The following is a 187,628-nucleotide window of genomic DNA, read 5'->3' as shown; positions in this document are numbered from 1 at the left end:
GACCAGAGGGTCGGGGGTTCGAATCCCTCTTCACCGACCACTTACAATGGTGGCTATAGCTCAGTTGGTAGAGTCCCGGATTGTGATTCCGGTTGTCGCGAGTTCAAGCCTCGTTAGCCACCCCATTATTCAGGTTATCTTTTATTAGAGACCTTGGCCTTGTAAGCCTAAACATTGTCGGTGAATAGCGCAGTTTGATAGCGCATCTCTGATGTTAGGAATAGCGGACCAGAGGGTTGACCCTTCTAGTAGCGTTCCTAGAAAAGAATTAGTCGGTGAATAGCGCAGTTTGGTAGCGCATCTGGTTTGGGACCAGAGGGTCGGGGGTTCGAATCCCTCTTCACCGACCACTATTAAGAAAACCGTATCGAAAGATGCGGTTTTTTTTCGTCTGTAGAAAATAGATAGTAGCTTGGATAACCCGAGGGTCGGGGGTTCACGGATATTAGAACCTTGGCTCTTCACCGACCACAATTAAGAAACCTGAATCGAAAGATTCGGGTTTTTTTTCGCCTGTAGAAAGTGGTGAATAGTGCAGTTTAGTCGGGCATCTCTGATGTTAGGTGTGGCGGACCAGAGGGTCGGGGGTTCACTGATATTAGAACCTTGGCTCTTTACCGACCACTATTAAGAAACCTGAATCGAAAGATTCGGGTTTTTTTTCGTCTGTAGAAAGTGGTGAATAGCGTAGTTTGATAGCGCATCTCTGATGTTAGGTGTGGTGGACCTGAGGGTCGGGGGTTCACCGAAATTAGAACCTTGGCTCTTCACCGACCACTATTAAGAAATCTGAATCGAAAGATTCAGGTTTTTTTTCGTCTGTAGAAAGTGGTGAATAGCGTAGTTTGATAGCGCATCTCTGATGTTAGGTGTGGCGGACCTGAGGGTCGGGGGTTCACTGATCACTATTAATACTAATTATAATAAGTTTATGAGCTAATTTTAAGTCCTCTTTCGCCATTACTGGCAGTAAGATTATGGAGCGCAGCGATAGGGCGTCTTTAATGCTCAAGTGCGTGATGAATAGATCACGGATAGCTCGTGCCTCCCTTCCGAGATGACGGATGATAACCCCTTCATCTCGTTATGTTAATTACTCACCTTGCTATCGTTGAATACCCACGAGGACGATAAGGAATCGAAGGCTTTCAAATACGGTCAGTTAATCAATTCTATTAAAATATTGCTCTTCACCGACCACTATTAAGAAAACCCCACTTTAGTTGCAATTAGCTTCTGTACTGGAGGTGATTTTCTCAACCTTAAATCCTTGTTGTTTCATTAGATTAGGCAGTCCTTGATCGCCAATTAAATGAAAGGCACCAACCACAATCATAAATTTTCCTGATTGATAGGGGGCGGTGTGTGTGAGTGTTTCAGCCCAATGCTTATTACGATTAAAAATTAAAGCATCATCAGTGGTTGGATCAAATTGGCTTTCTTGAAAAAGTTGTTCAAGTTTTTCACTGTCTCCGTGTTGCCACACTTTCACTAAGCAACGTAATGATGACTGGGTTTGGTCCCATTCATTAATAGTGTCAATTAGCATTGGTGCGCCATTTTCTGGCAGGTTTTCTAACATCTTAAATTGTTGGCTAACACTTTCTAATTCAAGGATAGGAAGATGCTGCTGTTGTGCGCGCTGTAATAATACATAGTCGATACCATAATCTGCTTTAAGGTCGAGCTTATCAGCTAGCGCCAGCTGTAGCGTTACGGCCGTTAACCACGGTGGTTGTTGCAATAATGCTTCAAATGGAATGTTCAATACGGTAGTGATTTTTTTTAATTTTTTGAGTACTGGTTCAGGTAATGCTTGGTGCGTAAAGGGCGGGGATAGTGTGGGCGTAGCTGTTGATTGTTGCAGTATATTAGCTTCTACAATTAAGGCATCAGCTTGTTGCCACTGTTCGAGAAATATATCAGGTAGGGGGAACATTGCTTCTTTACCCGCATGAATAGAACCTAAAACATAAAATTCACGCTGTTGGTCATAAATTTTCCAAACAATAGGATCGGCAAGTATCGGTTGGGCAATAAAAGGCAGCACCAATAATGCTTTGGATAAGAGAGATTTGAACATGCGTCACCATAAATTAAATAATATTGATTAATTTATATCAAAGATTGATAGAAAACGAGATCAAAAAAGGCTACCGAAGTAGCCTTAATATGATTATCCAGTTACTGGACTCGTATTATTTTGAATTACGAGAACGTGGATTAAGCCAGAACCACCAGACAATAAATCCAATTGCTGCAACGCCTAATAATAAACACATATTATTTCTCCTGATCTTGTCGGCTTGGCTTAAATAAACGTAACCGGTTAGCATTACTTACTACAGTAATGGATGATAACGCCATCGCTGCACCTGCAATAACAGGGCTAAGCAGTGTTCCTGTAAGAGGGAATAACACGCCAGCAGCAATTGGAATGCCTAAAGTATTGTAAACAAAGGCACCAAATAAGTTTTCTTTGATATTTCGTAGTGTTGCTTTTGATAACTCTAATGCATCAGCAACACCGTGTAGTGAATGGCGCATTAAGGTAAATTGTGCACTTTCAATCGCAACATCAGTACCACTACCCATTGCAATACCAACTTCAGCCAGTGCTAGAGCAGGCGCATCATTAATACCATCCCCCACCATAACTACGCGTCGGCCTTGTTGTTGTAATAAGGTGATTTGTGCCGCTTTACCATCTGGTAATACTTCAGCAACGACGTCAGTGATCCCGAGTTTATCTGCAATAACTTGGGCAGTTTTAACACTGTCACCTGTTAGCATAACCACTTTAAGACCCATCTTTTGCATCCGTTTAACGGCCGATAATGAATCTTTACGTAATGGATCACTGATACCAATGATTCCCGCTAAAATACCATTTTGTGCCAGATAAACAGGTGTCGCACCTTGGTTAGCAATGAAATTGAAATCTGCTTCAGCATGGTTAATCGTAATATTATTCTGAACCATGAATTTAGCATTACCTAACAGAAGTTGGTGTTGATCTACTGTCCCTGAAACACCGAGTCCTGAATATGTCATAAAGTCACTATGAGGGTAGATCTCTAATTGCTGTTGTTGTGCTGATTTAACAATTGCATTGGCAAGTGGATGCTCAGATCCTTGCTCTAAGCTTGCCGCTAATTGAATCAGTTGTTCACGAGTTAATGCATTATAAATTTTATAATCAACAACTTGTGGTTTACCTTCAGTTAAAGTACCTGTTTTATCTAATACCACGGTATCAATACTTGCGGCTTGTTGCATTGCTTCGGCATCTTTAATGAGAATACCTAGCTCTGCGGCCCGTCCAACACCAACGGTTACTGACATTGGTGTTGCTAAGCCTAATGCACATGGGCAGGCAATAATAAGTACTGTTGTTGCGGCAACAAGCATATAAACAGAAGCCGGTTGCGGACCAAAATAATACCAAGCCACAGCGGTTATTATGGCAATAATCATGACACTTGGTACGAAAATACTTGAGATAGTATCTGCTAAACGTGCCAGTGCAGGTTTACTACTTTGTGCTTGACGGACTAATTGAATAATACGCGCCAACATGGTGTCACTACCAATATGTTCCGCTTTAAACAGTAAACTGCCTTGCTGATTAATGGTACCTGCACGAACGTAATCGCCTGCTTTTTTGTGTACCGCTAAAGGTTCACCTGTCAGCATTGATTCATCTAAGTAACTGTTACCGTCAATAACACAACCATCTACTGCAACTTTAGCTCCTGGTTTTAAGCGTAAAACCATGCCACTTATAACAGCACTTAGTGGACGTTCTGTTTCTTGGCCATTTTCAACCACAATCGCAGTTTGAGGTTGAAGATCAATTAAGCGTTCTAATGCTTTTGATGTACGGCTACGAGCCCGCGCTTCTAATGCATGACCAATGGTAATTAAACCGATGATCATTGCTGATGCTTCAAAATACACATGACGAGCAGCTAATGGGAATAAATGAGGTGCAATAACAACGGTCATTGAAAATAACCATGCAGCCCCTGTACCTAATGAAACTAGGGTATCCATCGTGGCGCGGTGGTGTAAGAAAGCTTTCCAGCTATTGATATAGAAGTCTTTACCTGCTGTAACTAACAACGCCAAAGTGATCAGACCGATAATACCCCAACTGATTTGGCTGGTTGTTGAATCAATGACCATACTTCCGCCAAAGATCCCCCATGCCATCAATGGAACACCTAATGCTAGAGAAGCGGTTGCATTACGGATATGGGTTTTAAATGTTTGTTGGTTTTGCTGTTGTTGGCGAATACGACGGGTTTGATCATCTTCACTTTCTTCTGCACCGTAACCGGCACTCTCAATAGCCTCTATAACGGCTTGTGATGATGCTTGTCCGTAAATTAAAGCCGTACGCTCAGCAAGGTTAACATTAACACTATCAACACCCTCTACGGCCTTTATGGCTTTTTCTACTGATGCAACACAACTGGCGCAAGTTAATCCAGATAGAAGTAATTGGGTTACATTGGCTTGAGATGCGATAATAGGCTCAGGCTCAGGCTCAGGCTCAGGCTCAGGCTCAGGGGCGATAACTGTATCAGCCTCAGTTGTTGGTTGAATATCAGTGCTTAATACTGCTTGATAGCCTGTTGCAACCACGATAGCGATAATATCGTCGGCAGTTAATGATGTTATTACACTGAGTGCATTTTTATCTAGTGTAATAATTTCAATATTGTCTTGAGTTAATGCGGTGGTCAATTTAGCCACACATTTACCACAAGAAAGGCCACTTAATGTAAAATCATAATGTTGCGCTGCTGAAGTTGTTGTGACTTGATAACCTAATTCAACAATGATGTTTGTTAGTGCTTGCTCACTGATTGAGCCAGAAACATCAGCATGTTGTTTGCTAATGTTAAAATGTGCAATGTCATGACGTTCACTTAGAGCCTGTTCTATTTTAGCAACACAACGGCCGCAAGATAATCCTGCAAGGGGTAATTGATAATGGAATCCAACTTGGTAGCCTAATGCTGTAATTGCGTCAAACAAATCAGGTAAAGAACTGTCGGTAGAGACTGTTAGTTGTTCAGTATCAATATCAATGAGTTGGATATTAGGTAGTAGGCTGATGGCATCACGAATTTTATTAACGCAATGCATACAGCTTACATTGGCAAGAGGAAGAGTAATGGTATTCATGTGCTCGCCTTTGATGCTTAGATTAAATAGTGTGTTTAGCATAATCCTTCCAGTAACTATAATGTCAAGGGTTGTTTAACTAAAGAGAGAGAATTAGTAATGATGAGTATTAGTGATGTTGCTAAACAAACAGGATTAACGGCTAAAACGATTCGTTTTTATGAAAGTAAAGGGGTAATCAGTGCCGCGCCACGAGGGACTAATGGTTATCGTTATTACAATGCTAGCCATATAGCTGAATTGTTATTGATTAAACGTTCTCGAATGATTGGGTTTTCTTTAGATGAGTGCCAACAACTACTTGCATTATCGACTAATCCAGATCGTCATAGTCGAGATGTTAAGCAGAAAGCACAGCAAAAGTTAATAGAAATAGATCATAAAATTGAAGAGTTAAAACAAATTAAACTGACATTAGCGGCGTTAACGGATCAGTGTCCTGGGGATAAAAGCGCACGCTGTCCAATTTTAGATAGTTTAACTAAAAACGGCTAAATAATGATTATTTAGCCGTTAGTGTGTTAGTGATCACTATCGGTTAGAGATAAGGTTCCATCATAAGGAATAACATGCAATTCCTTTTTAGGTGATGATTTGTAGCTAACCATGGTTTTATTGTCTAATCGCTTGAGATTGAATTGACGCCAAAACCGCTCATTGGTCCAATTGAGGCTTTCAATCGCTGCATCGGTGATCTTTTTCGTGTGATCTTCAGTATCGACAACTAATACTGCTGCATTGCCAAAGGCATAGAAATAAAGACCTTTTAATACCGTATAGCCATTATCTTGTTTTGGGTTTGGGTAATCAATTAAAGTGTATTGCCCAAATTTACAGCTACCAAACTGTTCGTGGTTGGGATTTATGTATTTATAGTTAAAGTCACACCCCATACCGTTAATAACAGGATATAGCATCAAAATTAACAACGCTATGACGAGATATTTAAATTTTTTCATACATTTTTCCAGTGGTATCAATGTAAACCGTATTTTTACCACTCAAGTTTTGTGGCAGCTTTTGTAAGTTGAGCAATTCAATATTACCACAAATCTTTTGATTATTGACGGTAACGCAAGGTGGAGATTGCCAGCTGCTAGCCCAAAGCATAACCCAAGCAAACATAACCGTTAAACAGATGCTATAACCAATTTTGGCCATGGTTGGAAATGATTGGTTTGTTGATGATACTTTGGTGTGATTAGTATCGGTGCCAATCGCATTATTATCGGTATGATTATCGATTGGTTGCAATTGTTCAGTTTGGTGTTGTTCATTATCGACGATAATTTCTGGTTGAAACTGTTGTTGAATAAAAGTGTTATTGGCAATGGTAAAGCCTGCACCTTTAATCGTAATGATAATTTCATTTTTACTTTTAAATGCTTTACGTAAATTAGCTATAGCTACATTCAAAGAGTTTGGTACAACGACTTTATCTGGCCAGCCAATTTCCAATAATTTTTCTCGACTGATAATTTCGCCACTGTTATCAATTAAAAATTGGAGGATCTTTGTTTCGCTAGCACTAAGTTTAGTGGTGGCCTCTTGGTTGGTATAAGCGCTTTTTTGCGGTTCAAAAACATCCTTACCGTATTTATATATGATCATGGCTTTAACTACCTATCTTAGTATCTGTTTTGCGCAGTATACGTCTCTATGACGACGGCTTTTTTTATTGTTATTACTTTTAATATCGAAGTGTCTGGTTTTTTATAGCGACATAAAAGCATCATTTTTGGCAGTAAATAAAAGTGCAACAGGGGAGTTACTTCTTCTATTTCGACCATGGAAAAGTCCATTACATATCTCGAATCTTTATTTTCAAAGCAAATGCTAACAAAAAAAAATATTTATGGAAGAGATGATAAAGGATAATTCGAACCTTAAATAGTGCTATATGATTATTTATCACATTATCTATAGTATAAAATGGTATCTTTTTCATATTTTTTTTTAGGTAATGTCTTAAGGAGATTTTAAATTTAACTTGTTGTTTGCTTTGTTTAAATTTCAAAATAATTATTAATTTTATCTTTTTTTATATGAATTAAATCGTTTAAAAAAAACGTTTTTTTCATTTATCTAAATTATTTCTGAAAGATTTATTTTTCAGAAGTCATTTTTTTGACACGTGTGAAAAAACAACAATTAATTGTGAACATCATTTTTTATTATTTGCCTTAATGCGAACTCAGTCACAGAATAGAGGGGTTCCTAAAAAATACTGCCCTGCGATACACGCTTAAAAAAATAGATAGTACGCACTTATATGGGCAGACAATTAGAAAGTTTTTAAAGCATTTAACCAATGGAGTTAAACATGAAATTGAAATCTCTATCTCTAGCTGTAGTAGCAGCTTTATCTCTAGGCGTTGCTACATCTGCAATGGCTGCTGATGCACCTGCAACGGCTACAAATAACTCTGCATTAACTCAATCTGCAGCAACTGGTCACTGGTACGCTGGTCAAGGTCACGGCTTCTGGGTTGGTGGTGCATTAGGTATGGGTTATGTTGGTAGCGCAGATTCTGGCGCATTCAACGGTCAAACTAGCGCTCCAAGTGCTAAACTAGATGCTGGTTACGACTTTAACCAATATGTTGGCGTATACGCTAGCTACGACTTCATGCATGACCTAGGTAACTCTGACCTAAACCTTGCAACTGTAGGTATTAAAGGTAATCTACCTCTTACACAGAAACTATCTGCATTCGCTAAAGTAGGTGGTACTTACATCTATGCTAATGACAAAGATGCTAACCAAGTATTCCACATGCATTCTGATAGCTTCTCAGCAACTGGTGGTTTAGGTCTGTCTTACCAGATCACTCACGCACTATCTACTCAAATCGGTGCTGATTACTACCAAAACCTACGTACTTCAAAAGGTCACGCTGATCTAACTCAAGCGTACTGGGGTATGACATACAAGTTTGGTCAACCTGCTACACCAGCAGTTGTTACAAACACTGTAGAAGTTGTTAAAGAAGTTGCTGTTGAAGCACAAATCCCAACTCGTTCTTCTTACGTTCTTCCATACCAAAATGGTCAAACTAAGTTAAACGACTACGGCCGTTACAACCTAGGCGAAGTTGTTGCAACTATGCAAGCTAACCCAGAAGTTAACGCTCAAATTATCGGTCGTACTGATAAAGTTGGTAGCCAAGCAATCAACGAAAAAATCTCTGCAGCACGTGCAGAGAACGTTGCTAGCTTCCTTGAAGCAAACGGCGTTAGCGCATCTCGCTTAACTGTTTCTCACGTAGCTAACAGCAACCCAATCCAAACTAACTCAGCTGACAGCACTAACTATGTTCAGCGTTCAGTACAAATCATCCTTAAGTAATTAAGACGATAGTACAGACTGTATAGTTTGAATATGAATGCCGATGAGAGATCATCGGCATTGTTTTATGTGATTATTATCTCAATAGCTTGTTTCTGAATGAATAAAGCAGTCTATTGAGATTAAGATTGAGTTATAGAGCGATGATGAAAAAAAGTAAATATTGTTTATTACTATTATTAGCGATTTCATTAACAGGATGTTTTTCTAATCAGCAATTAAATAAGTCAACCCGACTTATTGGTGATTGGACACTTAAAGGTGGGGTATATATTCCTGGTGTGACTAAGCATAAACCTAAATTAACGATTAATGCTGATATGAAAGTATCTGGTTTTACCGGGTGTAATCAATTTAAAGGTCGTTTAATTGCCGCTGATGGTAGTTTTACGCTGCCTGTTGTTAGCCGTAGAATTTGCTTACCTGAGCTTGTTACTCAAGAAGAAAATATGCTGAATGTATTACGCAGTGCAACCAGTATTGAGGTTATTAACAATACATTGGTTATTGACTCAGGTAATAAATTTTTAGTGTTTGAGAAAACAAATGCACGTTAATGCTTAGATTAAATATGCTAAATAAAAAAGGCCCGTGAGCATAACGCTGACGGGCCTTTTTATTGGTCTATAAATTAATAAAGTAATGAATACAGTTGACGACGGTAAGTCCCAGCAATAGGATTTCCTTGCCCTAGTGCTGCTAAAATATCCATCATGGTTTTTTTCGCATTACCGTCAGCAAAGTTAAGATCACTGCGTAGGATATTTAATAAGAGTGCCAATGCTTCTTCATTACGGTTGACTTGGCTGTATTGAACTGCAAGTTCGAACGTAATATTTGCATCGGTTGGATTTGCCGTTAATTTTTGTTCTAGCTGCTGAATTTCAGGAGAGTTACTCGCTTGTTTATGTAATTCAAGCTTAGCAATTAATCCTTTATATTGCGCATCTTGATCTTGCATTGGAATCGTGTCGAGAATTAACTCTGCTTCATCAAATAATCCCGCAGCCACTAAGCATTCAGCAATCGCAAGTTCAATAATACTATTTTTAGGGAATTTGTGTGCTAGCTGGCGTAGTAATGCCAATGCTTGGTTGTAATCTTGGCTTTCTACTAACGCTAACGCATGTTGCAGTTGTAGTTCTTCTGGCGTTGGTAGATGACGAGTTAACATCTCACGTAAGCTTTGTTCTGTTTGTGGACCCGCAGAGCCGTCAACAGGCTGACCATTTTTAAATAAGGCCACAGTAGGCAAACCACGTACGCCAAATTGTGAAGCAACCGTCTGTTGAGTTTCACAGTTCACTGTTGCAAGGGTAAATTGACCTTGATACTCACGCGCAATTTTTTCAAGAGTGGCATTCACTTCAAGCGTTTCTGGCATTGAAGGTGCCCAGAAACTGATAGCTACAGGCGTTTGCATCGATTGATCGATGATTTGCTGGAGATTCTGTTCGTTTAATTCAAGAGCGACATTTTGATACATGTGCTGATATCCATTGGCTATTTGAAGGGCTATATCAAATATATGGGGATGAATCGAGTTGAATCAAGAAAATAGCAGTAAATGATATTAATTATTAAACGTAACCATTACTGCGATTGTGATACAGAGACAGATAAGATTAATTTGGCGCAACGACATACTACACCTCAGAGAAGACGATTTTTAATGGCATGAGTCTTTTGACTTAAGGCTACTGTAACTTTTTATTGTGACACTAATATGACGTTATTATGGTTTTTATGAGAGTGGTTTGATAATGTGGATTTAAAGGCTATTTGTTTAACTTTAAGTGCGGAAATTAGCGGACATATCGACATTTAATTTTTAGATGTTGTTTTTATCACCATGTTTTTCAAATGTGATAGATAAATTTAGCCATAATAAACGTTGTCATTATGGCCTATATTTAATTAATTACTCTTTATTAGCAGTTTATCTAACCATTTTGTCGGTAATATACGACGAAGAAAGCCAAAAATATATGTCGGTTGAGTAACATAGTAACGTGCTTTTGGACGCTTACTGTTAATTATAGCCAATACTTGCTTAAAGACGGCATCGGGTCCTAAAGTGAACTTATTATTTGGGGTTGTAGTGCCTAATCTATGTAATGTTTGTTGATAAGCATCATGATGACGAGAGTGATTAATATCAATGTGTTGTTCAAATTGAGATTTAGCATTTTGGCGAAAATGACTTTCAATGGGACCGGGTTCAATTAATGCAATTTTTATAGGAGTGTTCGCTAATTCTAATCGAAGCGTATCAGTATAACCTTCAATGGCAAATTTACTGGCGTTATAGGCGCCGCGGTATTTCATCGCAACTAAACCTAATACTGAACTGTTCTGAATAATTTTGCCGTGGCCTTGTTGTAGCATCAGCGGGATCACTGCACGAGTTAGTTGATGCCAGCCAAAGAAGTTAGTTTCAAACTGAGCGCGCAATGCCTCTGTAGATAAATCTTCTAATGCTCCTGGTTGGCCATAAGCCGCATTGTTAAATAACACATCTAGTTGACCATTAGCTAAAACTAATGCTTGTTTTAATCCGCGATCAATCGATTCAGAACAACGAAGATCCAGTTGAATACAATGAATACCTTGGCTATTTAATCGTTCAACATCGCGTTGTTGGCGACAACTGGCGATGACGTTATAGCCTAATTTATTGAGTTCGGCGGCGCAGTAATAGCCAATACCAGAACTACAGCCAGTAATTAAGATAGAAGTCGTCATTATAAGCTTTCCTTGTTGAGATAGGGTTTAAGGTGTTGTGCCATAAACTGAGCAATAAGCGGTTGTGCTTCAGCGGTTGGATGAATTCCATCTTTCATTATTAGTTGCGGTTGAACAATGATATCAATAAGAAAAAAAGGCAATAGCGGTATGTTAAGCGATTGGCTTAACTCTGGGTAAATATTACGAAACAGTTCGTTATAGCGTTTGCCGTAGTTTGGTGGGATTTCGATTTGCATCAATAACGGTTGGGATCCCATTTCTTTAATTAAAGTGATCATCTGACTGAGATTATTGCGTAGTATTTTAGGAGCAAAGCCGCGTAAGCCATCGTTTGCACCTAATTCGATTAATACTATGTCAGGCTGATATTGCTTAAGCAGTTGTGGCAGACGCGCTAACCCATTACCACTGGTATCGCCTGAGATACTGGCATTGATAATTGTCGTTGGTTGGGATTGTTGGGCTAATATTTCAGGTAGTAGTATCGGCCAGCTTTTATTAGCAGGCATTTGATAACCCGCACTTAAGCTATCACCTAAGACTAATAGCGTTTGACTAAATGCTGTCGATGAAAATAACAGCATTAATAATGAAAGGATTCGTATCATGTCAATCTCCGTAATAAAAGCACACGCTGTTTCTAAACAGGTTACGACAACCTTGTCGCCGATGACCATTTTGCAGGATGTTTCGCTTGAGGTCGAGCAAGGTGAGTCAATTGCGTTAGTCGGTGTATCAGGTGCAGGAAAATCGACCCTAATGACGTTACTGGCAGGGTTAGATGTGCCAACAACCGGTGAGATCGAATTATTAGGTCATAATCTAACGCGCTTAGATGATGAACAACGGGCGCAGTTGCGCAGTGAATCGATTGGGTTTGTGTTTCAAAATTTCTTATTATTACCGACCTTAAATGCGTTAGAAAACGTTACTCTGCCATGTTTGATTCAAAATAAAGCGATCGATATTGAACGTGCGAAACAACTGTTAGCCGTTGTTGGTTTACAAGGACGAGAGACCCATTTACCAAGCCAATTATCAGGTGGCGAGCAACAACGGGTAGCATTAGCACGTGCGTTTATGATCAACCCTAAAATTCTATTTGCTGATGAGCCAACAGGAAATTTAGATCAACAAACGGCGGCAATGGTGATTGAGTTATTGTTTGAGCTTAATCGAGACAACGGCACTACCCTGATATTAGTGACTCATGATGATGCCTTAGCTGCACGGTGCGATCGAGTGCTGCGATTAGATAATGGCATATTAAATCAAGCACAGGATAGGGCTGATAATAAGCCATTAAACAAGGATGATCGCGATGTTTAATACTGCTGTTGCCACTAATAATCGATCATTTATTGTGCGTTGGGCATGGCGTGAAATTCGCCAAGGTCAATTATGGTTAGTCACTTTAGCGTTGAGTTTAATTATCGCGTGTGTGTTTGCGTTATCAGCATTAGTGAGCCGAGTAGAAGCGATCATTGTTGATCAAGGACGATCCGCATTAACGGCTGATAGCGTGCTTGTTTCTTCACAGCCGATTGATCTTTCGCAGCTTAAAACATTATCAACCGATGCGGTAAAAGTCGCTCAGCAAATCCGTTTTGGCACTATGGCATTTAGTGATAACGGCATGCAGTTGGTGAGTGTTAAAGCTGTCGACTCAGTCTTTCCATTACGGGGTGAACTTAACTTACAAAGTGCAGATGCCGCGTTATTAGAACACCATGTAAAACCGCAGCAATTATGGTTAGCTGAGCGTTTATTTTCGCTGTTAAACGTGAAAGTTGGTGATGTACTCATGCTGGGTGATGCTGAGTTAACCGTTAGTGGTCGTATTACTCAGGATCCAGAGTTATCGTTTAATCCGTTTAGCCAAATGCCGACGGTATTTATTAATCAGCAAGATATTGAAGCGGTGGGTGGGGTTCAGCCGGGAAGTCGCATCAGCTATCGTTATTATTTCTTAGGTTCAAATAAGTCATTGGCTGATATTCGTCAGCAATTAATCTTAACCCCAAGTCAACGGTGGCTAACTGAAAATGATGCCGGACGCAGTGGTGATTTTATTGAACGTGCGCGGCAATATTTATCGCTAACATTAGTGCTGGTGGTATTAATGGCTGCTGCTACGTTAGTGCTAACTTGCCAACACTATGCGACAACGCGTAAGACGGCGGTGGCGATGATGAAAAGTCTTGGTGCGACCAAAGGTTTTTTATGGCGCTGGCTATTAACTCAGATCGGACTCGTGTTTGTGGTTGCGATTGTTATTGGTTTAACGCTCGGATTAGGGCTTGAGTGGTTGCTGCGTTATCCCCTGCAAAACTTATTACCCGATCAGCTACCGGCGATGGGAATTGCGCCTTTTGTGATCAGTTTATTGTTGGCATTGTTAATTGCACTACCAGCGTTAGGGATCCCGTTGTCACGGTTAGTTCAAACTTCCGCGATCAATTCAGTACAAGTATCGACAATAGCACCCACTTCTAGTCGTTTGGCATGGCTATTGTTATTGCTTCCTGTGTTAGCGGCTATCGTGTGGATTGGCACTAATTTTTTAGTGTGGTTAACCCTGTTAGGTATCGTGGGGTTGTTGTTGGTTTTTGCGGGTATTGGTGTAGTCGCTATCGCGTTATTACAACGAGTGAAATTAGGCGCAGCTTATAGTTTAGCGTTAAGCCGTGTGAATCGCAGTAAAACCAAAACTGCGACTCAATTGGTGGCGTTAACTTGTTCATTAATGTTATTGGCCGTAATCGGGTTATTACGCAATGAATTACTCGCTGATTGGCAAAATACCCTACCTGCGAATGCGCCGAATGTGTTTGCACTCAATATCGCCCCTGAGCAACAGCAAAGCTATTTAGCTGATTTAGATAAAGCTAATCTAACCCGTTCGCAAGGCTATCCAGTAACGCGAGGGCGGTTAGTTGCAATTAACGATCAACGTTTTTACGCTACATCCAATGAAACAGCGACTGATCAAGCTGAAAATAATATTGAGATAAGTAATGAGCTAAATCGAAAGGCAGATGATGAAAGTGTTGATCCTGCTTTAAGGCGTGAACTTAATTTTACGTGGGCGAAAATACTGCCAAGCCATAATGTGGTCACCAAAGGGCAATGGGGTAAAGCGGAAGGTGTTTCGGTTGAATCTGGAATTGCTAAACGGTTGAATATTCGCTTGGGTGATAAGTTGGCATTTACCGTTGGCGGGTTGGAATTTAACGCCACCGTTAACAGCATTCGACATGTTGAATGGCGCAATATGAAGCCCAATTTTTACTTTATTTTTACGCCGGATGTGTTGCAATCATTTCCCTCAACGGGATTAGTCAGCTTTCGAGTTGGTGAGCAACAAAATGGATTATTAAATACCTTAGCCAGCCAATATCCCACTGTGGGTGTGCTTGATTTACGAATGATGGCAACCCGTATTCAAGGCTTATTGGCGCAAGTAAGTTGGTCGTTGACTGTGTTAGCTGGGTTAGGTGTTGTCAGCGGCTTACTGTTGATCATGACGTTGTTGCGGTTGAGTATTTCAGAGCGCCAAACCGAAATTCAGTTATACCGCACCTTAGGTGCAAGCCGAAAACGCATTGCTGCTACGTTATGGTTTGAGTATGGAATCATTGCATTGTTGGCTGGTGTAATTGCTGCGGTAGGCGCAGAATTTATTGTAGGTTTGCTGGTGGTTAAAGGGTTTGAATTGCCGTTTAGTTTACATCCATTAATGTGGTTAGGCTTACCTGTACTGGCTATTGGGTTAGTGTATTTGGTGTCACGGACGCAGATCAACAAGTTGTTGTTGCCGTTGCGGTGATGAATCGTGTTTGGTTAGTTTAATTATTATTAGAGATCAAAAAATAAGTTAAAGCTATAAAGTTGAGTGTTGTTAAGAATGATAACAATATATTAATGTGGCTTTAGCTTATTTTTAAATATTTTATATTTTATGGAATAGGCGGTAGAGCAATTATTTGAGATGAAGTTAGTTATCGTTGTTTTTCTTATTTTAAAATTTATTCTCATAACGATTTAATGGATGTTTGGGCGACATTAGATTGATAAGCTATTTATAGCAAGATAGATTGATTTAAATAGGTAGATATAGATAGGTATATTTGAAATATATCTACTTTAAATCTAATATTCTATTTAAATAAGGTTACTAATGGAGACCTTTATTGTATATGAACACTGCCGCGTATCGATTTTTAAATATGATTAATTTCCATTTAAATAACCGAAGTTTATTTACGTTGTTACATTTTCAAGTATCATTTATATATCATATTTAATTTTGTTGGTTGAGTGCTTGAAAAATAGAAATTTAACATTGGATATATTAAAAATATCACTGGCTTTTATGGTTGTTGCTATACATGGAGGATTCCTTTCTAAATTTAGTCAATTAGGTGATTTTTTGACAACTAATGGGCTATTCAGAATAGCAGTACCGATATTTTTTATTATTAATGGATATTATTTCATCTCTGTGAATAATATAGATAAATTAAAGAAATGGTTTTATCGTGTTTTTTTACTATATCTGTTTTGGATGGTGTTCTACTCTTATGAATGGTTTGATATTCAACCGTTTAGCTTGGCATCTGTAATTAAAAACATAATTCAATTTATTATTGGATATCTCCATTTATGGTATTTATCAGGGATGATTGGAGCTGGAATATTAACCTTTATATTTAGAAATAAAGTTAAGTTAGGGCTAATATTGAGTGTTACCTTATTTATACTTGGTGTGTCAATTCAATATTTAGGTAACTATCATGTTTTTTCAATACCAATCTTAGATAAATTGGCAAATTATGCATTTATACATCGTAATTTTCTATTTATAGGATTCCCTTTTTTCTATATTGGTTTTGTGATAAGAAAAAATGGTTTATTTGCTGGTTTAAGTTTACCAATACTAATTTATGCATCTATTTTGGGCGGAGGATTACTATTAGGTGAGAGCTGGTATAATTACAGTAATCCTCAAAATGATGGAGGGTTTGATAACTATTTATCTTTAGCATTAATATGCCCTGCTATATTCTTACTGGTTGTCAATCCTAAGTTAACAATAGAAAGTAATTATAGTAATTTAACATTAATATCAACGTCAATATATTTGATTCACCCATTTTGGTTTATTGTTTTACGTAAATTTGGAGTGTTTGATAATATAATTGTTACATTGTTGTGTTTTACGTTGTCATTATTATCATCTTATTTGTTAATAAAATTATATAATATGAAGGTGAGAAATAAAAAAATATTTAAATTTATTTTATGATTATCTCCATGCTGCACTATATTCATTTCTTCCGTTAGTGCTCATAAGTAGATTTGATGTTAAATGATTTCCTATAGAGACTGATACCGATCGAGTAAAACCTAAATGTTTAGGTTGGACGATCCTCACTGTGTAAGAATCCGAGAATATTTATATTCTCGGATTCTTTTATTGATGCCTCGCAAGCTTTCAATATTATTAATGACTGGAAACCAAATTAAATTGAAATACTGTCTAATTTATAACGCTTAGCGCTAATTAATGAAGTTTATACGCTGACTGAAAGCGAAAGTTTACTTTAGAGTACGCAGCTACCACCATACAATGGTTTAATCCTTTTATTTATTGCTAGTACACATAAATAGATTTGATGTTAAGTGAACCGCATTAGCCAATAGCTCTGTTTACTCCCCCTCAATCCCCCAACGTCTGGTTTAACGCCTGCTCAATACAAGGGAAGGTAAAGTTAAACCCTGCTGCCTGTAACTTGTTCGGTAATGCGCGTTGACCGTCTAATAATAGTTGTGACGATTCCCCAAGGGCACATTTTAATACCCACGCAGGGGTAAATAATAAATGTGGTCGATGCAATGTACTGGCAAGGGCGGCACTGAAAGCGCGATTAGTAATGGGGTTGGGGGCGGTCATATTATACGGACCTTGAGTATCACTATTATTAAGTAAAAATAAAATCCCTCGCACCATATCTTGCAGTTGGATCCACGGGAAATATTGCTGACCATTACCAATCGGACCCCCTAAACCAAATTGGTAAGGGAGTAACATTTTTGCAAGTGCGCCACCTTGTTTAGCCAGCACGATCCCTGTTCTTAACAGGCATACACGCGTTTGCTCTGATTGTGCTTCCAGCGCGATTTGTTCCCAGCGATAACAAACGTGTTGTGAGAAATCAGCATCATTAGGTTTAATGGTAAAGGTTTCATCAATAGTAGAATCTTGTTGATCGCCATAGATGCCTACTGCTGAGCCACTGATAAATATATGCGGCGGGGTGTCACTGGCTTTAATTTTATCAACCAGTTGTTGGGTAATATTCCAACGGCTGTCTTCAATGATATGTTTTTGTTGCTCGCTCCAACGTTTATCCATAATCGGCTCGCCAGCAAGGTTAATTACCGCATCGAATTGATCAAGATTAGGCAAGGATTCCAATGAATCAAGCGCATTAATATGATGACCGAGTAGTTGATAAGCGCGGGCGGGATCACGGCTAATCACGGTGATTTCATCATGATTGAGATGAGGGAGTAGTGCCTTGCCAATGAGTCCGGTTGCGCCTGTCACTAAGATCTTCATATTGATTATTCCCTCGTGGTTATTGATGTACCAGCTTAAATTAACTGATAGTGAAAGCAAGTCGGTGCTGAGATGAATATTATTAATCAGTGCTATGTTCACAGTATAAGTGATGTTGATAGATATCATCGTGACCTGATGGTGATAATAGTATTTTTCCTGATGCTCACGTAGACTAAACCCATATATTGACGATTTTTTGGCTGAACTTAATCATGAAATTATTTTTCGCATCAGATATTCACGGTAGTTTTGTTGCGGCTCAAAAAGCCATTGCTGCTTTTGAACAAAGTGGGGCAAAGTATCTTATTTTATTAGGTGACATTCTTAATCACGGTCCCCGCAATGCGCTACCTGAAGGATACGATCCTATCAAGGTGGCTGAATTATTAAATCAGTATGCGGATCGAATTACGGCTGTACGCGGTAATTGTGATAGTGACGTTGATCAAATGCTGTTGGATTTTCCGATGATGGCAGATTATAACTTGGTGATGTTAGCCGATGGTCGACGGTTATTTTTAACCCATGGTCATATTTATAATGCCGATAAGCATCCGCAACTAATGACTGGCGATGTGATTGTTTCGGGTCATACTCATATTCCAGTTGCTGAGCATAAAGGGGATTATTACGCCTTTAATCCCGGTTCCGTTGCTATTCCACGTAACGGCTTACCTGCAAGCTATGGCTTATTGGATGGCAATGCTTTAGCGGTGATCAGTTTTGACGGTGAAGTGTTAGCGCAGACGGTGCTTAGTTAAAATATCAATAATCAAATAACTAACAAAGCGCATCATTGATCATTGGATGATGTGCTTGCTTTATCGTTATTGCTTAACATTGTGGTTATGTTGCTAGGATAGCGATTCGGTTTTATAGCATGAATAAAAAACGCCTCTATACACTTTATCAATAAAAATTGAAGGCATGTATAGGGGCGTTTTGTCAGTCGCTTACATAAGTATTAAAACTTACTTAGCGTTAGCTTGTTCAGCCTGAATCGCAGTTAGTGCAACTGTGTAAACGATATCGTCTACTAGTGCGCCACGAGAAAGGTCGTTAACTGGCTTACGCATGCCCTGAAGCATTGGACCGATAGAGACTAGATCGGCAGAACGTTGTACTGCTTTGTATGTTGTATTACCTGTGTTTAGATCAGGGAATATAAATACAGTTGCCTTACCTGCTACTGGAGAGTTTGGCGCTTTAGAAGCCGCTACGTTTTCCATGATTGCAGCATCGTACTGTAGAGGACCGTCAATGATTAGATCAGGACGTTTCTCTTGAGCAAGTTTAGTTGCTTCACGTACTTTATCTACGTCTGCGCCTTTACCAGAAGTACCAGTAGAGTAAGAGATCATAGCGACGCGTGGTTCGATACCAAATGCTTTTGCAGAATCTGCAGATTGGATAGCGATTTCAGCAAGTTGCTCAGCTGTTGGATCTGGATTGATCGCACAGTCACCGTAAACCAATACTTGGTCAGGTAGTAGCATGAAGAATACAGATGATACGATAGACGCATTAGGTGCAGTCTTGATGATTTGGAATGGAGGAACGATAGTATTTGCTGTAGTGTGAACTGCACCAGATACTAGACCGTCAACTTCGCCATTCTCAAGCATCATTGTGCCTAGGAATACAGAATCTTGTAGCTTCTCACGTGCAACAACATCCGTCATGCCTTTCGCGCCACGTAGCTCAACTAAACGAGCAACGTAGTTTTCACGAACTTCATCAGAGTTGATGATAGTAACGCCAGCACCAAGAACCACGCCTTGTTGTTCAGCAACGCGACGGATTTCTTCAGGGTTACCTAGAAGCACACATTCAGCGATACCGCGCTCAGCACAGATAGCCGCAGCTTTAACTGTACGTGGCTCATCACCTTCAGGAAGAACGATGCGTTTAGCTGCTTTACGAGCAAGCTCAGTTAACTGGTAACGGAATGCTGGTGGGCTTAGACGACGCTCACGGTTTGAACCTTCAGTTAGAGATTCAATCCAGTTACCATCGATGTGGCTTGCCATGTACTCGTTAACAAACTCAACACGCTCTTTATCTTCTGCAGGAACTTCTAGAGTGAAGCTCTGTAGATTTAAAGATGTCTGCCAAGTGTTGCCTTGTGCTGTCATCACAGGAAGACCTGTTTCAAATGCACGCTCACAAAGATCCATTACAGGTTTTGGTAGGTCGTAACCACCAGTCAGTAATAATGCACCTAGCTCAACGCCGTTCATTGCTGCAAGACACGCTGCAACGATAACATCAGGACGGTCAGCAGAAGTCACTAGTAGTGAACCTGGACGGAAGTGCTCAACCATATTAGGGATAGAGCGTGCACAGAAAGTGATGCTCTTAATACGACGAGTTTCGATGTCACCAGCATTGATAATTTCAGCATTTAGGTGCTGAGCAATATCTGTTGCACGAGTAGCGATTAGCTCTGCGCTCCAAGGTGCACAACCAAGTACACGGATAGGGCTAGAGTTGAATACTTGCATGATTTCAACGTTTGAAGGAACAGTCCCTTCAACATCATCAAAGATCTCAGAAAGATCTGGACGAGTACGGCCTTCAGCATCAACAGGTGCGTTAAGTTTATTAACGATAACACCAGAGATTTGCTTGTTCTTAATGCCGCCGAAGTTAGAACATGCTACTTCGATACGTTCTTTAAGCTGCGATGGATTGTCAGTGCCAGGAGAAACAACAAATACGATTTCTGCATCTAGTGTTTTTGCAATTTCAAAGTTAATTTGATTTGCAAAAGGGTGCTTACGAGTAGCAACCAGACCTTCGATTAGTGTTACGTCAGCATTTGTTTCTGCTTTAAAGCGAGCAACGATGTCTTCTAGAAGAACGTCAGTTTGATCGTTACGAATAAGTTCTTCAGCGCTTGCCATTGAGAATGACTCAGCGATTTGCATATCGCTGTTAGCACGAATAATTGTCGTTGTTAGATCAGGCTGGTCGCCACCTTGACGCGGTTGCGCGATAGGCTTGAAGAATGAAACACGAACGCCTTTGCGTTCCATTGCACGAAGCACACCAAGACTAACGCTTGTTAGACCAACACCAGCGCCAACTGGGATAAGCATAATAGTACGAGACACTATAGATTCCTCTGACTATTGAATCGGTACAGCACTGTTCAATAACAATTCGACTTTATTGTTTTAAGTAGAATAATCATAGAGCAGCACCACAGTAAATATGACAAAAATGCCATGAAAAAACGGCTGACTAAAAGGCCAGCCGTTTCAATAATCGTAAGATTAGATCTCAGCTAGAAGCGCTGTATCTTCTGCGATTACTAATTCTTCGTTAGTAGAAACAACCATTGCAGGAATGCGGCTGTTTGCAGTAGTGATAACACCTTCACCACCGAAACGAGCTTTAAGGTTAGCTTCGCTGTCTACTTCGATACCGAAGATAGCTAGACGCTTAAGTACTTCTTCACGGATTGGTGCAGAGTTCTCACCGATGCCGCCTGTGAATACGATTGCGTCTAGACGACCGTCCATTGTTGCTGCGTAGCTAGCTACGTACTTAGCAAGACGGTGACAGAATACGTTCATTGCACGTGTTGCTTCTTCTTTAATGCCGTAGTTTTCTTCAACGAAACGACAGTCAGAAGTCACACCAGTAAGACCTAGTAGGCCAGACTCTTTAGTGAACATAGTGTTGATTTCAGCAACGCTCATACCTAGACGATCGTGTAGGTGGAACATAACTGCTGGGTCAAGGTCACCACAACGAGTACCCATTACTAGACCTTCAAGAGGCGTTAGACCCATAGAGATATCTACAGATTTACCACCTTTGATTGCACATACAGATGCGCCGTTACCTAGGTGACAGTTGATGATGTTTAGTTCATCAAGCGGTTTGTCAAGAAGGATCGCTGTTTCACGAGCGATGAAACGGTGAGAAGTACCGTGTGCGCCGTAACGACGGATACCGTTCTCTTTGTATAGGTTGTAAGGGATAGCGTATAAGAATGCTTCTTCAGGCATAGTCTGGTGGAAAGCAGTATCAAATACAGCAACGTTCTTCAGGCCAGCGAAGTTGTGTTTAGCAGCTTCAATACCAACAACGTGTGCAGGGTTGTGTAGTGGTGCGAAATCAGACGCATCTACGATACCTTTAAGAACAACATCGTCGATTAGCGCTGATGCAGAGAACTGCTCGCCGCCGTGTACGATACGGTGACCGATAGCGCCTAGAGATTCTTTAAGTTCTGGCTTAGAAGCAAGAATAGTGTCAACCATGAATGCTAGAGCTTCTTCGTGAGCAGCGCCGTCACCTAGTTGTGCTTCGTGCTTGCCATCAAGTTTCCACTTGATACGAGCTTCAGGAAGGCCTAGACATTCTGCTAGACCTGAAAGATGTTCTTCACCTGATACTGGATCAATGATTGCGAACTTAAGAGATGAACTACCGCAGTTTAGAACTAAAACCAGCTTAGACATGAGAGTGACTACCTATAATCTGTCTGAAAGTTGATATTCATTTTTGAATAAAAAAGTACCCCTAGAATAGACGAAGATTTATTGTTCGTCTTACTAGAGGTGAAAATCACGCTCTTTCCTGAGAAATAGAATTGAGTTACCTCTAATTCTGGGTCATCCTTGACAGAGCCTAGCTTGCAGTTAATGTCATTAACGGCAACAATTACATCTAGGCTGGTCTAGAATAACCGATTGTTACGCAATATAACAAAAAGATTTTTAGAATATTTTAATTTGAATCAAGTTTGTTGTGTATTTTTTTTAAATGTTATAATTTTTTTTGATGAGTGGTGCATTATGGCTCAACATACAATGTGGAAACACTTTCAGAATGGTCAGCATTACATGACAACATGGCCAATGCGTAAAGAGCTAGCGGCCGTTTTTCCTGAACATCGGTATATTAAAGCCACCCAATTTGCGACAAAAGTGATGCCTGCGGTTGCTGCAATCAGTATTCTTACTCAAATGGCGTTTCACAATTATGATGCAATGCCTCAAGCGATTGCGATTGCGCTATTAGCGATATCAATGCCATTACAAGGATTATGGTGGCTGGGTAAACGCAGTCAAACAACGTTGCCGCCATCACTTGCGAAATGGTATAGCGAAATTTATCAGAAGATTGTCAGTGAAGGGCATGCGATGCAGCCGAAAAAATCTCAACCGCGTTATCAAGAATTAGCGGATGTATTAAATCGTGCATTTAAACAGTTAGATCGCCATGCATTAGATCGTTGGTTTTAAGCGGTTGAATATATTTTTACTGTAATAAAAAAGAGTCGTATTAACGACTCTTTTTTGTTTGGTTCTATAGCACATTAAATAATGGCTAATGAGCAATTATTCTTCGTCGAAATCAAATTCTGGACGTGGTGCACGTGTTGCAGGCTTTGCCAGAATTTCTAAGTATAGTGACGGTAGTTCAAGCTTTTCAGCTTCATCAATGCACTTGTTGATTTCTTTTACGTGAATAACTTTTGCTTCTTGCTCGGTATGACCAAACTTGCAATCAAAATCCCAAAAATCAGTACCAGCAGGTAATGCTTTGTTACGTTCACGACGGATGTATTTCTTTACGTCGTGTTTAATTGTTTCTACAACACGAGCAGCCGCTTTTTTGGGATGAGTTAAAGCAAATGTTTTTTTCATTGTTTTCCTAATTAATTTGGCTCAAAGAAAAGAGCTCTGTGTTTATTTTACTGTAAATTGTCGTGGGTAGCGATGGGGTAAGGCTGAAATTCGTGCGATAAAAAAATATTCAGTGATCGAGATCTTTTTTGCAACTAATTTTAATCACAGTGGTCTTATCTATATAGGAACACTTAAATGGTGTTATGCAGTAGCCATCATGTCATGCTATAACCGTATTATAGTACGAATATCATTCGATAATGAATGATTATTCAGGCAACAAACAGGTTACTAAGGTATAATTGCCTCGTAACCTGAGATATAGCTGTTATCTCTCTTAGAACCCCAACTGCTTGGCCGCCGATGGGGTTCTTCTCTATCTGGCGTTTGTTATTGTGTTAATTGATTTATATTAATAGCATTTTAAATCAGAATTTCTTTTCCCCATGGCAGTCATTGCCGCCATCATTTTATCTTTTTGTACATACCGCTGCGGCAAAGGCTGCATTTTTACGGTGAAGTCCGGTGCGTTCGCATGCAATGTGACTTGATTTGAAATTGGGGTCACCATCATTATTTTAAGTTTTGGGTTTCGCGCTTGAATACGTGATGCTGTGCCTACTCCTTCTGCGGTATGAAACCGTCCAGCAACATGAATGATTTGTTGTTGAGGGTGCTGTTTTAAATAATCAACCATGCTTTCTGCCATGGTGTCATCCCACGCTGTTTGTGCGGCAAATTGACGTTTAGTTTGTGCTTCATCGCCATGGTGCATCGACGCAATAAAGGTTTGCTGATAAGCATCCGTGGTTAACGTCAATGAACGCGCCACCCATAAGCGTTCATTTTTTGGCAACTTATTAAGATATTCTGCACCCTGACGACCGATACAACGGACAATGGATTTTGGTGCATTTGCAGCAATTACATCGAGGTGATTCTGTTTGGCAAATTCGACTAATGGACGGTAATCACTGTCGTAATTTGGCCATGCATTGGCATCTTTGACTAATGTTTTTTCACCAATTTTTCCTGTTAAATAATCATTAACTATTGCTTGGTTATCGCGTGTAAATTGTTCCATTGATAAGGTGATGTTTGGATTTTGTTGGTACAGCGCAGCCAATAATTGGGCTTGTAAAAGATGAGCTGCGGGGTGGCTATGCCATTCACCAATGAGAATAATATCGGCGTGTTTTAAAGCGTGAGCTAATTGAGTAACAGACAATGGCTCACCTTGAGGACTCGCAATCGCATAATCATATAGGGTTGTTGCCGTACTGGTGGTGGTTGTAGTGTTAGTCGTTATTGCGGTGCTGGTGGTTGGCAATGGAAGGCTAGTTTGTGAAGGGGATGTACAGCCAACCAGTAAGCTGGTTAGACCTAAATAGATCAGTCGATTCATCGTAGTTATACCGAGAAGAAAATAGACGGTAAATAATAAACAGACAGAGATTGATTATCAATGGTTAATAATAATCAATCTCATTTGTATTATTGCAAGTAATTAGCAGCGACGATAAACACGAATAGCAAAATCAGCTTCACAACCAAAATTTTGAGCTTGTGCTAGTTGTTGCCATACTTGTTCTGATGTTTTCCATGCAAAAGGGGTCATTTGCATTAATGCTGTTGCTTCTTCACCGCTTAATGTCATGTCATAGTGCAGTTGTTGATCTACAACTAACTCAAACCCTTCAATATTTTCTACCGGCACATCATGTAAATTAACACCGTCATAAATTAATTCTTTTAGCTGGTATAAATGACGCGGTGCAGGTGTTACGGCAACGAGAATACCGCCAGATTTAATCGCGCGATGTAATTCTTCACCTTTACAAGGGGCATAAATACGAACAACGCCATCAAAAAAGTGATCCGCAAACGGTAAGCGGTGGCTAGAGGCAACACAGAAATCACAATCATGATAACGCTTGGCGGCATATTTAACTGCAACTTTAGAAATATCTAAACCATGTACGGTGATGTCTGGAAATTGTTGACGGAGTTGTACGAACTCTGAGGTGTAATATCCTTCACCACAACCAATATCAAGTAGCTCAGTGGCATCTTGCGGTAAGTGTTGACGTAACTGTGCCATAACAGCATCGCGCAATGGCTGATAATGATCGGTGTTAAGAAATAAGCGGCGTGCTTGCATCATTTCTTTATTGTCACCTGGGTTTTTCGAACTTTTATGATGTACAGGCATTAAGTTTACATAGCCTTCTTTTGCCTGATCAAATTGATGATTATTGCTACAACGGTATGAGATTGATGATGTGTTGTTAGCATCGACATTAAGAGGCAGGTGACATAAAGGGCATTGATAAGACATGTAATAGACCAAAGCTGAAAAACAGCTGCATAGTGTAATCGGAATTTATAGCTTGAACTACTCCCACGTGCTTTATATTTATTTTATATAGAATAAGCATTATTTATTATTCATATTTCCCTCGTATACCTTTAAATCATCTATTTGACCAGCAGATGCGTCACAAAAAAAGTTGTTTAAAAAACGATCTATTTCACAGTTGTTAATTAATATTTTTTATCGTGAAGTAAAAAAATACTATTCAGTAATTGTTCAGGGTTATTGATTATTGTAGTCATAAAAGTGAATAAATAATCGAGAAAAACAGCGCTAGATTGTTTTCTCTAGAGATTATTTTCGTACCACAGACATGGTTTTAATTAGCGATATTGATTTTTTTATTACAGCAATGTAGTCGTATTGTTTGTGTTACTTCAGTTAAGGCGGACATACGAAATAATAATAGGACGTTATAAAATGAAAAAAACAAGATTAGCAGTAGTATTACCCGCATTATTGGTTGCTGGTGTCACGCAGGCTGCCACTGTTTATCAAGCAGATGATGGTTCTCATGTTGATGTTTATGGCCGTTTAGGATTTAACTTAACCGATCGTGATAATAATCCTGATCAATCTGGTGTCGATGGTAATTTTGATGGTCGTTTTGGTTTAGGTGGATCCCAGACTGTTAACGATACGGTATCTGTTATCGGTTGGGCTGAATACCAAGTAAATGCTGCTGAATATGCTAATAACCTCAATCCGGATAGCAAAGATCTGACCGCACGTTATGTTTGGGCCGGAATTGATGCATCACAATACGGTAAGGTCACTGGAGGACGGGTTGCTTCTGGTCTGATTATGCTAACGGATATTGCGGATGTATTCTCAGCCTCTGACGTTACGATTGCTCGACAAGTTTCCGTTGTTGATTCAACGGCAACACAAGTTTTCCGTCAAGATGGCACTCTTCAATATCAAAACACGTTTGGTAATCTTGATGTTTCTACCGCCTATATTTTTGGTAACAGCACCTCTAATTTAAAAACGGGCTACAACGCTGCCGCACGTTATACCTTTGATTTTGGTGATGCAGGTAAATTAGCACCCGTAATTGCGTACCAATATGATAAATCCGATAACATGAATACTAATAATGCGAAAGACTATACTTTCTGGGGTGCAGGTACGCGTTATTACTATAATAACTTGATGCTAGGTGCGATGTATTCTGAAGGTCAATTAGCCTTTAATAATGGTCGTGGCGACAGCACAGATAAAGTGTATGAATTAACGGCGGTTTACGATTTAACTGCTGATTGGGTATTGCGTGCAGGCTATCGTTCACTTGAAAACAAAGGTGGCGATGAAACGGAATATAAAGATACCACCTTTGAAGCACAGTATAAGTTAACCAGCCGTTCATCAATATTCAGTAGTTATGTGTTCCGTGATGGTAAGAAAGGCGATGGCTCTATCGCTGGTACCGATTGGAATGGCTGGAATAATCCTGAAGAAGATTACTTCAACGTTGGTTTACGTTACGAGTTCTAATCTTATTGCGTAAATAAATAAGTATCAATTAAGCCAGCAGAGAAAATGCTGGCTTAGTTATTTTGAGGGATACAAATGAATATTAAAACATCTGTAATTATTGCTGGCGTTATATTTACGTCAATGAGTGCACCATCATGGGCAGAGACAAATTTACAAACACCAAGTAATGTTGAAATTTTAGCAACCAAAGCTGTTTATTTAAAAAACACCCAGCATCAGGTGACGTTACCCGCAGGGCAACAGCAATTATTGGTGCGATTTGATAGTCCAGAGAATCCCCATTCTACGGGGCAAACGATGGGGTTTGTGCATTCTGCTCCTGTTTTATTACATTTTAATCTTGATGATCAAGCGACAGTAACCGTGAAAATACCGCGATTAGATACGCCGCAAGAGATTAATCGTTTCGCAAAGCAACCTTATTTCAAATTATATAATGATGATGGCTCTCAATTAGCGGTAGAGCAAAAGGTCATTTCAATGACAGGATCACCATTATTGACTGATTATAATCAATTATTGAATGAGTCAGTGGGAGCAACGGTTGTGCCTGTAACGATGGTGAAAAATACGCAGGAGCCGCATGCAGTAAACCCTGCCGTTACTCAGATTGATACTACACATTTAACGGCTCAACAAACCGATCAACTCTTGCAGCAACTGTATCAACAAGCGAATAAAGCACAGCGTAAAAATTTCATACGTTGGGCATTAGAATTATAATTAAAAAAATCCCCCAGAATGGTTAAAATTCTGGGGGATCGTTTGTAAGTTACAACGGTTGGTTTGAACGTACTTTATATTCAGCTTTATCCAGACCGTGTTTTTTCATTCTCAAATACAGCTTTTTACGGGGTATTTGTAAGTATGATGATACTTCATTGATACGGCCTGAAAATAGGTATAACGCATCTTCAATGACTTGTTTTTCATAGCCATCAACCAGATCATCAAGTGGGCTACTCATTTGATCTAACGGTTTTGAACGTTCTTGTCCTGCAAGTTTTACAATTCCAATTGCGTACAATTCAGCCACGTTTTTAAGTTCTAATACATTTCCCGGCCATTCATAACGATTTAAAATCGCCAGGTAGGCTTTATCAATCGCGGGAATTGCTTTATTTAATTTCTTACAACTTTGCTTGATATAGTGCTTAAATATCAATGTGATATCACTACTACGCTGACGCAATGTTGGTAAATTAAATCGCACCTGACTTAAAAAATAGAATAATTCCGGTAAAAATTGCTCAGTTTCGACAGATTCAGTCGGATCGCCATCAAATAAAGCGATAACGCGGACTTCTTTTTTTCCTTGGCGTTCTTGTTCAAGTAAAAAACGACATAGCCATTGTTGCGTTTCAATGGGCATATGATGTGGATTACATAAACATAAACAGCCACTACGCGCTGAAATCATACTGCGTTGTAAATCAGGCGTACGAGTAATATTCGCGGCATTAACTTCAACTAAAGGGCCATTACTTAATTGGCTATTTTGGTGCAGCAGTTTGGCTACCGTATGGCGACCTGTACCACTTTCACCTTCAATTAATACATCTTTGGTTGTCAGTGCGATGGTCTTTAATTGTTCACGAATTTTAATAATGAGAGGGCTTTCTCCCAATAATACTTCCGCTGTTGTTGTGTGTAAGGTATTGCGCTGTTCAATAATTTGGCGACGTTGAGGTAAATATTTTTCAAGCAACGTAATTAATTTTTTTGGCTGTAAAGGTTTTTGTAAAAAATCCACCGCCCCTTTTTTCAATGCGCCAACAGCCATTGGAATATCACCATGTCCGGTAATAATAATGACGGGTAGTTCATGATCATACTGTTGAATTTGGGCTAATAATTCCATGCCATCTAAGCCGGGCATGTACATGTCAGACACGATAACCCCTGGCCAATTACGTTTTAACATTCCTAAAACTAAGGTTGAATCTGTTACTGTTTGTGCTTTAAAACCAGCTATTTCAAGTAGTTCTTGATAGGCTTCGACAACATCATGATCGTCATCCACAATCAGTACTTCAATATCATCACTTATCATATTTATTTAACTCCAATACGACCATTGCTCCACCTGTTAAGCTAGAAGCAAGGAAGATTTCACCTTTTAGTCGCGTTATAATTGAACCACAAATACTTAACCCAAGGCCTAATCCAACATCTTTGGTGGTGGTAAAGGGAATGAATAATTTGTTTATGATAGTGGCGTCAAAACCATCACCACTATCATAAACAGCCAATCGAATTTTATTTGAAGGGCTATTTAGTAGAATAATTTTTATCTCTCGTTGTTCGCAGTGGGCTACTGCATCACAACTGTTTACTAATAAATTAACTAAAATTTGTTCAAACTGAACTTGATCCGCAAGCGCATAAAGAGGGTGATTAATTGTATTCACCATCGTTGTCTTTTGTACTTTGGCACGACTTTCTACCAATATTAACGCTTGTTTGATTGAATCTTGAACATCAACTTTGCTTAATGGTTTGGTTGCAGATTGTTTTTTAGCAAAGTTTCTAAAGTTTATAATTAATTTACTCATTCGAGTAACAAGATCGTCTATTTTTGTCAGATTTGCGGGTAGATTTTCGTATTTTTTATGATCAAGTGCAAGTTTTGCACTGAATATCCGAGTTGAAATGGCTGATAGTGGTTGATTTAGCTCATGTGCAAGTGATGTCATCGTTTGACCAACAACCGCCATTTTTGCCGCTTGGATTAATTCATCTTGTGTTTCAATCAAATCACCTTCAATGCGTTTACGGTCTTCTATTTCATTGCGTAGTTGTTGGTTTCGAATCGTTAATGATTGCGTTTTTTCGGCAACGGTACTTTCTAACCAACGGGTGGTATTTTCTTGCTCGGTGATATCGGTCATTGTAATAATAACTTTGTCATCATTACCTTGAGTAAAAGTGCGAAAATCTAACCGTAAATATAAACTTTGATCATTTTTAGTAATGAGTTTTATTGTCATATTATAAGCGCCATTGATCATCAATGGCCCATTAGCAGTAAATAAATGTTGTAGTTTGGTTAGGCTCGAAATATTAAACAGATCCCACACTTGGTGTTTTTGGGTGACATTACAAAAATTTAATTGTTTTAATGCTTGTGGGTTTACCGATTCAACCGCCCCGTTGAGATCACAAGTAATAATACTTGCTTGAGTATTATTAATTAAATTGAGGGCATTTGAGTTTTGAATTTCTTGCATCTGTTGACAAAAATAGCGCAGGTTATCACCTAAGATGCCAATCTCATCAACACCTGTAGTTTGAATATTGGCATTGAGATCGCCACTGGCAATAGCTTGTAAATCTTGACCAAGCAGGTTTAAGCGTTTTACTACACCACGACCCACTAAATAAATCGATAAAATAACACTAAGAATAATCGTAATAAATACCACGCCAAATAAAACCAAATTACTGATCCAAATAGAATGTCTTGTTTTACCATTTAATTTTTCAAGTGCATTATCAGCATGGCCGACTAATGTTTGAATTATATTTTCTTGTTGAGTTAATTGATTTCGAATATTACGCTGAGATTGAGAGATCTTAATGTCATTTATATTATCTAAGGTTAATAATTTTTGCAGATGACCATTAGGTGTGACTAATTGGGTAAATTCGTGCTGTAATTGGCGATAAGTAATTGTTGATGGATAATCATTTAGCTGCTTACTGATTTTATTGAGTTGTAATATTTTTTGACCAATGGCATCAAATGCAGTATCGATATCGTTATGCTGACGATGAAGAATACAGTCTTCAATAAGTTGATGTAGTTCATTTACATTGACTGTAATGGTTTGAATAACAGAAAATTCAGCCATAACACTTTTGATATTAGAATCATGTTTTAATGGCAATTGTTGAGGGCTATCTAATAATCGCATCATTTGCCATTCAATTTCTAGACGTAATGGCTGTAATTCATCGATTAAATCTTGGTGTAGCCAAGTAATGGTATTTTCTATTTGTTTTAATGCCAGTTGTTGTGTATTTCGTTGCTGTAATAATGCGATATAACTATCAATATTAGCGACCAGTAATTGCTGGCCTGATTTTATTTTTGGGTAATAATATAGACTTGAAATATTATCTATTGATTGTCTAATTGCCGTTAAAATAGAGATAATATTTTTTTTAATTGCTTTATGCTTTAACGGATTAGTGTTCATGTCTAATGCAGTTAATGCTGCTTGTAATTCTGCTGTACTGCGCTCTAAACGATAGCTTGCACGTAAGGTTGGCATATTATCATTGGCAATAGTGCCTATTTGTTGACTAAGCTTTTGCCATGTTAATGCTGCAATAACACTGACACTAATAGTTAAAAAAGCCATTAATATAATGGCAGAGGTCAGGCGATTACCTATCGTATTATTTTTCACACAGCGAATCATTGTTATTATTTATTCCATTTATAATGGTATATGGTTAATCAATATGACCTTATTAGGTAACTAATTAATCGCGTAGATATCAATGATTATACGTCAGTGGCGGAAATGATCACTAATGGTTTTTATAACAAAACGAATGCTGTTCTGAGTGCTAGATTGTGGTGTTATTGTCACAAGATGCTAGGTTTTAATTTGTTTTGCTATTTTTACTGTCTGAATATATACAATAAAACCGAGTGTATTGACTCGGTTTTATTGCAGATGACGATCTAATTTATGCTGTAATAATTTGTTGAATTTCACTGCATGATAGATGGTAATGGCGTGGGCATCCGCGCCAAATAGTTAGCATGCGTAGATACTTATCAAGCATCGGTACATGGCTATTAAATTGATGTTCAGTTTTAGGGAACTGTGGATATAGGCCTTCATCATGAGTAAGAAAACGGACGTAATTAACTAACTTAGCTTCAGTGATAACATCAAAACCTAGGAATTGTAGTCGGCGTTGATCGATATCTTTAGCACCATCACAACGGCAATCTTCTAAATTAAACGATTCTTGTAGGGCATGGTACATTTCCATGATTTCAAGAACTTGTTTACATTCATCTTCTGATACTTCGCCAAAATCTTTGTTAAGTTCACGCATCTGTAAACAATAACCACGTTCAATGATCATCTGTAGACGTTGATATTTGTCAGCATTTTCAGGTGCTAGTTTTGACATGATGTAATATTGATTGGATAGAATTAGACGTTGAGCGTTAGTCATTTCCATAGTAATAAGCCTCAAATTTTTTATAGATTGCACTCGCTCCGCTGTGATTTTATCGCGGTAGTGAGCACAAGGAATATTTGTTATAAGCGTGAGATTAGCAGGTTGACTGTAAAATAAAATGATCTGGCACCACGAATAGGATTATTTTTTGTTAATGAATGTTATCCATTTGATATGTTGATAAAAATCTTATCTATTTGATTTTAATTAAAAACCACTATTTTTGTAGGTTTATAGGATTATTGAATATCAAGCACAATATGAATGGAGAAGGGAAACCGTGGGAAAGAATATTGGTATCGACAACTGTCATTATTGTCGATACCAGTAGGTTAAGATTAATCGCTTAGCTTAGACCTATAATGTTGCCATTTTCATCAAGATCAAGATTCATAAATGCAGGTTTTTCAGGTAAACCTGGCATGGTCATTACGTTGCCACATAAAGCATAGATAAACCCTGCACCCGCACATAATTTTAATTCTCTCACTGGTACGGTGAAGTTTGTTGGCGCACCTTTAATGTGTGGATCTGTGGTAATTGACAAGGGTGTTTTTGCCATACAGATAGCTAAATTATTAAACCCTTGTGCTTTTAATTGGGCTAATTGTTGTGTTGCTAAAGGTGACAGTTCAATATTTTTTGCACCATAACCAATCTCAGCCACTGCCATTAATTTTTCTTCAATGGTTTGATCTAAAGTATAAAGTGGTTTGAAATTTGCGGGTGTCTTACAAGCATTAACAACAGCATGGGCAAGTTCAATTGCGCCATCGCCTCCTTTTGAGAATGCATCACTAAGTGCAACATCAACATGAATATCAAATGTAGTATCTAGAATCAGTTGTTTTAATTGCTCAAGTTCTTGTTTGGTATCTTGTGGAAAACGGTTAATGGCAACCACAACGGGCACGCCGTATTTGGCCGCGTTATTAATGTGCCAACGTAGATTTTCAAAACCCGCGCTTAAGGCTGCGCTATCTGGTTCGAAGATAGAATCGGGTAATGGTTGTCCAGGTTGAAAATCATAAAGTCCTGAATTTGCTTTAAGGCCACGTAACGTTGCAACAACAACCGCACAGTCAGGACCTCGTTGTGCTTGTTGAGCTTTAATATTACAGGCTTTTTCAAACCCCATATCAGAACCAAATCCGCCTTCAGTTACGGTAAAGTCACTTAATTTTAAGGCGATTTTATCGGCAATAATCGAAGAATTACCGTGAGCAATATTAGCAAATGGACCTGCATGAATAAGGGTCGGAACACCTTCTAAAGTTTGCATTAATGTTGGTTCAATTGCTTCACACATGGTGACGGCCATGGCACCCGCAACGTTAAGATCTTCTGTGGTAACAGGGTCACCATCAAGATTATAAGCGACAACTATTTTACCAATTCGTTGACGCATATCGGCTAAGTCGGTAGCAAGGGCTAAAATTGCCATTAATTCAGAAGCGGCCGATATATCAAAACCATCGTGGCGTTCAAGACCATTAATGGTTTTTCCGGATTCATTTTGACCTACGGTGATCATACGTAACGCACGATCATTGTGGTCCATCACTCGTTTCCAACTAATATTATTTATATCAATACGCAGTGCGGGTAAGTCCGTATGGGCGGCAAAAGCGTCATAGCCTAAGCGTGATTCATGGTATAGACGAGCATCTAGTGCTGCTGCTGCAAGGTTGTGAGCGGCAGTGACGGCATGAATATCACCCGTTAAGTGGAGATTAAGTTTTTCCATTGGTGCTACTTGGCTATAACCGCCGCCAGCTGCGCCGCCTTTTATACCAAATACGGGTCCCATTGAAGGTTGGCGAATACACGCAAATACGGAGCGTTTAATTTTTGCCAGACCTTGGGCTAAACCAATAGTGGTTACTGTTTTACCTTCACCTAGTGGGGTCGGGGTAATTGCCGTTACCAGTATTAGTTTACCTTCTGGTTTATTTATTAATCGCTTTAAAATAGCGGGTTTTACTTTGGCTTTTAAGCTGCCTTGAGGCGTAAGATCTTGTGCTTCAATGCCGGCATCTAAGGCGATGCGATCAATGGGGGTGAGTCGCGTTTCACGGCAAATTTCGATGTCGCTTTTCATGAGAGCTTATTTCCTCATAGGCAGAAAGAGTAATGCTAGTGCTGATATTGAACGCTTTTTTAACTGCAAATCTGTACTTTTGTATCAACGCAAACGTTTGCTTTTGGTTTATACCATAATTTTATCATGGATAAATATCATTTTATGGTTTTTTTATAGTGATTATTGCTATTTGGTGGAAGATAAAGAGGAGATGTTTTTTGTTTTCAACGATAATGAAATGTATTATTTCATTATTAGTTATTGGTTGTTTTTTGCTCTGCATTTAAAGTATGTGCCATATAAAAATGACCCTGATCAAGTAGGGTGTAAATTTAGCAAAGGAAGTTATGATGCAAGAACCTGTAACGAAGTGGAAGTATACAGTACCAATCTCATTGTTAATTATGGTGTTGTTAATCTCTTTTCTTGTCACAATTTTACCGTTGTCACGATAAATACTATTTTATCTTTTCAGTTTAAATAGAAAAGAGCGACTTATCTAACTCCTTAGAGATAAAGATAAGCCGCTCTTTTTTGTATTTGTCACTATAGTAATGACTTAATACATAACCTTCTTACCGTAGCTTGCAAGAATATTTTTAATTTTTTCCATGGTCTCTTTTTTCGGTGGCTTAACCCCAGTTAATGGGTATTCAAAGCCTAGTGCTTCCCACTTGTGCTCACCAAGCTGGTGGTAGGGCAGCAGCTCGATTTTTTCAATATTATCCATGTCTTTGATGAACTCACCAAGCTGGTGTGCAGATTGCTCGTCATCAGTGTAACCCGGTACAATTACGTAACGGATCCATGTCTTTTGGCCGCGCTGGTGTAGGTAACGTGCAAAATCAAGGATACGTTTATTTGAAACGCCCGCTAAGTTTTGGTGAACGTTATCATCCATTTGTTTAAGATCCAGCATCACAAGATCTGTCGCATCTAATACTTCATCAACCACATCGGTATGTTTACGGATGTAGCCATTAGTATCAAGACAAGTGTGAATACCATCAGCTTGTGCTGCGCGGAAGAAATCACGGACAAATTCGGGTTGCAGCATGGCTTCGCCACCAGATGCGGTAACACCACCGCCAGAAGCATTCATAAAGTGACGGTATGATCTGGCTTCATGCATTAATTCTTCAATAGTAGCTTCACGACCGTCATGGGTATCCCATGTATCACGATTGTGACAATATTTACAGCGCATTAAGCAGCCTTGCAGGAAGACAATAAACCGAATTCCCGGGCCATCGACGGTTCCGCAAGATTCGAAAGAGTGAATACGACCTGTTACTGACATTGTTTTATTTCTCCGCATACTGCGTTTTATTTGTGTGTTATTTTATTACAAAATGAGGTCTGAATATAGCTAAAACTCAGGATCCTTTGTTAACATTAGGGTATGAAAGTCAGTGATATTCATAACGGTTGTCTTTTCGCTGCGATGTCTTCTAATGATGAATTATTCAATAATTGTTGGTTCCGTTGTTGCCATTGAGCGTGCCAAATTGGAATTTGACTGAAAGGCAACGGTGGGGAAATAAAATAACCTTGTGCTAATTCACAGTCCATTTTTTGTAGTTTTAACCATAATGTAATGTCTTCTACACCCTCAGCAATCGAGGTTAAATTAAGCCGATGGGCTAATAATAAGCAAGTTTCGATAATAACTTTTGCGGTGTAGTTTGTTGGCATTGCTTGAACAAAACTAATATCTAATTTTAATGATTTAAATGGCAATATATCGAGTTGTTTAAGTGATGAATAACCCGTACCAAAATCATCAATAGAGAGGCTAAAACCATGCATGCCTAATCGTGCTGCGGCTTCTAATGCTTTGCCTGCCGATTCAAATAAATCAGATTCAGTTAATTCAAAATAGACCCAATGGTGAAGGTGAGGGTATTGATAGTGCAATGCTAATACATTATTAATAAAACTTCGTTCAACTAATGTTTTTGCTGAGATATTAACGGCAACTCTTCGACCTTCAAAAATAGCTTGATGATCAATGATATGATTTATGATTAATAATGCGAGATGGCTATCTTTACCTATTTGGGTTAAATGTTGAATAAAACAACTTGCAGGTACAATGCCATAAGCTGGGTGAATAAAACGTATTAGTGCTTCGCTAGCCACCCATTCGCCTGTTTTTAAATTGACGATTGGCTGGTAATAAGGCGTTAAATAGTTAGCATTAAAAGCATCAATAATATCTTGTTCTGTTAATACTTGCGGCAATGGCATGGTGGTATCACATAACTGTAAGTGATTTGTCGCAACTGTTAATAATTGTTGTAATTGTTCAATATGAGTAGGCTTAGATAAAATCCCTAATAAATTAAGACCATAGTTTTGGCACATCTTATTAACGCTAATAAGTACCTCTGCATTTAATGCACTGGTAATAATAATAGCACCTGTAAATTGTTGTTCAGCAAGATGACCAAGAAAACTTATGCCATCCATTTGTGGCATATTGAGATCACAAAACAATAATTGTGGTTGATAACGTGTTACGGCTGCTAATGCATCAATACCATTGGCAGCACAATATATCTGATCTTGATTTGGATCGATAAGATGAGCTAATTGGGTTGCAAGAACTTGACGTTGAAAGTCATGATCTTCAATCAATAATATGTCCATATTTCGATCCTATTTACGGTTAATTTGATGTGATAATTGTTCGATTAATTGTTCAATCTGCTGGTAATGTTGTTGTATACCCGTTATGTCTCTTTGAACATGTTGTGTTTGTAATTCAAGCTTCTGAGTTACTTGTGCTAGTTGATGAAAAGCCATCATCCGTGCAGCTCCTTTCATACGATGACTCACCATAAAGATATTATCATTGTTTTGTTGTGTTATTGCTGTTTTAAGTTGTGATAAATCATCAATACAAGAATCTAAATATTGTTGTAGTAGCATTTGACACAGATCGTTATTACCAAATATTGGTATTAACTCATTAATATCTATCATATTAATAGATGAAGTTGGTGTTGGTGTTAAGGTGGTTTGTTCCATTGTTACTTGTGACAATTTTTTGACGCTATGGTTCATACTTAATGGTTTTACCCATTGAGATAATACATTTTTTAGTTGTTGTTGCTTTAATGGCTTAATTAAATAGTCATTAAATCCCATTGTTTTAAAACGGTCAGTATTTGTTAATGCATTCGCTGTAATCGCAATAATAGGCAGTGCAATTGTGGCTGCTTTCTGTTCTTGTTCTCGAATGGTTTTTGTTAACTCATAACCATCCATTTCAGGCATATGGCAATCAGTTAATAAAATATTGTAGTGAGTCTTTGCTAACGCAATTAAAGCTTGTTTTCCATTATCAACAATATCAACCGCATAATTAAGTTGTTCTAATTGTTGTTTGAGTATCTGCTGGTTTATTGGATGATCTTCTGCCACCAACACATAACGATTATCCGCGATAGCTTGCTCACGAGTTAATGCTATTGGCAAAGTATGGTTATATTGATTGTCATTGTTGTAAGGCTGAAAAGGTTCAGTTAATGCGCGATAAAGTTGTTGAGATAAGAGTGGGCTAAGTGAAATATTACGCGCATTAATGTTAGATGTTAGCATGACATCTGTTGAGGTGATGGTGATCCAATTAACGGATGGTAAGTTAATGGCGATCCAATTAAGATCAATATTATGCTGTTCTGCCCATGATTGAGGTACAAAAATAGTATCAATACATTGGGTGGATATCGCAACTGCCAGTTGTTCTTTGGTGGTGACATTTAACCGAGAGATAGAGCAGTGCCAAGCCGTTAAGTAATTAGTCAAAATAGGATCATTGACGATTGAGAGTAAACCACAGTGTTTGTTTAATGATTTAATCTCAGCTGGCAGGCCAATATCAAACGTGAGTGCAATGGTAAAACGAGTGCCTTTATTTGGCTGACTTGAAACGGTAATGGTGCCATTCATTAATTGAATAAGCTGGTGACAAATTGACAGCCCTAATCCGGTACCATCATAACGACGATCGGTGTTTTGCTCTATTTGTTCAAACGGTTGAAATAGTTTATGGCGATCTTTAGGGGCAATACCAATGCCTGTATCAGTGATTGTAAAGTTAATCGTTTGCTGGTTATTTTGTTGCGACAATAAATTAATATCAAGGTGAATAGTTCCCTGAGATGTAAATTTAATCGCGTTATTAAGTAAGTTATTTAGTACTTGTTTAAGACGCAAACTATCAAAGTGTAAACTTTTAGCGACATTAGGATCGAGCCATAATTTAAAATCTAGCTCTTTTTGTGCGGCATGAATAGCATGTGGTTGCACTAAAATAGTGGCTATTTTATATAATGATTTTTCTTGAGGGTAGATTTCTAATTTGTTTGATTCAAGTTTAGAAAAATCTAAGACATCATTAACAATATTTAATAAATTATTACCTGAGAGAGTGAGATTTTTATGTATTTGATAGAGTTCTGGTTGTTGTGCATAAGGCTGCATTAAATCTAATAAACAGATAATGCCGCTAATTGGGGTACGGATTTCATGACTCATCATAGCTAAGAAGCGTGACTTAGCGATTGTAGCGGCGTGGGATTTTTGTTGAGCGATAGTGAGTGCTAATTGTTGCTGCTTTAATTGAGTGATATCAATCAAAATACTATTCCACTGCCAACCGACGGCTGCTGGCGTAATTTGGCAGCGTAGTTCTATCCAACACGACGTGGCTAATTCATCGGTTTTTATTTGTAATTCAGTACGCCAATAACCTTGTTTTACGGCATTACGCATTTTTTCTATAAGGCTTTTATAGTCATCACGTTGTGACATTCGATCTTGCACTAAACGAGGAAAAAAATAAAATTTACTGGCTGAAATGCCCGTAAAATCAATGATTTTTTCACTCATGAATAAAATATCGATATCCATTGGATCATCACTTTTTTGGTGATGTTGAATTAAAACGCCATCAAAATTATTGGTTAAATAAGTTAATTTATCTTCAGCAGCTTTACGGTGTTTAATTTCTTTGCTTAAACGACGATTCCATATTGTTATTGCTGCAATAATACAACTTATGGCTAAACTAAACGTGATAACTAATATAATTAACCGATGATAATCACCATCCTCTTTAAGAGTAATTGTGTACCATTTTTTTTTAATATTAGCTAACGTATCAGGAGGTAATGAATCCATTACTTTATTAACAATATTTCTTAATAAGACATTATTTTTTGTAACGGCAAATGCAACTTTTTGGTCATGATTATCTATACGGCTCGAAACAATTTTTAATTGACCTAAAAAATTATTTTGTAATAAAACTTGGGCGACAGAGAGTGGAATAATGGCATAATTAACATCATCATTAACCACCGCATTAAGAATATCAATATTAGTTTTAAACTGATGGATCTTAACTGTTGGATAATGTTCTTTTACGTGTTGAACGGCAATTTCTGAGTTAATAACCCCAATTATATTCGTTGAATTAATAGATGTTAGTTTCTTATGATTAATACGGTCAACCATTACCCATTTATCATTACTATAAGGTGCGGTAAAGGTGAGTTCTTTATAGCGATCTGTTGTTGTTGCTATCGCGGCAATAATATCTATATCATTATTCGCTAATTTTTTCTTACCATCTTGATAATTATTAATTGGAACTATCGTTGTAGTGATATGAAGTTTTTCTTTTATTATTGTTAATATATCTTCTAGCTGGTGCAGAATAATATCATTATTGATTAATATTGGTGAGACTGGAAATTGGTACCCAATACGAATATTTTTATGTTGTTGTAAGTAGTTATTTTCAGGTTCAGTTAAATGAAGCTGATGTGGATCACTTAACATTTTTTTTTGGGGCACTGTTAACCATTTGTCGTAAATATTAGCTAATACTATTTCTGGTAGCTGATTGTAAGCTTTATTGATCTTATTTAGGAGTCGAGCATGATTTTTAGTGGCGGTGATGTACAAGCGCTCAAAAGAGAGTTCTGTTAATGGTGAAAAATATAATGATTTTTTTAAATCACCAAAAGTATACAAATTATGCAGCATAAGGCTGTTACCAATATAAACATCGGCTAACCCTGTTTCGACGGCATTAAGTGCAATAGTATTTGATGGCAGTGAGACTATTTGATTTTTGATATGTAAATTGACGATTTTGTGTTTGATCGCAAAACCATTTTCAACACTAATAGTGGCGTTATTCAGATCAGCTATTTTGGTATGTTGTGGTGAACGGCTAAGCATAGCGAATGACGTACTTAAAATAGGATCACTAAAGAGCATATATTTCTGGCGATCAAATGTTGCGGCAATACCTATTAATAGATCGATATCGTTGCGTTTAAATGCAGATATCATGTCATCAAAACTGGGGTAATAGATGTTTTTTATCTGGTAACCCGCTTGAGCGGCAATGGCGTCCATAAGTGCGGGTAATAATCCCACGATTTGATCATTATTTTTAAATGCTAATGGTGCCCAATTAAGTGAAGTATAACCAACGGTTAAGATTGGCATTGTTTTATGTGTTGATTCGTTGGCAAAAGTGACAGGTATGGAAAGCGTAAATATTAGTGTTAGCAGTAATATAAAAATTTTCATCGAAAAATACCTAGAATAACAAATCAATAAATTAATATAGAGGCCGTTGAAGACAGCGATACTGTGTTTTTAACTTTAAATACCAGTCAGGTTTAAATTCTTGTGATTCAAATGTCCATCGAGCTTCTTTAATCCATTGTTGATGTTGTGGGTCATTGTCTATATAGCCACGTGAAGATAGCTCAACTAAACACCGAGCTAAAACATCATCAAAACGATACTGAGGCCATAATAATAATATGGACTGGCCAGCCTCAATATAATACTTTTTTTTCACTAATCTAAGTGCATACCGATAGTTATCATCTGTTTGGTGGCTAGATGTCGGTTGCATGGTCGCTAACCACATATTTTTTATAATAGAATGTGGCTCATTTTTATGTTGGTCGAGGTGTTGTTGTAAACGCTGATAACAGTTTATTTGATGACGCGTCATGGCTAAGCGTTTACTGATGCAAAGGGCAATCGCATCAAATTCAAAATTGTATTGTCCCTGAGTGGTTTGTTGCGCGTTTTCCATTGCTGCAATATAGCTTTTATAAGCATTAAGATTGTTGCCATTATCTAAATATTGCCATGCTTGTAGTAAGTAAATAAATGGTCGTTCATTTTTGGTGATAGTTTTTTGTTGGCTAATCGTGCGCCATAAGCGCTCTATAGGCATATTTTTTTTATCACTGTGTTGCAGCTGTAACCAAACAATAAACGCATGATGGCAAGGTTTATCCCAGACAGAATAACGCAGGTATGAGATTGCTTCACGGAGATGTTGTTGCATTGCAGTGTGATTATGGAAATGACATTCAATCCATAATAGACCAAATAATCGATGTAAATTATTTTTGCTAACATTATGAGCTTGCAGCCAAAAATCATAACCTTGGGTGATTTCTTGTTGTAATAACGCTGAGCATGCGCTGTATTCAAGCAGCATTAGATGATCAGGGTATAAACCTCTTAATTGGGTTAATAATGGATTAAGGGCTTGAAAATTTTGTTGTTGTAACCATAGCTGCGCCAGTAATAATTGTGCAGGCAAATGTTGATAATGATGTTGAGTCAGGCTTAACAGTACTTCAATGTCAGGATAAAGGTGAGGTTGTTTTTGATTAAATAAACGTTTTGCAATCGCTGTGATTGTTGTGCAATAAGTACTAACGGAAGCGTTTGATTGCGCACAAATAGTTTCAACACCATCGATACCTGAATGTCGATAGTATTCAAAAGCTCGATCATTGATAGCACGTTGTTCAAACGTATATTCCAAGCGTTGTTTGAGGGTATTTAAGCGTAAAGGTTTAACCAAATAATCATCAGGTTGGTATTCAGAAAATCCCATCAGAACAGCTGGCGAGTCATCAGCAGTTAGAATAAAAATCAGTGGCGAATGCTGAAGTAACTTATTGTGATATAAACGCTCAAGTAATTGTAACCCTGTACTACCAAAGCCAAGATTGAAATCAAGGAATAGAATATCAAAGGTTTGTTGCTGACAATATTTTATTGCTTCAGAAGCATTCGATGCACAATAAATATTAGCACTTTGGAATTGTCCATTAACTAAAATAAGTTTAGTTGTTTGCTGAATAATACTACTGTCATCGACAATCAATACCGATTGAGATCTTCGCATCAGAAAGTTATATCCTAAACGGGGAAGTAAATTAACGCTTTGAATGAGGGTTTTGGCGAAGAATATCGATAAAATGAGATGGATACAATCAAAGAAATGTAACGAAGCGTGTGTTTAGATTTAAATTTTGGGTATAAAAAAACCGGCTATATAAGCCGGTTTTTATTAGGAAGCGAACTTCCTACACAAGAGACTCTATATTATAGAGACGCTGTGAAAGTACGAGCGATAACGTCAGCCTGCTGTTCAGCAGTTAGAGAGTTAAAACGCACAGCATAACCCGATACACGGATAGTTAACTGTGGGTAGTTCTCTGGGTGCTTAACTGCGTCTTCTAGAGTTTCACGGTTAAGAACGTTAACGTTTAGGTGTTGACCACCTTCGATGCCAGACTCATGGTGGAAGTAACCATCCATAAGACCTGCTAGGTTATTTTCTTGAGTATCAAGATCTTTACCTAGTGCGTTTGGAACGATAGAGAATGTGTATGAAATACCATCTTTAGCGTGTGCAAACGGTAGTTTACCTACAGAAGTAAGTGAAGCTACAGCGCCTTTTTCGTCACGACCGTGCATTGGGTTAGCACCTGGTGCGAAAGGAGCACCTGCACGACGACCGTCTGGAGTGTTACCAGTTTTCTTACCGTACACAACGTTAGATGTGATAGTTAAGATAGACTGAGTAGGGATCGCATCACGGTACATCTTGTGTGAACGGATCTTGTTCATGAAACGCTCAACAAGGTCACAAGCGATGTCATCTACACGAGAATCGTTGTTACCAAATTTAGGGTAATCACCTTCAATGCTGAAGTCTACGGCTACGCCATCTTCATCACGGATTGGTGTTACTTTAGCGTATTTGATTGCAGATAGTGAGTCAGCTGCAACAGATAGACCAGCGATACCACAAGCCATTGTACGCTTGATGTCACGATCATGTAGAGCCATAAGCGATGCTTCGTAGCTGTACTTGTCGTGGCTCCAGTGAATAGCGTTTAGAGCAGAAACGTAAGTTGTTGCTAACCAATCCATGAAGTGGTCTAGACGTGCTAGAACATTTTCGTAATGGAAATCAGCATCAGCGATAGGCGCTTCTTTAGGACCCACTTGGATCTTAAGTTTTTCATCAACGCCGCCGTTGATTGCGTAAAGCATAGTTTTTGCAAGGTTAGCACGAGCACCGAAGAACTGCATTTGCTTACCAACAACCATTGGCGATACACAACAAGCGATAGCATAATCGTCAGATTTCATATCTGGACGCATTAGGTCATCGTTTTCGTACTGGATAGAAGAAGTATCAATAGATACTTTCGCACAGAACTTCTTGAAGCCTACAGGTAGTTGCTCAGACCAAAGAACAGTGATGTTTGGCTCTGGAGAAGGACCCATTGTGTATAGGCTGTTTAGGAAACGGAAGTTTGAACGTGTAACTAGTGTACGACCGTCAAGACCCATACCACCCATTGATTCTGTTGCCCAGATTGGGTCACCAGAGAACAATTCATCGTATTCAGGAGTACGTAGGAAACGAACCATACGTAGCTTCATTACGAAGTGGTCGATCATTTCTTGAGCTTGTGCTTCAGTGATCTTGCCATCAGCGATATCACGCTCGATGAAGATGTCTAGGAAAGTCGAAGTACGACCTAGAGACATTGCAGCACCGTTTTGTGATTTAACAGCAGCTAGGTAGCCGAAGTAAGTCCACTGGATAGCTTCTTGTGCAGACGTTGCAGGAAGAGAGATATCACGACCGTATTTAGCAGCCATAGTCTTGATTTGACCAAGAGCACGGTGCTGTTCACAGATCTCTTCACGACGTTGCATAGTCATTTGAAGATCTTCGCCATTCTCAAACATTTCTTCTAGAGATTTGAATTGAGCTAGCTTGTCAGCCATTAGTTTGTCGATACCGTAAAGTGCGATACGACGGTAGTCACCAATGATACGACCACGGCCGTAAGCATCAGGAAGACCAGTTAGAACACCAGACTTACGACATTTAATGATAGACGGAGTGTAGATATCGAAAACACCTTGGTTGTGTGTTTTACGAAGTTCTGAGTAAACTTTCTTGATAGTAGGATCAAGTTCACGACCGTATACTTTGCATGAGTTTTCGATCATGCGGATACCACCGTTAGGGATCAAACCACGCTTAAGAGGCGCGTCAGTTTGAAGACCTACGATAGTTTCAAGTTCTTGGTCGATGTAACCCGCATCATGTGCAGTGATAGTAGAAACAACGTCAGTATCGAAATCAACAGGTGCGTGAGTCGCGTTTTCCTGTTTGATGCCTACCATTACAGCTTCCCAAAGTTTAGCTGTAGCTGGAGTTGCTTCTGTTTCTAGGAAAGAGCCGTCACCCTCAAAAGGAGTGTAGTTCTTTTGGATAAAGTCACGAACGTTTACTTCGTTCTGCCAATCACCAGCTGTGAAGCCTTCCCATGCAGCAAATTGCTCTGCCATTGTATACCTACCTATTACTATTCAGTAGAAAAAAATAAGTGTTACCGTGTTAAAACTTAATGATGGCTACTGCCGTTAAGTTCTGGACGACGGTGAATAACCCAATATGTTAGTCCAACTAATACGCCACCACCAATGATATTACCAATGGTTACTGGGATTAGATTGTTTATAACGAAATTATGTACAGTTAAATCTGCAAATTGAGCAGGATCTACGCCTGTCATGGCCCAAAATTCAGGACCAGAGAATGCATGAATTACGATACCCATAGGGATCATAAACATATTTGCAATACAGTGCTCAAAACCACATGCAACAAACATTGCAACTGGCAGCAACATTACCATAACTTTATCAGTAGCACTACGGCATGAAAAAGTCATCCATGTTGCAAGACAAACCATTAGGTTACATAGCATACCTAAAACAACAGCTTGTCCAAAATCATGATGAAGTTTATGTTGTGCGATTTTCATTGCATTAATACCCCATTGGCCACTAGCGCCAAGGTGTTGTTTTGCAATCCAAATACATGCAACAAAGAAAATTGCGCCAACAAAGTTACCGAGGTAAACAATGCCCCAGTTTTTCATTAACTGACCAGTAGTAATGCGACCGCTTGCACGAGCAACAGTGGTTAATACAGAAGAAGTGAATAGCTCACCGCCACATATAACTACTAGGATTAAACCTAACGTAAAGGCTAGACCGCCGGCAAATTTAGACATACCCCAAGGCATATCACCTGCGCCAGTCGTTACTGTTGTATAAAATACAAAAGCAATTGAAATAAACACACCGGCAGTTATCGCTAAAAAGAATGACTGTAACGGATGTTTTGTTGCTTTATAAACGCCGACTTCTTCGGCTTTATGTGCCATTGCTGGTGGCATCAGTGAGTCAAAAGGATTAGTTTCCATTTTCACAGGGGTGCTCTTTAATGGTTTAAGTTTGGCTGCGAGAATAATAGCAAAGGTTGTGAATCATAAACTTGATCTGGATCATTGCGGTGAAAATTTATAACAAAATTAGACATATTGTTACAGTGTAAAATAATGTAATCAATTGAATTTAAAGAGTATAATTTTTTTGAGAAAACTAAAAAAAATTTTAATGTAATTTTATTTCATAATTGTTTGGTTATGATTACAAAATTTAGCGCCCTTATTAATCAATGAGTTATGATTTTTGGAACTTTTTTTTAACGTATTTATGCCGCTAAAAAAATATTGATTCAACTTTTTTTATATTCACCCTATCGATGAATAGTATTCAACAATATAGATTAATTCTATGCTGTAACGGTATGGTGTAATTATATTGATGAATATATATGCAAAATCAACAAAAGCCGATATTAATAATTATCGGCTTTTAGATGTAATTATTAGCTTGAGTAATTATGGTTATTGGTACTCAATTAAAAAATTAATCGGTGAAAGTTGACCAAATTGGGGCGTGATCTGAGGGCTTTTCAATGCCACGGAGTTCGTAATCAATACCGGACTCTATACAGCGGTTAGCTAATGTTGGCGTCGCTAAAATCACATCGATACGTAAGCCTCTATTATCAACAAAGCCTTTTGAACGGTAATCAAACCATGAGAATTGATCGTCGACCGTTGGATGAAGTTGACGGAATGTATCAATAAAACCCCAATCTAATAAGGTTTTCAACCATTGACGCTCAATCAGTTGAAATGAACATTTGCCTGTTTTTAACCAACGTTTAGCGTTGAGTGGACCAATACCGATATCTAGATCGATCGGGCTGATATTAATGTCACCCATTACGATAAGCTCTTCATCATTGGAGTGTGCACTATCAAGGTAATTCATTAAATCAGCGTAGAATTTTTCTTTTGCAGGAAATTTGGTTTCATGCTTAACGTTATCGCCTTGAGGAAAATAACCGTTCATTACCGTTATGTTGTTGCCATTTTCTTGTTTAAAGGTTGCCATGATCATGCGGCGCTGGGCTTCGTCATCATCACTGGGAAAGCCTTTTTGTACGCTAATAGGCTCTTGCTTACATAGCATAGCGACACCGTAATGGGCTTTCTGACCATGAAAGTAGACTTTGTATCCCATTGCTTCTACATCCGCTAACGGAAAAGCATCGTCATGAACTTTAATTTCTTGTAAACCGATAACGTCAGGCTGATGCTTATCAATAATAGCTTGAAGTTGATGTAAACGAGCTCGTAGCCCATTGATGTTAAAAGAAATAACTTTCATATTTAGTATCCATAACTGCGAATGATTATGGTTACTGATATTAGCACATTGCGCTATCACTTCGATATATGATCATTTCAATCAGGAGTGATCATATTTATAGTGTAAGTTTATTTGGGTATAAACGAGTATGCAGGTCTATGCTAAAAGCAATTATCTCATTTATAACAAGTTGTTGTTTTTAAATACCCAGAGCAAATATTATTAAATCGATGACGATCGCGGTTGGATTCGTTAGATAGTGTAGGTCTGGATCATAATGGGAACGGTTTTTTATTTAACTTAGCGTTATTGTGACGCCATAATCATGGAGTAGAGTATGTTTGATTTTATAAAGCGTTTGTTTGGTGCTGAACCGAAAGTTGAACCTGAGCATCAAGATAATAAAGATCAAGAAGATAGGAATGATAAATATAAACAAGGATCACCCAGTGACGATGGTGAAAGTTAACGATAAACCCAATGTTGTAATAACCGAATTGCAGCCATACAGTCATTTTTCTTATTATCGTGAGATGTTCACTGTCACTGAGTAATGTAGAAGACGGGTGATTATCAATAATCAGTATCTTGATCTGTTGCCAATCTATGTTGGTATGAGGAGGTGCTTCTGTCATAACGATCTATGCATAAATCAGCTTGATTTGTTGATCGTTTATACGGGGGTATTTTTGATATGAAAAAGCCAGCTGCTAAGCAACTGGCTGAATGATGGTGGTGGGAGAAGGATTCGAACCTTCGAAGGCAGTGCCGGCAGATTTACAATCTGCTCCCTTTGGCCACTCGGGAATCCCACCACGGGATGTTGCTATAGTTATTCGTTACTTTAGTGATTAAAGGCCACTTTAACCACGGAAAAACCGTCATAAAACAATTTTTCAAAATGATGGTGGTGGGAGAAGGATTCGAACCTTCGAAGGCAGTGCCGGCAGATTTACAATCTGCTCCCTTTGGCCACTCGGGAATCCCACCACGGGATATTGCTATAATTATTCGTTACTCTGGTGATTAAAGGCCACTTTAATCACTGAAAAACCGTCATAAAACAATTTTTCAAAATGATGGTGGTGGGAGAAGGATTCGAACCTTCGAAGGCAGTGCCGGCAGATTTACAATCTGCTCCCTTTGGCCACTCGGGAATCCCACCACGGGATGTTGCTATAGTTATTTGTTGCTAGTGTAATTAAAGCTCACTTTAATTACTGAAAAACCGTTATAAAACAATTTTTCAAAATGATGGTGGTGGGAGAAGGATTCGAACCTTCGAAGGCAGTGCCGGCAGATTTACAATCTGCTCCCTTTGGCCACTCGGGAATCCCACCACGGGATGTTGCTATAGTTATTTGTTGCTAGTGTAATTAAAGCTCACTTTAATTACTGAAAAACCGTTATAAAACAATTTTTCAAAATGATGGTGGTGGGAGAAGGATTCGAACCTTCGAAGGCAGTGCCGGCAGATTTACAATCTGCTCCCTTTGGCCACTCGGGAATCCCACCACGGGATGTTGCTATAGTTATTTGTTACTCTGGTGATTAAAGGCCACTTTAACCACTGAAAAACCGTCATAAAACAATTTTTCAAAATGATGGTGGTGGGAGAAGGATTCGAACCTTCGAAGGCAGTGCCGGCAGATTTACAATCTGCTCCCTTTGGCCACTCGGGAATCCCACCACGGGATGTTGCTATAGTTATTTGTTACTCTGGTGATTAAAGGCCACTTTAACCACTGAAAAACCGTCATAAAACAATTTTTCAAAATGATGGTGGTGGGAGAAGGATTCGAACCTTCGAAGGCAGTGCCGGCAGATTTACAATCTGCTCCCTTTGGCCACTCGGGAATCCCACCACGGGATGTTGCTATAGTTATTCGTTACTCTGGTGATTAAAGGCCACTTTAATCACCGAAAAACTGTTATAAAACAATTCTTCAAAATTAATGGTGGTGGGGGAAGGATTCGAACCTTCGAAGGCAGTGCCGGCAGATTTACAATCTGCTCCCTTTGGCCACTCGGGAACCCCACCACAAGTGCGGGGCGGATAATAACAAACATTTCAGCGCTGTAAACCTTTTTTATCAATATCATCGAGCGCTTGCTTGATTTTTCATCAGTAAGTCGATTTTTGCTTAACTTTACATTTCTTGACGTTATTCATCCTTTAGTTCAGATATTATTCGACTAGGATTTTTATGATGGTTTTAATAAATGAAAAAAATGGTCGTAGCAGTATTAGTCACTGCCGCATTATCGGGTAGCTATTTTTACTTTCAAGGAACGTCACACGCTGCGCAAAATAAATCACCGCCCGCGTTATCGTCACGTGTTGTATCTGTGACAACGGGAGAGGTTAGTTCTTTAGCTGTTGCTCAATCACTTTCATTAGTGGGTAAGTTGAATGCGGAACATGCCGTTAATATTGCAGCAGAAGTTTCGGCTAAAATAAAAACGATTGCAGTTCCTGTTAATAGTACGGTCAAGAAAGGCCAACTATTAATTCAACTTGATGATGATAAAGCGGTGGCTGCTTATGATGAAGCATTAGCCTATCGTAATGATGAAAAACGAAAACTGACTGAATTTCAGCGTTTATTATCTCGTGGCGCTATTACTAAAACTGAAATTGATGCTCAAGCTGCCAATACCAGTATTGCCAATGCTCGTTTAAAAGCGGCTTTAGCGAATCTTAACGATCATGCTATTCGAGCGCCGTTTAATGGCACCGTTGGTCTCTATGATTTTAGTCCGGGTCATATGGTCGCTGCTGGCGGTGCATTATTTAATTTTGATGACCTTTCTTCTATGCGTCTGGATATTGAAGTACCAGAGCAATATATCTCATCTTTAACGGTTGGAATTAACGTTACCGCAAAAAGCCAAGCATGGGGCGATCGCGCCTTTATTGGTAAAATTCAAGCCATTGATTCACGTGTTCAACCTGATTCATTAAATATTAAAGTTCGGGTTGTATTTAAAAATAGTGATCATGCTTTGAAACCAGGAATGTTACTTGCAACAGAACTTGATTTTATTCCGCAACAACAAGCGATTATCCCCGTACAAGCTTTAGAATATTCAGGTACTAAACGTTATGTTTATCTTGTTGATCCACAACAAAAAGTGCACCGAACCTTGGTTGAGTTAGGTGAGCGTATTGATAATAACGTAGTGATCAGCAAAGGGTTAAAAACCGGCGATCGTATTGTTGTACAAGGGTTAGTTAACATGCGCGATGGCATCACCATTAAAGACATTACCCCAGCTGTTGGAGTGGCGAGCTAATGTGGTTATCTGATATTTCAGTAAAACGGCCAGTGGTAGCGATCGTATTAAGTTTGTTGTTGTGTGTGTTTGGTATCGTTTCATTCTCTAAGTTAGCAGTCCGTGAGATGCCGGATGTTGAAAGTCCTGTTGTGACTATTATGACAACCTATGACGGTACTTCAGCAACGGTAATGGAAAGCCAAGTGACTACCCCGATAGAAGATGAATTATCAGGGATCAGTGGTATTGATAACATTACTTCCGTTACTCGTAATGGTATGTCGCGGATCACGGTTGAATTTGATATGGATTGGGATCTCACTGAAGGTGTCAGTGATATTCGTGATGCGGTTGCTCGTGCCCAACGTCGCCTTCCTGATGATGCCAATGATCCGATAGTATCGAAAGATAACGGTTCAGGTGAGCCTGCGATCTACATTAATTTATCGTCATCTGAAATGGATCGTACCCAATTAACGGATTACGCTCAGCGAGTCTTAGAAGATCGTTTCAGTCTTTTAAATGGTGTTAGCTCAGTCAGTCTTAGTGGCGGTTTGTACAAGGTAATGTATGTAAAGTTACAACCGACACTAATGGCCGGCCGAGGTGTTACCACCAAAGATATCGTTAATGCATTAAATGATGAAAACGTTGAATTACCCGGTGGCGAAGTTCGTAATGATCAAACGGTGATGTCCGTTCGTACCGCGCGGCTTTACCAAACCGTCGATGATTTTAAATATTTAGTGGTTCGTACCTCTGAGGCTGGCACACCTATTTATTTAAAAGATGTCGCAGACGTTACGATTGGCGCAGAAAATGAAAATTCAACTTTTAAAAGTAATGGTGCCGTTAATTTAAGTTTAGGCATTGTGACTATGTCCGATGCTAATCCGCTTGATGTGGCTAAAGAAGTGCGTGCTGAAGTGGCTAAAATGCAGCAATTTTTGCCTAAAGGCGCTTCATTGACGCTTGATTATGATGCCACGGTGTTTATTGAACGTTCAATTAGTGAAGTTTACAGTACGTTATTAGTAACCGGCGCTTTGGTTATTTTGGTGCTGTATATTTTTATTGGCCAAGTGCGGGCAACGCTAATTCCTGCGGTTACGGTGCCAGTGTCTTTAATCTCAGCTTTTATCACTGCTTATTTCTTTGGTTTTTCAATTAACTTATTAACCTTGATGGCGTTAATTTTAGCGATTGGATTGGTGGTTGATGATGCGATTGTGGTGGTTGAAAACGTTTTCCACCATTTACAACGTGGAGAATCACCATTACTAGCCGCTTATAAAGGCACTCGTGAAGTTGGATTTGCGGTAGTGGCAACGACAGCGGTGTTAGTGATGGTGTTCTTACCGATATCGTTTATGGAAGGCATGGTAGGGCGTTTATTTACTGAGTTCTCCGTATTATTGGCGATGTCAGTGATCTTCTCATCATTAATTGCTTTAACGTTAACCCCTGTTATGTGCAGTAAATTACTGCAAGTGAATGTGAAGCCAAATCGTTTTAATCTGTGGATTGATCGTCAATTTGATAAATTAGAGCATGGTTACCGTCGTATGGTAACGGTGGCCGTTAAGAAACGGTTTGTTGCACCGTTGGTGGTGTTAGCGTGTATTGTAGCCAGCGCAGGATTAATGAAAGTGATCCCCGCGCAACTTGCACCACAGGAAGATCGTGGGGTGTTATTTGCGTTTGTTAAAGGCGCAGAAGGTACCAGTTATAACCGTATGATCGGCAACATGGATCAAGTTGAAGCACGTTTATTACCGCTATTAGGCAAAGGGATATTAAAATCAGTTAGTATTCAATCGCCGGCCTTTGGTGGTCGAGCGGGAGATCAAACTGGCTTTGTGATCATGCAATTAGAAGATTGGAATGATCGTACCGTTGGGGCACAACAAGCATTGGGAATCATAAGTAAGACGCTAGCGGGTATTCCCGATGTGCGAGTGATGCCGATGATGCCTGGTTTTCGAGGTGGATCGTCAGAACCGGTCCAATTTGTATTAGGCGGCGCGGATTACCAAGAGCTGTTTAAATGGGCGACTAAGCTGCAACATATTGCTGAAGATAGCCCATTAATGGAAGGGGCTGATTTAGATTACGCTGAAACAACCCCTGAGCTGTTAGTGAATGTAAATCGTGAGCGTGCGGCTGAACTAGGTATTCCCGTCACTGAAATCGCGGAAACATTAGAAGTGATGCTTGGCGGTCGCAGTGAAACAACCTTTGTTGATCGCGGTGAGGAATACGATGTTTATCTTCGTGGTGATGAAAATAGCTTTAATAGTTCAACCGATCTTAGTCAGATTTATCTACGGGCGAAAAATGGCAAGCTAGTTACACTTGATACCGTGGCGTCTATTGATGAAGTGGCATCAGCACAAAAATTAAGTCATCACCAAAAACAGAAATCGATCACCTTAAAAGCGAATCTTTCAAATGGTTATACGCTAGGTGATGCGCTTGATTTCTTAGATCAACAAGCAATAGATACTTTACCGTCTGATATCTCCATTAGCTATGCTGGTGAATCACAAGATTTCCGAGATAACCAAAGTAGTATCGCAGTGGTATTTGGACTGGCGCTATTGGTGGCTTATTTAGTACTTGCAGCGCAGTTTGAAAGCTTTATTAACCCGCTGGTGGTTATGCTAACCGTACCGATGGGGATCTTTGGTGGTCTTGCTGGATTATGGATAATGGGACAAGGGCTCAATATTTATAGCCAGATTGGGATGATCATGTTGATTGGTATGGTGACGAAAAACGGTATTTTAATCGTTGAATTTGCTAACCAACTGCGTGATAAAGGGATTGAGTTTGAACAAGCGATTGTTGATGCGTCAGTACGTCGATTACGACCTATTTTAATGACCGCGTTTACAACCTTGTTTGGTTCTTTACCGTTGATTCTATCAACTGGCGCAGGTGCTGAAAGTCGTATCGCGGTGGGTACGGTGGTGTTCTTTGGAATGGCATTTGCCACTTTGGTAACATTATTAGTGATCCCAGCGATGTACCGCTTGTTATCAGCTAAAACCAAATCACCAGGTTATATCGAAGCGCAATTAGAGAAAGAATTGCAGCATGATTATATCGGTCGTATTAATCATGGTGATTTACCGAAATAAGCGTATTTAGGGACGAAGGACGAGGGCAAAGTGTCGAGGATGCTGAATATATTTCTATTTGGTGCCAGAACACCAATGCCCTTTGTCCTTTACTTAAGAGCTTTACATCAAAACTACCTCTTTAATCGACAATCAGTTAAACTCCCCTCATAACAACTATCGAGCAAGTAAACTACAGTTAAGTGGTTTATTGCCCTGATCGACCTAAAGCCCTTTATAGAAGAAAAACATGTCACAAAATTCTACTGAACAGCAGAGCCCGAAAGGGGTTCGACTTAATAAATTTATCAGTGATACTGGCTATTGCTCACGCCGTGAGGCGGACAAGCTGATTGATCAGGGACGTGTAACCCTTAATGGCACTATGCCTGAAATGGGTATGCGAGTAATGGATAAAGACGAAGTATTGGTTGATGATAAGCCATTACGTAGCAAAGAACGTCCAATTTATATCGCGCTTAATAAGCCAACGGGTATCACCTGTACGACTGAGCGCCATATTGAAGGCAACGTGATTGATTTCATTAATCACCGTAAGCGTATTTTTCCGATTGGTCGTTTAGATAAGCCGTCTGATGGTCTTATTTTCTTAACCAATGACGGTGATATCGTTAATAAAATTCTTCGTGCCGGTAACTCGCATGAAAAAGAATATGTAGTGCGTGTTGACCAAGCGATTACCCCTGAATTTCTTGAAAAAATGTCATCAGGTGTTGAGATTTTAGATACTGTTACGCTGCCGTGTAAAGTGACTAAAGAAACGAACTTCTCATTCCGTATCGTTTTAACACAAGGCTTAAACCGTCAAATTCGTCGTATGTGTGAAGCGTTAGGTTATGAAGTATATAAACTTCGTCGCGTACGTATCATGAATATTACAATTGATGGCTTACCAAATGGCAAATGGCGTTATTTAACCGATGCTGAAATCGCTGAAATTCAACAGTTGATTTCACAATCAAGCGGTACTGAAGAAGCGTCAATGACCGATGCTGAAGGCCGTACGATCGCAAAAGCAACTGACGCGAAGTTGTATGATCACCGTGCACAAGAAGCGCGTAATGAACGTCATGCCGCTGAAAAACAGTTTAAAACTTACAGCGGTACGGGTGATTTTAATCGTCGTCCCGATGGTGCGAACCGTAGTAGCCGTAATCAGAATGAAGAGCGTAATAGCCACAGTGGATACCGTGCTGATGCGCCTCGTCGTAATAATGATGATCGTCCTGCGCGTACGTCAACACCAAGTGCTGATAGCAAACCAAGTTTTGGTGGCAAGAGCAACGGTATTAAAAAGTGGAAATCAAAGCGCGAAGAGTAACAGCGCGTTGTTAAGAAACTAGATAGCCAGTTTCAAGAATAAATGAAAAGCGATAGGCGAGAGCCTGTCGTTTTTTTTGTTGGTGTAATTCCGTCATCGCCTACAGTGAATGCCAACCTTCCTCCGTCATTCCCTAAAGTGAGGTTACGAACGAGATAGGGAATCTACCATCCGCGCGTTGTAGAATAATTATATCCATCAGACTTATTTTTGCTGGCGTCTTTGAGGCTCAAGCACGCGATGAATAGATCACGGATAGCTTCGAGCCTCAACTTCCGGAATGACGGATAATAGGCTGAGTGAATGCCAAACCCAACCACCGTCATTCCCTACAGTGAGGTTACGAACGAGATAGAGAATCTACCATCCGCGCGTTGTAGAATAATTATATCCATCAGACTTTTTTTGCTGGCGTCTTTGAGGCTCAAGCACGCGATGAATAGATCACGGATAGCTTCGAGCCTCAACTTCCGGAATGACGGATAATAGGCTGAGTGAATGCCAACCTTCCCCCGTCATTCTCTACAGTGAGGTTACGAACGAGATAGGGAATCTACCATCCGCGCGTTGTAGAATAATTATATCCATCAGACTTTTTTTGCTGGCGTCTTTGAGGCTCAAGCACGCGATGAATAGATCACGGATAGCTTCGAGCCTCAACTTCCGAGATGACGGATAATAGGCTGAGTGAATGCCAAACCCAACCCCAACCCCGTCATTCCCTACAGTGAGGTTACGAACGAGATAGGGAATCTACAATCCGCGCGTTGTAGAATAATTATATCCATCAGACTTACTTTTGTTGGCGTCTTTGAGGCTCAAGCACGCGGTGAATAGATCACGGATAGCTTCGAGCCTCAACTTCCGAGATGACGGATAATAGGCTGAGTGAACGGCAAACCCAATTACCGTCATTCCCTACAGTGAGGTTACGAACGAGATAGGGAATCTACCATCCACGCGTTGTAGAATAATTATATCCATCAGACTTACTTTTGCTGGCGTCTTTGAGGCTCAAGCACGCGATGAATAGATCACGGATAGCTTCGAGCCTCAACTTCCGGAATGACGGATAATAGGCTGAGTGAATGCCAACCTTCCCCCGTCATTCTCTACAGTGAGGTTACGAACGAGATAGGGAATCTACAATCAGCGCGTCGTAGAATAATTATATCCATCAGACTTACTTTTGCTGGCGTCTTTGAGGCTCAAGCACGCGGTGAATAGATCACGGATAGCTTCGAGCCTCAACTTCCGAGATGACGGATAATAGGCTGAGTGAATGCCAAACCCAACCACCGTCATTCCCTACAGTGAGGTTACGAACGAGATAGGGAATCTATCATCCGCGCGTCGTAGAATAATTATATCCATCAGACTTACTTTTGCTGGCGTCTTTGAGGCTCAAGCACGCGATGAATAGATCACGGATAGCTTCGAGCCTCAACTTCCGGAATGACGGATAATAGGCTGAGTGAATGCCAAACCCAACCACCGTCATTCCCTACAGTGAGGTTACGAACGAGATAGGGAATCTACAATCAGCGCGTCGTAGAATAATTATATCCATCAGACTTACTTTTGCTGGCGTCTTTGAGGCTCAAGCACGCGATGAATAGATCACGGATAGCTTCGAACCTCAACTTCCGAGATGACGGATAATAACTAGTGTTATTCCTTGCAGTGAACGTACGGATTAACTCCCGTCATTTTCTGTAATAAAATATGATATTCTGCATCACTGGCTGCTTATTTATGCGCCTTGGTATTTAATCGTTATAAGTTTAGGGATGAAAATGAAAATTGTCGCGGTAACAGCCTGCCCAACGGGTATAGCACACACATATATGGCGGCGGATGTACTTAATAAAACTGCGCATCAAATGGGAATTAAAATCCAAGTCGAAACCCAAGGTGCGATGGGGATTGAGCACTTTTTAACGGCTAAAAATATTGCTTGTGCAGATATTGTATTAATAGCCTCAGATATTGAAGTTGAACAACGGGCTCGTTTCACTGGTAGTCGTATTCACTGTGTCACCATCGAAGAAGTCTTAGTTGATGCCACTGCTGTGATTGAGCGTTGTCAGCAATTGTGCCAATGATAGATGACGTTAATAAGTAAGCCGTAATATTAAGGGAATAACGGATGTTAGAGCGACGGATCACCTTCTATTGTGGAGCAGCAGGTCTGCCTTCTTACCAACTTAACCAACTCAAAAAATTGACCACCTATTTTCAATCTAAAGTTGAGTTATTCAATGTACGTCAATTAACGCGCGCGCCAGTATCACAGCCATTAAAAATGCTGTCATTAGCGAATAAACCGTATGCGTTATGCCAATTAATCATCAATGGTAATGACGCCGAATTAGCAAATTTAGTGCTAACGGATTTTATTGCTCAATATGCGCTGTCATTGACACAATTCTCACCATCAGTGCCATTTAAGATAAGTTTGCCGTTAACCAGTATTGGTTGGGCTGATTGTCATGCGAGTGGCAGTAATAAAACAGAAACAATTACGCAATTAAGCCACATGCTGGTGGCACAACAAGCCGTTACCGCTGAGCAACAACCCGCATTACTGCAAGCACTATTAGCTCGAGAAACCATTTCAGCAACGGTGATGGGGCCGGGTATTGCATTGCCGCACGTGATGCATGAAATGATCGTTAAGCCTGCAATGGCGATAGTGTGTCAGCATCCGTCAATTGATTGGGGATCATCTCGCGGTAATATTAGTCGTGCGATTGCGATGATATTGCCTAAGCCACCTCAGAAAGTGGTGCTGATGGCGTTTGCGCAGTTTTCAAAATGTTTATTAAACGAGGATTATTGTACTGCGCTAACATTAGCTCAACAGCCTCAAGAATTGAAAGCATTGGTTATTGAAGCATTAAGATAACGGAAGTTAAGTGACGACTCTGTATTCTGATGGTGTACACCCCGTTTTATTTTTAAATACGCGACAAAAATAATTTACATCGACAAAACCGCAGCGGCTAGCAATTTCAGTTAATCGAAATGGGTATTGGCGTAACATAAATTTGGCACGTTCAATCCGTACCCAGCAAATATAGTCAGCGAGCCGCATATGGCCTTGTTGACGAAATAAACGCGAAAGGTGATTGGGGGTAATGTTAAACCGATTAGCAATGGTATCGCGGCTGATGGCACGGTGAAAATTTTCTTGAATATAAATACAGATCCCTTGATACAGATCTTCGGTGCGATTTTTTGATTGATGCAACGGTACATGCAGCATGTTACGCGTGTAGCTGAGCAAGGCTTGCAATAAATGTTCATCCATCGGTTGTTGCTGAGGCTCGGTAGCTAACATATTCAAGGCCGTTAAGATCGGATCAACCGCATGCCCCGTCCATGCTTGAATTGAGTGTTTTTGAACATCATAAAACTTGGGGCTATCTTTGGTTTTACTGACTAAACTAAAACCCAATTGTCGCTTTCCAAACAGTAAACTCAACACTGAACATTCGGTATTCCAGCTTGGTTTATTCCAACTGTTGGGTGGAATATAGATCGCATCCCCCCCCATTAAACTAATTTGACAGATGCCATTATCACCATCATCAAGTTGATTAATATATTCGCCTTTTAGCACCAATTCGAGCCGTGGAAAATTGACTTGATAACTAAATTGCGGTGGTTGAGTTTTACCGCCAGCAAACCAAATGCGATTAAAACTTTCCCGTTCAGTTAACACCGAATCAATTAAATTTAAGAAAACATTGTCCATGAAATTCACTTTATGTTTGGAATGGTGGTGGCAGGATGATGAGTTTGTGCTGAATAAACCGATTAAGTTTTGTTATAGTGCTGTTAGTTAGCGCATGGCGTCAATAATAATGGTTGATGCGATGCCATAAATATCGTGAACAATAATAACAATAGGACCTGACAATGACTGACTCTACCCGCACTGTCTTTTTCAAGATGGATAACGTGATCCAAGATTATGCTTGGGGCAGTGTAACATCAATTGAACAACTGTTTGCTATTCCAAATCTAGACCAAAAACCACAAGCTGAAATATGGATGGGCGCCCATGCAAATGGTTGTTCTGTGATCACGGTTAATGGTGAAGCAGTACGTTTAGCTGATTTTATTGCCACAGATCCTGATGCAATTATCGGTGCAGAAACCCAAGCTAAATTTGCTGAGTTGCCATATTTATTTAAAGTGTTAGCGGCTGAGAAAGCATTATCGGTTCAAGTTCACCCAAGTAAGCATCAAGCTGAAATAGGCTATGCGAAAGAAGAAAAAACCGGTATTGCACGTAATGCGGCTAACCGTAACTACAAAGATCCTAACCATAAACCTGAGTTAGTGTTTGCATTAACCCCTTATCAAGCAATGAATGGTTTTCGTGAGCTAGCTGAGATTGTTGAATTATTTACCACCATCAATCTCGATGTGATCAGCGATCTTGTTAATACGTTCGTAGCCAATCAAACTGAAACCGGTTTACGTGATTTTTTTGAAGCAATGTTATCGCTTGAGGGTGAGCGTAAAGAGGTTGCTGTTAATGGGCTTTTAGCGTTCTGTCATGAACATAAAGAGCAGCCATTATTTGCGTTATTGATTGATTTATCTGAGCAATACCCAGGCGATATCGGTTTGTTTGTTCCTTTAATGTTGAACGTATTAACATTACAACCAGGCGAAGCGATGTTCCTAAGTGCATGTACGCCACATGCTTACATTAAAGGAACTGGCCTTGAAATTATGGCTAACTCCGACAATGTACTACGTGCAGGTTTGACGCCTAAATTTATGGATGTACCCGAGTTAGTCGCTAATACTGAATTTAAGAGCATGGCGGCGAATGAACTATTACTGGCGCCAACAATGGTTGCTGGTGGTTTAGATTATCAGATCCCTGTGCCTGATTTTAAATTCAGCGTGTATAAGCAAGTTAATGATATTGCATTACAAAATACCAGTGCTGAAATTTTATTTGCGATTGATGCACCGCTAACAGTGACGCATCAAAATGGTGAAACATTGACGCTTGAAAAAGGCCAGTCAGTGTTTATTCCTGCTTATGCAAAAGCATATTCAGCCCATTGTGATGGTATGTTTGCTCGCGCGTATAACTAAAGGGTTATAGGGAAGAGCAGGGACGAGGTTGTGAGTCTCTAGTTCTCAGGATAATGGATTAAGCGATGGGTGAAAGCCTGTCGCTTTTTTTGTGGTAATTATTTCGTCATTCCCTACAGTGAATGCTAAATCAACCCCCGTCATTCCCTACAGTGAGGTTACGAACGAGATAGGGAATCTACTATCCGCGCGTTGTAGAGTCATAGTGGTTGTATTATAGAGTTTCACTGGTTTCTTTAAGGCTCAAGTACGTGGTGAGTAGGTCGCGGATAGTATCATGCCTCAACTTTCGAGATGTGAATAATAGGCTCATCATTCCCTACAGTAAATGCCCGCGAGGGCGATAGGGAATTTACTATCCGCGCGTCGTAGAGTCATTGTGGTTGAAATAGATGACGAATAATAAACTGCTTTTCCTAACCCCCTCCTTTCTGTGATCTATCGCACTAAAAATTCCACCTAACTGCATATTTAAAGCCTTATTTTGATAGTTGATAAAATTATTTGATAATCGTTTTTTGGTATTTTCATATATAGTTAATTGTATAACTTATTGAAGTTAAATGTATAAATTCACGGTTCAACTTGTTTTATATACAATGGAAAATATGAGTTATAGCTCACACTGAGAGTTTAATGTTACAAATTTCCAGTTAAAGCCTGTTTTGTACTCTACTTTATCCCCATTAAAAAACCGACAATATTGCCATGCTGATGACGAATACAATGTCATCGAGCCCATAATAAAATTATCGGGGATAGAATATGATTACCACCCTCATCAATGAGCAGTTGATTAACCTCAACCTTAAAGCAACCACCAAAGATGAAGTGTTTGCTGAAATGGCAGATATTTTAGTTCAACAAGGTCGCGTTGCGGATAAAACCCAATTTTTAGTCGATGTTAAAGCACGTGAAGAGTTAGGTAACACTGGTTTTGAAGAGGGCGTTGCATTACCTCATGCTAAAAGTGCCGCTGTTATTAAACCAGCGGTGGCGATTGGTGTTAGCCGTACAGGTATTGAATACGGCGCAGAAGACGGCTTACCATCAAAACTATTTTTCATGATTGCTTCTCCTGATGGCGGTGATAATCACCATATTGAAGTGTTGGCTGAGTTGTCATCAAAACTGATTGAAGATGGTTTTATTGACGCATTCCTCGCTGCGAAAACACCGGCTGATGCATTGGCATTATTACTTGCCGAAAAACAAGTGGTGGCAACATTACCCCAAGATAAAGGCTTATTGATTGGGGTTACGGGCTGTCCTGCTGGCGTTGCCCATACTTACCTTGCAGCGGAAGCATTAGAAAAAGCGGCCGCTGAATTAGGCTATGAAATTAAAGTTGAAACGAACGGTTCTATCGGTGTTAAAAACTCACCAACCGCAGAAGAAATTGCCCGCGCAGAAGCGATCATTGTCAGTTGTGATAAGCAAGTCGATATGGATCGTTTTGCGGGTAAAAAATTAATTAAGACTGGCGTAAAAGCGCCGATAAAAGATGGCAAAGGCGTTATTCAACAAGCATTAGTCGCAAAACCATTTGATGCTAATGGCGATGGTTTAGATGGTGGTGAAAGCAAAGTTTCTAAAGCGCGTTCAGATCTATACTGTTTCTTGATGAATGGTGTATCACACATGATCCCGTTTGTTGTTACCGGTGGTTTGTTAATTGCGTTGGCATTAGCGATTGGTGGACAGCCAACAGATGCGGGAATGCAGATCCCTGTAGGTAGCATGTGGCAAAAAGTCCTTGATGTCGGTGTAGTCGCCTTTACATTAATGATTCCAGTACTTGCAGGTTACATAGCGTATGCGATTGGTGATCGTCCAGCATTAGCACCGGGTTTCATTGGTGGTTGGATTGCGAATAACGGCTCATTTTATGGCGCAGATGCAGGTACAGGTTTTATCGGTGCCATTATTGCAGGTCTATTAGTGGGTTACTTTGTACGTTGGGTTGCAACACGTAAATACCATAAATTATTACAACCATTAGTGCCGATTCTTATTGCACCAATTACAGGTACATTATTTATTGCAAGTGCGTTTATCTTTGTTATTGGTGCGCCAATTGCAGGTCTAATGCATACCATGAACACTGTGCTAACTGAAATGAGCACAGGTAACGTTGTCTTGCTCGGTATTGTGCTCGGTGGTATGGCGGGCTTTGATATGGGTGGTCCATTTAACAAAGTGGCGTTCTTGTTCTCTGTCGGCATGATAGCCAATGGTCAAACTCAATTTATGGGTGCGATGGCATGTGCAATTCCTGTAGCACCGCTGGGTATGGGGTTAGCGACAGTGATTGGTCGTAAGCTTAACATCTTTGAGCAATCAGAAATTGAAGCAGGTAAAGCGGCGGGTGCAATGGGCTTAGTGGGTATCTCTGAAGGTGCAATTCCATTTGCAGCGCAAGATCCAATCTCAGTTATTCCAGCAAACGTATTAGGCAGCATGGTTGCCGCAGTAATGGCGTTCTCGTTTGGTATCACTAACAGCGTTGCTCACGGTGGTCCAGTGGTTGCATTATTAGGTGCGATGAACAAACCACTGCTTGCTTTAGTCTGTATGGCAACAGGTATGGTAGTTACAGCATTTGTTGCGGTATCACTGAAGAAATTCCGTAAAGCAAAAGCGGATAAAGTATTAGCGGTAGCGTAAGAGATAAGTGTTTTAGGTACGAGTCTTGAGGTTAAGACGATAAGTACGAATAAAAGCGATGGGTGAAAGCCTGTCGCTTTTTTGTGGTGTTAATTCCAGCCTGTCATTTCGTACAATGAATGGCAGAACCCACCCACCGTCATTCCCTACAGTGAATGCCCGAGAGGGCGATAGGGAATCTACTACCAGCGCGTCGTAGAATGAATGTATTCCTTGCTTTTCAAATCACATCTTTGCAGTATGTATTCATTACCATAATTAAAAATGCATGTAAGCATAGATATCTCACAGGGGAAGTCATGGCTGGAAATACCATAGGACAATTGTTTCGCGTTACCACCTTTGGCGAAAGTCATGGGGTAGCATTGGGCTGTATTATTGACGGTTGCCCACCAGGATTAGCACTCACAGAAGCTGACATGCAACACGATCTTGATCGTCGTCGCCCTGGCACCTCAAAATATACTACTCAACGTCGCGAAGCGGATGAAGTTAAGATTTTATCCGGTGTATTTGAAGGTCAAACTACGGGTACATCGATTGGTTTACTGATTGAAAATACCGATCAACGCTCAAAAGATTATTCTAATATTCAGAATTTATTCCGTCCCGGTCACGCAGATTATACTTACCAGCAGAAATATGGTGTACGTGATTACCGTGGTGGTGGTCGATCATCTGCACGTGAAACCGCTATGCGTGTTGCTGCGGGTGCTGTTGCTAAAAAATACCTTAAACAAGCGCATGGAATAGAAGTATGTGCTTACTTATCACAAATGGGTGATGTAAAAATAGATAAGGTTGATTGGCAACAAATTGAACAAAATGCCTTTTTCTGCCCTGATGTCGATAAAGTCGACGCCTTTGATGAGCTGATCCGTAACCTTAAAAAAGACGGTGATTCGATTGGCGCTAAGATTACCGTGGTTGCTCGTAATGTACCGGTAGGTTTAGGTGAACCGGTATTTGATCGTTTAGATGCTGATATTGCCCATTCATTAATGAGTATCAATGCCGTTAAAGGGGTTGAAATTGGTGATGGTTTTGATGTGGTTGAACAACGGGGCAGTGAGCACCGTGATGCCATGACATTACAAGGATTTAAAACCAATCATGCGGGCGGTATTTTGGGGGGGATTTCATCAGGGCAAGATGTTATTGCGCATATTGCACTAAAACCGACCTCAAGTATCAGTATTCCGGGTGAAACCATCACTAAGCAAGGTGAATCAGCTGAAGTGATCACCAAAGGTCGTCATGATCCCTGTGTTGGTATTCGGGCGGTTCCGATTGCTGAAGCGATGTTAGCAATTACGCTGATGGATCACTTATTGCGTAATCGTGGTCAAAATGCAGATGTAGTCACAACAACGCCAAAGATTTAGAGCTTGGTTTCGCTGTAAATTAATATTGAAATGACGGAATAATTTTATTCCGTCATTTCTTATAGTGAATGCGAACCATCCATCGTCATTCCCTTTGCTAGTTTATTTCTGTTGTAGCAAAAGTAAATATCTCTCAGATAGCCTCATACTTTAACTTGTTGTGGCTTAATTAACTTGTATACCTAAAGAGGTAGATTTTACACTTCTGCTTCTTCGAACTTAAATACGGGTAAGCTCCAGCTAAAGAACACGGCAGCCATACGTAAACTAAAGCCAACAATCAATGTTACTAGTGTCGTAATATCAGCAGGTACGTTAAAGTGCAACATCGTGACATACATAATACCAGCAAGGAAAGACACTGACGCATAGAGTTCTTTGTGTAATACCATTGGCTTGCGACGAGTGATCATATCGCGAAGTAACCCACCAAAAACTCCCGTTACAACCGCAGCTACAACACAAATAATTGGCGATAATCCCATAGTGATAGCGACTTGACAGCCAATAATACTAAAGACAATCAAACCAATAGAATCAAGAATGATAAAAATCTTGTGGAAACGAACGACCCATTTGCCTAATACCGTTGTTAATAAGCCAGCAAGACAAGTAATGACTAAATATTGCGGATGTGCTACCCAACCAAGAGGGTAATGACCGAGTAAAATATCACGAACCGTTCCACCACCAATAGCAGTTGCACTTGCTACTAACATTACCCCGAACCAATCCATATGACGTTTACCAGCCGCTAATGCGCCTGTCATTGCTTCTGCTGTAATACCGATAATGTATAAAATAGAAAGTAGCATAAGAACTGTGATGCCCGTTGTTAATCATGATGATAGCAGTATTGTAATAGTGACGGTTCTCAACTTCTAATGAAAATAATTAATTTAAGGATGAATTGAGCTCATGTAAAACTTATATTTATAGTAATGATATAAATAATATCTATGACGTATAAATGACAAGGAGAATTCGCGCTCAGTTATGAAAACCTATATACTTTGTTCGTTAAATAATGACGACATACAAATTATAATTAAATGAAAAAACATATAAATCATGACTATAACGATCTTATTCGTTTGTTTAACTCAGTATTTTTAGAACGTTTAAATACTGAGCTATTATTAGGTGGCGATGAGCCTATCTATCTTCCTGCCTCTGAGGAACGTATTCACCATCAAATTATCTTTGCACGTGGTTATTATGCCTCTGCAATGCATGAATTAGGGCATTGGTGTATTGCGGGTGAAGCAAGACGGTTATTAGAAGACTATGGTTATTGGTATCAACCCGACGGACGTAGTGCTGAAGTACAAGCGGCATTTGAAGTGGTTGAGATTAAACCACAAGCAATAGAGTGGATTTTATCTGCTAGCTGTGGGTTCAAATATCAAGTAAGTTGCGATAATTTAAGTGGTAACTGTGAGCCTGATAGAGTGGGCTTTACCTCAAAAGTACGAGAGCAAGTTATCAATTATTTAACGAATGGTATTCCAGAGCGAGCCAAAATGTTATCTGATGCGTTTCGTGAATTTTATGATATTGCACCGCTAACGGCGGCTGATTTTCCTAAACCAATTCCATTAACTGATTATGCTTAACTGCAAGGATAGAACATGATCCACGATTATGAACAAAAACTATTGCAACTTATTGATGACAATATTGATAGTGCAACGGATGATGAATTGTTTGCTGGTGGCTATTTACGCGGCCATATCTCACTTGCCGCTGCTGATTGTGAGCAACAAGACATTTCTGACATTACTCAAATGCAACTAAAAGTAAAACAAAGCTTGTTGAATGCAAAAAGTGAACTTAGCCCAAGCGATTGGCAATTAGTTCAGCAATATAGCGATAAATTAATGGCATAATTGCATGCTGTAGCATGGCGTTATGGATGAATTTTAAAATTAGAATGAATGCTTTGTGGGTTTATGGCATATCCCAAGGGCGGTAGCGTGTTTTTTGAGGATGGGTATGAGTAACTCTCAAATAAACATTAAACAGTCAGAGTCTTTAAATAGAGATGAATTATCTGATTGTTTAATATTATTATGGTCAAATAAGAAAATAATATTCTTATCTGCCTGTTTCTTTATTATTTGTGCTTTTATATATATATCACAAAAAAAAATAATATGGAATGTAAATGGATTAATATCTGTTGAAATTTCAAATGATATGAATATTGATTATCTAAATTCTCATATAGATGGTTTTGAAACTTTTTCTGACGATACTTTACTTGATGTATATAAAAAAGAGTTTTCATCTTTAGATAATAAGGTGAGTTTTTTAAAACAATATGATTATGATGATTCATTTATAAATAATTTATCTATAAATAATATTAATAAAATAAATTATGAAATTTCTTTTATTAATCATGATAAAAATAACATTTACAAAATATTAACCAGTTATAATGAGTATATCTCTAATATCTCATTGAAAAAATCAAGATTGATTATTTTAAATAAAGTTAGTGATTATAATGACAAATTAAAATATGACTATAATAAGCTTTTAATTAAAACTAAAAATAATATTAACATTGAAAAAGAAAGAATAAAATATGCTATAAAAATAGCACAAGCAGCAAAAATAATAATCCCAGAACCATATGTTAGTAATAATAATGATATATTTAATATTAATCTGGGTGTTTTAGGGTTGAAAGAAAAGCTAAATATATATTCTTCTGATAAAATATTACCAATAATTGAACCAAAATTAATAACTCTTCAAAATGAAAATGAAAAAATATCAGAAATATTAATTAGTGAAAAAAATAATATTATTGATAATCCATATATTATAAAAACATCAAAAGTACAGCCATTACAAAGTACCAGTAAGTCATTTATAATGATGGTTTCATTAGTACTTGGGATTATTTTTGGTTCATTTTTAATTGTCATTGTTGACTTTATAAAAAATTTCAAAAAATAAAGTATATTAATAATAAAGGTGATTGAGTGAAAATTTTAGTAACAGGTGGTGCTGGTTTTATTGGTTCTGCAGTTGTGCGTTATATAATTAAAAATACTGAAGATAGTGTTATTAATGTTGATAAATTGACCTATGCTGGAAATTTAGAATCACTAATTGATATAGAGAATAATGAACGTTATGTTTTTGAACAAGTTGATATTTGTGACCGTGCTGAATTAGACCGTGTTTTTACCGAATATCAACCTGATGCAGTTATGCATTTAGCCGCTGAAAGTCACGTCGATCGTTCAATTGATGGTCCTGCGGCATTTATTGAAACTAATATTGTTGGTACTTATACTATTTTAGAAGCAACACGTGCTTATTGGAATCAATTAGAAGAAACACGTAAGGCTGCTTTCCGTTTCCATCATATTTCTACTGATGAAGTTTATGGAGATTTAGAAGGTACGGATGATTTATTTACTGAAACAACTTCTTATGAACCATCAAGTCCGTATTCTGCATCTAAAGCTTCAAGTGATCATTTAGTTCGCGCTTGGCTTCGTACTTATGGTTTACCAACGGTTGTTACTAATTGCTCAAATAACTACGGGCCTTATCATTTTCCAGAAAAACTTATTCCGCTAATAATTTTAAATGCTTTAGATGGTAAGAGTTTGCCGGTTTATGGCAATGGCATGCAAATACGTGATTGGTTATATGTAGAAGATCATGCATCAGCACTTTATACGGTGGTGACTAAAGGTGAAGTTGGTGAAACCTACAATATTGGCGGCCATAATGAAAAAGCCAATATTGATGTGGTTAAAACTATTTGTTCATTACTTGAAGAATTAGTTCCAAATAAACCTCAAGGTGTGACTCAATACCAAGACTTAATTACATATGTTACTGATCGTCCGGGACATGATGTACGTTATGCAATTGATGCTTCAAAGATTGCACGTGAATTAGGTTGGAAGCCAGCAGAAACGTTTGAATCAGGTATTCGTAAAACTGTTAATTGGTATTTAAATAATCAAAAATGGTGGAGCCGAGTATTAGATGGTTCATACAGTTTTGAACGTTTAGGTACTACAACTAATAATAAAAAAGAGAAATAAAATGAAAGGAATTATTTTAGCTGGCGGTTCGGGTACTCGTCTTTATCCAATTACGCGTGGTGTATCTAAGCAGTTGCTACCAATTTACGACAAACCAATGATTTTTTATCCGATATCAACATTAATGTTGGCGGGTATTAAAGATATTCTGATTATTACGACACCTGAAGATAATGATAGTTTTCGTCGTTTACTTGGTGATGGTAGCGATTTTGGTATTAATCTTGAGTACGCGATACAGCCTTCTCCTGACGGTTTAGCACAGGCATTTATTATTGGTGAAGAGTTTATTGGTAATGACAGTGTGTGTTTGGTCTTGGGCGATAATATTTTTTATGGTCAATCATTTGGACAACAACTTAACCATGCTAAGGAGCTGACTTCTCAAGGGATCGCGACAGTATTTGGTTACCAAGTCAAAGACCCTGAGCGATTTGGTGTGGTTGAATTTGACAATAAAATGAAAGCTATTTCTATTGAGGAAAAACCGCAACAACCTAAGTCAAATTATGCGGTAACAGGATTATATTTCTATGATAATCGTGTCGTTGAAATGGCTAAACAAGTTAAACCGTCACATCGTGGTGAGTTAGAAATCACAACGTTGAATGAAATGTATCTGCATGATGGTTCACTAAATGTAGAGCTACTAGGGCGAGGATTTGCTTGGTTAGATACAGGGACACATGAAAGTCTTCATGAAGCATCTTCATTTGTTGAAACTATTCAAAACATTCAAGGTTTAAAGGTAGCTTGCCTTGAAGAGATTGCTTGGCGTAATTGTTGGTTAACCTCTAATCAAGTAAAAGAGTTAGCTAAACCAATGATGAAAAATGAGTATGGTCAGTATTTAACGCGTTTAATTAAAGATTGATAGAGATTGAAAAATGAAAGTATTAATCACGGGCTGTAATGGGCAAGTTGGAAGTTGTTTAGTCAACTTATTACAGAATAAGGCAAGCGTTGAGATCTGTGCAGTTGATCGTGCTGAACTTGATATTACTCAACAAGATGCTGTTAGTCATTATGTATCTTCGTTTCAGCCTGATGTCATTATTAATGCCGCAGCACATACTGCAGTCGATAAAGCTGAACAACAAATTGAACTATCGTATGCAATTAATCGCGATGGTCCTAAATATTTAGCACAAGCAGCTAATGAAATCGGCGCGCTTATGCTTCATATCTCAACTGACTATGTATTTGACGGTACAAAAGAAACGACTTATGTCGAGACTGATTTAGTTAATCCTCAAAGTATTTATGGTATTACAAAGCTTGCAGGTGAAGAGGCTGTTGCTGAAGTTTGCCCTCGACATATTATTTTACGAACTGCGTGGGTCTTTAGTGAGTATGGAAATAATTTTGTCAAAACAATGCTTGGCCTTGCGAAGCAGCGAGATACTTTAGGTATTGTTGCTGATCAATTTGGTGGTCCTACTTATGCAGGTGATATTGCTGCTGCTTTAATTAAGATGGCACAAGTAATTACAGATTCAAATAAATTATTTGATACTACTAATTACGGAATTTATCATTTTTCAGGTTTGCCACATGTAAGTTGGTGTGAGTTCGCACAAGAAATTTTTAATAAAGCCGTTGACCAAGGATTATTAGTTAAATCACCTGATGTTAAAGGGATTAAAACAGAAGAGTATCCAACGCCAGCTAAACGTCCTGCAAACTCAACATTAAATACTAACAAAATAACAACAGTGTTTAATATTCCAGCAAGTAACTGGCAATTAGCATTAAATCATTTAGCTGATTACGTTTAAGACTAAATTAGAGAAGAATAATGAAAGTTATCGATACTAGTATCCCTGATGTGAAAATTATTGAACCAACTATTTTTGGAGATGATCGCGGTTTCTTTATGGAAACTTGGAGCCAAAAGAAGTTTGAAGACTTAGTCACGGGTAATCCGACGAAATTTGTACAAGATAATCACTCCAAATCAACAAAAGGAATTCTACGAGGGTTACATTACCAAACAGAGAATACTCAAGGTAAATTAGTCCGTGTAGTTTCTGGCGAAGTTTTCGATGTCGCGGTTGATATTCGTAAAGATTCAGCGACATTTGGTCAATGGGTTGGGGTTTATCTTTCTGCTGAAAACAAGCGACAATTTTGGATTCCTGAAGGTTTTGCCCATGGTTTTTATGTAACGAGTGATGAGGCAGAGTTTGTTTATAAGTGTACAGATTATTATAATCCAGGCGCTGAACATTCTATCTTATGGAATGATTTAACCTTAAATATTAATTGGCCATTAATTGATCAACCTTTATTATCTGAAAAGGATAAGTCTGCATTATCCTTTATTGAAAATATTTTATTATAAATGGATTCATAATGAGCTTAATTAACTTAATTGATTTCAATATTCTTGGTGATGAACGTGGCAGTTTAGTTTCGTTAGAGCAATATCAGAATATTCCTTTTGATATTAAACGTATTTATTATATTTTTGGAACAAAAGATGGTGTTGCTCGTGGTTTTCATGCCCATAAAGAACTAAAGCAAATCGCAATATGTATCCAAGGTGAATGTCGTTTCATTATGGATAATGGTAAGCAAAAAGAAGAAATTATTTTAAATAAGCCAAATAAAGGATTATTTATTGATGTAATGCAATGGCATGAAATGTATGACTTTAGTCATGATTGTGTATTAATTGTACTTGCAAGCGATCATTATGATGAACAAGATTATATTCGAAATTATGATGATTTCTTAGCTATAGGGTTAAATAAATAATGATTCATTCTTTGAGTGACGTTCAATCTATAAATATTGGTCAAGGCACACGAATTTGGCAATATTCTGTTGTATTTAAAGATGCTGTTATTGGTGATAATTGTAATATCTGTGCGCATACATTGATAGAAAATGATGTTATTGTTGGAAATAATGTAACTATAAAATCAGGTGTTTATCTTTGGGATGGTATCCGTATTGAGGATAATGTTTTTATTGGACCTTGTGCTGCATTTACCAATGATAAAACACCTAGATCAAAAAAATACCCTGAAAAATTTCTTATAACGACAGTTAAGAAAAATGCTTCGGTTGGTGCCAATTCAACAATATTACCAGGTGTTACTTTAGGTGAATTTTGTATGGTTGGTGCTGGAAGTGTAGTAACTAAAGATGTACCACCATTCGCTGTTGTATATGGAAACCCCGCAAAAATTATTAGATATAATAGAGAATTAGAAGCATGATTAATTTTTTAAATTTGAAAGCTATTAATAACCAATATGAGCAAGAATTAAAAGATGCTTGTTCTAGAGTGATTGATTCTGGTTGGTATATTATGGGGCAAGAGCTTGAATTATTTGAAAGTGAATTTTCAAATTATTGTGGGACAAAACACGCCATTGGTGTAGCTAATGGACTTGATGCTTTAATTTTAGTTATCAGAGCTTGGAAAGAATTAGGAAGATTAAAGGATGGTGATGAAGTTATTGTCCCTGCTAATACTTATATTGCTTCTATTCTTGCTATTACCGAAAATAAATTAGTTCCTGTGTTTGTTGAACCAAATCCAGAGACATATAACTTATGTTTGAAAAATGTTAGGTCGTCAATAACTAATAAAACTAAAGCGATTTTACCAGTACATTTGTATGGATTAATTTCTCCTATGCCAGAATTGATGGCCATAGCAAAAGAATTTAATTTACTTGTATTAGAGGATTGTGCCCAAGCACATGGTGCTAGTATTGACGGTAAAAAAGCCGGCAATTGGGGAGATGCCGCTGGGTTTAGCTTTTATCCAGGGAAAAATCTTGGTGCTTTAGGTGATGCTGGTGCGGTAACAACTAATGATGATGAACTAGCTAAAACTGTTAGAGCTATTCGTAATTATGGCTCTCATAAAAAATATGAAAATTTATATGCAGGTATTAATTCTCGTTTAGATGAAATTCAAGCTGCGATGCTTAGAGTTAAATTAGGATATTTAGATCAAGAAACTGAACGTCGTCAAGAAATTGCTAATCGTTATCGTAATGAAATTACTAATTCTTTAATTCAGTTACCACAATGGAAAAAAGATGAGCATCATGTTTTTCATCTTTTCGTGATTCAAACTAAATCAAGAGATAAGCTACAGCATTATTTAATGGAGAATAATATCCAAACTGTTATTCACTATCCTATTCCGCCTCATAAACAACCAGCATATGCGCAATGGAATTCATTGTCATTACCATTAACGGAAGAAATTCATCAACAAGTATTAAGTTTACCTATCGATCCAACAATGACTAATTCTGACATATCAAATGTTATTAATGCCATTAATGAGTATGGCAAGTAGTGAAACGGTTATTATCAGTTACAGCATTAAGTGGTTTGTTAACATTATTAAGGATGCTAACCGGCTTTATTATTTCAAAAGTGATAGCTATTTATACTGGCCCAACAGGCTTAGCAATGTTGGGTCAGTTTCAAAATGCAATTGGAATTGTGAATGGACTCGTTAATGCTCCAGGTAGTGCCGGTGTTGTTCGATATACTGCTGAAAATATAAATAATGGCTATGATAAATGTTCACCTTGGTGGAAGGCCTCTTTGCAATGGGTTCTTGGAATATTATTAATTATAGTTCCAATTGTTTGTGTCTTTTCGTCAAGTATATCAATTTGGTTGTTTGATAATAATGAATATTATTGGTTGATTATTGTTACTGCAATTCTTTTACCTTTGACCGCGATAAATACTTTAATTACCTCTATTATTAATGGGCAACAAAAATATAAGCGTTATATTTTGTTGGGTGCCATATCAACAGTTGTTTCTACTATTGTAATGATTTTTTTGATCTATTTATCAAATATTAAAGGAGCACTAACTGCAGCTGCAATAAATTCAAGTGTTTCTGGTTTAATAATGATAATTGCTTCATTAAAACAACCTTGGTTTAAATTGAAATATTGGTGGGGAACAACTGAATTAGAGCATAAGAAAAAAATTGGTGAGTATATGTTAATGGCTGTAACAACAGCATTAACGATGCCGTTATCATTAATTATTATTCGAAATATATTGGTAGAAAATGTTGGGTGGGATTTGGCTGGACAATGGCAGGCTGTCTGGAAAATATCGGATGTATACTTGTCAGTTATTACAATTTCACTTAGTACCTATTATTTACCAAAATTAGCATCAATAAAATCTGATAGTTTAATATTAAAAGAAGTTAATAAAACAGTAATTGTTATAATGCCAATTATTACAGTAATGGCTTTGATAGTTTATTTTACTAGAGATTTAAGTATATCTATTTTATTTACAAGTGATTTCCATCAAGCAAGAGATTTATTTAAATATCAACTCGCTGGCGATGTTGTTAAAATGTTGTCATGGATGTATGCATATATATTAATATCAAAAGGCGTTACTTTTTATTTTGTTATTACTGAAGTTATATCTTCGCTTGTCTTTATTTGTTTAAGTTATTTCTTGATCGGTATTTATGGTGTTGAGGGTGTTACAATTGCTTATTTTATTAATTATCTAGTATATTTAATAATGATTCTTTTTGTATTACATCTGAATTTCAAAGGAAAAGATGGTTTTAAATGAAAATAATAATACCTGTCGTTGGTTTTAGCCGTTCTGGTGGTGAACGAGTTTTATCAAAAATAGCATCAGAACTAGTTGATTTGGGGTGTGATGTTTCATTTGTTGTCTTAGATAATAAAGGGGATCCTTACTACCCAACGAAAGCAAAAATAAAAAAAGTAAGAGCAAAGAATAAAGGATTAAAATTATTTAAAGTTTTATCTAATATATATAATCTTATTATGGCATGTCGTAAAGAAAATGCAGATGTCATTATTTCAGGGCTTAACGTAACTGCTTATTTGGCTTTATTTATTAATGCTAAAATTAAAAAAGTATATTATATTCAAGCTTATGAGGTTTTATTTTATAAATCGATAGTCATGAAAACTATTGTGTACATGACATATAAGTTACCATTGCAGAAAATAGTTAATAGTTCGAATTTATTACCATCTAATATTAATAAATATATCGGAATTATTCCTGCTGGTGTTGACACTACATTATTTCATCTGGAAATTAAAACAAACAAAAATATAAAGAAAATAGGTATTATTGGAAGGAAAGAGAAGCATAAAGGTACTATTGATATTATCAAAATAATAACAAAAATACCAAAAGACAAAGAGTTTATTCTTAATATTGCTGTTTATTTAGATGATGAATGTAAATGTATTTTACGAGAGAATAATATTTCGTATGAATACTTTCCCATTGAAAGTGATGATGATTTAGCGTGTTTTTATAGAAAAAATGATTTGTTAATTGCATGTGGTTTAATTGAAGATGGTGCATTTCATTATCCATGCGCTGAAGGTATGGCTTCTGGTTGTATCGTTATTTCTAATTATTCTCCATTATGTGAATTAGAGTCAAATTTTAAAATTGACACATTTAATGAAAAGGAATTGTTAGATAAAATTGAATATTACTATTCATTAAATGACGATGAAATAAAAAAAGAAATAAATTCTAATGTAGAGAAAATTAGTGAGTTTTCTTGGGATATTATTGGAAATGATTTTTATAAATTAATTAATAAATAGGTTGATGTATTTTGAATAGTGTTCTGCCAATTATAGTTTTGTTTAATCCAGAAAAAGAGTTATTAAAAAGATTACTTATTAGTTTAAAAGATCAAGTAAAAGATATATGCATCGTTGATAACTCTCCTATATCTGTCAAAAATAGCATAGATGATATTTTAAATATTATTCCGAATAAGGTTGAATATTTTGAATTGAATGAAAATAAAGGAATAGCAACTGCACAGAATATCGGAATCAAATATGCTAAAGATAATAACTATGATCATGTGTTATTATTAGATCAAGATAGTAGTCTTCCTGATAATATGGTTAAAGGGTTACTAACGGCTGAAAATGAATTATTAAAAAAGAATATAAAAGTTGCTACTGTTGGTCCTGCATTTATTGATGAGAAAACAAATGAATCTGTAAATGCAATTCGAGCAAAATTATTTTATGTAAAGCGTATACCTGTTGATATTAATTCAATTGAACCTGTTGGCAGTGATTATATTATCGCTTCTGGATCTCTCATTCGTATGTCTATATTAAAAGAAATTGGATGTATGAATGATGACTTGTTTATTGATTGGGTTGATATTGAATGGGGGGAACGTGCAAATCATCTTTATGGGTATAAATCTTTTATTATACCAACAGTCATAATGCGACATAGTATAGGTGATGAAACATCTAAAGCATTAGGTCGGAGTATCAATTTACATTCTGATTTCAGAAATTATTTTATTGTTAGAAATGCAGTATATTTAATGCGTTCAAAGAGTATGTCATTTAACTCTAAGCTACTTTATTTAATAAAAGTACCACAATATGTTATTTATTATTCTTTAATGTCAAAAAGAAAAATATATTCTCTTGGGCTTTTAACGAAAGCTATATTTGATGGTGTTATCTCTAATATGGGGAAAGGCCATTTTAAATGAGTTATTATATTCTGTTATTTTTAGGGCTTTTAATATATGCTTATATTTATGATGGATTAATGGCTAATGGACACTCATCATATGTAAGATTTTGTGATTTATATACATTGTTATTAGTAGTCTTCCTTATATTTTTTGCGGGGTTGAGAGTTCCTGGTATAGATCATGATTATAACTCATATATAAATTGGTTGAATGTAGATAAAGAAAATTTTATAGCTCATGTTTTACAAGGAAAAGATATAGGTTTTTTATCTCTATATAAGGTCATAAGTTTATTTTCAAATAATTTTGCTTTGTTTTTTTCATTGATTGCAACTATAAGCATAATTGCTAAATTTATATTTTGTAGATTAGCTTTTGATAAATATTATGTGGGAATATTAGTATTACTTGTTTTTTCTAGATTATATTTAACTCAAGAATTTACTCAAGTTCGTGTTGCAATGGCTATGGGAATTGCTTCATGTGCTGTATTACTTTGGTATGATAAAAAGAAAATATTGAGTGTTATTTTATTTATATTTAGTTTAACATTTCATTTGTCTGTTATTATTATACCTGTATTTTATATTATTTATAATTACATTTCTTTTTTGAATAAAAGATATGTGTTATTTTTTATACCACTCATTGCTTTTGTTTTATCACCTCTATGTGTAGAGTTAATGCATTTAATTGGATCTAGTAGAGTTGAAGTTTATATTAATGGTTCTTATCATACGACAAAGATATCAATTTTTTCTGTTTATTATTTAGTTCGTTTGTTTTTGTTCTATTTTATAATGGCATTTGTATTTAATAAAACAAATGAAAAAGAAAAGATATTTATCTATTTTCTAGCTTGTAGTCTATTTTTACAAATTATTTTTTCTTGGAATGATGTTTTTTCTCTTCGATTTACTGAGGTTTTAGCTCTATTTGATCTTTCTGCTTTGATTTTGCCATTAAAATATCTATCTAGGAAATATAAATCTGGATATTTTATGCTTATTGTATTAATTTCATTTGTGTTTTTTTATTCCTCATTAAAAATTGTGTCGCCATATAATAATTATATGTTGATGATGTTTTAATAATAGTTAGAGATCTTATGTGTAATAAAATTTGTGTATTATTAGCTGCTTATAATGGAGCGGAATATATAAGAGAACAACTAGATAGTATATTATCTCAAAATAGTGTTGAAATTGATATTTATATTAGTTTGGATTTATCAACTGATTCATCTATTGATATTATTAATAGTTACATTAATGATAATAGCAATATATATCTTTTAGAGTATGGATGTCGTTATGGAAGTGCGGGGCAGAATTTTTTTAGACTGTTAATGGATGTTGATTTTTCTAAATATGATTATATTTCTTTTTCTGATCAAGATGATATTTGGTTATCAAATAAATTAAGTCATGCGATTGAAGTTATTAAATCAAATAATGTAGATGCCGTTTCTAGTAATGTTTTGGCTTTTTGGAAAGATGGACGTGAAAAATTAATAAAAAAAGATAATCCACAAGTTGAATATGATTATGTTTTTGAATCATCAGGACCTGGATGTTCTTTTGTTTTAAGTAAAGACTTATCAGTAGCGATACAGAGATCCCTTATTGATAATAAAAGTATAGTAAATAGATTATGGTTACATGATTGGTATTGTTATTCATTTTCTAGAAGTAATAAATATAAATGGTGTATTGATAGTGAAGCTTTGATGCTTTATCGACAGCATGAAAATAATGAGGTTGGAGCGAATAATGGTTTTTTATCTATATTTAATAGATTAAAGACTGTTCTTTCTGGAGATGCATTTAAAAAAGTATTAATACAAGCTGATTTTATTGAGTTAACGAATAAACCAATAATTTTATTAAAGGAAAATACATTTTTCAGCTTGATTAAACTAGCTATGATGGCAAATAAATGTAGACGTTCAAAGATTGATAAAATTGCATTTTTTATTATGATATCAATTTTAGCTGTAAAAAGGTTATTTAATGAAAAATAAAATATTATTAACTGGAGCTACTGGTTTTATTGGTAAAAATTATTATAAATTATATCCTGATAATATAGTTTGTACAGTAAGGAATGAGAAAGAAAATAACTTCAGAGATATTTTTAAAATTGAATCATTAACATCAAAAAATAATTGGAAAGATATTTTGGTTGATGTTAAGTCAGTTATTCATTTGGCTGGACTAGCCCATTCTAAATCGTATTCGGATGATGATTATAATGAAGTAAATTATTTGGCTACAATTAATTTAGCTAAACAAGCAGCAGAGTGCGGAGTGGAAAAATTTATTTTTATAAGTACTATTGGTGTTAATGGTATTGAATCTAATAAAAATGCATTTAGTTCTTTTGATACTCCTAGCCCCCATAACTCTTATGCTAAATCTAAATATCAAGCTGAAATATTGTTAAATAAAATAGCTAAAGAAACTGGTATGAAACTTGTTATTATTCGTCCTACTTTAGTCTATGGTCAAGATGCTCCAGGTAACTATAAAAGTCTTTTAAATTTAGTTAAAAAAACACCATTATTACCATTTGGAGCTATTCATAATGAAAGAAGCTTTATATCTATAAGTAATATATGTAGTTTGATTAATTTTTGTTTAAATAGTGATGAAGCTGATGGGGAAATTATTTTAGCTTCTGATGGTTATACTGTATCTATATTAGAGTTTACTAATTTTATTGCGAGTACTGTAAATCGTAAAATATATCAAATCCCAATCCCGAGGTCGATTTTTATTTTTTTAGGTAAGTTGTTTAAGAAAGAGCAAATGATTGGACAATTGATTAATGATCTAAAGGTTGACGATGATGAAACTAGAAATAAAATATCTTGGCGACCAAATAGTACGAATATAGTGAGAAAGTAAGAATGAGTGTATTTTTTAAAATTAGAATATTAGATATAATGTTTTCCTTTTTTGGTCTAATATTACTATGGCCAATTCTTTTGATTATTATCGTTATTGGTATGTTTGATACGGGTTCGCCTATATTTATTCAGACGCGTGTTGGTCGGGATAAAAAGCCATTTCAATTAATTAAATTTAGAACTATGGCAGTAGATACTCAATCAGTTGCAAGTCATTTAGCAAGTAATGCATCAATTACTCGTCTAGGACATTTTCTTCGTAAGACTAAGATTGATGAGCTTCCTCAATTAATTAATGTTCTAAAAGGAGATATGAGTTTAGTTGGTCCTCGTCCTAATTTATTTAATCAGCAAGAATTGATCATTGAACGTGATAAGCTTGGTATTTATGATGTATTACCGGGAATAACTGGGTTATCACAAGTTAAAAATATTGATATGTCGACACCAAAGCTATTAGCTGAAATGGATAGAAAAATGATCGATACACTAACAATTAAAGATTATTTTAAATATATAATTATGACGGCCACAGGTAGTGGCGCTGGGGATGCTGTTAAATAATTATTAACAATCATATTAGTATGACTTTTAAATTGACCATGAGATGAGTATTGCTCATTCTTGAGGATATATGGCTATTATTGATGCTTTTTTCTCGATTCCTAGACCTTATAAGCGAGTTATAAGCGTCTGTATTGATCTTTTATTTATACAAGTTGCTTTTTGGGGGGCTTTTTGGACTCGATTAGGTGATTTTGATCAAACTCGCAGTGTTGAATATTGGTATTTAGTATCATTTATATCGGTGATCACTATTGCGTGTTTTATTCGGATTGGTTTTTATCGAGCTATTTTACGTTATTTAAGTGTGCATGCAATATTTACGTTGGCAATTGGCTCTTTAGTGTCAACAGTTGTATTTGTATTAGCAACCTACTTTTTTAGTATTTGGGTGCCACGAACTGTCGCAATTATTTATTTAGCATATCTTTTTGTATTAACTGGAGGTGCACGATTATCTATTCGTGTGTTTTTCTCTCAGTTAGAAATGAAGCGTAAACCTAATGTCATTGTGTATGGTGCAGGTGTTGCTGGACGACAGTTGGTTAATTTATTACGTCAAGGTGATGAGTTAAATCCAGTTGTTTATATAGACGATAATAAAAAATTATACCGTAATGTATTACATGGTTTAACAGTATATAAACGTGAACAACTATCTCGACTAATAACAAAGTTTGGTGTTAAACAAGTTCTATTAGCAATGCCAAGTGCAACTCGTAGTCAACGTAAGGCTATTATTTGTGCATTAGTTGATTTGCCTGTTGAAGTGCTATCTATTCCTAATCTTGATGCAATCGTACATGACAATGTATCGTTAGATCAGTTACATGATGTGCCCATTGAAGATCTGTTAGGACGAGAGTCAGTGCAAGCTAGTAATCAATTAATGGAAGCGAACATTCAACATAAGACGGTAATGGTTACAGGGGCTGGCGGCTCGATTGGTTCTGAGTTGTGTCGACAAATTATACGATATCAACCACAAACATTATTGCTGTTTGAATTATCTGAATTTGCGTTATATAGCATTGAAAAAGAGTTATCGGAATATATAACTAAACGTGGTTTAGAAATTGATTTAATTCCATTACTTGGCTCTGTACAGCGAATTAACCGCTTAGAAGCAATTATGACAACCTTTAGTGTTGATACTGTCTATCATGCAGCAGCATATAAACATGTACCTATGGTTGAATACAATGTTGTAGAAGGCGTACGTAATAATGTCTTTGGTACTTTTTATACGGCTCAAGCAGCAATTAACGCAAATGTTTCTTCATTTGTATTAATCTCCACTGATAAAGCGGTTCGTCCAACGAATATTATGGGCACAACGAAACGTATGGCAGAGCTGGGTTTACAGGCATTGGCAGAGCAAGAAGCACTAAAACCAAATGGTACCCGCTTTTGTATGGTACGTTTTGGTAATGTGCTGGGATCTTCAGGTTCAGTCATTCCATTGTTTAAGCGCCAAATTAAAGAGGGCGGGCCAATAACTATTACTCACCCTGATATTATTCGTTATTTTATGACGATACCAGAAGCGGCCCAGTTAGTGATTCAAGCGGGTGCTATGGGTAAGGGGGGAGATGTGTTTGTACTTGATATGGGTAAACCTGTGAAAATAGTTAATTTAGCGGAGAATTTGGTTAAATTATCAGGCCTTGAAGTGAAGTCAGAACAGAATCCCTACGGTGATATTGAATTTAAATATACCGGATTACGCCCAGGTGAAAAATTATATGAAGAATTATTGATTGGTGATAACGTTAATGAAACAGAACATGAGCGTATTATGACGGCGAATGAACGCTTCTTATCATTAATTGACTATCAACAATTTCTTGATCGACTAGATAGTGCTTGTCATGATTTTGAACATGAGTTGATTCGGGAAATATTAATGGAAGCACCAACAGACTTTAAACCAAGTGATGGTATTAGTGATGTTGTTTGGAAGAGAAAGCAATTAGCTCATTAATTAGTTAATATTATTATTTTAAAAAGCCTAGCTCGTATATGAGTTAGGCTTTTTTTTTGCTTATATTTCTTACCATGTCAACACCTGAACCCTTTTATTCCCTTATTAGTTGAAACTGGATTTTTCCTGTTCTTCGTTATTCTTTATTAACGTATTACTTTTCTTTTTCCCATAAAAAAATCCGCCATAACCGTGAAGTTATGGCGGATTATTCGTTAATACCTATGCACGTATTTAATACGCAGTACTAACCTTAATTAGCAGTAGAAATTACTCAGCAACAACTTGAGTAACAGTTTCTACATTTAGCTCAGGAACGATGATGTCAACACGACGGTTTTCAGCACGGCCTTCAGCTGTGTTGTTAGGAGCGATTGGATCTAGCTCACCACGACCTTCGCTAAGAACGCGATCTGCACCAACATTTAGGTGAGTACGTAGTGCGCTAGCAACAGCTTCTGCACGCTGTTGAGATAGTTTCTGGTTGTATGCTTCAGGACCAGAACTATCAGTGTGACCAACAACAGTAATTGTTGCATCAGGGTATTGGTTTAGACGCTCTTCGAAAGGTGCTAACTTGCTTGCATCACCAGTAGTAATTTTAGTGCTGTCGAATGCAAAAGGAACCGTTAGTTTTAGTTCGTCAATTGTCGCTACAGATACTTGATCAACGTAAACAACTTCAGGAGCAACAACAGGTGCTGGAGCGCCCCAATGGTATGCTAAAGAAACGCCTGCGAATTGAATGTCAGCACCGCCTACATCTTTGTAGTATTGGTATTCAATGCTTGTAGATACGTTGTTGTTGATGTAGTACTCAGCACCAACACCAGCAGTAGCAGCCCAACCGTTATCGTCAGCTGTTGCGCCGTTCTTAGCGTTCCAATCGTAGTAGAAAGTACCTAGCTTACCAAATACATCGATTTTGTCGTTGATAGCGTAAGAGAACTTACCTACAAGATCAGCACCTTGTGCAGTAAATTTACCTTGACCATTAGTAACGCTAGCGCTACCTAGGTTAGTGTAACCAATTTCACCAGCGAACCAAGGTGTGATTTTGTAACCAGCGAAAACACCACCTGCAAGGTTTTTGTCATCAAGTTTGATGTTGTTAGTGCTGTCTGTAATGTCGTAGAAGCTATTACCTAAACGCGCACCAGCATAAAATGGGTTATCTGTTGCAGCATTTACCGCGCCAGATACAAGAAGAGCAAGAGGTAGTACTAGAAAAGTCTTTTTCATAATATTTGCCGTATTTTCCTAATTGTAATAAATCCGACTTAAGCCGGTAATTTTCGCACTATTATATGAGAGTGCTTGTATATACCCTACAATAACAAATGCCATTAGGATATATTTTTCATATATAATAATGCATTTTTTTTGAATGATATAGTAATTAAACGCCGTTTCATTTTAAATGTGGTTTTTAGTGTAACAAGCTGTTAATAAAGAATATTAATATACCCTTACGGTATTTATAACGCATTAACTTGCTTTTGTGTCAATTATCTAAAATGATTATTTATAAAAATGAGTCGAATAGTGACGAAAATCGATAACTCAAAAGATGAGTCATCGACATATTCGCACTATTTATTTGTTCGTTGTGAGGCATTTATTTGTTAAATGCTTTGCGTCCGCTCCATGGTTGACGTCCATCGGTTAAGTCATATAAATGATATTGACGACCTAACATTTGACCCCCATCGCGGTTCATCGGTAACCAAGAAATATTAGCGCGGCTAGTACTTGGTTTAACGGTTAAAATATCGAATGGAATCGAGATGTAAAAACCTTTATTAAAGCTGCCTTCGCCATACTCTTCTGCCGACATACTGGTTTTAGTTACAAAAGCACCTGCAATAATGCCGCTATCAAATTGTTTCGAGAAATCGATAGTTACGCCCGTATCTTCAGCTAAATAACGTCCAGCACTGACTTTTAATAGGGTATTGGGTAACCATTGCCATTGAGGTTGGTAATATGCGGTTAAATTACCCGTAGCTGCTCCTGTTTGAACTTCATATGAACGACCTAAATGATCATCATATTGAGTTTGATCTTTGAAGAAACCAAATGCTGAATGTGGATCACGTTGTTTCACATAATTGACATCCAGTCCTAAAGCCCAATTACTGCCAACAGGGCGGTATAGCACCTCGCCACCAACACCACCAAACATCACTTCTAAATAACCCGCATACGCTTGTGCATACCAATCATTAGAGACTTGATCCAACCACGTTAGCTGCAAGTTATTCATGCGTAATGTGTTATCAGTAATGTACTGACGCACAAGGGTACGGACGCGCTTATTATGAGTACCATCTGGCGGTACATCATATTTGAATTTATCGTAGGTATCGTAAAGGTTTAAATAAACGGAGCCACCAACAGTGAAGTGGTTATTAAACCAATAATCAGCACCCGCCGTAACACCAACATTAAACATGTAGAAGCCTTCAGAACCCCCTAATGATTGCTGTAGGGTTGGTGCAATACCGACATTCCAGTTTTGGTTAAGATCAACCATTTGCTGGCCTTTAACATCTTTTGGCGCTGTTGTTATGCGTTTATCTGCAATATTACTGCCGATATAATCATTATTAGCGACTTGAAGCAGTTGTTGGCGATTAAGTACGGTTTCAGTGATCGGTTGGTTAACCGCAGTTTCTACAATGTGGAATTGTTCAACTGCTGGCGCTTGGTTATTAAGTAAGATCCCTGCTCGTAATTGAGCTTGATCGCGATCGCGATATTTAACTTGTTCTGCAACTATTGTAATACTGCTATCGCCATTCTGATAAATGGTGGGGTTTTTATAGCCAGCAATTTTTTCTACATCTTGAGCCAGTTGTTGCCATTGCTCTGGGGTAAGCGTCTTTGCTGTTGGCGCAGTGGTTACAGATGGCATCGGTTCATCTAACCAGCTGGCTTTTAATTGGTTAAAGTTAGTATTAACACTTAAACCAAAGCTAACTGTAGTGCCACGTTCATAGCTGATATTCGCTGTTGCCCAATCGGCTAATTGATAAACAACACCAAAGTTAAACGGGGTTTTGGGTGTCATGTCATGACCACGATTTGCACGGAAATCATCGCTATAATCGTTACCGTCATACTCAAGTTTTAGCTGCAATGGTTGCCATGGTGTTTGGTATTCGACACCGCCATAAAGGGCCGCGTTGCCTTTAAACCAACGGCCAGTATCAAAACTACCGCCATTATCTTTAAAGCCATTATCACGGTCACAAAATTTATCACTTACTTTACATAAGGGATTGGTAATGTTACCGCGCTGACCTATATAGCCCCAGCCTAAGCCGAGAGTAAAATCTAACGGCCCCACACGTTTGTTGGCAGCAATAAATTCGCCATCAAATAAGCCAGTACCACCAAGGTCGCGAATGCCAACAGCGACTTCAGGTAACCAATAAGATTCTTGCCATAAGCGCACTTTGGCATCGATACCTTTATCAGTATATAAAGTGTCACCACTAAAACTTTGATCACCGCTGTAATAAAGATCAGGTACTTGGGTATAACGAATCGTAGCTTCTAGCCAAGGTAATAGCTGTAGTGATGTCCAATAATGGCGGTAATCACTGCTGATAGTGGTACCAAAAGTAAATTCCCCGTCTGGATGCATACGGGCGGTGGGCATTTGCATTAAACCCACGCCACCAAAATCACTATTAGAATAGTGCATTTCTGGATAACTAAATTCATCTGCTTGTGCAGAATAGAACGGCAGTAAAGCAATTGCCAATGCTGATAAAGCAAATAAAGGACGTTGATAGAAATTGTGGTGAGTAGAAGCCGATGTGACAGAGTTCATTACAACGTCCTGTTGATTAGCATTGAAGAAATAGCTTGGTTTAAGCCACTGTAATCATGAAATAGTGCGTCATAGCCAAGGTAAATGATTGCCCCTGGTGCAATATCATTATGGTTATTATTCCAGTAGGCAATAGGGTGTTGTTGTATTACACCATCAGGCTGAATAACTGTTACTTTGCTATTGGCGGCAATGGTAAGGGGGGTTACTTGCGCTAAATATTCTTTCGCTGCCATGCGAGGTTGCCACTTCATTGTTTGGGGCTTTTCAATGGCGCCAATAATGACCACGGAAGTAGGGCGATTAGCTAATTGCAGTTGATAATTACCGTTCAATAATGGGTTATCGGTTTTATTTAAGCGTACTTTATCGATATCAATGCTAACGGGCAGCCGCTGATGATGAATATGTTGTTGTATCCATTGCGCAGTGTTAGCAAAACTACCGCTAATAACGGCATCATCACGGTGTTGCTGACTTAATTGTGTCAGTTGGGTGATCAATGCTTGTTTGGTTTTAGGTTCAGTTGTAATGCTTAAGCTGCTACCAAGCCAGTAAGGTGGTTCAGTTAAGGTGCGTTGTTTAAGACTATCGCTAACAACTTGTGCTAAGCGCACGGGTTCTGCATAGCGTAATGTGACTGCTGCTGCCGACGATCCATTAGCATTTAAGGTGATCATACTTTGGGCCATGCTTGGCATTGTCATTAATAAACACAAGCTAGCTAAGGCGTAACGACGGTAGCGAGTGGCTGTGGTGATAAGAGAAAACATAAATACACTACCGTTAGTTAAATGGTTTTAGAATTGTCATTTCAACGCTCGGTAAAGAGGGCGCTATATATTGCAGGCTCTTTACAACTTTTCCGGTGTGTTGCTCTACCCAAAAAGTATTGCTGTAATGATTATTTAATTGCTTAACCGACACATTTTCATTAAAGCGCAATACAGGAACGGATTTACCATTAATGGTTAATACTTCTGAGTGATCAAACACAAACACTGAATCTAGCTGATAACCAGCGTGATAACCCGGTTGCCAATCAATGTTGCGTTGCCATGTTTTTGGTGTTGTCGCAAGGTGTAACCCTAATGCTAATGGATCAGGGCTATTACTGTGAGTCGCTAATAAATTACCGCCGATTAAATTAACGGTTTTTATAATTCGTCCACTTTGCGTAACCAGCATACCGTTATCATTAGCCAGCCATTTTAATTGCGGGGTGATGGTGGCTGGGTGATGGCGAGTAAAGGTTTCACCAATGGCAGATTCTGCCAATGCTAATACCATAAATAATTGAGATTGGTTGTTTATACGAACATAAGTACTAGCATAAGGAAGTTTGGCAATATCATAAGCCGATTTATGAATATCAGCCGTGCCTTGTACGGCAAGACGTACCGTATCGTTAAGATTGGTGATCTTTTGGCTACAGCCTGAAAGCACTAAAGCGGTCGCAGATAATAGCAACAGCCTTGAAATTGAAGGGTAAGTCATATTTTTAAACATGGTGTTACTTCCGATATGCCATCCTAATCGAGCTATAGATTGCAATAATCGAATAGCTTACAAAAAAGAATAACCGTGGCAAGCACGGTTATTCTTCTATTCATCTACATTTTTATCAGGTTCAACGTTATCAATTACTTTGCTGAACTAACAGTCGTAGACGTTGTTGTTGAGTTAGTGTTGTCTGAATCTGATGCTGCAACAGCAATTGCTGCAACTGCTGCTGCGCCACCAACAACGACTGCTGTTGTTGTGCCTGCTGCTGTTGTTGACGCTGTTGTTACGCCTGCTGCATCACCCGTTGGTGCTGTATCAGCAAATGCAGTTGAAGACATAGCCATTGCTGCTAGAAGAACTAATGCATTCTTTTTCATGATGTAAATCCTTATTGATAAAAATAATATAATAGAGCGTCAATAAAATGACGTTTCTTTAAGGCGTTATTATTGTGCTTAGTGAGTAATTATACGGAACAATAGCATGAAACCGTGTGACATTTTTTTGCTGTGTGTGCACTTGTGTGTATAAAGTGTGACATTGGTCTAGATTATCATATTTAAAGTAATATTCTGACTGTGAATGCATTGAAAAGTGTATTATTTTATGTTTGCCTTTATTTTACAAATAGTTACATGTTAGTTGTGAGTGTGATTTAGATATAAAATGGACTTATTTTTATATTTCCTTTTATATCTAAATTAAGTAGAATCGCAGCGCTACATAAGTCGTGCAAATGCCATGTATAATATTTATTTAGATCATTTTTGAGTAAGTATGCTGCGAGTTAAAATGGGTTATTAACGTATAGTCGATATATATCTGTTTTATTATCAACACCAAAAATTATCGTTTTTAAAGCAAATGAGGAGCTGTAACCTTAGGGCGGTAGCATACCTTTTTGTTTTTAAATTACCTTTCATCAATGCTGAAATGAACTTACTCTAATGAAATTATCAAAGAAATTACTTGTCACTGCAGTTACTTCTGTAATGTTAGCTGGTTGTAGTATGCCAGGATCACATCTAAGTCTTGATGGTAAACACGTTACTGAAGTTAACCCGCAGCAACCGACACTTGATCAACAAGTCAATGTATTTCCATTAACCGTTAATAACATCAGCCAATTTAAAGTGGCGAAAGTTGCTGCCCAAGTTAACGTACAACTTGAACAAGAGTTAGCGGATTATGAATACCATATTGGTGCGGGGGATATTTTAAATATTACGATTTGGGATCATCCTGAATTAACCATCCCTGCGGGTTCTTACCGTAGTGCAGAAGAAGCCGGTAACTGGGTTCATGCTGATGGTACTATTTTTTATCCTTATATCGGCAAAGTGCAAGTTGCAGGTAAAACTGTTTCGCAAGTGCGTAGTAATATCGCCCAACGTTTAGCTGAATATGTTGAAAAGCCGCAAGTTGATGTCAACGTGGCAGCATTTCGAGCACAAAAAGCCTATGTTACGGGCGAAGTAAAGAATCCAGCCCAACAGCCGATTAGTAATGTGCCATTAACGTTATTGGATGCAATTAACAAATCAGGTGGTTTAGCGACTGATGCTGATTGGCGTAATGTAACGTTAACCCGTAATGGTAAAGATCAAACTTTATCGTTATATGCCTTAATGCAACGTGGTGATTTAACGCAAAACCGTTTATTACGTAATGGCGACATTGTTCATGTGCCACGTAATGATGCACAAAAAGTATTTGTGTTAGGTGAAGTTAAAGAGCCTAAATTACTTAAAATTGATCGCGCAGGCATGAGCTTAACCGAAGCCTTAAGTGGTGTCGGCGGCATTAATGAATTACAAGCAGATGCAACTGGGGTATTTGTTATTCGTACTAACCCTGCAGATTTAAACAAAACACCGCATGTGCCTGCTATTAACCTTTACCAATTAAACATTAAAGATGCGACCGCATTAGTGATTGGTACTGAGTTTGAATTACAGCCTTATGATGTAGTGTATGTAACCGCTGCACCGATAGCGCGTTGGAACCGTGTGATTCAACAGTTAGTGCCAACCATCACCAGCTTTAATAATTTATCTGAAGGTATGAACTACTACATGAATTTGAAGTAGTTAATAAGAGGCGAGTTTAAGAGGGTGCGAGTAACGAGCAAAAGTTGATATAAGTATTAAAACTATATTGCTTTAACACTCGAAACTCGCACTTTTGATACTCATCATCTCAAATCCTATTTACTCGAAACCTATTTATTATGTTCAATAAAATTCTTGTTGTTTGCGTGGGTAATATCTGTCGCTCACCTTCTGGTGAGCGTATTCTGCAAGCAAAATTACCCAATAAACACATCGCTTCGGCGGGTGTTGGCACTGCCAAAAGTGGTTTAGCGGGTAAACCTGCCGATAAAATGGCGGCTGAAGTGGCGCTTACTCATGGTTATTCACTTGACGGTCACCAAGCACAACAACTGACCCGTGAATTATGCCGTGACTATGATCTAGTTTTGGTAATGGAAAAAGGCCATATCGACGCTGTTACCAGTATTGCCCCAGAAGTTCGTGGAAAAACGATGTTATTTGGACAATGGATTGGCCAGCAAGATATTCCCGATCCATATCGTCAGAGTAAAGAAGCGTTTGATCATGCTTATGATTTAATTGATCAAGCTGCAACAGCGTGGGCGAAGAAATTGTAACTTTCTAACTCCGTCATTCCCTACAGTGAATGCCCGCGAGGGCTATAGGGAATGTACTCACCACGCGTTGTAAACCATATTTAACTTTTAGGATGATGCTTTGTCTCTTCCTCATCCCTTAAAAAATTTAACATCGGAATTTTTATTTAATGAGCATAACTCAAAACACCCAACCTAATGCTTCACCAGGAACTGATGACGTTGATATTGGTAAATTGTTTGGTATTTTAATAGATAATCGTTGGCTAATTATTATTACCACCTTTATCTTCGTTATTGTTGGTATCAGTTATGCGTTGTTAGCGACACCCATTTATAAAGCTGATGCACTTATTCAAATAGAAGCAAAAAGTTCTGGCATGCCAGCCCTTGGTGGTGACATGGCAGAGATGTTTGGTGGCGGCGAATCAAGTGCAACTACAGAAACTGAAATCATCAAATCACGGATGGTATTAGGGGAAACGGTTGATAAATTAAACCTTACTACTGTGGTTAGCCCTGAATATTTCCCAGTTGTCGGTAAAGGTTGGGCGCGCTTAATGGGCGAACAACACTTTATTCATGTTTCTCGTTTTACGGCTGCTAATGGTCGTGAACAAAGTGATTATCAAATTGTCGTCACGAATGCTGACCAAGGCCAATATCAACTTAATGATAGTGATGGTCGTAAAGTATTAATTGGCAATGTGGGCGAGTTAGCACAAGCGAATGGCTACCAACTGTTTATTACCGATTTACAAGCGGTGAATGGTGCTGAGTTTGCATTAGCAAAAATTAGTCGTTTAGATGCAATTCAAGAATTACAGAAAAATTTAGCCGTTACAGAGCAAGGTAAACAAACGGGTATTTTGCAATTATCAATGACCGGTGAAAACCGCACAGATATTAAAGCAATTGTTGATGACATCAGTAAAAACTACTTTCTACAAAATGTAGAGCGTAACTCAGCAGAAGCTGAAAATAGCTTAGCGTTTTTAAAGCAACATTTACCTGAAATTAAAACCCAGCTAACGGCAGCGGAAGATACCTTAAACCGTTACCGTCAACAGAATGAATCGGTCGATTTAAGTTTAGAAGCAAAATCAGCCCTTGAAACTATGGTGGCGCTTGAATCTCAATTAAATCAATTAACCTTTAAAGAAACTGATATCTCACAACGTTTTACTAAAGAACACCCTGCGTATATTTCATTAATGGATAAACGCAAAACATTATTAAAAGAGCAAAAACGGTTAAATAAACGTATTGAAACGCTACCTAAAACTCAACGTGCTGTTTTACGCTTAACCCGTGATGTGGAAGTGAACCAACAGATTTATGTACAACTACTCAATAAAGTGCAAGAGCTTAATATTGTTAAAGCCAGCACGGTTGGTAACGTCCGAATATTAGATACGGCTCAAGTTTACAGCCAAGCAGTTAAGCCAAAGAAAGCATTGATTGTAGTGTTGGCAACGTTATTAGGTGGCATGTTAAGTGTCGCGATTGCATTTTTACGCGCAGCACTGCATCGTGGTGTTGAAAGCCCAGACGAAATTGAAGCATTAGGCTTACCTGTTTATGCCTCAATTCCATTATCAGATTGGCAAGCAGACTTAGAAAAGAAATTCAAATCAAAACAACAGTTAACTATTAACCAAACATTATTAGCGGTTGCAAACCCTGCTGACTTATCAATTGAAGCATTGCGTAGCTTACGTACTAGCCTACACTTTGCGATGATGGAAGCGCGTAATAATATTGTGATGATTTCAGGTCCGAGTCCTAGTATTGGTAAGTCATTTATTACCGCGAACATGGCAGCGGTAATGGCGAAAGGCGGTCAGCGTGTATTGGTGATTGATGCCGATATGCGTAAAGGTCGCATGGAACGCCAAATGTGTGTTGATAGCAAACCGGGTTTAGCAGATTACTTAAGCGGTCAACAAACTATTGAGCAAGTGATTAAATCACCCGGTGTTGAACATCTTGATTTTATCGCCCGTGGCGCTGTGCCACCTAACCCCTCTGAGTTATTAATGCACCCGCGTTTAAAAACGTTATTAGATTGGGCGTCTGAAAATTACGACTTAGTGTTAGTGGATACACCACCAATTCTAGCGGTAACCGACCCAGCAATTGTGGGTGCCCATGCGGGAACAACTATGATTGTAGCGCGCTTTGGCTTAAACCCAGTTAAAGAAATTGAAGTGACTAAAAACCGTTTTGAACAAAATGGCATTGAAGTCAAAGGCTGTATTCTTAATGCTGTGGTTCGCAAAGCAAGCTCCACTTATGGCGGTAACTACGGTTATTACAACTACAGTTACGCGAGTGATAATAAGTAACTCCCCGTCATTCCCTACAGCGAATGCCTGCGAGGGCGATAGGGAATCTACTATCAGCGTGTTGTTGAGTTTATATCATCCTTTATTGATAGGTGTTTGAAGTGCAAATATCTAATGTAAAAGTAGTAACTCTAATGTTTATGGTATCTACTGTACTTATTATTCTGAAAAAATATCTAAGTATTATATCCGCTAATGATATGATTCAAATTGTTTTCTTTGCTAATTTTCTCGTATTATTATTTGGCGTAGTTATAAGCAAATATAAAATATCAATGTTATTGTTAGCTCTATTATTTGGTATAACATATATTTTTTCAAGAAATGCAGAGTTTTTAATTATAGTGTTATATCTTTTATTATCAAAAACAATAAAAGTTGAAAAGTATTGTTTTTATTATTTTTTAATAAATATAATCTTTTTTTCTATTGTTCTCATTTGTAATAAGTTTGGGTTTATACATTCTTCTGATATTTACTATAGATTAGTTGATGGGATGAAGGAAAATAGAAATGATTATGGGTTCGGTAACCCTAATTCAGTTTTTGTTTTTATGATTCCTATTTTTACATATTACATTTATCGAAGATTCGATTGTTGGAATATTTTAGATACTATTTTTTATATTTCATTAAATACATTAGTTTATAGTTTAACACTATCGAGAACAGGACTGTTAGTAAATATCATTGCTTTGATTTTTATATATTTGATAAAAACAAAATTACGATATTCAGTTAAATTAGGTATAAGGTGTTTAATCTTTTTTACTATTATAGCATCTGTTTTAATAGCCTATTATGGGCATGATGATGTTGTTTTGAATTATCTTTTAAGTAATAGACCAATGTACTTTTGGGAGTATTTATCTGAAAACTTCAGCTATACCTCTATATTAGGACAACCTGTTGAAAATGATTTTAATAGTTTACCTTTAGACAATAGCTATATACCATTATTGATCTATAAAGGTATTATACCTGTAACTTTTGTTGTTCTATTTTATTTTTACGGATTAAAAAAAGTAACTAAGGATAGCATATATATAATATCATTATATATATTGATTTATTCTATTTTTGAGAATGTATTGTTAAATATTGAGTTTAATTTGTCATTATTCTTGATTTATAGTGAGATTGTAAAATCAAAAAAATAATATAATTATATTAAATTACAGGTTTGTGTTAATGGAATTTTACGAGTTTATTAAAAGTGATTACAATCGTTACTCTGGAGGAAAAAAATTAACCATTCGAGGGTTGATTTTCTACTATTTATTTAATCGTTCTTTTAAATTTTTAGTCTGGTTTAGACTGGCAAAGAGTAAGTCAATTTTTAGGAGATTGGCAAAATTACAATATATAAGATTCTCTAGGAAATATATAATCCATATACCGTTATCTGTTGAGATAGGTTATGGTTTCTATATAGGACATGGTACAAGTGTTATTATAAATAAAAATGTTAAGATAGGAAATAACGTTAATGTTTCGCAGTTTACATCTATAGGTTCTAATGATGATAAAGGTGCAATTATTGACGATAATGTTTATATTGGACCTGGTGTAATGATTGTTGATGATGTATTTATTGGGCATGATTCGATTATTGGAGCGGGTTCTGTAGTAACTAAAGATGTCGAGCCAAATAGCATATATGCAGGCGTACCAGCTAAAAAAATAAATATAAATCCAACACCAAATAAATATATAAAAGATAAATGGAATATTAATGAGTAATTCATTTATAAAGATAAGAAAAGCTATTGGTGTATTGTTATTCGGTGGTCTATTTGTTTCAGTTTTCAATTTTTTAACATCATCATATATAACAAAATATTATGGAGTGAATTTTTTTGGTAACTATGTATTTATAGTATCATTTTTTGTATTTATTTCTGCTATATTCAATGCTCAAACGTGGCAGCCCTTAGTTAAAGATTTGAAAAATGAAACCAAAAGTGAGAAATCAACCTTTATAACCTATTATATATTAGAGGCTTTATTTTCTTTATTTGGTGTCGCTGTAGCTTTAACAATACAATCGTATTTTTTTGAGATATTTAATTTTAAAGATAATGATATACCTTTATATCTTTATATTGTTATTGTAGTTATGCAAAACAATACATTTTATGGGTATTTTCGATATAAAGATAAGCATCATTTAATTAACTTTTTTCAAATAATTCAAGTTTTAGCATTATTGATACTTACTATTTTTATTTTTATTTTTTATAAAAATAACCTTGACTATTTATTGATAGCGTTTGTTTTTTCATACTTATTATCCTATATTCTTTGTCTTATATATATAATACCTCGGCTAGTTGGTTGTGTTAGTTTGGACAATAAATTTTTCTATCAAGCTATAAAAAATTGTTTTCCATTCTATATCACAACATTAACAGATAGCCCAATAAGAGATTTTACTATTTTTATAATAAATAAAGTTAGTGGAGTTGAACTTGTTGGGTTTTATCGTTTATTAACTCAATTCGGTGGTGTTTTTAGTAAGCTTTCATTACCTATATATCAAGCAAGTTTCAGTGAATTTGTTGATTTAATAAATAAAAATATACTAGATGAGTTGTTTTCAATAATAAAAAAAATAATGTGTTATTCTATTGTTGTCTTATTATTGTTAAGTATGTTTCTTTATTTTAGTTATGAACTTTGGGTTGGTTATTTCTTTTCTAGGTCATATGTTGAATATAAAGAATATTTTTTATTATATTTAATAATACAAATTATTATTGGTACTTTTATGGTTATAAATAGTACTTTTTTAGCAAAGGCTAATGGTCGAGATATGTTTGTTATGACATTAATTATTAATGTCATTTTTATAATCGCTATTTATATTTTATCTTTAAAATTTGCTTTTGTTGGTGTTTTGATATCAATATTAATTCAGGTTTTATTAAATGCGATCCTAAAAACATTATATATTAAAAGTAAATTACTATGAAAATTCTTATGATACGTACCTCTTTACATGGTGGAGGGGCTGAAAGGGTTGTTAGTGAAATATCTAATTATATTTGTAAAAATGGTAAATCTGTCGATATATATATATATGATAATGTTATTGATTACGAGATTGATCCTGATGTAAATATCGTATTATCATCCATGCCTGAATTTTTACGAAAATTATATACATATAGTCTTAAATTTCTTGGTAACTTCGCATATTTTATTTTTTCACCATGTTTTATATATTATTTAAATAAAGATCTTAATTTAAAGAAATATGATAAAATTTTTATACATAGTCTTTCATCTATATTACAGTTCATGTATTTAAATTGTAATCAGACTTATAATGTATTTCATTCTTATAAGTCTGATTTATTATTAAAGGGAAGAGGAAAATTATCAAATTTAAAAAATAGGTTAGTTATCAATCTTTCATCCAGATGGAAGAAAAATGTGGCAGTATCATACGGTATAGCGGCAGACTTGAAAGATAATTTCAAAATTAAAGAGTGTAACGTTATATATAATCCTTTTGATACAGGAAATATAATTTTAAAGTCAAATTCAAATGAGTTAGATTTGACGACTTATGGGAAATATATCATTAGTGTTGGTCGTTTGGATAAAATAAAAAACCAGAAAGAATTGATTTCAGCATTTAGTAAGGTTGATCAAAAATATGATTCATTGCTACTTCTTGGTAGTGGAGATCTTAAAGAAGAATTACAGTTATTTGCTAAAAGTTTAAATATCGAAGATAAAGTTCATTTTATAGGATTTGTAGATAACCCATATGAATATATACGAAAGGGTAATTTATTAGTGTTATCTTCTATTCTTGAGGGTTTTGGTAATGTTATTGTTGAATCATTAATTATAGGTACTCCTGTTATTTCATCTAATTGCAATTGTGGACCAAGAGAGATTCTTACTGGCAAATTATCATCATACTTATATGAAACAAATAATGAATTAGATTTAGTTAAAAAGTTGAGGAAATTTGATTATGAAACTTACCCATTCGACAATTTTAATATTAATAAATTTCATATAGAAAAAACAGTTAATAGTTATTTGGAACTAAAATGAAGAAAGTATATTTTTTTATATATAGCCCGTTTAGAATTAAATTATACGAATCTATAGCAACTAAATATAAAGAAAAAGGAAATGATATTTATTTTGTTGTACAGGATTTGTATTCATACTTTTTGATTAAACGTAGCTGGAATAATGTTATATTATTTAGGATGAAACTTGATTCTAAATATACACATAGCGAAATAAATATTTCACAGTCTATAGATATACTTTCTGAACATGTTTCTTTTGATGTTGCAAATAAATTATCATTATCTTTTCAGAAATTACTTAATCAATTGAAATTAAATGAAAATTGCTTGGTGTTCGCAGGAAATGGATACCATATTCAGGATTGTATTCTAAAGTATTATCAAGAGGTAAGTGGATTTAAAATTATTTTTTCTGAATTATCAAATATTGATGGGAAAACTTTTTTTGATCATAAAGGATCTAATGCTAGTTCTTATCTATATTCTTTTGCTGAAAAATATAATAATACTGAAGTGTTATCAGCAGAAAAAATAAATAAATTAAATGTTTGGAAAAAAGAATATACTAAAAATAAAACATGTAATCATAATGTTCGCCAGGCAAAAAATAAAAATATTAGAGATAAGATAATATGGCGTTCTTTTAATCTTTTAGATTATATTCTTAATATACCTTCTTTCTCTGTTTTAAAGTATAAGAGTAATTTTCCTAACAGAAAATCTACAGCAATAAAAGATTACGGATCTTATCTAGGAAATAAGGGATATTACTTTTTACCATTGCAAGTTACAGATGATTCGCAAATAAAAATTAATAGTGATTATAATAATAAAGATGCTATCAAATATTATTTAGAACAATCTAAGAATAATGGTTTTGATTTGGTTATCAAAATACATCCAGCAGAAAAAGATCAGCAGTTTATCAAATATATTGAAGAGTTAGTTGAAAATAAAATGGTTTTTATTTCATCTGAAAATACATTTAAATTAATGACGAATGCGAATAAGGTGTGTGTGATAAATTCTACTGCTGGTTTGGAAGCTATACTGCTTGATAAAGATGTGGAATTTTTAGGACGATCTTTTTATAGTTATTTAAAAAATGATTCATTATTATATTATTATATTTTTGAGTATTTGATTAATATAGATTTCTTTAGTGGCTTATATTCTGATGATGTTTTTTTAGAGCAGATAGGTGAACGATTTGGAGATAAATAAAAAAGCACTATTAATATCAGGTGTTAGTTGGGATGCTACATGGCAACGTCATCAAGAAACAGCCAAAATTCTTTCAGAGTCAGGTTATAACGTTGATTTTTTAGAATCGTGTAAAACATCAAAATTAACTTTCAGTAATATATTTAGAGTACTTAAAGATAAATATAATAAATACTTAGATAAAACATCAAGTTTTAATGAAAAGTTAACTGGCGTAAGGGTAATAAAGTCTAAACAAGTTCCTCCTTTTGTTTTTTCTAAAATAATAAATAAATTATTAATGCATAAATATCATAAAGATATATATAATAATAAATATGACATTATTATTATATACGTTCCAGTTGATATTGCCTTATTTTTAAAGAAAGATAATTATAAATATTATGTATTTGATGCAATAAGAGCTTTTTCAGTTTGGGGAGGGTATTCTCAAGCGTTATATCATAATGAAAAAGCAATTTATGATAAAAGTGATCGTTTATTATGTGATTCATTTTTTATAAAAGATGTATATTTAAAAGATTATACAGTTGAGCATTTAATAACCCCAATATCTACAATATCAGTAGATAAGTTTAAAAACGTAAAAAAAATAAGAACTATTACTTATTTCGGCAGTGTTTCAAATCACGTTGATATAGAACTTCTTAATAAGTTGTCAAATAAATATAAAGTGTTGATTTGGGGGAGCGTTGATAAAAATATAAATATTTCTAGTAATATACAATATATGGGGTATGAAAAAGATCAGAATAAATTAATTAATAGTATTATAGAACATTCTGATGCAATAATAATTCCGTATATAGGTAATATGGATGGTGTATTTCCAGCTAAACTTATCATTAGTTTATATTCTAGATTACCTGTGTTTTCATCTACTTTTTATGATTCTCTTAAAATGAATGACTCAATATATGTTTATATTGATCATAGTGAATTATATTGTATGCTTGAAAACTTTAATGATGAAAAATTTAAATTGAAGATTAAATCATCATCTTTATTTCTTGACCATATTTCATATGATGAATATAAGTATAAATTATTAAAAGGTATTAATTAATGTTTTTAATTGCAGGTCCATGTGTAATAGAGTCTGAAGGTTTAGTATTAGATACTTTTGGTCGACTTCAGGAAATTACAAATAAATTAGGAATTGAATATATTGCCAAATCCTCTTTTACAAAGGCAAATCGTTCGTCTGCAAGTGCATTTACGGGCCCTGGTATAAATGAAGGTCTGAAAATTTTACAAAAAGCCAAAGATCAATTAGGTGTTCGTATTATAACTGATGTTCATGATGACACTCCATTAGATGAAGTTGCATCTGTAGTTGATGTTTTACAAACTCCCGCTTTCCTTGTTCGACAAACTGGGTTTATTCAGCGTGTTGCTTCTATGGGATTACCTGTAAATATTAAGAAAGGTCAATGGATGCACCCTTCTGACATGGCACCAGTTGTTGAGAAATGTCGAGCTGTTGGTAATAATGATATTTGGCTTTGTGATCGTGGTACAAGTTTTGGTTTTGGCACTTTGATTAATTACATGCCAGGTTTAACCATCATGAAGGAAACGGGTTGTAAGGTTGTAATGGATGCAACCCATAGTGTGCAGATGCCAGGTGCATTAAATGGCTCAACAGGCGGAAATCGTATTCATGTTCCTGCCATTGCACGTGCTGCAGTCGCTGTTGGTATTGATGGTTTATTTATGGAAACGCATCCTAATCCTGATCAAGCTTTATGTGATGGTCCAAATATGTTGCCACTGCATCATATGGAAGAATTACTAGAAACATTACTTGAGATCGATGAAGTGGTTCATCGTCGTGCTTTTATTGAATCTAAATTGGCCTAATAATGTCACTCTATCAAAATATCAAAGTAATTATACCTGCACGATTTAACTCATCTCGCTTACAAGGAAAACCATTATTACTCATTAATGGCTTTCCTATCTTTTGGCATGTCTTTCAACGTTGTATCGAGGCTGGTTTTTCTTCTGAAAATATAATACTAGCGACTGATCATAAAAAAATATTTGAATTAGCAGAAGAATTAGATATTCCCGTCATGATGACATCAGATAAACATGAAAGTGGAACAGATCGCATTAATGAAGTTGTCACTAAGCTAAATTTAAATGACGATAGTTTGGTGATTAATGTTCAAGGTGATGAGCCATTAATTCCACCTCAATTAATTAAACAACTTGCTCTGTTTGCACTTGAAAATAAAAAATTTGCGCTTACTACGGCTGTCACACCTATATTTGAACATAAAGATTTTATCAATCCAAATGTAGTTAAAGCCATTCTTGGTGATGAGGGGAGAGCTATTTACTTTACGCGTTCACCATCACCTTTGAATAGAGATGATTCTGATAGTCTAGATCTTGCGTATCGTCATATAGGGATTTATACGTATAGGGTATCTGATTTAAAATTATTTTGTTCATACTCCGAGTCGTCGTTAGAGAAGTATGAAAAGCTTGAACAGTTGCGCGCGTTATCAAATGGAATGGCAATTGGTGCTTGTGTATATAATAAAGAGTTACCTCATGGAATTGATACACAAGCAGATTATGATGCTTTAAAACTAATCATGGAAATATAACAATGAATGTTATTGAGATTGCAAAGCAAGTTATTCAAACTGAAATTCAAGGATTAGATTATATGTCTAGTCGTATTGGAGCAGAATTTGAGCGAGCTATTGATGTAATTCTTTCAACTCATGGCCGTACAATAATTTGTGGTATGGGTAAGTCGGGAATTATTGGTAAAAAAATAGCAGCATCATTTGCGAGTACCGGAACACCAAGTTTTTTTATGCATCCAGGTGAAGCATTCCATGGTGATCTTGGTATGGTAAAACCTGAAGATGTATTTATAGCTATATCAAATTCAGGTGAAACTGATGAGGTATTAAAGTTATTACCTTTTTTGCGTGATAATGGGAATTACATTATAGCAATTACAGGAAAGAGTGATTCTACTTTAGCTAAATATGCACATTGTAATCTTGATATTGCAGTGCCGAAAGAGGCATGTCCTTTACAGTTAGCCCCAACGACATCGACAACTGCAACTTTAGTTTTAGGTGATGCTTTGACTGTCGCCTTAATGGATAAACGTGATTTTCAACCTGAAAGTTTTGCGCGTTTTCATCCTGGAGGGAATCTTGGTCGTCGTTTATTAAGCAAAGTTCGAGATGAGATGATTACTGTATCATTACCTATTGTTGATATTAATGACAGTCTAGTGAATGTTATAAATACAATTTCAAGTGGTAAGTTAGGTTTATCTCTAGTAAGTGAAAATAATGTAATTAATGGTGTAATTACAGATGGGGACTTACGTAGGGCTATTGAGACCAATATGCGAAACTCATTCGATTTACAAGCAAAAGATATCGCTTCTTTTTCTCCAATAACAATAGATGAATCAGTATCATTAGTAACTTCTGATGAGTTAATGGATCGTTTATCTGTTACATCATTATTAGTAACAAAAAATAATAATGTGATCGGTATAATAAAGAAGTAATTTATGTATAGTATATTAATGTCACTGTATAAAAACGAAAAAGAAAATTATTTTGAACAATGTATGTCTTCAATATACAAGCAATCTATACAATCTAAAAATATAGTTATTGTTCATGATGGACCGTTAACACAAGAGCTTTATAGCGTACTCGATAAATGGAAATTATTGTTACCTATAACTGAAGTTATTTTACAAGAAAATGTAGGTTTGGGTGAAGCGCTTAATGCTGGATTAGCACATTGTAAATATGATTTAGTTGCTCGTGTTGATACTGATGACATTAATATTACAACAAGGTTTGAACAACAATATCAATATATGATTGAACATGATGATGTTGCTTTATGTGGTAGTCATATTGATGAATTTGACACAGATCCTTTGGTAATAACAAGTCAGCGTAAAGTACCTTTAGATAAAGATTTAAGTAACTCAATTTTTAAGCGTAATCCTATTAATCATATGACAGTAATGTTTCGTAAAAGCGCAGTGTTAGATGCCGGAGGCTACCAACATTTACGCTTTATGGAAGATTATTTCTTATGGGTAAGAATGTTTATTAAAGGATATAAGTTAGTTAATCTTGATACTGTACTTGTCAAAGCAAGAACAGGTAATGGTATGTTAGAGCGACGTAAGGGTATTGATTATTATCGTTCAGAGCTGACTTTTATGAATAAAGTTTTAAAAATGGATGTGAAAAATAAACCTAAAATTATGGCAACTTTCTTAATCCGATCGCATATTAGATTATTACCACAATCAGCATTAAAAAAAATATATCAATTAGTAAGACACTAAAAATCAGGGACAAATCATGTCTGATATAACCTCTTCTACTCAAAATTCTGAAATTATCACAGTAACTTCAGAAACTCAGACTGCCGTAACAACAACTGCTGTTATTTATGTTTATTGTCCTAACGATCAAATAAGCACAATTACAGCGGTGCTAAGCAAAAATAATATCAATTATGCGTTAAATGATTATAGTTTGGTCGATTTTAAAAATAAGGTTATTTGCCATTATCGTTCTGCTGAATTTAATGAACAAGAAAATGCCTTTTTAATTAAAGCGACTGAATCTGGTGCGTGGATTGAACCATTAGTGTCTTATTTAGATCGTCGTTTAGGCTTTACTGAAACTGAATTGCTTCATCCTCATTACTTTTTACATCAAAAATCTTTTTCAATATTGTCTAACAAAAAAAATCGAGTAGTTAAGCGCGTACTTGATATTTTTTGCGTCATATTATTGGCCAAAATTGCGATTCCATTAGGGTTAATTACTGCAGTATTAATTAAACTTGAATCACCAGGACCAGTATTTTTCCGCCAAAAACGGGTAGGGCAATATAATCAAGAGTTTGAAGTGATTAAGTTTCGATCTATGCGTAATGATGCTGAAAAAAATGGTGCTCAATGGGCATCTAAAAATGATGCACGAGTGACCCGTGTCGGTAAGTTTATTCGTAAAACCCGTATTGATGAGCTGCCACAATTGATTAATATTTTAAAAGGTGAGATGTCACTAGTTGGTCCTCGCCCAGAACGAGAAGTGTTTATTAAGGATTTAGAAACTCAAATTCCTTATTATCGTTTCCGTCATGCGATTAAGCCGGGTGTAACTGGGCTTGCTCAAGTTAAATATGCTTATGGAGCATCAGTTGAAGATGCTATCTGGAAGCACAAGTATGATATTCATTATATTAAACACCAAAGCTTGCGTATGGATTTAAAAATTATTCTACGTACCGTAAAAACTGTGTTGTTTGGTATGGGGCAATAAGATTTAGTTTTTTTAGGGATGAGGAAAAGCAGGGTTGAAGATGACGAGCTTCGAAATATTAAATTTTGAGCCTTGAAATAATAAACCCTGTATATAATTTGTCCCTTGTCCCTTGTCCCTTGTCCCTTGTCCCTTGTCCCTTGTCCCTTGTCCCTTGTCCTCTGCTTCTTTCTTTCAAAACCTCTTTTTTGACCCAAATTAAATTCAATATTCTTTATGTGGCTGTTCACCTTCATAAAAACTATCTTTATACGCATAATCATCTGGCGCATAAATACTTGTGTGCATACAATTGCCTAAGTTGTTTATTTTGATGTAATGTCAATTTTTTCTGTATAAGAAACAGTATAAAGACGTTAACCCTAACTGGATTATGTAATGAATATGACCACGGTCACCCCTCAGGATGAGGCAATCAAGCCTGTTTTATCTGATCAAACAATAGCGAAAACATCGGCATTGGTTTATGTCTATTGTCCGCTTGATCAAGTTGACACTATTTCAACGGTATTAGATCGTAATAATATTAATTTTGTTTTAAATGATTATTCGATCACTGATTTTAAGCGTAAATTAATTTGTCATTATCGTTCGGCTGAATTTGATAATGATGAAAATGTTTTTTTAGTGGCGGCTACAGAATCTGGCGCGTGGGTTGAACCGATTGTATCTTACCTTGATCGTCGTTTAGGTTTTATTGAAACGGAATTATTACACCCTCATTATTTTTTACACCAGAAATCATTTTCATTATTGTCTAGTGGGCCTCGCCGTGCAATAAAACGCGGACTCGATTTGTTTTGTGTTGCATTGTTAGCCTTTATTGCCATTCCTGTTGGGTTGATTACAGCGATTTTTATTAAATTAGAATCCCCAGGACCGGTGTTTTTTAAGCAACGTCGTACTGGGCAATATAATAAAGAATTTGAAGTAATTAAGTTTCGTTCAATGCGTAATGATGCTGAAAAGAATGGGGCACAATGGGCATCTAAAAATGATGCACGTGTTACACGAGTAGGAAAATTTATTCGTAAAACCCGTATTGATGAATTACCACAGTTAATCAATATTGTAAAAGATGAGATGTCGTTAATTGGCCCTCGTCCTGAACGTGAAGTTTTTATTGAAGAACTTGAAAAAACAATTCCATATTATCGTTTTCGACATGCCGTTAAACCCGGTGTCACAGGGTTAGCACAAGTGAAGTATGCTTATGGTGCTTCAGTTGAAGATGCCGTGTGGAAACATAAGTACGATATTTATTATATTAAACATCAAAGTTTGATGTTAGATATAAAAGTGCTGTTACTAACAGTGAAGACTGTTCTATTTGGAATGGGACAGTAATAAACTAAATAACAGTAATTAAACAACGAGTTGTGATCTGGCTGAAAAGTTAGGTGGCAGCTCGTTTTTTTTTGCTTTGAATTTGAAGGGGGAGGAAATAATAGATAGCGATTTTCTATTAGTTGTGCGGGTATTCCCTCAATGGTCATGAATTGATTCATGATTTTGGGGGTAAGCGTATTATTTGTATTGGTAGTATTGGCGCTACTCAAAAAGATGTTCATATGCGCGATATTATTTTAGCGCAAGCGGCGGGTACTGATTCTCCAACCAATGCTAAACGTAGTAGTGGTTATCAAATGGCAACCTCAGCCCGTTTGGGTCTGTTGCATAATGGTTATCTTATTTAATTTATGGCTACGGTTTTGTGTGTGCCGCGCATTTATAATGCTTTTATTTCTATGAATAATACTGCATTGATTCAGTTTGAGCTATTGAGAAAAATAGAACAGAAAAAGGGAGGACGTTCGAGTAAAGAAGAGCAGGGGCGAAGATGACGTGTTTTTAGTGGTCAGATTTCGACTATTGGCCTGGCCTTTGATCCTCAAAACCTCCCTTCTTTAATTTCTTCCTTTAAATATTAAACCTCCCATTTTTGACTCATTAGATAAGCAATAAAATGCTTAGTATAAAAATTAATTATGGCTATTGGTGTGTAGTGCCGTCATATTTTTGACAGTTATGTTTTTTATCACAAATATTCCTTAAATGTATTATTTAGGTGGATCATGAGTAATGTTGTGCATATACTTGCAAACAGAACAGGTCGTTGTTCAGAATATTTATATATTTAAGGGTGAAGTAATATGCAACTGTTGAAGCAATTTATGACGTGGTTAAGCAAACTTGATGAGTATGATAAGCAAGCAAAGCAAATGCGTCGTGAAGATCGTTTAGGTGAGTATGACTATAGTTCTGAGCTTGTAAAAGCAAAAAAATAGTTATTATATTAGCCTGTTTTTTTATATGTGATCATACAAAAAAACGACAGTTACAGCTTAATATATAATATTGAAGAAACCACAATACATTTCTTAATTGAATGATTGTGGTTTTTTTATGCCTATTATTTAATGCTATTTAAATAGTGACATATCATATTTATATGTAGTTTTATTTGGTATTTTCTGTGGTGATGATTCTTGTTTTTTGAGTGCATTTTATTACTTTTATTTAATTTGGCTCTTGTTGTTGTTTTATTTGTTCAAGTCTTTGTTTTACTCTTTATTTTTCTAGTATTTGTTTTTGCTTTATTATTTATTATGTTTAATTTATCTTAAACATTCTGGCTTTATTTGTTTTGGTTATTTATTCCTTTAGCTATTAATTGCTCTGTAATATGGTGCCTGTAGTTTCTGTTATTAAGTTAATCTCAAAGTTATCATTTAAAAGAATGTCTTTGTTTGAATTGATAACGAATTTTACTTTAAATTACAGGTAAATATTTAATTATGGAATATTCATATATATATGTTTTTGTTCTGTCATTTGTAAGCTTATTCATTATGCGTAAGGTTGCTAAGAAGGTAGGTTTAGTTGATAAACCGAATGTACGAAAACATCATCAAGGCGTTATACCTTTAGTGGGGGGGATCTCGGTCTTCATTGCTTTTGCTATTGCCACGTTATTATTTTTACCTGTTAATTTAACCCTTTTGCTTTATCTCGGCTGTGGTTTAATTTTATTAGTTGTTGGGGTTATTGATGATTACTTCGATATTAGTTTTAAAATACGACTGATAGTACAAGCCGGGATCGCGCTAGCCATTATTAGTATTGGCGGCCATTCATTAGATAATTTAGGTTATTTAATGGGCAGTGAAACGCTACAGTTGTCTCCTTTTATTGGCGGTATTGTAACGGTGATGGCGTTTATCGGTGCGATTAATGCTTTCAATATGGTCGATGGTATTGATGGGCTATTGGGGGGATTAGCATCCGTTACATTCTCTGCAATGGGGTATGTATTTTATCTCAATGGTAATACTGAATTAGCTCTTTTCTGTGGTTTATTAGTCGCCGCGATGGTGCCGTATATTATGCTTAACCTTGGCCTACCTTTTGGGCGTCGATTTAAAGTCTTTATGGGTGATGCTGGCAGTGTTTTTATTGGTTTTACCGTTGTATGGCTATTAGTTCGTGGTACTCAAGAAGTCGATATTGTTGCATTTAAACCGGTAACGGCATTGTGGCTTATTGCGATTCCATTAATGGACATGGCTACGATTATGATCCGTCGAATACGTAAAGGACAATCACCGTTTAAGCCTGATCGTGAACATTTACATCATATTTGTCAGCGTATGGGATTATCATCGCGATTAACACTGTTTGTGATTTGTTTACTGGCTATCAACTGTGCGGCGATTGGTATTTGGAGTGAAATGGTCGGTATTAATGAATCAACCATGTTTATTGCCTTTTTAGTGATGTTTGGCTGTTATTTTTTGGTGATCAATTATATTTGGCGCATTACTGCTGTTGTTAAACGTTTATTTGGTATACCAACCATACACGAAGCATAAGTTGCTCCCTGAAGAGTAAAGTAACAAGTATCAAGAAAAAACAGAGACAATTTTGATTCTGTTTTTTTATTGATACTTTGTGGGGTTAACTCAATCTTTGTTATAGATACGCGCTTTGTTGCCCCTTGATAATTTACCCCTTGCGACCTCCCTTACCCACGCTAAAATTCCTTGAACATGATAATCAATGATCTTTTGACGTCCCTTTGGTGACATTAAAATTAAACAACATTCAACTTCATTATCCATAAAGAAATTTTCAGTTAATACTGCTGCCATGCGGGTTTTTCTTAACATATAAAAGCCGCGCTCTTTATCACTGTCGCCATCACTGTAATCACTTCGTAACGGTTTATTCGGGAAGACTTGTGTAAAAGCGTGAGCAATATGATCGGCAATGGTGTCGCTAGTGGTTTGGCCGCGACTGGTATAAACCTCAAACCCTTTGCCACCGCCAGCATTGGCATGGACTGAAATTAATAAACATTGGTGATTAGGGTATTGGGAGGCTAAATGGTTGGCACGATTAACGCGGGTGCGAAGGCTGATATCTTCCAATTCTGGCACAATAATTTTATTTTCAATGTCGTGTAAGGTCAGCGCTTGGCTTATGCCTTGGGTGATGGCGCGATTAAATTCCCCTTCAAATAATTGTTTACCGTTCGACCATAATGGTGAGCGTTTGCCTGCGGTTTGGTAAACACCATTAATAATGCCGCCATGACCGGGATCTAATAAGATGAAAGGTTTCATAATGTCACCTTTGGTATTCCATATTTCGCGATAACATGACTCCATAAATAGCCATAAGACTTATGTGAATTGCCCGGATAATCATTGGTGATATAACAATCTTGAGGTTTTATTTGATGACGATTAGCAAGGTAATCATCACTTAAATCATGATCGATGCATACGATGTCGGTTTTATCACTGACATTGATCCATTGTTCGGTGACACAATCTGGTGTTGCTAATTTTTTAACGCTCGGTTGTTGGGTTATTTGGGGTAAAAAGCCTTTGACACTGGTAAGCCCAAGCGGCGATCCAAACGTAAACCAAGTACTGATTTGTGGGGGTGTGGTTTGACGACTCAGTTGGTGCAATACGTTGTAAGCGATCACGGTTCCCATCGAGTGGCTAAGTAATATGATTGGTCGATGTTGATATTGATTGAGAAGCTTTATTAATGGCTGCTCGACAGCGTGTTGGTAGTTTTTATCATGAAAGTAATGATGAATATCAGGTAACAGTGACTTTAAAAATGGTTTTGAAATAAAAGAAAATACACTGAATTTATCTTCCATCCATTCTGCAATTTTAGCGCTCCACAGTGAGGTGTTAGTGGTTGTTAATTGCAGCTGATTATCATGGTTACTATGCTGTGTTGGTAACGGTTTAATGGTGTAAATATGCGGAATCGCGGTGGTTGTGGAGGCTGATAGTACTAACGGCTGTTGATAAAAGTGATCAGCATAATAGGCCATTTTAAAATCAATCTGAGGATGTAACTGTGATTGATTATAACGTTGTAAGCCATGTTGAAGGGCTCGCTGCCAATGTGCACTTAAGGTTGTGGTCGGCAGTTTATTCCCTCTGCCATGAATGGCAATAATGATCGGATACATAATCGGTAAGCCCTCTTAATTTTCTATTAGAGAGCTATTAAATTTTATATGAGTTTGGTTGTATATTTTTAGGTGCTATTTTGTGATCCACTAAGAACTCTTAAATGATTATTACATTACATTAACATTGTAACGGCGAATGCTTCCTAGTTCTATCTGTTAACATTTCTAACAACATCAGTGTGCTGTCATTATAGAACTCTATTTATTATCGGCAGGAGAATAGAGCAGTGAAGATTGTTCATCATGGTGCGAAAACGGGAGTAACGGGATCATGTCATGAGCTTATTGTGGGGGATAATAGTCTATTAGTTGATTGTGGTTTATTCCAAGGAAAAGAAGCGCGTGAGACGCTAGATATTGAATTTGATATTAAGAATATTGCGGCGTTATTGCTGACTCATAGCCATATTGATCATATTGGGCGCTTGCCGTGGTTACTTGCGGCTGGATTTTCAGGTCCTATTTATGCGACTGAAGCAACCGCTGCATTAGTACCGTTAATGTTGGAAGATGGATTGAAAATTCAGTTAGGGCTGAGTAATAAACAATGTGAAGCAGCATTAGCATTAATTCATCAGCGTATTCGTCCTGTGCCTTATGATTGTTGGGCGCAAATAGTGTTACCGACAGGCGAGCTGGTTAAAATCCGTTTTCGTCCGGCAGGGCATATTCTTGGTTCTGCTTATATTGAAATTAAATTACCAACCAATGAAATTGTTGTTTTTAGTGGTGATCTTGGGCCTAAAAATACACCCTTGTTAACTGATCCTATTGCGCCGACAGTGGCACATACGTTAATTATTGAAAGCACGTATGGTGATAAACCTCACCACCAGCTTGAACATCGACAACGAGTATTAAAACAAATTATTGAGCGTTCATTACAAGATGGCGGGGCGATTATTATTCCTGCCTTTAGTGTTGGTCGTACCCAAGAATTATTATTTGATCTCGAAAATATTATTGCAGAAGTGGATGTTGATCCTAATGAAGATCAAACCATTAAACGGGTTTGGCAACGTTTACCTGTAATACTGGATTCACCCTTGGCACAAAAGGTGACTGAAGAGTATCGTTATTTTCATGAGTTATGGGCGAAAGAAGCGAAACAGCGGCGCTATATGGGACGTCATCCATTAGCTTTTGAGCAATGCATTACTATTGATAGCCATGCTGATCATATCAAATTGGTTAATCGACTCCAGCACTCAGGTGAGCCTGCGATTATTGTTGCCGCGAGTGGCATGTGCTCTGGTGGGCGAGTGGTGAATTACTTAAAAGCCTTATTAACGGATAAACGTACTGATGTGATTTTTGCAGGTTATCAAGCCCAAGGCACTACTGGACGTGCATTAGTTGATGGTGAAAAGGTCGTGAGAATTGACGATAAAGTGATTGATGTAGCGGCACAAATTCACCAATTGTCAGGCTATTCGGCCCATGCTGCGCAAGAGGATTTAGTGAGTTTTGTGGCTGATATTGAGCAAGGTCCACAAGTGATTAAAGTCGTGCATGGCGATTTGGAAGCGCAGACGGCATTAGCTAACGCGTTACGAAAGGTTAAACCTGAAGCGACGGTGATTATAGCCGCGAGTGAGTAGAGAGCCTGCGGTTTATATTTTAACTTCAGAGTTGAAAACAGTACTTTATATAGGGGTAACTAGCCAATTAGTTGCCCGTATTTGGCTGCATAAAAATGATGTAGTGGTTGGTTTTTCGCAAAAGTATCAAGTACACCACTTAGTGCATTATGAAGTATTTGACACCATGCACGCTGCGATTGCGCGAGAAAAGCAACTAAAGAAGTGGCGTCGTTCATGGAAGGAGCAATTAATTACGGAGAATAATCCACAGTGGTTAGATTTGTACGATAGCTTATTGTGATAACCAAGCCTGTTATTTTTTACTGTGAATGTACGAACCCAACCCCCGTCATTCCCTACAGTGAGGTTACGAACGAGATAGGGAATCTACCATCCGCGTATTGTAGAGTTTATGTTCTTCGTGGGATTTTAGCGTGTATTCACTGGTGTCTATATGGCTCAATAACGCGGTAAATAGATCGCGGATAGCTTCGTCCCTCAGCTTCCGAGATGACGAATAATAGGCAGCGGTATTTGAAATAATGAATGCCAAGCCTCACCCCGTCATTCCCTACAGTGAGGTTACGAACGAGATAGGGAATCTGCCATCCGCGCGTTGTAGAGTTTATGTTCTTCGTGGGATTTTAGCGTGTATTCACTGGTGTCTTTCATGCTCAATCACGTGGTGAATAGATCGCGGATAGCTTCGTCCCTCAGCTTCCGAGATGACGAATAATAGGCTACGGTATTTGAAATAATGAATGCCAAGCCTCACCCCGTCATTCCCTACAGTGAGGTTACGAACGAGATAGGGAATCTACCATCCGCGCGTCGTAGCGTTTATGTTCTTCGTGGGATTTTAGCGTGTATTCACTGGCGTCTGTATAGCTCAATCACGCGGTGAATAGATCGCGGATAGCTTCGTCCCTCAGCTTCCGAGATGACGAATAATGGGCTATGGTATTTGAAATAATGAATGCCAAGCCTCACCCCGTCATTCCCTACAGTGAGGTTACGAACGAGATAGGGAATCTACCATCCGCGCGTCGTAGAGTAACTGTATTCACTGGTTTTTATATGGCTCAATAACGCGGTAAATAGATCGCGGATAGCTTCGTCCCTCAGCTTCCGAGATGACGAATAATAGGCTACGGTATTTGAAATAATGAATGCCAATCCTCACCCCGTCATTCCCTACAGTGAAGTACGAACGAGATAGGGAATCTGCCATCCGCGCGTTGTAGAGTAACTGTATTCACTGGTTTCTTTAATGCCAATCCTCACCCCGTCATTCCCTACAGTGAGGTTACGAACGAGATAGGGAATCTACCATCCGCGCGTCGTAGCGTTTATGTTCTTCGTGGGATTTTAGCGTGTATTCACTGGCGTCTATATGGCTCAATCACGCGGTAAATAGATCGCGGATAGCTTCGTCCCTCAGCTTCCGAGATGTAAATAATAGGCTACGGTATTTGAAATAATGAATGCCAAACCTTACCCCGTCATTCCCTACAGTGAGGTTACGAACGAGATAGGGAATCTACCATCCGCGTGTTGTAGAGTAACTGTATTCACTGGCGTCTATATGGCTCAATAACGCGGTAAATAGATCGCGGATAGCTTCGTCCCTCAGCTTCCGATATGTAAATAATAGGCTACGGTATTTGAAATAATGAATGCCAATCCTCACCCCGTCATTCCCTACAGTGAGGTTACGAACGAGATAGGGAATCTGCCATCCGCGCGTTGTAGAGTTTATGTTCTTCGTGGGATTTTAGCGTGTATTCACTGGCGTCTATATGGCTCAATAACGCGGCAAATAGATCGCGGATAGCTTCGTCCCTCAGCTTCCGAGATGACGAATAATAGGCTACGGTATTTGAAATAATGAATGCCAATCCTCACCCCGTCATTCCCTACAGTGAGGTTACGAACGAGATAGGGAATCTACCATCCGCGCGTCGTAGAGTTTATGTTCTTCGTGGGATTTTAGCGTGTATTCACTGGCGTCTGTATGGCTCAATCACGTGGTAAATAGATCGCGGATAGCTTCGTCCCTCAGCTTCCGATATGTAAATAATAGGCTATGGTATTTGAAATAATGAATGCTAGACCTCACCCCGTCATTCCCTACAGTGAGGTTACGAACGAGATAGGGGATCTGCCATCCGCGTGTTGTAGAGTTTATGTTCTTCGTGGGATTTTAGCGTGTATTCACTGGTGTCTGTATGGCTCAATCACGCGGTAAATAGATCGCGGATAGCTTCGCCCCTCAGCTTCCGAGATGACGAATAATAACCCGTGATTGCTTTCGCCTTTTTTATGATCTTACTTCTTTCCCACGCACTAATTTCCGTACCCACATTCGTCCTGGGTGGAGATCATCAAGCACTGAGTGTGGTAGTGGTAATGGATCACCACAGATCTGTGATGCTAATAACTCGCCTAATAATGGCGCTGAACTTAACCCGCGCGAGCCTAATCCGACAATCGCAAATAAATTTTTATAAACGGGTATATTCTGAGCGTAAAGCTGGTTATCTCTTAAATCACGATATTGCTTAATCAAATCATTATAACGACACACATTACCAACAAACGGTAAATGATCACGACTGGCACAACGGACGCCAATGCGCGCGCGTGATGGTTGATCTAATGCATCAACATCAATTTTACTCGCCCATGGTGCTGTCGCGGGAACGCTATCTAATAACCGTTGTTTGTTTTGCTGCTGATCGTCTTTATTGTAATCAAGATCGCAATTATCACGAGTATAGCTAGCACCAATACAATGGATGGCAGTATTGGTATTGGCTGGAGTTAAATAGCCGTCATAACAAAGTACGGTTTTAAGTTTGGATAATGGCGTATTGGTTGGTACGTGGCTAACTTGACCGCGTACTGATGAGGTTGGAATCGGGGCTGTTTGCGGATATTGACCTAAGCGATGACCATTCGCCACCACAACCGTAGTGTGATTAACCGTTGTGCCATTAGCTAACGTTAACTGCCATTGGTGGTGATTATTCTCGGTTTCAATTTGCTCAAGTGCCGTAATATCACTATTAAGGTGTAATGTCAGTTTGCCTGTCTTCAGCGCAGATTCAATTAATGCTTGAGTTAATTGTTGCGGACATAACCAACCACCAAGCGGGTAATTAACACTGCGACAATTTGTTTCAACACCTGTGATGGCTCGTGTTTGTTCTACATTCAAACCTTGTACTAACGATGTTGGAAATCCACCAGCCAACATACAATCCAATTTTTGAGTTTGACGCGCTGATATTTTATTATTAGTGGTGAGTGCGTGTTGTTTTTCAGCCTCGGTGAGGTTTTTGCCGTCTTCATCCCATGCTAATTGAGTGACGCCACACCAATCATGATCAAACTGACAATGTTGGGCTGCTTGTTCCACAAATTGACGTGCATAAATAAAGCCTGGTGCGAAAAAGCGTGAGAGTGAATCATGCTTACCATTAAGGAGGGGATAGACCGCCCCTTGACGATTGCCTGATGCGCCTTGAGCTAATTTGCTATCTGCACAATATAAATTGACGGATTGACCACGACGAATCAATGCGATAGCGGTAGTGGCGGAGGCGATACCACCACCAATAATCGCAATATTGTTTAGCTCAGATTGAGGTGCTTGTTGTGAGCTACGTGCAAACCAAGGCTTAAAATTCGCTTGCTGGTGGTTTTTTATAATAGTCCCCACCGTCATATGCCGTTTAATACCGAACCCTTTGGCTTTTTTGATATCAAAGCCTGCGTCACTTAAACCGCGACGAACAAAACCCGCAGCAGTAAAGGTGGAAAGCGTACACCCAGATCGTGCCATGTTCGCCATATTGTTAAAGAGGGTTTGGCTCCACATTTCGGGGTTTTTCTTTGGTGCAAAACCATCTAAGAACCAAGCATCAATAATACCGTCATTGCCAACCCAAACTTGAGGCATACAATCTTTAATGTCGCCAAACCATAAATCAAGGGTGATCATGCCGTCTTCAAGCACAATCCGGTGACAATCTGCAATGGCTGGTGGATAATGTTGATCAAGTTTTTGAGTAAACTCAGCCAGTTCTGGCCATACTTGGTGTGCTTTGAGTAGATCTTGCTGAGTGAGCGGCGCTTTTTCAAAGCTAATAAAGTGTAATTCTTTGGTGGTTGCGTCTGGGTATTGTTCACGAAAGGCTTTAAATGTTTGCCATAACGCGAAAAAATTAAGCCCAGTACCAAATCCTGTTTCTGCAACGACAAATCGACGTCGATCAAAATCATGCCAGCGTTCAGGTAGCCCATTTTGTTTGATGAACACATAACGTGTTTCTTCCAGTCCATTGTCATTTGAGAAATAGATATCATTAAAGTCAGTCGATAATGGACTACCCGTTTCGTTCCAATCAAGGATGGCATTGTTAATTCGAAGTGTAGACTTGGCAGGGATTGGGCGAGACAAAATGAACCTCTTGTTTAGTTGCTGAGCATTTTGCCATCACTTTATGCATGAAAATGCATCAATTATGGGTTCTAAATGCGATTGAAGGGCAATTTTGATTAGATTGTACCTGAAATACAGGAAAGCTGACCACTTTTCAGGAGCAAAGCCGTTATAGTTCTCATACTAAATAATCATTAACTTTTTTGTTTTTTTTTAGATGATGGTTAAATTAGGTGCTATCGGCCCAAACATCTTTAATATCGCGTGTTTTCGTTCGCTATAGCTAACGAAGCGGGAATGTGAGCGCAGATTTTAAAGCCGTTTGGGACGTATTCTAGTCATTAATATAGAACACGCGTTGTTTTGTAAAATGAGTAGGTATTTCCATTAATATCAGTAGGAATTCATCATGAAACGAGCCGTAATTACAGGCATGGGTATTGTATCTAGTATCGGTAACAACGTTGCTGAAGTATTAGAGTCCCTAAAAACAGGCAAATCAGGTATTAATTACTCTGAGCAATTCGCTGAAATGAAATTGCGTTCAAATGTTTGGGGTGATCTAAAAATCATTCCTTCAGAACACATTGATCGTAAAAAAATGCGTTTCATGGGTGATGCTGCTGCGTTTGCTTTCCTTTCTATGGAGCAAGCGGTTGCTGACTCTGGCCTAGCTGAAGATCAAGTATCTAATGAGCGTACAGGTTTAGTTGCAGGTTCTGGTGGTGCATCATCATATAACCAATACCATGCAGTAGACATTCTACGTGAGAAAGGCGTTAAGCGCGTAGGTCCTTACATGGTACCGCGTACTATGTCTTCAACAGTTTCTGCTTGTTTAGCAACACCTTTTAAAATTCGCGGTGTTAACTACACCATGAGTTCTGCTTGTGCGACATCTGCACACTGTATCGGTCACGCAGTTGAACTTATTCAACTTGGCAAGCAAGATGTTGTGTTTGCTGGTGGCGGTGAAGAGCTTGATTGGTCACTAACCATGATGTTTGATGCAATGGGTGCGTTGTCTACTAAGTTCAACGATGATCCATCAAAAGCATCACGTACTTACGATGCAGACCGTGACGGTTTTGTTATCTCTGGTGGCGGCGGCATGGTTGTTGTTGAAGAACTTGAGCACGCATTGGCACGTGGCGCAAAAATTTACGGTGAAATCGTAGGTTATGGCGCAACATCTGACGGCTACGACATGGTAGCACCATCAGGTGAAGGCGCTGTACGTTGTATGAAGATGGCAATGAAAGATCTTGATGGTCCTGTTGACTACATCAACACTCACGGTACATCAACACCTGTTGGCGATCTAAAAGAACTTGGTGCTATCCAAGAGCTATTTAGTGGTCATAGCCCTGCAATCTCTGCAACAAAAGCAATGACAGGTCACGCACTAGGTGCGGCTGGTGTTCACGAAGCTATCTACTCAACGCTAATGCTTGAGCATGGTTTTGTTGCACCAAGTATCAACATTGATAACCTAGATGAAGCAGCTAAAGGCCTTGATATCGTGACTGAGAAGCGCGATGTTGAACTTAAGACTGTTATGTCTAACAGCTTTGGTTTCGGTGGCACAAACGCAACGCTAGTTATTAAGAAATACGAAGCGTAAGAATTAGTTTTCGAGGAGCAAAGTTTCGAGTCACGAGATTTTGTTTGTTGAGAATAACAGCGTTAATAAGAAGCGATAGGTGAAAGCCTGTCGCTTTTTTTGTGCCTAAACCAACTCCCGTCATTCCCTACAGTGAATGCCCACGAGGGCGATAGGGAATCTATTGTCCGCGCGTTGTAGAGTTGGTGTTTTCTGTGGATTATTAGTGTGTTTTCACTGCCGTCTTTGAGGCTCAAGCATGCGGTGAGTAGATCACGGATAGCTTCGTTCCTCAACTTCCGAGATGACGGATATTGGGCCCGCCCTAACGATCGCGATTCTCGCCCCTCGTCCCTGCTTTTCCCTCGCCCCTCTCTCCTATATAATAATTTCCGCGCGATCCTTTCTCTTTTATTCTCTCTACAGGACGTATATGAAAATTCTTATCGATGAAAACATGCCGTATGCTCAGCAATTATTTAGCCAGTTAGGTGACGTTATTGCTAAACCTGGACGTACATTAACCGCTGATGATTTAGTGGGCATTGATGCTTTAATGATCCGTTCTGTAACCAAAGTGAATGCTGATCTGATTGCTAAAGCCGATAAACTTAAATTTGTAGGTACGGCAACTGCGGGTCAAGATCATGTCGATCAGGATTTATTAGCCGCAAAGGGTATTACGTTTACCGCAGCACCCGGCTGTAACAAAGTCGGTGTGGCAGAATATGTATTAAGTAGCTTGATGGTATTAGGCCAGCAACAGGATTTTTCTATATTTGATCGCACTATCGGCATTATCGGTGCGGGTAACGTAGGAACGTATTTAGCCAAATGTTTGGATGCGCTTGGTATTCGTTATTTATTAAACGATCCGCTCAAGCAAGCACAAGGTGATAAGCGTCAGTTTGATTCACTTGAGCGTTTATTGGCAGAGTGTGATGTGATCACCACTCATACTCCGATAACACGTGATGGCGATTATCCAACTCATCATTTAGTGGATGCTAACTTTCTAGCGGCAATGCAGCCCAATGCAATTTTAATCAATGCTGCTCGTGGGCCAGTGGTTGATAATCAGGCGCTAAAACACGCATTACAAGCGTCAGTTGATGGCCGTGGTAAAACATTAACTGCTGTATTAGATGTATTTGAACAAGAGCCGGTAGTCGATTTGCAATTATTACTGTTATTAGCGTTTGCGACTCCCCATGTAGCAGGATACGGGCTTGAAGGTAAAGCGCGTGGCACTACAATGGTGTTTAACCGTTTTTGTCAGTTTTTAGGTAATGAGCATCATGCGTTAGCGAGTGATTTATTACCGATTGCGCCTGTACCACAGGTACAATTAAGCCGACAATGGGACGAAGCAACGTTATTTAGCTTGATTCAATTAGTTTATGATGTTCGTAAAGACGACGGTATTTTTCGTCGTGAAATGTTAGCGGCTGGTGACGATAACAGCAAAATGGCCACTGCTTTTGATCTAATGCGTAAAAATTACTGGGATCGACGTGAATATAGTGCGATTACAGTAGCGGCAAAGGTCGAGTTTGCGGTAGAGTCGCTGGCTAAATTAGGTTTTACAGTAGTAGAGGTCACTCAATGAGTCAGGAATATGATATCGCAATACTCGGCGCAACAGGCGCAGTAGGCGAAGCTATGGTCGAAGTGCTAGAAGCACGTAATTTTCCTGTTCGCAATCTTTACTTGCTGGCAAGTGATCGTAGCGCAGGTAAAGCGTTACGTTTTAAAGGTAAATCAAAGCGCGTTCGTGATGTAGAAGATTTCGACTGGAGCCAAGTGCAAATTGCTTTGTTCTCAGCAGGTGCGGAAGCATCACGCCATTGGGCGCCGATTGCCGCAGAGCAAGGCGTAGTTGTTATCGATAATACCTCTGAATTCCGTTACGAATATGATGTACCGTTAGTGATTCCAGAAGTGAACCCTGAAGCGATTGCGGATTATCGTAACCGTAACATTATTGCTAACCCTAACTGTTCAACAATTCAAATGTTAGTTGCGCTGAAGCCAATTCAAGATGCTTACGGTATTGATCGTATTAACGTTGCGACTTACCAGTCTGTTTCTGGATCAGGTCGTAAAGGTATTGATGAACTAGCAGGGCAAACAGCAAAACTGCTTAATGGTTTGCCAATTGAAACCAAAGCTTACGATAAGCAAATTGCATTTAACTGTATTCCACAGATTGATGAGTTTATGGATAACGGCTACACCAAAGAAGAAATGAAAATGGTGTGGGAAACGCAAAAGATTTTGGGTGATTCAAGTATTCGTGTGAACCCAACTTGTGTGCGTGTGTCATCATTCTTTGGTCATGGCGAAGCGGTACATGTTGAAACACATCAACCGATTGTATTAGAAGATGTGATTAACTTACTTGAAAATACTGACGGTATTGAAGTATTCCCTAATAATGAATACCCAACTCAAGTAACAGATGCCGTCGGCAAAGATCATGTAATGATTGGCCGTATTCGTGAAGATATTAGTCACCCATGTGGACTTAACATGTGGATTGTGGCTGATAACGTCCGTAAAGGCGCGGCAACGAATAGTATTCAGATTGCAGAAAAATTGATTGCAGACTATTTGTAATTAACAGTATTAAAAGCAAGAGTTAGATCGCGTTATTACTGTGTATCAACATTGATAACACGAATAAACTTGCTAACAAAATAACAAAGCGATGGGTGCAAGCCTGTCGCTTTTTTATTTCGTTAGCTGCTCGCTTTTCTTTTGCTGATAACTTGACATAATATGGCGCTTATTATGATTAAATATAGCGATTCAAGCTTTATTGATAGTGGTCGTTATTATTAGGTCGTTATCATCAGAAACTATTCTTTCGAATTTGTTGCCCTGCGACGATTTCGAGCAATTTTATCTCTGCCAAAGAGGAATGTAGGCAGTGTCTAACATCCCAAAAATACTTAAACGAATGGTACTACCGGTAGCTTTTATTACTATTTCGTCTTACCTTCCGGTAGTGAATGCAAATACGATACGTATCGTCGGTCCCGAAAATGAAGATAGCTCGTACGCAACGCTTAATCGAGAAGCTACCACGAGCCAATTAAACATACCGACAAAACAGTTTTCAACATCGTCGTCAATGGCGCGTAATTATGGCCCAACGTATGAGAATGAAACGTTATGGGGCATTGCATCACGCCATTTACCCAATAAAAACGTCTCTATTTTTAAAGTTATTGGTGCTATTTATAATCTTAACCGCGATGCTTTTGAAAATAATAATATTCACTCATTGCTACCGGGTAGTTATCTAAAGCTGCCGACAATGGATCAAATTCAGCAACAACGTATTAGTTCTGTTAGTCGTAAATTAGCGGCGGATCAATTACGTGCGCCTTATGCGACGGAATTAGAAAAAAGACGTGTAGCTGAAGAGCAATTAGCCAAGCAGCAAGCTACTGCGGCTAAAACCCCACGAGTGATTAAGTTATCGCCTAAGCCATCGTTAACCCCAGCGAAGACAGAACCTAAAACAACGCCTGAAACCGATGTTGATCCAGAAGTTGCATCGACAGCCGCCGTCGCTGTAAAAGAGGCGGTTTTGACAGATGTTGTAATGGGTGAAGCTGATGAAGTTAATAACTCGGCTATTCCTGCGAAACCTGAGTCACCACAGGTTGATGTTGCAGACGTTAAAATGAATGCGCTAGTCGAAAGTAACCATGCATTACGGTTACGATTATCGGCTATGCAGCAAGATATGGCAGCGTTGAAAGATCAAGTAACAGAAAGCGACAGTATTCGTCAGCAAATGGTGTCATTTCTAGAACAGCAAAAACAAGTTGCTGTTGTCGAACCTACACCTGAAACATGGCTTGCACGATTAACCAGTAATCCGTGGGCATTGGCTGCGGCAGGTATTATTCCTGGTGGCTTGATTGCTGCATTGTTAGCGTTATTGTTTTTCCGTCGTAAGAAAGACGAATCTGAGCAGCCATCGTTACCTGCACCGATCAGTGATAATGCTGTTGCACCACCGATTGACTTAACAGGTTCTGATCATGATGACGATCTTGATGACTTATTTGCTGATGATGATTTGTTTGCGGATATAGAATCGAATCAAGCCGTTAATAAAGACGACACTGTAACAACGATCCCTGCTGATGGTTCTGATAGTGTTATAACGCTAGAGGATGAACATCTTCAACAGCAAGCGCTTATTGCTGACACTGATGTTGATGATAGTGTCTTTGATAATAGCCTCAGCACTATTTCTGTCTCAAACGATAATGCTATCGGTCTTGAAGACATGGAACGTGCATTAGATGAATTTGATGCAAAACCAGAGCCGAGTGCAGATGAAGCGTTAGCTGCGTTATGGGAAAAATCCCTGAGCGAAGAAGATACGACAAATTTTGATTTATCTGAATACGATCAAGCGACGGTTTTTACAACATTAGCCACCGAAGATGAGAGTGATGCAGAGACTCAATTATCTGATCAAGCATTATTAGATGAGATTCTGCAACAAGCGCAAGCATCAACTCAAGAGACGCCTCAGTCAGAGGTAACGACGGATGCTGAACTAGCGGGCACAACCGTTGTTTCTCAAGATGAATTGGATGCGTTATTTACCCAGTTTAATAATGACTTACCTGACATTACTTCAATTCAAACCAATACTGACGATAATGAATCATTATTTGCGGAAGGTAGCACCGCGCTGTTAGATGATTTAGTCGCTGATGATGAAGATAAATCGCTTGAGAGTGATATTGACGTCGCAGAAAACAGTACGGATTTATTAGATGAATTATTGGCTGATGAAAATGACAAGCAAGCCGTAACAGCTGACATTAAACTTGACGAAAATAGCACTGATTTATTGGATGAACTGTTAGCGGCAGATCCTGCTCTTTCAACCTTTAGTCTTGATGATTTGCCTGAGTTTGATGAACAAGCCGCGTTTGATCACTATGATGATGAAATGGCAGACTTGCCCGCAGCTGATGCGGTGCATAACACACCATTAAGCCTTGATGATTTACCTGAATTTGATGAAAACTCAGCCTTTGATGATCCGCAAGCATCGCCATTAGAACAGATGGATGAGCGCACCGAGATTGATGAGCAAATTGCCATCGATAATGTAACGCGTCAATTACAGCAAGCGGCTCAAGCGGCAGAACAACGTCAACAAGCATCGATAGAGACTAACAGTGCTAATGCCGAGACTGATTATTCTCCATTTGATACTGCGCGCCATCTTGAATATGCGTTTGATAATATTGATGTTAGTACGCTACCTGAGTTTGACGAAAATGAGGCTTTATTTGCATCATTTGAAGAACAGCATGAGTTAGAGCAATATGCACTTGAGCGAGGCTTTAAATCACAAGCAGGCGCAGATGATGCTGCTGAGGTTGATCAATCACCTGAAGCTAAACAAGATCGGGTTGATTCTGCGGGCTTAGACATGGATGCGTTGTTGTTTGATGACGCAGATATCAGTGATATTACACCGCCGCGTGGACTTAATAATGATGAACGTGATCAGTTATTAGCGACAACGGTTGATAGCGCTATTGCTGATAACGAAGATGTCTTAGCTGAAGATGAAGCTGCTGTTTGGCAAAGCATGGTTGCAGAGCCTGAACTTGAGCGTGAAGATTGGTCAAAACAACCGAATATTGCCTCCGCTGATATTAAAGCGGCGACGTCAACATTACCGAACTATATCAGTATTGATGAGTTGCTAGCAGATGATCCGAATTATCACCAAGAAGATCCCGATGAAAAACCGTTAAACCTTGATGTAGGCTTAAAGGATTTCCCCGATATGTTCGCCAATATCCGTCAATTTGATGTTGATAGTGCGGGTGAATATGCGGGTCAGTTAGATCTTGCTAAAGCGTATCTAGAGATGAACGATATTGGTGGTGCGGTTGATTTACTCCAAGATATCGTTTTAAAAGGTGAGGGTGATACAAAAGCGCAAGCGAATGCCTTACTGGATAAATTTAAAGCGAAGAAGTAGGCGTTTTTAGAGACAAGGAAGTGTAAGAACGCGATTCCTAGTTTCGAAATAAAAAGCGATGGGTGAAAGCCTGTCGTTTTTTTTGTACCTGAATCCATGTCATTTCTTACAATCTTACAATGAATGCCAGGCCTAACCCCGTCATTCCCTACAGTGAGGTTACGAACGAGATAGGGAATCTACTACTCGCGCGTTGTAGAATCAGTATTTTCTGTGGCGTTTTAGCGTGTTTTCATTGGCGTCTTTGAGGCTCAATCTCGCGGTGAGTAGATCCCAGATAGTTTCGTATCTCAACTTCCGGGATGTGAATATTAGGTTAAGTGAATGCCAAGCCCAACCCCGTCATTCCCTACAGTGAGGTTACGAACGAGATAGGGAATCTACTACCCGCGCGTTGTAGAATCAGTATTTTCTGTGGTGTTTTAATGTGTTTTTATTGGCGTCTTTAAGGCTCAATCACGCAGTGAGTAGATGACGGATAATGGGTTGAGAACTCGCCATTGCTTTCCCTTTGTTGCGCCATCCCCTATACTTCACCCTCTGTTTTGAACAGGCGCTTAAATAACATCGCCTGTGTGTTTATGTTGAATTAAGTCGAAGTGAGATTATGCGAATAGCGTTAGGTATAGAATACGATGGTGCTAAATATTGTGGTTGGCAGCGTCAAGTAGATGTGGATAGTGTTCAAGAACGTTTAGAAAAAGCGTTGTCACACATTGCTAATCAGCCGATTGCTGTTTTTTGTGCAGGGCGTACCGATACAGGTGTTCATGGTACTGGACAAGTAGTTCACTTCGATGTTGATATTGAACGTAAAATGGCTGCATGGACCATGGGCGTTAATGCGTATCTTCCAAAAGATATAGCGGTACGTTGGGCACATGAAGTGACTGAAGATTTCCATGCGCGTTTTTCTGCTACTGCGCGCCGCTACCGTTATGTGATTTATAATCATTCAGTACGTCCGGCTATTTTTCAGCACGGTGTTAGCCATTACCACGGTCATCTTGACGAAGAAAAAATGCATGAAGCTGCGCAATATTTAATTGGAGAGCATGATTACACGTCATTTCGTGCTAGCCAATGTCAATCGCGCAGTCCGTGGCGTCGACTTGAACATTTAACCGTGACTCGTCAAGGTGATTACGTTGTTATCGACATTAAAGCCAATGCGTTTGTGCATCATATGGTACGTAATATCGCGGGTAGCTTGATCAAGGTTGGTAAAGGTGAAAAACAACCGGATTGGATTAAATGGGTACTGGAGCAAAAAGATCGTCGCATTGCCGGTCCAACAGCAAAATCAGCCGGTTTATATTTAGTCGATGTTGATTATCCAGCTGAGTATAATTTACCGCGTTCAGCACTTGGTCCATTATTTTTGTAAGTTACCTCGTTAATAGAAGTAGAATATCGGTGTATAATTCACCATGTTATGACTGTTTTTAACGATTATTGATGTTTTTATTCCAAAATGTCATAGTGACTTATAAAGGTAATACCAGTTTTTTATCTACAGATTAATAAGATTATGTTTTAATCGTAGATAATATTTAATGAATTTGTCTCTTCGGTCGTTATTGGCGGAAGAATAAAAAAGAAAGGTCATTCATGAGCTGGCTTGAAAAGATTCTAACGAAAAGTAACATCGTATCTTCGCGTAAGGTATCAATCCCTGAAGGTGTCTGGACGAAATGTACGTCTTGTGATCAGGTACTATATCACGCAGATCTCGAGCGCAATCTTGAAGTTTGCCCTAAATGTGACCACCACATGCGTATGAAAGCACGTCGTCGTCTTGAAACATTTCTTGATACTGATACGCAAGTTGAAATTGCCGCTGAATTAGAGCCACAGGATAAACTTAAATTCCGTGACTCTAAGAAGTACAAAGACCGTTTATCAGCCGCTCAAAAAGCGACGGGTGAAAAAGATGCATTAATTGCAATGAACGGCGAGTTGCTTGGTTTACCTGTTGTTGCCTGTGCCTTTGAATTCTCTTTTATGGGCGGCTCAATGGGATCAGTGGTTGGCGCTAAATTTGTGCGCGCAGTTGATTCTGCTATTGAAAAGAACTGTCCATTGGTTTGTTTCTCAGCCAGTGGCGGTGCACGTATGCAAGAAGCATTAATGTCTCTTATGCAAATGGCGAAAACCAGTGCTGCGTTAGAGCGTTTATCTGCTAAAGGTTTACCGTTCTTCTCTGTATTAACTGACCCAACAATGGGCGGTGTATCAGCCTCTCTTGCGATGCTCGGTGATATTAATATTGGTGAGCCAAAAGCATTGATTGGTTTTGCTGGCCAACGTGTTATTGAGCAAACTGTACGTGAAAAGCTACCTGAAGGCTTCCAACGTAGTGAGTTTTTGCTTGAGCATGGTGCGATCGATATGATTGTTGACCGCCGTGAAATGCGCCAACGCATTGCTGGTTTAATGGCTAAGATGATGAATCAAGAATCACCATTAGTGGTTTCTATTGATGGTAAACCTGAAGAGCCACAACCAGCGACAGAAAAAGAAGACTAACAACTATTATCTTTAATCGAGTGTGGGTTACCATCGGTAATTACAACGATTGATGTCAATAAATGCCACCCTAATTGATTTTCATTAGTGTGGCATTTTTGTTTTCTAGGTCGAATCAGCAATTTATTACGTTTGAGGATTAAGTTATTTGTCTTTCAGTGGTAAATTAATGATTCAGTTCGTTACTACAAGTGAATGATTTTAATGTCAGGATTGACTCCTCCTCAAGCGACAGCCGCGCTTTCAACATGGCTACAATATCTTGAACAACTTCATACTAGCGCGATAGATTTAGGACTTGATCGGGTTCGATTGGTTGCGCAAAATGCGGATCTTATCAAGCCGGCACCGTGTGTTATCACCGTTGCGGGAACCAATGGTAAAGGCTCAACGTGTGCCATGCTGGAAGCTATTTTATTAGCCGCAGGTTATAAAGTGGGGGTATATAGCTCGCCTCATTTAGTGCGTTATAACGAACGTGTACGTATTAATAACCAAGAACTTGATGATAGTGAACACAGCCACGCTTTTGCGAGTGTAGAAGCAGCGCGTGGTGCAACCAGTTTAAGTTTATTTGAATTTGGTACATTAGCGGCACTGACATTATTTAAACAACATCAAGTTGATGTGGTGGTATTAGAAGTCGGCTTAGGCGGGCGTTTAGATGCCACTAATATTGTTGATCATGATGTGTGTGTGATCACCAGTTTAGCGATTGATCACGTTGATTGGCTTGGCGATAACATTGATGTTATTGGTTATGAAAAAGCGGGTATCTTCCGTGGTGGTAAGCCTGCAATTTGTGGTCAGCCACATCCGCCAGCAACAGTGCCAGCGCATGCCGATGATATTGGTGCAGAGCTTTATCAAGTGGGCTATCAGTTTGATTATCAGGTCGAAGGCAATTGTTGGCATTGGCAAGCGGGTGCGTTTGAATTGACAGATTTACCTTTACCACAATTACCGCTACCGAATGCGGCAACGGCGTTGATGGCTTTATCTGTGGCTGAGCTTGATATTAGTGATCAAAATATCGTTGATGGTTTGCGTAATGCGCGTTTACCCGGTCGTATGCAACGTGTAAGCGAAGCGCCGTTAATTATTATGGATGTGGCACATAATCCACATTCTGCACAATATTTTGCGACTCAGCTTGCTTGCATAAAAGCGCAAGAAGGTAAAAATAAAGTCCATGCTGTGGTCGCAATGTTGCACGATAAAGATATTGCAGCCACTGTCGCGGCTATGCGTGATAGTGTTGATTATTGGTATCCGGCATCATTGAAAGGACCTCGTGCCGCTGTCGCGGATGAGATTTTGTTGCATTTACCGACAGGTTGCCGTGGTTTTGAGTGCCCAGAATTAGCATTTGACCAAGCATTAACACAGGCAAGCACTGACGATGTGGTAATCGTGTTTGGCTCGTTTTACACTGTCGGTCAAATAACCACTCATTTAAAGTTGTAGAACGTGAAGAGAGCACATTGTAATTGTGCAGTGTTCTCGTTTTAGATATCAACAGGAGTCATTGTGGCGAGTCAATTTCAAAATCGACTAATTGGAACCATTATTCTAGTCGCGGTAGGCGTAATTTTTCTACCCGATTTTTTCGATGGCAAGAAAGAACATTATAAAGAAGAATTTGCGAGTATCCCATTACAGCCAAAAATGGGGGGAGAAAGTGAAGCAAAAACGATTCCTGAACCTGAAAATGCGGATGTTGTGTTACCTCAAGAACCGGTAACAGCAACCGCAGATAAACCGGTTTCAACGGGTGATGAAACCTATACCATTGAAGCTGATAATAATGTAACGGCTGAGCCACAAATAAAGCCACAACATAATATCAAGCATGAGGTTAAACCCATTGTCAAACCGGTCGTAAAACCAACGCCAGTCGTGAAAAAACCGACACCTGTTGTTAAGAAACCAACGCCAGTAACCCATTCGGCATGGGTAATTAAAATGGGCACGTTTGGTAATTTTGATAACGCCAATGCGCTGGTAGCAAAACTGCGTTTGAATGGTTATCAAGCACAAATGATCCCTCGTAATGCGAAACCAGGCCAATATGTAAAGGTTGTTGTTGGTCCTGATGTATCAAAAGCTAAGTTAACAGGTCAAATTGCAGAATTGAAAAAAATTACTGGCTTAAATGGTAAATTGAACCGATTTGATGCAATAAATCCTTAGGTAAACGTTTGCGTAAGCGTTTTTTCTGTTAGAATACCCATCAACACAACGAGCAATAACAAAAATGATCTGGATTGATTATGTAATACTGGGCGTGATCTGCTTCTCTGCAATGGTAAGTTTGGTCCGTGGTTTTGTTAAAGAAGCACTGTCATTAGTTATTTGGTTTACTGCGTTTTTTGTCGCAAGTAATTTTTATACTGAATTGGCGGTTTATTTTACTAACTTCAATGACAAGATGTTGCGTAATGGTAGTGCGATTGCCGTGCTGTTTATTGCGACACTGATTGTTGGCGCAGTGGTGAACTATGTTATCGGTCAATTAGTACAAAAAACCGGTTTATCTGGTACTGATCGTGTTCTAGGGGTTGTTTTTGGTGCGGTTCGTGGTGTGCTTATTGTCGCTGCGGTATTGTTCTTTACTGACACCTTTACCGGGTTATCTAGCTCAGAGTGGTGGAAGAAATCTGAGTTAATACCTCAATTTGGTGCAGTAATAGAATGGTTCTTCGAATATATCAAAGAAAGCTCTAGTTTTTTACATAGCATTAAATAGTGCAAGATTAACCGCGGTTGCTGACGTTATTGTTTAAAACGGTAACGTCAGCAGCTGTTATTTTATGCAGAACGAGGATTAAGGGAATGTGTGGTATTGTTGGAATCGTGGGATCAACCTCGGTAAACCAGTCTATCTATGATGCACTTACAGTGTTGCAGCATCGCGGCCAAGATGCAGCTGGTATTTGTACCTTAGAAAGCAATCGTTTCCGTCTGCGTAAAGCGAATGGTTTAGTTCGTGATGTCTTTGAAGCTAAACATATGCAGCGCTTGCAAGGTAATGTGGGTATTGGGCATGTGCGTTATCCAACGGCAGGAAGCTCTAGTGTTTCAGAAGCACAACCGTTTTATGTCAACTCTCCTTATGGTATTTCTTTAGCGCATAATGGTAATTTAACCAATGCTGCGGATATTCGAGAAACTTTATTTGAGAAAACAAAGCGTCATGTTAATACGACTTCAGATTCGGAAATTCTACTGAATGTGCTTGCTAATCAATTAGCGCATAGCCAAAGTTATCCCATTAGTGCTAGTGATGTATTTAAAGCGGTTAGTGACGTACATAACATCGTTAAGGGTGCGTATGCTGTTGTTGCTTTAGTTATCGGCCATGGTTTAATTGCGTTTCGTGATCCTAATGGTATTCGTCCATTATGTTTAGGTCGACGCGAAGACAAGGGGATAACGGAATACATGGTTGCGTCAGAATCCGTGGCATTAGATGCGGTTGGTTTTGATTTTATGCGAGATGTGTCACCCGGTGAGGCGATTTATATTACCTTTGATGGTGAGCTTCACACGCAACAATGTGCGCTTAATCCACAGCTTAATCCGTGTGTGTTTGAATTTGTGTATTTTGCCCGTCCAGATTCATTTATTGATAAAGTGTCAGTGTATGGGGCGCGTTTAGCGATGGGCACCAAATTAGGTGAGAAAATTAAGCGTGAGTGGGCTGACATTGATATTGATGTCGTGATCCCTATTCCTGAAACCTCATGTGATAGCGCGCTGGAAATTGCACGTACGTTGGATAAACCTTATCGACAGGGGTTTGTGAAAAACCGTTATGTTGGCCGTACGTTTATCATGCCGGGTCAACAAATGCGTCGTCAATCTGTGCGCCGTAAGTTAAATGCAATTCGTTCTGAATTTAAAGGTAAGAATGTATTGCTGGTGGATGACTCTATCGTGCGTGGCACTACCTCAGAACAGATCATCGAAATGGCACGTGATGCTGGGGCTAATAAAGTCTATTTAGCGTCAGCGGCTCCTGAGGTTCGCTTTCCGAATGTGTACGGTATTGATATGCCAAGTGCTAATGAGTTAATTGCTCATGGGCGTGAAGTGGATGAAATCGGTAAGTTAATTGGTGCTGATGGTCTTATTTTTCAAGATTTAAGTGATTTAGTGGCCGCGGTCGCTGAAGGTAATCCTGATATTACTTTGTTTGAAACGTCGGTATTTAATGGTAATTATGTGACGGGTGATGTCGATCAACACTATCTTGATTATCTCGATGCGTTACGTAATGAAGATTCAAAATTACAGACTGAATTACAACAAGATTTAGCTAACCTTGAGTTGTATAACGAAGGTATGTAAATATCCTGACTAACAGACTATAAAAGCGATGGGTTAATACTCATCGCTTTTTTGTTTGGGTGTATTTTGATTGATGGGTTGATGAAGTCAGGTGAGATATTGTGGTTAAAAATGAGGGGTATTGAGATGTTATTGGAAAAATGAAAATGCCGCTCCTAATTATTTGGCGGCATTTTTCTCTGTTTTTTACACTGATTCTAATTAATGTTTTTCAAGGTCAAAGTAATGACTAGCAAAATCAATAAATAGACGCAGTTTTTCTGGTTGGTAATCACGGTGGTTATAAATCAAATATACGTCACGTGGGTTAGCCGACCAGTTTTTAAGCACTTGTACCACATCACCCGCTGCAATGTATTTCTCTAACATTACATTTGGCATTAATGTAATACCAAGCCCCGCACTACATGCTTTACGAATGACATTGAGTTCGCTTGCTTCAAAGCGTGCGCGTTCGTTAATCGTAACAGTCTCGCCATTTTGGTTGGTTAAACGCCAGCGTAACAGCGGATTACCTTTTAATAGCGTATGTTCATGTAGATCCTGAGCATGCTTAGGTTCTGGGTTTTTCTTCAGATAATCAGGGCTTGCGACCAGAATATCTTTTACTTCATTAATACGGCGTGCAATAAGCGTTGAATCGCGTTGAGGACCAACACGGAACATAACATCCCAATCGGTTGGATCAAGTTGATCGGGTTCATTGCTCATAAACAGCTGAATACTAATTGCTGGATGTTCTTGCATAAATGCAGTTAGCAACGGTTGTAACATCACCTTAGTGATATTGGTCGGTGCTGCAATACGCAATTTACCAGCCGCGCCTTTACATTCTTCACTGATGTGTTCAGTCGTATCAAGTAGCTGTTGTAATAACGGTGCACAGTCTTGGTAGAACTTCTGACCAGCTTCTGTTAGTGACAGTTTACGAGCATGACGATTTAAAAGGCGAATGTTAAGACCTTCTTCAAGCGCTTGAATGCGGCGGGTTAGTGTCGCAACCGGTACCTGTGTTTTGCGTGATGCAGCTGTATAACTACCATTTTCCACTACCATGCGGAATAGGTTTAAGTCGTCAAGTTTCATATAAAAGTCATTTGTGAAAACTGATAATGGGTAATTGTATAACAAAACGGGTCAAAATCACCCCCTTTTGTTATGTATTTCCAATAAAAATATGTTAGGCCTTATGTTTATTGGTCTGTAGAGGTTTTTTTTTATAAATTTTGTCAAAGTTTGAATGTGTCTGCATTTATAGATCAAATATTTTACAGGTGAACTATTTTAATTATAAATATAAAGGGTTATTAGTGATTAATTCTTGTTTGCGTTTAGTGGCAACACATCCTTAAAATATAGTCACGTTATAAAATTTGGTGATCGTAGTTGGTGTTGTTAATTTTAGCTTATACACTCATAAACGTGATCATTAAACAAGGAGAGACTTTTGCTTAAAGGGAAAAATGTACTTATCGTAGAAGATGATCCTGTGTTTCGAACTATGTTAGTTGGCTTTTTAAAGAGCCAAGGTTGCTTTGTTCGAGAAGCGGAAGATGGCCTGATTGGACTAAGATCTTTAAAAGATGAGATTCCAGATTTATTATTATGCGATTTATCGATGCCGGTAATGACGGGAATGGAATTTGTTGAAGAAGTGGCATTGCAGTATCCAATGACGCCTGTAATTGTGATTTCAGGTACGGGTAATATGACGGATGTTGCTCAAGCATTACGGTTGGGCGTTAAAGATTTTTTAATTAAACCAATTGATAATATTATGACGCTGAAATCATCGATTGTGTCGGTATTAAAAATGCAAGATAGCGCGAGACAAAATCAACAAGACTTTTCTCAACGTTGGCTTATGGATGGTGATGATGCAGGTTTAGTTGAAGAAGAATTACAATGGCATATTTCTGAACTAAAAACGAATCCTCAAGCCGCTCGTGAATTATTAATGGGGTTAATGCCTGATCTTCAATCTCGTTGTGGGCGTTGGAAATTGAGCTATCGAGCTTTACAGGCTGCCGACATATCTCCTGTTATCTTTGATTATATCTGGTTAATTGACGGCCAATTGGCTTTCTACATGGTAGATACTAGTTCTGGCGGTGAAAACAGCACGGCGACGGCATTATTGATCAGAGCTTGTTTTAATGATTTTTTACGTCAGCAAGGTAACTATTTAAGCAGTGTGCAGCACTTAGTAGCGCAAATTGAATTAGGACTACAATATTCAGGGTATGCCACGCCAGTAAAAGGCTTATTTGGGGTGTTTAATTTAGCCGAGAAACAATTACATCTTATTGATGCAGGTCTTGGTGGAAAGCTACAGGTTGGTGAGCAATGTGCGATGATAGCAGCAGGGCAATGGCTTGGTGATCAAGCTTGTAATAACCCTTTAGTGATTTTACCGATGTCTGATGCGGGTGGACGATTATCTCTTAGCAATATTAATCATGCTAATTTTAGTGTTAATTTTGAAACGGTAGTATGAATGTGTTTCGTGAAAATATAAAACAAGATCTAAAACAAAATCTAAAAAAAGAGGATGCTTATGCATCCTCTTTTTTGTTTATGTTAAATCAGCATTAAGCATTAAGCATTAAGCATTAAGCATTTGCAGGTTGTGGTTTAACATCACTATCATTGTTATCTGCTTCGCCTTCAGCACCATGCATCCACGAGATCAATTTGTTCGAGAATAATAGTAACAATACGCCAGCAATAACCGCAGTAATCGCAATACCAGAGAAGATCGCTAATGGACCCGCTTTACCGATACTTGCACCAACAACACCCGCGATATAGTTCGCGATAGCATTAGCACCAAACCATGCACCCATCATTAATGATGCAAGACGTAGCGGTGCCAATTTGGTGATCATTGATAAGCCAATAGGTGATAAACATAGTTCACCAATTGTATGGAAGAAATAAGCGCCGACTAGCCACATCATTGATGTTTTAACGGTCATGTCGCCATTTTGCTCTAAAGCTGCGCCGATCATACACGCAAAACCTAGTGCAAGAGAGAACATTGCTAACGCAAATTTAACTGGTGAGTTAGGCTCGCTTTTTCCCATTTTAACCCATAGTGCAGCAAGTAGTGGAGCACATAGAATAATAAAGAATGGGTTCAGTGATTGGAACCATGCTGCTGGTACTTCAAAGTTACCAATCATACGGTTAGTGTATTCTTGCGAGTAAATATTCATTAGGCCGCCAGCTTGTTCAAAGCCAGCCCAGAATACGATAACAAAAGTAGACATCACTAAAATTACTTTTAAGCGATCACGCTCAATTTTAGTTAATGGTTCTTTCTTGCCGCTAGCATTATTTGCTGCGTCACGTACGGCAGCTGGTACTTTACCAATATCGCCTAAATAACGTTGAGCAAAGAACAATTGAATTAATAGGCTCATTAACATACCTACGCCTGCGCATAGAAAGCCAGCTTTCCAACCATATACTGCTGATGCTGTACCTGCGATAACACCTGCTAGTAATGAGCCAATGTTAATTCCCATGTAGAAAATAGTGAAAGCACCGTCGCGACGGTTATCACCAGCAGAGTATAAATCACCGACCATGGTTGAGATATTTGGTTTAAATAAACCATTACCAATAATCAGGAACGTTAAGCCAACGTAAAAGACAGTAACAGCATTGGGATCAATCATGCTATGAGGCAATGCTAGTGTAAATTGGCCAATTGCCATTAATGTGCCGCCTATAATTATAGAGCGACGTTGACCTAAAATGTTGTCGGCAATCCAACCACCTATAAGAGGGGTAAAGTAAACTAAGCCAGTGTAGATACCGTATAAGTTAAGCGCTTCTTCTGTGGTCCACCCAAGACCGCCATTAATGGTTTTATCTGTTAGATATAAAACCAGAATTGCTCGCATAGCGTAATAAGAAAAGCGTTCCCATAGCTCTGTTCCAAATAAAAGGAACAAGCCTTTTGGGTGGCCCAGAAGGGTACCACTACTATTATGACTCATAGGATTCTCTATTTTATTTTAATTAGTGTGTTTGCTCATTCATATAGGTTTATAAAGCACAATATATTTAACTGCAAGTTTTTACATTTAGCAAACAATAATAAAACATTATAACAAATTGATAAATAAGTAATTGTGTGTTTAGTGTCCAATTATGAAAAATTAAATTTCATTACCGAAAGCTGTATCTTACACTATTTTACAACCCTAACTTAGGTTTTTATGTTGTTTTTTGTGTTTATCTTAGGTGCTTATATCATCAGTTGAGAATATTCATAGATGTTACAATTTCAGTGATAGATATTAGCTAATAGTTCTGTGTAAACATATAACCATAGAATATAAAGGCGGTTAATAACCAACAAGGTAGGGCTCAGGCGAGAGATGTAAATCAGGATTGATTTTGTATATACTAATAAAAGTTAAGATTTTATTGAGGTTGATAATGAAAGATTGGTATCTACTTTATTGTAAGCGCAGTGAACAAGAGCGCGCAGTGATCAATCTTGATCGTCAAGGGGCTGAATGTTATTACCCTCAGGTTGTGGTAGAAAAAATTGTTCGTGGTAAACGTTGTGAATGCTATGAACCATTATTTCCTAGCTATATTTTTGTGACATTTGATCCTGAACTATTAAGTTTTACAACCGTGCGTTCAACGCGTGGGGTTGCTGACTTTATTCGTCAAGGGGCGATGCCACAAATTGTCAGTGAAGAACTTGTTTATAATTTGATGTTAAATGAAGATAATGACTCATATAAAGAGATGTTTGAATCATTGCCTCAGCAAGGTGATAAATTAATTTTAGAACAAGGTAAATTTAAAGGCCTTGATGCAATTTATCAGGAAGCGGATGGTGAAAAACGATCATTTATGCTGATTAATTTGCTCGGTAAACAAGTAAAAGTCAGTATTGAAAATACAGATTTAATTAAAAACAAAGATTAGTACAAATAAAAAAGCGAGTATGTTGCTACTCGCTTTTTGTATCTTTCATGATTATAGCTTCGCTAATCAGTTTATTTATGCTGAATGGTATTGTTCACAGGCAAGTAAGGTATTTTCAATTAACGTAGCTACTGTCATTGGTCCTACACCGCCAGGTACTGGGGTAATGTGCTTCGCACGTTGACAAGCAACATCAAATTCAACATCACCACATAACTTGCCATTTTCAAGGCGATTAATACCCACATCAATGACAGTTGCACCTTCTTTAATCCAGTTACCCGGAATAAAATTGGGTTTACCCACTGCCACGACTAAAATATCAGCTTGGCGAATATGACCTTCGAGATCTTGCGTAAAGCGATGACACGTTGTTGTGGTTGCTCCTGCTAGCAATAACTCTAGTGTCATTGGGCGTCCGACAATATTTGATGCGCCAACAATAACCGCATGCTTTCCACGAACCTCAATATTATAACGTTCAAGCAGTGTGATAATGCCTTTTGGGGTACATGAACGTAATTTAGGAATACGTTGGCTCAGGCGACCGACATTATAAGGATGGAATCCATCAACATCTTTTTCTGGATCAATGCGTTCAAGAATTCGAGTACAGTCCATACCCGCAGGTAAGGGCAATTGAACTAAAATGCCATCCATTGCTGGGTCTTGATTGAGTTCATCAATTAAATCGAGTAATTGTTGTTCAGATGCCGTGCTCGGTAAATCAAATGATTTTGAAATAAAGCCGACTTCCTCACATGCTTTGCGTTTGCTACCAACGTAGATCTGCGAGGCTGGATCTTGACCGACGAGAACAACCGCTAATCCGGGTGCGCGTAATCCGGCATCGGTGCGTGCTTTTACTCTTGCTGCAACTTCTTGTCGTACAGTTTGGGATATGATTTTCCCATCAATAATTTGAGCGCTCATGGTGATCCTTTGTTATGTTGGTTGAACGTATCAACGTCAATATTGTGGCAGATTATAAATGGAATAGCTATCGAGCAAACGATTGCTATTTTGTTTTGTGCTGAAATAGTGTGAGGACTTAAGTGTTAGTAAGATAATGAATGATGAAAAGATCGCTGGAATAATGAAACGAAACCGTCGTGGTGAGCGGTTGTTTCTTTGGAAAATATCATCAAAGATGGGGTTTTTGTTGTATCTTTAACCAGTCAGTTGCTTGAAACATAAAAAATAGAGTAAAGAGATTGACCTTACTTTATAGCTACGTATAATTCGCTGCGTAACATCAAGTTACATTAATGATGCGCCCTTAGCTCAGTTGGATAGAGCACGTACCTTCTAAGTATGTGGTCGCAGGTTCGAATCCTGCAGGGCGCACCACTAACTCCTCGTTATTTTTCATCTACCTCCTTTTGTTATTTTCCTGTTTTTATTCTTTTATCATCTATGCTTTTTCTTTATTCCTTTAATCTCTATTGTTGAAATTTTTTCTAATTAGCTCGTTTTTCCAACATTTAAACCAAAAAAAGCGGTTTTAGGACGATTTTTTTCATTTTTCCCCTTGAAATGATATTTATAGCCCCTATCTTGTAAAACAGTTAAAGAGATCGCTCGCGTTTAAGGTATCTACCTCGACGTCACGCTTACGTGTCGTTATAATAGCGCGCTCTGATAAGTAGGTGACCTACTATCAGAATCTTGAAGAAAGAATTTAGGCGTTATGGTTTTCGAGCTGTAACATGAAAGGATGCCACCGTCAGTAAATGGCTGTTCGGCAACATCACTCAGAAAAGCTGAGTAAGTTTTGAGGTTAAATATAATGCAAGTTACCGTTGAAACCACTGAAGGTCTAGAACGCCACCTAACTATTACAGTGCCTGCTGCAAACATTGAAAATGCAGTTGCTGCTGAATTACGTAAAATTGCTAAAACTCGTCGTTTCGACGGTTTCCGCCCAGGTAAAGCACCAATGAAGATGGTTGCTAAAATGTTTGGCGCTTCTGTACGTCAAGACATCCTAGGTGAAGTAATGCACCGTCACTTTATCGAAGCTATCGTTAAAGAAAAGATCAATCCAGCGGGTGCGCCAACTTTCACTCCAGTAGAAATTGCTGAAGGTAAAGATTTAGTATTTAAAGCTTCTTTTGAAGTTTTCCCAGAGATCGAACTTGTTGGTCTAGATAAAGTTGTTGTTGAGAAGCCAGTTGTTACAGTAACTGACGCTGACGTTGACGGCATGCTAGATACACTACGTAAGCAACAAGCTACTTGGACTGATGTTGAAGCAGCAGCTGAAGCAGATAGCCGTGTAACTATTGATTTCGTTGGTACTATCGATGGCGAAGTATTCGACGGCGGTAAAGCTGAAGGTTTCGCACTTGCTATGGGCCAAGGTCGTATGATCCCTGGTTTCGAAGAAGGTGTTGTTGGTCATAAAGCAGGCGAAGAGTTTACTATCGAAGTAACTTTCCCTGAAGAATACCATGCAGAAAACCTAAAAGGTAAGTCAGCAGCGTTTGCTATCACTCTTCATAAAGTTGAAGCACAACAGCTACCTGAACTAACTGAAGAGTTCGTTGCTAAGTTCGGCGTTGAAGACGGTTCTGTTGAAGGTCTTAAGACTGAAGTTCGTAAGAACATGGAACGTGAGCTTAAGCAAGCTGTTAAAGGTCGTATTAAAGATCAAGTTCTTAACGGTCTTGTTGAGCAAAACGACATCACAGTTCCTACTGCGCTTATCGATCAAGAAATTGAAGCACTACGTAAGCAAGCAGCACAACGTTTTGGCGGCGATGCTAAGAACATGCCTGAACTACCACGTGAATTGTTCGAAGAGCAAGCTAAGCGTCGTGTAGTTGTTGGCCTATTAGTTGGTGAAGTAATTAAAGCTGAAGAACTAGCAGCAGACGAAGAGCGTGTTAGCGCAATCATCGCTGAAATGGCTTCTGCATACGAAGATCCAACTGAAGTAGTTAAATACTACGCAAGCAACGAGCAGCTAATGAACAATATGCGCAACGTTGCTTTAGAAGAGCAAGCAATTGATGCACTTCTAGCTAAAGCTCAGGTTTCAGATAAAGAAGTTAGCTTCAACGATCTAATGAATCCTGCTGCTTAATTTACTGAAATTGCTGTAGAGATTTGACATTCTCTCAAGTCTTCTGCTAACAATGGTCCGTGTGAATATTTTCATTCGGGCCATTTATTTTAGGGAAATAAGATTATGAGCTACCAAGCACAAAACGGCATGTCACCGATTATGGATGCGCTGGTACCGATGGTGGTCGAGCAGACTTCTCGTGGTGAGCGTTCTTACGATATTTATTCCCGTCTCCTAAAAGAGCGTGTGATTTTCTTAACCGGTCAGGTTGAAGATCATATGGCTAACTTAGTTGTAGCCCAGCTGCTATTTTTGGAGTCTGAGAACCCAGACAAAGACATTTTCCTTTACATTAACTCTCCAGGCGGTTCTGTAACTGCGGGTATGTCAATTTATGACACCATGCAGTTTATTAAACCAAATGTAAGTACAGTATGTATGGGTCAAGCATGTTCAATGGGTGCATTCCTATTGGCAGGCGGTGCTCAAGGTAAGCGTTATTGCCTACCTAATTCTCGCGTGATGATCCACCAACCATTAGGTGGTTTCCAAGGCCAAGCATCGGATATTCAAATCCATGCTCAAGAAATTCTAACGATTAAACAACGTTTAAATGGATTATTGGCTGAGCATACGGGTCAACCGTTAGAGATTATTGAGCGTGATACCGATCGTGATAACTTTATGTCTGCTGATCAGGCAGTAGAGTACGGTCTAGTTGATTCTGTATTGAGTAAGCGTGATTAAACCGTTTTATTTTGCAATTCGCGATGCGGGTTTAGTAAAGCAAAATAAGTCGACTTGTTATACACTCAAGACAAGACAATGATGGGATACCCCAATAAAGAGGTTAGCGAATGACAGATAAGCGCAAAGAGGGAAGTAGCAGCAAGCTACTTTACTGCTCTTTCTGTGGCAAAAGTCAGCATGAAGTTCGCAAGCTAATTGCCGGTCCTTCTGTTTATATTTGTGATGAGTGCGTTGATTTATGCAACGACATTATTCGCGAAGAAATCAAAGAAGTGATGACGAAAAGCGATAGCGACGAGCTGCCGACACCACAACAAATTCGTAACAACTTAGATGATTATGTCATCGGCCAATCACACGCTAAAAAAGTGCTGGCTGTTGCTGTATACAATCACTATAAGCGTCTACGTAATGGCGATAAAAATAGTGATGGCGTTGAATTAGGTAAGAGTAACATCCTACTTATTGGTCCAACTGGTAGTGGTAAAACATTATTAGCTGAGACACTAGCGCGTATGCTTGATGTTCCGTTTACAATGGCTGACGCAACAACATTAACTGAAGCGGGTTATGTTGGTGAAGACGTTGAAAACATCATTCAGAAGTTGCTACAAAAATGTGATTATGACGTAGCCAAAGCCGAACGCGGTATTGTCTATATCGATGAGATCGATAAGATCTCACGTAAGTCAGATAATCCATCAATTACACGTGATGTATCAGGTGAAGGCGTTCAGCAAGCATTGCTGAAGCTGATCGAAGGTACTGTTGCTTCTGTTCCACCACAAGGTGGTCGTAAGCATCCTCAACAAGAGTTCTTACAAGTTGATACTTCTAAGATCTTATTTATCTGTGGTGGTGCATTTGCAGGCCTAGATAAAGTGGTTGAGCAACGTGTAGCAACAGGTACAGGCATCGGTTTCGGTGCTGATGTTCGTTCAAAAGATCAAACAGACACACTCAGTGATTTGTTTAAGAAAGTTGAACCACAAGATTTGGTGAAATACGGTTTAATTCCAGAATTCATCGGTCGTCTACCTGTTACCGCAACACTTGGTGAACTTGACCAAGATGCGTTAGTTCAAATTTTACGTGAGCCTAAAAATGCCCTTACTAAACAGTATGCAGCATTGTTAGCGCTTGAAAACGTTGAATTAGAATTCCGCGATGATGCGTTGATTGCTATTGCTAAAAAAGCGATGGAGCGTAAAACAGGAGCTCGTGGCCTGCGTTCTATTGTTGAAGCAGTATTACTTGATACCATGTATGAGCTTCCGTCTTTAGAAGGTATCAGTAAAGTTGTGATTGATGAGTCTGTAATTAACGGTGAGTCAGAACCATTACTGATTTTCGAAAATACAGAACCACAAGAAGCGGCTAGTGCTGAGTAAGTGCTCAACATCTGCACATAAAAGCTAAAAAAGGGAGGCTTTTGCCTCCTTTTTTATTTTCTGACATTTCATACATTGAAACTTGATGCTTTACCCCCATATACTCAATATAAGCTAACTCTAATCGTATTAAGTAACTATGCTGTATCCAGCCAAGTTATTTAATACGATTAGTCTGGACAGGAAGAGAGAAGAATATGAACCTGGAGCGTTCTGAGCGCCTTGAGATCCCGGTTCTACCTCTACGTGATGTAGTGGTATACCCTCATATGGTTATTCCATTGTTTGTGGGCCGGGAAAAATCAATTCGTTGCCTAGAGTCGGCAATGGAAAACAATAAACAGATTCTGTTGGTCGCTCAAAAAGAAGCAGCCACAGACGAACCGTCGATCACTGATCTTTATGATGTTGGTACAGTTGCAACGATTCTTCAATTATTGAAACTACCTGATGGTACGGTAAAAGTGTTGGTTGAAGGCCAACAGCGTGCCAAGGTTGAAGATTTAACGGATGATGAGTTTTTTACTGCAAATGCTGAATTTTTGGTTACGCCAGAAATGGATGAGCGTGAGCAAGAAGTTCTCGTTCGAACGGCAATAAGTCAGTTTGAAGGGTTCATCAAACTTAATAAAAAAATTCCACCTGAAGTCTTAACATCGTTGAATGGTATTGATGATGCTGCGCGTTTGGCTGACACCATCGCAGCGCATATGCCATTGAAATTAGCGGATAAGCAAAAAGTACTTGAAATTGTTGATATCACAGAACGATTAGAGTTCTTGATGGCAATGATGGAATCTGAAATCGATCTGCTGCAAGTTGAAAAACGTATCCGTGGACGCGTTAAAAAGCAGATGGAAAAGAGTCAGCGTGAGTACTATCTTAACGAACAAATGAAAGCTATCCAGAAAGAACTGGGTGAGCTTGATGACGCGCCAGATGAATTTGAAGCGTTAAAGTTAAAGATTGATGCATCTAAGATGCCCGCTGAAGCACGTGAAAAAACCGAGCAAGAACTACAAAAACTGAAGATGATGTCGCCGATGTCAGCGGAAGCAACTGTTGTTCGTGGCTACATCGATTGGATGCTAAGTGTGCCTTGGCATAAGCGTTCTAAAGTGAAGAAGAGTCTTGCTAAAGCAGAAGAAATTCTTAACGCTGATCACTATGGTTTAGATCGTGTTAAAGAACGTATTCTTGAGTATTTAGCCGTTCAAAGCCGTGTCAATAAACTGAAAGGTCCGATCCTTTGTCTTGTTGGACCTCCTGGTGTGGGTAAAACCTCGCTAGGTCAATCTATTGCTGCTGCAACGGGACGTAAGTACGTGCGGATGGCATTAGGTGGTGTACGTGATGAAGCGGAAATTCGTGGACATCGTCGTACTTACATTGGTTCAATGCCGGGTAAGTTAATTCAGAAAATGGCAAAAGTGGAAGTGAAAAACCCACTGTTCCTATTGGATGAAATTGACAAGATGTCTTCTGATATGCGTGGCGATCCCGCTTCAGCATTACTAGAAGTATTAGATCCTGAGCAGAATAGTTCGTTTAACGATCATTACTTAGAAGTTGACTACGACTTATCTGATGTCATGTTTGTTGCAACGTCGAATTCAATGAATATTCCTGGGCCATTGCTTGATCGTATGGAAGTGATTCGTCTTTCTGGTTATACCGAAGACGAGAAACTGAATATTGCAAAAAATCACTTAGTTGATAAGCAAATCCAACGTAATGGATTAAAGCCGAGTGAGTTAACGATTGAAGACTCAGCATTGATGGGTATCATTCGTTACTATACTCGTGAAGCGGGTGTACGTAGTCTTGAGCGTGAAATTTCTAAATTATGCCGTAAAGCGGTGAAAGAAATTTTATTGAACAAAGACATTAAACACGTTTCTATTAGCCAAGATAACCTTAAAGATTATTTAGGTGTGCAGCGTTGCGATTATGGTAAAGCTGACGAAAGTAACCGTGTTGGTCAAGTAACGGGTCTAGCATGGACAGAAGTTGGTGGCGATTTATTAACGATCGAAACCGAGTCTATGCCGGGTAAAGGTAAACTAACCTACACCGGTTCTTTGGGCGATGTGATGCAAGAATCTATTCAGGCAGCAATGACAGTGGTACGTAGTCGCGCTGAACGTTTAGGTATTGCGAGCGATTTTTATGAAAAACGCGATATTCATGTTCACGTACCTGAAGGTGCAACACCAAAAGATGGTCCAAGTGCGGGTATCGCTATGTGCACCGCTTTGGTCTCAAGCTTAACGGGTAACCCTGTACGTGCTGATGTTGCAATGACGGGTGAAATCACGTTACGTGGTGAAGTCTTACCGATTGGTGGCTTGAAAGAGAAACTATTAGCGGCACACCGTGGTGGCATTAAGACTGTACTTATTCCAAAAGAAAACGAACGTGATCTAGAAGAAATTCCTGAGAATGTTATTGCTGATTTGGATGTGCGTCCAGTACGTTGGATTGATGAAGTGCTCATGTTGGCATTACAGAATAATCCGACCGGCATTGAGCTTGTTAATGTACAAAATAGTGACCTAGAGCTAAATTAGTTAAAGAAAAAACGCTTTCAAGATTAAAAAACTTGTCAGCGTTTTTTTGTGTGGCTATAAGGTACATCTAATCGCGTTATGCGAACTAATTTTAAGCCTTGATAGTTATTTTAAATTCGCTATCAAAGCCATAATGTTTTTATTTGATTACTGTTTTGCGAGTATCTATATAAATATCGCGTTGTAATCAAGGTTCATTCAGAGGATCTAATTGTGAACAAAACTCAACTAGTTGATAAAATCGCAGAAAGTGCTGATATTTCTAAAGCATCTGCTGGCCGTGCTCTTGATGCATTCATTGAAACGGTAACCGAAACACTAACAAGCGGTGATCAAGTTGCATTAGTTGGTTTTGGTACTTTTTCTGTTCGTGAGCGTGCAGCACGTACTGGCCGTAATCCACAAACAGGTGCAGAAATCCAAATTGCAGCGGCAAAAGTACCTGGTTTTAAACCAGGTAAAGCGCTTAAAGATTCTGTAAACTAAAATAATAATGGTCGTTGTGCCATTATTTTGTCATGTTTTCATGGCTTAAAAATTGTGACCGGAAAGGGTATACTCGTTCGGTACAATCAAAGCGCATCGGTTGATGCGTTTTTTTTACCTATAAATAGCCTCATAACAACAGACTACAACTGATATTTCGTGAGATATTCATTATAGTGTTGTTTAATTGAGTTTATGTAACAATTCTCTGTGCTGAGTGTGGCTTATCTGTCACAGGTTATCTATATTGATAAAGCTAAGTTAATTAAAACAAGGTTATTGATATAGCAGTGTCTATTCAGTTGTTGTTATATAACATGTAGTAAATAGTATGGTGCGGTCATCATGGTGATGTCAGTAGCATTGTGCATTAATTTGATAGTAGTTCGAACCGAGCCAGATCGAACAGTAGGAGAGACGGCAGATTATGATGGAGCGATTGCGCGAAGGCGCTAACAGCATCTGGGTTAAGATTATTCTAAGCCTAATTATTTTATCTTTTGTATTTGCTGGCGTCGGCAGTTATCTGGCGAGTGGAAATGAGCAAGTTGCTGCAAAGATTAACGGTAAAGATATTAGCCAACGTCAGTTTGAGCAAGTTTACCAAAATGAACGTAACCGTATGCAGCAGCGTATGGGCGATTACTTTTCAACTTTGATGAGCGATCCTGCTTATGTGAAGCAATTCCGTCAAAGTGTATTAGATCGTATGGTGAATGATGAACTTATTCAACAACGTGCAAATAAACTTGGTCTTAGTGTTAGTAATGAACAAGTAAAACAAGAAATTCTTGCAATGCCCGCTTTTGCCGTTAATGGTGTCTTCAATAACGAGCAATACAACATGGCATTACGTCGTGCAGGCTTTACACCTGATCAGTTTGCAGAAACGATTCGTAAAGACATGCTACGTCAGCAATTCCTTTCAGCATTACAAGGCAGTGACTTTGTGTTAACTGACGAAGCTGATGAGTTGCGTAAGCTTGAATCACAACAACGTGTTGTTCGTACATTAACGCTGAACCTTGCTGACTTTACTCAAAAAGTAAAAGTAACAGATAAAGAAGCACAAGATTTTTACGATCAAAACCCTAACTTGTTCACTCGACCTGCACAAATTAAAGTGTCTTATGTTGAGCTATCAGATAAAGGCTTGACCAAAGATATTAAAGTATCAGAGCAAGCTGCTGAAACGTACTATAAAGATAATCAAACTAAGTTTAGTTCTGCTGAAGAGCGTGAAGTTAGTCATATCTTAATTAAAGGCGATACGACAGCTGCCAAAGCGAAAGCTGAAGCGCTACTTGCCAAGTTACAGAGCGGCGCTAATTTTGCTGAAGTTGCCAAACAATCATCTGATGATACATTCAGTGCTAAAGATGGTGGTAAATTAGAATGGTTTACTAAAGGCATGATGGATCCTGCGTTTGAACAAGAAGCTTTTGCTCTTGCAAAACCGGGTGACATGTCTGGCCTTGTGAAATCATCATTTGGTTACCACATCATTTTACTTGATGGCATTAAAGCTGGAAAAGTAAAACCATTTGCTGATGTTAAAGCAAAAATTATTGCTGAACTACAACAACAACAAGCTGCCGATGAGTTCTATAAGCTGAAAAGTAAGCTTGCTGAAGTTGCTTTTGAATCACCAGATTCATTGGATGCAACCGCTGAAGCTGTTGATGCGAAAATTATTCATACGGGCTATATAACACCGGCTGATGAAAAAGGTGTATTGGCAAACAAGCAAGTTCAAGAAACACTACAAAGTCCAGAAGTTCATGATGATGGTATGAACTCAGATGTGATTGAGTTAGGTCCTGAACATGTGATTGTTGTTCGTGTTGATGATGCTCGTGCAGAAGCTGTATTACCATTTAAAGATGTTGCGGCAAAAGTGAATGCAATGGTTGCGAGCCAAAAAGGTGAACAACAAGCACAAGCTAAAGCTGATGAAATCATGGCAGACTTACGTAAAGGTAAGAATGATATTGTTGCTAAAGACGGCTTAAGCTTCTCTGGCGAACAAACAATTAATCGTTCAGGTCCAAATGTGAACATTTCAAATGTCGCATTTAGTTTACCTAAACCAGCAACGGGTAAAGCAACTTACGGTATCGCTCGTGATAACAACGGTAACGTTGAAATTATCGCACTTGATAAAGTTGTTACCATGAAGTTGGCTGGCGAAAAAGTAGATGGTCAGTTTGCAGAGCAAATTGGGCAAATGTTTGCTCAAGAAGATCTTGCTGCCACGCTAAAAACATTGCGTGAATCAGCAGAGATTAGCTATCCAATGCAAGACGAATCGAAAGATTAATTGAAACTGTAATGTAAATAGACGGGTCGTCTTGTGTGTCCCGTCTTTTTTTTACTTAAAGATTGGTGATTTTTATTACAATAGTAATTTTATTGCATATTATTCGTATTCACCTTAACGAGAAACGGAATGAATATGACAATAAAATATCAGTTGTTTAAAGCCATCGTTGTAGCAGGAACATTAGCATTAGCACCGATAACCTATGCCAATCCAGATCAGCACAAAGGTATTGATATTATTGTTAATATTAATGATGCCAATGCAGAACAGCTTGATAAATTATTGGTAGGAATTGGGCCGGATAAAGCAGAAAATATTATTCAATATCGTATGAAATATGGCAAGTTTGCATCTGTTGATGATCTTGTGAAGGTAAAAGGTATTGGTACTTCAACAGTAGATAAAAACCGTAACCGAATTAAGCTGTAATTATTAATAATTCGAGTTTTATCTATCACGACAGGCATGGCGCCTGTCGTTTTTTGTATTATTGTTATTCTCTAGATTTTATTTTTTGGTGCTGTGATTAAGGCAATAATTACACCAGATATAGCGCCAATTAAATGAGCTTGGGTTGCAACTTGTACCCCAATCAGTTCCGCTGAACTTGCCGAGCCGCCAAAGCATTGCTCCCAACTTATCTTTGCAATAAGTCCTAACAATAATAACCAACCGCCTTTGGTTTTGGTTTGAATGTCACGAATGGCTCCCCAAGCAAACAAACCATGTAATACGCCTGAAAAGCCAGCGTACCAGCTAATTTGCGTGGCAAACAGTCCAATACCAATAATGGTACTAAGGCTTAAAATTAATACGCTGTAGCGGATTGGATCAAAGTGAGCACGAAAAATAAAGCTAATAATAACAAATGCACTTGCATTCATAGCAAGGTGGATCCAGTTGGTATGGGTAATATTTCCTGTTAGGATCCGCCATACTTCACCATTGAGTATCGCTTGGCGATCCCACACTAGCAGTGGTTGAAGTTGTGGGATTTGAGCAATAATCCCTATAATTAATGCGATAATAATGTAATTGCGAATAGACAAGGCAACCTCAATGAGTCGGTATTGTGAATACTGTGGTAAGGCAAAAAAAGCCTGTATTTGCCACTGGATCGAAAACATCACAGCAACAACGGAAATTTGGATCTTACAGCACCCATCAGAAATTAAACGTGCAATAGGTACGGCAAGAATATTATCACTTTCCTTACCAAATAGCCGACTTTGGGTAGGAGAAGATTTTTCTAATAATGATGAACTCAACAGCTTATTGGCTGATCCTGAACGTGATGTGTATGTTGTTTATCCTGGTGAAGGTTCAATACCTATTTCAACCGTTGCAACAACAGCGAATAAGCAGCGTCTACAAACGGTTATTTTATTAGATGGTACGTGGAAAAAAGCCTATAAGATGTGGTTGCTTGCAACAAATTTACATCACCTTCCCTTGGTTAATTTAGACAATGCTGATAGCGGTAATTACCGTATTCGTAAATCATCTAAAGAGCAGGGTGTATCAACGGTAGAGGCCGGGTATTTAGCCTTGTCTGCATTTGAAGCTGATGGTGATAAATTTGCGCCGTTGTTAGCAACCTTTAATCACATGATAGATTTTCAGATCAAGCATATGCCGCACGGGGTATTTGAGAAGAATTATTTGTGAGAAGAAGGGACGAGTTACGAGGAAGAGCAGGAACGAGTTACGAGGAAGAGCAGGAACGAGTTTGCGAGTATTAGAGCTCAATATAATCGTCATTCCCTACAGTGAGGTTACGAACGAGATAGGGAATCTACTACCCGCGTGTTGTAGAGTCTCCCACTAAACTCCATGCCCCTCACTGCCTATTTCCATCATGATTGAGGGTTGAAATAGGGTATTGTAAAGCCGCTGCGAAAAGCCATCGGTCATGCTTGAAATATAATCGGCAATGATCCGCATATCATTATCACCTTTATCTACTGCTCGTTGCCAATGTTGACGAGTAGCCTCTGGTAATAACCGTTCAGGATCTGACGCAAAGGCATCAAACAATTCCATGATTAATTGCTGGCCTTTATATTCTAGTAACTGAATCTCAGGTTTTTTAACCACATAATCACTGACAAATTGTTTTAGTACATTAAGCGATTTTTCCATTGCGGGCGACAGAAATGCATTCCACTTTAATAGTGGCTCTTCAAAACTGTGTAAGCCATCTTGCAGTGTTGGTGCGATTTCAATTGAGGTCAATAAAGCATTAACTAGCGCGCCAATAGCATCTTTACGCTGGTGATGGCTAGCAAACATATGTTCGCTTATTTCACCAATACGTTGTTCTAACCACGGATCACCACATTCGGCAATTTTTGATGCGACAGCTTCTTGCCATTGTTCGCGGTTAACAATACCCATCACAATGGCATCTTCAAGATCATGGACCCCATAAGCAATATCGTCGGCTAACTCCATGATTGAACAATCAAGTGATTTAAAGCGGGTTTTATTATGCTGATGCGGTAATGGCGCGTGATTACGCATTTGCTTAAACAGTTGTCTATCATGTTCAGACAATGGCGCTAACACCCAATCAAAGACGGTTTTGTCATCATCATAAATGCCTTTCGCAGGATGCCACAGTTTGGCTTTTAAATGACGAAAGTTCATCACATCACTAGGTCGTTCTGTCGCGGTGGTTTGACTTAATAATGCCGGGTATTTAAGTAACCCTAATAACGTACGTCGCGAGAGATTCATACCGTAATGTTCGGTATAAGGTTCTAGTAAGGTGACAATACGAAAGGTTTGTGCATTACCTTCAAAACCCCCGTGATTGCGCATCATGTAATTTAATGCGACTTCACCACCATGACCAAACGGGGGATGACCAATATCATGCGCCAGACAAAGACTTTCCATTAAGCTGGTTGAGGCTAATAACGAATGAAATTGTGGTTGTTTTAATTTTAGTTGAGCCACAATGCCGGTGCCGATTTGTGAAGCTTCAAGGGAATGGGTTAAGCGGGTACGATAGAAATCGTGATTGCCAGCGCCATGCACTTGGGTTTTGGCTTGCAGACGACGAAATGCGGCTGAGTGTAAGATGCGTGCGCGATCACGTTGATAGGCCGAGCGATGATCATCACGGCGCATTTTTTGTTCGTCGCTATGACGTTGTTGCCAGCAAGGATCAATAATAAAAGCGGTCATTAGCTGATCTCATCTAGCGTTAAATTAAAACTATCAGCAAAGGTGGTAAGAAAATAGTCCATTTCTGGCGTTCTACGTGCCGTTAAGGTTTCCTCAAGGCGTTTCTTTGCTTTAGTAAATTCATGATTACCCGCACTTAATTCTTCTAAACATTTGAGATAAGCACATAGGGTATCAGCTTGTTTGACGATGGCTGCATTTTCAGGATCGAGCTTATGGCTATCAAGTAGCGGTGCATAATCCTCATGAAATTCTTTCGGTAACATTGACAGTAGTTTTTGCTCTGCGGCCAGTTCGATTTTTTTATATTCTTCGGCAATGGTGGGATTGAAGTATTTTATTGGGGTTGGCATGTCGCCCGTGATCACTTCGCTGACATCATGAAACATGCCTAATAACGCGATACGTTCAGGGTTAACATTGCCGCCAAACTTACGGTTTTTAATCAGTGCCAGTGCGTGAGCAACAAAAGCAACTTGGAGACTGTGTTCTGAAATATTTTCAGTTTCAACACTGCGCATTAATGGCCAGCGTTGAATTAAACGCATGCGTGCTAGATGCGCAAAAAAATGGCTCTTTTCCATGGGATATTTCCCTTATAGCTAAAATACTGATGGCTTGAGTATACCAATACTGTTGGCTTGGTGGGGGAATTAGTTGTGAATGGTTTAACTGTGCAAATAAAGAAAAGCCTCGATAGAAATCGAGGCTAATGAGCGGTGTTATTTAACGGTATTATTATCGTGGTTGTTATTGACGATAACTATGCAGGAAGCGCTCTAAACGCACCATTGCAAGTTCAAGATCATCAACTCGAGGTAAGGTAACAATACGGAAGTGATCCGGTTGTTTCCAGTTAAAGCCCGTTCCGTGAACCACTAAGACTTTTTCTTGCAGTAAGAAATCCATAGCAAAGCGTTGGTCATCAATAATATTGAATTTCTTTTGATCTAATTTTGGAAATAAGTACAGTGCGCCTTTAGGCTTTACACATGAAACCCCAGGGATTTGAGTCAACAGATCATAGACTTTATCGCGTTGTTCTAATAAGCGTCCGCCGGGTAAAATCAATTCATTGATACTCTGATAACCGCCCAATGCTGTTTGAATCGCATGTTGCATCGGTACGTTGGCACATAAACGCATAGAAGACAGCATTTCTAGGCCTTCAATATAGCCTTTCGCTTTATGTTTTGCGCCAGAAAGTACCATCCAACCCGCACGGAAACCACACACGCGGTATGATTTAGATAAGCCATTGAACGTAATACAGAATACATCAGGGGCTAATGGGGCAATTGAAGTATGCTTTGCGCCGTCATACAAAATTTTATCGTAGATTTCATCGGCAAAAATGATCAGATTGTGCTGACGTGCAATTTCAACGATTTCTAATAAAAATTCACGGCTATAAACAGCGCCAGTTGGGTTATTAGGGTTGATCAGTACGATACCACGTGTATGAGGCCCGATTTTTTTCTTGATATCGTCAAGATCTGGGTACCAATCAGATTGCTCATCACAGGTATAATGCACGGCGGTACCACCAGAAAGTGACACGGCAGCAGTCCATAATGGATAATCAGGAGACGGTACTAAAATTTCATCTTTATGATTGAGCAATGCTTGCATCGCCATCACAATTAATTCTGATACACCATTACCGATAAAAACATCTTCAACGTCAATGTCTAATAAACCACATTTTTGATAATGTTGAACAACGGCTTTACGTGCAGGGTAAATACCTTTTGAGTCACAGTAACCTTGCGATGTTGGCAAGTTACGGATCACATCAACCAGAATTTCATCAGGGGCATCAAACCCAAATGGCGCTGGATTGCCAATATTAAGTTTAAGTATCTTTTGGCCTTCTTCTTCCATGCGTTTAGCATGCTTAAGAACGGGACCACGTATATCATAACAAACATTATTGAGCTTGGATGACATCCCGAAATTTTGCATATAATACTTTCCTGATGATGATTTTTGGTATCCTCACAAATTACACTATAAAACCAGTTTAAAGGAACACCTTTTAGCATAAAATTTTGTAAAATAGTTTTTTGTGTTATTTCAAGCCCATACTGGCTGTGTTATCGACTAGAGTTGTTATTTAGGTTCAGCTATTTATGCTGAAATATAGCCAAAAGGAATGACGTTACTTCATTAGTCAGATGCTATCGAGTGAGGTAGAATACCCAGATTATTATTCTTTGCTGATAATTAATGCTTGTCTCGTTAGATAACCATTAAAAATATGATTATATTCAGCAAAGAACCAAGTATGTCCATGATTGGCATATTTTTATCTTTCAGCCAGGGATGAGCCGTATTGGTGATATTTAGCTGAGCGAGGTTATCTTGACTGCGTTACAACAAGCCGTTGCTTTATTGATTACTAAAATTAAACAAGCATCAATAACAACACAACGATTACTAGTGAAACTAGAACTGCCTGCCAATACTGATTTAATTGATTGGATGGCTGCTCAAACGTTATTTCCTAAATTCTATTGGCAATCTCGAGATTGTCGTGAGGAAGTGGTTGCTTTGGGGCAGGTTAAAACGTTTACCGATCCCTTAATTGCTGAACAAGTCATTACTGATGATCAGCGGGTATGGGGTGGACGTTCTTTTGATGGTCATACCGATCGTAATCGTCGTTGCCTTTCCTCTTTTTTCTTTTTGCCATTGCTTGAGATTATTCGTTTAGATGGTGAGTGGCATCTTGCCGCCAATATGAGTGACGATAAGCCACGCATGTTAGCAATGCTACAAAAAATCGAAATGCATCCTGAAGCGGTGACTGATATTGATAGTCGTATTCTAAGTCGTAGTTATAGCCCTGATTTTGATCGTTGGTCAACCATGATTGATCAAGCTTTAACAGGGATTGCGAATAATGAATTTGAAAAAGTGGTGTTGGCTCGACGGACAACATTGCAACTTGATCATCCGGTGTTACCTGCACAATTACTCAAAGCCAGTCGTGGCAGTAATAGTAATAGTTTCCATTTTTTGATGGCGCTAGATGCTGGGCATTGTTTTGTCGGCTCAACACCAGAACGATTATTTCAACGCCATGATCGCGCTTTACAAACGGAAGCACTGGCAGGCACGATTGGCCGAGGGGCGGATAGTCAAGAAGATCAACAATTGGCTCAGTGGTTGTTAGCGGATACTAAAAATCGCTATGAAAATCGTTTAGTGGTTGATGATATTGTTGGACGTTTGGTTCCACAGTGTGAGTCGATGAATGTCTCTCCTGTGCCTGAATTAGTGCAGTTACGTAAAGTGCAGCATTTAAAACGTAGCATTGATGGTCAACTTAATGATGCGGTATTGAGCGCCGATTTACTTGACAGCTTACAGCCAACCGCTGCCATTGCGGGCTTACCTCGGGATGCTGCATTACATTTTATTGCGGAACATGAACCCTTTGCTCGTGGTTGGTATAGTGGTGCTGTGGGCTATATTGGTCAACAACACAGTGAATTTTGTGTGGCGATACGGAGCGCAATGATCAGTGGCGATGATTTACATTTGTTTGCGGGTGCTGGCATTGTTCCCGGTTCAGTAGCTGACAGTGAATGGAAAGAGCTTGATCGTAAAACATCAACCTTGTGTAGTTTGTTTGAACAACCGTGTTCTGATGACGGTAAGATTATGGATAAGATGGGATATAAAAGCGCATGATACAGCCACCATTAGCAACGAGCCAATCATACCGAGCTGCATTAAATGGTTGCTGGGCAAGCTTAATGCTTGAAGAGTTAATCAGACTGGGTGTGCAACATGTCTGTATTGCGCCGGGATCTCGTTCGACACCATTGACGTTAGCGGCGGCGAAATTAACTCAGCTGACGATTCATACCCATTTTGATGAAAGAGGTTTGGGTTTTTTAGCTTTAGGTTTAGCTAAAGCATCTCAATCTCCGGTTGCCGTTATTGTGACATCGGGTACTGCGGTCGCGAATTTATTACCCGCAGTGGCTGAAACAGGGCTTACTGGTGAAAAACTGGTACTGTTAACCTCTGATCGCCCCGCTGAATTAATTCAATGTGGTGCTAATCAAGCGATTCGTCAACATGGGATCTTTTCTGATCATGTGAGCCATTTTTTAGATGTACCTAGTCCGAGTTTGGATATTGACCCTAATTGGTTGTTGTGTGCTGTTGATGATGTGATGCAGCAACAACAATTACAGGGTGGTTCGGTACATTTTAACTGCCATTATCCTGAACCACTGTATGGCGATGATGTTGATTTTAGTGAGTATCTTGCGCCTGTTGCTCAATGGCAGCAGGACGCTACACCCTATTGCCAACACCACGCAGTGCTATCTTCTGCGACAGCAACAATTGATTCGACTCAATGGCAAACATTGTGTGCTCAAAAAGGGGTGATTGTTGCGGGTCGATTGGCAGCGAGTGAGCTTAAAACGGTGCAACAATTGGCCTCTACGTTAGGCTGGCCATTGCTGGTGGATCCACAAGCGGGTGGCAGCAGTGATTTTGCAGGTTTTGATGGGTGGTTACAAAACGCTGCCTGCCAACATCAGCTTCAACAAGCACAAGTATTACTGCAATTTGGTGGTCGTATTGTTTCAAAACGGCTATTACAGCTGATTGGTCATCATGCGTGGCAGTCTTTTTTATTGATTGATCCATTAGCGGGTCGATTGGATCCCAATCATCGTCGTAGCCAACGTATTCAAGCCAATATTGAAGCGTGGGCGCAAGCAGCAATAGCCTTAAGAACAGAATCAGCATCTTCACACTGGGCACAGCCGTTGGTTGAAGCATCACAGCGTTATTTTGATATTGTGACCGCACACAGTACCCATTTTTCAGAGTTGGGATTAGCGGCAAATGTGATGGATTGGATTGAACCTCAGACCGAATTGTTTTTAGGTAATAGCATGATTGTTCGATTATTGGATATGTGCGCTAAATTACCTTTAACTGCGACATTTGCTAATCGTGGTGCATCGGGCATTGATGGTTTAATTGCGACTACCGCAGGTGTACAGCGAGCACGTAAAGCACCCTTAGTGTGTTTGATCGGCGATACTTCACTACTTTATGATCTCAATTCATTGGCATTATTACATCAACAGCAATACCCGATTGTTATTATTGTGACCAATAATGATGGTGGTGGTATTTTTGATATGTTGCCTGTGCCTGATCAGCAAAAAGATGATTTTTATCGTATGCCACATGGGTTTGAGTTTAGCCATGCGGCGGCGATGTTTGGCTTACAGTATTGCGCACCAACATCATTGGCCGCGGCTGAAACGGCGATCCGTGAAGGGCAATTACAAGCAGGCACAACTTTAGTTGAAATTAAAACCCCAGCGGGTGAAGCCGGATCAATGTTAAAGACTCTCTTTGCTGAGGTTGAGCATGCTACTTTATTCTGAAACCTTTGGAACTAAAGCCGATATTAATCAACCGACATTGGTGTTTTTACATGGATTATTGGGTAATGGTCGTGATTGGCGTTATGTCATTAGTCAGCTGTCGACAACCCACCAGTGTATTAGTATCGATTTGCCTGGCCATGGATTAAGTGCGTTTATTGATGCTGAAATGACAACCGAAGCACGAGATGGTGGCTTTGAGGCGATTCATCAAGCGTTAATGGCGACCTTAAAACAACGTGGCGTTAATGATTATGTGCTGATTGGTTATTCGATGGGCGCACGTTTAGCGATGTATCATGCGTGTGCATTGGCGGCAAATTCATCTGTATCCTCGAATGGACCCCGATTAATTAACGTGTTGCTTGAAGGTGGGCATTTTGGATTACCTGATGCTGAACGAGAACCGCGTTATCAGCACGATCAACGTTGGGCGGCACGATTTGCACAACAGCCATTGGTCGATGTATTACAAGATTGGTATCAACAACCTGTTTTTGCATCACTGACGGTAGATCAACGACAGGATTTAGTGGCTAAACGGAGTGATAATTTAGGCTCTGGAATTGCAAAAATGATGCTCGCAACGTCACTGGCTAAACAGCCACAATTATTACCTCAATTACAACAGCTTTCACTACCCATACATTATCTGTGCGGTGAGCATGATACTAAGTTTCGAAACTTAGCGTTGGCTTGTGGCTTAGCGGTAACGGTTATTGATAATTCGGGTCATAATATCCATATTGAACAACCTATTGCTTTTACGACAGCATTATTAGCCTTTCTTGATTAATCATAACGTTATAAAGTAATAAGAGACTCTGTTTTCTGGCTAGAGTATTCGTTAAATTCAGCTTTAGCACCATATAAGGAAATGTAATGCGCAGCGCTAAGTTATTTCAATACCAACTTCCAATGGATTCTGGGGTTATTTTACGAGACCAACGTTTGATTACACGTGAAGGTTGGGTGGTTGAGTTATGCCAAAATCAACAATTAGCTTATGGTGAAATTGCGCCATTACCTGAATTTAGTGTTGAAACTGCCACAGAAGCGGGCGAGCAAGCACAACAGCTACTCTCACAATGGGTTGCAGGTGAAGCACTTGATCTTGAGTCAGCTTTTCCATCGGTTGCTTTTGGCATTAGTTGTGCGATGGCTGAGTTAGCCGCAGAACTTCCGGTTATGGGTAATTATTTAGTGGCACCATTATGTTGTGGTGATCCTGATGATTTAGTGGAACGGTTTAATCAGACGCCAGGCGATAAAGTGGCTAAGATTAAAGTGGGTATGTATGAAGCCGTGCGTGATGGCATTGTGGCGAATATGCTACTTGAAGCGATTCCGGATATGCAATTACGACTTGATGCTAATCGTCAATGGACACCGCTAAAAGCACAACAATTTGCTAAGTATGTTAAGCCTGAACATCGCAGTGGGATTGCCTTTTTAGAAGAGCCTTGCCGTTTACCGAGTGACAGTTTAGCGTTTGCACAACAAACTGGAATTAATATTGCTTGGGATGAGACCGTACGTGATGCTGGGTTTGAAGTGAAAGCAGAACCGGGTGTTGCTGCCATTATTATTAAACCGACGCTAATTGGCTCTCTTGCGCGCTGTATTTCATTGATTGAGCAAGCACATGCCGTTGGATTGACCGCCGTGATTAGCTCTAGCATTGAATCAAGTTTAGGCTTAAACCAGTTGGCACGTTTAGCGCAATGGCAAACGCCTAATGTGATCCCTGGGTTAGACACTATGCAATTATTCCAAGCTCAATTGATACAGGCATGGCCTGATTGTGAATTGCCAGTGATTTCTTTATCTGAATTAGACATGGTATGGCACAAATAAAAGCAGAATTTCAAAAGTGGCCTTGGCAATATTGGGCCGAACAACGACCAACTGAGATTGCGATTGCATTAGGTGATGCAAACGCAGGGGCTGTTACGTGGAATTGGATTGAAGTTACCGCCAATATTGAAACTTATGCACAACGACTTGTGGCTCAAGGGGTCAAGCGTGATCAATTGGTTGCGGTGGTTGCGCCAAACAGTATCGACGTGTTGTGGCTGTTATTAGCCATTATTCGTGTTGGTGCCCGTTATGTTGGCCTCAATCCTAAGCTGCCTTCTAAGGCGTTAATTGAACAGTTAACGGCATTGGAAAATAATCACATCTGGTGTCCAGAGTTAGATCCGGCAGAACAATTGCCGGGGCATACGCTTTCTTTAAATCCGGCTGTAACATCTGAACGTATTATTCCTGTGATGTGGCAAGAGCACCGTCCGGTTTCACTGACGTTAACATCAGGATCGACAGGTTTACCTAAGGCGGTTGTTCATCATCCACAATCACATTTAGCCAGTGCGAGTGGGTTATTAAAGCAAATGACCTTTACCGCTGACGATAGTTGGTTATTGTCGCTGCCGTTATTTCATATTTCAGGGTTAGCGATTGTTTGGCGGTGGTTATACCGTGGTGCATGTATCGTTTTGGTGGAACCCGCATTACAACAACAAGCCTTACAATGGGTGAGCCATGCTTCATTGGTGCCAACGCAATTGCAACGCTTCCTTGATTCTGAATACGCACATCAGCACCAGTTACAACAAGTGTTATTAGGTGGTGCAACGATTCCGGTTAGTTTAACTACAGCCGCAGAACAAGCGGGTATTGAATGTTGGAGTGGTTATGGGATGACAGAGATGGCATCAACCATAACCGCTAAACGTGCTAATAGCAGTGCCGGTGTGGGGACAGTTTTACCTAATCGTGAGCTTATCTTACGTGATGGTGAAATTTGGGTGCGTGGCAAAGTCTTATGCTTAGGGTATTACCGCAATAATACGATTTTTTCGTTATTGGGTTATGATGATGACGATGATTGGTTTGCGACCAAAGATTTAGGCGAATGGCATGATGATGAATTATTTATTCGTGGTCGTGCTGATAATATGTTTATTTCCGGTGGCGAAAACGTGCAACCCGAAGATATTGAACAGGTACTATTACAACACGCTGCGGTTAACCAAGTTATTGTATTGCCAATAGATGATCATGATTTTGGCGCTAGACCAGTGGCGATAGTAACCACCGCACAACCGCTAGATAGTTATTTAGTTGATCAGTTAGTGACTTATATGTCACAAAATGTCGTGCCACATAAACGGCCGGTTCGCTATCTTTCATTACCTGACCGTTTTACCCAAAATGTAAAGGTTTCCCGTTCAGATTTGGCACAGTGGTTAGCATCACAAGTCTAAAAGTAACCGCATATTGACTAAAAGGCGAAGCATAATAGCTTCGCCTTTTTACTATGGGGGTTAATTTTGGGGGCGATCAGTCACGACTTATTTACGTTATGATTAACGTTTATCACCCCGTAATGCCATCACTTGTTGGCGTAATAATTGGCTATTGGTGGTATCTGAATGCACGCAATCACCGACAACAATAGTCACTTTTGACCAAAACCGTTTCGGCCATTTAAGTAAAGCATGCCCCCCTTCTCGGCTAAAATAGCTGCCCCACAAACCTTGTAAAGCAACGGGGATCACTTCAACACTTGAGCGCTTAATGATCAAATCAATGCCTCGCATAAAGGGCGCTATTTCGCCATCTTGTGTCAGATGCCCTTCCGGAAATACACACACAATATCGCCATTTTTTAGATCGGTAGCCACTTGAGCAAATGCAGTACGGACTGATTTACGATCATTAGCATCGACAGGAATGGCTTTGCAAGCTCGACAAAAAGTATTAATGATCGGCAGGTTGTAAATCTTTTTATCCATTAGAAAGCGAATTGGGCGAGGGCAAGCGCCCGCTAATAGCAGGGCATCCATATAGCTAACATGGTTACAAACTAACAATGTGCCTCCCTGCTGAGGAAGGTTATTAAGATTGTGATGCTGGACACGGTACATGGTGTGAGTGACAACCCATACCACGAAGCGCCAGAAAAAATCGGGGGCTTGAAAATAGATATATACCAAAACGAGCCCATTGAGTCCTGACAATAATAAGAAGAATTGAGGAATAGACAGCTGTAATAGAGATAAACAAACAATGGCAACAATGGCACTAATAACCATAAAGACCGCATTCCAAATATTATTAGCCGCAATAATTTGAGCGCGTTGATCTTCTTGGGCGCGTTGTTGCATTAAGGTATATAACGGCACGATAAAAATACCGCCAGCGACACCGAGCAATAATAGCGAGATAAAAACAGGCCATAGTGAGGGTTGTGCCACAAACGTTAAGATAGAGTCACTAACCGGAATAATACTCGGGGTCATGGCGTATAAACCAAATCCAAACAGACTGATACCAAAACAGCCGATAGGGACGATACCGGGGTCGATGCGATGGTGTGATAAGCGATCACATAACATTGAACCAATAGCGATACCGATAGAGAACAAGGTTAATAAGAAAGACACCGAGGAAGCTTGGCCACCTAAGTTGGATTTAGCAAAATTCGGAAACTGGGTTAAGTAACACGCACCAAGGAACCAAAACCAACTAATACCGATAATACACTGAAATATGATTTTATCTTGCTGGGCTATTTTCATGGTGTGGCGTGTTTGCTGCCATGGACGCCAATGAAATTTGATGTGAGGTTGACTGGGTGGTGCTGGTGGAATAGCGAGCGAAGTCACATAGCCTAAAATAGCAAAAATAATAACGCTAATGGCCGCGATATAACGACCATTGTCACTGTTCGCTATTACGCCCGCAATAATAGTGCCGAGTAAAATAGCTAAAAATGTGCCTGTTTCAACCAGTGCATTGCCTGAAACTAATTCATTTTTTTTAAGATGTTGGGGTAATAACGCATATTTAGCTGGCCCAAAAAATGCGGACTGAGTGCCCATCAAAAACAGTAAAAATAATAGCGATAGATAACTTTGGTAAATAAAAGCGATAGCGGCAAAACACATAATAATGACTTCCGCCAATTTGACGATGCGCATTATTTTAGCTTTATCATAAATATCCGCAAGAATGCCAGCAGAGGCTGAAAATAAGAAAAAAGGCAGAATAAATAATCCAGCGGCTAAATTAATTAATAAATCAGCATTAAGCGGAAGTGTGTGTACTGAAGCATAAGCAATAAAAATGAGTAGAATATTTTTATAAACATTATCGTTAAATGCCCCTAAAGCCTGTGTCAGGAAATAAGGTAAAAACCGTCGTTTGGTTAATAGGGTTGACTGAGGCTTGGGGGGCATTCTACTGTTCTCGTTAAATTATTTGTGCCATGAATTAAGGTAGGTATCTAATAAATTATTGATCAATGCTTTACCATCAACAGGGGTTGAGGTGAATAATTTATCATCAACGGTTAATAACGTAATACCATGGACGCCTGCCCAAATAACACGGCTAGCTTCAAGGACTTGTTTCTCGCTCATGTCACTATTAATTTGACCAATCAGAGCTTCTAGCATACCTGTCATATTATCAATACGATCGGTTTGCCATTCAGGAAGATCTTCGCCATTCATTGTATGTTGGAAAATTAACTGCCAGCGGTAAGGGTGTGCAGTCGCAAAATCAAGATAACAGAAAGCAAGGTTACGTAATGCTTGTTGTGAAGTGGTTGAATCACGAACACAAAGTTCAGCTTGTTGGAATAATTCATCAAGAGTTTGAGCAACGGCATGAAGGAGTAATAAATTATAGTTACCAAATACATTAACTAAAGTACTGGGAACATAGCCAATCATCGCCGCGACTTTGCGTAAGCTTAGTTCATGGTGCGGATGCTCATTGAGAAAGTTTTTCACTTGCTCAAGAGTCATATTTACCAATTCTTCGCGAGTGTGGTCATTTCTTCTTGCCATGGAATTATACTCTTTAAATGTGTTTGCAATTGTCGTAATTAGCCTAGTGATAGACTGCCTTTTTAATTATTTTAATAATTGTCGTCCTTGAGACATTATGAGAAATATCAGTTTTCCATAATGTCAGTATTGAGGCATTAAAGTGGTTTCAAGTGCTAGAAACATTAAATGCCACAATACTAATCACCAATGGTGAATTTTATGCAGTTTGTTTCTTGGTGTTTTCGAGTGATACTTGATCGTTTAGCGTCCAGAAATCGACTAAAATACCGATTAAAAAGAAGCCAAAAGTACATAGATAAAGGATACCTGTTAGCCATTTTCCCATATACATACGATGAACGCCAAATACGCCAAGGAAGGTTAACAATAGCCATGCAATATTATAATCAATCTCACCGCTAGCGAAGCGTAAATCAGATTCACGGTTCATCGATGGGATTAAAAATAAATCGATTAACCAGCCGATGCCTAATAAACCTAATGTTAAAAACCAAATTGTACCCGTTACTGGTTTGCCATAATAAAAACGGTGAGCACCAGTAAAACCAAAAATCCACAATAGATAACCCACAAATTTACTATGTGTATTGTTCTCTTGCATAGATATCTCCATTGAGAAAAATCATAATAATTAAAGAAAGTAACGTCGTTAAACAGATATTGTTAACTTTCATTGATGCTATAAAAAACAGTATATAATAATAAACGTTTACTGCGGATAATATATGGAATGATATTGGAATTTTCACCTTTTAGGTTATATTAGTTCAATTTATTGCGCATAAGTATGCACATTAAATCACTTTATGTTTAATTATATAAAGAATACCATAATATAATGCCTATATTGCTAGCGTTAGATGTCTGATTATTATGTGTTTAATGTGCTATTTTAAATAATGGTCATCAATGTTAAACGTTAGTAACAATTTTAATAGGTGATTAAATTGACATTTGGTAGCGAATAGCTACGATGCTTAGAGTTAATGACGAAGGTATATCGATTATTATGAAACGTTTTTTTACCGTATTTGCTCTTATTGTGGCGGTGTCGTTTACAGCATCACATGCAGAAGCAAAAAGATTCGGTGGTGGTAAGTCATTTGGTAAAAGCTTTAAAACCGCTCCGGTTCGTAAGCAGCAACCACAACAGACTGACACTATCCGTAAACAAAATCCAACCGCAGCATCATCGGCGAAAAAAGGCCTAATGGGTGGTTTGTTAGGTGGTCTTCTTGCTGGTGGTTTGTTAGCCGCTTTCTTTGGTGGCGCATTCAATGGTATCCAATTTATGGATATTTTGATCATTGGTGTGATTGCCTTTGTATTGTTTAAGCTGTTTAAAGCTATGCGTGCTAATAAAGGTACGCCGATGGGGCACCGTGAGTCTTATGCGGGTAACTCTCCTCGTCAGCCTCAACAACCGCAGTCTAAGCAGCAACAACAACAGTTCCGTCAAGGTGCAGCACAGCAACAGCAATCATCATCTGGTTTTGAATCAACAGATAGCGATGTGCCGTTTAACTTACCGCCAAACTTTAATATGAATGGATTCCTAAATGGTTCGCGTGATCATTATCGTATTATTCAAGGCGCATGGAACCATAACGAATTAGAAAAAATTCGTGAGTACGTGTCTCCCGCTTTATTAGTGGATTTAACTGCCGAGCGTGCAAAACTGTCTGAAGAACAACACACAGAAGTGATGTATGTTGATGCTGAACTTGTGCGTGCTGATCATGACGCAAATATGGCGCAATTAAGCATTAAGTTTAGTGGTCGTTATAAAGATAGTGTTGAAGGTGTAGAAGAAGACATTAATGATGTATGGCATTTAGAGCGTGATTTACGCAAACCTAATGCGCCATGGTTAATTGTTGGTATTCAAGCCTAATAGCGATTAATCGCTGTCAAAAAGCCGCTAATAGCAAAATTTATCATATATTATGATGGTTTTGTGAAGCGGCTTTTTTATATCCCTCAATAACTTAGGTTGTTTTTTATACAGCACTGAAACTGAATGATTGATAGATGTTCAATTTTTTGATGTGGATCTCATCTTGCTAAAGAAAGATCTTCAGATATTGATCTCTGCACCTAGTTTTCTTATCAACAAACGCTAATATTAATAATAGATTATTTATCCCACTGGGATTTTCCATAAAGAGGTGACTATGCTGTACACTCCCGATATCGTTGATGAAATGAATCTACTGGTAAAATTCCCTATGCACAGCAATATGGAAGGCATTAAGGTTCATAGCGATGCAAGTCCGGCTGTTATCTCAGCAGCACAACGTTTGTATGCGAAAGGATTAGTGACTGAAGAGGATGGAGGATATTTGACATATTCTGGCCATCAAGTGGTAGAAAAGGCTAAAAGTGCATTACGCATTCTTACTGGTACAGCAGCTAAGGAATAGCGTTATTCTTCAGTAAACGGGCAATAATAATCATTCGGTTATTTGTTCAAGCTCGGTAATAATTGTTAAGGCTTGCTCGTTGGTATTACCACAAATATCAGAGCAAGCTTTAAAATTATGGCATACCGCAGGGCGTTCAGATTTACCAAAGAGTTTACATAAGTTCTTTTCATTCAATTGCACACAACGAACACCCGCAGGTTTACCATCCAGCATGCCTGGAATCGAAGATGATATACTTGGAGCAATACAACAAGCTCCACAACCTAAACGACATTCCATCATATTTTTCTCTTTCTGCTTTATAAATTGGTTGCGCAAATTACCATTGTTAATCCTAAAAGCCAAATGACTTAATGATTTTATCGATCGTTATGATTGATAGCGTGGTTATTTTCTTATTATGACAAATGAGAATAGCTATTATTTCTATAGGTATTGATGATTAATAGGTATTTTTAATTTGCAGTTTACCGTATTGATCGCTATAAAAACCGCCTGCTTTATTTTTTGATAAGCTCATTCATTATTGTGGCGTATTTAACGACACAAATAACAATACTGGTGTAAGTATCATGACCCATTTTTGGCAACAGAAAGACTTAGCGACAATGACAGATCAAGAGTGGGAATCACTTTGTGATGGCTGCGGTAAATGTTGTCTACATAAGTTAATTGATGATGATACCGATGATATTTATTACACCAATGTTGCGTGTAGTTTGCTCGATAATCAAACGTGTTCATGTAAAGATTATGCAAATCGATTTGAGTCAGGTGAAGAGTGCCTTAAATTAACTCGTGAGCGCATTGACGAGTTTGTATGGTTACCTGAAACGTGTGCTTATCGTTTGCTAGCGGAAGGTAAACCTTTACCTGAATGGCATCCATTGATCACGGGTTCTAAAGATGCAATGCATGCTGCGGATGAATCGGTACGTAATAAAATTGTATATGAGATTGACGTGATTGATTGGGAAGACCACATCCTAAATCATCCTAATCGTATTAGTGAATAAGCGGCTAATAATCCGTTGATGTCATAAAAAATGCCCCCGTCACTGACCGTTACGGGGGCATTTTTAATTTGATTACACTCTTAGTGCAAACTATGGACGAGCAAAAGTATTACAGACTTTTGGATCGCCTGATTTAAAACCTTTTTTAAACCATGAAATACGCTGTTGTGAACTGCCATGGGTAAAGGCATCTGGCTGTACAGCTTGTCCTGCTGATTTTTGCAAACGATCATCGCCAACAGCACTGGCAGCATTGATCCCTTCTTCAATATCACCCGCATCAAGCATGCCTTGTTGATTCACATAGTGACCCCAAACACCAGCGTAGCAGTCGGCTTGAAGCTCTAACTTTACACTCAGCTTATTGGCGGTGATTTTATCGCTTCGCTGTTGTAGTTGATGGACTTTGTCACTTGTGCCAAGTAATTTCTGAACGTGGTGACCAACTTCATGTGCAATCACATAAGCAAAGGCAAAATCACCAGGGGCCCCTAATTTTTTCAATTCATTAATAAAGCCAAGATCGAGATATATTTTTTGATCCGCTGGGCAATAAAAAGGGCCTGTTTGTGCTGAGCCTGTGCCACAGCCTGTACGGGTAACATTGTTATACAGCACTAATGTCGGTGGCTGATATTTTCCCGATAATTGCTTGTCCCAGACACTTTCTGTTGTTCCGAGAATTGCGGCAACAAATTGCTTATTTTCATCGTTAGATTGTACAGTGGCTTTTTTAGCAGTATGAGATTGTTGTAAACCAAGGGAGCTGCCGCCACCAGTAAAATATTGAAAAGCCAAAAATAAGCCACCGATGACTAATATGATTCGACCTATTTTACTGCGCATCAGTAAAGGGACTAGACGCAATAAACCCGCCGCTGGCATACCAGCTTGAGCAGGGCTATCACCACGTCTATCTTCAATGTTTGAGCTTTGGCGAGAATTCTTCCAACGCATTATCGATCCTTTATTATCTATGAGGGAGTCGCTGATTAAATATGGCTTTTTAAACGGTTAACGATAATTGCTGTTGAGCAAGTTCTAATCGTTCAATAATTGGTGTCGCTTTATTAAGACAACGAATATCAGTAAATAATACTTTTGCTTGTGGATATTGGTGGCGTAAGTAAGCAAACCATTGTTTTACACGGTTAGGGTAATATAAGCCTTTATCGCCTTTTATTTCAAATTGAGAGTAGGTTAGTAAAAGGGCTAATACTTGCTCCCAGGTCATAGGAGCTTGGTTATATTTAACCACATTACCTAAGTTAGGTAAGTTTAGCGCGCCGCGACAAACCATTAATGCATCAGTATTGGTGGCCGTTAAACAGGCTTGACCATCTGCATGGTTCCAGACTTCGCCATTGGCAATAATCGGTAATGTAACATGTTGACGAAGTTGGCGAATGTAATCCCATTTGATGGTATCTGCTTTATAGCCATCATCTTTTGTTCGCGCATGAATCACCATTTCATCAGCACCTGCTTGTGCAATAGCATCGGCAATTTCAAAACATTGCTGAGGATCATCCCAACCTAAACGTACTTTAGCAGTCACAGGTTTGGTTGGATTAACCGCGGCACGGGTTGCTTTAACAATTTGATAGATTAATTCGGGCTCTTTTAGTAATACCGCACCACCACGGCTTTTATTCACCGCTTTCGCTGGACAGCCAAAGTTAATATCTATGCCCGCAGAGCCAAGGTTACACGCACGATGGGCATTTTCAGCCATCCATTGTGGATCTTGACCTAATAGTTGAACGCGAACTGGCGTGCCTGAGCGTGTTTTACCGCCGTGATGTAATTCAGGACATAAACGATAGAAAACACTATTTGGTTGTAGGCTATCAATGATACGTATAAATTCAGTTACGCAAAGATCATAGTCATTAATTTCGGTTAGCATCTCGCGCATTAGGTGATCTAATACGCCTTCCATCGGGCCTAAAATAACTCGCATAGGGGTGTTTGCTCTACTCGGTAAATACGCTAAGGGGCAAGAGTCTAGTGCGAGTTGGCTAATTTGTCATCTTTGTTTTTACATTGATCGCAGGTGATGACCAGAAATAACCGTAGTCGGTCGTAATTGGTGCTTATCACATGTCATTGCCAGTTTTAACATGCTGGTAGCGACATCTTCTGCGGGAATTGGGATGAAGTGTTGCAATGGGCCGATCATTAATGGATGAATAGCATCAAAAATACGTTGAATGGCGAGTTCATCTTTACGGGGTTTATTGCGCTCACCTTTCAATGGCCCTGGGCGAACAAAAATGCAATGTTCAAATGCCAATGCGGTTAATGTTTGTTCCATTTTGCCTTTACAACGCAAATAGTGGGCAGGTGAATATTTAGAAGCGCCTAAGCTTGAGACAACGATAAGGTGTTTTACCCCAAGGTTTTTCATCGTAATAGCAACACTTTTGACTAAATCAATGTCAATCGCAGCAAGAGCTTGTTGAGATCCTGCTATTTTTTGTGTTGTGCCTAAACAAATAAAACCATATTCAGGGATAGGTTGATCATCTTCCCAAGCAATAATACGTAATTGGCTGTCTATAATTTGATGTAATTTCTTACTATGAAAAGGTAATGGGCGACGCGCCAAGGCGTAGATATGATTAAAACGAGGGTGATCGAGTAATTGATGCAATAGCTCAGTACCGACTAAGCCGCTGGCTCCAGCAATAATCGCATTCAGTGAATGGGGTGACATAAGTGTATCCATCATATATAAGTCGAGGGCTATAAATAACGTATTTTTATTTAATTTGCTTTTAACTTTATCAAATTTTAGCGATTAGCGATGATTTATGGTGTCTTATGGCTGTTGTCACTCATATTCAACGTATAATACCGTTAAAGTGAATCAAAAAAATTACCAGTAGGACATCGAATGAATACATTAATGACGTTACCATCACATTGGCAAGGTATGTCAGCCGCTTTTATTGAAGGCGCTTTATTTGCCGCAAATGCTAATCCAAAGCCAATGGAACCTGAAGTGTGGTTACCTGTATTAATGAATGGCGGTGGTGATTCTGCGGTAGTGATGGTCGATGATGCTGATAAAATGCCAATCCTTAACCATTTTGAAATGCAATATCGTAGGGTTAAGGCGGGTGAATATCAATTACCTGAACGTTTGATTTGGCTGCAAGATGGCAGTCATCAAAGTGCATTACGTGAATTTGCACAAGGCTTTTTAGCTGTGTGGGAATTTATTGAACCTAATTGGCAACAACAAACTGTTTCTGATGGCACCATGCGGATGTTATCTGCATTATTAACAACATTAATGTTACTGATAGATGAAGCCGCAACATTGGCACAAATGGAACAAGCGGGTGTAACAGGAATGCCTGCTGCCAGTGAGTTATATACACAATTACCGTTAATGTTAACTGAAGTGATGATGGCGGCAGATCAGCTTCAAATTGGTTCTGGTGCGCAGGCTATTAACCCGTTTAAAGAGATTGGACGTAACGATCCATGTCTGTGTGAAAGTGGTAAGAAATTTAAAAAATGCTGTGGTAAAACGCTGTAATTATTAAATCAAAAAAGCGAAGCTCAATGCTTCGCTTTTTATATTCTATCTGCCGTTTTGATACGGTAGCTTAACGTTTGTTACCAAAGAACTGTGCAATCACCATCACCGTCCACACAATAAGATTGGCGGCAAAAATGACGACTAACCATTGTGGCATTGATAGATAAAGGAAGGTCCATACCACTTTGGCGCAATCACCATAAGCTTCAAACATCCACGGAGCCCAATGGTTAAGTGGTGCCCATGACGGAAATTGGACAAATAAATCACAGGTTGCAAAGGGTGACGGATTAAATTGAAAACCAACATGCTGATAGGCTAGTGCTAAACCACGATAAGCACTGTATCCCCAACCGGCTAAGCCTAACCAACGTAAGACACCATTTTTAGGTGCAAGTAGGCCAATGAGAGCTGCAATCCCAATTCCCATCATTGCTACACGTTCATAAATACACATGACGCATGGAGCAAGGTTCATGACATGTTCAAAAAAGAGCGCCGAACTTTCAAAAATAATAATTGATATCAGCAATAGCAACCAAGCTAAACGTGTTTTTGAAAAAGAATTAAGCACTTTCATTATGGGTACTCTAATGACGAATGGGATAAAACAAAACCCCGAACATCAGGGCCTTGAAATGATATATGGCACTTATAATTGAGCGTTATTCAATCATAGCTCTGAAGATAAGTAAATCGTCATTAAGTTGATTGTGTTCTTTTAATGACCGACCGCAGGAATTAAGGCCGCGGCATTGACTGTTTCTTGCGTTAACCAGCCCATGCTATAGAACCAATCGGTCATTGGAACTAATAACAACTCAATACCCGCTAAACCCACAAAGGTTAATACGATCGTATAGGGTAAAGCCATGTACACCATGCGTCCGTAAGAAAGACGAATAAGCGGTGCGAGTGCCGACGTTAATACAAACAAGAAAGCCGCTTGACCATTGGGTGTGGCAACTGAAGGTAAATTAGTACCCGTATTGATGGCAACAGCTAACATATCAAATTGATTGCGATCGATAACACCATTGAGTAATGCTGTTTTAACTTCATTAATGTATACCGTACCGACAAAAACATTATCCGACACCATCGATAATAAACCATTAGCAATGTAGAACATGGTTAATTGCGCACTACCTTCAAGGGTTAATACCCATCCAATAATTGGCGTAAATAAATGTTGATCAATGATGACGGCAACGATTGAGAAAAACACAGCGAGTAATGCGGTAAAAGGTAACGCTTCTTCAAATGCTTTTCCTAGTGCATGTTCTTCTGTTATGCCTGTAAATGCGGTTGCAAAAATAATAACCGTTAAACCAATTAACCCTACCGCGGCTAAGTGCATTGCCAGACCGACAATCAGCCATACTGCAATAATGCCTTGGACGATAAATTTAGCATAATCAATATTAGTACGACGTTTACGTTCTTCGTTATCAAAATCAACCAATATTGTACGAACATTGTCAGGTAATTTTGCACCGTAGCCACAAATTTTAAATTTCTCAACCAGCACACAGGTAAAGAGACCACAAATTAAAACGGGAATAGAAACGGGAGACATACGAATAATGAACTCACCAAATTGCCAACCCGCTTGATCGGCAATAATTAAGTTTTGTGGTTCACCCACCATGGTCATTACGCCACCTAACGCCGTACCGACACCAGCATGCATTAATAAGCTACGTAAAAAACCACGGTAATTTTCTAGATCATCACGGCTAAGTTCTTGAACATGATCATCATCGGTATGGTCATGATTTAAATTAGAATCCTGCCCTGAAGCGACTTTGTGATAAATACTATAAAAGCCAACAGTTACACTAATAACCACCGCAATAACCGTTAGCGCATCAAGAAATGCAGATAAGAAGGCGGCCATGATACAAAAAGCAAGAGAAAGTAATATCTTTGATTTTATGCCTATTAATATTTTAGTAAAAATAAACAATAACAGTTGCTTCATGAAGTAGATGCCAGCAACCATAAAGACTAACAGGAGTAATACTTCAATATTTGCGACAAGTTCATGCTTAACTTGTTCTGCACTCGTCATGCCAATGGCAACCGCTTCAATGGCAAGTAAGCCACCAGGTTGAAGTGGATAACATTTGAGGGCCATTGCAAGGGTAAAAATAAATTCTACAACTAACAACCAACCAGCAACAAAAGGATTGATAAGAAAGAAAACCAGAGGGTTAATGATAAGAAAAGAAATAATTGCAATCTTGTACCAGTCAGGTGCCTTACCTAAAAAGTTTTTTATAAAGGCATTCCCTAGCGATATAGCCATGTTTGAATCTCTTATTATTAGTGCAAATTTACAGGTATTAAATGGTATGAATGTCGCCCACGAGCACTAATCAGCTGATAATTTATTGCATCATGCTAAAAATTTTCAGTAATGATAAGTTCTTTAAGATAAATACCATCAATAATGAATGATGATATTTAATTTAAAGTAGGCAGCAGCGTCCATTTGCTCCCAGAGTGTTAATGATAACTTTACGGATTGAATTTGATTAGTCAATCGCAGACATAATTATGTAAAATTATTATGACATTTTCATCACAAACTGAGGGTGATACCTAAGACATTAGGGGTACAATATACAGAATATTAAGGGCAAAATATCGCTAGCTGATAAAATAATGCAACTAAGGTAACCTTTAGATGCATAGGTGGTTTATTTTTGTACATATCTATCAGCTCTATGTCAGACTTGTGTACTAGATTTCAGCTATTGATGAACTAGTGGTATGATGAGTGTTAATAAATAATATAAGCAAGAAGCGAATTGGATTGAACTTAGATGGTTATTAAGGCAGATAGCCCAGCGACGTTTGCTGAGAAATACATTATTGAAAGTATCTGGAATAATCACTTTCCTCAGGGCTCTATTCTTCCTGCTGAACGTGAACTTTCAGAACTAATTGGCGTAACTCGAACAACGTTGCGTGAAGTATTACAGCGTTTGGCACGAGATGGCTGGCTAACGATTCAACATGGTAAACCGACCCGTGTAAATAATTACATGGAGACCTCTGGTTTAAGCATTTTAGATACGTTAATTACATTAGATGGACAGGATGTTCAACGAGTATTGGCTGATTTATTAGCGGCTCGTACGGATATCAGTAGTGTTTTTATGCGTTATGCTGTCAAAGGTAATCCAGAAAACTCTAGCGAATTAATTCAACATGTTATTGAATCATGCCAACGATTATTAGCTGCTGAGAGTTTTGCTGAGTTTATTGAAAATAGTGACGATCGATTACAGTTACTCCAAGAAGTAAAGAAAATCGTTGATAAATACGGTAAAAACGATCCTCAGTTATGTGAGGCAGTTTGTCGTGCTCGCGCATTTAATTATTATGATTACCGTTTATTCCAAGGCATGGCGGGAAAATCTGGTAATACGCTTTATGTGCTAACAATTAATGGATTACGTAAAATTTATACCCGCGTTGGTGGTTATTACTTTATGAATCCTGAAGCATGTCAATTAGCGCTTAATTTTTATAGTGATCTACAATCATACTGTGATGGTCATCAACCAGAATTAGTGGCTGATCGTATTAAAAAGTATGGTCGAGAAAGTGGCGCAATTTGGTATACCCATCGCGTTAAGATTTCTAAATACTTATATGAAGAAGAGCAGTAATATTTACGGTTCTTTCAAATAAAAGCAGGGGAATCAACATTATGTTGATTCCCCTTTTTTATGTGATTATAAGACTTGTTTATTATAGAAAAAGGTTATATTTCAGTATTATATTGAGTATTGGTCGGGCAGGTTGCAATGATTTTACCTCGGCCATCAGGTAATTCTTCTTCTAGCGTTACCTTAAATCCCCATAAACGGTGTAAATGTTTAATTACTTCAGCGTGACTGTCTGCTAGCGGTATACGGTTGTGTGGAATATAACGTAATGTTAATGAGCGATCACCACGTAGAGCGACATTCCAAACTTGTAAGTTAGGCTCATTATTACTGAGATTATATTGCGATGATAATTTCTCTCGAATAGCGCGATAACCTTCTTCGTTATGGATTGCACTGACTTCGACATAATTGTGGCGATCGTCATCGTTAACGGCGAATAACTTAAAATCACGCATTATTTTAGGTGATAAAAATTGGCTAATAAAACTTTCGTCTTTGAAGTTTTCCATTGCAAAATGTAAGGTATCGAGCCAATTTGACCCTGCAATATCAGGGAACCAATATTTATCTTCATCGGTCGGATTTTCACAAATACGACGTATGTCTTGAAACATCGCAAATCCTAGTGCGTAAGGATTAATGCCATTGTAATAGGGGCTATTGTATTCGGGTTGTGCGACCACATTAGTATGGCTATGCAAAAACTCCATGATGAATCTATCTGTTACTAATCCATCATCATAGAGATGATTTAAAATAGTGTAATGCCAAAATGTTGCCCAGCCTTCGTTCATGACTTGAGTTTGTTTTTGTGGATAAAAATATTGGCTTACTTTACGAACGATACGCACTAATTCTCGTTGCCATGGCTCAAGTAATGGGGCGTGTTTTTCAAAGAAATAAAGAATGTTTTCTTGTGGTTCTGATGGAAAACGCTCTTCTTCTCGTATGGTTTCTTTGGCTTGGTGTTGGGGAATGGTGCGCCATAAAGAATTGACTTGAGATTGCAGGTAATCCTCACGGGCTTTCTGACGTGCGGTTTCTTCAACTAACGATATTTTTTGAGGACGCTTGTAGCGGTCGACGCCATAATTCATTAAAGCATGACAAGAATCGAGTAATTTCTCTACGTCATCAACACCATATTTTTCTTCGCATTCTGTGATGTATTTACGAGCAAATAAAAGATAATCAATGATAGAACTGGCATCAGTCCATGTTTTAAACAGGTAATTACCTTTAAAGAATGAGTTGTGCCCATAACATGCATGTGCCATCACGAGGGCTTGCATGGTTATGGTGTTCTCTTCCATCAGATAAGCAATACAAGGATCAGAGTTAATTACGATCTCATAGGCTAAGCCCATTTGACCATGTTTGTAACCTCGTTCTGTTTCAATAAAACGTTTACCAAATGACCAATGATGGTAGTTGATCGGCATACCGATACTGGAATAGGCATCCATCATTTGTTCTGCTGTGATAACTTCAATTTGATTTGGATAAGTATCAAGGCGATAGTGTGCAGCCACACGTTTAATTTCAACGTGATATTGTTCAAGTAAATCAAAAGTCCAATCTGGTCCATCACTGAGTGTTTTTGTTGTTGTCATTATTGCCATCACTCAATCTCCCCATGTTTGTCCACTCTTTAATTGATAGGTTGGCTTAATCGGCACTAGACTTATGCCTGTGCCGATTATGTTTATTACCCTGGAGCGGCGTTAATTTAACTGACTTGTTTTTTAAATAATTCCCTAAAGACAGGAAAAATATCATTAACCGTTTTAATGTTTTGCATGGCAAAATTTTCATGGCTGCTATGCAAAGCTTCATACTCTCGCCACAATGTTTGATGAGCACGACGCGTGATCTCTATGTATGAGTAATAACGCGTTACTGGAAGTATGTGTTTATCAAGCAATTCACGACAGCCTGGGGAGTCATCAGCCCAATTATCACCGTCTGATGCTTGTGCTGCATAAATATTCCACTCTTCAGGACGATAGCGTTGTTTAACGATGTCATGCATCATTTTTAATGCACTAGAAACTATCGTGCCACCGGTTTCTTGAGAGTAGAAAAACTCATGTTCATCCACTTCTTTGGCTTGGGTATGGTGACGAATAAACACCACTTCAACATTTTTGTAAGTACGGTTTAAAAATAAATACAGCAATATATAAAACCGTTTAGCAATGTCTTTGGTCGCTTGATCCATTGAGCCTGATACGTCCATTAAACAAAACATAACCGCTTGGCTTGATGGTTGTGGGCGACGTTCATAGTTTTTATACCGTAAATCAAATGTATCAATAAACGGAGTACTGTTAATCTTTTTTCGTAATACAGTAATTTCTTGTTTAATCCGCTCTTCTTCAAACGGTTGAGCGGGCTCAGTTGTAAACAGTAATTCAAGTGCTTGCTCAAGCTCTCGTACTTTTCGACGTTTACCTGCTGTCATTGCTGTTCGTCTTGCAAGTGAATTTTGCAATGATTTTACGATGGCAATATTTGACGGTACGCCTTGTGATTTATAACCTGCACGGAATGTTTTCCATTCTACAAGCTGGTTAATGGCATTTTTTTGTAAATTAGGTAGTTCTAAATCTTCAAACAATAAATCAAGGTATTCATCTTTTGATATTTGAAAGACAAAATCATCTTGACCGTCCCCATCTGGGCTTGCTTGACCTTCTCCCGCACCGCCTTGACCACCACCACCTTGTGGACGTTCAATACGATCGCCGGGGCTAAATTGGTCATTACCTGGGTGGACGACTTCTCGTTGTCCACCTTTACCTTGATGAAATACAGGTTCGCTAATGTCGCGAGAGGGGATGGTTATATCCTCACCACTATCGACATCAGTAATCGAACGTTTATTTACCGCATCAGCAATTGATTCTTTGATTCGCTGTTTATGACGACGTAAAAAGCGTTGGCGATTGACGGTGCTCTTATTTTTACCGTTGAGCCTTCGATCAATAAAGTGTGCCATAGCATCCCCCCCTTTGTTGTCAGTTGGTTACGACGACTTACGTACGCGTAAGTACCATTCAGACAATAAGCGAACTTGTTTTCGGGTATAGCCTTTTTCCATCATTCGAGCGACAAAATCATCATGCTTTTTCTGCTCGTCGGTTGAGGTTTTCGCATTAAAGGAAATAACCGGTAACAGTTCTTCAGTGTTTGAGAACATCTTTTTCTCAATTACTGTGCGTAGTTTTTCATAGCTAGTCCAATTTGGATTTTTGCCCTCATTGTTAGCTCGAGCTCGAAGGACAAAATTAACAATTTCATTACGGAAGTCTTTCGGATTACTGATACCTGCTGGTTTCTCAATTTTTTCCAGTTCATTATTAAGCGCTGAACGGTCAAATAATTGGCCAGTATCAGGATCACGGTATTCTTGATCTTGAATCCAAAAATCAGCATAGCTTACATAACGATCAAAGATGTTTTGACCGTATTCTGAATAAGATTCCAGATAAGCGGTTTGAATTTCTTTACCAATAAATTCAACATATTTAGGCGTTAAGAAGCCTTTGAGATGCTCTAGATATTTTTCTGCGATATCTTGTGGGAATTGTTCACGTTCAATTTGTTGTTCAAGTACATAGAATAGGTGAACAGGGTTGGCAGCAACTTCTGCATGATCAAAGTTAAATACACGTGAGAGGATCTTAAAGGCGAAACGGGTTGATAATCCATTCATACCTTCATCAACACCCGCATAGTCACGGTATTCTTGATATGATTTTGCTTTTGGATCGGTGTCTTTAAGTGTCTCACCATCATAGACACGCATTTTTGAATATACGCTTGAGTTTTCAGGCTCTTTTAGACGCGATAGTACAGTGAAACGCGCTAGAATCTCTAGGGTGCTTGGTGAACATGGTGCTGATGATAATTCACTGTTTTGTAATAATTTTTCGTAAATACGCATTTCTTCTGAAACCCGTAAACAATAAGGAACTTTAACGATATAGACCCGATCTAAAAAGGCCTCGTTAGTTTTATTGTTGCGGAATGTTTGCCACTCTGATTCGTTTGAATGCGCTAAAATCATACCGTCAAACGGTAATGCTGATAGCCCTTCAGTACCGTTGTAGTTACCTTCTTGCGTTGCTGTTAATAATGGATGCAGCACTTTTAATGGCGCTTTAAACATCTCAACAAACTCCATTAAACCTTGGTTTGCTTTACATAAGGCACCGGAATAACTGTACGCATCGGGATCATCTTGAGAGAAATGCTCAAGCTGGCGAATATCAACTTTACCGACTAATGATGAAATATCTTGGTTGTTTTCATCACCGGGTTCCGTTTTGGCAATACCGACCTGATCAAGAATTGAAGGGCGCACTTTAATTACTTTAAATTGAGTGATATCACCACCGAATTCATGCAGTCGTTTGGCCGCCCATGGTGACATAATGCTATTAAGGTAACGACTAGGAATGCCATATTCATCTTTAAGTAATCCGCCATCTTCTTGTTTATCAAATAAACAGAAAGGGTGGTCGTTAACAGGACTACGCTCACCATTGGCCGTAAGGATATAAATAGGCATTTTTTGCATTAAACTTTTTAGTTTTTCAGCTAATGATGATTTACCACCACCAACAGGGCCTAATAAATAAAGGATTTGTTTACGTTCTTCGAGTCCTTGAGCTGCGTGTTTAAGGTAAGACACAATTTGTTCGATGGCTTCTTCCATGCCATAAAAATCTTTAAATGTGTCATAACGTGATATTACGCGGTTTGAAAATAAACGGCTAAGATGCGGGTCTTGTGCGGTATCAATCATTTCTGGCTCGCCAATAGCCATAAGAAGACGCTCTGCTGCATTGACGTAAGAACTACGATCGTCTTTACAGATATCAAGGAATTCTTGTAATGAAAGCTCTTCGTCTTTAGCTTCTTCGTAGCGCTGACGATAGTGGTCAAAAATACTCATAGTATGCCCCCTGAATCGTTCTTATATTTAAGAGTAATGAATGAAAAACATAGTGTTTTTGCATTGCTTACTTATTTAAGCCTAGTCTGAACTTGTCACTTTGTATTGCGGAATTGCTGATTGGTAAATAAATTTTTTTATACGAAATAGGATAAATTTGTTTATTAAATAGCCGACAATAACCACTATCCTTTAATTAATAGGGTTTCGCAAGCTTAAATGTTGCAAAGTTATTGTATCTATGTTGTTTTTGTGTTTGTAAGTGACGAATTTATCAGTAGGATATAAATGTTGTGGATACGAAGGTTGTTAGTTTTTATTACTGGCTAACTGTTTATTTATAAAATAATTGTTTTGATGATGGATTAATAACAGTTTTATTGTGTTTTTTTTGTCATTGGGTGATTTTTTGTTTTGTCTTAAAATTAAGAGTAAATAATAAATTGTAAGAATTTAAAGCGCTTTACACTCTTTTTAACACAAAAGATCAGTGACTGATTTAACCTCAATATGGATAGTCATGTTGGTATTTAAACAATGGAGGGAGATATTATGTCTATTTGTCGTGTTGATACGGTATCAATTCCTGTTACGGATCAAAATCAAGCATTGCAATTTTATCGTGACGTATTAGGTTTTGAAGTGATCAGGGATCATGCAGAGAGTCAACAAACTCGGTGGGTGCAGCTTGTACCAAAAGGTGCTGAAACAACGATCAGTTTAGTAAAGCCTTTTGCTGGAATGGAAGCAGGAGGGGTACAAGGTTTAGTGGTTCAAACTCATGATATTCAATCTACATATCAAGAGCTTAGTAGTCGTGGGGTGGCATTATCTGAAATTATTACCATGATGGAAGGGCGATTTGCGACCTTTAATGATCCTGATGGTAATGGCTGGGTATTGATTGAATCAACAGGTACGATGCTTGCATGAAATCACTAGCAAGATCAAGTGCTTGCTAGTGATGTATAACGAATTACTATTAATTAATGGTTAACCGCAATACGTGTTGATAATGTATGTGTTTGTCCAGGTTGTAATTCCATGGTTGGAGTATGAATAGTTGATTCAACACACACCATTGTTTCAAAGCTATTGTTTGCCATATCAGCCATGTTTATTGATAATTCTTGCCAAGGATTCCAAATAACTGCCGCATTATCACCGTCATTCGTCACTGTAATCGTACGTTGGTTATTTTTGTCATCAATCATAATTGTTGGTTGAGGATGAGTATAAACACGATCCGTTTCTGCGCTGAAAGTTAATACATCACTTCCTTGGCACACTTTCCCCATTTGGGTACTATCTAAATAATCGTGACCCATACCCGTAATTGAAACATTATTGATATCTGCAATATTAAAATAAGTATGTAGCGCACCGCCAAATGACCACGGTTGAGTATCTGTATTGGTTGATGTCAAACTCACATTCAGTTCGGCATTCATTTCAAATGTCATTTGGTTATGGAATTTATGTGGCCAAATTTCACGTGTATCTTGGTTATCTTCAAGAGTTAAAGTAACAATAACCCCATTCTCATTTTCTCGGTGCTGAGACAATGACCATTCACTGGTACGAGCAAAGCCATGTGAAGGGGTTGCTGCTTTACCAAACCATGGCCAACAAACAGGAATACCACCTCGAACGGCTTTGGTTAGATCAAATTCAGCATTTTCACTTAACCAAATTACGTCTTTTTCACCTGTCGGTTTAAACCAAAGTAGATGACCACCATGAAGAGAAATACCGGCTTCTACCATTGGGTGAATAATGCGGATAATTTTAATACCTTGGTATTCACAGACAGTAACAGCATCAGATAATGCATTAATTATTGAAAGTTGACGTAAATCCATCTTCTTTTCCTTAAATGTTAGGTGGCGAAAGCGCCCATTTCTATATTTTCGAGTAGATTCAGTTCAAAAATATAAACAATGGAAACTTATTTTTCGTTTTAAAATATCAAAGAATATTAAAATTTATTTGTTATTTTTGTAACGTATTTGATCTGAATATTTCATACGTTATAGATGATAAGTACACGGCTTATTTGGGATAAGAAATAAAATGCTTTTAGCGCTATACTTGATCGGCTATTAGTGTTTTTTAGGTATAAAAAAGGCGACACCCTTAAGCGTCGCCTCTTACTATCTGCTTTCAAAGAAAGTCAGCTAATTGCTTACATTACTTAGAGATGTGAGCGATTAGGTCTAGAACTTTGTTTGAGTAGCCGATTTCGTTGTCGTACCAAGATACAACTTTAACGAAGTTATCGTTAAGTGCGATACCAGCTGCAGCATCAAAGATTGAAGTGCGAGTGTCGCCGTTGAAGTCAGTAGAAACAACTGCATCTTCAGTGTAACCAAGAACACCTTTTAGAGAACCTTCAGAAGCTTCTTTCATTGCAGCACAGATAGCTGCGTAAGATGCGCCTTTTTCTAGGTTAACTGTTAGGTCAACTACAGAAACGTTAGCAGTTGGTACGCGGAAAGCCATACCAGTTAGTTTGCCGTTGATTTCTGGAAGAACAACGCCTACTGCTTTAGCAGCACCAGTTGATGATGGGATGATGTTTTGAGAAGCACCACGACCACCACGCCAGTCTTTAGCTGAAGGACCATCTACAGTTTTTTGAGTTGCTGTAGTTGCGTGAACTGTTGTCATAAGACCAGAAACGATACCGAAGTTGTCGTTAAGAACTTTAGCGATAGGCGCTAGACAGTTAGTAGTACAAGAAGCGTTAGAAACGATATCTTGACCAGCGTAAGTTGAATCGTTAACACCCATTACGAACATAGGAGTTGCATCTTTAGATGGGCCAGTTAGAACAACTTTCTTAGCGCCAGCTGTGATGTGCTTACGTGCAGTCTCGTCTGTTAGGAACAGGCCAGTAGCTTCAGCAACTACGTCAACGTTGATAGCATCCCATTTAAGATCTTCAGGGTTACGCTCAGCAGTTACACGTACAGTTTTACCATTAACGATTAAGTTACCGCCTTCAACTTCAACAGTACCGTTAAAACGGCCGTGAGTTGAGTCGTACTTAAGCATGTATGCCATGTATTCAACGTCGATTAGGTCGTTGATACCAACAACTTCGATGTCAGTGCGCTCTTGCGCTGCACGGAAAACAAAACGACCGATACGGCCAAAACCGTTAATACCTACTTTAATTGTCATTACAGTTTGCTCCACAACTTAATTTCTAATGAAATATAACTGGTGGTAAAATTACAGAAACCTTTGTAAGGCTGCAAGCAAAAAAATCGTTTAAATTGCTTGAGGTCAAAAAAAAGTTCCTATATTTTTACATTTCCACTACAACGACGGTAATTTGTACAAATATTGTTTAAATTAACGTCACAGTAATTGTTAACTTTTAATCACATTTACAAAAATAGAAAACCATTTTTGAGTTTATGTGACTTTTTGCACAAGAAGTATGTGGTACAGAGTACCTAAATTGCAAATATATTTATTCGATTTAATTTATTTTTAATAAAAGGCACCGATGAATGAATAAAAAAGACAATGCATATTGGCGAAACAAGTTATCGACTGACGCTTACCAAGTCTGTCGTGAACAAGCGACTGAAGCACCATTTAGTGGCACTTTATTACATAACCGTGATACTGGGATTTATTCTTGTACTTGCTGTGAGCAGCCTTTATTTAATTCTTCCAATAAATATGATTCAGGTTGTGGTTGGCCAAGTTTTGATGCCTCTATTACGAAAGAATGTATTCGTTATTTAAATGATGATAGCCATGGCATGGTACGAACTGAAATACGCTGTTCTCAATGTGATAGTCATCTAGGACATATTTTTCCTGATGGCCCTTCAACAACGGGTGAGCGATTTTGTGTGAATTCAATTTCATTACTATTTTCAAGTGATGATTTACCCGTTAATAATCATGATTAAGTTTGGCGTATTGTTGGTGTAGAAGGTCATTATTTTTTTAGTGTGATGGGTATTGGTTGAAATTATTGAGATGGGTCGCTAATTTCAGTGTGGCTATATTGCCCACTTTTTAATGCTGCACTTATTTTCATTGCGGTGATATCTAGTTGCTGTCGTTCGTTATGGGTTAAATTAAACTGATTGTTAATGGTTATTTTTTTGACTGTATTATTGGGTTGTTGTTCGGTTGCAATTGCGGTCCAGACATAAGCCGCAGCCATATTGTGTTGTTGGTAATATAGCGTCGAAAGTGAATGTAATATATTGATATTAATGTAATCTTTTTCCTGATACAGGCTGAGGCTATGGTGCAATATTTTCAACGTTTTATTTTTGTTTTTATTGACATAATAACCAGCAAGCGCTAATTGCAACTCGGGGTGCTCTAGTTTTTTATCACCTTCAAGCGCGATAAATTGTTGTTTTGCAATTTTATCGCCTTGGCTCCAACGATAATAAATAATATGTGGATTTTTAGATGATTCTAATTCTTGGGTAAGACGTTTAATGTTGTCATAACTATGATACAGCGCTTGTATACGTTTAGTTTTTCGTTGTTTTAATTCTATCGGTTCAATGCGAGCGGCATACTCAAGACAAAATTGATATTCTTTGGTCGCTTTTAATTCTTTAAATTTATGTTCATCGGTTGGTGTTTGTAAGGTGTCATAGCGTTGCCAGATGAGGTTTGTGCGTTGAATACGACATTGACCATCATTCAGGTTTAATGGTTGGCATAAGTTGGGGTTGTCGTTACATAAACTGTCAGTAGTACGGTAATCATCAAGACAGCCACTGAGTAATAGTGTTAATAAGATTATCGCTTTCATTTTAATAAAGTGACGACATGATAGTGTATGTGAGAACAATAAAATAAAGCTCAAGAGATAAACTCATAAAAAAGCGATAGTTAAATTTAGCAGTATTATTTTGTTTGTAAATGACAGAGTGAGCGTAATTTAATTTAACGTGATCGTTTTATAATTAATGAGTGCATTTTTTGACATAGAACTAAAATATATAATGTAATGATGGGAAATAAGGATAGGAATATGGATATTAATCAATTATTAGCGGCAATGACGCCTGATGTTTATCAACGTATTTTAACTGCGGTAGAAACAGGGAAATGGCTTGATGGCTCAACATTGACACCATCATTACGAGATAACGCAATGCAGGCTGTGATGTTGTATCAGTCGCGGCATAATATTGATGCTGAGCATATGACGGTAGCGGTGGGCGGTGAGATCAAACTTAAATCAAAAGTTGAATTTAAACGTGACTTTACCGTTGATGACATTGCTCGTTTTGATCATGATCAGTTGTAATTACCATATTAATTAAACCAGCAAGATCATGGATCCAGTTTGATCATCGAATGCGAAATAACCGCAGAATCAATAATGGTTAATTTTGCATGATCAAAAAAAGAGCCATTGGGCTCTTTTTTTGCTATCAGTAATCAAAAGATTGATTATCGATTAATGGGTTAATTCGCCACGTAGATCTTGTTGCATCAGGCTACGAACTGCTTCCATGGTAAGATCTTGACTTAATAAATAATGTAATTTAGCCAATGCCGCTTCAGGGGTCATATCATAACCACTTAAGACACCCGCTTCAGCCAGAGCACAGCCTGTTGCATACCCACCCATATTCACTTTACCTGATAGACATTGGGTAAGGTTCATCACAATAACACCGCGATCGGTTGCTGCTTTTAGTTGTTCAAGTAATTCTTTATTTTGTGGTGCATTACCTACGCCAAATGTCAGTAGTATCATCGCATTGACGGGCTGACGTAACGTATTACGGATCACTTCAGGTGAAATGCCAGGGTACATAGTAATAACCCCGATAGGTTGTGGGGTAATGGTGTGAACTTTAAATGCACCATCTGGTTTTTTATCTATTTGAGTAATATTGTTAACCGTAATATTAATTCCAGCTTCTAACAGCGGTGGTAAATTTGGTGAAATAAAAGCACCAAAACCATCGGCATGCGCTTTAGTACTACGATTACCACGAATTAATTGATTATTGAAAAATACGGTTACTTCATTGATTGGATAATTAGCCGCAATGTGAAGTGCATTTAATAGGTTACTTTGACCATCAGAACGTAATTCAACCAGTGGAATTTGTGAACCGGTAACAATCACAGGTTTGTCTAAGTTTTCAAACATAAATGATAATGCTGATGCGGTGTAAGCCATGGTGTCGGTACCATGTAAAATCACAAAACCATCATATTTATCATAATTAGCTTTAATATCATCAGCAATTCGTTGCCAATCCATTGGTGTCATGTCTGATGAATCGATGAGTGGATCGTACTCATTGATTGTGAATTCTGGCATTTCTGAACGATGGAATTCTGGCATGCTTGCCAATTGTTGCTGCATAAAACCAGCAACAGGAACATAGCCATGATCTGACTTTTGCATACCAATAGTACCGCCAGTGTAAGCGATGTAAATGTGTTTTCTTTCCATGTTTAAGCTCAGAATGAACGAATGAGTGCGCGTATTATACGCAAACTGTATGAAGATGCGAGGTTAGTTAGATTTGTAGTGTGATTGTATGAGTTAAAATGTGATCGCAGTGGAGTGCACTGATTAATTACATAATACCAGTATAATTAACTATTAGTAAAAAGAGATATTACGGTGTGATTTTATTAAAAAACCCGACCAATACTGGCCGGGTAGCGTATTATTTTGATGTTTATTAATTAACGGTGCTGCAATTTAAGCAGAAGGCATAACGACCATTAGGATCGTTAAAGTTCGTTAATGACGTGAGATCTTTAGCCACTTTAGTGACGGGCGCTAAGGTAGACGGCATATCTCCTAATATCATGCTTGCCATTTGAACCTTCACCTCACCAGACAGTTCTTTAAAGAATTGTTGTACAGGGGAGAGCGGTTGTTGCATCCATATTAATTGATAATCTTTTACTTTTGCTAACTCTACTGCCGCTGTAATGGCAGTGTCGAAATCACCTAATTTATCGACTAAACCACGTTGCTGTGCATCGGTACCTGTCCATACGCGGCCTTGAGCAATTTTATCTGCTTGCGCTAATGACATATGACGGTATTTACTGACTAGGCCAATAAAACGTTGGTAGCCATTATCAACCCCTAGTTGGAATACTTTTGCGACACCATCAGGCAGAGCGCGAGTGACACCGACACCAGAGAATGGCGTAGTACCAACCCCATCACTGTAGACCCCTAGTTTTTCTAAGCCTTTTTCAAAGGTGGTTAAGATTGCAAAGATACCAATAGAGCCAGTGATCGTTGTTGGCTGAGCAATGATCTCGTCAGCACTGGATGAAATCCAATAACCGCCCGATGCCGCTACACTCGACATTGATACAACAACAGGTTTGCCTGCTCTTTTGAGTGCATCAACTTGATTACGAATAATCTCTGAGGCAAACGCACTGCCTCCTGGGCTATCAACACGCAAGATCACGGATTTTACTTGTTTGTCAAAGCGAGCTTTGTTTAAGAGTGAGGCAATGGTGTCACCGCCAGCAGAACCTTGACTACTTTGACCGTCTACAATCGCGCCACTTACGATAATAACCGCGACTTTGTTAGGAGAAGGCTTTTGATTATCAACGAGCAAGTGTTGGTAATCGTAATAGTTAATGTGCTTAAAGCTATGTTTATCATTAGCGCCAAAGGTGTCGATTAAATATTGATTCATTTGATCACGCGTGACGAGTGAGTCAACTAAGCCTAATTTTTTGCTTAATTGAGCAAAATCACCATTGACTGATTTTAGTTGAGTAACAAACTTATCGATATTGGGTGTTAATGTTTGAGGTTTTATTTTACGGTTCTTCGCGACATCGTCACTGAATGCGCCCCATAACTGGGTTAACCATACCGTATTAGCTTCTTTGGCTGCGGCTGACATGCCATCACGAATATAAGGTTCAACGAATGACTTATAAGTACCCACGCGGAACACATGCGTAGTTACATCTAGCTTAGCCAGTAAGCTTTTATAATACAAAGTGTAAGTGCCATAACCTGTTAGCATTACGCCACCATCAGGTGATAAAAATACTTTATTCGCGTAACTGGCGAGGTAGTATTGGCTTTGGCTGTAATTATCGCCATAAGCATAAACAGGTTTGCCTGCGGCTTTAAATTCTTCAATGGCTTTTGCGATATAACGCAGTTTAGTTAGGCTGGTTTCAGACATACCTTTCAGGTTAAGCACTAAACCCGTGATGTCATTATCTGTTGCGGCTGCACGAATGGTCTCAACAACATCAAACAGTACATTTTGTTGTACATCAGGTTTACCTAGCGCTTCACTCATTACGCTATCAAGGGGATTGTCATAGTTTTTTTGTTCAACAATCGGACCTGCTAGGTTGAGTACTAATGCTGATGGCTCGGTGTCATCAGTGGTTTTGTCGTCATCGGTTAATGCAAAAATTATCGCGCCAATAATAAGAACGAACAAAATGTTAAGGACAAATTTGCGAGTAAAGTTAATCAACTTCCCGATAGCGAGGAAGAATTTTCCAATCCTTGAGAATATAGCTTTCATGAAAATTCCTGATAATGATGATAGCAGTATCGTAGCGTAGTCACTGTTTAATTACAGTGTTTTTACAGTGTAATTATTAGTGATCGTAAAATAAACGTATGTGTTTGATTATAAATAGTGAGATGTATCATGTAAATGTTGCTTTTTTGTTAATTATGATTGATGTCGTCATCTAAATTAAAATATACTGGTCTGACCATGATAATTAGGAGCCGTTTATGGATGCTAAAATATTCCCTTTTTTATTGGCACCGCTGGATCTTGGTTTTACTCAATTACGTAATCGAGTATTAATGGGATCAATGCATACTGGATTAGAAGATGAGCGAGGTGGTTTTCATAAACTTGCTACGTTTTATGCTATTAGAGCCAAGGCGGGAGTTGGACTTATTGTTACGGGCGGTTTTTCGCCTAATTTTCGTGGTCGATTACATCCATTAAGTGCCGAATTTAGTAATCATCGCCATGTGCGTAAACATCGTCATATCACTGCTTCTGTACATCAACAAGGAGGGAAGATTGCGTTGCAGTTATTGCATGCTGGACGCTATGCAATGTCACCGTTTGCAGTCAGTGCCTCTGTGATTCGTTCTCCTATCTCTAAATTCCCCCCCAGTAAAATGAGTCATCGTCAAATTAACAATACCATTAATGATTTTGCGCACAGTGCCGAACTTGCGCGTGAAGCTGGTTATGACGGGGTTGAGTTAATGGGCTCTGAAGGCTATCTCATTCATCAGTTTATTTGTCAGCGCTCAAACCAACGTTACGATGACTGGGGGGGCAGTTATGATAATCGAATTCGTTTTGCCATTGAAATTGTTCGAGCAGTACGGGCGCGTGTTGGTGATGATTTTATTATTATCTTTCGATTATCGATGTTGGATTTAGTCGAACAAGGAAGTACGTATGATGAGGTGGTGCAGTTAGCACTTGAATTAGAAGCGGCGGGCGTCACTATTTTAAATACCGGTATTGGCTGGCACGAAGCGCGAATTCCTACCATTGCGACCCAAGTACCACGGGCTGCATTTGCTTGGGTCACTGAAAAAATTAAACAGCAAGTTTCGATTCCGATCGTGACCTGTAATCGAATTAATACTCCGCAAGTGGCCGAAGATATTTTGGCTCAGGGACAAGCGGATATGGTGTCAATGGCGAGGCCATTTTTAGCGGATCCTGAATTTGTCTTAAAAGCTGAGCAAAATCGCGCTGATGATATTAATACCTGTATTGGCTGTAATCAGGCTTGTTTGGATCATGTTTTTGTCGGTAAACGCGCCAGTTGTTTAGTTAACCCTCAAGCTTGTTATGAGACAGAATTGGTATTAACGGCGGTGGCTACAGCACGGAAAGTAGCTGTGGTTGGTGGCGGTCCTGCGGGGATGGCGTGTGCCGTTGCTGCGGCAGAACGCGGGTTTAAGGTCGATCTGTTTGAAAAAAATGATCATGTTGGCGGTCAATTTAATTTAGCGATGCAGATCCCCGGTAAAGAAGAATTTAAAGAAACCATCCGCTATTTTACTCGGCGCTTAGAACAAACCGGCGTTGTAGTATGGTTAGGGGTTGAAGCAAAAGCAGAACAATTACTTGATTATGATGACGTTATTATTGCCACTGGCGTGCAACCGAATATTCCACCCATTACGGGGATTGATCATCCTAAAGTGATTGATTATCAAACCCTGATTAGTCAGCAGAGAGTGCTGGGGGAAAAAGTCGCTATCATTGGTGCGGGTGGCATTGGGGTTGATGTCGCCACTATGCTAACGGAACCTGCTGAGCATGATCTTGATAGTTGGTTAAGTGAATGGGATATTGATAAAAATTTACGTTATAGCGGCGGCTTGCTACCGAGTGATGATTATATTAGCCCTCGCCAAGTGTGGTTATTACAACGCCGACAAGGAAAAGTAGGTAAAGGCCCTGGGCGCACAACGGGGTGGATCCACCGCCGTACATTAGAAAAACGTGGCGTAAAATTATGGGCGGGAGTGCACTATCAAGCGATTGATAATGAAGGCTTGCACCTTGTTATTGATGGGCAACCGCAGATATTAGCCGTCGATAATATTGTTATTTGTACTGGCCAAACTTCTGTCGATAATTTATCGCAACAATTAACGCGGCAAGGGGTATCGGTACATGTAATTGGTGGCGCAGAAGATGCAGGGGAAGTGGATGCAAAACGGGTGATCCGTCAAGGGGTTGAATTAGCCGCGAAGTTATAATCACCATGGCTTGTATTCGGCACTTTAACTGCCTTATTATATGAGAAACAATAATTATTTTCATTTTGAGGTTGTTATGGACGCGCTATCACTTCTGCTTAATCGTCGCTCATTACCAAAATTAGTTGAGCCAGCACCAGCAGGAGACGTTCTTGAGAATATCTTTCGTGCTGGATTACGTGCTCCTGATCATGGTGGCTTAACACCGTGGCGTTTTATTGTTTCTCAAGGTGAAGGGTTAACCAAGCTGGCAAACATTCTTGTTGCGGCGGCGAAAGCGGATCATCTTGATGATTTTGTGATTGAAAAAGCATCAAAAGCCCCTTTTCGGGCGCCAATGGTGATCACTGTTGTCAGTAAAGTGACCTCTGGTCATAAAGTACCTGTCATAGAACAACACTTGTCTGCGGGTTGTGCTGCACAAGCGATGCAAATGGCAGCGGTCGCACAAGGGTATTCTGGTTTTTGGCGTACAGGCTCTTGGGCATATCATCCCGTCGTTCGTGAAGCATTAGGGCTGACTGGCGAAGACATGATTGTCGGCTTTTTATATCTAGGTTCAATTGGTTGCCGTGAAGCAAAAGTTCATGAGCGCGATCTTGCTCAATACGTTGAGTATTTATAATAACGGATATAACGCTAACCCACATTTTAGCTGTAATTGATGTGACTTAGGCTGTAAAAATGGAAGGTGATAGCTGTTTCATGGTGAAATACCGTGAACAGCATCACCTTTTTTACTATTAATTAATGGTCATTGTGGTTAATGGTACTTTGTTTTAATAGAAAATAGCGGCTTTTGGGGTGGAAAGATGACAGTTGTCGAGGGCTAGAGTAGAATCGCTAATTCTTTCTATATTTTGGAGCGTGTCATGGAAAATGTTCGCCTAACACAATACAGCCACGGTGCCGGATGTGGTTGTAAAATTTCTCCCCAAGTACTTGATACTATTCTGCGTACTCAATTAGCTCCTTTTGCTGATCCTAATTTATTGGTCGGCAATGAAAGTAAAGATGACGCTGCTGTTTATGATATCGGTAATGGTCAAGCCGTGATCAGTACTACTGATTTCTTTATGCCAATCGTTGATGACCCATTTGATTTTGGTCGCATTGCTGCCACTAACGCAATCAGTGATATTTACGCGATGGGCGGTAAACCTATTATGGCGATCGCTATTTTAGGTTGGCCTGTAAACGTATTATCGCCTGAAATTGCGCAAAAAGTGATTGATGGTGGCCGTTCAGTGTGTCGCGAAGCAGGTATTTCTCTTGCTGGTGGTCACTCTATTGATGCTCCTGAGCCAATTTTCGGTCTTGCTGTAACAGGATTAGTTAGTACTGATCGTGTTAAGCGTAATGACAGTGCAGAAGCAGGTTGTCATTTATTCTTAACTAAGCCATTAGGTATCGGCGTATTAACAACAGCTGAAAAACAATCTAAGTTGGCTGATGAGCATAAAGGTTTGGCACGCGATTGGATGTGTAAGCTAAATAAACCTGGCGCAGACTTTGCTGATGTTGAAGGCGTAAAAGCACTAACAGATGTAACGGGTTTTGGTTTAATGGGTCACTTAACTGAGATTTGTGAAGGCAGCAACCTAAAAGCAAAACTTTGGTTTGATAAAATTCCAACATTACCGGGTGTATATGATTACATCGCGCAAGGTTGTGTTCCTGGTGGTACTGAGCGTAACTTTATGAGCTACGGCCATAAAGTGGGTCAAATGACGGATCAACAAAAAGCACTATTATGTGATCCTCAAACATCAGGTGGCTTACTGTTAGCCGTTGATCCAAGTAGCGAAGCTGAAGTAAAAGCGATTGCTAAAAAACATAACATCTTGCTGGAAGCTATTGGTGAACTTGTACCGATGGATAGCGATATCTTTATTGAGGTTTGCTAATGTCGCGTCCCAATTGCGAAGATTTCCGTCATCTGTTTTTGAACGACACACCATTAATGGATATGCGAGCACCTGTTGAATTTACTCAAGGTGCATTTCCAACCTCTCATAGTCGTCCGTTAATGACGGATGACGAACGTGCAGCTGTTGGTACGTGTTACAAAAATAAAGGTCAAGATGCGGCAATAGCGCTTGGTCATAAGTTAGTTAATGGTGATGTTAAAGCAGAACGTGTAGCGCAATGGAAAGCATTTTGTGAAGCCAATCCAAACGGTTACCTTTATTGTTTCCGTGGTGGTTTACGTTCTCAAATTACTCAGCAATGGCTAAAAGAAGCGGGTATTGATTATCCGTTTATTACTGGTGGCTATAAAGCATTACGTCGTTATTTACTTGATACGATTGAAGATGTTGCTGCTAAACCAATGTCAATTGTTGCCGGTAATACGGGCAGCGGTAAGACTATTATGGTTAATGTATTGGCTAATGGTCTTGATCTTGAAGGTGCGGCACATCACCGTGGTTCATCGTTTGGTCGTTATGTCACACCACAGCGAACTCAG

The 187,628-nt window shown here is 38.5% G+C and carries 152 protein-coding genes, 11 tRNA genes and 1 pseudogene (1 of these 164 running past the window's edge); 98 read left to right on the top strand and 66 right to left on the bottom strand.

Annotation, left to right across the window (positions count from 1 at the left end; genetic code table 11):
* Nucleotides 1-49: 49 nt before the first annotated feature.
* A tRNA-His gene (locus C9J51_RS07640) sits at nt 50-125 on the top strand.
* A gap of 148 nt (nt 126-273) precedes the next feature.
* Nucleotides 274-350, top strand: a tRNA-Pro gene (locus C9J51_RS07635).
* A gap of 869 nt (nt 351-1,219) precedes the next feature.
* On the opposite strand, the gene C9J51_RS07630 is transcribed toward C9J51_RS07635, so the two are convergent.
* Entirely contained in the window at nt 1,220-2,083 is an 864-nt protein-coding gene (locus C9J51_RS07630; protein ID WP_045040787.1) for a TraB/GumN family protein, read from the bottom strand.
* 200 nt (nt 2,084-2,283) lie between these two features.
* Nucleotides 2,284-5,196, bottom strand: a complete 2,913-nt coding sequence (locus C9J51_RS07625) for a cation transporter (RefSeq protein WP_045040788.1) — start codon at nt 5,194-5,196, stop codon at nt 2,284-2,286.
* A gap of 102 nt (nt 5,197-5,298) precedes the next feature.
* Here C9J51_RS07625 and cueR point away from each other — a divergent pair, with 102 nt between their 5' ends.
* Nucleotides 5,299-5,691 (top strand): Cu(I)-responsive transcriptional regulator, encoded by a 393-nt coding sequence (gene cueR, locus C9J51_RS07620; RefSeq protein WP_045040809.1) that lies wholly within the window; start codon nt 5,299-5,301, stop codon nt 5,689-5,691.
* Between the two features lie 26 nt (nt 5,692-5,717).
* On the opposite strand, the gene C9J51_RS07615 is transcribed toward cueR, so the two are convergent.
* Nucleotides 5,718-6,155, bottom strand: coding sequence for a hypothetical protein (locus tag C9J51_RS07615; protein WP_045040789.1), 438 nt, complete (start codon nt 6,153-6,155; stop codon nt 5,718-5,720).
* Entirely contained in the window at nt 6,142-6,807 is a 666-nt protein-coding gene (locus C9J51_RS07610; protein WP_045038222.1) for a winged helix-turn-helix domain-containing protein, read from the bottom strand. Before C9J51_RS07610 ends, C9J51_RS07615 begins: the two co-directional genes overlap by 14 nt.
* A 712-nt stretch (nt 6,808-7,519) precedes the next feature.
* Between C9J51_RS07610 and C9J51_RS07605 the strand changes: the two genes are divergently transcribed.
* Nucleotides 7,520-8,545, top strand: coding sequence for an OmpA family protein (locus C9J51_RS07605; RefSeq protein WP_045038220.1), 1,026 nt, complete (start codon nt 7,520-7,522; stop codon nt 8,543-8,545).
* A gap of 146 nt (nt 8,546-8,691) precedes the next feature.
* On the top strand, nt 8,692-9,102 hold the full coding sequence (locus tag C9J51_RS07600; RefSeq protein WP_045040790.1) for an META domain-containing protein: 411 nt from the start codon (nt 8,692-8,694) through the stop codon (nt 9,100-9,102).
* 74 nt (nt 9,103-9,176) lie between these two features.
* On the opposite strand, the gene C9J51_RS07595 is transcribed toward C9J51_RS07600, so the two are convergent.
* The 3 genes from C9J51_RS07595 to C9J51_RS07585 all read right to left on the bottom strand — a co-directional run bounded on the left by C9J51_RS07595 (nt 9,177) and on the right by C9J51_RS07585 (nt 11,901).
* The gene (locus C9J51_RS07595; protein WP_045040791.1) at nt 9,177-10,031 is read right to left on the bottom strand and encodes a co-chaperone YbbN; all 855 of its coding nucleotides are present in this window, start codon (nt 10,029-10,031) and stop codon (nt 9,177-9,179) included.
* A gap of 431 nt (nt 10,032-10,462) precedes the next feature.
* The gene (locus C9J51_RS07590) at nt 10,463-11,290 is read right to left on the bottom strand and encodes an SDR family oxidoreductase (protein WP_045038217.1); all 828 of its coding nucleotides are present in this window, start codon (nt 11,288-11,290) and stop codon (nt 10,463-10,465) included.
* Nucleotides 11,290-11,901: an arylesterase gene (locus C9J51_RS07585; protein WP_045040792.1), complete on the bottom strand. Its 612-nt coding sequence runs from the start codon at nt 11,899-11,901 to the stop codon at nt 11,290-11,292. The genes C9J51_RS07590 and C9J51_RS07585 overlap by 1 nt, the downstream gene beginning before the upstream one ends.
* Here C9J51_RS07585 and C9J51_RS07580 point away from each other — a divergent pair.
* The 3 genes from C9J51_RS07580 (at nt 11,900) to C9J51_RS07570 (ending at nt 16,601) form a co-directional block, all read left to right on the top strand.
* Complete coding sequence (locus C9J51_RS07580) at nt 11,900-12,622, top strand: ABC transporter ATP-binding protein (RefSeq protein WP_045040793.1); 723 nt, start codon at nt 11,900-11,902, stop codon at nt 12,620-12,622. The two genes, C9J51_RS07585 and C9J51_RS07580, sit on opposite strands and share 2 nt — an antisense overlap.
* The gene (locus C9J51_RS07575) at nt 12,615-15,122 is read left to right on the top strand and encodes an ABC transporter permease (protein WP_045040794.1); all 2,508 of its coding nucleotides are present in this window, start codon (nt 12,615-12,617) and stop codon (nt 15,120-15,122) included. Before C9J51_RS07580 ends, C9J51_RS07575 begins: the two co-directional genes overlap by 8 nt.
* A gap of 495 nt (nt 15,123-15,617) precedes the next feature.
* Nucleotides 15,618-16,601, top strand: coding sequence for an acyltransferase family protein (locus C9J51_RS07570; protein WP_045040795.1), 984 nt, complete (start codon nt 15,618-15,620; stop codon nt 16,599-16,601).
* Nucleotides 16,602-17,015: 414 nt separating this feature from the next.
* Here the strand turns inward: C9J51_RS07570 and C9J51_RS07565 are convergent, their stop codons facing one another.
* Complete coding sequence (locus tag C9J51_RS07565; RefSeq protein WP_045040796.1) at nt 17,016-17,918, bottom strand: TIGR01777 family oxidoreductase; 903 nt, start codon at nt 17,916-17,918, stop codon at nt 17,016-17,018.
* Between the two features lie 215 nt (nt 17,919-18,133).
* Here C9J51_RS07565 and yfcE point away from each other — a divergent pair, with 215 nt between their 5' ends.
* Complete coding sequence (gene yfcE, locus C9J51_RS07560; RefSeq protein ID WP_045040797.1) at nt 18,134-18,682, top strand: phosphodiesterase; 549 nt, start codon at nt 18,134-18,136, stop codon at nt 18,680-18,682.
* A 210-nt stretch (nt 18,683-18,892) separates the two neighbouring features.
* Here the strand turns inward: yfcE and pta are convergent, their stop codons facing one another.
* Both pta and C9J51_RS07550 read right to left on the bottom strand, forming a co-directional pair.
* Nucleotides 18,893-21,037: a phosphate acetyltransferase gene (gene pta, locus C9J51_RS07555; protein WP_107180529.1), complete on the bottom strand. Its 2,145-nt coding sequence runs from the start codon at nt 21,035-21,037 to the stop codon at nt 18,893-18,895.
* A gap of 162 nt (nt 21,038-21,199) precedes the next feature.
* Complete coding sequence (locus tag C9J51_RS07550; RefSeq protein ID WP_045038211.1) at nt 21,200-22,396, bottom strand: acetate kinase; 1,197 nt, start codon at nt 22,394-22,396, stop codon at nt 21,200-21,202.
* Nucleotides 22,397-22,732: 336 nt separating this feature from the next.
* On the opposite strand from C9J51_RS07550, the gene yfbV reads away from it, so the two are divergent.
* Nucleotides 22,733-23,182 carry a terminus macrodomain insulation protein YfbV gene (gene yfbV, locus C9J51_RS07545; RefSeq protein ID WP_045038210.1) on the top strand — a complete coding sequence of 150 codons (450 nt, stop codon included), beginning with the start codon at nt 22,733-22,735 and terminating at the stop codon, nt 23,180-23,182.
* A 96-nt stretch (nt 23,183-23,278) separates the two neighbouring features.
* Here yfbV and C9J51_RS07540 read toward each other — a convergent pair whose 3' ends face one another.
* The 3 genes from C9J51_RS07540 to rlmA form a co-directional block, all read right to left on the bottom strand.
* Nucleotides 23,279-23,587, bottom strand: coding sequence for a DUF6172 family protein (locus tag C9J51_RS07540; RefSeq protein ID WP_045038209.1), 309 nt, complete (start codon nt 23,585-23,587; stop codon nt 23,279-23,281).
* Between the two features lie 394 nt (nt 23,588-23,981).
* A complete protein-coding gene (locus C9J51_RS07535; RefSeq protein WP_045040798.1) occupies nt 23,982-24,974 on the bottom strand; it encodes a ChaN family lipoprotein in 993 nt (330 codons plus the stop codon).
* A 102-nt stretch (nt 24,975-25,076) separates the two neighbouring features.
* Nucleotides 25,077-25,907: a 23S rRNA (guanine(745)-N(1))-methyltransferase gene (gene rlmA / locus C9J51_RS07530; protein WP_045038207.1), complete on the bottom strand. Its 831-nt coding sequence runs from the start codon at nt 25,905-25,907 to the stop codon at nt 25,077-25,079.
* Nucleotides 25,908-26,363: 456 nt separating this feature from the next.
* On the opposite strand from rlmA, the gene C9J51_RS07525 reads away from it, so the two are divergent.
* Nucleotides 26,364-27,440: a porin gene (locus C9J51_RS07525; RefSeq protein ID WP_045040799.1), complete on the top strand. Its 1,077-nt coding sequence runs from the start codon at nt 26,364-26,366 to the stop codon at nt 27,438-27,440.
* Between the two features lie 75 nt (nt 27,441-27,515).
* Entirely contained in the window at nt 27,516-28,166 is a 651-nt protein-coding gene (locus tag C9J51_RS07520; RefSeq protein WP_052668232.1) for a DUF2057 family protein, read from the top strand.
* Nucleotides 28,167-28,215: 49 nt separating this feature from the next.
* Here C9J51_RS07520 and C9J51_RS07515 read toward each other — a convergent pair whose 3' ends face one another.
* The 4 genes from C9J51_RS07515 to C9J51_RS07500 form a co-directional block, all read right to left on the bottom strand.
* A complete protein-coding gene (locus C9J51_RS07515; RefSeq protein ID WP_045038204.1) occupies nt 28,216-29,496 on the bottom strand; it encodes a sigma-54-dependent transcriptional regulator in 1,281 nt (426 codons plus the stop codon).
* Nucleotides 29,486-31,858, bottom strand: coding sequence for an ATP-binding protein (locus C9J51_RS07510; protein ID WP_244907486.1), 2,373 nt, complete (start codon nt 31,856-31,858; stop codon nt 29,486-29,488). The genes C9J51_RS07515 and C9J51_RS07510 overlap by 11 nt, the downstream gene beginning before the upstream one ends.
* A gap of 286 nt (nt 31,859-32,144) precedes the next feature.
* On the bottom strand, nt 32,145-32,651 hold the full coding sequence (locus C9J51_RS07505) for a YfbU family protein (protein ID WP_045038202.1): 507 nt from the start codon (nt 32,649-32,651) through the stop codon (nt 32,145-32,147).
* A 346-nt stretch (nt 32,652-32,997) separates the two neighbouring features.
* Nucleotides 32,998-34,752 (bottom strand): formate--tetrahydrofolate ligase, encoded by a 1,755-nt coding sequence (locus tag C9J51_RS07500; protein ID WP_045038201.1) that lies wholly within the window; start codon nt 34,750-34,752, stop codon nt 32,998-33,000.
* Here C9J51_RS07500 and C9J51_RS19485 point away from each other — a divergent pair.
* Nucleotides 34,739-35,218 carry a hypothetical protein gene (locus C9J51_RS19485; RefSeq protein ID WP_045040802.1) on the top strand — a complete coding sequence of 160 codons (480 nt, stop codon included), beginning with the start codon at nt 34,739-34,741 and terminating at the stop codon, nt 35,216-35,218. The genes C9J51_RS07500 and C9J51_RS19485 overlap by 14 nt on opposite strands.
* 75 nt (nt 35,219-35,293) lie before the next feature.
* Here C9J51_RS19485 and pflA read toward each other — a convergent pair whose 3' ends face one another.
* From pflA to xthA, 7 genes are all read right to left on the bottom strand, one after another.
* Nucleotides 35,294-36,034, bottom strand: a complete 741-nt coding sequence (gene pflA, locus C9J51_RS07495) for a pyruvate formate lyase 1-activating protein (protein ID WP_045038199.1) — start codon at nt 36,032-36,034, stop codon at nt 35,294-35,296.
* A 119-nt stretch (nt 36,035-36,153) separates the two neighbouring features.
* Nucleotides 36,154-37,386, bottom strand: coding sequence for an EAL domain-containing response regulator (locus C9J51_RS07490; protein ID WP_045038198.1), 1,233 nt, complete (start codon nt 37,384-37,386; stop codon nt 36,154-36,156).
* Between the two features lie 9 nt (nt 37,387-37,395).
* The gene (locus tag C9J51_RS07485; RefSeq protein ID WP_107274943.1) at nt 37,396-41,349 is read right to left on the bottom strand and encodes an ATP-binding protein; all 3,954 of its coding nucleotides are present in this window, start codon (nt 41,347-41,349) and stop codon (nt 37,396-37,398) included.
* Nucleotides 41,350-41,380: 31 nt separating this feature from the next.
* Entirely contained in the window at nt 41,381-42,982 is a 1,602-nt protein-coding gene (locus C9J51_RS07480; RefSeq protein WP_107274942.1) for a response regulator, read from the bottom strand.
* A 200-nt stretch (nt 42,983-43,182) separates the two neighbouring features.
* Nucleotides 43,183-45,456, bottom strand: coding sequence for a formate C-acetyltransferase (gene pflB, locus C9J51_RS07475; protein ID WP_045038194.1), 2,274 nt, complete (start codon nt 45,454-45,456; stop codon nt 43,183-43,185).
* Between the two features lie 56 nt (nt 45,457-45,512).
* Nucleotides 45,513-46,379, bottom strand: a complete 867-nt coding sequence (gene focA / locus C9J51_RS07470) for a formate transporter FocA (RefSeq protein ID WP_045038193.1) — start codon at nt 46,377-46,379, stop codon at nt 45,513-45,515.
* A 508-nt stretch (nt 46,380-46,887) separates the two neighbouring features.
* Nucleotides 46,888-47,697 carry an exodeoxyribonuclease III gene (gene xthA / locus C9J51_RS07465; protein ID WP_045038192.1) on the bottom strand — a complete coding sequence of 270 codons (810 nt, stop codon included), beginning with the start codon at nt 47,695-47,697 and terminating at the stop codon, nt 46,888-46,890.
* Nucleotides 47,698-48,016: 319 nt separating this feature from the next.
* Here xthA and C9J51_RS19690 point away from each other — a divergent pair, with 319 nt between their 5' ends.
* Nucleotides 48,017-48,148: a hypothetical protein gene (locus C9J51_RS19690; protein ID WP_258177844.1), complete on the top strand. Its 132-nt coding sequence runs from the start codon at nt 48,017-48,019 to the stop codon at nt 48,146-48,148.
* A gap of 261 nt (nt 48,149-48,409) precedes the next feature.
* On the opposite strand, the gene C9J51_RS07460 is transcribed toward C9J51_RS19690, so the two are convergent.
* From C9J51_RS07460 to C9J51_RS07425, 8 genes are all read right to left on the bottom strand, one after another.
* A tRNA-Tyr gene (locus tag C9J51_RS07460) sits at nt 48,410-48,494 on the bottom strand.
* Between the two features lie 90 nt (nt 48,495-48,584).
* Nucleotides 48,585-48,669: transfer RNA gene (locus C9J51_RS07455), tRNA-Tyr, on the bottom strand.
* Between the two features lie 90 nt (nt 48,670-48,759).
* Nucleotides 48,760-48,844, bottom strand: a tRNA-Tyr gene (locus tag C9J51_RS07450).
* A 90-nt stretch (nt 48,845-48,934) separates the two neighbouring features.
* Nucleotides 48,935-49,019, bottom strand: a tRNA-Tyr gene (locus C9J51_RS07445).
* A gap of 90 nt (nt 49,020-49,109) precedes the next feature.
* A tRNA-Tyr gene (locus C9J51_RS07440) sits at nt 49,110-49,194 on the bottom strand.
* A gap of 90 nt (nt 49,195-49,284) precedes the next feature.
* A tRNA-Tyr gene (locus tag C9J51_RS07435) sits at nt 49,285-49,369 on the bottom strand.
* Nucleotides 49,370-49,459: 90 nt separating this feature from the next.
* A tRNA-Tyr gene (locus C9J51_RS07430) sits at nt 49,460-49,544 on the bottom strand.
* A gap of 91 nt (nt 49,545-49,635) precedes the next feature.
* Nucleotides 49,636-49,720: transfer RNA gene (locus tag C9J51_RS07425), tRNA-Tyr, on the bottom strand.
* A 182-nt stretch (nt 49,721-49,902) separates the two neighbouring features.
* Here C9J51_RS07425 and C9J51_RS07420 point away from each other — a divergent pair.
* The 5 genes from C9J51_RS07420 (at nt 49,903) to C9J51_RS07400 (ending at nt 58,330) form a co-directional block, all read left to right on the top strand.
* The gene (locus tag C9J51_RS07420) at nt 49,903-50,976 is read left to right on the top strand and encodes an efflux RND transporter periplasmic adaptor subunit (protein WP_045040958.1); all 1,074 of its coding nucleotides are present in this window, start codon (nt 49,903-49,905) and stop codon (nt 50,974-50,976) included.
* A complete protein-coding gene (locus C9J51_RS07415) occupies nt 50,976-54,101 on the top strand; it encodes a multidrug efflux RND transporter permease subunit (protein ID WP_045040957.1) in 3,126 nt (1,041 codons plus the stop codon). The genes C9J51_RS07420 and C9J51_RS07415 overlap by 1 nt, the downstream gene beginning before the upstream one ends.
* Nucleotides 54,102-54,330: 229 nt before the next feature.
* Entirely contained in the window at nt 54,331-55,422 is a 1,092-nt protein-coding gene (rluF, locus tag C9J51_RS07410; RefSeq protein ID WP_107250886.1) for a 23S rRNA pseudouridine(2604) synthase RluF, read from the top strand.
* A 1,796-nt stretch (nt 55,423-57,218) separates the two neighbouring features.
* Nucleotides 57,219-57,527 (top strand): PTS fructose transporter subunit IIB, encoded by a 309-nt coding sequence (locus tag C9J51_RS07405; protein WP_045038300.1) that lies wholly within the window; start codon nt 57,219-57,221, stop codon nt 57,525-57,527.
* Between the two features lie 44 nt (nt 57,528-57,571).
* On the top strand, nt 57,572-58,330 hold the full coding sequence (locus tag C9J51_RS07400; RefSeq protein WP_045039956.1) for a PTS sugar transporter subunit IIA: 759 nt from the start codon (nt 57,572-57,574) through the stop codon (nt 58,328-58,330).
* Nucleotides 58,331-58,336: 6 nt separating this feature from the next.
* Here the strand turns inward: C9J51_RS07400 and C9J51_RS07395 are convergent, their stop codons facing one another.
* Nucleotides 58,337-59,182, bottom strand: coding sequence for a helix-turn-helix transcriptional regulator (locus tag C9J51_RS07395; protein WP_045039955.1), 846 nt, complete (start codon nt 59,180-59,182; stop codon nt 58,337-58,339).
* Between the two features lie 164 nt (nt 59,183-59,346).
* Between C9J51_RS07395 and manA the strand changes: the two genes are divergently transcribed.
* The 3 genes from manA to aroC all read left to right on the top strand — a co-directional run bounded on the left by manA (nt 59,347) and on the right by aroC (nt 64,598).
* The gene (gene manA / locus C9J51_RS07390; RefSeq protein ID WP_045038302.1) at nt 59,347-60,546 is read left to right on the top strand and encodes a mannose-6-phosphate isomerase, class I; all 1,200 of its coding nucleotides are present in this window, start codon (nt 59,347-59,349) and stop codon (nt 60,544-60,546) included.
* Between the two features lie 765 nt (nt 60,547-61,311).
* A complete protein-coding gene (locus C9J51_RS07385; RefSeq protein ID WP_045039954.1) occupies nt 61,312-63,213 on the top strand; it encodes a PTS fructose transporter subunit IIABC in 1,902 nt (633 codons plus the stop codon).
* 299 nt (nt 63,214-63,512) lie between these two features.
* Complete coding sequence (gene aroC / locus C9J51_RS07380; RefSeq protein WP_045039953.1) at nt 63,513-64,598, top strand: chorismate synthase; 1,086 nt, start codon at nt 63,513-63,515, stop codon at nt 64,596-64,598.
* A gap of 197 nt (nt 64,599-64,795) precedes the next feature.
* Here the strand turns inward: aroC and C9J51_RS07375 are convergent, their stop codons facing one another.
* A complete protein-coding gene (locus tag C9J51_RS07375) occupies nt 64,796-65,413 on the bottom strand; it encodes a trimeric intracellular cation channel family protein (RefSeq protein ID WP_045038305.1) in 618 nt (205 codons plus the stop codon).
* Nucleotides 65,414-65,662: 249 nt separating this feature from the next.
* Between C9J51_RS07375 and C9J51_RS07370 the strand changes: the two genes are divergently transcribed.
* The 18 genes from C9J51_RS07370 to C9J51_RS07285 all read left to right on the top strand — a co-directional run bounded on the left by C9J51_RS07370 (nt 65,663) and on the right by C9J51_RS07285 (nt 81,670).
* Complete coding sequence (locus C9J51_RS07370; protein ID WP_045038336.1) at nt 65,663-66,214, top strand: elongation factor P hydroxylase; 552 nt, start codon at nt 65,663-65,665, stop codon at nt 66,212-66,214.
* 15 nt (nt 66,215-66,229) lie between these two features.
* Nucleotides 66,230-66,487 carry a YfcL family protein gene (locus tag C9J51_RS07365; RefSeq protein ID WP_045038306.1) on the top strand — a complete coding sequence of 86 codons (258 nt, stop codon included), beginning with the start codon at nt 66,230-66,232 and terminating at the stop codon, nt 66,485-66,487.
* Nucleotides 66,488-66,593: 106 nt separating this feature from the next.
* Complete coding sequence (locus C9J51_RS07360) at nt 66,594-67,568, top strand: hypothetical protein (protein ID WP_045039952.1); 975 nt, start codon at nt 66,594-66,596, stop codon at nt 67,566-67,568.
* Between the two features lie 26 nt (nt 67,569-67,594).
* Nucleotides 67,595-68,677: a dTDP-glucose 4,6-dehydratase gene (rffG, locus tag C9J51_RS07355; protein WP_045039951.1), complete on the top strand. Its 1,083-nt coding sequence runs from the start codon at nt 67,595-67,597 to the stop codon at nt 68,675-68,677.
* 1 nt (nt 68,678) lies between these two features.
* Entirely contained in the window at nt 68,679-69,551 is an 873-nt protein-coding gene (rfbA, locus tag C9J51_RS07350; RefSeq protein ID WP_045039950.1) for a glucose-1-phosphate thymidylyltransferase RfbA, read from the top strand.
* A gap of 13 nt (nt 69,552-69,564) precedes the next feature.
* Nucleotides 69,565-70,455 (top strand): dTDP-4-dehydrorhamnose reductase, encoded by an 891-nt coding sequence (gene rfbD, locus C9J51_RS07345; RefSeq protein WP_045039949.1) that lies wholly within the window; start codon nt 69,565-69,567, stop codon nt 70,453-70,455.
* Between the two features lie 20 nt (nt 70,456-70,475).
* Nucleotides 70,476-71,021 carry a dTDP-4-dehydrorhamnose 3,5-epimerase gene (gene rfbC, locus C9J51_RS07340; protein WP_045039948.1) on the top strand — a complete coding sequence of 182 codons (546 nt, stop codon included), beginning with the start codon at nt 70,476-70,478 and terminating at the stop codon, nt 71,019-71,021.
* An 11-nt stretch (nt 71,022-71,032) separates the two neighbouring features.
* The gene (locus tag C9J51_RS07335) at nt 71,033-71,437 is read left to right on the top strand and encodes a sugar 3,4-ketoisomerase (protein WP_045039947.1); all 405 of its coding nucleotides are present in this window, start codon (nt 71,033-71,035) and stop codon (nt 71,435-71,437) included.
* Nucleotides 71,437-71,904 (top strand): acyltransferase, encoded by a 468-nt coding sequence (locus C9J51_RS07330; protein WP_209428654.1) that lies wholly within the window; start codon nt 71,437-71,439, stop codon nt 71,902-71,904. The genes C9J51_RS07335 and C9J51_RS07330 overlap by 1 nt, the downstream gene beginning before the upstream one ends.
* Nucleotides 71,901-73,004 (top strand): DegT/DnrJ/EryC1/StrS family aminotransferase, encoded by a 1,104-nt coding sequence (locus C9J51_RS07325; RefSeq protein ID WP_107250881.1) that lies wholly within the window; start codon nt 71,901-71,903, stop codon nt 73,002-73,004. Before C9J51_RS07330 ends, C9J51_RS07325 begins: the two co-directional genes overlap by 4 nt.
* Complete coding sequence (locus C9J51_RS07320) at nt 73,004-74,272, top strand: O-antigen translocase (protein ID WP_107250880.1); 1,269 nt, start codon at nt 73,004-73,006, stop codon at nt 74,270-74,272. Before C9J51_RS07325 ends, C9J51_RS07320 begins: the two co-directional genes overlap by 1 nt.
* Nucleotides 74,269-75,300, top strand: coding sequence for a glycosyltransferase family protein (locus C9J51_RS07315; protein WP_107250879.1), 1,032 nt, complete (start codon nt 74,269-74,271; stop codon nt 75,298-75,300). The genes C9J51_RS07320 and C9J51_RS07315 overlap by 4 nt, the downstream gene beginning before the upstream one ends.
* A gap of 11 nt (nt 75,301-75,311) precedes the next feature.
* Nucleotides 75,312-76,226: a glycosyltransferase family 2 protein gene (locus C9J51_RS07310; protein WP_052668006.1), complete on the top strand. Its 915-nt coding sequence runs from the start codon at nt 75,312-75,314 to the stop codon at nt 76,224-76,226.
* Nucleotides 76,223-77,302, top strand: coding sequence for an EpsG family protein (locus C9J51_RS07305; protein ID WP_045039944.1), 1,080 nt, complete (start codon nt 76,223-76,225; stop codon nt 77,300-77,302). Before C9J51_RS07310 ends, C9J51_RS07305 begins: the two co-directional genes overlap by 4 nt.
* 17 nt (nt 77,303-77,319) lie before the next feature.
* On the top strand, nt 77,320-78,234 hold the full coding sequence (locus C9J51_RS07300; RefSeq protein WP_211306500.1) for a glycosyltransferase: 915 nt from the start codon (nt 77,320-77,322) through the stop codon (nt 78,232-78,234).
* A complete protein-coding gene (locus C9J51_RS07295) occupies nt 78,224-79,120 on the top strand; it encodes an NAD-dependent epimerase/dehydratase family protein (protein ID WP_107274939.1) in 897 nt (298 codons plus the stop codon). Before C9J51_RS07300 ends, C9J51_RS07295 begins: the two co-directional genes overlap by 11 nt.
* A gap of 2 nt (nt 79,121-79,122) precedes the next feature.
* A complete protein-coding gene (locus C9J51_RS07290; RefSeq protein WP_045039943.1) occupies nt 79,123-79,686 on the top strand; it encodes a sugar transferase in 564 nt (187 codons plus the stop codon).
* 70 nt (nt 79,687-79,756) lie between these two features.
* Complete coding sequence (locus C9J51_RS07285) at nt 79,757-81,670, top strand: polysaccharide biosynthesis protein (RefSeq protein WP_107274938.1); 1,914 nt, start codon at nt 79,757-79,759, stop codon at nt 81,668-81,670.
* Between the two features lie 270 nt (nt 81,671-81,940).
* Here the strand turns inward: C9J51_RS07285 and C9J51_RS07280 are convergent, their stop codons facing one another.
* From C9J51_RS07280 to yjbE, 5 genes are all read right to left on the bottom strand, one after another.
* Nucleotides 81,941-82,912 (bottom strand): OmpA family protein, encoded by a 972-nt coding sequence (locus tag C9J51_RS07280; RefSeq protein ID WP_045039942.1) that lies wholly within the window; start codon nt 82,910-82,912, stop codon nt 81,941-81,943.
* Nucleotides 82,913-83,288: 376 nt separating this feature from the next.
* Nucleotides 83,289-85,511 (bottom strand): YjbH domain-containing protein, encoded by a 2,223-nt coding sequence (locus tag C9J51_RS07275; RefSeq protein WP_045039941.1) that lies wholly within the window; start codon nt 85,509-85,511, stop codon nt 83,289-83,291.
* The gene (locus tag C9J51_RS07270) at nt 85,511-86,284 is read right to left on the bottom strand and encodes a capsule biosynthesis GfcC family protein (RefSeq protein WP_052667988.1); all 774 of its coding nucleotides are present in this window, start codon (nt 86,282-86,284) and stop codon (nt 85,511-85,513) included. Before C9J51_RS07270 ends, C9J51_RS07275 begins: the two co-directional genes overlap by 1 nt.
* Nucleotides 86,285-86,297: 13 nt before the next feature.
* Nucleotides 86,298-87,020 carry a YjbF family lipoprotein gene (locus C9J51_RS07265; protein ID WP_244907436.1) on the bottom strand — a complete coding sequence of 241 codons (723 nt, stop codon included), beginning with the start codon at nt 87,018-87,020 and terminating at the stop codon, nt 86,298-86,300.
* 134 nt (nt 87,021-87,154) lie between these two features.
* Nucleotides 87,155-87,394 (bottom strand): exopolysaccharide production protein YjbE, encoded by a 240-nt coding sequence (gene yjbE / locus C9J51_RS07260; RefSeq protein WP_045039940.1) that lies wholly within the window; start codon nt 87,392-87,394, stop codon nt 87,155-87,157.
* A gap of 570 nt (nt 87,395-87,964) precedes the next feature.
* Between yjbE and C9J51_RS07255 the strand changes: the two genes are divergently transcribed.
* From C9J51_RS07255 to wecA, 18 genes and pseudogenes are all read left to right on the top strand, one after another.
* On the top strand, nt 87,965-89,107 hold the full coding sequence (locus C9J51_RS07255) for a polysaccharide export protein (RefSeq protein WP_045039939.1): 1,143 nt from the start codon (nt 87,965-87,967) through the stop codon (nt 89,105-89,107).
* Nucleotides 89,108-89,247: 140 nt separating this feature from the next.
* Nucleotides 89,248-89,688, top strand: coding sequence for an arsenate reductase/protein-tyrosine-phosphatase family protein (locus tag C9J51_RS07250; RefSeq protein ID WP_045039938.1), 441 nt, complete (start codon nt 89,248-89,250; stop codon nt 89,686-89,688).
* Between the two features lie 149 nt (nt 89,689-89,837).
* The gene (locus tag C9J51_RS07245; protein WP_107274937.1) at nt 89,838-92,015 is read left to right on the top strand and encodes a polysaccharide biosynthesis tyrosine autokinase; all 2,178 of its coding nucleotides are present in this window, start codon (nt 89,838-89,840) and stop codon (nt 92,013-92,015) included.
* A 101-nt stretch (nt 92,016-92,116) separates the two neighbouring features.
* Nucleotides 92,117-93,175 carry an O-antigen polymerase gene (locus tag C9J51_RS07240; protein ID WP_045039936.1) on the top strand — a complete coding sequence of 353 codons (1,059 nt, stop codon included), beginning with the start codon at nt 92,117-92,119 and terminating at the stop codon, nt 93,173-93,175.
* A 31-nt stretch (nt 93,176-93,206) separates the two neighbouring features.
* Nucleotides 93,207-93,758, top strand: coding sequence for a serine acetyltransferase (locus C9J51_RS07235; protein WP_107274936.1), 552 nt, complete (start codon nt 93,207-93,209; stop codon nt 93,756-93,758).
* Nucleotides 93,751-94,989 carry a lipopolysaccharide biosynthesis protein gene (locus C9J51_RS07230; RefSeq protein ID WP_107274935.1) on the top strand — a complete coding sequence of 413 codons (1,239 nt, stop codon included), beginning with the start codon at nt 93,751-93,753 and terminating at the stop codon, nt 94,987-94,989. Before C9J51_RS07235 ends, C9J51_RS07230 begins: the two co-directional genes overlap by 8 nt.
* Nucleotides 94,986-96,089, top strand: coding sequence for a glycosyltransferase (locus C9J51_RS07225; RefSeq protein WP_052667982.1), 1,104 nt, complete (start codon nt 94,986-94,988; stop codon nt 96,087-96,089). The genes C9J51_RS07230 and C9J51_RS07225 overlap by 4 nt, the downstream gene beginning before the upstream one ends.
* Entirely contained in the window at nt 96,086-97,297 is a 1,212-nt protein-coding gene (locus C9J51_RS07220) for a capsular polysaccharide export protein, LipB/KpsS family (protein WP_107274934.1), read from the top strand. Before C9J51_RS07225 ends, C9J51_RS07220 begins: the two co-directional genes overlap by 4 nt.
* A complete protein-coding gene (locus tag C9J51_RS07215) occupies nt 97,284-98,366 on the top strand; it encodes a glycosyltransferase family protein (RefSeq protein WP_107274933.1) in 1,083 nt (360 codons plus the stop codon). The genes C9J51_RS07220 and C9J51_RS07215 overlap by 14 nt, the downstream gene beginning before the upstream one ends.
* Nucleotides 98,366-99,163, top strand: a complete 798-nt coding sequence (kdsA, locus tag C9J51_RS07210) for a 3-deoxy-8-phosphooctulonate synthase (RefSeq protein ID WP_045039930.1) — start codon at nt 98,366-98,368, stop codon at nt 99,161-99,163. The genes C9J51_RS07215 and kdsA overlap by 1 nt, the downstream gene beginning before the upstream one ends.
* A gap of 2 nt (nt 99,164-99,165) precedes the next feature.
* A complete protein-coding gene (gene kdsB, locus C9J51_RS07205; RefSeq protein ID WP_107274932.1) occupies nt 99,166-99,921 on the top strand; it encodes a 3-deoxy-manno-octulosonate cytidylyltransferase in 756 nt (251 codons plus the stop codon).
* 2 nt (nt 99,922-99,923) lie between these two features.
* On the top strand, nt 99,924-100,853 hold the full coding sequence (locus tag C9J51_RS07200; RefSeq protein ID WP_045039929.1) for a KpsF/GutQ family sugar-phosphate isomerase: 930 nt from the start codon (nt 99,924-99,926) through the stop codon (nt 100,851-100,853).
* 3 nt (nt 100,854-100,856) lie between these two features.
* Nucleotides 100,857-101,657 (top strand): glycosyltransferase, encoded by an 801-nt coding sequence (locus C9J51_RS07195; RefSeq protein ID WP_045039928.1) that lies wholly within the window; start codon nt 100,857-100,859, stop codon nt 101,655-101,657.
* Between the two features lie 16 nt (nt 101,658-101,673).
* Nucleotides 101,674-102,645 carry a sugar transferase gene (locus tag C9J51_RS07190; RefSeq protein ID WP_107274931.1) on the top strand — a complete coding sequence of 324 codons (972 nt, stop codon included), beginning with the start codon at nt 101,674-101,676 and terminating at the stop codon, nt 102,643-102,645.
* Between the two features lie 378 nt (nt 102,646-103,023).
* The gene (locus tag C9J51_RS07185; RefSeq protein WP_107274930.1) at nt 103,024-103,992 is read left to right on the top strand and encodes a sugar transferase; all 969 of its coding nucleotides are present in this window, start codon (nt 103,024-103,026) and stop codon (nt 103,990-103,992) included.
* Between the two features lie 137 nt (nt 103,993-104,129).
* Nucleotides 104,130-104,336 (top strand): annotated as a pseudogene (gene deoD, locus C9J51_RS07180) (purine-nucleoside phosphorylase); the annotation flags it as partial.
* 462 nt (nt 104,337-104,798) lie between these two features.
* Entirely contained in the window at nt 104,799-104,933 is a 135-nt protein-coding gene (locus tag C9J51_RS19685) for a hypothetical protein (protein ID WP_258177835.1), read from the top strand.
* A 510-nt stretch (nt 104,934-105,443) separates the two neighbouring features.
* Nucleotides 105,444-106,517 (top strand): UDP-N-acetylglucosamine--undecaprenyl-phosphate N-acetylglucosaminephosphotransferase, encoded by a 1,074-nt coding sequence (wecA, locus tag C9J51_RS07175; protein WP_045039926.1) that lies wholly within the window; start codon nt 105,444-105,446, stop codon nt 106,515-106,517.
* 90 nt (nt 106,518-106,607) lie between these two features.
* On the opposite strand, the gene C9J51_RS07170 is transcribed toward wecA, so the two are convergent.
* Nucleotides 106,608-107,270: an N-acetylmuramoyl-L-alanine amidase gene (locus C9J51_RS07170; RefSeq protein ID WP_045039925.1), complete on the bottom strand. Its 663-nt coding sequence runs from the start codon at nt 107,268-107,270 to the stop codon at nt 106,608-106,610.
* Entirely contained in the window at nt 107,267-108,145 is an 879-nt protein-coding gene (locus tag C9J51_RS07165; protein WP_052667971.1) for an alpha/beta hydrolase, read from the bottom strand. Before C9J51_RS07165 ends, C9J51_RS07170 begins: the two co-directional genes overlap by 4 nt.
* Before the next feature lie 230 nt (nt 108,146-108,375).
* Between C9J51_RS07165 and C9J51_RS07160 the strand changes: the two genes are divergently transcribed.
* Nucleotides 108,376-109,749 (top strand): MBL fold metallo-hydrolase, encoded by a 1,374-nt coding sequence (locus tag C9J51_RS07160; protein WP_045039924.1) that lies wholly within the window; start codon nt 108,376-108,378, stop codon nt 109,747-109,749.
* Entirely contained in the window at nt 109,742-110,032 is a 291-nt protein-coding gene (locus tag C9J51_RS07155; protein ID WP_045039923.1) for a GIY-YIG nuclease family protein, read from the top strand. The genes C9J51_RS07160 and C9J51_RS07155 overlap by 8 nt, the downstream gene beginning before the upstream one ends.
* A 2,019-nt stretch (nt 110,033-112,051) precedes the next feature.
* Here the strand turns inward: C9J51_RS07155 and mnmC are convergent.
* Complete coding sequence (mnmC, locus tag C9J51_RS07150; protein WP_082301472.1) at nt 112,052-114,196, bottom strand: bifunctional tRNA (5-methylaminomethyl-2-thiouridine)(34)-methyltransferase MnmD/FAD-dependent 5-carboxymethylaminomethyl-2-thiouridine(34) oxidoreductase MnmC; 2,145 nt, start codon at nt 114,194-114,196, stop codon at nt 112,052-112,054.
* A 391-nt stretch (nt 114,197-114,587) separates the two neighbouring features.
* Here mnmC and fabB point away from each other — a divergent pair, with 391 nt between their 5' ends.
* The 10 genes from fabB (at nt 114,588) to purF (ending at nt 128,700) form a co-directional block, all read left to right on the top strand.
* The gene (gene fabB / locus C9J51_RS07145) at nt 114,588-115,802 is read left to right on the top strand and encodes a beta-ketoacyl-ACP synthase I (protein ID WP_045035690.1); all 1,215 of its coding nucleotides are present in this window, start codon (nt 114,588-114,590) and stop codon (nt 115,800-115,802) included.
* Between the two features lie 412 nt (nt 115,803-116,214).
* Nucleotides 116,215-117,390, top strand: a complete 1,176-nt coding sequence (locus C9J51_RS07140) for a 4-phosphoerythronate dehydrogenase (RefSeq protein WP_045039922.1) — start codon at nt 116,215-116,217, stop codon at nt 117,388-117,390.
* Nucleotides 117,387-118,400 carry an aspartate-semialdehyde dehydrogenase gene (locus C9J51_RS07135; RefSeq protein WP_045035692.1) on the top strand — a complete coding sequence of 338 codons (1,014 nt, stop codon included), beginning with the start codon at nt 117,387-117,389 and terminating at the stop codon, nt 118,398-118,400. The genes C9J51_RS07140 and C9J51_RS07135 overlap by 4 nt, the downstream gene beginning before the upstream one ends.
* Before the next feature lie 313 nt (nt 118,401-118,713).
* Nucleotides 118,714-121,818, top strand: coding sequence for a FimV/HubP family polar landmark protein (locus tag C9J51_RS07130; protein WP_107274929.1), 3,105 nt, complete (start codon nt 118,714-118,716; stop codon nt 121,816-121,818).
* A gap of 607 nt (nt 121,819-122,425) precedes the next feature.
* On the top strand, nt 122,426-123,205 hold the full coding sequence (gene truA, locus C9J51_RS07125) for a tRNA pseudouridine(38-40) synthase TruA (RefSeq protein ID WP_045035694.1): 780 nt from the start codon (nt 122,426-122,428) through the stop codon (nt 123,203-123,205).
* 224 nt (nt 123,206-123,429) lie between these two features.
* Entirely contained in the window at nt 123,430-124,347 is a 918-nt protein-coding gene (accD, locus tag C9J51_RS07120; RefSeq protein ID WP_045039919.1) for an acetyl-CoA carboxylase, carboxyltransferase subunit beta, read from the top strand.
* Between the two features lie 204 nt (nt 124,348-124,551).
* Entirely contained in the window at nt 124,552-125,814 is a 1,263-nt protein-coding gene (gene folC / locus C9J51_RS07115) for a bifunctional tetrahydrofolate synthase/dihydrofolate synthase (protein WP_045039918.1), read from the top strand.
* A 63-nt stretch (nt 125,815-125,877) separates the two neighbouring features.
* Nucleotides 125,878-126,540 carry a cell division protein DedD gene (dedD, locus tag C9J51_RS07110; RefSeq protein WP_045039917.1) on the top strand — a complete coding sequence of 221 codons (663 nt, stop codon included), beginning with the start codon at nt 125,878-125,880 and terminating at the stop codon, nt 126,538-126,540.
* A gap of 64 nt (nt 126,541-126,604) precedes the next feature.
* The gene (gene cvpA, locus C9J51_RS07105; RefSeq protein ID WP_045035698.1) at nt 126,605-127,096 is read left to right on the top strand and encodes a colicin V production protein; all 492 of its coding nucleotides are present in this window, start codon (nt 126,605-126,607) and stop codon (nt 127,094-127,096) included.
* An 86-nt stretch (nt 127,097-127,182) separates the two neighbouring features.
* The gene (gene purF, locus C9J51_RS07100; protein WP_045039916.1) at nt 127,183-128,700 is read left to right on the top strand and encodes an amidophosphoribosyltransferase; all 1,518 of its coding nucleotides are present in this window, start codon (nt 127,183-127,185) and stop codon (nt 128,698-128,700) included.
* 201 nt (nt 128,701-128,901) lie between these two features.
* On the opposite strand, the gene C9J51_RS07095 is transcribed toward purF, so the two are convergent.
* Entirely contained in the window at nt 128,902-129,786 is an 885-nt protein-coding gene (locus C9J51_RS07095; protein ID WP_045035700.1) for a LysR family transcriptional regulator, read from the bottom strand.
* Between the two features lie 361 nt (nt 129,787-130,147).
* Between C9J51_RS07095 and C9J51_RS07090 the strand changes: the two genes are divergently transcribed.
* Complete coding sequence (locus C9J51_RS07090; RefSeq protein ID WP_045035701.1) at nt 130,148-131,197, top strand: response regulator; 1,050 nt, start codon at nt 130,148-130,150, stop codon at nt 131,195-131,197.
* 115 nt (nt 131,198-131,312) lie between these two features.
* Here C9J51_RS07090 and C9J51_RS07085 read toward each other — a convergent pair whose 3' ends face one another.
* Entirely contained in the window at nt 131,313-132,707 is a 1,395-nt protein-coding gene (locus C9J51_RS07085) for a peptide MFS transporter (RefSeq protein ID WP_045035702.1), read from the bottom strand.
* A gap of 445 nt (nt 132,708-133,152) precedes the next feature.
* Here C9J51_RS07085 and rfaH point away from each other — a divergent pair, with 445 nt between their 5' ends.
* Nucleotides 133,153-133,656, top strand: a complete 504-nt coding sequence (gene rfaH / locus C9J51_RS07080) for a transcription/translation regulatory transformer protein RfaH (RefSeq protein WP_045035703.1) — start codon at nt 133,153-133,155, stop codon at nt 133,654-133,656.
* Nucleotides 133,657-133,731: 75 nt separating this feature from the next.
* On the opposite strand, the gene folD is transcribed toward rfaH, so the two are convergent.
* On the bottom strand, nt 133,732-134,589 hold the full coding sequence (gene folD, locus C9J51_RS07075) for a bifunctional methylenetetrahydrofolate dehydrogenase/methenyltetrahydrofolate cyclohydrolase FolD (protein WP_045035704.1): 858 nt from the start codon (nt 134,587-134,589) through the stop codon (nt 133,732-133,734).
* Between the two features lie 340 nt (nt 134,590-134,929).
* Here folD and C9J51_RS07070 point away from each other — a divergent pair.
* From C9J51_RS07070 to C9J51_RS07035, 8 genes are all read left to right on the top strand, one after another.
* Nucleotides 134,930-135,006: transfer RNA gene (locus C9J51_RS07070), tRNA-Arg, on the top strand.
* A 439-nt stretch (nt 135,007-135,445) separates the two neighbouring features.
* Nucleotides 135,446-136,744, top strand: coding sequence for a trigger factor (tig, locus tag C9J51_RS07065; protein ID WP_045039915.1), 1,299 nt, complete (start codon nt 135,446-135,448; stop codon nt 136,742-136,744).
* 105 nt (nt 136,745-136,849) lie between these two features.
* Entirely contained in the window at nt 136,850-137,473 is a 624-nt protein-coding gene (gene clpP, locus C9J51_RS07060) for an ATP-dependent Clp endopeptidase proteolytic subunit ClpP (RefSeq protein ID WP_045027680.1), read from the top strand.
* A gap of 110 nt (nt 137,474-137,583) precedes the next feature.
* A complete protein-coding gene (gene clpX, locus C9J51_RS07055) occupies nt 137,584-138,867 on the top strand; it encodes an ATP-dependent protease ATP-binding subunit ClpX (RefSeq protein WP_045035706.1) in 1,284 nt (427 codons plus the stop codon).
* 197 nt (nt 138,868-139,064) lie between these two features.
* A complete protein-coding gene (lon, locus tag C9J51_RS07050; RefSeq protein WP_045039914.1) occupies nt 139,065-141,437 on the top strand; it encodes an endopeptidase La in 2,373 nt (790 codons plus the stop codon).
* A gap of 213 nt (nt 141,438-141,650) precedes the next feature.
* Nucleotides 141,651-141,923, top strand: coding sequence for a nucleoid-associated protein HU-beta (gene hupB, locus C9J51_RS07045; RefSeq protein WP_045035708.1), 273 nt, complete (start codon nt 141,651-141,653; stop codon nt 141,921-141,923).
* A 427-nt stretch (nt 141,924-142,350) separates the two neighbouring features.
* Nucleotides 142,351-144,243 (top strand): peptidylprolyl isomerase, encoded by a 1,893-nt coding sequence (gene ppiD, locus C9J51_RS07040; protein WP_045039913.1) that lies wholly within the window; start codon nt 142,351-142,353, stop codon nt 144,241-144,243.
* A 129-nt stretch (nt 144,244-144,372) separates the two neighbouring features.
* Nucleotides 144,373-144,675 (top strand): ComEA family DNA-binding protein, encoded by a 303-nt coding sequence (locus C9J51_RS07035; protein ID WP_045035710.1) that lies wholly within the window; start codon nt 144,373-144,375, stop codon nt 144,673-144,675.
* A gap of 71 nt (nt 144,676-144,746) precedes the next feature.
* Here C9J51_RS07035 and rrtA read toward each other — a convergent pair whose 3' ends face one another.
* The gene (gene rrtA, locus C9J51_RS07030; RefSeq protein WP_052667968.1) at nt 144,747-145,295 is read right to left on the bottom strand and encodes a rhombosortase; all 549 of its coding nucleotides are present in this window, start codon (nt 145,293-145,295) and stop codon (nt 144,747-144,749) included.
* A 10-nt stretch (nt 145,296-145,305) separates the two neighbouring features.
* On the opposite strand from rrtA, the gene C9J51_RS07025 reads away from it, so the two are divergent.
* Nucleotides 145,306-145,914, top strand: a complete 609-nt coding sequence (locus C9J51_RS07025; protein WP_045035711.1) for a tRNA-uridine aminocarboxypropyltransferase — start codon at nt 145,306-145,308, stop codon at nt 145,912-145,914.
* Between the two features lie 156 nt (nt 145,915-146,070).
* On the opposite strand, the gene C9J51_RS07020 is transcribed toward C9J51_RS07025, so the two are convergent.
* From C9J51_RS07020 to C9J51_RS07010, 3 genes are all read right to left on the bottom strand, one after another.
* On the bottom strand, nt 146,071-147,438 hold the full coding sequence (locus tag C9J51_RS07020; protein ID WP_045039912.1) for an anti-phage deoxyguanosine triphosphatase: 1,368 nt from the start codon (nt 147,436-147,438) through the stop codon (nt 146,071-146,073).
* A complete protein-coding gene (gene yfbR, locus C9J51_RS07015; RefSeq protein WP_107180419.1) occupies nt 147,438-148,022 on the bottom strand; it encodes a 5'-deoxynucleotidase in 585 nt (194 codons plus the stop codon). Before yfbR ends, C9J51_RS07020 begins: the two co-directional genes overlap by 1 nt.
* 166 nt (nt 148,023-148,188) lie before the next feature.
* Entirely contained in the window at nt 148,189-149,403 is a 1,215-nt protein-coding gene (locus tag C9J51_RS07010; RefSeq protein WP_107274928.1) for a pyridoxal phosphate-dependent aminotransferase, read from the bottom strand.
* Between the two features lie 399 nt (nt 149,404-149,802).
* On the opposite strand from C9J51_RS07010, the gene C9J51_RS07005 reads away from it, so the two are divergent.
* The 5 genes from C9J51_RS07005 to menE all read left to right on the top strand — a co-directional run bounded on the left by C9J51_RS07005 (nt 149,803) and on the right by menE (nt 156,136).
* A complete protein-coding gene (locus tag C9J51_RS07005; protein WP_045035714.1) occupies nt 149,803-151,137 on the top strand; it encodes an isochorismate synthase in 1,335 nt (444 codons plus the stop codon).
* Nucleotides 151,134-152,867: a 2-succinyl-5-enolpyruvyl-6-hydroxy-3-cyclohexene-1-carboxylic-acid synthase gene (menD, locus tag C9J51_RS07000; protein WP_181314806.1), complete on the top strand. Its 1,734-nt coding sequence runs from the start codon at nt 151,134-151,136 to the stop codon at nt 152,865-152,867. The genes C9J51_RS07005 and menD overlap by 4 nt, the downstream gene beginning before the upstream one ends.
* Nucleotides 152,851-153,663 carry a 2-succinyl-6-hydroxy-2,4-cyclohexadiene-1-carboxylate synthase gene (menH, locus tag C9J51_RS06995; RefSeq protein ID WP_045039911.1) on the top strand — a complete coding sequence of 271 codons (813 nt, stop codon included), beginning with the start codon at nt 152,851-152,853 and terminating at the stop codon, nt 153,661-153,663. The genes menD and menH overlap by 17 nt, the downstream gene beginning before the upstream one ends.
* Nucleotides 153,664-153,749: 86 nt before the next feature.
* Entirely contained in the window at nt 153,750-154,724 is a 975-nt protein-coding gene (gene menC / locus C9J51_RS06990) for an o-succinylbenzoate synthase (protein WP_045035717.1), read from the top strand.
* Complete coding sequence (gene menE / locus C9J51_RS06985) at nt 154,712-156,136, top strand: o-succinylbenzoate--CoA ligase (protein ID WP_045039910.1); 1,425 nt, start codon at nt 154,712-154,714, stop codon at nt 156,134-156,136. Before menC ends, menE begins: the two co-directional genes overlap by 13 nt.
* A gap of 102 nt (nt 156,137-156,238) precedes the next feature.
* Here menE and C9J51_RS06980 read toward each other — a convergent pair whose 3' ends face one another.
* From C9J51_RS06980 to C9J51_RS06970, 3 genes are all read right to left on the bottom strand, one after another.
* Entirely contained in the window at nt 156,239-158,113 is a 1,875-nt protein-coding gene (locus C9J51_RS06980; RefSeq protein ID WP_045039909.1) for an MFS transporter, read from the bottom strand.
* A gap of 18 nt (nt 158,114-158,131) precedes the next feature.
* The gene (locus tag C9J51_RS06975) at nt 158,132-158,728 is read right to left on the bottom strand and encodes a TetR/AcrR family transcriptional regulator (protein ID WP_045035720.1); all 597 of its coding nucleotides are present in this window, start codon (nt 158,726-158,728) and stop codon (nt 158,132-158,134) included.
* A 199-nt stretch (nt 158,729-158,927) separates the two neighbouring features.
* Nucleotides 158,928-159,332: an NINE protein gene (locus C9J51_RS06970; protein ID WP_045035721.1), complete on the bottom strand. Its 405-nt coding sequence runs from the start codon at nt 159,330-159,332 to the stop codon at nt 158,928-158,930.
* A 408-nt stretch (nt 159,333-159,740) separates the two neighbouring features.
* Between C9J51_RS06970 and C9J51_RS06965 the strand changes: the two genes are divergently transcribed.
* Both C9J51_RS06965 and C9J51_RS06960 read left to right on the top strand, forming a co-directional pair.
* Entirely contained in the window at nt 159,741-160,625 is an 885-nt protein-coding gene (locus C9J51_RS06965) for a Tim44 domain-containing protein (RefSeq protein WP_045035722.1), read from the top strand.
* A gap of 280 nt (nt 160,626-160,905) precedes the next feature.
* Nucleotides 160,906-161,154 carry a TIGR02647 family protein gene (locus C9J51_RS06960; protein WP_045035723.1) on the top strand — a complete coding sequence of 83 codons (249 nt, stop codon included), beginning with the start codon at nt 160,906-160,908 and terminating at the stop codon, nt 161,152-161,154.
* A gap of 30 nt (nt 161,155-161,184) precedes the next feature.
* Here C9J51_RS06960 and C9J51_RS06955 read toward each other — a convergent pair whose 3' ends face one another.
* Complete coding sequence (locus C9J51_RS06955; RefSeq protein WP_045035830.1) at nt 161,185-161,436, bottom strand: YkgJ family cysteine cluster protein; 252 nt, start codon at nt 161,434-161,436, stop codon at nt 161,185-161,187.
* A 293-nt stretch (nt 161,437-161,729) separates the two neighbouring features.
* Here C9J51_RS06955 and C9J51_RS06950 point away from each other — a divergent pair, with 293 nt between their 5' ends.
* Nucleotides 161,730-162,173 (top strand): YcgN family cysteine cluster protein, encoded by a 444-nt coding sequence (locus C9J51_RS06950; protein WP_045039908.1) that lies wholly within the window; start codon nt 161,730-161,732, stop codon nt 162,171-162,173.
* A 90-nt stretch (nt 162,174-162,263) separates the two neighbouring features.
* Here the strand turns inward: C9J51_RS06950 and ypfJ are convergent, their stop codons facing one another.
* The 3 genes from ypfJ to C9J51_RS06935 form a co-directional block, all read right to left on the bottom strand.
* Nucleotides 162,264-163,130: a KPN_02809 family neutral zinc metallopeptidase gene (ypfJ, locus tag C9J51_RS06945; RefSeq protein WP_107236811.1), complete on the bottom strand. Its 867-nt coding sequence runs from the start codon at nt 163,128-163,130 to the stop codon at nt 162,264-162,266.
* Nucleotides 163,131-163,179: 49 nt separating this feature from the next.
* Entirely contained in the window at nt 163,180-164,136 is a 957-nt protein-coding gene (dusC, locus tag C9J51_RS06940) for a tRNA dihydrouridine(16) synthase DusC (RefSeq protein WP_045039907.1), read from the bottom strand.
* 78 nt (nt 164,137-164,214) lie between these two features.
* The gene (locus C9J51_RS06935; protein ID WP_045039906.1) at nt 164,215-164,892 is read right to left on the bottom strand and encodes an NAD-dependent epimerase/dehydratase family protein; all 678 of its coding nucleotides are present in this window, start codon (nt 164,890-164,892) and stop codon (nt 164,215-164,217) included.
* A 180-nt stretch (nt 164,893-165,072) separates the two neighbouring features.
* Here C9J51_RS06935 and C9J51_RS06930 point away from each other — a divergent pair, with 180 nt between their 5' ends.
* Nucleotides 165,073-165,723, top strand: coding sequence for an SEC-C metal-binding domain-containing protein (locus C9J51_RS06930; protein ID WP_045035755.1), 651 nt, complete (start codon nt 165,073-165,075; stop codon nt 165,721-165,723).
* Between the two features lie 70 nt (nt 165,724-165,793).
* Here the strand turns inward: C9J51_RS06930 and dsbB are convergent, their stop codons facing one another.
* Both dsbB and nhaB read right to left on the bottom strand, forming a co-directional pair.
* Nucleotides 165,794-166,306: a disulfide bond formation protein DsbB gene (gene dsbB / locus C9J51_RS06925; protein WP_107274927.1), complete on the bottom strand. Its 513-nt coding sequence runs from the start codon at nt 166,304-166,306 to the stop codon at nt 165,794-165,796.
* Nucleotides 166,307-166,447: 141 nt separating this feature from the next.
* Complete coding sequence (gene nhaB, locus C9J51_RS06920; protein WP_045035757.1) at nt 166,448-168,037, bottom strand: Na(+)/H(+) antiporter NhaB; 1,590 nt, start codon at nt 168,035-168,037, stop codon at nt 166,448-166,450.
* Nucleotides 168,038-168,557: 520 nt separating this feature from the next.
* On the opposite strand from nhaB, the gene fadR reads away from it, so the two are divergent.
* Complete coding sequence (fadR, locus tag C9J51_RS06915) at nt 168,558-169,409, top strand: fatty acid metabolism transcriptional regulator FadR (RefSeq protein ID WP_045035758.1); 852 nt, start codon at nt 168,558-168,560, stop codon at nt 169,407-169,409.
* Nucleotides 169,410-169,504: 95 nt separating this feature from the next.
* Here fadR and C9J51_RS06910 read toward each other — a convergent pair whose 3' ends face one another.
* The 3 genes from C9J51_RS06910 to C9J51_RS06900 form a co-directional block, all read right to left on the bottom strand.
* Nucleotides 169,505-171,034 carry a SpoVR family protein gene (locus tag C9J51_RS06910; protein ID WP_045035759.1) on the bottom strand — a complete coding sequence of 510 codons (1,530 nt, stop codon included), beginning with the start codon at nt 171,032-171,034 and terminating at the stop codon, nt 169,505-169,507.
* 107 nt (nt 171,035-171,141) lie between these two features.
* Complete coding sequence (locus tag C9J51_RS06905) at nt 171,142-172,413, bottom strand: YeaH/YhbH family protein (RefSeq protein WP_045039905.1); 1,272 nt, start codon at nt 172,411-172,413, stop codon at nt 171,142-171,144.
* Nucleotides 172,414-172,440: 27 nt separating this feature from the next.
* Nucleotides 172,441-174,375, bottom strand: a complete 1,935-nt coding sequence (locus tag C9J51_RS06900) for a PrkA family serine protein kinase (protein WP_045035761.1) — start codon at nt 174,373-174,375, stop codon at nt 172,441-172,443.
* Nucleotides 174,376-174,927: 552 nt separating this feature from the next.
* Here C9J51_RS06900 and C9J51_RS06895 point away from each other — a divergent pair.
* Nucleotides 174,928-175,308, top strand: coding sequence for a VOC family protein (locus tag C9J51_RS06895; RefSeq protein ID WP_045035762.1), 381 nt, complete (start codon nt 174,928-174,930; stop codon nt 175,306-175,308).
* 53 nt (nt 175,309-175,361) lie between these two features.
* Here the strand turns inward: C9J51_RS06895 and C9J51_RS06890 are convergent, their stop codons facing one another.
* On the bottom strand, nt 175,362-176,237 hold the full coding sequence (locus C9J51_RS06890; protein WP_045035763.1) for a D-hexose-6-phosphate mutarotase: 876 nt from the start codon (nt 176,235-176,237) through the stop codon (nt 175,362-175,364).
* 328 nt (nt 176,238-176,565) lie between these two features.
* On the bottom strand, nt 176,566-177,561 hold the full coding sequence (gene gap / locus C9J51_RS06885; RefSeq protein WP_045035764.1) for a type I glyceraldehyde-3-phosphate dehydrogenase: 996 nt from the start codon (nt 177,559-177,561) through the stop codon (nt 176,566-176,568).
* Between the two features lie 335 nt (nt 177,562-177,896).
* On the opposite strand from gap, the gene msrB reads away from it, so the two are divergent.
* Nucleotides 177,897-178,307 carry a peptide-methionine (R)-S-oxide reductase MsrB gene (gene msrB, locus C9J51_RS06880; RefSeq protein ID WP_045035765.1) on the top strand — a complete coding sequence of 137 codons (411 nt, stop codon included), beginning with the start codon at nt 177,897-177,899 and terminating at the stop codon, nt 178,305-178,307.
* 62 nt (nt 178,308-178,369) lie between these two features.
* On the opposite strand, the gene C9J51_RS06875 is transcribed toward msrB, so the two are convergent.
* On the bottom strand, nt 178,370-179,230 hold the full coding sequence (locus C9J51_RS06875; protein ID WP_244907437.1) for a DUF2989 domain-containing protein: 861 nt from the start codon (nt 179,228-179,230) through the stop codon (nt 178,370-178,372).
* Nucleotides 179,231-179,398: 168 nt separating this feature from the next.
* Here C9J51_RS06875 and C9J51_RS06870 point away from each other — a divergent pair, with 168 nt between their 5' ends.
* Nucleotides 179,399-179,677 carry a YeaC family protein gene (locus tag C9J51_RS06870; protein ID WP_045035766.1) on the top strand — a complete coding sequence of 93 codons (279 nt, stop codon included), beginning with the start codon at nt 179,399-179,401 and terminating at the stop codon, nt 179,675-179,677.
* Between the two features lie 153 nt (nt 179,678-179,830).
* Here C9J51_RS06870 and ansA read toward each other — a convergent pair whose 3' ends face one another.
* Nucleotides 179,831-180,844 carry an asparaginase gene (ansA, locus tag C9J51_RS06865; protein ID WP_045035767.1) on the bottom strand — a complete coding sequence of 338 codons (1,014 nt, stop codon included), beginning with the start codon at nt 180,842-180,844 and terminating at the stop codon, nt 179,831-179,833.
* A gap of 235 nt (nt 180,845-181,079) precedes the next feature.
* On the bottom strand, nt 181,080-182,927 hold the full coding sequence (gene sppA, locus C9J51_RS06860) for a signal peptide peptidase SppA (RefSeq protein WP_045039904.1): 1,848 nt from the start codon (nt 182,925-182,927) through the stop codon (nt 181,080-181,082).
* A gap of 218 nt (nt 182,928-183,145) precedes the next feature.
* Between sppA and C9J51_RS06855 the strand changes: the two genes are divergently transcribed.
* The 4 genes from C9J51_RS06855 to mnmH all read left to right on the top strand — a co-directional run.
* On the top strand, nt 183,146-185,158 hold the full coding sequence (locus tag C9J51_RS06855; RefSeq protein ID WP_045039903.1) for an NADPH-dependent 2,4-dienoyl-CoA reductase: 2,013 nt from the start codon (nt 183,146-183,148) through the stop codon (nt 185,156-185,158).
* A 76-nt stretch (nt 185,159-185,234) separates the two neighbouring features.
* On the top strand, nt 185,235-185,783 hold the full coding sequence (locus tag C9J51_RS06850) for an NAD(P)H nitroreductase (RefSeq protein WP_045039902.1): 549 nt from the start codon (nt 185,235-185,237) through the stop codon (nt 185,781-185,783).
* 247 nt (nt 185,784-186,030) lie between these two features.
* On the top strand, nt 186,031-187,065 hold the full coding sequence (selD, locus tag C9J51_RS06845; RefSeq protein WP_045035771.1) for a selenide, water dikinase SelD: 1,035 nt from the start codon (nt 186,031-186,033) through the stop codon (nt 187,063-187,065).
* Nucleotides 187,065-187,628, top strand: partial view of a tRNA 2-selenouridine(34) synthase MnmH gene (mnmH, locus tag C9J51_RS06840; protein WP_045035772.1) — the 5' portion only. 525 nt of this gene lie beyond the right edge of the window; only the first 564 of its 1,089 coding nucleotides appear in the window; it begins with the start codon at nt 187,065-187,067; its stop codon lies off the right edge, out of view. Before selD ends, mnmH begins: the two co-directional genes overlap by 1 nt.

Source organism: Photobacterium iliopiscarium (genome assembly GCF_003026395.1).
GTDB lineage: Bacteria > Pseudomonadota > Gammaproteobacteria > Enterobacterales > Vibrionaceae > Photobacterium > Photobacterium iliopiscarium.
This window is presented reverse-complemented; position numbering and strand designations above follow the sequence as displayed.

What these genes read in the sequence shown, in the direction of transcription:
- C9J51_RS07630 (WP_045040787.1), bottom strand. Translation starts at nt 2,083, where the DNA reads ATGTTCAAATCTCTCTTATCCAAAGCATTATTGGTGCTGCCTTTTATT.
- C9J51_RS07625 (WP_045040788.1), bottom strand. Translation starts at nt 5,196, where the DNA reads ATGAATACCATTACTCTTCCTCTTGCCAATGTAAGCTGTATGCATTGC.
- cueR (WP_045040809.1), top strand. Translation starts at nt 5,299, where the DNA reads ATGAGTATTAGTGATGTTGCTAAACAAACAGGATTAACGGCTAAAACG.
- C9J51_RS07615 (WP_045040789.1), bottom strand. Translation starts at nt 6,155, where the DNA reads ATGAAAAAATTTAAATATCTCGTCATAGCGTTGTTAATTTTGATGCTA.
- C9J51_RS07610 (WP_045038222.1), bottom strand. Translation starts at nt 6,807, where the DNA reads ATGATCATATATAAATACGGTAAGGATGTTTTTGAACCGCAAAAAAGC.
- C9J51_RS07605 (WP_045038220.1), top strand. Translation starts at nt 7,520, where the DNA reads ATGAAATTGAAATCTCTATCTCTAGCTGTAGTAGCAGCTTTATCTCTA.
- C9J51_RS07600 (WP_045040790.1), top strand. Translation starts at nt 8,692, where the DNA reads ATGAAAAAAAGTAAATATTGTTTATTACTATTATTAGCGATTTCATTA.
- C9J51_RS07595 (WP_045040791.1), bottom strand. Translation starts at nt 10,031, where the DNA reads ATGTATCAAAATGTCGCTCTTGAATTAAACGAACAGAATCTCCAGCAA.
- C9J51_RS07590 (WP_045038217.1), bottom strand. Translation starts at nt 11,290, where the DNA reads ATGACGACTTCTATCTTAATTACTGGCTGTAGTTCTGGTATTGGCTAT.
- C9J51_RS07580 (WP_045040793.1), top strand. Translation starts at nt 11,900, where the DNA reads ATGTCAATCTCCGTAATAAAAGCACACGCTGTTTCTAAACAGGTTACG.
- C9J51_RS07585 (WP_045040792.1), bottom strand. Translation starts at nt 11,901, where the DNA reads ATGATACGAATCCTTTCATTATTAATGCTGTTATTTTCATCGACAGCA.
- C9J51_RS07575 (WP_045040794.1), top strand. Translation starts at nt 12,615, where the DNA reads ATGTTTAATACTGCTGTTGCCACTAATAATCGATCATTTATTGTGCGT.
- C9J51_RS07565 (WP_045040796.1), bottom strand. Translation starts at nt 17,918, where the DNA reads ATGAAGATCTTAGTGACAGGCGCAACCGGACTCATTGGCAAGGCACTA.
- yfcE (WP_045040797.1), top strand. Translation starts at nt 18,134, where the DNA reads ATGAAATTATTTTTCGCATCAGATATTCACGGTAGTTTTGTTGCGGCT.
- C9J51_RS07550 (WP_045038211.1), bottom strand. Translation starts at nt 22,396, where the DNA reads ATGTCTAAGCTGGTTTTAGTTCTAAACTGCGGTAGTTCATCTCTTAAG.
- yfbV (WP_045038210.1), top strand. Translation starts at nt 22,733, where the DNA reads ATGGCTCAACATACAATGTGGAAACACTTTCAGAATGGTCAGCATTAC.
- C9J51_RS07540 (WP_045038209.1), bottom strand. Translation starts at nt 23,587, where the DNA reads ATGAAAAAAACATTTGCTTTAACTCATCCCAAAAAAGCGGCTGCTCGT.
- C9J51_RS07535 (WP_045040798.1), bottom strand. Translation starts at nt 24,974, where the DNA reads ATGAATCGACTGATCTATTTAGGTCTAACCAGCTTACTGGTTGGCTGT.
- rlmA (WP_045038207.1), bottom strand. Translation starts at nt 25,907, where the DNA reads ATGTCTTATCAATGCCCTTTATGTCACCTGCCTCTTAATGTCGATGCT.
- C9J51_RS07525 (WP_045040799.1), top strand. Translation starts at nt 26,364, where the DNA reads ATGAAAAAAACAAGATTAGCAGTAGTATTACCCGCATTATTGGTTGCT.
- C9J51_RS07520 (WP_052668232.1), top strand. Translation starts at nt 27,516, where the DNA reads ATGAATATTAAAACATCTGTAATTATTGCTGGCGTTATATTTACGTCA.
- C9J51_RS07515 (WP_045038204.1), bottom strand. Translation starts at nt 29,496, where the DNA reads ATGATAAGTGATGATATTGAAGTACTGATTGTGGATGACGATCATGAT.
- C9J51_RS07505 (WP_045038202.1), bottom strand. Translation starts at nt 32,651, where the DNA reads ATGGAAATGACTAACGCTCAACGTCTAATTCTATCCAATCAATATTAC.
- C9J51_RS19485 (WP_045040802.1), top strand. Translation starts at nt 34,739, where the DNA reads ATGTCGCTTTTCATGAGAGCTTATTTCCTCATAGGCAGAAAGAGTAAT.
- C9J51_RS07500 (WP_045038201.1), bottom strand. Translation starts at nt 34,752, where the DNA reads ATGAAAAGCGACATCGAAATTTGCCGTGAAACGCGACTCACCCCCATT.
- pflA (WP_045038199.1), bottom strand. Translation starts at nt 36,034, where the DNA reads ATGTCAGTAACAGGTCGTATTCACTCTTTCGAATCTTGCGGAACCGTC.
- C9J51_RS07490 (WP_045038198.1), bottom strand. Translation starts at nt 37,386, where the DNA reads ATGGACATATTATTGATTGAAGATCATGACTTTCAACGTCAAGTTCTT.
- C9J51_RS07485 (WP_107274943.1), bottom strand. Translation starts at nt 41,349, where the DNA reads ATGAAAATTTTTATATTACTGCTAACACTAATATTTACGCTTTCCATA.
- C9J51_RS07480 (WP_107274942.1), bottom strand. Translation starts at nt 42,982, where the DNA reads ATGCGAAGATCTCAATCGGTATTGATTGTCGATGACAGTAGTATTATT.
- pflB (WP_045038194.1), bottom strand. Translation starts at nt 45,456, where the DNA reads ATGGCAGAGCAATTTGCTGCATGGGAAGGCTTCACAGCTGGTGATTGG.
- focA (WP_045038193.1), bottom strand. Translation starts at nt 46,379, where the DNA reads ATGGAAACTAATCCTTTTGACTCACTGATGCCACCAGCAATGGCACAT.
- xthA (WP_045038192.1), bottom strand. Translation starts at nt 47,697, where the DNA reads ATGAAAGTTATTTCTTTTAACATCAATGGGCTACGAGCTCGTTTACAT.
- C9J51_RS19690 (WP_258177844.1), top strand. Translation starts at nt 48,017, where the DNA reads ATGTTTGATTTTATAAAGCGTTTGTTTGGTGCTGAACCGAAAGTTGAA.
- C9J51_RS07420 (WP_045040958.1), top strand. Translation starts at nt 49,903, where the DNA reads ATGAAAAAAATGGTCGTAGCAGTATTAGTCACTGCCGCATTATCGGGT.
- C9J51_RS07415 (WP_045040957.1), top strand. Translation starts at nt 50,976, where the DNA reads ATGTGGTTATCTGATATTTCAGTAAAACGGCCAGTGGTAGCGATCGTA.
- rluF (WP_107250886.1), top strand. Translation starts at nt 54,331, where the DNA reads ATGTCACAAAATTCTACTGAACAGCAGAGCCCGAAAGGGGTTCGACTT.
- C9J51_RS07405 (WP_045038300.1), top strand. Translation starts at nt 57,219, where the DNA reads ATGAAAATTGTCGCGGTAACAGCCTGCCCAACGGGTATAGCACACACA.
- C9J51_RS07400 (WP_045039956.1), top strand. Translation starts at nt 57,572, where the DNA reads ATGTTAGAGCGACGGATCACCTTCTATTGTGGAGCAGCAGGTCTGCCT.
- C9J51_RS07395 (WP_045039955.1), bottom strand. Translation starts at nt 59,182, where the DNA reads ATGGACAATGTTTTCTTAAATTTAATTGATTCGGTGTTAACTGAACGG.
- manA (WP_045038302.1), top strand. Translation starts at nt 59,347, where the DNA reads ATGACTGACTCTACCCGCACTGTCTTTTTCAAGATGGATAACGTGATC.
- C9J51_RS07385 (WP_045039954.1), top strand. Translation starts at nt 61,312, where the DNA reads ATGATTACCACCCTCATCAATGAGCAGTTGATTAACCTCAACCTTAAA.
- aroC (WP_045039953.1), top strand. Translation starts at nt 63,513, where the DNA reads ATGGCTGGAAATACCATAGGACAATTGTTTCGCGTTACCACCTTTGGC.
- C9J51_RS07375 (WP_045038305.1), bottom strand. Translation starts at nt 65,413, where the DNA reads ATGCTACTTTCTATTTTATACATTATCGGTATTACAGCAGAAGCAATG.
- C9J51_RS07365 (WP_045038306.1), top strand. Translation starts at nt 66,230, where the DNA reads ATGATCCACGATTATGAACAAAAACTATTGCAACTTATTGATGACAAT.
- C9J51_RS07360 (WP_045039952.1), top strand. Translation starts at nt 66,594, where the DNA reads ATGAGTAACTCTCAAATAAACATTAAACAGTCAGAGTCTTTAAATAGA.
- rfbA (WP_045039950.1), top strand. Translation starts at nt 68,679, where the DNA reads ATGAAAGGAATTATTTTAGCTGGCGGTTCGGGTACTCGTCTTTATCCA.
- rfbD (WP_045039949.1), top strand. Translation starts at nt 69,565, where the DNA reads ATGAAAGTATTAATCACGGGCTGTAATGGGCAAGTTGGAAGTTGTTTA.
- rfbC (WP_045039948.1), top strand. Translation starts at nt 70,476, where the DNA reads ATGAAAGTTATCGATACTAGTATCCCTGATGTGAAAATTATTGAACCA.
- C9J51_RS07335 (WP_045039947.1), top strand. Translation starts at nt 71,033, where the DNA reads ATGAGCTTAATTAACTTAATTGATTTCAATATTCTTGGTGATGAACGT.
- C9J51_RS07330 (WP_209428654.1), top strand. Translation starts at nt 71,437, where the DNA reads ATGATTCATTCTTTGAGTGACGTTCAATCTATAAATATTGGTCAAGGC.
- C9J51_RS07325 (WP_107250881.1), top strand. Translation starts at nt 71,901, where the DNA reads ATGATTAATTTTTTAAATTTGAAAGCTATTAATAACCAATATGAGCAA.
- C9J51_RS07315 (WP_107250879.1), top strand. Translation starts at nt 74,269, where the DNA reads ATGAAAATAATAATACCTGTCGTTGGTTTTAGCCGTTCTGGTGGTGAA.
- C9J51_RS07305 (WP_045039944.1), top strand. Translation starts at nt 76,223, where the DNA reads ATGAGTTATTATATTCTGTTATTTTTAGGGCTTTTAATATATGCTTAT.
- C9J51_RS07300 (WP_211306500.1), top strand. Translation starts at nt 77,320, where the DNA reads ATGTGTAATAAAATTTGTGTATTATTAGCTGCTTATAATGGAGCGGAA.
- C9J51_RS07295 (WP_107274939.1), top strand. Translation starts at nt 78,224, where the DNA reads ATGAAAAATAAAATATTATTAACTGGAGCTACTGGTTTTATTGGTAAA.
- C9J51_RS07290 (WP_045039943.1), top strand. Translation starts at nt 79,123, where the DNA reads ATGAGTGTATTTTTTAAAATTAGAATATTAGATATAATGTTTTCCTTT.
- C9J51_RS07285 (WP_107274938.1), top strand. Translation starts at nt 79,757, where the DNA reads ATGGCTATTATTGATGCTTTTTTCTCGATTCCTAGACCTTATAAGCGA.
- C9J51_RS07280 (WP_045039942.1), bottom strand. Translation starts at nt 82,912, where the DNA reads ATGAAAAAGACTTTTCTAGTACTACCTCTTGCTCTTCTTGTATCTGGC.
- C9J51_RS07275 (WP_045039941.1), bottom strand. Translation starts at nt 85,511, where the DNA reads ATGAACTCTGTCACATCGGCTTCTACTCACCACAATTTCTATCAACGT.
- C9J51_RS07270 (WP_052667988.1), bottom strand. Translation starts at nt 86,284, where the DNA reads ATGTTTTCTCTTATCACCACAGCCACTCGCTACCGTCGTTACGCCTTA.
- C9J51_RS07265 (WP_244907436.1), bottom strand. Translation starts at nt 87,020, where the DNA reads ATGTTTAAAAATATGACTTACCCTTCAATTTCAAGGCTGTTGCTATTA.
- yjbE (WP_045039940.1), bottom strand. Translation starts at nt 87,394, where the DNA reads ATGAAAAAGAATGCATTAGTTCTTCTAGCAGCAATGGCTATGTCTTCA.
- C9J51_RS07255 (WP_045039939.1), top strand. Translation starts at nt 87,965, where the DNA reads ATGAAATTATCAAAGAAATTACTTGTCACTGCAGTTACTTCTGTAATG.
- C9J51_RS07250 (WP_045039938.1), top strand. Translation starts at nt 89,248, where the DNA reads ATGTTCAATAAAATTCTTGTTGTTTGCGTGGGTAATATCTGTCGCTCA.
- C9J51_RS07245 (WP_107274937.1), top strand. Translation starts at nt 89,838, where the DNA reads ATGAGCATAACTCAAAACACCCAACCTAATGCTTCACCAGGAACTGAT.
- C9J51_RS07235 (WP_107274936.1), top strand. Translation starts at nt 93,207, where the DNA reads ATGGAATTTTACGAGTTTATTAAAAGTGATTACAATCGTTACTCTGGA.
- C9J51_RS07230 (WP_107274935.1), top strand. Translation starts at nt 93,751, where the DNA reads ATGAGTAATTCATTTATAAAGATAAGAAAAGCTATTGGTGTATTGTTA.
- C9J51_RS07225 (WP_052667982.1), top strand. Translation starts at nt 94,986, where the DNA reads ATGAAAATTCTTATGATACGTACCTCTTTACATGGTGGAGGGGCTGAA.
- C9J51_RS07220 (WP_107274934.1), top strand. Translation starts at nt 96,086, where the DNA reads ATGAAGAAAGTATATTTTTTTATATATAGCCCGTTTAGAATTAAATTA.
- kdsA (WP_045039930.1), top strand. Translation starts at nt 98,366, where the DNA reads ATGTTTTTAATTGCAGGTCCATGTGTAATAGAGTCTGAAGGTTTAGTA.
- kdsB (WP_107274932.1), top strand. Translation starts at nt 99,166, where the DNA reads ATGTCACTCTATCAAAATATCAAAGTAATTATACCTGCACGATTTAAC.
- C9J51_RS07200 (WP_045039929.1), top strand. Translation starts at nt 99,924, where the DNA reads ATGAATGTTATTGAGATTGCAAAGCAAGTTATTCAAACTGAAATTCAA.
- C9J51_RS07195 (WP_045039928.1), top strand. Translation starts at nt 100,857, where the DNA reads ATGTATAGTATATTAATGTCACTGTATAAAAACGAAAAAGAAAATTAT.
- C9J51_RS07190 (WP_107274931.1), top strand. Translation starts at nt 101,674, where the DNA reads ATGTCTGATATAACCTCTTCTACTCAAAATTCTGAAATTATCACAGTA.
- C9J51_RS07185 (WP_107274930.1), top strand. Translation starts at nt 103,024, where the DNA reads ATGAATATGACCACGGTCACCCCTCAGGATGAGGCAATCAAGCCTGTT.
- C9J51_RS19685 (WP_258177835.1), top strand. Translation starts at nt 104,799, where the DNA reads ATGCAACTGTTGAAGCAATTTATGACGTGGTTAAGCAAACTTGATGAG.
- wecA (WP_045039926.1), top strand. Translation starts at nt 105,444, where the DNA reads ATGGAATATTCATATATATATGTTTTTGTTCTGTCATTTGTAAGCTTA.
- C9J51_RS07170 (WP_045039925.1), bottom strand. Translation starts at nt 107,270, where the DNA reads ATGAAACCTTTCATCTTATTAGATCCCGGTCATGGCGGCATTATTAAT.
- C9J51_RS07165 (WP_052667971.1), bottom strand. Translation starts at nt 108,145, where the DNA reads ATGTATCCGATCATTATTGCCATTCATGGCAGAGGGAATAAACTGCCG.
- fabB (WP_045035690.1), top strand. Translation starts at nt 114,588, where the DNA reads ATGAAACGAGCCGTAATTACAGGCATGGGTATTGTATCTAGTATCGGT.
- C9J51_RS07140 (WP_045039922.1), top strand. Translation starts at nt 116,215, where the DNA reads ATGAAAATTCTTATCGATGAAAACATGCCGTATGCTCAGCAATTATTT.
- C9J51_RS07135 (WP_045035692.1), top strand. Translation starts at nt 117,387, where the DNA reads ATGAGTCAGGAATATGATATCGCAATACTCGGCGCAACAGGCGCAGTA.
- truA (WP_045035694.1), top strand. Translation starts at nt 122,426, where the DNA reads ATGCGAATAGCGTTAGGTATAGAATACGATGGTGCTAAATATTGTGGT.
- accD (WP_045039919.1), top strand. Translation starts at nt 123,430, where the DNA reads ATGAGCTGGCTTGAAAAGATTCTAACGAAAAGTAACATCGTATCTTCG.
- folC (WP_045039918.1), top strand. Translation starts at nt 124,552, where the DNA reads ATGTCAGGATTGACTCCTCCTCAAGCGACAGCCGCGCTTTCAACATGG.
- cvpA (WP_045035698.1), top strand. Translation starts at nt 126,605, where the DNA reads ATGATCTGGATTGATTATGTAATACTGGGCGTGATCTGCTTCTCTGCA.
- purF (WP_045039916.1), top strand. Translation starts at nt 127,183, where the DNA reads ATGTGTGGTATTGTTGGAATCGTGGGATCAACCTCGGTAAACCAGTCT.
- C9J51_RS07095 (WP_045035700.1), bottom strand. Translation starts at nt 129,786, where the DNA reads ATGAAACTTGACGACTTAAACCTATTCCGCATGGTAGTGGAAAATGGT.
- C9J51_RS07085 (WP_045035702.1), bottom strand. Translation starts at nt 132,707, where the DNA reads ATGAGTCATAATAGTAGTGGTACCCTTCTGGGCCACCCAAAAGGCTTG.
- rfaH (WP_045035703.1), top strand. Translation starts at nt 133,153, where the DNA reads ATGAAAGATTGGTATCTACTTTATTGTAAGCGCAGTGAACAAGAGCGC.
- folD (WP_045035704.1), bottom strand. Translation starts at nt 134,589, where the DNA reads ATGAGCGCTCAAATTATTGATGGGAAAATCATATCCCAAACTGTACGA.
- tig (WP_045039915.1), top strand. Translation starts at nt 135,446, where the DNA reads ATGCAAGTTACCGTTGAAACCACTGAAGGTCTAGAACGCCACCTAACT.
- clpP (WP_045027680.1), top strand. Translation starts at nt 136,850, where the DNA reads ATGAGCTACCAAGCACAAAACGGCATGTCACCGATTATGGATGCGCTG.
- clpX (WP_045035706.1), top strand. Translation starts at nt 137,584, where the DNA reads ATGACAGATAAGCGCAAAGAGGGAAGTAGCAGCAAGCTACTTTACTGC.
- lon (WP_045039914.1), top strand. Translation starts at nt 139,065, where the DNA reads ATGAACCTGGAGCGTTCTGAGCGCCTTGAGATCCCGGTTCTACCTCTA.
- ppiD (WP_045039913.1), top strand. Translation starts at nt 142,351, where the DNA reads ATGATGGAGCGATTGCGCGAAGGCGCTAACAGCATCTGGGTTAAGATT.
- C9J51_RS07035 (WP_045035710.1), top strand. Translation starts at nt 144,373, where the DNA reads ATGAATATGACAATAAAATATCAGTTGTTTAAAGCCATCGTTGTAGCA.
- C9J51_RS07025 (WP_045035711.1), top strand. Translation starts at nt 145,306, where the DNA reads ATGAGTCGGTATTGTGAATACTGTGGTAAGGCAAAAAAAGCCTGTATT.
- C9J51_RS07020 (WP_045039912.1), bottom strand. Translation starts at nt 147,438, where the DNA reads ATGACCGCTTTTATTATTGATCCTTGCTGGCAACAACGTCATAGCGAC.
- yfbR (WP_107180419.1), bottom strand. Translation starts at nt 148,022, where the DNA reads ATGGAAAAGAGCCATTTTTTTGCGCATCTAGCACGCATGCGTTTAATT.
- C9J51_RS07010 (WP_107274928.1), bottom strand. Translation starts at nt 149,403, where the DNA reads ATGCAAAATTTCGGGATGTCATCCAAGCTCAATAATGTTTGTTATGAT.
- menD (WP_181314806.1), top strand. Translation starts at nt 151,134, where the DNA reads ATGATACAGCCACCATTAGCAACGAGCCAATCATACCGAGCTGCATTA.
- menH (WP_045039911.1), top strand. Translation starts at nt 152,851, where the DNA reads ATGCTACTTTATTCTGAAACCTTTGGAACTAAAGCCGATATTAATCAA.
- menC (WP_045035717.1), top strand. Translation starts at nt 153,750, where the DNA reads ATGCGCAGCGCTAAGTTATTTCAATACCAACTTCCAATGGATTCTGGG.
- menE (WP_045039910.1), top strand. Translation starts at nt 154,712, where the DNA reads ATGGCACAAATAAAAGCAGAATTTCAAAAGTGGCCTTGGCAATATTGG.
- C9J51_RS06980 (WP_045039909.1), bottom strand. Translation starts at nt 158,113, where the DNA reads ATGCCCCCCAAGCCTCAGTCAACCCTATTAACCAAACGACGGTTTTTA.
- C9J51_RS06975 (WP_045035720.1), bottom strand. Translation starts at nt 158,728, where the DNA reads ATGGCAAGAAGAAATGACCACACTCGCGAAGAATTGGTAAATATGACT.
- C9J51_RS06970 (WP_045035721.1), bottom strand. Translation starts at nt 159,332, where the DNA reads ATGCAAGAGAACAATACACATAGTAAATTTGTGGGTTATCTATTGTGG.
- C9J51_RS06965 (WP_045035722.1), top strand. Translation starts at nt 159,741, where the DNA reads ATGAAACGTTTTTTTACCGTATTTGCTCTTATTGTGGCGGTGTCGTTT.
- C9J51_RS06960 (WP_045035723.1), top strand. Translation starts at nt 160,906, where the DNA reads ATGCTGTACACTCCCGATATCGTTGATGAAATGAATCTACTGGTAAAA.
- C9J51_RS06955 (WP_045035830.1), bottom strand. Translation starts at nt 161,436, where the DNA reads ATGGAATGTCGTTTAGGTTGTGGAGCTTGTTGTATTGCTCCAAGTATA.
- C9J51_RS06950 (WP_045039908.1), top strand. Translation starts at nt 161,730, where the DNA reads ATGACCCATTTTTGGCAACAGAAAGACTTAGCGACAATGACAGATCAA.
- ypfJ (WP_107236811.1), bottom strand. Translation starts at nt 163,130, where the DNA reads ATGCGTTGGAAGAATTCTCGCCAAAGCTCAAACATTGAAGATAGACGT.
- dusC (WP_045039907.1), bottom strand. Translation starts at nt 164,136, where the DNA reads ATGCGAGTTATTTTAGGCCCGATGGAAGGCGTATTAGATCACCTAATG.
- C9J51_RS06935 (WP_045039906.1), bottom strand. Translation starts at nt 164,892, where the DNA reads ATGTCACCCCATTCACTGAATGCGATTATTGCTGGAGCCAGCGGCTTA.
- C9J51_RS06930 (WP_045035755.1), top strand. Translation starts at nt 165,073, where the DNA reads ATGAATACATTAATGACGTTACCATCACATTGGCAAGGTATGTCAGCC.
- dsbB (WP_107274927.1), bottom strand. Translation starts at nt 166,306, where the DNA reads ATGAAAGTGCTTAATTCTTTTTCAAAAACACGTTTAGCTTGGTTGCTA.
- nhaB (WP_045035757.1), bottom strand. Translation starts at nt 168,037, where the DNA reads ATGGCTATATCGCTAGGGAATGCCTTTATAAAAAACTTTTTAGGTAAG.
- fadR (WP_045035758.1), top strand. Translation starts at nt 168,558, where the DNA reads ATGGTTATTAAGGCAGATAGCCCAGCGACGTTTGCTGAGAAATACATT.
- C9J51_RS06910 (WP_045035759.1), bottom strand. Translation starts at nt 171,034, where the DNA reads ATGGCAATAATGACAACAACAAAAACACTCAGTGATGGACCAGATTGG.
- C9J51_RS06905 (WP_045039905.1), bottom strand. Translation starts at nt 172,413, where the DNA reads ATGGCACACTTTATTGATCGAAGGCTCAACGGTAAAAATAAGAGCACC.
- C9J51_RS06900 (WP_045035761.1), bottom strand. Translation starts at nt 174,375, where the DNA reads ATGAGTATTTTTGACCACTATCGTCAGCGCTACGAAGAAGCTAAAGAC.
- C9J51_RS06895 (WP_045035762.1), top strand. Translation starts at nt 174,928, where the DNA reads ATGTCTATTTGTCGTGTTGATACGGTATCAATTCCTGTTACGGATCAA.
- C9J51_RS06890 (WP_045035763.1), bottom strand. Translation starts at nt 176,237, where the DNA reads ATGGATTTACGTCAACTTTCAATAATTAATGCATTATCTGATGCTGTT.
- gap (WP_045035764.1), bottom strand. Translation starts at nt 177,561, where the DNA reads ATGACAATTAAAGTAGGTATTAACGGTTTTGGCCGTATCGGTCGTTTT.
- msrB (WP_045035765.1), top strand. Translation starts at nt 177,897, where the DNA reads ATGAATAAAAAAGACAATGCATATTGGCGAAACAAGTTATCGACTGAC.
- C9J51_RS06870 (WP_045035766.1), top strand. Translation starts at nt 179,399, where the DNA reads ATGGATATTAATCAATTATTAGCGGCAATGACGCCTGATGTTTATCAA.
- ansA (WP_045035767.1), bottom strand. Translation starts at nt 180,844, where the DNA reads ATGGAAAGAAAACACATTTACATCGCTTACACTGGCGGTACTATTGGT.
- sppA (WP_045039904.1), bottom strand. Translation starts at nt 182,927, where the DNA reads ATGAAAGCTATATTCTCAAGGATTGGAAAATTCTTCCTCGCTATCGGG.
- C9J51_RS06855 (WP_045039903.1), top strand. Translation starts at nt 183,146, where the DNA reads ATGGATGCTAAAATATTCCCTTTTTTATTGGCACCGCTGGATCTTGGT.
- C9J51_RS06850 (WP_045039902.1), top strand. Translation starts at nt 185,235, where the DNA reads ATGGACGCGCTATCACTTCTGCTTAATCGTCGCTCATTACCAAAATTA.
- selD (WP_045035771.1), top strand. Translation starts at nt 186,031, where the DNA reads ATGGAAAATGTTCGCCTAACACAATACAGCCACGGTGCCGGATGTGGT.